The sequence below is a fragment of the Pseudomonas sp. D3-27 genome (assembly GCF_051132165.1).
Classification (GTDB): domain Bacteria; phylum Pseudomonadota; class Gammaproteobacteria; order Pseudomonadales; family Pseudomonadaceae; genus Aquipseudomonas.
On sequence record NZ_CP071667.1, the window covers coordinates 1,819,385 to 2,050,070 of the forward strand.

Annotated in this window: 191 protein-coding genes, 1 other RNA gene and 1 pseudogene (2 of these 193 cut by a window edge); 101 read left to right on the forward strand and 92 right to left on the reverse strand. The window is 60.7% G+C overall.

Going from position 1 to position 230,686, the window contains the following annotated elements; genetic code table 11:
- From J3P92_RS08535 to J3P92_RS08590, 12 genes are all read left to right on the forward strand, one after another.
- Positions 1–1,240: the 3' portion of a hypothetical protein gene (locus J3P92_RS08535; RefSeq protein WP_434650377.1), read on the forward strand. Its footprint begins 113 nt before the window's first position; only the last 1,240 of its 1,353 coding nucleotides appear in the window; the start codon falls outside the window, past its left edge; its stop codon occupies positions 1,238–1,240.
- The gene (locus J3P92_RS08540) at positions 1,237–2,790 is read left to right on the forward strand and encodes a capsule biosynthesis protein (protein WP_434650379.1); all 1,554 of its coding nucleotides are present in this window, start codon (positions 1,237–1,239) and stop codon (positions 2,788–2,790) included. The genes J3P92_RS08535 and J3P92_RS08540 overlap by 4 nt, the downstream gene beginning before the upstream one ends.
- Complete coding sequence (locus J3P92_RS08545; protein ID WP_434650381.1) at positions 2,787–3,581, forward strand: glycosyltransferase family 2 protein; 795 nt, start codon at positions 2,787–2,789, stop codon at positions 3,579–3,581. Before J3P92_RS08540 ends, J3P92_RS08545 begins: the two co-directional genes overlap by 4 nt.
- A complete protein-coding gene (locus tag J3P92_RS08550; RefSeq protein ID WP_434650383.1) occupies positions 3,578–4,522 on the forward strand; it encodes a UDP-glucuronic acid decarboxylase family protein in 945 nt (314 codons plus the stop codon). Before J3P92_RS08545 ends, J3P92_RS08550 begins: the two co-directional genes overlap by 4 nt.
- A 13-nt stretch (positions 4,523–4,535) precedes the next feature.
- The gene (locus J3P92_RS08555; RefSeq protein ID WP_434650385.1) at positions 4,536–5,879 is read left to right on the forward strand and encodes a UDP-glucose dehydrogenase family protein; all 1,344 of its coding nucleotides are present in this window, start codon (positions 4,536–4,538) and stop codon (positions 5,877–5,879) included.
- Positions 5,866–6,843, forward strand: a complete 978-nt coding sequence (locus J3P92_RS08560; protein ID WP_434650387.1) for an NAD-dependent epimerase/dehydratase family protein — start codon at positions 5,866–5,868, stop codon at positions 6,841–6,843. Before J3P92_RS08555 ends, J3P92_RS08560 begins: the two co-directional genes overlap by 14 nt.
- Positions 6,844–6,898: 55 nt before the next feature.
- Positions 6,899–7,912, forward strand: coding sequence for an MraY family glycosyltransferase (locus J3P92_RS08565; protein WP_434650389.1), 1,014 nt, complete (start codon positions 6,899–6,901; stop codon positions 7,910–7,912).
- Positions 7,913–8,023: 111 nt separating this feature from the next.
- Complete coding sequence (locus tag J3P92_RS08570; RefSeq protein ID WP_434650391.1) at positions 8,024–10,018, forward strand: polysaccharide biosynthesis protein; 1,995 nt, start codon at positions 8,024–8,026, stop codon at positions 10,016–10,018.
- A gap of 114 nt (positions 10,019–10,132) precedes the next feature.
- Positions 10,133–10,468, forward strand: coding sequence for a ComEA family DNA-binding protein (locus J3P92_RS08575; protein WP_434650393.1), 336 nt, complete (start codon positions 10,133–10,135; stop codon positions 10,466–10,468).
- Positions 10,469–10,820: 352 nt separating this feature from the next.
- Positions 10,821–11,234, forward strand: coding sequence for an acyltransferase family protein (locus tag J3P92_RS08580; protein WP_434650395.1), 414 nt, complete (start codon positions 10,821–10,823; stop codon positions 11,232–11,234).
- A complete protein-coding gene (locus J3P92_RS08585) occupies positions 11,185–12,822 on the forward strand; it encodes an acyltransferase family protein (RefSeq protein WP_434650397.1) in 1,638 nt (545 codons plus the stop codon). Before J3P92_RS08580 ends, J3P92_RS08585 begins: the two co-directional genes overlap by 50 nt.
- A gap of 58 nt (positions 12,823–12,880) precedes the next feature.
- Entirely contained in the window at positions 12,881–13,732 is an 852-nt protein-coding gene (locus J3P92_RS08590; RefSeq protein WP_434650399.1) for an urea carboxylase-associated family protein, read from the forward strand.
- A gap of 167 nt (positions 13,733–13,899) precedes the next feature.
- Here the strand turns inward: J3P92_RS08590 and J3P92_RS08595 are convergent, their stop codons facing one another.
- A complete protein-coding gene (locus J3P92_RS08595; RefSeq protein ID WP_003183831.1) occupies positions 13,900–14,067 on the reverse strand; it encodes a DUF2897 family protein in 168 nt (55 codons plus the stop codon).
- 119 nt (positions 14,068–14,186) lie between these two features.
- Positions 14,187–15,551, reverse strand: coding sequence for an ethanolamine permease (gene eat, locus J3P92_RS08600; protein ID WP_434650401.1), 1,365 nt, complete (start codon positions 15,549–15,551; stop codon positions 14,187–14,189).
- Positions 15,552–15,868: 317 nt separating this feature from the next.
- Here eat and J3P92_RS08605 point away from each other — a divergent pair.
- The 8 genes and pseudogenes from J3P92_RS08605 to J3P92_RS08640 all read left to right on the forward strand — a co-directional run bounded on the left by J3P92_RS08605 (position 15,869) and on the right by J3P92_RS08640 (position 29,543).
- Positions 15,869–20,717: pseudogene (locus tag J3P92_RS08605) on the forward strand (RHS repeat-associated core domain-containing protein).
- 3 nt (positions 20,718–20,720) lie between these two features.
- The gene (locus J3P92_RS08610) at positions 20,721–21,131 is read left to right on the forward strand and encodes a hypothetical protein (RefSeq protein ID WP_434650403.1); all 411 of its coding nucleotides are present in this window, start codon (positions 20,721–20,723) and stop codon (positions 21,129–21,131) included.
- 447 nt (positions 21,132–21,578) lie between these two features.
- A complete protein-coding gene (gene kdpF, locus J3P92_RS08615; RefSeq protein WP_032863112.1) occupies positions 21,579–21,668 on the forward strand; it encodes a K(+)-transporting ATPase subunit F in 90 nt (29 codons plus the stop codon).
- Positions 21,669–21,676: 8 nt separating this feature from the next.
- On the forward strand, positions 21,677–23,371 hold the full coding sequence (gene kdpA / locus J3P92_RS08620) for a potassium-transporting ATPase subunit KdpA (protein ID WP_434650405.1): 1,695 nt from the start codon (positions 21,677–21,679) through the stop codon (positions 23,369–23,371).
- 9 nt (positions 23,372–23,380) lie between these two features.
- Positions 23,381–25,435 (forward strand): potassium-transporting ATPase subunit KdpB, encoded by a 2,055-nt coding sequence (kdpB, locus tag J3P92_RS08625; RefSeq protein WP_434650407.1) that lies wholly within the window; start codon positions 23,381–23,383, stop codon positions 25,433–25,435.
- 33 nt (positions 25,436–25,468) lie between these two features.
- Positions 25,469–26,014: a potassium-transporting ATPase subunit KdpC gene (gene kdpC / locus J3P92_RS08630; protein WP_434650409.1), complete on the forward strand. Its 546-nt coding sequence runs from the start codon at positions 25,469–25,471 to the stop codon at positions 26,012–26,014.
- Between the two features lie 131 nt (positions 26,015–26,145).
- On the forward strand, positions 26,146–28,797 hold the full coding sequence (locus J3P92_RS08635) for a DUF4118 domain-containing protein (protein WP_434650411.1): 2,652 nt from the start codon (positions 26,146–26,148) through the stop codon (positions 28,795–28,797).
- A 47-nt stretch (positions 28,798–28,844) separates the two neighbouring features.
- Entirely contained in the window at positions 28,845–29,543 is a 699-nt protein-coding gene (locus J3P92_RS08640) for a response regulator (protein WP_434650413.1), read from the forward strand.
- A gap of 113 nt (positions 29,544–29,656) precedes the next feature.
- Here J3P92_RS08640 and J3P92_RS08645 read toward each other — a convergent pair whose 3' ends face one another.
- Positions 29,657–30,694 (reverse strand): patatin-like phospholipase family protein, encoded by a 1,038-nt coding sequence (locus J3P92_RS08645; protein ID WP_434650415.1) that lies wholly within the window; start codon positions 30,692–30,694, stop codon positions 29,657–29,659.
- A gap of 208 nt (positions 30,695–30,902) precedes the next feature.
- Here J3P92_RS08645 and J3P92_RS08650 point away from each other — a divergent pair, with 208 nt between their 5' ends.
- The 3 genes from J3P92_RS08650 to J3P92_RS08660 all read left to right on the forward strand — a co-directional run bounded on the left by J3P92_RS08650 (position 30,903) and on the right by J3P92_RS08660 (position 32,999).
- Positions 30,903–31,193: a hypothetical protein gene (locus J3P92_RS08650; RefSeq protein ID WP_420764823.1), complete on the forward strand. Its 291-nt coding sequence runs from the start codon at positions 30,903–30,905 to the stop codon at positions 31,191–31,193.
- Between the two features lie 101 nt (positions 31,194–31,294).
- Positions 31,295–32,056: a CHAD domain-containing protein gene (locus J3P92_RS08655; RefSeq protein ID WP_434650417.1), complete on the forward strand. Its 762-nt coding sequence runs from the start codon at positions 31,295–31,297 to the stop codon at positions 32,054–32,056.
- A gap of 145 nt (positions 32,057–32,201) precedes the next feature.
- On the forward strand, positions 32,202–32,999 hold the full coding sequence (locus J3P92_RS08660) for an acyl-CoA thioesterase (RefSeq protein ID WP_434650419.1): 798 nt from the start codon (positions 32,202–32,204) through the stop codon (positions 32,997–32,999).
- A gap of 14 nt (positions 33,000–33,013) precedes the next feature.
- Here the strand turns inward: J3P92_RS08660 and J3P92_RS08665 are convergent, their stop codons facing one another.
- The 3 genes from J3P92_RS08665 to J3P92_RS08675 all read right to left on the reverse strand — a co-directional run bounded on the left by J3P92_RS08665 (position 33,014) and on the right by J3P92_RS08675 (position 35,688).
- Positions 33,014–33,376: a terminase gene (locus tag J3P92_RS08665; RefSeq protein ID WP_434610396.1), complete on the reverse strand. Its 363-nt coding sequence runs from the start codon at positions 33,374–33,376 to the stop codon at positions 33,014–33,016.
- A gap of 127 nt (positions 33,377–33,503) precedes the next feature.
- Entirely contained in the window at positions 33,504–34,721 is a 1,218-nt protein-coding gene (locus J3P92_RS08670; protein ID WP_434610398.1) for a methyl-accepting chemotaxis protein, read from the reverse strand.
- 157 nt (positions 34,722–34,878) lie between these two features.
- Positions 34,879–35,688 carry a TatD family hydrolase gene (locus tag J3P92_RS08675; RefSeq protein ID WP_434610401.1) on the reverse strand — a complete coding sequence of 270 codons (810 nt, stop codon included), beginning with the start codon at positions 35,686–35,688 and terminating at the stop codon, positions 34,879–34,881.
- A gap of 230 nt (positions 35,689–35,918) precedes the next feature.
- Between J3P92_RS08675 and J3P92_RS08680 the strand changes: the two genes are divergently transcribed.
- The 3 genes from J3P92_RS08680 (at position 35,919) to J3P92_RS08690 (ending at position 38,430) form a co-directional block, all read left to right on the forward strand.
- Positions 35,919–37,340, forward strand: coding sequence for a transglycosylase SLT domain-containing protein (locus J3P92_RS08680; RefSeq protein WP_434650421.1), 1,422 nt, complete (start codon positions 35,919–35,921; stop codon positions 37,338–37,340).
- A 97-nt stretch (positions 37,341–37,437) separates the two neighbouring features.
- Positions 37,438–37,872 (forward strand): DoxX family protein, encoded by a 435-nt coding sequence (locus J3P92_RS08685; protein ID WP_434650422.1) that lies wholly within the window; start codon positions 37,438–37,440, stop codon positions 37,870–37,872.
- Positions 37,873–38,121: 249 nt separating this feature from the next.
- Positions 38,122–38,430, forward strand: a complete 309-nt coding sequence (locus J3P92_RS08690; RefSeq protein ID WP_420764815.1) for a class I SAM-dependent methyltransferase — start codon at positions 38,122–38,124, stop codon at positions 38,428–38,430.
- Here the strand turns inward: J3P92_RS08690 and J3P92_RS08695 are convergent.
- The 4 genes from J3P92_RS08695 to J3P92_RS08710 form a co-directional block, all read right to left on the reverse strand.
- On the reverse strand, positions 38,417–39,280 hold the full coding sequence (locus J3P92_RS08695; RefSeq protein WP_434650423.1) for a hypothetical protein: 864 nt from the start codon (positions 39,278–39,280) through the stop codon (positions 38,417–38,419). The genes J3P92_RS08690 and J3P92_RS08695 overlap by 14 nt on opposite strands.
- Before the next feature lie 144 nt (positions 39,281–39,424).
- Positions 39,425–39,922: a transcription elongation factor GreB gene (gene greB / locus J3P92_RS08700; protein WP_420764813.1), complete on the reverse strand. Its 498-nt coding sequence runs from the start codon at positions 39,920–39,922 to the stop codon at positions 39,425–39,427.
- A gap of 34 nt (positions 39,923–39,956) precedes the next feature.
- Positions 39,957–42,461 carry an ABC transporter permease gene (locus J3P92_RS08705; RefSeq protein WP_420764812.1) on the reverse strand — a complete coding sequence of 835 codons (2,505 nt, stop codon included), beginning with the start codon at positions 42,459–42,461 and terminating at the stop codon, positions 39,957–39,959.
- A complete protein-coding gene (locus J3P92_RS08710) occupies positions 42,461–43,144 on the reverse strand; it encodes an ABC transporter ATP-binding protein (protein WP_039588896.1) in 684 nt (227 codons plus the stop codon). The genes J3P92_RS08705 and J3P92_RS08710 overlap by 1 nt, the downstream gene beginning before the upstream one ends.
- Before the next feature lie 10 nt (positions 43,145–43,154).
- Between J3P92_RS08710 and J3P92_RS08715 the strand changes: the two genes are divergently transcribed.
- From J3P92_RS08715 to J3P92_RS08725, 3 genes are all read left to right on the forward strand, one after another.
- Complete coding sequence (locus J3P92_RS08715; protein ID WP_434563121.1) at positions 43,155–43,760, forward strand: arylesterase; 606 nt, start codon at positions 43,155–43,157, stop codon at positions 43,758–43,760.
- Positions 43,761–43,816: 56 nt separating this feature from the next.
- Positions 43,817–44,110 carry a hypothetical protein gene (locus J3P92_RS08720; protein WP_041020059.1) on the forward strand — a complete coding sequence of 98 codons (294 nt, stop codon included), beginning with the start codon at positions 43,817–43,819 and terminating at the stop codon, positions 44,108–44,110.
- A 243-nt stretch (positions 44,111–44,353) separates the two neighbouring features.
- Entirely contained in the window at positions 44,354–45,325 is a 972-nt protein-coding gene (locus J3P92_RS08725) for a L,D-transpeptidase family protein (protein ID WP_434563123.1), read from the forward strand.
- A gap of 123 nt (positions 45,326–45,448) precedes the next feature.
- On the opposite strand, the gene oprI is transcribed toward J3P92_RS08725, so the two are convergent.
- Complete coding sequence (oprI, locus tag J3P92_RS08730; RefSeq protein WP_011335311.1) at positions 45,449–45,700, reverse strand: outer membrane lipoprotei OprI; 252 nt, start codon at positions 45,698–45,700, stop codon at positions 45,449–45,451.
- A gap of 635 nt (positions 45,701–46,335) precedes the next feature.
- On the opposite strand from oprI, the gene J3P92_RS08735 reads away from it, so the two are divergent.
- A complete protein-coding gene (locus J3P92_RS08735; protein ID WP_434650424.1) occupies positions 46,336–46,617 on the forward strand; it encodes a GNAT family N-acetyltransferase in 282 nt (93 codons plus the stop codon).
- Positions 46,618–46,700: 83 nt separating this feature from the next.
- Here the strand turns inward: J3P92_RS08735 and J3P92_RS08740 are convergent, their stop codons facing one another.
- Positions 46,701–47,777: a 3-deoxy-7-phosphoheptulonate synthase gene (locus J3P92_RS08740; protein WP_420764808.1), complete on the reverse strand. Its 1,077-nt coding sequence runs from the start codon at positions 47,775–47,777 to the stop codon at positions 46,701–46,703.
- A 214-nt stretch (positions 47,778–47,991) separates the two neighbouring features.
- On the opposite strand from J3P92_RS08740, the gene J3P92_RS08745 reads away from it, so the two are divergent.
- From J3P92_RS08745 to cysB, 4 genes are all read left to right on the forward strand, one after another.
- Positions 47,992–48,957 carry a putative 2-dehydropantoate 2-reductase gene (locus J3P92_RS08745; protein WP_434610410.1) on the forward strand — a complete coding sequence of 322 codons (966 nt, stop codon included), beginning with the start codon at positions 47,992–47,994 and terminating at the stop codon, positions 48,955–48,957.
- 18 nt (positions 48,958–48,975) lie between these two features.
- Positions 48,976–49,881 carry a 5'-nucleotidase gene (locus J3P92_RS08750; protein ID WP_420764806.1) on the forward strand — a complete coding sequence of 302 codons (906 nt, stop codon included), beginning with the start codon at positions 48,976–48,978 and terminating at the stop codon, positions 49,879–49,881.
- 96 nt (positions 49,882–49,977) lie between these two features.
- Positions 49,978–50,478 carry a universal stress protein gene (locus J3P92_RS08755; RefSeq protein WP_420764805.1) on the forward strand — a complete coding sequence of 167 codons (501 nt, stop codon included), beginning with the start codon at positions 49,978–49,980 and terminating at the stop codon, positions 50,476–50,478.
- A gap of 110 nt (positions 50,479–50,588) precedes the next feature.
- On the forward strand, positions 50,589–51,563 hold the full coding sequence (cysB, locus tag J3P92_RS08760; protein ID WP_003183769.1) for an HTH-type transcriptional regulator CysB: 975 nt from the start codon (positions 50,589–50,591) through the stop codon (positions 51,561–51,563).
- Positions 51,564–51,569: 6 nt separating this feature from the next.
- On the opposite strand, the gene J3P92_RS08765 is transcribed toward cysB, so the two are convergent.
- Both J3P92_RS08765 and J3P92_RS08770 read right to left on the reverse strand, forming a co-directional pair.
- Positions 51,570–52,052: a GreA/GreB family elongation factor gene (locus J3P92_RS08765; protein WP_420764804.1), complete on the reverse strand. Its 483-nt coding sequence runs from the start codon at positions 52,050–52,052 to the stop codon at positions 51,570–51,572.
- Positions 52,053–52,054: 2 nt separating this feature from the next.
- A complete protein-coding gene (locus tag J3P92_RS08770) occupies positions 52,055–52,441 on the reverse strand; it encodes a cytochrome b/b6 domain-containing protein (protein WP_434650425.1) in 387 nt (128 codons plus the stop codon).
- 121 nt (positions 52,442–52,562) lie between these two features.
- On the opposite strand from J3P92_RS08770, the gene earP reads away from it, so the two are divergent.
- Positions 52,563–53,696 (forward strand): elongation factor P maturation arginine rhamnosyltransferase EarP, encoded by a 1,134-nt coding sequence (gene earP / locus J3P92_RS08775; RefSeq protein ID WP_434650426.1) that lies wholly within the window; start codon positions 52,563–52,565, stop codon positions 53,694–53,696.
- Positions 53,697–53,744: 48 nt separating this feature from the next.
- Entirely contained in the window at positions 53,745–54,314 is a 570-nt protein-coding gene (locus J3P92_RS08780) for an elongation factor P (RefSeq protein WP_007955690.1), read from the forward strand.
- Positions 54,315–54,384: 70 nt separating this feature from the next.
- On the opposite strand, the gene J3P92_RS08785 is transcribed toward J3P92_RS08780, so the two are convergent.
- The 3 genes from J3P92_RS08785 to J3P92_RS08795 all read right to left on the reverse strand — a co-directional run bounded on the left by J3P92_RS08785 (position 54,385) and on the right by J3P92_RS08795 (position 56,613).
- Positions 54,385–55,398, reverse strand: a complete 1,014-nt coding sequence (locus J3P92_RS08785) for an alpha/beta hydrolase (protein WP_434650427.1) — start codon at positions 55,396–55,398, stop codon at positions 54,385–54,387.
- A gap of 36 nt (positions 55,399–55,434) precedes the next feature.
- Positions 55,435–55,854 carry an organic hydroperoxide resistance protein gene (locus J3P92_RS08790; RefSeq protein ID WP_434650428.1) on the reverse strand — a complete coding sequence of 140 codons (420 nt, stop codon included), beginning with the start codon at positions 55,852–55,854 and terminating at the stop codon, positions 55,435–55,437.
- Positions 55,855–56,151: 297 nt separating this feature from the next.
- Entirely contained in the window at positions 56,152–56,613 is a 462-nt protein-coding gene (locus J3P92_RS08795) for a MarR family winged helix-turn-helix transcriptional regulator (protein ID WP_434563134.1), read from the reverse strand.
- Between the two features lie 147 nt (positions 56,614–56,760).
- Here J3P92_RS08795 and J3P92_RS08800 point away from each other — a divergent pair, with 147 nt between their 5' ends.
- Positions 56,761–57,510: a sulfite exporter TauE/SafE family protein gene (locus tag J3P92_RS08800; protein WP_434650429.1), complete on the forward strand. Its 750-nt coding sequence runs from the start codon at positions 56,761–56,763 to the stop codon at positions 57,508–57,510.
- Here the strand turns inward: J3P92_RS08800 and J3P92_RS08805 are convergent.
- Positions 57,500–58,354: a LysR substrate-binding domain-containing protein gene (locus J3P92_RS08805; RefSeq protein WP_420764840.1), complete on the reverse strand. Its 855-nt coding sequence runs from the start codon at positions 58,352–58,354 to the stop codon at positions 57,500–57,502. The two genes, J3P92_RS08800 and J3P92_RS08805, sit on opposite strands and share 11 nt — an antisense overlap.
- 97 nt (positions 58,355–58,451) lie before the next feature.
- Here J3P92_RS08805 and J3P92_RS08810 point away from each other — a divergent pair, with 97 nt between their 5' ends.
- Entirely contained in the window at positions 58,452–58,673 is a 222-nt protein-coding gene (locus tag J3P92_RS08810) for a DUF1127 domain-containing protein (protein WP_420764797.1), read from the forward strand.
- 64 nt (positions 58,674–58,737) lie between these two features.
- Complete coding sequence (locus J3P92_RS08815; protein WP_434650430.1) at positions 58,738–59,967, forward strand: winged helix-turn-helix domain-containing protein; 1,230 nt, start codon at positions 58,738–58,740, stop codon at positions 59,965–59,967.
- 134 nt (positions 59,968–60,101) lie between these two features.
- Here J3P92_RS08815 and J3P92_RS08820 read toward each other — a convergent pair whose 3' ends face one another.
- Positions 60,102–61,448, reverse strand: coding sequence for a class II 3-deoxy-7-phosphoheptulonate synthase (locus tag J3P92_RS08820; RefSeq protein ID WP_434650431.1), 1,347 nt, complete (start codon positions 61,446–61,448; stop codon positions 60,102–60,104).
- Between the two features lie 141 nt (positions 61,449–61,589).
- Between J3P92_RS08820 and J3P92_RS08825 the strand changes: the two genes are divergently transcribed.
- Positions 61,590–62,345 (forward strand): spermidine synthase, encoded by a 756-nt coding sequence (locus J3P92_RS08825; RefSeq protein ID WP_434610425.1) that lies wholly within the window; start codon positions 61,590–61,592, stop codon positions 62,343–62,345.
- A gap of 465 nt (positions 62,346–62,810) precedes the next feature.
- Complete coding sequence (locus tag J3P92_RS08830; RefSeq protein ID WP_030141884.1) at positions 62,811–64,484, forward strand: DEAD/DEAH box helicase; 1,674 nt, start codon at positions 62,811–62,813, stop codon at positions 64,482–64,484.
- A gap of 200 nt (positions 64,485–64,684) precedes the next feature.
- Here the strand turns inward: J3P92_RS08830 and J3P92_RS08835 are convergent, their stop codons facing one another.
- Positions 64,685–65,452 (reverse strand): DODA-type extradiol aromatic ring-opening family dioxygenase, encoded by a 768-nt coding sequence (locus J3P92_RS08835; RefSeq protein ID WP_434650432.1) that lies wholly within the window; start codon positions 65,450–65,452, stop codon positions 64,685–64,687.
- Between the two features lie 104 nt (positions 65,453–65,556).
- Here J3P92_RS08835 and J3P92_RS08840 point away from each other — a divergent pair, with 104 nt between their 5' ends.
- On the forward strand, positions 65,557–66,261 hold the full coding sequence (locus J3P92_RS08840) for a thiopurine S-methyltransferase (RefSeq protein WP_434650433.1): 705 nt from the start codon (positions 65,557–65,559) through the stop codon (positions 66,259–66,261).
- Positions 66,262–66,309: 48 nt separating this feature from the next.
- On the opposite strand, the gene htpX is transcribed toward J3P92_RS08840, so the two are convergent.
- On the reverse strand, positions 66,310–67,197 hold the full coding sequence (gene htpX / locus J3P92_RS08845; protein ID WP_003183732.1) for a protease HtpX: 888 nt from the start codon (positions 67,195–67,197) through the stop codon (positions 66,310–66,312).
- A 301-nt stretch (positions 67,198–67,498) separates the two neighbouring features.
- Positions 67,499–68,710, reverse strand: coding sequence for a pyridoxal phosphate-dependent aminotransferase (locus J3P92_RS08850; RefSeq protein ID WP_434650434.1), 1,212 nt, complete (start codon positions 68,708–68,710; stop codon positions 67,499–67,501).
- 220 nt (positions 68,711–68,930) lie between these two features.
- Between J3P92_RS08850 and msrB the strand changes: the two genes are divergently transcribed.
- The 3 genes from msrB to J3P92_RS08865 all read left to right on the forward strand — a co-directional run bounded on the left by msrB (position 68,931) and on the right by J3P92_RS08865 (position 70,442).
- A complete protein-coding gene (msrB, locus tag J3P92_RS08855; protein ID WP_420764790.1) occupies positions 68,931–69,326 on the forward strand; it encodes a peptide-methionine (R)-S-oxide reductase MsrB in 396 nt (131 codons plus the stop codon).
- Between the two features lie 172 nt (positions 69,327–69,498).
- A complete protein-coding gene (locus J3P92_RS08860) occupies positions 69,499–69,984 on the forward strand; it encodes a glutathione peroxidase (RefSeq protein WP_420764789.1) in 486 nt (161 codons plus the stop codon).
- Complete coding sequence (locus tag J3P92_RS08865) at positions 69,981–70,442, forward strand: MarR family winged helix-turn-helix transcriptional regulator (protein ID WP_434563144.1); 462 nt, start codon at positions 69,981–69,983, stop codon at positions 70,440–70,442. Before J3P92_RS08860 ends, J3P92_RS08865 begins: the two co-directional genes overlap by 4 nt.
- On the opposite strand, the gene J3P92_RS08870 is transcribed toward J3P92_RS08865, so the two are convergent.
- Positions 70,426–72,747 carry a response regulator gene (locus J3P92_RS08870; protein ID WP_434563146.1) on the reverse strand — a complete coding sequence of 774 codons (2,322 nt, stop codon included), beginning with the start codon at positions 72,745–72,747 and terminating at the stop codon, positions 70,426–70,428. The two genes, J3P92_RS08865 and J3P92_RS08870, sit on opposite strands and share 17 nt — an antisense overlap.
- 163 nt (positions 72,748–72,910) lie before the next feature.
- Between J3P92_RS08870 and J3P92_RS08875 the strand changes: the two genes are divergently transcribed.
- Both J3P92_RS08875 and J3P92_RS08880 read left to right on the forward strand, forming a co-directional pair.
- The gene (locus J3P92_RS08875) at positions 72,911–73,801 is read left to right on the forward strand and encodes an ATP-binding protein (protein WP_434650435.1); all 891 of its coding nucleotides are present in this window, start codon (positions 72,911–72,913) and stop codon (positions 73,799–73,801) included.
- Positions 73,798–74,280: a GAF domain-containing protein gene (locus J3P92_RS08880; protein WP_434563150.1), complete on the forward strand. Its 483-nt coding sequence runs from the start codon at positions 73,798–73,800 to the stop codon at positions 74,278–74,280. Before J3P92_RS08875 ends, J3P92_RS08880 begins: the two co-directional genes overlap by 4 nt.
- On the opposite strand, the gene J3P92_RS08885 is transcribed toward J3P92_RS08880, so the two are convergent.
- The 3 genes from J3P92_RS08885 to J3P92_RS08895 all read right to left on the reverse strand — a co-directional run bounded on the left by J3P92_RS08885 (position 74,281) and on the right by J3P92_RS08895 (position 81,562).
- Entirely contained in the window at positions 74,281–77,229 is a 2,949-nt protein-coding gene (locus J3P92_RS08885) for an HD domain-containing phosphohydrolase (RefSeq protein WP_434650436.1), read from the reverse strand.
- Positions 77,230–77,303: 74 nt separating this feature from the next.
- Positions 77,304–80,924: a transporter substrate-binding domain-containing protein gene (locus J3P92_RS08890; protein WP_434650437.1), complete on the reverse strand. Its 3,621-nt coding sequence runs from the start codon at positions 80,922–80,924 to the stop codon at positions 77,304–77,306.
- A gap of 11 nt (positions 80,925–80,935) precedes the next feature.
- Positions 80,936–81,562: a response regulator gene (locus J3P92_RS08895; protein ID WP_420764782.1), complete on the reverse strand. Its 627-nt coding sequence runs from the start codon at positions 81,560–81,562 to the stop codon at positions 80,936–80,938.
- A 75-nt stretch (positions 81,563–81,637) separates the two neighbouring features.
- Between J3P92_RS08895 and J3P92_RS08900 the strand changes: the two genes are divergently transcribed.
- The gene (locus tag J3P92_RS08900) at positions 81,638–81,817 is read left to right on the forward strand and encodes a hypothetical protein (RefSeq protein ID WP_434650439.1); all 180 of its coding nucleotides are present in this window, start codon (positions 81,638–81,640) and stop codon (positions 81,815–81,817) included.
- An 88-nt stretch (positions 81,818–81,905) separates the two neighbouring features.
- Here J3P92_RS08900 and J3P92_RS08905 read toward each other — a convergent pair whose 3' ends face one another.
- The 4 genes from J3P92_RS08905 to J3P92_RS08920 all read right to left on the reverse strand — a co-directional run bounded on the left by J3P92_RS08905 (position 81,906) and on the right by J3P92_RS08920 (position 84,423).
- Entirely contained in the window at positions 81,906–83,234 is a 1,329-nt protein-coding gene (locus tag J3P92_RS08905) for a deoxyguanosinetriphosphate triphosphohydrolase (protein WP_434563156.1), read from the reverse strand.
- A gap of 150 nt (positions 83,235–83,384) precedes the next feature.
- A complete protein-coding gene (locus J3P92_RS08910; RefSeq protein ID WP_420764780.1) occupies positions 83,385–83,720 on the reverse strand; it encodes a hypothetical protein in 336 nt (111 codons plus the stop codon).
- A complete protein-coding gene (locus J3P92_RS08915; protein ID WP_434563160.1) occupies positions 83,717–84,106 on the reverse strand; it encodes a phage holin family protein in 390 nt (129 codons plus the stop codon). The genes J3P92_RS08910 and J3P92_RS08915 overlap by 4 nt, the downstream gene beginning before the upstream one ends.
- Before the next feature lie 2 nt (positions 84,107–84,108).
- A complete protein-coding gene (locus J3P92_RS08920) occupies positions 84,109–84,423 on the reverse strand; it encodes a DUF883 family protein (protein ID WP_420764778.1) in 315 nt (104 codons plus the stop codon).
- A 340-nt stretch (positions 84,424–84,763) separates the two neighbouring features.
- On the opposite strand from J3P92_RS08920, the gene J3P92_RS08925 reads away from it, so the two are divergent.
- Complete coding sequence (locus J3P92_RS08925) at positions 84,764–85,972, forward strand: ammonium transporter (RefSeq protein ID WP_434563162.1); 1,209 nt, start codon at positions 84,764–84,766, stop codon at positions 85,970–85,972.
- Positions 85,973–85,979: 7 nt separating this feature from the next.
- On the opposite strand, the gene J3P92_RS08930 is transcribed toward J3P92_RS08925, so the two are convergent.
- Positions 85,980–87,692 carry a cation:proton antiporter gene (locus tag J3P92_RS08930; protein ID WP_434650441.1) on the reverse strand — a complete coding sequence of 571 codons (1,713 nt, stop codon included), beginning with the start codon at positions 87,690–87,692 and terminating at the stop codon, positions 85,980–85,982.
- A gap of 191 nt (positions 87,693–87,883) precedes the next feature.
- On the opposite strand from J3P92_RS08930, the gene J3P92_RS08935 reads away from it, so the two are divergent.
- The 3 genes from J3P92_RS08935 (at position 87,884) to J3P92_RS08945 (ending at position 89,498) form a co-directional block, all read left to right on the forward strand.
- On the forward strand, positions 87,884–88,123 hold the full coding sequence (locus tag J3P92_RS08935; protein ID WP_420764775.1) for a glutaredoxin family protein: 240 nt from the start codon (positions 87,884–87,886) through the stop codon (positions 88,121–88,123).
- Positions 88,124–88,213: 90 nt separating this feature from the next.
- The gene (locus tag J3P92_RS08940; RefSeq protein ID WP_420764774.1) at positions 88,214–88,534 is read left to right on the forward strand and encodes a transcriptional regulator; all 321 of its coding nucleotides are present in this window, start codon (positions 88,214–88,216) and stop codon (positions 88,532–88,534) included.
- A gap of 73 nt (positions 88,535–88,607) precedes the next feature.
- Positions 88,608–89,498, forward strand: coding sequence for a pseudouridine synthase (locus J3P92_RS08945; protein ID WP_434650443.1), 891 nt, complete (start codon positions 88,608–88,610; stop codon positions 89,496–89,498).
- Between the two features lie 82 nt (positions 89,499–89,580).
- Here J3P92_RS08945 and J3P92_RS08950 read toward each other — a convergent pair whose 3' ends face one another.
- Together J3P92_RS08950 and mobA are read right to left on the reverse strand one after the other, a co-directional pair.
- On the reverse strand, positions 89,581–89,802 hold the full coding sequence (locus J3P92_RS08950; RefSeq protein WP_039588986.1) for a YgdI/YgdR family lipoprotein: 222 nt from the start codon (positions 89,800–89,802) through the stop codon (positions 89,581–89,583).
- Between the two features lie 75 nt (positions 89,803–89,877).
- Positions 89,878–90,480, reverse strand: coding sequence for a molybdenum cofactor guanylyltransferase MobA (gene mobA / locus J3P92_RS08955; RefSeq protein ID WP_420764772.1), 603 nt, complete (start codon positions 90,478–90,480; stop codon positions 89,878–89,880).
- A gap of 78 nt (positions 90,481–90,558) precedes the next feature.
- Between mobA and moaB the strand changes: the two genes are divergently transcribed.
- Positions 90,559–91,098, forward strand: a complete 540-nt coding sequence (moaB, locus tag J3P92_RS08960; RefSeq protein WP_434610448.1) for a molybdenum cofactor biosynthesis protein B — start codon at positions 90,559–90,561, stop codon at positions 91,096–91,098.
- 22 nt (positions 91,099–91,120) lie between these two features.
- Complete coding sequence (locus J3P92_RS08965) at positions 91,121–92,308, forward strand: molybdopterin molybdotransferase MoeA (RefSeq protein WP_420764839.1); 1,188 nt, start codon at positions 91,121–91,123, stop codon at positions 92,306–92,308.
- Positions 92,309–92,368: 60 nt separating this feature from the next.
- Here J3P92_RS08965 and J3P92_RS08970 read toward each other — a convergent pair whose 3' ends face one another.
- Positions 92,369–92,677, reverse strand: a complete 309-nt coding sequence (locus J3P92_RS08970) for a hypothetical protein (protein WP_434563170.1) — start codon at positions 92,675–92,677, stop codon at positions 92,369–92,371.
- 348 nt (positions 92,678–93,025) lie between these two features.
- Here J3P92_RS08970 and yegS point away from each other — a divergent pair, with 348 nt between their 5' ends.
- Positions 93,026–93,943, forward strand: coding sequence for a lipid kinase YegS (gene yegS, locus J3P92_RS08975; RefSeq protein WP_434650445.1), 918 nt, complete (start codon positions 93,026–93,028; stop codon positions 93,941–93,943).
- Here yegS and J3P92_RS08980 read toward each other — a convergent pair.
- The 3 genes from J3P92_RS08980 to J3P92_RS08990 form a co-directional block, all read right to left on the reverse strand.
- Positions 93,927–94,586 carry a response regulator gene (locus J3P92_RS08980; RefSeq protein WP_420764768.1) on the reverse strand — a complete coding sequence of 220 codons (660 nt, stop codon included), beginning with the start codon at positions 94,584–94,586 and terminating at the stop codon, positions 93,927–93,929. The genes yegS and J3P92_RS08980 overlap by 17 nt on opposite strands.
- Positions 94,583–95,476: a sensor histidine kinase gene (locus J3P92_RS08985; protein ID WP_434564091.1), complete on the reverse strand. Its 894-nt coding sequence runs from the start codon at positions 95,474–95,476 to the stop codon at positions 94,583–94,585. The genes J3P92_RS08980 and J3P92_RS08985 overlap by 4 nt, the downstream gene beginning before the upstream one ends.
- Before the next feature lie 225 nt (positions 95,477–95,701).
- Entirely contained in the window at positions 95,702–96,169 is a 468-nt protein-coding gene (locus J3P92_RS08990) for a hypothetical protein (RefSeq protein ID WP_420764767.1), read from the reverse strand.
- 482 nt (positions 96,170–96,651) lie between these two features.
- Here J3P92_RS08990 and J3P92_RS08995 point away from each other — a divergent pair, with 482 nt between their 5' ends.
- Both J3P92_RS08995 and J3P92_RS09000 read left to right on the forward strand, forming a co-directional pair.
- Positions 96,652–97,575: a chemotaxis protein CheV gene (locus J3P92_RS08995; protein WP_039588994.1), complete on the forward strand. Its 924-nt coding sequence runs from the start codon at positions 96,652–96,654 to the stop codon at positions 97,573–97,575.
- 71 nt (positions 97,576–97,646) lie between these two features.
- Positions 97,647–98,468 (forward strand): MOSC domain-containing protein, encoded by an 822-nt coding sequence (locus tag J3P92_RS09000; RefSeq protein ID WP_434650447.1) that lies wholly within the window; start codon positions 97,647–97,649, stop codon positions 98,466–98,468.
- A gap of 86 nt (positions 98,469–98,554) precedes the next feature.
- Here the strand turns inward: J3P92_RS09000 and J3P92_RS09005 are convergent, their stop codons facing one another.
- Positions 98,555–98,839, reverse strand: a complete 285-nt coding sequence (locus J3P92_RS09005) for a pyrimidine/purine nucleoside phosphorylase (protein ID WP_003183665.1) — start codon at positions 98,837–98,839, stop codon at positions 98,555–98,557.
- A 79-nt stretch (positions 98,840–98,918) separates the two neighbouring features.
- Positions 98,919–99,461, reverse strand: coding sequence for an exonuclease domain-containing protein (locus tag J3P92_RS09010; protein WP_434563176.1), 543 nt, complete (start codon positions 99,459–99,461; stop codon positions 98,919–98,921).
- Positions 99,462–99,674: 213 nt separating this feature from the next.
- On the opposite strand from J3P92_RS09010, the gene J3P92_RS09015 reads away from it, so the two are divergent.
- From J3P92_RS09015 to J3P92_RS09025, 3 genes are all read left to right on the forward strand, one after another.
- Positions 99,675–100,334 (forward strand): TetR/AcrR family transcriptional regulator, encoded by a 660-nt coding sequence (locus J3P92_RS09015; RefSeq protein WP_434610455.1) that lies wholly within the window; start codon positions 99,675–99,677, stop codon positions 100,332–100,334.
- Positions 100,335–100,388: 54 nt separating this feature from the next.
- Positions 100,389–101,168 (forward strand): substrate-binding periplasmic protein, encoded by a 780-nt coding sequence (locus J3P92_RS09020; RefSeq protein ID WP_420764837.1) that lies wholly within the window; start codon positions 100,389–100,391, stop codon positions 101,166–101,168.
- Between the two features lie 67 nt (positions 101,169–101,235).
- On the forward strand, positions 101,236–102,249 hold the full coding sequence (locus J3P92_RS09025; RefSeq protein ID WP_434650449.1) for a GNAT family N-acetyltransferase: 1,014 nt from the start codon (positions 101,236–101,238) through the stop codon (positions 102,247–102,249).
- 103 nt (positions 102,250–102,352) lie between these two features.
- Here the strand turns inward: J3P92_RS09025 and J3P92_RS09030 are convergent, their stop codons facing one another.
- Entirely contained in the window at positions 102,353–102,901 is a 549-nt protein-coding gene (locus J3P92_RS09030) for an RNA polymerase factor sigma-70 (protein WP_434650451.1), read from the reverse strand.
- Positions 102,902–103,183: 282 nt separating this feature from the next.
- On the opposite strand from J3P92_RS09030, the gene J3P92_RS09035 reads away from it, so the two are divergent.
- A complete protein-coding gene (locus tag J3P92_RS09035; protein WP_434650453.1) occupies positions 103,184–116,170 on the forward strand; it encodes a non-ribosomal peptide synthetase in 12,987 nt (4,328 codons plus the stop codon).
- A 277-nt stretch (positions 116,171–116,447) separates the two neighbouring features.
- Entirely contained in the window at positions 116,448–117,260 is an 813-nt protein-coding gene (locus J3P92_RS09040) for an alpha/beta fold hydrolase (protein ID WP_434650455.1), read from the forward strand.
- Positions 117,261–117,308: 48 nt separating this feature from the next.
- On the opposite strand, the gene dsbG is transcribed toward J3P92_RS09040, so the two are convergent.
- From dsbG to J3P92_RS09060, 4 genes are all read right to left on the reverse strand, one after another.
- Complete coding sequence (gene dsbG, locus J3P92_RS09045) at positions 117,309–118,076, reverse strand: thiol:disulfide interchange protein DsbG (protein WP_434650457.1); 768 nt, start codon at positions 118,074–118,076, stop codon at positions 117,309–117,311.
- The gene (locus tag J3P92_RS09050) at positions 118,052–118,921 is read right to left on the reverse strand and encodes a TlpA family protein disulfide reductase (protein ID WP_434610468.1); all 870 of its coding nucleotides are present in this window, start codon (positions 118,919–118,921) and stop codon (positions 118,052–118,054) included. The genes dsbG and J3P92_RS09050 overlap by 25 nt, the downstream gene beginning before the upstream one ends.
- The gene (gene dsbD / locus J3P92_RS09055; protein WP_434650459.1) at positions 118,921–120,648 is read right to left on the reverse strand and encodes a protein-disulfide reductase DsbD; all 1,728 of its coding nucleotides are present in this window, start codon (positions 120,646–120,648) and stop codon (positions 118,921–118,923) included. Before dsbD ends, J3P92_RS09050 begins: the two co-directional genes overlap by 1 nt.
- 103 nt (positions 120,649–120,751) lie before the next feature.
- Entirely contained in the window at positions 120,752–121,690 is a 939-nt protein-coding gene (locus tag J3P92_RS09060) for a sel1 repeat family protein (RefSeq protein WP_420764757.1), read from the reverse strand.
- 212 nt (positions 121,691–121,902) lie between these two features.
- Here J3P92_RS09060 and J3P92_RS09065 point away from each other — a divergent pair, with 212 nt between their 5' ends.
- From J3P92_RS09065 to J3P92_RS09080, 4 genes are all read left to right on the forward strand, one after another.
- Entirely contained in the window at positions 121,903–122,583 is a 681-nt protein-coding gene (locus J3P92_RS09065; RefSeq protein WP_420764756.1) for a response regulator, read from the forward strand.
- Positions 122,583–123,914: an ATP-binding protein gene (locus J3P92_RS09070; protein ID WP_434610473.1), complete on the forward strand. Its 1,332-nt coding sequence runs from the start codon at positions 122,583–122,585 to the stop codon at positions 123,912–123,914. Before J3P92_RS09065 ends, J3P92_RS09070 begins: the two co-directional genes overlap by 1 nt.
- A 122-nt stretch (positions 123,915–124,036) precedes the next feature.
- Positions 124,037–125,446, forward strand: coding sequence for an aspartate aminotransferase family protein (locus tag J3P92_RS09075; RefSeq protein WP_434563195.1), 1,410 nt, complete (start codon positions 124,037–124,039; stop codon positions 125,444–125,446).
- Between the two features lie 83 nt (positions 125,447–125,529).
- Positions 125,530–125,757 (forward strand): MbtH family protein, encoded by a 228-nt coding sequence (locus J3P92_RS09080; RefSeq protein WP_420764753.1) that lies wholly within the window; start codon positions 125,530–125,532, stop codon positions 125,755–125,757.
- 121 nt (positions 125,758–125,878) lie between these two features.
- On the opposite strand, the gene ppsR is transcribed toward J3P92_RS09080, so the two are convergent.
- On the reverse strand, positions 125,879–126,697 hold the full coding sequence (gene ppsR / locus J3P92_RS09085) for a posphoenolpyruvate synthetase regulatory kinase/phosphorylase PpsR (RefSeq protein WP_420764752.1): 819 nt from the start codon (positions 126,695–126,697) through the stop codon (positions 125,879–125,881).
- 184 nt (positions 126,698–126,881) lie between these two features.
- Here ppsR and ppsA point away from each other — a divergent pair, with 184 nt between their 5' ends.
- From ppsA to J3P92_RS09125, 8 genes are all read left to right on the forward strand, one after another.
- Positions 126,882–129,257: a phosphoenolpyruvate synthase gene (gene ppsA, locus J3P92_RS09090; RefSeq protein ID WP_420764836.1), complete on the forward strand. Its 2,376-nt coding sequence runs from the start codon at positions 126,882–126,884 to the stop codon at positions 129,255–129,257.
- A 136-nt stretch (positions 129,258–129,393) separates the two neighbouring features.
- The gene (locus J3P92_RS09095) at positions 129,394–130,383 is read left to right on the forward strand and encodes an alpha/beta fold hydrolase (RefSeq protein WP_434650461.1); all 990 of its coding nucleotides are present in this window, start codon (positions 129,394–129,396) and stop codon (positions 130,381–130,383) included.
- Positions 130,384–130,511: 128 nt separating this feature from the next.
- Positions 130,512–131,003: a ribonuclease E activity regulator RraA gene (rraA, locus tag J3P92_RS09100; protein WP_420764750.1), complete on the forward strand. Its 492-nt coding sequence runs from the start codon at positions 130,512–130,514 to the stop codon at positions 131,001–131,003.
- 25 nt (positions 131,004–131,028) lie between these two features.
- Positions 131,029–132,024 carry a zinc transporter ZntB gene (locus J3P92_RS09105; RefSeq protein WP_420764749.1) on the forward strand — a complete coding sequence of 332 codons (996 nt, stop codon included), beginning with the start codon at positions 131,029–131,031 and terminating at the stop codon, positions 132,022–132,024.
- Positions 132,025–132,087: 63 nt separating this feature from the next.
- A complete protein-coding gene (locus J3P92_RS09110) occupies positions 132,088–132,333 on the forward strand; it encodes a CrfX protein (RefSeq protein ID WP_420764748.1) in 246 nt (81 codons plus the stop codon).
- A gap of 2 nt (positions 132,334–132,335) precedes the next feature.
- The gene (locus J3P92_RS09115; RefSeq protein ID WP_045155488.1) at positions 132,336–133,160 is read left to right on the forward strand and encodes a mechanosensitive ion channel family protein; all 825 of its coding nucleotides are present in this window, start codon (positions 132,336–132,338) and stop codon (positions 133,158–133,160) included.
- A gap of 91 nt (positions 133,161–133,251) precedes the next feature.
- Positions 133,252–133,842: an RNA polymerase sigma factor SigX gene (gene sigX / locus J3P92_RS09120; protein WP_420764747.1), complete on the forward strand. Its 591-nt coding sequence runs from the start codon at positions 133,252–133,254 to the stop codon at positions 133,840–133,842.
- Between the two features lie 107 nt (positions 133,843–133,949).
- Positions 133,950–134,984 carry an OmpA family protein gene (locus J3P92_RS09125; protein ID WP_186609887.1) on the forward strand — a complete coding sequence of 345 codons (1,035 nt, stop codon included), beginning with the start codon at positions 133,950–133,952 and terminating at the stop codon, positions 134,982–134,984.
- 186 nt (positions 134,985–135,170) lie between these two features.
- Here J3P92_RS09125 and cobA read toward each other — a convergent pair whose 3' ends face one another.
- From cobA to J3P92_RS09170, 9 genes are all read right to left on the reverse strand, one after another.
- Positions 135,171–135,926 carry a uroporphyrinogen-III C-methyltransferase gene (gene cobA, locus J3P92_RS09130; protein ID WP_420764746.1) on the reverse strand — a complete coding sequence of 252 codons (756 nt, stop codon included), beginning with the start codon at positions 135,924–135,926 and terminating at the stop codon, positions 135,171–135,173.
- Between the two features lie 10 nt (positions 135,927–135,936).
- Positions 135,937–138,654, reverse strand: a complete 2,718-nt coding sequence (locus J3P92_RS09135; protein WP_434650463.1) for a nitrate reductase — start codon at positions 138,652–138,654, stop codon at positions 135,937–135,939.
- The gene (nirD, locus tag J3P92_RS09140) at positions 138,651–138,971 is read right to left on the reverse strand and encodes a nitrite reductase small subunit NirD (protein WP_420764744.1); all 321 of its coding nucleotides are present in this window, start codon (positions 138,969–138,971) and stop codon (positions 138,651–138,653) included. The genes J3P92_RS09135 and nirD overlap by 4 nt, the downstream gene beginning before the upstream one ends.
- Entirely contained in the window at positions 138,968–141,421 is a 2,454-nt protein-coding gene (gene nirB, locus J3P92_RS09145) for a nitrite reductase large subunit NirB (RefSeq protein WP_434650465.1), read from the reverse strand. The genes nirD and nirB overlap by 4 nt, the downstream gene beginning before the upstream one ends.
- A gap of 426 nt (positions 141,422–141,847) precedes the next feature.
- Complete coding sequence (locus J3P92_RS09150; protein ID WP_434650467.1) at positions 141,848–143,518, reverse strand: protein kinase domain-containing protein; 1,671 nt, start codon at positions 143,516–143,518, stop codon at positions 141,848–141,850.
- Between the two features lie 9 nt (positions 143,519–143,527).
- A complete protein-coding gene (locus J3P92_RS09155; RefSeq protein ID WP_025212688.1) occupies positions 143,528–144,739 on the reverse strand; it encodes a nitrate/nitrite transporter in 1,212 nt (403 codons plus the stop codon).
- A 438-nt stretch (positions 144,740–145,177) separates the two neighbouring features.
- On the reverse strand, positions 145,178–146,125 hold the full coding sequence (locus J3P92_RS09160) for an IS110 family transposase (RefSeq protein ID WP_434649985.1): 948 nt from the start codon (positions 146,123–146,125) through the stop codon (positions 145,178–145,180).
- 248 nt (positions 146,126–146,373) lie between these two features.
- Complete coding sequence (locus J3P92_RS09165) at positions 146,374–146,949, reverse strand: ANTAR domain-containing response regulator (protein WP_420764740.1); 576 nt, start codon at positions 146,947–146,949, stop codon at positions 146,374–146,376.
- Positions 146,950–146,963: 14 nt separating this feature from the next.
- Positions 146,964–148,175, reverse strand: a complete 1,212-nt coding sequence (locus J3P92_RS09170) for a CmpA/NrtA family ABC transporter substrate-binding protein (protein WP_434650469.1) — start codon at positions 148,173–148,175, stop codon at positions 146,964–146,966.
- Positions 148,176–148,409: 234 nt separating this feature from the next.
- Here J3P92_RS09170 and J3P92_RS09175 point away from each other — a divergent pair, with 234 nt between their 5' ends.
- Positions 148,410–149,429, forward strand: coding sequence for a quinone-dependent dihydroorotate dehydrogenase (locus J3P92_RS09175; RefSeq protein ID WP_420764738.1), 1,020 nt, complete (start codon positions 148,410–148,412; stop codon positions 149,427–149,429).
- 206 nt (positions 149,430–149,635) lie between these two features.
- Here the strand turns inward: J3P92_RS09175 and rmf are convergent, their stop codons facing one another.
- Complete coding sequence (rmf, locus tag J3P92_RS09180; RefSeq protein WP_003223300.1) at positions 149,636–149,851, reverse strand: ribosome modulation factor; 216 nt, start codon at positions 149,849–149,851, stop codon at positions 149,636–149,638.
- A gap of 532 nt (positions 149,852–150,383) precedes the next feature.
- On the opposite strand from rmf, the gene rlmKL reads away from it, so the two are divergent.
- Positions 150,384–152,654: a bifunctional 23S rRNA (guanine(2069)-N(7))-methyltransferase RlmK/23S rRNA (guanine(2445)-N(2))-methyltransferase RlmL gene (gene rlmKL / locus J3P92_RS09185; RefSeq protein ID WP_434650472.1), complete on the forward strand. Its 2,271-nt coding sequence runs from the start codon at positions 150,384–150,386 to the stop codon at positions 152,652–152,654.
- A gap of 141 nt (positions 152,655–152,795) precedes the next feature.
- Entirely contained in the window at positions 152,796–155,180 is a 2,385-nt protein-coding gene (locus tag J3P92_RS09190; RefSeq protein WP_434650474.1) for a sensor domain-containing diguanylate cyclase, read from the forward strand.
- Positions 155,181–155,310: 130 nt separating this feature from the next.
- Here the strand turns inward: J3P92_RS09190 and dacB are convergent, their stop codons facing one another.
- Entirely contained in the window at positions 155,311–156,777 is a 1,467-nt protein-coding gene (dacB, locus tag J3P92_RS09195) for a D-alanyl-D-alanine carboxypeptidase/D-alanyl-D-alanine endopeptidase (RefSeq protein WP_434650477.1), read from the reverse strand.
- Positions 156,778–157,010: 233 nt separating this feature from the next.
- Between dacB and J3P92_RS09200 the strand changes: the two genes are divergently transcribed.
- Positions 157,011–157,355, forward strand: coding sequence for a YggL family protein (locus J3P92_RS09200; RefSeq protein ID WP_249875505.1), 345 nt, complete (start codon positions 157,011–157,013; stop codon positions 157,353–157,355).
- A 158-nt stretch (positions 157,356–157,513) separates the two neighbouring features.
- Here the strand turns inward: J3P92_RS09200 and J3P92_RS09205 are convergent, their stop codons facing one another.
- Positions 157,514–158,704 (reverse strand): benzoate/H(+) symporter BenE family transporter, encoded by a 1,191-nt coding sequence (locus tag J3P92_RS09205; protein WP_434563216.1) that lies wholly within the window; start codon positions 158,702–158,704, stop codon positions 157,514–157,516.
- A 242-nt stretch (positions 158,705–158,946) separates the two neighbouring features.
- Here J3P92_RS09205 and J3P92_RS09210 point away from each other — a divergent pair, with 242 nt between their 5' ends.
- Positions 158,947–159,711 carry a GntR family transcriptional regulator gene (locus tag J3P92_RS09210; protein ID WP_420764733.1) on the forward strand — a complete coding sequence of 255 codons (765 nt, stop codon included), beginning with the start codon at positions 158,947–158,949 and terminating at the stop codon, positions 159,709–159,711.
- A gap of 120 nt (positions 159,712–159,831) precedes the next feature.
- On the opposite strand, the gene guaD is transcribed toward J3P92_RS09210, so the two are convergent.
- The 4 genes from guaD to xdhA all read right to left on the reverse strand — a co-directional run bounded on the left by guaD (position 159,832) and on the right by xdhA (position 165,953).
- Complete coding sequence (guaD, locus tag J3P92_RS09215) at positions 159,832–161,136, reverse strand: guanine deaminase (protein ID WP_434650478.1); 1,305 nt, start codon at positions 161,134–161,136, stop codon at positions 159,832–159,834.
- Between the two features lie 19 nt (positions 161,137–161,155).
- Positions 161,156–161,992, reverse strand: coding sequence for a xanthine dehydrogenase accessory protein XdhC (gene xdhC, locus J3P92_RS09220; protein WP_434650480.1), 837 nt, complete (start codon positions 161,990–161,992; stop codon positions 161,156–161,158).
- A 114-nt stretch (positions 161,993–162,106) separates the two neighbouring features.
- Positions 162,107–164,506, reverse strand: a complete 2,400-nt coding sequence (xdhB, locus tag J3P92_RS09225; protein WP_434650482.1) for a xanthine dehydrogenase molybdopterin binding subunit — start codon at positions 164,504–164,506, stop codon at positions 162,107–162,109.
- Entirely contained in the window at positions 164,499–165,953 is a 1,455-nt protein-coding gene (xdhA, locus tag J3P92_RS09230; RefSeq protein WP_434650483.1) for a xanthine dehydrogenase small subunit, read from the reverse strand. Before xdhA ends, xdhB begins: the two co-directional genes overlap by 8 nt.
- A gap of 278 nt (positions 165,954–166,231) precedes the next feature.
- On the opposite strand from xdhA, the gene J3P92_RS09235 reads away from it, so the two are divergent.
- The 6 genes from J3P92_RS09235 to ffs all read left to right on the forward strand — a co-directional run bounded on the left by J3P92_RS09235 (position 166,232) and on the right by ffs (position 175,522).
- Positions 166,232–166,891, forward strand: coding sequence for a GntR family transcriptional regulator (locus tag J3P92_RS09235; RefSeq protein WP_420764728.1), 660 nt, complete (start codon positions 166,232–166,234; stop codon positions 166,889–166,891).
- Between the two features lies 1 nt (position 166,892).
- Positions 166,893–170,381 carry a chromosome segregation protein SMC gene (gene smc / locus J3P92_RS09240; protein WP_434650485.1) on the forward strand — a complete coding sequence of 1,163 codons (3,489 nt, stop codon included), beginning with the start codon at positions 166,893–166,895 and terminating at the stop codon, positions 170,379–170,381.
- 258 nt (positions 170,382–170,639) lie between these two features.
- The gene (gene zipA / locus J3P92_RS09245) at positions 170,640–171,485 is read left to right on the forward strand and encodes a cell division protein ZipA (protein ID WP_434650487.1); all 846 of its coding nucleotides are present in this window, start codon (positions 170,640–170,642) and stop codon (positions 171,483–171,485) included.
- Between the two features lie 137 nt (positions 171,486–171,622).
- Positions 171,623–173,980: an NAD-dependent DNA ligase LigA gene (gene ligA / locus J3P92_RS09250; protein ID WP_434650489.1), complete on the forward strand. Its 2,358-nt coding sequence runs from the start codon at positions 171,623–171,625 to the stop codon at positions 173,978–173,980.
- A gap of 124 nt (positions 173,981–174,104) precedes the next feature.
- Positions 174,105–175,265: a zinc-binding metallopeptidase family protein gene (locus J3P92_RS09255; protein WP_434650491.1), complete on the forward strand. Its 1,161-nt coding sequence runs from the start codon at positions 174,105–174,107 to the stop codon at positions 175,263–175,265.
- Positions 175,266–175,425: 160 nt separating this feature from the next.
- An RNA gene (gene ffs, locus J3P92_RS09260) (signal recognition particle sRNA small type) lies at positions 175,426–175,522 on the forward strand.
- 132 nt (positions 175,523–175,654) lie between these two features.
- Here ffs and J3P92_RS09265 read toward each other — a convergent pair.
- Entirely contained in the window at positions 175,655–176,422 is a 768-nt protein-coding gene (locus tag J3P92_RS09265) for a substrate-binding periplasmic protein (protein ID WP_434650492.1), read from the reverse strand.
- 143 nt (positions 176,423–176,565) lie between these two features.
- On the opposite strand from J3P92_RS09265, the gene dnaX reads away from it, so the two are divergent.
- The 4 genes from dnaX (at position 176,566) to recR (ending at position 180,967) form a co-directional block, all read left to right on the forward strand.
- A complete protein-coding gene (gene dnaX / locus J3P92_RS09270; RefSeq protein WP_434650494.1) occupies positions 176,566–178,647 on the forward strand; it encodes a DNA polymerase III subunit gamma/tau in 2,082 nt (693 codons plus the stop codon).
- A 64-nt stretch (positions 178,648–178,711) separates the two neighbouring features.
- Positions 178,712–179,050: a YbaB/EbfC family nucleoid-associated protein gene (locus tag J3P92_RS09275; protein WP_003183512.1), complete on the forward strand. Its 339-nt coding sequence runs from the start codon at positions 178,712–178,714 to the stop codon at positions 179,048–179,050.
- Positions 179,051–179,269: 219 nt separating this feature from the next.
- Entirely contained in the window at positions 179,270–180,298 is a 1,029-nt protein-coding gene (locus tag J3P92_RS09280; RefSeq protein WP_434650496.1) for an NADP-dependent oxidoreductase, read from the forward strand.
- Between the two features lie 66 nt (positions 180,299–180,364).
- A complete protein-coding gene (gene recR / locus J3P92_RS09285) occupies positions 180,365–180,967 on the forward strand; it encodes a recombination mediator RecR (RefSeq protein ID WP_181286939.1) in 603 nt (200 codons plus the stop codon).
- A 130-nt stretch (positions 180,968–181,097) separates the two neighbouring features.
- On the opposite strand, the gene J3P92_RS09290 is transcribed toward recR, so the two are convergent.
- The 23 genes from J3P92_RS09290 to ccoN (J3P92_RS09400) all read right to left on the reverse strand — a co-directional run bounded on the left by J3P92_RS09290 (position 181,098) and on the right by ccoN (J3P92_RS09400) (position 204,929).
- Positions 181,098–181,646 (reverse strand): adenine phosphoribosyltransferase, encoded by a 549-nt coding sequence (locus J3P92_RS09290; RefSeq protein ID WP_420764720.1) that lies wholly within the window; start codon positions 181,644–181,646, stop codon positions 181,098–181,100.
- A gap of 75 nt (positions 181,647–181,721) precedes the next feature.
- Complete coding sequence (fnr, locus tag J3P92_RS09295; protein WP_420764719.1) at positions 181,722–182,456, reverse strand: fumarate/nitrate reduction transcriptional regulator Fnr; 735 nt, start codon at positions 182,454–182,456, stop codon at positions 181,722–181,724.
- Between the two features lie 94 nt (positions 182,457–182,550).
- On the reverse strand, positions 182,551–183,933 hold the full coding sequence (gene hemN / locus J3P92_RS09300) for an oxygen-independent coproporphyrinogen III oxidase (RefSeq protein WP_434610524.1): 1,383 nt from the start codon (positions 183,931–183,933) through the stop codon (positions 182,551–182,553).
- 118 nt (positions 183,934–184,051) lie between these two features.
- Entirely contained in the window at positions 184,052–184,735 is a 684-nt protein-coding gene (locus tag J3P92_RS09305) for a sulfite exporter TauE/SafE family protein (protein WP_434563238.1), read from the reverse strand.
- Positions 184,728–184,946 carry a cbb3-type cytochrome oxidase assembly protein CcoS gene (ccoS, locus tag J3P92_RS09310; RefSeq protein WP_420764716.1) on the reverse strand — a complete coding sequence of 73 codons (219 nt, stop codon included), beginning with the start codon at positions 184,944–184,946 and terminating at the stop codon, positions 184,728–184,730. The genes J3P92_RS09305 and ccoS overlap by 8 nt, the downstream gene beginning before the upstream one ends.
- 24 nt (positions 184,947–184,970) lie before the next feature.
- Positions 184,971–187,421: a heavy metal translocating P-type ATPase gene (locus J3P92_RS09315; RefSeq protein ID WP_434650498.1), complete on the reverse strand. Its 2,451-nt coding sequence runs from the start codon at positions 187,419–187,421 to the stop codon at positions 184,971–184,973.
- A gap of 20 nt (positions 187,422–187,441) precedes the next feature.
- A complete protein-coding gene (locus J3P92_RS09320; protein ID WP_420764714.1) occupies positions 187,442–187,981 on the reverse strand; it encodes a FixH family protein in 540 nt (179 codons plus the stop codon).
- An 11-nt stretch (positions 187,982–187,992) separates the two neighbouring features.
- A complete protein-coding gene (ccoG, locus tag J3P92_RS09325; RefSeq protein ID WP_434610530.1) occupies positions 187,993–189,408 on the reverse strand; it encodes a cytochrome c oxidase accessory protein CcoG in 1,416 nt (471 codons plus the stop codon).
- Between the two features lie 361 nt (positions 189,409–189,769).
- On the reverse strand, positions 189,770–190,240 hold the full coding sequence (locus J3P92_RS09330) for a hypothetical protein (RefSeq protein WP_434650500.1): 471 nt from the start codon (positions 190,238–190,240) through the stop codon (positions 189,770–189,772).
- Between the two features lie 496 nt (positions 190,241–190,736).
- Positions 190,737–191,096: a DUF6124 family protein gene (locus tag J3P92_RS09335; RefSeq protein ID WP_434650501.1), complete on the reverse strand. Its 360-nt coding sequence runs from the start codon at positions 191,094–191,096 to the stop codon at positions 190,737–190,739.
- 505 nt (positions 191,097–191,601) lie between these two features.
- Complete coding sequence (locus J3P92_RS09340; RefSeq protein WP_434650503.1) at positions 191,602–192,213, reverse strand: hypothetical protein; 612 nt, start codon at positions 192,211–192,213, stop codon at positions 191,602–191,604.
- Positions 192,214–192,297: 84 nt separating this feature from the next.
- Positions 192,298–192,708, reverse strand: a complete 411-nt coding sequence (locus J3P92_RS09345) for an SMI1/KNR4 family protein (RefSeq protein WP_434563250.1) — start codon at positions 192,706–192,708, stop codon at positions 192,298–192,300.
- Entirely contained in the window at positions 192,699–197,117 is a 4,419-nt protein-coding gene (locus J3P92_RS09350; RefSeq protein WP_434650505.1) for an RHS repeat-associated core domain-containing protein, read from the reverse strand. The genes J3P92_RS09345 and J3P92_RS09350 overlap by 10 nt, the downstream gene beginning before the upstream one ends.
- A 95-nt stretch (positions 197,118–197,212) precedes the next feature.
- Complete coding sequence (locus J3P92_RS09355; protein ID WP_420764707.1) at positions 197,213–197,623, reverse strand: type II toxin-antitoxin system VapC family toxin; 411 nt, start codon at positions 197,621–197,623, stop codon at positions 197,213–197,215.
- Positions 197,624–197,878 (reverse strand): type II toxin-antitoxin system Phd/YefM family antitoxin, encoded by a 255-nt coding sequence (locus J3P92_RS09360; protein ID WP_434650506.1) that lies wholly within the window; start codon positions 197,876–197,878, stop codon positions 197,624–197,626.
- A 150-nt stretch (positions 197,879–198,028) separates the two neighbouring features.
- Positions 198,029–199,012, reverse strand: coding sequence for a cytochrome-c oxidase, cbb3-type subunit III (gene ccoP / locus J3P92_RS09365; RefSeq protein ID WP_434650508.1), 984 nt, complete (start codon positions 199,010–199,012; stop codon positions 198,029–198,031).
- On the reverse strand, positions 199,009–199,194 hold the full coding sequence (locus J3P92_RS09370; protein ID WP_003183474.1) for a CcoQ/FixQ family Cbb3-type cytochrome c oxidase assembly chaperone: 186 nt from the start codon (positions 199,192–199,194) through the stop codon (positions 199,009–199,011). The genes ccoP (J3P92_RS09365) and J3P92_RS09370 overlap by 4 nt, the downstream gene beginning before the upstream one ends.
- A 5-nt stretch (positions 199,195–199,199) precedes the next feature.
- Positions 199,200–199,808, reverse strand: coding sequence for a cytochrome-c oxidase, cbb3-type subunit II (ccoO, locus tag J3P92_RS09375; RefSeq protein ID WP_039589059.1), 609 nt, complete (start codon positions 199,806–199,808; stop codon positions 199,200–199,202).
- Positions 199,808–201,250, reverse strand: coding sequence for a cytochrome-c oxidase, cbb3-type subunit I (ccoN, locus tag J3P92_RS09380; protein ID WP_420764704.1), 1,443 nt, complete (start codon positions 201,248–201,250; stop codon positions 199,808–199,810). The genes ccoO (J3P92_RS09375) and ccoN (J3P92_RS09380) overlap by 1 nt, the downstream gene beginning before the upstream one ends.
- 481 nt (positions 201,251–201,731) lie before the next feature.
- Complete coding sequence (gene ccoP, locus J3P92_RS09385) at positions 201,732–202,685, reverse strand: cytochrome-c oxidase, cbb3-type subunit III (protein ID WP_434563256.1); 954 nt, start codon at positions 202,683–202,685, stop codon at positions 201,732–201,734.
- On the reverse strand, positions 202,682–202,882 hold the full coding sequence (locus tag J3P92_RS09390) for a cbb3-type cytochrome oxidase subunit 3 (RefSeq protein WP_420764702.1): 201 nt from the start codon (positions 202,880–202,882) through the stop codon (positions 202,682–202,684). Before J3P92_RS09390 ends, ccoP (J3P92_RS09385) begins: the two co-directional genes overlap by 4 nt.
- A gap of 3 nt (positions 202,883–202,885) precedes the next feature.
- Positions 202,886–203,494: a cytochrome-c oxidase, cbb3-type subunit II gene (gene ccoO / locus J3P92_RS09395; RefSeq protein ID WP_181286923.1), complete on the reverse strand. Its 609-nt coding sequence runs from the start codon at positions 203,492–203,494 to the stop codon at positions 202,886–202,888.
- Between the two features lie 10 nt (positions 203,495–203,504).
- Entirely contained in the window at positions 203,505–204,929 is a 1,425-nt protein-coding gene (ccoN, locus tag J3P92_RS09400) for a cytochrome-c oxidase, cbb3-type subunit I (RefSeq protein ID WP_420764700.1), read from the reverse strand.
- Between the two features lie 96 nt (positions 204,930–205,025).
- Between ccoN (J3P92_RS09400) and J3P92_RS09405 the strand changes: the two genes are divergently transcribed.
- Positions 205,026–205,718 carry an alpha/beta family hydrolase gene (locus J3P92_RS09405; RefSeq protein ID WP_434650510.1) on the forward strand — a complete coding sequence of 231 codons (693 nt, stop codon included), beginning with the start codon at positions 205,026–205,028 and terminating at the stop codon, positions 205,716–205,718.
- Positions 205,719–205,886: 168 nt separating this feature from the next.
- Here J3P92_RS09405 and J3P92_RS09410 read toward each other — a convergent pair whose 3' ends face one another.
- The 3 genes from J3P92_RS09410 to acnA all read right to left on the reverse strand — a co-directional run bounded on the left by J3P92_RS09410 (position 205,887) and on the right by acnA (position 211,174).
- Positions 205,887–207,452: a methyl-accepting chemotaxis protein gene (locus J3P92_RS09410; protein WP_434650512.1), complete on the reverse strand. Its 1,566-nt coding sequence runs from the start codon at positions 207,450–207,452 to the stop codon at positions 205,887–205,889.
- Between the two features lie 76 nt (positions 207,453–207,528).
- Complete coding sequence (locus J3P92_RS09415; RefSeq protein WP_420764697.1) at positions 207,529–208,317, reverse strand: CPBP family intramembrane glutamic endopeptidase; 789 nt, start codon at positions 208,315–208,317, stop codon at positions 207,529–207,531.
- A gap of 115 nt (positions 208,318–208,432) precedes the next feature.
- Complete coding sequence (acnA, locus tag J3P92_RS09420) at positions 208,433–211,174, reverse strand: aconitate hydratase AcnA (RefSeq protein ID WP_434650515.1); 2,742 nt, start codon at positions 211,172–211,174, stop codon at positions 208,433–208,435.
- Between the two features lie 172 nt (positions 211,175–211,346).
- Between acnA and rlmM the strand changes: the two genes are divergently transcribed.
- Positions 211,347–212,420 (forward strand): 23S rRNA (cytidine(2498)-2'-O)-methyltransferase RlmM, encoded by a 1,074-nt coding sequence (rlmM, locus tag J3P92_RS09425; protein WP_434650517.1) that lies wholly within the window; start codon positions 211,347–211,349, stop codon positions 212,418–212,420.
- A gap of 187 nt (positions 212,421–212,607) precedes the next feature.
- Positions 212,608–212,859 (forward strand): sulfurtransferase TusA, encoded by a 252-nt coding sequence (gene tusA, locus J3P92_RS09430; RefSeq protein ID WP_420764694.1) that lies wholly within the window; start codon positions 212,608–212,610, stop codon positions 212,857–212,859.
- Here tusA and J3P92_RS09435 read toward each other — a convergent pair.
- Positions 212,856–214,259, reverse strand: a complete 1,404-nt coding sequence (locus J3P92_RS09435; protein ID WP_434650518.1) for an MATE family efflux transporter — start codon at positions 214,257–214,259, stop codon at positions 212,856–212,858. The two genes, tusA and J3P92_RS09435, sit on opposite strands and share 4 nt — an antisense overlap.
- A 291-nt stretch (positions 214,260–214,550) precedes the next feature.
- On the opposite strand from J3P92_RS09435, the gene pdxB reads away from it, so the two are divergent.
- Positions 214,551–215,693: a 4-phosphoerythronate dehydrogenase PdxB gene (pdxB, locus tag J3P92_RS09440; protein ID WP_434650520.1), complete on the forward strand. Its 1,143-nt coding sequence runs from the start codon at positions 214,551–214,553 to the stop codon at positions 215,691–215,693.
- A 62-nt stretch (positions 215,694–215,755) separates the two neighbouring features.
- On the opposite strand, the gene J3P92_RS09445 is transcribed toward pdxB, so the two are convergent.
- On the reverse strand, positions 215,756–215,935 hold the full coding sequence (locus tag J3P92_RS09445) for a PA1571 family protein (protein ID WP_003199629.1): 180 nt from the start codon (positions 215,933–215,935) through the stop codon (positions 215,756–215,758).
- A 218-nt stretch (positions 215,936–216,153) separates the two neighbouring features.
- Between J3P92_RS09445 and J3P92_RS09450 the strand changes: the two genes are divergently transcribed.
- Complete coding sequence (locus J3P92_RS09450; protein ID WP_434610563.1) at positions 216,154–217,965, forward strand: ABC transporter transmembrane domain-containing protein; 1,812 nt, start codon at positions 216,154–216,156, stop codon at positions 217,963–217,965.
- A 206-nt stretch (positions 217,966–218,171) separates the two neighbouring features.
- On the opposite strand, the gene J3P92_RS09455 is transcribed toward J3P92_RS09450, so the two are convergent.
- Positions 218,172–220,100 carry a transglycosylase SLT domain-containing protein gene (locus J3P92_RS09455; protein WP_434650522.1) on the reverse strand — a complete coding sequence of 643 codons (1,929 nt, stop codon included), beginning with the start codon at positions 220,098–220,100 and terminating at the stop codon, positions 218,172–218,174.
- A gap of 215 nt (positions 220,101–220,315) precedes the next feature.
- Here J3P92_RS09455 and J3P92_RS09460 point away from each other — a divergent pair, with 215 nt between their 5' ends.
- Entirely contained in the window at positions 220,316–222,235 is a 1,920-nt protein-coding gene (locus tag J3P92_RS09460) for an ATP-binding cassette domain-containing protein (RefSeq protein WP_420764689.1), read from the forward strand.
- 107 nt (positions 222,236–222,342) lie between these two features.
- On the opposite strand, the gene J3P92_RS09465 is transcribed toward J3P92_RS09460, so the two are convergent.
- On the reverse strand, positions 222,343–222,783 hold the full coding sequence (locus J3P92_RS09465) for a universal stress protein (RefSeq protein WP_420764688.1): 441 nt from the start codon (positions 222,781–222,783) through the stop codon (positions 222,343–222,345).
- A gap of 102 nt (positions 222,784–222,885) precedes the next feature.
- Between J3P92_RS09465 and J3P92_RS09470 the strand changes: the two genes are divergently transcribed.
- The 6 genes from J3P92_RS09470 to J3P92_RS09495 all read left to right on the forward strand — a co-directional run.
- Positions 222,886–223,323 carry a hypothetical protein gene (locus J3P92_RS09470; protein ID WP_420764687.1) on the forward strand — a complete coding sequence of 146 codons (438 nt, stop codon included), beginning with the start codon at positions 222,886–222,888 and terminating at the stop codon, positions 223,321–223,323.
- 485 nt (positions 223,324–223,808) lie between these two features.
- The gene (gene fadB / locus J3P92_RS09475) at positions 223,809–225,956 is read left to right on the forward strand and encodes a fatty acid oxidation complex subunit alpha FadB (RefSeq protein WP_434650524.1); all 2,148 of its coding nucleotides are present in this window, start codon (positions 223,809–223,811) and stop codon (positions 225,954–225,956) included.
- 30 nt (positions 225,957–225,986) lie between these two features.
- A complete protein-coding gene (gene fadA / locus J3P92_RS09480; RefSeq protein WP_420764685.1) occupies positions 225,987–227,162 on the forward strand; it encodes an acetyl-CoA C-acyltransferase FadA in 1,176 nt (391 codons plus the stop codon).
- 109 nt (positions 227,163–227,271) lie between these two features.
- Entirely contained in the window at positions 227,272–227,508 is a 237-nt protein-coding gene (locus J3P92_RS09485; protein ID WP_420764684.1) for a DUF1653 domain-containing protein, read from the forward strand.
- Positions 227,509–227,623: 115 nt separating this feature from the next.
- Positions 227,624–230,236: a type I DNA topoisomerase gene (gene topA, locus J3P92_RS09490; protein ID WP_420764683.1), complete on the forward strand. Its 2,613-nt coding sequence runs from the start codon at positions 227,624–227,626 to the stop codon at positions 230,234–230,236.
- 222 nt (positions 230,237–230,458) lie between these two features.
- Positions 230,459–230,686: the 5' portion of a DUF6586 family protein gene (locus J3P92_RS09495; protein ID WP_434650526.1), read on the forward strand. It continues 297 nt past the right edge of the window; the window shows 228 of its 525 coding nt (coding positions 1–228); its start codon is at positions 230,459–230,461; its stop codon lies beyond the right edge, outside the window.

Consider the following 230,686-nt stretch of genomic DNA (forward strand, 5'->3'; position numbering starts at 1 on the left):
GGTGCTTGAATTGTCTATTCCCTATACATCCGCAGTTGCGGATGTATACCCTGCCTATGGGGTGTATGCTCTATTTTATATGGTCATGGTTGTTTCGTACTTTCTGGTGTCGCTAGGTCTATATTTTATTGATGCGCGTACGATTTCAGCCTCTGTATATTCGCCGTCTCGTGAGTTGTATACAGTTATGAGGCTGTCGTGCTGGCTGTCGATATTAGGGCTTGGTTTCTTAATTATAGACCGGTCTTTATATCAGGGTGTGGATTACTTAAGTAGTAATTTTGTGGAGATCAGGTCACGGTTGAATTCTGAAAGAGCCGGCGCTGAGGGTGTCTCTTCTATTTTTAGCGTGGTGGGGAATCTGTTGCAATTCTGGTACTATTTTGCTTTTGTATTTCTAGTTTATTACTATGAATTTTTTTCCCGCAAACAGCGATGGGTCTTAGCGTCGTTGATTTTTGTCGCGCTTTTGACAGGGTCTTATATTCTCGGCGGACGCTCACTCATCGGTGTGTTGGTCGTTAGTTTTATTGCGGTAATTATCGCCCGAGGAAGTTCCGGTCGAGGTGCGTATACAGAACTGTTTAAGGTAAGATCTTTGGTTTGGATTTTCTTTGCGGGTATGCTTTGTTTGGCTGCAATCATGTTTGTTTTTTATGCACGAGCCTCTGTGGGTGGAAATGACTCGGAGGCTTACCTAAATAGCTTTGTAGATCACCTCCATGGCATGAAAACCCAATCTTACAATGCCTGTGACTCTGGAGCTGTTTGCGATATAAAAAATTACCTTCTTCTGACCGCCTTATATGTAACCCATACGTTCTGGGTGCTGTCCGAAAATATCCAATATTTACCTTCTGATGCGGGCGGGTCTGCGTTATGGGGGGGCATACTCGCCTTGAGTTCGAAAGTTATCGGCTCGGCAGGTGGCGAATATCAGTATGCGGGATTATTTAACTCCTTGCCAGGATCGATTTATTACGAGTATGGTTTACTTGGGGTTGTCGCAGGAGCGCTTTTGTTGGCTAGCCTCTTGGCTTGGATGAACTTCTCCATTCTGCGCTCTAGCGGTATATTTAAGGTGATATTTTATGTTGCTTTACTGGATACGTTGTTAGTAGCCCCTGTCCTTTCATCTATGAATGTAATTATGTTTATTTTTGTCTTGGTTTCGCTGTGTTCGGCGGCAGGTATATATATGTTTTTGTGCTCGATAAAAAAGGAGGTTAGGTCTTTATGAGGATCGGACTTGTCAATATGTTCTCTTTTAGGCCTCACGTCGAGCATTTGTATTATTTGGCTAGAATGCTTGAAGATGGCGGGCACGAGATTTTCTATCTGACCTGTGACGGTGCAGTGAGTAATTGCTACTCCCGAGCAATCAAAGGCAAGCGGAAGCTAGAAGAGTGTCCCAAATGTATCTTGGGAGGCGTCAGGAGCTTTCCGGTAAAAAATGTCACTTCTGTAAGCTCTGGCTCTGAGAGTCTAGACTCAGATGTGTTAGACCGTCTCGCCCTGTCCAGTTCATGTACGTTAAACCGGACCGAATCTGAGATTGAGTGGAATGAGCCTCAAGTCGTTACGGTCAGGGAAAGTTTGTATGTACCTATTAACACAGTGTACCAAAGCGCCGCCCGGTGGATAGAAGATAACCGTATAGAAGCGGTAATTTGTTTCAATGGTAGAATGGATTTGCCCCGGGCTATTACGTATGCGTGTGAGCAGAAAAATATTCCCTATATCACTCATGAGCGAACTTGGTTCGGTGACGGGCTCCAGTTGATCCCCAACGCGAACTGTCTGTCGCTTAAGGCACTGGGCGATATGGTTAAAGAATACGATGATAGACCTTTGACTGCTGAACAGGCGAGGTTGGCGGGACGTCTGGCAGGTGAACGCTTCCTGCAAAAAAATTCTCTCGAATGGCGTCTATATAATAGAAATCCCGAACCTGCACCTTGGCCGTTAACCAGCGACGGGCCCCGAGTACTGGTTATTCCAAGTAGCAAAAACGAATTTGCCGGTCACGATGAGTGGCGTACGGAGTGGACGGACAACACCAAGGCACTTGATGATCTATTCGAAGCGTTTTCAATAAAGCCAGAGCAAGTAGTGGTTCGCTGTCATCCAAATTGGGCTGAAAACATCGGGAAAGTAGTCGGTGACAGATCGCTTTCTTTATATAAAGAGTGGGCGTTCAAGAATAATATCTATTGTATATCCAGCGAGCAAAAGGCAAGTACCTATGATCTTATTCAGCAGGCGGATATAGTAGTCCTTAATGGCGGAAGCTCTGCAGTCGAAGCCGGGGTATGTGGCAAGCAAGTTATCTGCATGGGGCCTTCAACGTATCAGGAGGCGGGTTTTTTAAGGGCGTTTAGAGATAAGCAGTCTTTATATGCAAATGATGCTCGGGTTTCGCTTGATCCAGATGTCGTTATTCGCAAAACATTACGCTTTTTATATTTAAGATCTCACCGCTTCTCACAATACGTAAAATATGTCAAAGCTGTGGAGACTACGCGTTACAGGTATTTCGAGGGAGCTGACCCTGAGAGAATTATCTCCATGCTAAAAACAGGTAAGCTGACAGCTGACGACGCGACGTTCGCTGACGATGGCTATGGCGAAGACGTCGTAGTCGACGCCCTGAAGAAGAAGGAATGGGCGCAGCTTGCAGAATACGAGGCCCAGCCGATCATGTTGGAGCCACTTTTGATACGCAGGCGTTTCGGGTTGCGCTGGGTAGATAATGTTAGGGCAAAAATGCCAAGAGGAGATCGAGGTTGAGCGAGTTTGCGCGGAAATTAGTTTCAGTCATCATGCCTTCTTATAATGCGGAGGGCTTGATCGCGCGGTCGATACAGTCTGTGATTGATCAATCTTATACCAATTGGGAGCTGATTGTTATAGATGACTGCTCGAAGGACGCAACCCGTCAAGTTGTCCAATCGTTCGTAGAGAAAGACTCGAGAATCAAGCTTATATCTCTTGAAAAAAATAATGGAGCTCCGGCGGCTCCTAGAAATATTGGAGTACGTAATTCATCTGGCGATTGGATTGCTTTTCTAGATGCGGATGATATATGGCATCCTCAGAAGCTGAAGCTGCAAATTGACGCGCTTCAGACGAGTAATGTCGATTTTTGTTGCACCCAAATGAAAGATTTTACTGATGATACGCTTCTCACTTTTGATCCGGTGATGGAAGTTGCCTTGGAGCAAATCAGTTTCGCTAAGCAGCAGATAAAAGGCCGGATTCCTACCTCTAGCGTGGTGGTTAAGAAGGATCTCATGTTGCGCTTTCCTTTCAATGAGGATATCCGCTACAAGGCAGTTGAGGATTATCATTGCTGGTTGAGAATGCATGAGGAAATCGGGGCTACAATAAAGCTTTGTTATCCTTTGCTGAGCTATAGACGAATAGTAGGCCAAATATCAGGTTCGAAAAAATACATGCTTGAGCGTATGTATATGGTTCATAAAGAATATCCTGGAACTTCTGCTGCTCAAGCAGCGCTTTACACAATTACCCATGCGCTGGGTGGATTTTACTATCGAATTTTGAGGAAGGGATTATGAAACGTGTAATGGTTACTGGCGGGGCAGGCTTCGTTGGCTCTCATTTGTGTGAGCGGCTGTTGGAACGGGGCTATGAAGTTCTTTGTGTGGACAATTTTTATACCGGTGCTAAGCGCAATATCGCTCACCTGTTACAGAATCCGTACTTTGAACTTCTTCGTCACGATGTAACCTTCCCATTACATGTAGAGGTTGATGAAATTTATAATCTGGCCTGCCCAGCATCTCCTGTACATTATCAATTCGATCCGGTGCAAACGTTGAAAACCAGCGTTCACGGCGCGATTAATATGTTGGGGCTCGCTAAACGAACTAAAGCCAAAATTTTTCAAGCTTCTACCAGTGAGGTGTACGGCGATCCAGAAGTGCATCCCCAGCCTGAGTCCTATTGGGGGAAGGTAAACCCTATTGGCATCCGGTCGTGCTACGACGAAGGGAAACGCTGTGCAGAGACACTTTTTTCTGACTATCACCGGCAGCATAATGTTCGGATAAAAATTGCTCGTATTTTTAACACCTATGGCCCACGTATGCATCCGAATGATGGCAGGGTCGTAAGCAACTTCATTGTTCAAGCGCTTCGTGGAGAGGACATCACTATCTACGGTGAGGGACAGCAGACCCGTAGCTTCTGTTACGTCGACGATCTAGTAGAAGGGTTTCTGCGCTTGATGGATACACCCGATAGCGTCACGGGCCCAGTCAATCTCGGTAACCCGGGTGAATTCACTATTCGGCAGCTGGCTGAGCGAGTGCTGGAACTGGTGGGTTCGAATTCGAAACTTGTGTTCCAGCCGTTACCTCAGGATGATCCCCAGCAGCGCCAGCCGGATATTAGCTTAGCTAAGGAGCTGTTGAATTGGCAGCCGACAATTATGCTTGATCAAGGTTTGGAAAAAACGATCAAGTATTTTGACAATCTGTTGTCGGAAAAAAGTTAAAAGTTGAGTCTCGATGAAAATTACAGTATTCGGTAGTGGATATGTTGGGCTCGTCACGGGAGCTTGTCTGGCTGATGTCGGTCATACGGTGATGTGCATTGATATCAACAAGGAAAAAATTGACGCCTTAAACTGTGGTGTCATACCAATATACGAGCCAGGGCTTGACGAGCTGATATTGAATAATGTCCAGGCCGGACGTCTGAGATTCTCGACCGACGCTGCAAAAGGTGTCGAGCATGGCTATCTCCAATTCATCGCCGTCGGAACACCGCCGGACGAAGATGGTAGGGCTGATCTGCAATACGTGTTGGCCGTTGCTAAAACTATCGGTCTTTACATGGATAATGAAAAGTTGATCATCGATAAATCGACGGTTCCGGTAGGGACCGCTGATCAGGTGAAAGCTGTTGTAAGGCAACAACTTGAAGCCAGAAATAAAGAAATAGAGTTCAATGTTTGCTCTAATCCTGAGTTTCTCAAGGAAGGAGCAGCTATTGATGATTTCACGAAAGGACCTCGAATCATCGTTGGCACTGATTCGGAAAAAGTCGCCAATGACATGCGCCAATGCTATGCGCCATACAATCGTAATCACGATAAGATCATGTTTATGGATGTTCGTTCAGCGGAGCTTACCAAGTACGCAGCGAATTCTATGCTCGCCACTAAAATTAGTTTTATGAATGAATTGGCTAATTTGGCTGAATGTCTCGATGCAGACATTGAAAGTGTACGCCTTGGTATCGGTTCCGACCCCCGGATCGGTTACCACTTCATTTATCCAGGCTGTGGGTATGGCGGGTCCTGTTTTCCCAAGGATGTCCAAGCACTGGCTCGTACTGCTCAGGAAGCGGGCTATCAGCCTGATTTGCTGCTGGCTGTCGAGGCGGTCAATAATCGCCAAAAGGATATCTTGTTTAAAAAATTGGCACAGGCTTTTGATGGCCAGCTCAAGGGCAAATGCGTCGCCCTGTGGGGATTGGCCTTCAAGCCAAATACCGATGACATGCGGGACGCTCCAAGCCGTACCCTTATGGAAGCTTTGTGGGCCGCTGGTGCTTCTGTTAGGGCACACGATCCCGAAGCAATGGAAGAATGTAAGCGAATCTACGGTGCTCGTGATGACCTTATGTTATGCGCTACCAGAGAGGATGCGGTCGAGGGCGCCGATGCATTGGTAATTTGTACTGAATGGAAAGCCTATAGGACGTTAGAGGCTGATTGGCTGAAGAGTACTTTGCGTTACCCTATAGTTGTAGACGGGCGAAATATCTTCAACCCTACCGAGATGACCAAGGCCGGGCTGCTGTACTTTGCGATTGGCCGAGGAATTTCTAACCGTGACTGCCAATAATCACAAGGAAGTTCAAAACGTTTTAGTTACCGGGGCTAACGGCTTCATCGGTAGGGCTCTTTGTCATAGGCTTTTGTCGGAGGGCTATAACGTATCTGCAGTGGTTCGCCAGTTGTCTAAGCCGATCGACAGGGTCAATTATTTGGTGGCCGATCTTGAGCGTTCCGATGACCTTAGTCTAGAGGGGTTGGGCATCGACTGCATTGTTCATTTGGCGGGACGTGCTCACGTGCTGGGAGAAAAAAATGCTGGCGCCCTTGAGTTGTATCGTCTTGCGAACCGAGATGCGACGGTACGGCTTGCTCAGCTGGCTATTGCTGCGGGTGTGAGGCGTTTTGTTTATATCAGCTCGATAGGCGTCAACGGATCAGAAACCTGCACAGGTGCGTTTGATGAGCGAACCACAGCTCACCCTCACGCTGACTATGCCGTTTCGAAATATGAAGCGGAATTGCAACTCAATGCAATGATGAAAAGCTTACCTATTGAGTCTGTTATCGTTCGTCCCCCCTTGGTTTATGATGTTCAGGCCCCAGGAAATTTCGCCAGGCTCTTACGGTTGGTTTCGAGCGGGTTACCACTGCCTTTCGCCGCTCTGGACAATAAGAGAAGTATGATTTCCCTTAAGAATCTGGTGGGGTTTATTGAGTTGTGTGTCCGTCACCCCGATGCCGCTCAAGAGCTCTTTCTTGTATCTGACGGGTGTGATCTATCTACGACCGATATAGTAAAGTTGCTCGCTGAAGGGATGGGCAAGCGGCCATGTATGTTTCCTATTCCGGATAGCTTGGCTTTATTCGGAGCCAAACTGATTGGTCGCCAGAATTTGCATGTGCAGCTCTTCCGTTCGCTGCAAGTTGATTCATCCAAGGCCAGGCGTTTGTTGGGCTGGAATCCAGAAGAGGATGCACGGGCCGCGTTGATTGAAGTGGGAAGCAGTTGGAATCGGCGGTACTCCCGTTGAGATACGACTGTCGCTAAATCCGGTTTTAGATCCGGGTCACACGTTGGATGTCGATATGAATGTTATGTTGTCCCTGTTGTTTGTCGGTTTATCCTGCGCGCTCACTTGGTTGCTACGTCGTTACGCCTTGTCGCGCAGTATGATTGATGTGCCCAACGCCCGTAGTTCACATACCGTTCCGACCCCTAGAGGCGGTGGTGTGGCCATTGTCCTTAGCTTTCTGTTGGCTCTGCCTGTTTTGGCTGTTGCCGGGTTTCTGACCTGGCCAACCATGTACGCGATGCTTGGGGCTGGCATGGGCGTCGCTGTTCTGGGTTTTCTGGACGATCATGGCCACATCGCTGCTCGCTGGCGGTTACTGGGGCATTTCGCGGCTTCGGTATGGGCGTTGTACTGGCTAGGTGGGTTGCCGCCAATCACATTGTTTGGTCTGGATTTGGAGTTGGCTTGGTTTGGACACATCCTCGCGCTGTTCTACCTTGTCTGGGTGCTTAATCTCTACAATTTCATGGATGGTATTGACGGCATTGCCAGCGTGGAGGCAATTTGCGTTTGTCTAGGGGCGTGCCTGCTTTATTGGTTGGGCGGTTTTGACTCCTTGATTGTCGCTCCTCTCGCACTAGCGTTGGCTGTCGCTGGTTTCCTTTTTTGGAATTTCCCTCCCGCACGTATTTTCATGGGGGATGCGGGTAGCGGCTTCCTCGGGATTATCCTGGGAATGCTGTCGCTGCAGGCTGCCTGGGTTTCATCCAAATTGTTATGGGTTTGGCTGATCCTTCTCGGTGTTTTTATAGTCGACGCAACCGTCACCTTGCTAAGGCGGCTGCTTCGTGGCGACAAGGTCTACGAGGCCCATCGTAGCCATGCGTACCAGTTCGCCTCCCGCCGTTACGGTCGCCATCTACCTGTAACACTCGCGGTGGGGGTAATCAATGTCTTCTGGCTATTGCCCCTGGGCGCCTGCGTTGTGCTGTTGAACTTAGACGGCGCGTTGGCTTTGCTCATAGCTTACGTACCTTTGGTGTTGCTGGCTTTCAAGTTTCATGCGGGCGAGCTTGAAAAGGCCTGATTTCAAGCTAGGTTCGCTTTTTTCGGTTATGGATTGTCCAACGCACGATGGTTTGCCACCGGCGTAAGAGCGGACGGGGTTTAGGAGTTGGCCAGGGTGCAGGAAGGATTCATGGATAAATTAAGAACAGTCTTGTTGGGACTCCCGAGGCGCCATAAGCGAGCAATCCAGGTCGCCATGGATATTGTGCTGGTCTGGATTGCGCTGTGGCTTGCATTTGTCGTGCGATTGGGTGTTGACGCGTTGATAGCACCGATCGAAACGCATCTGTGGCTGTTCGCATCGGCTCCACTGGTCGCCATTCCTATTTTCATCCGTTTCGGCATGTACCGTGCTGTCATGCGTTACTTTGGTAACGATGCGCTGATCACTATTTGTAAAGCAGTCAGCCTCTCGGCGCTGCTATTGGCCTTGGTGGTGTATTGGTACAGCAACCACAAGACTGTCGTCCCGCGCTCGATTATCTTCAATTATTGGTGGTTGAGCCTGATCATGATCGGCGGGCTTCGTCTCGTGATGCGCCAATACTTCCTGGGCGACTGGTTCACTGCGGCGCAACATGTGCCCTTTACCAACCGTGACGATGGCCTACCCAAGGTCGCTATCTATGGCGCCGGCGCAGCAGGCAACCAGCTCGTCGCCGCGCTGCGTATGGGACGGGTGATGCGGCCCGTTGCGTTCATAGACGATGACAGCAGCATCGCCGATCGCGTAATCGCAGGGCTCCAGGTCTATCAACCCAACCACATTCAAAAAATGATCGATGCGACTGGCGCCCAGGAAATACTGCTCGCCATTCCTTCTTCGTCACGTGGGCGCCGTCGAGAAATCCTGACCCTGCTTGAAGGCTTCCCACTGCACGTACGCAGCGTCCCGGGCTTCATGGACCTGGCCAGCGGCCGGGTCAAGGTGGACGACATCCAGGAAGTGGATATCGCGGACCTTCTAGGACGTGATGCAGTGCCGGCGCAGCCTGATCTATTAGAACATTGCATCACAGGCCAGTCGGTCTTGGTCACGGGGGCCGGCGGTTCGATCGGCTCAGAGCTTTGCCGACAGATCCTTGCGCTGAAACCCACCACGCTGCTGCTTTTCGAGCACAGCGAATTTAATCTCTACAGCATTTTGTCCGAACTGGAACCGCGAATCGCTCGGGAGTCTCTATCTGTTCGCCTATTGCCGATCTTGGGTTCGGTCCGCAACCAAGAGAAACTGCTTGATGTGATGAAGATCTGGAACGTCGACACGGTCTATCACGCAGCCGCCTATAAGCATGTGCCTATGGTTGAGCACAACATCGCCGAAGGTGTCTTGAACAATGTAATCGGTACCCTGAACACTGCACAGGCTGCATTGCAGGCGGGTGTGTCGAACTTTGTCTTGATCTCCACCGACAAGGCTGTACGCCCGACCAATGTAATGGGTAGCACCAAGCGGCTCGCTGAGCTGACGTTGCAAGCATTGAGTCGTGAATTGGCCCCGGTATTGTTTGGTGATCAGGCCAACGTCTCACGAGTTAACAAGACCCGCTTCACCATGGTCCGCTTCGGTAACGTACTGGGCTCCTCCGGATCGGTTATTCCGCTGTTCCATAAGCAGATCAAATCCGGTGGGCCGTTGACCGTCACCCATCCCAAGATCACGCGATACTTCATGACTATCCCCGAAGCAGCTCAACTGGTGATTCAAGCCGGTTCCATGGGCTTGGGTGGAGATGTGTTTGTGCTGGACATGGGCGAGCCGGTGAAAATCGTTGAGCTGGCGGAGAAGATGATTCACTTGTCTGGCTTGAGCGTTCGCTCCGAAAAGAATCCTCACGGTGACATCGCTATCAAATTCACCGGCTTGCGCCCCGGCGAGAAGCTTTATGAGGAGTTGCTGATAGGCGATAACGTCGTCGCTACCCAGCATCCAATGATCATGAGTGCCAATGAGGACTTCCTACCTTGGGACGTCCTCAAGCTGAGGCTGGCAGATTTACTCATCGCCATCGAAGAAGACGATTACGCACGAGTCCGTCAATTACTTCGCGACACCGTCAGTGGCTACGCCCCGGACGGAGAAATTGTTGACTGGATCCACCAGCAGCGCCATCTTGAGCCCTGATTGTTACACACCTCGTAACATACGCACTTTTGACAGCAAGCCAGCATCGCCTAAGTTTGAGAAGCAGCTTTGGAAAAGCTGCTTCTCTCTTAACGATGTCATGGAGCGTCACTTATGCGTACAGGCTATTTCTACTCGCTGATTTTTGCCTTCCTCACCAGCGCCTCGATTGCTGTTATTGCTGCCCCAGCGGTCAAGCCGGAGTCGGTTGCTTCGCCGTTGACGGTGGAGCAGCCAGTGAAAAAGCAAGGAGCCAAGGTAGATCTGAACGGGGCAGATGCCGCAACGTTGCAGCGCGAGCTGTCAGGGATAGGCAAGGGCAAGGCCGAGGCGATTGTTGCATATCGGGAAAGTAACGGGCCTTTCTCTTCGGCGGACGAGTTGCTTGAGGTCAAGGGAATCGGTAAAGCGCTTCTCGACCGCAACCGTGACAAGTTAGAAATAAACTGAGGCGTACCGAGGCCGGTCAATGATCGGCCTCGGTATGATTGGCTCAAGGATAGGCCTGCCGTATATCTGAAAATTTTGTTCATGATCCAGGCTCGGCTGCACTTCTGCACCGCTGTGAATCGCTCGAAGGCGTTTACAACAATGCAACTCTCCATAGCTGACGAAACGCCCAACGGTTCTTCCAGCAAATCCATTATGCCATCAGCGCCCCAACTGTTTGTCAGCTGCATCTTGACGCAGCATTTGTATCGTGAGTTAAAAAATCTGGATACATTATGAAAACATTGGCAGTATGCATTCCAGCACACGAGCAAAATGGAGCTCGTATGGACGCATAGGAGCAACCTGGGCAATGCAATTCGAAAAAATAAACATCGGTCAAAAAACTGTCGGTCATGCTTTTGTTTATCGACCGGAAATCGATGGCCTTCGCGCAGTAGCAGTTTTAAGTGTTTTGTTCTTTCATGCTTTTCCCGAATGGCTTCCGGGAGGTTTTGTAGGTGTAGATATTTTTTTTGTTATATCTGGATATTTGATTGCTTCTATACTAGTAGCAGAGCTGCGTGACGATAAATTTTCATTTCTCCGGTTCTATGAGCGTAGAGCGCGTAGGTTGTTGCCGCCATTACTGCCTGTGCTCATCGCAACTATAATAATATTCTATTTTATTTTAAATAAGACGCAGTTTTCTGGGTTTGTAAGTAGCTTGAAGGCAAATGCGATCTTCATGTCGAATTGGTATTTTGAAGTCGTTATCATACTTTGATTCTCCTGGTGCGCTTGCGCCGATCTTACATACGTGGTCGCTCTCCGTAGAAGAACAGTTTTATTTTGTTTTTCCAGCAATGTTGCTTTGTGTGATGGTAATTGGTAAAAGGCTCTTGCTTCCTCTCGTCGTAATCATGCTAGCTTGTTCGCTATGCTATTCCGTGTACTTAATGAGTGACGACCAAAAAGATGTTGCTTTTTATAATTCAGTGGCGCGCTTTTGGGAGATTTTGGTAGGAGTCGTTCTAGCTACGATTCGGAAATATGATCTGTCAAGAGGGGTTGAAAATTTTCTAGAGTGTGTTGGGGTAGGGCTTATTGTTACTGCTATCATCGCATTCGGACACGATTTACCTTTTCCCGGTATGTATGCGTTAGTTCCCACCATTGGTGCTGCGTTACTAATCCTCACCAAGGGTAATGGCGTCGTAACCAGAATTCTCGCGAGTAAACCTATGGTTTCCATAGGGTTGGTATCTTATGCCCTTTATTTATGGCATTGGCCTTTGATGGCCGCTGTGCGGGTTCTTGATCCTACTCCTGCGGCTTGGCTGATGACTATAATATTGCTCATCTCCGGCTTACTCGCCTGGCTGTCTTATATATTCATAGAACGCCCAATTCGCTCCAAGCGAATTTTTTCAGGCAAGGCCCCTGTCTGGTCTTGTGCGCTGATTGTAGTCGTTGGTTCTTATGCGGCAGGAGCGTATTTTACCAATCCCAAGGCAGTAGCCCATCAAGAGACGGCGTATGCAGCAGTTTCAAGAGTAATCTATCCTGACGCCAAGGTAGAGATACTTGATAGGATTGAGGAGCGAAGAGAATTCTACATGCAAGCCATGAATCTGAATTTCAATGGTAAGTCGGGTGAGTTTGATGAAACAAAATTCAAATTTTGGACGTGCAGTTTTGATTTCGGTAATACCGCTAGTAAGCTCATTGAATGCCTTGTGAAACAATCAGGCGTGGATAACGTTTTGGTTATGGGGGATAGCGTCGGAAGGGATACGACACATGCCTTGAGAATCGCGTTTCCTAATAAAAACTTTATTATGCTTCATCAGTCCAGCTGTCCTCCTGGAACAACCAAGGTTTGCTTTAAGGAGCAGCAAAAAATATTGTCGGCTCTTAGTAGTCAAGTGAATGTTAGTGCGGTTGTAATGAGCTTTCGTTATCGTCCGAGCGACTACAGAAGTGTAGAGGCTGGAATAGTGGAGGCCAAAAAGGTCACCCCTAATGTCTACCTTTTTGGATTGTCTCCAATGTTTTCACTGCCATTGGCAGATTATTTGAAGTCTCTGCCGTTGCGGGCGATGCCAAGCGCGACGATCAGCGCTACTGACAAAACAATGCTCGCTTGGAAGTTGGATGAGCTGCTTTCCGAAGCCAAAAAAATGGCGGATCGACACGGTATAAAGTTTGTAAACGTGCTTCCGTTTTTTTGTGAAGATCAGTTATGCACCCTTTGGGTGGGTAAGCAATACGGGGAGCCTCTTTACTTTGATCAGTTGCATCTCACTGCGCCCGGTATCCAATCGTTTTCTTCTTATTTAAGAACCAAACCTGAGTTGGCCGATTTTCTGTAGCGCGGAAGGCCGCCGCTGAACTAATTTCCCAGTTGGGACTGATCAAAGGACCTGCGCCATGTACAAAGACTACCCAGCCGCCTACCAGGTCAGCAAAGGCTCTGCCCTCCAAGTGGACAAACCCTTCTACGACCGCATCCGCACCCAGCAGAACAAACGCACCCTGATCGAGCAGTTCGAAGTCCCAATCCGCACCGGCCGCGCCTGGCATGTGCCGGCCGGTCATGTCTTTCGCGTGACAACCCCGGTCGGTCCGCAAGTCGGGGATTTCAACGTCTGGAACGCCCACGATCCACGTGAACGGTTGTGGGCGGCGCGGACGCGACAGCTGCAGGGCGCTCATGTCAGCACCTATGATCGGTTGTGGTCGAACCTGCCATTTCTGCGGCCTTTGGTAACGATCACCGATGACAGCTTGGCCACCTACGGTATCGACGAACACGGCGGGCGTTTGCATGATTTGCTGGGGACGCGATGTGACCCGTACGTGAACAAGATGCTGACCGGCGAAGATTTCCATCATCACTGCCACTCGAACCTGACGCGTGCGGTGTTGCCCCATGGTTTGACCGAGTTTGATGTCCACGATGTGCTGAATATTTTCCAGTGCACCGGGCTGAATCATGACGACATGTATTTCATGAAGGCGTGTCCGGCGCAGAAGGGCGATTACCTGGAGTTTTTTGCGGAGATCGATTTGTTATGTGCATTGTCGACGTGCCCTGGTGGGGATCTGTCGCTGGCGATGTGGGGGCCGGAGGCGCAGGATCCTTTAAGCGTTTGTCGTCCGCTGGGAGTGGAGATTTATCGGTTGGAGGATTCGTTGCTGCAGGGCTGGAGTCAGCCGGAGCGGGCGGCTTACAAAGGGCTGCATGGGTTGCATATTGCCAAGGCGGATTGGGAGAACTAAATACCGCAACGGCGCGAGCGGCTCTTGTGGCGAGGGAGCTTGCTCCCGCTGGGCTGCGGAGCGCCCCCAGACGCGTTGAACACAATAGAACTGCCACACCGGGTCAGCAGGGGGTGGGGGCGCTTCGCGCCCCAGCGGGAGCAAGCTCCCTCGCCACGAAAAGCGGGTCAGCGATCCTTCGCTTCTTTCGCATCCATCTCGGCATTGCGCTCGGCAACACGTTTGCGCTGTTCGTCCGTCAGCTCGACCTTGTTGGCGGTGTCGCGCAGCATCATCAGACCACCCACGATCGAGCCGATGGCGACGATCAGGATTAACCAGGCATACCAGGGCATAGGACTCTCCTTGAGGGGACAGTGGCCGGGCGAAAATTTCGCTGGCCATTGCCTCTACCACTTATGAGCGAAGACGGTTCGCAGTGGTTCCATACTACGCCGGTTATGCCGGGTACACCTTATAGCCCGGTCAACATCGCATCGGCCGGGGCATCGGCACGCAACTGTGCGGTCAGCACGAAATACACGAAGCCCACCGCCATGAAGCCGAGGAAGATCAACCCGATCAGGGCGTTGAACCAGGCCATTGCCACCAGGCACACCACCGCCAGGGCCAAGGCGATGCCGGGCACGATCGGATAGCCCGGCGCGCGGAAGGTGCGTTCCAGGTTGGGCTCGGTTTTGCGCAGTTTGAACAGGCTGAGCATGCTCATGATGTACATGACGATGGCGCCGAACACGGCCATGGTGATCATCGCGGCGGTGAGGGTCATGCCGCCGAGGTTGATCAGGCCGTCGCTGTAGATGGCGGCGATGCCGATCACGCCGCCGGCGATTATGGCGCGGTGCGGGGTCTGAAAACGCGACAGTTTGGCGAGGAAGGCGGGCAGGTAGCCGGCGCGGGCCAGGGCGAAGAATTGGCGGGAGTAGCCGAGGATGATGCCGTGGAAGCTCGCCACCAGGCCGAACAGGCCGATCCAGACGAGCATGTGCAACCAGCCGGAGCTTTCGCCGACCACGGTTTTCATGGCTTGGGGCAGCGGGTCGTTGATGTTGGAGAGGGTGCGCCAATCACCGACGCCACCGGCGAAGAACATCACGCCCATGGCCAGCACTACCAGGGTCAGGATGCCGCTGATGTAGGCCTTGGGAATCGTGCGTTTTGGGTCCTTGGCTTCTTCGGCGGCCATGGCCGCGCCTTCGATGGCAAGGAAGAACCAGATCGCGAAAGGGATCGCCGCGAACATCCCGGCGATGGCCGGTGCGCCGAACACGTCGGAACCGGCCCAGCCATTCAGGGCGAAACTGCTGAAGCTGAACGCTGGCGCGACCACGCCCATGAACACCAGCAGCTCGGCGACCGCGAGTACGCAGACGACCAGTTCGAAGGTCGCGGCCAATTTCACCCCGAGGATGTTCAGGCCCATGAATACGATATAGGCACCCACGGCGGCGTGTTTCGGATCGAGCGCCGGGAATTGCACGTTCAGGTAGGCGCCGATGGCGAGCGCGATGGCGGGTGGAGCGAAGACGAATTCGATCAAGGTTGCCAGTCCAGCGATCAAGCCGCCTTTCTCGCCAAAAGCCCGACGGCTGTAGGCGAACGGTCCGCCGGCATGGGGGATGGCGGTGGTCAGTTCGGTGAAACTGAAAATGAAGCAGGTGTACATGGCCGCAACCATGAACGATGTCACCAGAAAGCCCAGCGTGCCGGCCACGCCCCAGCCGTAGCTCCAGCCGAAGTACTCGCCGGAAATCACCAGGCCGACGGCGATGCCCCACAAATGCAGGGTGCCAAGCGTGGGTTTGAGTTGTGTGTTCATTGGTGGCTCCCCTCGATAAGTAGCAAAAGCGCTGGGGGAGGGCAGTGCAGTGGGCGTGCCAGTATGGTTCGGGCGGTCGTAATGGAGGAAATCGTGTCGTATCGGGGATGTTCGCGGCTGGATAGGCTGGGTTTGTGCCCCAGTTCGGAGCGCTGGTGCCTGGGTGGGCGTCATTGCGAGCAGAGATTACGGTGGGCTACTGGCTCGGTTGAGCCAATTAAGGAATCGCCCTACGCGCACCGCTTCTTTTCCTGACTTATTTCCCCAGCCGTCCTCGGCACAGTCTCGCGCCCACTCCTGCGTTGCGAGATGTTTACATGCTCCCCTACGACAAAATCCTTGCCCAGGGCAACGTCATTGGTTCGCTGGTGATGGCGGTCATGAACCCGGATCACCCCGATATCGAAGCGGTACTGCAGGACTTTCGCCATTGCCTGGGGGACTACGACACGTGGGCAGAGAAGTTCTGGAGTGGCCGGACACTGGACATCAAGCAAGTGTTCAAGGTGGGCAACGAGGTGTCGCTCGCACCCGCAAAGGACGGCGGCAAACGGGTCAGCTCCGTGGTGACAGCGTGTCCGGCGCAAGGTCCATTGACCCTTGTGCATATGTTCCAGGCATCACGTTTCGTGCCGATCGGCGACACGCCGGTGGTGTTGGAACCGATCAGTGTGAACGCGCAGGGGAAGGAAACGTTTGGCGAGCCAGTCCGTCACGTCATCGGCCCCAGCGGCATCTTGGAAATCCCCAAATGCGATCGCGGCCGGCGTTACCGCATCACCTTTTTCCCTGATGTTACGACCGATCATGTGAAGGCGCTGTACGCCTCCTACCACCTCGTGATCGCCGAACTCGAAGGTTGGCTGAAAGCCGAGTGGAACGAGTTTCAACCGCTGTGGAAAGAGTTCACCGAAAGCGGTTTCGTGAAGCGTTTTAACGTGTTGCAAGAAGCCGAACAGCGCGATTTTGAAAGAGTCCTCCGTGGACTGTGGGACAACGTCAAACAGATTTTCAATCTGTTGGCGGACCTGCAGTCCAACAGTGAAAAGTTGCTGGAATACCTCACCGAGGCCGAGCTTGAGCAACTGCTGGAAACTTCGTCAGAGGCGATCGCCAAAGCGCTGATGATTGTGAGCGATGAGCCCTTGCTCTTCGTCTACACGGCGGCGTTCACCACTTGGCTGCGGATGCTGCCGCCGCAGTACATGGCCGAAGTCATGGGGGAGATGCGCGCCGAGATTCTGATCAATTTCCTATTGGCGGCTGTCACCGGCGGCCTGGGTTTGGGTCTGCGCCTGAGCGGCAAGGCGCTGCGCTTGGTTCGCTCGGAACGAGCCCGCGCATGGTTGCAGGCCTCGAGCCAACGCCTGGGCCAACTCGGTGGCGACAGCCTTAACGCTCATGCCGATGTGCTCAAGCCGGTCGTGATTGCGGGGCGAGGACCTTCAGTGGGGCCGGCGCCTGTCAGACCCTTGCAAATCACCACGGGAGACTCCCCACCTCTGTCGGTCAGCAATCCTGCCGCGATCGTGCGGGAAAAATCCCAGCCTTCCACTCAGCTAAGCAAGTACGAGCCCCACGACGACGCCCCCGCCCAATCGAAAAACCCCAACGGCGACCCCGCCGACAGCGCCGCCCAGACCCGCACCGACGGTTGCCCGGTGTCCATGGTCACCGGCGAAGAGCTGCTCACCCTCGAAGACGGCACCCTCGACGGCCGCTTGCCCTTCGTCTTCACCCGCCTCTACCGCACTAGCGCCGCCGACCTGGACATCGGGCTCGGCCGCGGATGGACCCATGCCCTGGCCCATCGCCTGTTGATCGACGGCGAGCAGGTGACCTGGGTCGACCAGGAAAACCGCCGCACCACGTTTCCCCGGCCCAGCCTGCAACGCCCAGCCATCCACAACAGCCTGGCCCGCGCGGCGATTTACCTGAGCAGCGAGCCGGACGAATTGATCGTCGCCCAGCCCGGCGAAGACGCTCCTTTCCTACATTTTCGCGACGGTCATCTGACGGCCCTGAGCGATCGGTACGACAACCGCCTGACCGTCCAACGCAACATCTACGGCGACATCAGCCGCCTGGACAACGGTGCCGGCCGCTGTTTGCGTTTGCGCTACGAACATCGGCACCTAGTCACTATCGACTACCAGAGCTTTCACCCGGCGCTGACCCTCGACGAAGCCTGGCGCACCGAACAGACCCTGGTGACCTACCGCTACGATGCGCGTTCGCGCCTCATCGAAGCGACCAACGCCGCCGGCGAGAGCGAGCGCTACGACTACGACGACCAGCACGTCATCCTCCAGCGGCAACTGGCCGGGGGCGCGAGTTTCTACTGGGAGTGGCAAGGCCTCGGCCCGGCGGCGCGCTGTGTCCGGCATTGGGCCTCGTTCGCGCAGATGGACAGCCGCTACACCTGGGGCGATGACGGCAGCGTCACGGTCCGGCATATCGATGGCAGCCAGGACGTGTATGTCCACGACGACCACGCGCGGCTGGTGCGCCAGGTCGATCCCGCCGGCGGCGAACACCTCAAGGCTTATGACGAACAGGGCCGGCTGATCGCCGAGCAAGACCCGCTGGGCGCCGTCACCGAATACCGCTACGACGAAGTCGGACGGCTGGTGGCGCTGATTCCGCCGGAAGGCGAGCCCACGTCCTACGAATACCGAAACGGTTTCCTACACGCCCGGACTCGCGGCAAGGCCGTGTGGACCTACTGGCGCAATGCCCAGGGCGACATCATCGAAGTCGTCGACCCGGCTCGCCAAAGCACTTGGTATCACTACGACGACCAGGGGCAACTGAACACCATCAGCTACCCGGACGGCGGTGCCCATCATTTTGTGCGAAACCCGTTGGGCCAACTGACGGAAGAAATCCTGCCGGACGACGGCCAGCGAGTTTTTACCTACGACGCCCTGGGCCGCCTGCTGACCCGTCAAGACGAACGCGGCGCCATCACCCATTACCAATGGGACGCCGTGGGCCGCTTGCTACAGACCACCCTGCCCACCGGCGCGACCCGTGCATGGACCTACAACGCCTACGGCAAGGTCACCGCGGAACGGGACGAACTGGGGCGCATCACCCGCTACGAATACGCCGACGATCTGCACCTGGTCAGCCGCCGCCTCAACCCCGACGGCAGCGAACTGAAGTACCGCTACGACTCGGCGCGGCTGTTGCTGACCGAAATCGAGAACGAATCCGGCGAAAAGTATCAGCTGGACTACACGCCCAACGGACTGATCCGACAGGAAACCGGCTTCGACGGCCAGCGCACCGGCTACGCCTACGACCTCAACGGCCACCTGCTGGAAAAGACCGAGTTCGGTGCCGACGGCAGCCAGCGGATCACCGCCTACCAACGCGACACCGCCGGCCGCCTGCTGCGCAAGACCTTGCCCGACGGTGCCACGGTCGAGTACGGCTACGACGCCCTCGGGCGACTGATCAGCGTTGAAGACGGCCATTGGCCGCTGGCCTACGAATACGACAACCAGGACCGCCTCGTCGCCGAACACCAGGGTTGGGCGAGCCTGCATTATCGCTACGACGATGCCGGCCGGCTGGTCCATTGCCGCCTGCCCGATCGCAGCACCCTGGATTAGCCACCTGCGAGGCGGGGCGCTGATCGCCATCGACCTCAACGGCACGTGCCTGACCGAACACCGCTTCAAGGGCGGCCGCGAACGCCAGCGCCAGCAGGGCCAGTTGCTCAGCGACTACAGCTACGACGAACAGGGTCGCCTCAAGGCCCAGACCGTGTGGCAAAGCCAGCAAAAACAACTGTTCTGGCGTGACTATTCCTACAGCGCCAACGGCAACCTCGCCGCGCTTTCCGACACGCGAAACCGACGCGGCTACCAGTACGACGCGCTGGATCGCCTGGTGCGCATCGACTACGCCCACAGCCAACCCCCGGAACACTTCTCCCACGACCCGGCCGGCAATGTGTTGTTCAACGACCGTCCCGGCCCGACCACCCTCAAGGGCAACCGCCTACTGATGGAGGGCGATCGTCACTATGACTACGACGCCTACGGCAACCTGGCCCGCGAACGCCGCGGCCATGCCCAGTGCCTCGTCACGCAGTACCGCTACGACAGCCAACATCGGCTCATCGGCGTCACCACCCCCGACGGGAGCGAAACGTCCTACCGCTACGACGCCTTCGGCCGACGCATCGAAAGGACCGTGGACGGCCTCACCACGGAATTCATCTGGCAGGGCGACCAGGTCATCGCTGAAAGCAGCGACCGTCACTACCAGAGCTACGTCTATGAGCCCGGCACCTTCCGCCCCCTGGCCCTGCTGGAAGGCGCAGGCCCGGAAAAAGCCACGCCGTTCTACTACCACCTCGACCACCTCGGCACCCCTCAGGAACTGACCAGCCACCAAGGCGAAGTCGTCTGGGCCGCGTGCTACAACGGCTACGGCAAACTCACCGAACTGCGCCACGGCGACGGCAAGCGCCTGGAACAACCGCTGCGCTTTCAGGGGCAATACCACGACCGGGAAAGCGGCCTGCATTACAACCGGCACCGGTACTACAATCCGGAGACGGGGCGGTATCTGACGCTGGATCCGAGCAAGCTGAAGGGTGGGCTCAATGGGTATCGGTACACCCTGAACCCGACGGGGTGGGTGGATCCGTTGGGGTTGGTGGATTGTCCTGGGAGCGGCGGGTGTAAGCCGGCGGTTAGAGAGCAGGATTCGGCGAAAGTTGGAGTGAATGAAGGGGGCCCTGAGTCCCCAGGCGCCAAGCCCAAAGCTATCTATACCTATAGAGGCGACACCAGAGAACCGTGGGAAATTTTTGACGAAGGCTTCGAACCATTAGGCTTTAGTACTGATTTATTCCTTCACGCTAAGGATAATCGGAGTCCCCCCAGCATCTATGTGAGCACCACCACTTCGATGAAGGAGGCGAAAAAATTTGCAACGGGGTACGGGCTCGAGTCAGGGTATGTATATGTATTAAAAAATGTGCCAGGCATTGATGTTAATAAAAAACTTGGTCTGCTCTCACCCCATCGGAAGGAATTGGAGATAGCAGTTCCTGGCGGTGTCGATAAAAAAGATATAGTTGGCGCAACTCCCGTGGATTCAGATGGAGCTTTCGTGGGCTATTCGATACCTAATTTCAAAAGGTGATATATGATTATTCGTGAGGTGGCAGTTGAAATAGGCAGCTCTTTAAAGACTGCGAAATTTAAATGCGATCGGAAAACCAAAATGATGACCGTGCTGATGCCGGACGGGTCAGAAAGATCTTATACCGACGCTGACCTGTATATGTGCTTTGGAAAAGTTAGGAAAGATTACCCGGATGTAAAATTTTTATGCAAGGGCTCGAAGCTTAACGTACACCCTTCGCGGATGTCTTCGCAGATGTCTGGAGGGATAATCGCTTACGAGGTTACTGCTGGTGAACCGGCGGACGACGATAGAATCGTAAATATCTTTGATTACGAAGATAGAGATCTAACAAACAACATCCAAGAGCAAATCAACTACTATTTGCATTGGATGCAATCATTAAATAAAGATGATGTTCCAAGCATATAAGGCAGTGCAGTGCCACCTCGGCGCGCCTTGGAAGCTGACCAGCCATCAGAGCGAAACTGTTTGGTGGCGCGCTAAAACGGCTATAACAAATCCAGCCGGGACATTCCGATACACTCTGAAATCACAACAAACTGGATACAGCTGAAGAAGCATTAGCGAACGCGCTAAATAAAATAAAAAAGATAGCCGCCGGCAACAGTTCAGCTGATGGACACTGACTAAACGAGGGAGGCCGTCAATCGCGAGCAAGATTGACGGCGTTATCCCTAAAGGGCCTCCACGACTTGAGCAGTTCCGCCGCCTCGTGAATGGGCCACCCCCTCAACCCCACCCCGTTTTTTTACAATTTCTTTATCCCCCCACCCAACCCTCGATCTCGCACCTTTACACCCTCCCTACCGACAATCTCTCCACACACGGCACGACGCCGTACCACGGAGAAATCCCATGAGTGTTCTGGACGGGGTGTCGCTGCTGTTGGCAGTGGCGCTGTTCATTTATCTGTTGGTTGCGCTGTTGCGCGCGGACCGGGGTTAGGAGCGGTTATGCACGGCTATGACTACGGGCTGATCCTTGGCTTTTTTGCGCTGGTGCTGATTCCGGCACCGTTCCTGGGGCGGTTCTACTATCGGGTGATGGAAGGCCAGCGCACCTGGCTTTCACCGGTGTTTGGTCCGGTGGAGAGGTGTTGTTACAAGGTGGCCGGTGTCGATCCGATCACCGAGCAGAGTTGGCAGAAGTACACCTTGGCCTTGCTCGCCTTCAACCTGGCGGGTTTCGCTTTGTTGTTCGCGGTTCTGTTGTTGCAAGGGCATTTGCCACTCAACACCGAAAACCTGCCCGGCATGGAATGGACCCAGGCCTTCAACACGGCGGTCAGTTTCATGACCAACACCAACTGGCAGTCCTACAGCGGTGAGGCGTCCCTCAGTTACTTGAGCCAGATGATCGGCCTGACGGTGCAGAACTTCGTCAGCGCCGCCACTGGCCTGGCTGTGCTGGTGGCGTTGTGTCGTGGGATCGGGCGCAAGTCCGCCACGACCCTCGGCAATTTCTGGGTCGACCTGACCCGCGCCACGCTCTACGGATTGTTGCCGCTGTGCCTGGTGCTGGCGCTGTTTCTGGTGTGGCAGGGCGTGCCGCAGACCTTCGCGCATTACATACATGGCGTGACGATGCAGGGCGTGGATCAAGTGATCCCGCTCGGGCCGGCGGCCAGCCAGATTGCAATCAAGCAATTGGGCACCAATGGCGGCGGTTTCTTCGGCGTCAACTCGGCGCACCCGTTCGAGAACCCGACGGCCTGGACCAATCTGTTCGAAGTCGCGTCGATCATCCTGATTCCGGCGGCGCTGGTGTTCACCTTCGGCCACTACGTCAAGGACCTGCGCCAGAGCCGGGCGATCATCGCCTGCATGCTTGCGCTGTTCCTGATCGGCGGCGCGACGTCGCTGTGGGCCGAGTCCCAACCCAATCCAGCCCTCGACAACGCCGCGGTTGAGCAAGCCGCGCCGCTGGAAGGCAAGGAGGCGCGCTTCGGCACCACTGCCACGGTGCTTTGGTCAGTGACGACCACGGCGGCGTCCAACGGCTCGGTCAATGCCATGCACGACAGCCTCAACCCCCTCAGCGGCATGGTGGCGCTGATGAACATGATGGTCGGCGAGGTGGTCTTCGGCGGCGTCGGGGCCGGTCTCTACGGGATGTTGCTGAATGTGCTGATTGCGGTGTTCCTCGCCGGGTTGATGATTGGTCGCACGCCCGAATACCTGGGCAAGAAGCTCGGTGCCCGGGAAGTGCAATTGCTGGTGGTAACGCTGCTGGTGATGCCCGTGAGCGTGCTGGTGCTCGGCGCTATTGCCGCAAGCCTGCCCGGCCCTGCGGCGGCGGTGAGCAACCCTGGCGCCCACGGTTTCAGCCAATTGCTCTACGCCTACACCTCGGCGGGGGCCAACAACGGTTCGGCTTTCGCCGGTTTTGGCGCCAACACGCCGTTTCACAATCTGATGCTGGGCCTGGGCATGCTAATTGGCCGTTTCGGCTACATCCTGCCGGTGCTGGCGTTGGCCGGTAGCCTGGCGATGAAAAAGCCTGCTCCTGTCGGCCAGAACAGTTTCCCCACCCACGGCCCGCTGTTCGTAACGTTGCTGACCGTGACCATCCTGTTGGTCGGCGGCCTGACCTTCCTGCCAACCCTGGCCCTGGGCCCGATCGCCGAACACCTGAGCCTGGGTTTCTGAGGATTTGAGATGAACATGCCGATGAGCAAGACCGTCGTCGCCAAGGCGCCGGAGCAACCGAAAACCAATCTGTCGGCGCTGTGGCGGCCTGCGTTGGTGCAAGCTTTCGTCAAGCTTGATCCACGCCAGTTGCACCGTGCGCCAGTGATGCTGGTGGTGGAACTCACCGCGATCCTCACCACTGTGCTGTGCCTGATTCCCGACAGCACCGTGCCGACTTTCGTGGCCGCGCAGATTGCCCTGTGGCTGTGGTTCACAGTGTTGTTCGCCAACTTCGCCGAAGCCTTGGCCGAAGGGCGCGGCAAGGCTCGCGCCGACAGCCTCAAGGCTGGCAGTGAAGGCTTGAGTGCCCGCCGCCAGACGGCGAACGGTTTCGAGGTGATACCCGCCACACGCCTGCGCAAAGGCGATGTCGTGCGCGTTGCGGCGGGGGAGATGATCCCCGGCGACGGCGAAGTGATCGAAGGCATCGCGGCGGTCAATGAAGCGGCGATCACCGGGGAGTCGGCGCCGGTCATTCGCGAATCGGGCGGGGATCGCTCGGCGGTTACCGGCAATACGCGGCTGGTCTCCGATTGGTTGTTGGTGCGCATCACCAGCAATCCCGGCGAATCCACCCTGGATCGCATGATCGCCCTGGTGGAAGGCGCCAAACGCCAGAAAACCCCGAACGAGGTGGCGCTGGATATCTTGCTGATTGGTCTGACGCTGATCTTCCTGCTGGTGGTGGTGACGTTGCAGCCGTTCGCCCATTTCGCCAACGGCAGCCTGCCGCTGGTGTTCCTGGTGGCGCTGTTGGTGACGTTGATCCCCACCACCATCGGCGGCTTGCTGTCGGCCATCGGCATCGCCGGGATGGACCGCCTGGTACGCCTGAACGTCATCGCCAAGTCCGGCCGCGCCGTGGAAGCAGCGGGGGATGTGCACGTGTTGATGCTGGACAAGACCGGCACCATCACGTTTGGTAACCGTCGCTGCGCAGCGGTCTATGCCGCCCCGGGCGTAAGCGCCAAGGAGCTGGCCGAAGGCGCGTTGTTCGCCTCGTTGGCCGACGACACGGCCGAGGGCAAGTCCATCGTCGAATACCTGCGTGGGTTGCATCCTCAGGCTGAACCCGCCGCGCAGTTGCTGACAGCCGTGCCATTCAGTGCCGAAACACGCTTGTCCGGCGTGGATTATCAGGGGCGCGTGTATCGCAAGGGCGCGGTGGATTCGCTGCTGACTTTCATTGGCTTGCCCCGTGACGGACTGCCCACCGCATTGGGCCGGGAAGTCGACAAGATCGCCCAGAGCGGCGGCACGCCGTTGCTGGTCTGCGTGGACGGAAAATTGCTCGGCGCCATTCACCTCAAGGACGTGGTGAAGCCCGGCATCCGCGAGCGCTTTGCCGAGCTGCGCAAACTGGGGATCCGCACCGTGATGGTCACGGGGGACAACCCGCTGACCGCTGCCGCGATTGCCGCCGAAGCCGGCGTGGATGATGTGCTGGCCGAGGCCACGCCGGAGAAAAAACTGGCGCGCATTCGCCATGAGCAGAACGATGGCCGGCTCGTCGCCATGTGTGGCGACGGTGCCAACGACGCTCCGGCCCTGGCCCAGGCCGATGTAGGCATGGCGATGAACGACGGCACCCAGGCCGCGCGCGAGGCGGCCAACATGGTCGACCTCGACAGCGATCCGACCAAGCTGCTGGATGTGGTGCAGATCGGCAAGGAACTGCTGGTGACCCGGGGCGCGCTCACCACGTTTTCCATTGCCAATGACATCGCCAAGTACTTCGCCATCCTGCCGGCGCTGTTCGCCTCCATCTATCCGCAGCTCGGCGTGTTGAACGTCATGCATTTGCAGAGCCCGCAAAGCGCGATCCTGTCGGCCATCGTCTTCAACGCCCTGATCATCGTCGTGTTGATCCCCCTGGCCCTGCGCGGCGTGCGAGTGCAAGCCGCGAGCGCGGCGGCCTTGCTGCGCCGCAACCTGCTGATCTACGGCCTGGGCGGGATCGCGGTGCCGTTCGTGGGGATCAAGGCGATCGATCTGTTGCTGACGGGATTGGGGTTGGTTTGAGCCTGAAGACATCCATCAACTGAGGATTTAGCAATGTTCACCTTGATTCGCCCGGCCTTGAGCCTGTTGCTGCTGATGACCTTGATCACCGGCATCGCTTACCCACTCATCGTCACCGGCGTGGCGCAAATCGCTTTCCCGGACCAGGCCAACGGCAGCCTGGTCCATGATGCCGACGGCAAGGTCCGTGGCTCCCGGCTGATCGCCCAGGATTTCGTCGGCGATGAGTGGTTTCACCCGCGGCCCTCGGCAGGCGCGTTTGCGACGGTGGCCAGTGGCGCGAGCAACTTTTCGCCGAGCAACCCGGCACTGGCCACGCGGGTGATCGATGGTGCCCAGAAGCTGCAAGTGCCCGGCCAGGGACCGGTGCCCCTGGCGCTGCTGACCACTTCCGGCAGCGGGTTGGACCCGCACTTGCCTCCGGCCGCGATTGCCTATCAACTGACGCGTGTCGCGGCGGCCAGGAATGTGCCAGTGTCGAGGTTGCAGCAGTTGCTCAATGACAACATCGAGCAGCCGTTGGTGGGACCGCCGGTGGTAAATGTGCTGGCGCTGAACATGGCCCTGGAAAAACTGTAGAAACCTGTGGGAGCGAGCTTGCTCGCGATAGCGGTGGGTCAGTCAATGACAGTGACGGCTGAACGACCGCCATCGCGAGCAAGCTCGCTCCCACAGAGGCTAAATTCCATCCCTGAAACAAGAGACATAGCATGAGCGACTCCGGCCGCGCCGATGCACTGCTAGCCAATCTGCCCCGCCACGACCGTGGCCGCCTCAAGGTTTTCCTCGGCGCCGCGCCGGGCGTGGGCAAGACCTACGCCATGCTGCAAGCGGCTCACGCCCGGCTGCGCCAAGGCACGAACGTCGTCGCCGGCGTGGTCGAGACCCACGGGCGCGCCGAGACCGAAGCGCTGTTGAATGGCCTGCTGCAGCAGCCGCTGGTGCGTTCGGAATATCGCGGCGTGGTGCTCGAGGAAATGGACCTCGACGGCCTTTTGTCGTCTCGCCCGAGCCTGGTGTTGGTGGATGAACTGGCCCACAGCAACGCGCCCGGCAGCCGGCATGCCAAGCGCTGGCAAGACATCCAGGAGTTGTTGACGGCAGGCATCGATGTCTACACCACGGTGAATGTCCAGCATTTGGAAAGTCTCAACGATCAGGTGCGCGGCATCACCGGCGTGCAGGTGCGCGAGACGTTGCCGGACTGGGTGTTGCAGGAAGCCGACGAGTTGCTGCTGATCGACTTGCCGCCGCGCGAGCTGCTGGAGCGCCTGCGCGACGGCAAGGTTTATGTGCCGGAGCAGGCGCGGGCAGCCATCGATGCGTTTTTTACCCAGACCAATCTCACCGCGCTGCGCGAGCTGGCCATGCAGACCGCGGCGGCGCAAGTGGACGACGATCTGGCGCAAGGCTATCGGCAACTGGGCCAGGCCGCGCCGGCGGTGCGCGGCCGGTTGCTGGTGGGCGTAGACGGCGACTTGCAGGCCGAACGGTTGGTGCGCCACGCCAGCCGCGTCGCCCAGCGCCGGCATCTGCCGTGGAGCGTGGTGCATGTGGATAACGGCGGTGCGCGGGACGAGTCGTCCCGCCAACGCCTGCAGAACGCCCAGCAATTGGCCGAGCGCCTGGGTGGGGAAGTGGTGTCGCTGCGCGCCGGGGAGGTCGCGCGGACGTTGATCCAGCACGCCATGCAACGCCGCGCCACGTTGCTGTTGGTGGGGCAGTCCCGCCGGCGTCTGCGGCGGCGATGGTTTGGCGGTGGCCTGGCCTCACGCCTTTTGCGCAACGCCCGTGGCCTGGAAATCAACGTGTTGAACAGCGATGAATCGCCACCGCCCACGCGCCTGGCCCCGAGCACCCTCGCCACCGGTTTCGACTATGCCCTGGCGCTCGCGGCGACAGGAGCGGCCAGTGCCTTGGCCTGGGGAATCTCAGGGTTGCTGGCGCTGCCGAATATTTCCCTGGTGTTTCTGATGGCGGTGTTGCTGGTGGCGGTGCGCAGCAGCCTCGGCCCGGCCCTGGCCTGTGCGGCGCTGTCGTTCCTGGCCTACGATTTTCTGTTTATCCCGCCCAATTTTTCCCTGACGATCCAGCGCGAAGAGGACGTGCTGACGCTGGCATTTTTCCTACTGATGGCCGCCCTGACGGGCAATCTCGCGGCCCGCCAGCGCCGTCAACTGCAAGCGCTGCGCGACACCCAGCAGGAAACCGGCGAACAGCTCGACCTGTCGCGCAAGTTGACTGCCGCCACGGATCGCCAGGCCGTGATCAGCGCCGCCGTGCAACACCTCGACAGCGAGGACGATTTGCAGCTGTGCCTGCTCAACCGCGACGGCGGGCATGGTTGGAAGGTCGAGACCGCCGAGCCGTTGACCTTCACCGAAGCCGAGCGCGCTGCCGCCGACTGGTCCTGGCAACACGACCAACCGGCCGGTGCCGGCACCGCGACGTTGCCGTCCGGGCGCTGGTGGTGGTGGCCTTTGTCCAGCGAGGGCGCTCCGCTGGGCCTGCTGGGCGTCTGCCCGAAAGACGGCAAGCCGTTGAGCGGCCATCGTCGACGCTTGTTGGCGGCCCTCAGCCAGCCGCTGGCCCAGGCGCTGGCCCGGGCACAACTGGCACAGGATCTGGAAGCAGCGCGCCTGCACGGCGAAACCGAACAGTTGCGCAGTGCCTTGCTCGCGTCTGTCTCCCATGATCTGCGCACACCGCTGACGTCCATGCGCGGCAGCATCGACAGCCTGTTGGCGCTGGGCGAGGCGATCCCGCTGCAGGACCGTCGCGAGCTGCTGGAAGGCACCCGCGACGAGGCCGAGCGCCTGGACCGTTATATCCAGAATCTGCTCGACATGACCCGGCTCGGCCATGGCGCGCTGAAGCTGGCGCGCGACTGGGTGTCACCCGCCGACATCGTCGCCAGTGCGTTGAACCGTCTGCGGGCCGTGCTGGCGCCGTTGGCGGTCGATGTCCAGGTGCCGGTCGGCTTGCCGTTGCTGTATGTCCACGCCGCGCTGATCGAACAGGCCCTGGTCAATGTGTTGGAGAACGCCGCGCGGTTTTCCCCGGCCCATGGACGGCTGCTGCTCAACGCCGAGGCGACGGCCGACGAAATCCTGTTCGCCGTGGCGGATGAAGGGCCGGGCATTCCCGAGCAAGAGCGGGAAAAGATTTTCGACATGTTCTACACCGCTGCGCGCGGTGATCGAGGCGGGCAGGGCACCGGGCTCGGATTGGCGATCTGCCAGGGCATGGTCGGTGCCCACGGTGGGCGGATCAGCGTCGGCGACGGCCTCGACGGTCGTGGCACCTGCATCACTTTGCACCTGCCCTTGCAGGCACAACCAGGCATGGACGATGAAGCCTGACCGGCGCTGCGTTATGCTCTCGCCACTTGATTGGATGAATGGACCCCATGAGCCAGAGCGCGACCCTTTTGGTCATCGATGACGAACCGCAGATCCGCAAATTCCTGCGCATCAGCCTGGCCTCGCAAGGCTACAAGGTGCTCGAAGCCGAGACGGGAGCCGAGGGCCTGGCCCAGGCGGCGTTGAACAAACCTGACCTGTTGGTGCTCGACCTGGGCCTGCCGGACATGGACGGCCAGCAAGTGTTGCGAGAGTTTCGCCAGTGGTCGGCGGTGCCGGTGCTGGTCCTCTCGGTGCGGGCCAGCGAGGCGCAGAAAGTCGAGGCGCTGGACAACGGCGCCAATGACTACGTGACCAAGCCTTTTGGCATCCAAGAATTCCTTGCCCGCGTGCGTGCGTTGCTGCGCCAGGCGCCGCCAGGCGAGGCACCGCCGGCGGCGCTGACGTTCGGCCCGCTGACGGTGGACCTGGCGTATCGCCGGGTCCTGCTGAACGGCGCCGAAGTGGCCCTCACCCGCAAGGAGTACGCGGTGCTGGCGCAACTGGCGCGACATCCGGGGCGGGTCATCACCCAGCAACAACTGCTCAAGGACATCTGGGGCCCGACCCACGTTGAGGACAGCCACTACCTGCGCATCGTGGTCGGTCACCTGCGCCAGAAACTGGCCGACGACCCGACCCGGCCTCGGTTTATCGTGACTGAAGCGGGGGTGGGGTATCGGTTGTTGGAGGAGGGGGGGCTTTAGTCCATCGTTGTCTGGGCGGACATTATCGCGAGCAAGCTCGCTCCACAGTGGGCCGCATTTCATTGTGGGAGCGAGCTTGCTCGCGATGACGCCCGCCCAGTCAGCGCAGATCCCTAATTCTGCTCACTCTCATACCGATCCAACGTATCCCGGGCGATCTCCCGCCCCAACGCGATCAGTTCCGGCGCCTTGTAGAACTCGAAGAACCGGCACACCCGTTTCGGCACGTTGATCAGCACGTCCGGTGGGTAACCGGCGATTTTGTACTGAGCCAGGGAGGTCTGCATCACCTCGAAACTCTGGTTGATCAAATCCAGCAAGGACGCGGGCCCGACGTTATCGATGATGAACGAGCCGGTGGCGGATCTTGGCGCACCGTCGCTCTCTGGCGCGGCGGCCGGTTGCTGGCCTTCCGGCTCGGCGGAATCGATCCACGGGTTGATATCGGCGGCCTCGGCCTTAAGCGCTTCCTGCTCCAACAGCAACAGCTGCTCGGCCTGTTTGCGGCGAAATGGCAGCCGTGAGCCCAGGGAGCTGACCAGGGTATCGAAGCGACGCCGGAACGCGGCGGGGCGCTGGATCACTGGCAGCCGATATTGCTTCTGGTTGGTGGCGTTGAGGTTGACCGCGATGATCAGGTCGCAATGGCTCGACACCACTGGCACGATCGGCAGCGGGTTGAGCAGCCCGCCGTCCACCAGCATGCGGTTGCCTTGCATCACCGGGGTGAACAGGCTGGGAATGGCCGCCGAGGCGCGCATCGCCTGGTGCAGGCAACCTTCCTGGAACCAGATTTCCTGCTGGTTGGTCAGGTCGGTGGCGACAGCCGTATAAGGAATGCGCAGGTCTTCGATGTTGAGTTCGCCGACAATTTTGCGGATTTGCCCGAAGACTTTTTCTCCGCGAATCGCCCCGAGACGAAAGCTGACGTCCACCAGCCTCAGCACATCCAGGTAGTCGAGGCTTTCGATCCAGTTGCGGTAATCCTCGAGCTTGCCGGCGGCGTAGATTCCGCCCACGACGGCGCCCATGGAGCAGCCGGCGATGCAGGCAATGTCGTAGCCGCGCCGTTCGATTTCCTCGATCACTCCGATATGGGCATAGCCCCGGGCGCCGCCCGAGCCCAATACCAATGCGACACGTTTTGTCATGAGCCGGCCTCTTATCGAACAGACGTCAACAATGCACTCATCGACGGCCCGGCTCAAATCGTTGTGGCGCAGGCGTCGTTTTTTGACACGCCGCGACGGCATTTGCGTATTCTCGTCCACACTTGAATATAGCGGTGGCGCCGAGGCACTTTTTCCCGGCGAAACCGTCTTACCAGCACGACTGTTGACCTGACTTGAGGTGTTATCGATGAAAGCCCGGATCTGCCTGCCCCTGGTGGCATCCCTGATGGTTCTGGCCCTGGCCGGTTGTGCCGGCAAGACCGCGTACCGCGACAGTTGTGGCAGCCAACTCGACAGCGCCTGGCGCGAACTGGACCTGGCCAAGGCCGAAGGTTTTGCCGGTACGGTCAGCTACTCCAAGGCCCTGTCGCTGCTGACCGGCGCCAAGACCCAGCAGCAATTCGAAGCCTTCGAAGGCTGCACTCAAAAAGCCGAGAAGGCCCGCTTCTACATTCGCGAATCCCGCGCAGGACGATAAACACAGCGGCGAGCTACAAGCTGCAAGCTGTAAGTGGAAGCGAAACTGTTTCCCTTGCGGCCTGTAGCTCGAAACTCGAAGCTGCGTACGGAGTACGCCCGATGATTGATCGGCTGGTGGCCCGGATACTGGGCCTGGAAGTCCGCCTGTTGGCCTGCCAGGCCCGCTTGAATGCCCAAACCGACAGCGAAGCACTGCATGACCTGCGAACCACGGTCCGTCGGTTGCGCAGCCTGCTTCGTCCGTTGCGTGGATTGCCCGGTGTCGAACAGCTGGAAACGGCCGCGTCGGCAGTAGGAACCCTGACTACGCCCTTGCGCGACCGCGAGGTGCTGGCGGCTTATCTGCAAAAGCACGGCAAGACCGACGCGGCGCAGCGGCGCCAGGTGCAAATGGCCGAAGCCTATCCCGCCGTGGCCAGCAGCCCGGAATTGGCGCAGCTGCTGATGATTCTCGACGCGTTCCCACGCTTCATCCGCGCTGCCCAGCGCCAGGGCCTGCTTGCCGGGCTGCGCAAGCGCATCGAAAAACGCCTCGACAAGCAATGGAAAAAACTCGGCGAAGCCTTGCGCGACCCCGCCCATGACCGTCACCGGTTGCGCCTGTTGATCAAGCGCGTGCGCTACGCCATCGAGGCCTATCCTGAACTCGATCGCTTGCCGGAAACGGCCATGCCACGGCTGAAGGCTGCCCAAGGCGCCCTGGGGGATTGGCATGATTGCTGGCAATGGCTGGCGCGGGCCGAGCATGAAGCCGATTTGCAAGCCTGTGTGCCGGTTTGGCAGGTCACCATGGAAAAGGCCGAGGCCAAGTCCGACCGCGTGCTGGATAAACTCATCGCCAGTTGTTTCGATAAATCCTGAGGCTACCCAAAACCTCTATGGCCATCCGGGGTGGATTCAAGCCCCACGGCTTTTCTGTCAGTCTCTTTGGCCGGAATGAGCGCTGTGTCGCTTGCCCGCGCTGGTTAAGATTCCTTCATCTTTTTCCGCTGCTCTCGAGGTCGACATGCGCTTCTCCGATTTGATCGATGCCGTGCGCCATCAGCCAGGCGCCGTTGTGATCCCTCCTGAATGGGGCCAGGGACGGGCCAGTTTTGGCGGGCTGGTGGCGGCGCTGCAATACGAGGCGATGAGGGCCCAGGTCCCGGCGGATCGCCCGGTGCGTTCGTTGGCGATCACCTTTGTCGGCCCCGTCGCGCCCGACGTCCCCGTCAGTTTTCAAGTGCAGGTGTTGCGTGAAGGCAAGGCGGTCAGCCAGGTCTTGGGGCGTGCGGTACAGAACGGTGAAGTGGTGACCGTGGTGCAAGGCAGCTTTGGCGCGTCGCGATCTTCAACCGTGTCGGTGCAGGCTGACCCCGCGCCTGAATTCAAGGATGTCGAGCAATGCCAGGAGTTGCCCTACATCAAGGGCGCTACTCCTGAGTTCATGCGCCACTTGGCGATGCGCTGGAGCGTGGGCGGGCTGCCATTCATCGGCAATAAATCCCGCAGCATGGGCGGTTGGGTACGTTTGCGCGGCGATGTGGAAGAACAACCCCTGGACGAAGGGCATATCCTGGCGCTGGTGGATGCCTGGCCACCGGCGCTGTTACCACACCTCACCCAGATGGCCCCGGGCAGTACGCTGACCTGGACGATCGAGTTCGTCCAGCCGTTGCTGGAACTCACGACGTTGGATTGGTGCCAGTATTTGGCTGAGATCGAACACGCCCAGGATGGCTATGGCCATGTCGCGGCGAAATTCTGGAGTGCCGATGGGCGGCTGATCGCCATGAGCCGGCAGACAGTGACCATTTTCGGCTGAGACGTTTCGGCGATTCAGCGGCGGTGGCGCTCCCGCCAGGCGCGCCACCATCCACCGCTTAGAAAAAATCGTGGGAAGGTCAGGAATTGTTCCACCAGCAGGCGCGACATCGCGTCCTTGCGATCACTGAAAGGCTCCGACGCTTGTGTCTCCAGGCTATGGCCATGGCGTTGCAGCCCGAGTGCGGCAAGCAAGCCGATCACACCGATGGCGACATCCCCCAGGCTCAGGCTGAACACGCCGCAGACAATCAGCAAAAACGCGACGATGAACAACGGCACCGCGATCAGGTGCAGGACCAGGTTGGTCGGGTGGCGATGATTGTCAGGGTAGGCGCGCCATTGCCAGGCCGGAAGGTTGGGGTGACGTTTGCCCATGATGCTGTTCCTTGAGTCCGTTTAAACCGAATAAACGAAGGATAGGTCGGGCCGGGCGGGGCGGCGAATCGCGGTTGGCTATCGTGGCGATAGGTGGCGATAGCCATAAGCCTTCTGGACGAGGGGTTCAAAGCTTCAACTGCCCAATCGCCTTGTTCAATTGCCCCGCCAGCGTCGCCAGTTCAGCACTGGTGGCGGCGGAGTCCACCGTCTGGCGCACGGTGTCTTCGGTTACGTCGCGAATACCCAGCACCGCTCTGTTCATCTCCTCGGCGACGTGGCTTTGTTGCTCGGCCGCGACGGCGATCTGGGTATTGCTCTCGCGCATCTTTGCCACCGCCTCGGTGATCTGCGCCAACGCCTCGCCGGCTGCGCAAGCCTGCTGTACGCAGTCATCGGCCTTGTGCGAACTTTCCTGCATGAACTCCACCGCATCCCGGGTGACCGCCTGCAGCGCCGACACCATCGTGGTGATCTCGTCCGTAGAGGTTTGGACACGCCTGGCGAGGTTGCGGACCTCATCGGCCACCACCGCAAAGCCTCGCCCCATGTCACCGGCCCGCGCCGCTTCGATGGCGGCGTTCAGGGCCAGTAGGTTGGTTTGCTCGGCGATGCTGTGGATGACACCGACCACGCCGTTGATTTTCTGGCTGTCTTCGGCCAGGCGCTGGATCATCTCGGCTGTCTGCTGCACGCCGGTGGACAGGCCGGTAATCGATTGCTGGACACGGCTGACCACCTCGCGGCCGTTGCCGGCGAGGGTGTCGGTGGTTTTCGACAGATCACGGGTGGCGCCAGCATGCTGGGCGATGTGATAAACCGTCGCGGACATCTCGTTGATCGCCGTGGCGGCCTGGTCGGTCTCGCTCTGTTGGCCGAGCATGCCGTGGCGCACCTCGTTCATGCTCGACGCCAGCCGAGCGGCCCCGTTGTCCAACTGCCGCGCGGTGCTGGCGACGGTGTCGACCACCCGTTGGTAACCCGCCTGCATCGCGTTGAACGCGGCGGCCATCTGGCCCACCTCGTCGCGGCAGGCCAAGGGCACGCGGGCAGAAAGGTCACCGGTTTTTTCCACGTGCAGCATCACGTCTTTCAACGTGTCGAGCTGACTGAGCAGGAAGCGGATCAACAGTTGCGAGGCACCCAGCATTGCCAGCATCAACACCATCACCGCCACGGCGTATTGGCTGAAGCGTTCGGCAAAGACCAGACCCAGGCTCACCCCTCGGACCTGCTGTTCCAAATGCATGGCATAGAGCACCAACAGCAAGGTTGTGGCGAATGCGACCGCATTGACCGCCCAGAATTTGTATTTAAGCGAGATATTGCTAAGCCAGGCACCCATGGTAGGTCTTCTCTGATAGCGGAAACAGTTTCGGCAAGGTGCCAGTATTCTGCTGCTATCCAGGGGGCGGGGTTTTGATGTGCGTCAACAGATGCTAAAGAGCCCTTGACCAAGAGCCCTGGGGAGCGAGCTTGCTCGCTCCCCAGGGCCTTTCGGCTCATTCGGAAAGGTTCGGCAACCCAAAAAACGCCCGGGCGCAGGCGGTGGTGTGGGCTGCCAGGTCTTCCTGGGTTTCACCGCGGTGCAGGGCAACTTCGCGAAGGACGTCCGTCAGATACGCCGGCTCGTTGCGACCGTTCTTGGGCTTGGGCCGCAGGGTACGCGGCAGTAAATACGGGGCGTCGCTTTCGAGCATGAGCCGACCGCGTGGGATTTCCCGCATCAATGGATGCAGGTGGGTGCCCCGGCGCTCATCGCAGATCCACCCGGTGATTCCGATGTGCAGGTCCAGATCGAGGTAGCGGAACAGCGCTTTTTGCTCGCCCGTAAAACAATGCACCACCGCGGCGGGCAATCGGTCACGAAAGCCTTGTAGAATTTCCAGCAGACGCTGGTCGGCGTCGCGCTCGTGGAGAAACACCGGCAATTGCAACTCCATCGCAAGGGCCAGGTGTTCTTCCAGGACCTTTTCCTGCTGTGGGCGGGGCGAGAAGTCCCGGTTGAAATCCAATCCGCATTCCCCCACCGCGCGGACGCGGTCTTGCTTGAGCAGATCCTTCAGGTGTCGTGCGCTGTCGGTCGTCCAGTCGCTGGCGCTGTGGGGATGGATGCCGGCAGTGGAAAACAGCCGTTGCCCCTCTTCGTCGAGGTGCTGGCAGAGTTCAAGGGCCTGCTCGCTGCCTTCGATGCTGGTACCGGTCAAGACCAGTTGGCAGACGCCCGCTTCATAAGCGCGCTCGAGCACGGCCTGGTGTTTGTCGGCAAAACTGGGGTTGGTCAGGTTGACGCCGATATCGATGAGTTGCATGGTGCTACCTCGGCCCAAAGGCCGCAAAGCATATCAGAGCTGTAGATTTATAAAAAAAGCCAAGAACTACAACGAGTTGCGGCTGTCTGTTGAGGCCACGAGACCGGTTGGGGTGGTGCGAATGCCATCGCTGTGCCAGTCTTTCGCACTTTTCAGCGCCCCAAGGTGCTCTGTTTTGCCAGTCGGTCCCGTTCCCTGGGATGGCTCGGCACTGTCCTTCCGGAGAGTGGATGGCACGTCCCCAGGTATTGCTTGTGCTGTGTTGTTCGCTGTTTTTGCCGATGCCGGCCGAAGCGCGGCTGCCCGGACCGCTGCAAGCCGTGGCGCCGGGAACCGTCCGGGACCTGGCGCAGATCCGGGACAGCCGGGTGCTGAAAGTCCTGGTCAATCAGAGCCGCAACAGTTCCGGCGAAGTCCAGGGACAGCCCATTGGCGTCGAATATCACCGGTTGCGGGCGTTCGAGCAATACCTCAACGGACATGCCCGGGACGGCCAGGAAATTACCCTCAAGATCATTCCCAAGGCCAAGGATCAACTGCTTGGCGCGTTGCAACGTGGCGAGGGCGACCTGGTCGCTCCCGGCGAACTGCTTGAGCCGCAACCGGGCCAGGCGGTCAGCGCCAGTGATCCGATCCGCAGCGACGTGCCGTGGCTGCTGGTGGGCATCAAGGGGGAGAAGCGATATACCCGCGTCGAACAATTGTCTGGCAAGACCCTGGCCCTGCCCACTGGCAGCGCGGCGGGGGATGCCGTCAGCCAGATCAATCAGAAGCTTGCGTTGCTCAAGTTGCCGGCGGTGAAAATCGAATGGGTCGATCCCACCCTGGCGGTGGAGGATGTGCTGGAAATGGTCCAGGGCGGGATCTTCCACCTGACCATTGTCGAACAGCCGATTGCCGAACGTTGGGGCAAGATCTTGCCCAAGCTGCGCTTCGACCGCCAATTGCTCATCGGCGAGCCGAGCGATGAGTTCTGGTTCGTCCGTCGTGACGCCGCGATGCTGCGGGCGAGCATCGATCGATTCCTCGTCACCTACAAGGCACCGTCAAACGAGGACGCTGCGTTCCTGCGGATCTACCGTCGCTTGTACCAGGTCCATTATCCGTTGGCCCGGGCCAATCGCCAGCGCCTGGAGAAGCTGCGGCCGGTGCTGCAAAAGCACGCCCAGGCTCAAGGCATGGACTGGCTCAACCTGGCGGCCCTGGCCTTCAAGGAGTCGGCCCTGCAACCCAACGCGCGCAGCGGCAGCGGCCCGACGGGCCTGATGCAGATCACTCCGTCCGCGGCCCAGCGGGTCGGGGTCAATGACATCCGCAACCTCGATGGTAATGTGCAGGCTGGCGCCAAGTACCTGGCCATGATCCGCCGCAAGTTTTTCGCCAGCCCCAAACTCAACGAGCGAGAGCGCATGGCGTTCGTCCTGGCGGCCTACAACATGGGACCCGAGCGGGTGCAAGGGATGCGCGCCGAGGCCCGGCGACGGGGATTGAACCCGAACCAGTGGTTTTTCCAGGTGGAGCGCATCGCCATGGAGCAGGTGGGGATGGGCGCAGTCAGCTACGTTAATAGTGTGAACAAATACTATCTGGCGTTTGACCGGGAGCGAGAGTCGCTGGAGTCCCAGGAACGAAAGGTGGTCCTGCCAAAATAATCAAATAACCTGATCGTTATGGCGGAGTTTTTGCGCTAGTTAGATAAGGTTATTCGATTAATATGGCGTCTAACCACACATCACCAAGGAATGATCCATGAGCACTCTCATCAACAAAGTACTGTTCTCCCGTGCTGGCTACGGCCTGACTGTCCTGCGCATCGTCGTGGGTATCATCTTCACTGCCCACGGTGGGCAAAAGCTGTTCGGTCTGTTTGGCGGTTATGGTTTGGCGGGGACGGCGCAGTGGATGGAAAGCATCGGCCTGGCTCCCGGTTACTTGATGGCGACGTTGGCGGGCGGTACCGAGTTCTTTGCCGGCCTGGCGCTGATCATCGGCCTTCTGGCGCGCCCTGCGGCGCTGGGTCTGGCGATTCTGTCGCTGGTGGCGATTTTCTCGGTGCATATCGGCAATGGTCTGTTCATGGCCAACAATGGCTACGAGTTTGGCCTGGCCCTGCTGGCGGGTAGCGTCGCCGTGCTGATTGAAGGTGCTGGCAAGCTTTCCGCCGACAACGCCATCGCCCGCTGACCCCTTGCTTGAATCGTCGAGGCCCGTCCAGTACGGGCCTTTTTTGTGCTCATCGATTCTTGACACTGGCCGGTCAGCTTCTCTAGGATGCCGCTCATGCGCCGATTTAAACAGCTACTTGCGGGGCGCCAGGTGACTTCCGGTCACCGATAGAAGCCAGGACAACAGGGCTTCGAAATACCGCTAAAGCGCTGGTTCGGTGTTGCCTCTCACCTGCCATGCAGACTTTTGAGGCAGAGACACGACACAATGAACGCATCCAGCCCCCTCGTACGTCTTGCGCCAATCACGGCGAACCTTCTCCAACGCAATCCGAAAATTCTCCTGGGCGGTACCCACCAGCCAACGCTGCTGCGTTATCTGGACGGCTGGCCGCGACGCAACCATGGGCCTGCTGCCTTCCTGATCCAATTTGTCGAAGACGGCGAGTCCCTGGCGCGTTTTGCCAATGACAGCTTCGACCTCGCCGTGATCCAGTCCCCCACCCGGGCGGACGCTGCCGAAACGATCCGGCAGCTGACCCGTGTGGCCAGGCAGGGACTGATCACCCGCCGTTAAGGTCCCCTTTGGCCAGGCCCCGGAACTGGTTGGCGTGCATGCAGTTGAGCACAATGCTGCTTCGCGTCGACCAGTCGGTATTGATGATGTGAAAGCGTTGGATATAGCTATTGATGTCTTGGGACGCGAACCATTCGTCAACTTTGTCGCTGAAATCATCCGGGACGAAGAAGCCTGTATATTTCGCGCATTGGATGGAGCGAAGCGCGTAGGGCCTTTTAGGCTGTGAACTGGCATCGTCCATGAATTTTTTCAGCGTTGAAGTGCTTATATAGTCCTCGCCGGACCATTGGTGCTCGACCCCGGGCCAGTAACCATCCCCGCCACGCCTGTTATAGGAAATGACGATATTCTTTCCTGGCATGCGTTGCCATAGTTCCTGAAGCGTCATATAGCTCTGAGCGTAGTGGATCAGTCGATGTCCGATCGTCTGGTCAATCAGGTCGTGAAGTTCGTTATGTGCCGCATCGGTAAAATTCTTGAACTGATGAAAGTTCAAAACGATGATTTCCTTCCCTCGGGCTGGGTTCGCATAAAACGCGTTGAGCACGTCAAGGACATCACCGGCCACGGTACGGCCCGACGAGGTCAGGTGATAAAGCTGGAAGCGACGCGGGTGCCCGGCAGGCTGGTCGGCGAACAGCTCAACGCGCAGGTCGAGTACGCGAAACCCACGGTTGATCTGATCGCGGATTGGAACGTCTTGGGTGATTTCAAACGGAAACTGCATCTTCGGCGCTTCTCTGTCAGAGCCTGAATCATGGGTGCCGGGGAGAATTAGTTCATCGATGCGAAGTTTATAAATTTGCTGTGTGTGGTTCATCCATCGATCACTGAAGTTCGGGTCCATGTTATTCATCCTTGAATATGTACAGATAATAAAAAAGTGCGCTCTCGGCGCACTTTCAATTTCCCGGATGAACCTGTTGATGTCAAATAACAAGTTGCTTGTCGTTGTGCCGCGATATGTCCGCGGATTAATTTTCTTTGGTTTTTACAGGTATTCGATGTGGGTTATATATATAAGTTGCTCGCCGGCAGGCGTTTGGACTCGGGCTTCGGCATCCAGGGCCTTGCCGATCAATGCCCGGGCCAGCGGCGAGTCGATGCTGATCAGGTTCTGTTTCAAATCCAGCTCATCGGGCCCGACGATGCGATAGCGGGACTCGTTGCCTTCTTCATCTTCCACGGTGACCCAGGCGCCGAAATAAACCTTGTTGGGGTCGCTGGGCTTTTCACTGACGACCTTGAGCGCTTCGAGGCGCTTGGTGAGGAAGCGCACGCGACTGTCGATTTCCCGCAGCATCTTCTTGCCGTAAGTGTATTCGGCGTTTTCCGAACGATCGCCCTGGGCCGCCGCCTCGCTGACCGATTGGGTCACCTGGGGACGGCGCACGTGCCAGAGTTCGTGGAGTTCAGCGCGCATCCGCGCCTCACCTTCGGGGGTGATCAGCGCGGTGCCGGCGGTGCGGGGAGGGCGATAGCGACTCATGGCAACTTCTTGTGATAGCGAAGCCGGAAGTCTATCAACCCTCGCGCAACACTGTCAGCGGGCTGGCGTTGAGCGCTCGGCGGGTACCAAATACGCCCGCTGCACCGATCAGCAAAGCCCCCACCAATGGCAGCACCAGCAGCCATGGATGCGGATGCCATGGCAGGTCGAATGCGTACCGGTAAAGCACCAGGCTCACCAACTCCGAGCCCAGGGCGGCCAGCAAGCCGCTGACCGCGCCCAGCAAACCGAACTCGATGCGCCGGGCCTTGGTCAGCAGCGGCCGCTCGGCACCGAGGGCGCGTAGCAATGCGCCTTGGCGAATCCTTTCATCGAGCGTGGCTTGCAAGCCTGAGAACAGCACGGCCATCCCCGCCGCGAGCACGAACAGCAGCACATATTCCACGGCCAGCGTCACCTGGGCGAGGATGCTGCGCAGTTGTTCGAGCAGGGCTTCCACCTGCAGGATCGTCACGGCGGGGAACGCCCGTGACAGGTCGACAATCTGCTGGTCGTGACCGGCTGCCAGATAGAAGCTGGTGAGGTAGGTGGCCGGAAGATCCTTCAAGGTGCCGGGCTGGAAAATCATGAAGAAGTTTGGCTGGAAATTGTCCCAATTGATTTCCCGCAGGCTGGTGACCTTCGCCTCCCGGTTGAGACCCCCGACATTGAACACCAGGCGGTCGCCCAGCTTGATCTTGAGGTTTTCGGCCACCTTGCCTTCCACCGACACTCCTGGAATATCGTCCGGTGGCTGTTGAGGCCACCAGTTTCCGGCGGTCACCACATTGCCCGCAGGCAGATCCGCGGCCCAGGTCAGGCTCAGGTCGCGCTGCAGCGCGCGGTCGCCCGCCGAGTCTTTGGTCACGAATTCCTTGGCCGGCTCGCCGTTGATGCTGATGAGCCGCCCCGGTACCACGGGATACAGCGGGGCCGACTGCGCGGATAGTTCCATCAGCTTGTCGGCGAACGCCTGTTTGTCGTTGGGCAGGATGTTCAGGGCGAAATAGTTCGGAGCGTTCTTGGGCAGCTGGTTTTGCCAGGTATCCAACAACTCGCCGCGTAGCAACGCAATCAATGCCATGGACAACAGGATCAGGCCGAATGCCAGGGCCTGGCCCGCCGCGGCCAGCGGGTGGCGCAGCAACTGGCCGAGCCCCAGGCGCCAGGGCAGCGAGGCGCGGGCCAGCATCCGACGCAGGCTCTGCAATGCCAGCAGCAGCAGGCCACCAAGGACCAGCGCGGCAATCACGCCGCCACCGAGCAGGGCAAACGTGAGCACCAGGTCCAGGCTCAGGCGCCACATGATCAGCCCAAGGGCACCCAATGCGGCGCCGTAGACCACCCAGGTACTGGAGGGGATCGGCAGCATGTCCCGGCGCAGTACGCGCAGCGGCGGGACCCGGCCCAGTGCAGCCAACGGCGGCAAGGCGAACCCCGCCAGCGCCACCAACCCGGTGCCGATCCCGGCGATCGCCGGCAACAGGCCGCCTGGCGGCACGGTGGTCGGCAACAGGTCATGCAGCAAGGCGAACAGGCCCAGTTGGGCGATCCAGCCAAGGAGGGCGCCGCTGATACTGGCCAGCAGGCCCAGCACTGTCAATTGCAGGCTGAACAGCACCATGGCTTCCCGGCGCGACAGGCCGAGACAACGCAACAGCGCGCTGGCGTCGAAGCGCCGGGTGGCGAAGCGGTTGGCGGAGAGGGCGACGGCCACGCCGGACAGCAGCACCGCCACCAGGCTGGCCATGTTCAGGTAGCGCTCGGCCTTGCCCAGGGCGCCTCCGATCTGCCGGTTGCCATCGCGGGCATCCTGCAGACGCTGGTTGGGTTCCAGGCCTGGCTTGACCAGGTCGCGGTAGGTTTGCAGTGCCGGGGCCGGGCCTCGCCACAGGTCGCGATAGCTGACGCGGCTGCCCGGTTGCACCACGCCCGTGGCGTCCAGATCCTTGAGATTGATCATGACTCGCGGTGTAAGGCTGTAGAAGTTGCCGGCGCGATCCGGTTCGTAGGTCAGCACCCGGCTCAGGCGAAGGGTCTTGTTGCCGACATCGATGCTGTCACCGATCTTCAGGTCCAGGGCGGTCAGCAGCCGCGCCTCCACCCAGGCCTCACCCGGGGCTGGACGTCCGCCTGTTTCCTCCTGTGCAAGGGGCGCGGGGGCGCTTTTCAGTTCGCCGCGCAAGGGGTAGATGTCATCGGCTGCCTTGACGCTGGACAGCTGGATACCGTTGTCGGTGGCAACGACACTGGAAAACTCCACCACACGGGCATGTTCCAGGCCCAGTTCGGTGCCGCTGCGAATCTGTTCCGGGCGGGCGGGGGAGCTGCCTTCGAGCAGCAGGTCGGCGCCGAGGAACTCGGTGGCGCGCATCATCATCGCGCCGTTGAGCCGGGCGCCGAAGTAGCCGATGGCGGTGCTTGCCGCCACGGCCACCAGCAAGGCGAAGAACAGCACGCGCAGCTCGCCGGCGCGGGCGTCGCGCAGCAACTGGCGAATGGCAAGACTGAACAGGCGCAGCAGGGGCAAGCGTGCCATCAAGGCTCCAGGGGCGCGACCATCTGGCCGGCTTCAAGTCGGATCAGGCGCCGGCAGCGATGGGCCAGGCGTTCGTCGTGGGTGACCAGCACCAGGGTCGTACCGCGTTCCTTGTTCAGCTCGAACAGCAGGTCGCTGATGCGTTCGCCAGTGTGGCTGTCGAGGTTGCCGGTAGGCTCGTCGGCAAACAGAACGTCGGGTTCGGCGGCAAAGGCGCGGGCGATCGCAACGCGCTGTTGTTCGCCGCCGGAGAGCTGGCGTGGCGAGTGAGTCAACCGCTGGCCGAGCCCGACCCGTTGCAGCAGTTGCGTGGCGCGCTCCCGGGCGTCCTTGCGGCCGTCCAGTTCCAGCGGCAGCATGACGTTCTCCAGCGCGTTGAGGCTGTCGAGCAGCTGGAAAGACTGGAAGACGAAGCCGACATGTTCGGCGCGAACCCGTGCCCGCTGATCCTCGTCCAATGCGCTGAGGGCTTGGCCGGCGAGGGTCACTTCGCCCTTGCTGGGCAGGTCGAGCCCGGCCAGCAGGCCGAGCAGCGTCGACTTGCCGGAACCGGACGCGCCGACGATGGCCAGGCTGTCGCCCTTGTTCAGTTCCAGGCTGAGTTCGTGCAGGATGGTCAGTTCACCTTCCGCGCTGGGAACCACTTTGCTAAGGTCCGTCGCGGTGAGAATGCTTGAGCCCATGGAGAATCCGATGCGTGTGTGGTTTTTGAGTGCCGGCCTGGCCTTGATGTGCATGGTCCAGAACGCAGCGGCGGGTACAGTCCTGATCGTTGGCGATAGTATCAGCGCGGCTTTCGGCCTGGATACCCGGCAAGGCTGGGTGTCGTTGCTTGAACAACGGCTCAAGGCCGAGGGTTTCGACGATAAAGTGGTCAATGCCTCGATCAGTGGCGACACCAGTGCAGGTGGCCTGGCGCGCCTGCCGACGCTGCTTGCGGCCCATAAGCCGGAGGTGGTGGTTCTGGAGTTGGGAGGCAACGATGGGCTGCGCGGACAGCCGCCAACACAATTGCAACAAAACCTTGCAGCGATGATCGAGAGCTCTCGCGCCAGCGGTGCGAAGGTGATCTTGCTGGGCATGCAGTTGCCGCCCAACTATGGGCGGCGCTACACCGAGGCTTTCGCGAAGGTCTACACCACCTTGGCCGAGGAGAAGAAGGTGCCGCTGGTGCCGTTTTTTCTCAAGGATGTGGGAGGTGTCCCAGGGATGATGCAAGGCGACGGGTTGCACCCGTCCGTCGCGGCTCAGGGCAAGTTGCTGGAGAATGTCTGGCCGACGCTGAAACCGCTGCTTTGACGCTTTTCTACAGGCGGTGTTTCGGCTAATGTGGCGCCCCCGATTTGGAGCCCCCGATGCCGCGTCCCGCCTGGTCCCTGTTTGCCTACCAACTGATCGAGCCTGACGAGCAGCTGGATCTGTTCGCCTGCCAGGAAGTACGGGTGCACCTGGTGACCCGGCAGTTGGAACTGGGCGGATCGGCCGACCGGACCCTGTGCGGCAGCCTGTTGCCGGCCCAGCCACGTTGGTCCGGGGTCGATCGCAGGATTTTCCAGGATCACCGCCTGTGTTCCTTGTGCCGGGCGATCCTGGAGTCGCAGAAACGCGGCACCTCGCCAATCTGGCCGGAGTTGCGGTTCGAGTTGTGATCCTTCTGGCCCAGAGTATCGCTTTTGTGGGAGCGAGCTTGCTCGCGATAGGGCCGGCACAGTCCCATACAGTGCAGGCAGGCCCACCGCCAATCGCGAGCAAGCTCGCTCCCACAGGGTTTCAGTTGATCCCCCGGCATGCTGCGCATCGGACACTCCGGTGCCGCTCTCCCCGAAATAACGGGGGGCAGTGTACAATCGCCGTTTCGATACCCCTTGTTCGATCTGCGAAGGATTTCCCGGATGTTGCCGCGCTTGCCTGCCGTCGCCCGCTGCCTGTCTCTTGCCGCCCTGTGTATGGCTGGTCCCGTTGCTGCGTTGGAGTTGCCCCTGCCCCCACCGGGCGAAGATATCGTCGGCCAGGTGCAGGTCATCAAGGCCAAATACGAAGATACCTTCGCTGACCTGGGCACCACCTATGACTTGGGCTATACCGAGATGGTGGCGGCCAACCCCGGGGTCGATCCGTGGTTGCCGGGGGCTGGCACCGAGATTGTCCTGCCGACCCGTTTCATTCTTCCTCCGGGCCCGCGCGAAGGCATCGTGATCAACCTCGCCGAATATCGCCTCTACTATTTCCCCAAGGGCCGGAACGTGGTCTATACGTTCCCGCTGGGGATTGGCCGCGAAGGTTGGGGTTCGCCCATTGCGCGCACCAGCATCATCGCCAAGACGCCTAACCCGACCTGGACGCCTCCGGCCTCGATCAAGGCCGAACACGCCGCTGATGGCGACCCGCTGCCGAATGTCGTGCCGGCCGGTCCTGACAATCCATTGGGCCCGTTCAAGTTCACCCTGGGTACGCCGGGCTACCTGATCCATGGATCGAACAAGAAGTTTGGCATTGGCATGCGTACCAGCCACGGCTGTTTCCGTATGTTCAACAACAACGTCCTGGAGATGGCCGGCATGGTGCCGGTGGGCACTTCGGTACGAATCATCAACGATCCGTACAAGTTGGGCCTCAGTGGCGGCAAGGTTTACCTGGAAGCCCATACGCCCCTGGATGACAAGGGCAACCCGTCCGTGGTGGACAAGCACACCGCGGTCATCAATGCGATGCTCAAGCGTGAGGACATCACCAGCAACTTGCGCATGAACTGGGACGTGGTGCGTGACGTGGTAGCTGCCGAAGATGGCCTGCCGGTGGAAATCGCAGTGCCAAGTGCATCGGCCCCGATGGTCTCGAGCGCACCGGTCGACATGCCCCAGTAACTGTCCTGAAGCAAACCGCCGACTTCTTGCGACCTCGGCGGTTTTTTTTGCCTTGCAAAAACTCAGGGCAATAAAAAAGCCGACCCAGTAACAGGTCGGCTCGATAACAATCCCGAAGGACTATTACTTGCGGCTAGCTTTTTCCAGCATGCGCAGAGCACGCTCGTTAGCTTCGTCAGCAGTCTGTTGTGCTTTTTGAGCAGCAGCCAGAGCTTCATCAGCTTTACGGTAGGCTTCGTCTGCACGAGCTTGGGCGCGAGCTGCTGCGTCTTCGGTAGCAGTCAGACGGGCTTCGGTTTCTTTCGATGCGCTGCTGCAACCGGTAGCCAGAACTGCGGCCAGGGCCAGAGCAGAGAATTTCAGAACGTTGTTCATCGTGTTCCCCTTCAAGGACTTTCTATTTAATGACTGTCTCCCCAGAGTGAGGAGTTAGCCGGCGTACATACTACTCATTACTTGTAGTAAGTAAACTGACGTAGCGCAAGAAGCAAAAAAATTGTAGGCGGTGATTCTTTTTCAAGCAACTTTTCTGAGTGCTGTTTAAAAAACGCACAGCCCAACCTCCGGAATGGAGCGCGGCGGTGAAGAAAAGTTCCGCTGGGCAGACCAACTCATTGCAGAGCGCTAAAGTCGCTGTTTATTGATTCTCCTAGACTTTTGCTCATTTTTTGCGCAACCGCCGGCACATCTTTTATTGGTAACGGCGGTGACTTTAACAATCGGCGCTCGTCTCAAGACTCAACAACTGGCGATGTTCAGCTATTGCGCCTTGATCGACTACAGGGTGAGCGTGACGCTCAATCGATAAACCCACCGGGGTTTATCCCTTCAGTGACAGGCGTGCCTTGAGCATTTGCGTCATTGGTGCCTACTATTCACGACGTGCTCGGGTTTGAGCGATTGATTTTTTGCGCTCGGTGACCAAGCAGGCACGGGGTGGCGTAGATGTTCCTTCGCCGGAAAAACATCGGTAAGGTAGGGGTCGGCATTCAGACCCGCGAGGAGTAGTGATGAGCGAGGCGGTTACCATCCACCATGACCAGGCTGGTCATCAGTTCGAGACCATTGTGGACGGTCATCGTGCCTATCTGACCTACATGGACCTGGGCAAGCAGACCCTGGATATCTATCGCACGTTCGTGCCCAACGCGTTGCGTGGCAGGGGAATCGCGGCGAAGCTGACTGAAGCGGCCCTGCAGTACGCCGAGGAAATGGGCTACTCGGTGATCCCGTCCTGCTCCTATGTGGAGCGATACATGGAACGTCACCAGCGGCACGCGGCGAAGCTCTGACACCCAACGGTTCCCCAAAAAAACGCCGGGCTGAAAAGCCCGGCGTTTTTTTATGCTGGTGTTTTATCTGTCGAAGCGATCGATCAGCTGCGCTGACGCTTTGGCAGCACGTCCTTGAGCTTGGCGTGCATGCTGCGCAAGGTTTTCTCGGTGGTGCCCCAGTCGATGCAGGCGTCGGTGATGGAGACGCCGTACTGCAAATCGGCGAGGTCTTTCGGGATCGCCTGGCAGCCCCAGTTCAAATGACTTTCCACCATCAGGCCGATGATTGATTGGTTGCCTTCCAGGATCTGGTTGGCAACGTTTTCCATCACCAGCGGCTGCAGCGCCGGGTCCTTGTTGGAGTTGGCGTGGCTGCAATCGACCATGATGTTCGGCTTGACCTTGGCCTTGTCCAGCGCCTGCTCACACAGGGCGACACTGACCGAATCATAGTTCGGCTTGCCGTTGCCGCCGCGCAATACCACGTGGCCGTAGGCGTTGCCCTTGGTGGTGACGATCGAGACGCCACCTTCCTGGTTGATGCCCAGGAAACGGTGCGGGCTGGAAACCGACTGCAAGGCGTTGATCGCCACGGTCAGGCCGCCGTCGGTGCCGTTCTTGAAGCCGACCGCCGAGGACAGGCCGGAGGCCATTTCCCGGTGGGTCTGGGATTCGGTGGTGCGTGCGCCGATGGCCGACCAACTGATCAGGTCCTGCAAATATTGCGGAGAGATCGGGTCCAGGGCTTCGGTGGCGGTGGGCAGGCCCATTTCGGCCAGGTCCAGCAGCAATTGGCGACCGATGTGCAGGCCGTCCTGGATCTTGAAGGAGTCGTCCAGGTACGGGTCGTTGATCAGGCCCTTCCAGCCAACGGTCGTCCGAGGCTTCTCGAAATACACCCGCATTACCAGGTACAAGGTGTCGGAAACTTCCGCGGCGAGTACCTTCAGGCGCTCGGCGTATTCGTGGGCAGCCTTGATGTCGTGGATCGAGCAAGGCCCGATGACCACGAACAGGCGATGGTCGGTGCCGTCGAGAATGTTGCGGATGACTTCCCGGCCCTTGGTCACGGTGCGCAGGGCAGCGTCGCTCAGGGGGATATCGCGCTTGAGCTGGTCAGGCGTGATGAGGGTCTCGTTGGAGGCGACGTTTAGGTCATTGATCGGTAAATCAGCCATCGTGTTACTCGTCAGGTCACGGGTGCCGGCCGCCAGCGATCCCCGCGCGGCGGTGCACAGCGAAGTTAAGCGCGTCGGGGAGCCGAACCTTAGCGCGTTCGGAGGTGGCTCGACAATGGGCAGGGGCCGCTTTAATTGCGGCGGGCAGGGTCCTCGCCACGAAGCGTGGGTCCTGTGTAATGATGCGCGGGGATTGTCAGAGAGGGGAAGTTGCATGACGCAGGCAGGCGCTAGACCCGGGAGCGGCAGGATCGGCATGATCGGCACCGGGGCGATCGGTGGGTTTTACGGTGTGATGCTGGCCCGGGCCGGTCACGACGTTCACTTCTTGTTGCGCAGCGAATTTGCCGCCGTCGCCGAGGGCGGCCTGCGGATCGACAGCGATGTCCATGGCACGCTGAGCCTCGACCCGGTCCAGGCGTACCGGTCGGCTGAGCAGATGCCGCCTTGCGAGTGGCTGCTGGTGGGCGCCAAGACCACCAGCAATGCCGACCTGGCACCGGCGATCATCCAGGCGGCGGCCGATGGGGCGAAAATCCTGTTGCTGCAGAACGGCCTCGATGTCGAAGACGATCTGCGGCCGTTGTTGCCCGATTCGCTGCACCTGTTGGGTGGCCTGTGCCTGATCTGCGTGAATCGTGTCGGCCCGGGCGTCATCGCTCACCAGGCGCTCGGTGCGGTCAACATCGGCTATCACAGTGGTCCCTGCCAGGACCAGGCTGAGCGCATGGCGATCGTCGAAGAGGCGGCGGGTCTGTTCCGTGGCGCCGGCATCGACTCCCAGGCGATGCCCGACCTGCAACAGGCTCGTTGGCAGAAGCTGGTGTGGAACGTACCGTATAACGGTCTGTCGGTGCTGCTGGGCGCCAGCACCTCGCCGTTGATGGCGAATGATCACAGTCGCGGGCTGATCCAGGCGCTCATGGGCGAGGTGGTACGCGGTGCGCAGGCCTGCGGCCATCAGATCGCGCCTGGGTATGCGGATTATCTGTTCACGATGACCGAAAAAATGCCCGACTATTGGCCGAGCATGTATCACGATTACGCCCATAAACGGCCGCTGGAGCTGGAGGCAATCTACGCCCGGCCATTGGCGGCGGCCAAGGCGGCAGGCTGCGAGCTGCCGAAGATCGAAGCGTTGCATCAGGCGCTGGCGTTCCTGGATCGCCGCAACCGTTGACAGGCGAAAGGGGGCAACATGGCAAATAACATCGATGACAAGCTGGTGCTGGCGATTTCATCGCGGGCCTTGTTCGATTTGCGCGAAAGCCACAAGGTCTATCTGTCGAGTGGCGTCGAGGCCTATCGGCAATACCAGATCGAGCATGAAGACGAGGTCCTGGAGCCGGGGGACGCCTTCGCCCTGGTGCAGAAACTGCTCAACCTCAACGAGCACCTTGGGCGCGCCCGTGTCGAAGTCATCCTGGTGTCGCGAAACAGCGCCGATACCGGCCTGCGGGTATTCAACTCGATCCACCATTATGGCTTGGCGATTTCCCGCGCCGCCTTCGTTGGCGGCCGCAGTCCATACCCTTATCTGAAGGCCTTCGGCTGCGACCTGTTTTTGTCCACCCATGCCGAAGACGTGCGCAGCGCCCTGGACGCGGGATTTGCGGCCGCGACAATTCTGTCGGGGGGCGCCAGCCGTGCCGCCAGCGAGGAATTGCGCATTGCTTTCGACGGTGATGCGGTGCTGTTTTCCGACGAGTCGGAACGCGTCTATCAAAGCGGTGGCCTGGAAGCCTTCCAGGCCAGTGAACGCCAGGCCGCGCGCGAGCCGCTGCGAGGGGGGCCATTCAAGGGCTTCCTGGCGGCGCTCAATGCGCTGCAACGCGAGTTTCCCGAGGATGCTTGCCCGATCCGCACGGCATTGGTGACGGCCCGTTCGGCGCCGGCCCACGAACGGGTCATTCGCACGTTGCGCGAATGGGATATCCGCCTCGACGAGTCGCTGTTCCTGGGCGGCTTGACCAAGTCGGCCTTTCTCGAGGCTTTTGCCGCCGACGTGTTTTTCGACGACCAGACCGGACATTGCGAGCTTGCCCGGGAAGTGGTCGCCACCGGGCACGTGCCCCATGGCATCAGTAACGAAGTGAAGCTCTGACCACCCGTTGCGGGGAGCGTCACGCCGCACGTCGCACTCGTCGGGGCGCTGCTAAGCTGAATCAATCTCCGCCATTCAGGCATTCGAGGAGGTCACATGATTCGTTCGATGCTGTACGCCACAGACCTGGGCCTTTATGCCCCTTATGTGATGCAGCATGCCTTGGCGTTGGCACGGACGTTTGAAGCCGAGTTGTATGTAGTGCATGCGGTGGAACCGATGGGGCTGTTCGCCGAGTCGGTGTTGCAAAGCTACCTCGACGAGCACGCGCTGAACGAATTTCATCGCCAGGGTCTGAATACGGTGATGGCCAATATCGAGCAGCGGGTACTCGACAATTTTCGCGAGGAACTGGGGGAGGGGCAGCAGGACTTGAAGCTGATCAAGTCGGTGAGGGTATTCCAGGGTGATCCTTCCCAGGTCATTCTCGAGCAGGCCGCGAAACTCTCCGTCGATTTGTTGATCGTAGGCAGTCATTGCCAGGGGGCGAATGGCGAGACCCCTTTGGGGAGGACCGCCGCACGGGTATTGCAGTTATCCCGGGTGCCGGTCTACCTGGTGCCGCTGGTGCAGCGCCGGCGCCACGGGGAGACCTAAGGCTAAATGATGGCTTTTTATAAAAAGTTCTAGATTTATTAATACAACCATTCATATAGTTATATGCCGTCGCTGATGCCCGTCGCATCCAACTGCTTTGAGGGATACATATGAAGCTTCAACAATTGCGCTACATCTGGGAAGTGGCGCACCACGACCTCAACGTTTCCGCTACCGCCCAAAGCCTCTACACGTCGCAACCTGGCATCAGCAAGCAGATCCGCCTGTTGGAAGACGAACTGGGCGTCGAAGTCTTCGCCCGCAGCGGCAAGCACCTGACCCGTGTCACCCCGGCCGGTGAGCGCATCATCACCACGGCTGGCGAGATCCTGCGCAAGGTCGAAAGCATCAAGCAGATCGCCCAGGAATTTTCCAACGAGAAGAAAGGCACCCTGTCCATCGCGACCACGCACACCCAGGCCCGTTATGCGCTGCCGCCGGTGATCAGCAATTTCATCAAGCAATATCCGGACGTGGCGCTGCACATGCACCAGGGTTCGCCGATGCAAATCGCCGAAATGGCCGCCGACGGCACCGTGGACTTCGCCATCGCCACCGAAGCCCTGGAGTTGTTCGGCGACCTGGTGATGATGCCGTGCTATCGCTGGAACCGCTGCGTGGTGGTGCCCCAGGGCCATCCGTTGACCAAGCTGCCGAAGCTGACCCTCGAGGCCTTGGCCGAATACCCGATCGTGACCTACGTGTTCGGCTTCACCGGCCGTTCGAAACTCGACGAAGCCTTCAGCCATCGTGGCCTGACGCCTAAGGTGGTGTTCACCGCCGCCGACGCCGACGTGATCAAGACTTATGTACGCCTCGGCCTGGGTGTGGGGATCGTGGCGAAGATGGCCGTCGATACCAAGCTCGACAATGACCTGGTGGTGTTGGATGCCAGCGAGCTGTTCGAATCCAGCGTGACCAAGATCGGCTTCCGTCGTGGCACCTTCCTGCGTGGCTTCATGTGCGATTTCATCGAGAAATTCGCGCCGCACCTCACTCGGGAGGTGATGGCCAAGGCCATTCAGTGCCACAACAAGCAGGAACTCGAAGAGCTGTTCGACGGCGTCGAATTACCGGTGCACTAAGCTGGACTAAATTGCCTCGGTGACAGCGAACTGTTGCCGGGCGCCCGCCACGACGATCTCCACTTCATCCCCTTCGAATTTGCCCAGCAGGCCTCGGCCCAGCGGCGAGCGAGGGGTGATGACGGTGATCGGCTGACCCACCAGCGACACCTTAAGCCCCGCCGCATCCGGCCCCAGGAACAGCCACTGTTGGCGGCCATCTTCATCTTCCAGTCCGATCAAGGTGCCGACCTGGATGCCGCGTTGCCCATCGTAAGGCCTTAGCGCCAGGTTCTGGCAGAGGGCGAGGGCCTGGCGGATTTCCTCTACGCGCCTGGCCTGCCCCGCGGCAAGGTAGGACGCTTCGAGACCAAGGGTGTCGTACTTGTTTTCGGCGATGTTTTCCTCGTGCGTCGCGGTTTCATAAGCGGTTTGCGCGGCTCGCTCGGCGACGTCGAGGTCAACCTTGAGCTTGTCGAGGATCAATTGGTGAACGGTCTGCTTGTTCATGATCACTCGCAAAATTGCAGGACATTGGCGCGGCTTTTCTCGCTGGGCGCGTTCTGGTCCTGTTGCAGCCAGAACTGGCATTTGGGGTTGGACAGGTTGCGAGTATTGTTGCGCACCTGTTCCAACGCCTGGCGCTGCTCGTTCTTCTGCAGATTTTGCTGGTACTGCTCGAACATCGGCGTGGGCGGCTCGGGCGCCGGTTGCACCGCTGGCGGTTGCGCCAGTTGATGGACCGCGGCGGCCACCGGGGCCAGTTGTTCATCGAACAGGAACCTGGACAGCAACCAGCCCGTCAGAACGATGGCGACAAACCCCAGCCACAGGCCCAGGGCAATACTGACGGTCAATCGCAGGGCTGTGAGGCGCGGGGCGGGGGGATGATCAGGCATGACTGCTTCCTGGCAGGGGCATGGATAGGCGCTGATTGTCGCATGAAGATTAATCGCCGTCGGCCCTTCTGCAATACGGGGCCAATGCGGGACAATCAGGCTTTGCCACAGGGAGTCGGGAATGACCGTGCGCTGGGATATTTTTTGCACCGTCGTGGATAACTTTGGCGACATCGGCGTCACGTGGCGCCTGGCCCGGCAATTGGTGGCCGAGCATCGATGCGCGGTGCGGCTTTGGGTCGATGACCTGCGTGCTTTCGAGCGGCTGTGCCCCGAGATCGACGTCGGCCTTTGTGAACAATGGCAGCAGGGTGTACAGGTCCGACACTGGCCCACGCAATGGTGCGACACCGACGCGGCGGACGTTGTGATAGCAGCCTTCGCCTGCCAATTGCCCGGTGCCTATATGGACGCGATGGCCGAACGCGAGGTGACGCCGTTATGGATGAACCTCGACTACTTGAGCGCCGAAGACTGGGTCATCGGTTGCCATGGCCTGCCGTCGGTCAAGTACAAGCATGTGCAGAAATATTTCTTTTTTCCTGGTTTCCAAGAGGGAACGGGGGGCTTGCTGCGTGAGGCCAGCCTGCTGGAGCATCGTCGGCTGTTTCAACAGGATGACGTGGCGCAGCGAAATTTCCTGCATGGATTGGGCGTCGTGCGGGAACCCGGGGCGCGCCTGATCTCGCTGTTCGCCTATGAGAACGCCGGACTGGCGAGCTGGTTCGAGGCGATGGCGACCGATGCGCGCGCATCCCATGTATTGGTTCCCGAAGGTCGGGTCCTGGGCGATGTGGCGCGCTGGCTGGGCGTGGATGGCTTGGAGTCCGGCGCGCTGCATCGCCGCGGCGCCCTGACGGTGCAGGTGCTGCCCTTTATTAGGCAGGATGATTACGACCGGCTCCTGTGGTGCTGCGATTTCAACGCGGTGCGTGGCGAAGACTCGTTCGTACGTGCGCAATGGGCCGGGCTGCCGTTGCTCTGGCACATCTACCAGCAGGAAGAAGACGTCCATCTGGAAAAGCTCGAAGCGTTTCTCGCGTTGTACACCCAAGGTCTTTCGGCTTCGGCGGAAAAAGCGATCAGCGGTCTTTGGCGGGCCTGGAATGCCGGCCAGGACATGGCCGAGCACTGGAAAGCCACTGGCGAAGCGCGTCGTGAACTGGCCGAACACGCCCAGGCATGGTGCCTGGAACAGGCCTCGCGAGCCGATCTCGCCACGGCGCTGGTGAAGTTTTACCGAAATTGGATATGATACGCGGCCTAGATTTTTGTAAATCCCATCCAAATTCGGATATTCGCAATGAAAACTGGTAAAGAACTCAAACCCGGTACCGTGATTCGTATCGACAACGATCCTTGGCTGGTTCAGAAAGCTGAATTCACCAAGTCGGGTCGTAACAGCGCGATCATGAAGACCAAGCTGAAAAACCTGCTGACCGGCTACAAGACCGAAACAGTCTACGGTGCGGACGACAAGCTGGACGACGTGATCCTGGACCGTAAAGAAGCGACCCTGTCCTTCATCAGCGGCGACTCCTACACGTTCATGGACACCACTGACTACACCATGTACGAACTGAACGCCGAAGACATCGAAAGCGTTCTGCCATTCGTTGAAGAAGGCATGACCGACGTCTGCGAAGCCGTATTCTTCGAAGGCCGCCTGGTTTCCGTAGAACTGCCGACCACCATCGTGCGTCAGGTTGACTACACCGAAGGCTCCGCTCGCGGTGATACTTCCGGCAAGGTGATGAAGCCTGCCAAACTGAAGAACGGTACCGAGCTGTCGGTTGCTGACTTCATCGAAATCGGCGACATGATCGAGATCGATACCCGCGAAGGCGGTTCCTACAAAGGCCGCGCTAAATAAGCGAAGTCTTTTGTACGAAAAAGCCCGACCATTGAGTCGGGCTTTTTCATTCTTGCTCCCAGGGGCCCTGTTACTTCAGGTGTTCCTTGAGTTCTTGGGACGCTTGCAACATCGCCGAGCGCACCGCTGGCACCTGGCTCACGACGTTGAGCAAGCCATAGTCGTGGATCATGCCGTTGTAACGGACAGCCGTGACTGGCACGCCGGCCGCGTCCAGTTTGCGGGCGTAGGCTTCGCCTTCGTCGCGCAGTACGTCAGCCTCGGCAGTCTGCACCAGCGCGGGCGGCAGGCCCTTGAGCTGCGCGGTGGTTGCCCGCAATGGCGACGCATAGATCTCGTTGCGCTGCCCGGCATCGGTGGTGTAGTTGTCCCAGAACCACTTCATCATGTTCTTGCTGAGGAAATGCCCTTCGGCGAACTGGTTGTAGGACGCCGTCTCGAAATTGGCATCGGTCACCGGCCATAACAGCGCTTGGAAGCGGATCGCCGGGGTGCCCTTGTCCTTGGCCATCAGCGCCACGACCGCAGCCATGTTACCGCCAACGCTGTTGCCCGCTACCGCCAGGCGCTTGCCATCGACATTGATTTCCTTACCGTGCTCGGCCACCCACTTGGTTGCGGCATAAGCCTGGTTGATCGCCAGCGGGTAACGCGCTTCGGGTGAAGGCGTGTAGTTGACAAACACCGCGACGGCGCCCGAACCCGCCACCAGGTCGCGAACCAGGCGTTCATGGGTTGGGAAGTCCCCCAGCACCCAGCCTCCGCCGTGGAAGAACATGAACACGGGCAGCTCACCCTTGATACCGGCCGGACGAACGATGGTCAGGCTGATCGATTGTCCATCGACCTTGATGGTTTTCTCGCTGACATCGGCCTTGGGCAGCGTCAACTTCACACCGGCCTGGGCGCCGACCAGTACTGCGCGGGCGTCTTTGGGCGACAACTGCTCCAGCGGCTTGCCGGTGCCGGCGTTCAGCGCGTCGAGGAAGGCCTGGGTGTTGTGTTCGACGATGCCGTCGGCGAAAGCGTTGCTCACGCTCAGGGCGAGAAGGGCGCCGGTCAGGGTTTTGCTGAAAGTGTTCATGTGCATCTCCTTAAATTCAGGTTCGAGGGGCGAAGATCAAACGGTCACGTGCAGGCGCACATCAACGTTGCCGCGGGTGGCGTTGGAGTAAGGGCACACCTGGTGCGCGGCATCGACGAGGCTCTTGGCGTCGGCCTGGTCGAGGCCCGGCAGGCTGATGTGCAGGTCGATGTCGAGACCGAAACCACCAGGAATCTGGCCGATGCCGACATGGGCAGAGATAGAGGCGTCGTCTGGGATCTTGCGTTTGGTCTGGCTGGCGACGAATTTCAGCGCGCCGATGAAGCAGGCCGAGTAACCGGCGGCGAACAGTTGTTCAGGGTTGGTCGCCGCACCGCCTGCGCCGCCGAGTTCTTTTGGCGTGGCGAGTTTGACGTCGAGAATGTTGTCGCTGGAGATAGCACGACCGTCACGGCCGCCGGTGGAAGTTGCGATTGCGGTGTAGAGCGTTTTCATGGTGGGTGCCTCGTTTTCAGGTTGGTTGTTTGCGCTAAATGTTTGCGCACTAAGTAGGTGTAGAGAGAATGTATAGCGCTAATAATTTGCGCGCAAGATAAATTTTTACGGAGAATATGAATTGGCAAGCCGGAAATGGCTGGAGGGGCTGTTCTAGAGCGGTTCGATGGGGTTGAAAATTTTTCGATGCGGGGGGTTTTGACGGGAAGGGCGGAAGGTCAAGGGGAGGGGTATTGGATTCGCCGGCGCCTTCGCGAGCAGGCTCGGTCCCACATAGAGCCGGCGGTGTTCCTGAAGTTAGAGGCTGTCTTGCAAGTGCCCACGCAACTGCTGGAGATCATGCTGCAGTTTCTTCAGTTGCTCCAACGTCTGGCCGCTGGCGGCGAGGATGCATTGGGGGATGTCGAGGGCCTTTTTCTGCAAGGCGCGGCCTTGCTCGGTGAGCTCGACGATCACCACGCGCTCGTCCTCACGGCTGCGGGTGCGGCTCAATAGGCCCTCGGCCTCCAGGCGCTTGAGCAATGGTGTCAGGGAGCCCGGGTCAGTGAGCAGGCGGGTGCTGATTTCACCGACGGTCAAACCGTCTTTTTCCCACAGCACCATCATCGCCAGATACTGCGGATAGGTCAGGCCCAGGGCTTGGAGCAGTGGCTTGTACACCTTGGTCATCAACAGCGATGTCGAGTGCAGGGCGAAACAGACCTGGTTGTCCAGCAAAAGGGCTTCGCAAGGGTCGGGGGTGTCGCGTTGGGTGCTCATGGCAAAACCTTTCGTCAAAGATGATTACGAATCTAGCGGACGAATCTTTAATGCACCAGATAATTCTGACGACTTGATCAGGTGTTGCGTTTCCTCGGTCTCGGCAACTGCGTAGGATAGGCGCCCTGATTAAGGGGAGAGTGGTCTGTGATCGAGGTCGTGCTGTATTTGCTGTTGGGCGCCGCGTTGGGCACCTTGGGGGGATTGTTCGGCATCGGTGGCGGGCTGATTGCGATACCGGTGCTGGGCGTATGGTTCGGCCTGGACCAGCAGATTGCCCAGGGCACGGCATTGGTGATGGTGGTGCCTAACGTCATGCTGGCGCTGTGGCGTTATCACCAGCGCAATCGCATCGAGTTGCGTCATGTCCTGCCGTTGGCGTCCATGGGATTCTGCTTCGCCTGGCTCGGCTCTATCTGGGCCGTGGGCATTGACGCCGAAAGCATGCGCATCGGCTTCGTGGTGTTCTTGGTTGTTTTGGCTGCATACAACCTCATCCGAATGTTCACCACCACGGCGCCCGCTTCGGCGCAGATGCGCCACGGTTGGCCATGGCTCGGCGTGTTGGGTGCGGCTTCAGGGACGATGGGTGGCCTGTTTGGTGTGGGTGGGGCCGTTGTCGCAACGCCGTTCCTCACCAGTGTGTTCGGCACGACTCAGGTAGTTGCCCAGGGCCTGTCGCTGTCGCTGGCCTTGCCCAGTACCGGCGTGACCCTTGTCACTTATGCGGTTCATCATGAAGTGGACTGGTGGATCGGCGTGCCGCTGGCAGTCGGTGGGCTGATGAGCATCAGCTGGGGCGTGAAGGTCGCCCACGCCTTGCCGGAGCGACTGTTGCGTGGGCTGTTCTGCGGATTCCTGGTGCTGTGCGCCGTACTGCTCATCTTTAAAGTTTGAAGCCTTCCACGATGTGTTCGGCCAGGCATTCGGTGATCGGCGACGGATTGTGCAGGTTGCGGATCAGCATGATGCTGGCCTCGGGCAGCTCCGGCAGGTTCTCGGCCTCGCCGAGGACGCGCATGTCAGGGGTCAGCAGGCTTTCCAGTTGCGCAGTTATTGCCAGGCCCGCGCCTACCACCGCCATGATCGCCGACAAGCTCGAGCTGTTATAGGCCACGCGGTAATCGCGTCCCATGGCGTCCAGCGCATTGCAGGCCCACTGCCGGCAAAAGCAATCGCTGTTGAACATTGCCAGCGGCAGGGGCGTTTGCTCATGGGTGTTGAAGCACGCCGCTTCGGCCCAGACAAAACGTTCCTTGCGCAGCAACTGGCCTATTTCATCCCCAGGCTTGCGAGTGACGATGGACAGGTCCAGGTCCTGGCGCAGCAGCAATTGCTTGGATGATTCGCAATGCACCTCGATTTCGATCAGCGGATAGAACTGGGCGAAGCGCTGCAGGATGCCTGGCAAAAAGCGCATCACATAATCGTCCGGTGTGCCGATGCGGACCGTGCCGACCATATGGGGTTCGCGCAGGGTATTGAACACTTCGCTGTGCAACTTGAGGATGCGCCGGGCATAACCCAGCAACACCTGGCCCTCGGCGGTGAGCTTGACTTGTCGCCCGTCGCGCTCGAACAGCCGACGCTGCAACACATCTTCCTCCAGCCGCTTCATCTGCATGCTGACCGCGGATTGCGTACGGTTGACCAATTCCCCGGCACGGGTGAAACCACCCTGATCGGCGATGGCGACAAAGGTCCGCAGCACTTCCGTATCGATGCTCGGGTAACTCGACAATGGATCAATCTCCGAGATGTATTGCATAAGAAACATTCGTTGGATTGATCTTAGCCTTGGCGCGAGACTTGAGCTACCCCCAACGGAGGACATGACGATGAAAGGTCAGAAAGGGTATGTATCGATAGACAAGCACTCATTCCACCGGTTTTCCCTCAGCGATCTGCTGCACAAGTTTAGCCGCTGGTATGAATTGCACCATGAACGTGAATTGCTTGCCGGCCTGAGCGACGAGGCGCTCAAGGACATCGGCGTCAGCCGTGCCGACGTGGAAAAAGAAGTGGTCCGGCCATTCTGGGATGACCCAATGCACAAATGAGCCATCCTTCCCTACACAAACCGCTTAGTGGTGAGGTAGGTTGCGAGCAGACAAGGAGATCTCCATGCCCGCGACTCTGTCCTTTACCCTCAAACAGGCCCGGCGTCTGGCGTTGGCCGCCCAAGGATTCGATGGGCGGCTACCGTCGGCGCCGGTCCAACCCTCCCGCCTCAACCGCCTGATCGAACGCCTTGGCGTCCTGCAGATCGATTCAGTCAACGCGTTGGTGCGCTCGCATTACCTCCCGCTGTTCTCCCGCCTCGGTCATTACAATCGCGATTTGCTCGATCAAGCTGCCTGGAGCCAGGGGCGTCGTCGCACGTTGTTCGAATATTGGGGGCATGAGGCTTCGCTGCTGCCGATGACGATGTATCCGTCGATGCGCTGGCGCATGGCCCGGGCGGCGCGCGGCGAAGGTATCTACCAACAATTGGCGCGTTTCGGCCGCGAGCAGCAAGACGTGATCGGTCGAGTCCTGCAATCTGTTCGGGACCAGGGCGCGATTGGCGCGGGCAGCTTGTCCACGCGCCAGGAAAAGGCCGGGCCGTGGTGGGACTGGAGCGCGGAAAAGCATGCGCTGGAGTGGCTGTTCGCGGCGGGCGAGGTGACGGTGGCGGGGCGCCGTGGCTTCGAGCGCCTCTATGATTTGCCGGAGCGGGTCTTGCCGGCCTCGATCCTGCAGCAACCGCTGCCGGACGAAGCCCAGGCCCAGCGCGCACTGCTGATTCATGCCGCCGAAGCCTTGGGGGTTGGCACCGAGAAGGATCTGCGCGACTACTTTCGCCTGGGGCCGGCGGACGCCCGCGAGCGGCTGGCTGAACTGGAAGAGGCCGGAGCACTGCTGCGCTGTCAGGTCCAGGGTTGGAAACAGCCGGCCTGGTGTCGCCCCCTTGTGAAAATTCCTCGCAAGGTTGCCGCCAGTGCGCTGCTGTCACCGTTCGATTCGCTGGTCTGGGAGCGCAATCGCACCGAGCGGCTGTTTGATTTTCGCTATCGCCTGGAGATCTACACGCCGGTACACAAGCGGGTGTATGGCTATTACGTCCTGCCGTTTCTACACAACGAGCGAATTGCCGCCCGGGTTGATTTGCGGGCGGAGCGGGCTTTGGGGCAATTGGCCGTGCATGCCGTGCACGAAGAGGTGCCCGGGATGGACGAGGAGGGCATGCTGGCGCTGGCGGCGAATCTGTGGAGCATGGCCCGGTGGTTGGGGTTGGAGCGGGTTCAACTCAATTGCCAGCGGGAGGGTGGGGTTCGGTTGGCGGTGGCATTGGCTGAAATTACCAGTGACTGAGCTGGCCCCCTTCGCGAGCAGGCTCGCTCCCACAGGGATTTGCGGTGACTACAGCCTTTGTGACACAGCAAATCCAATGTTGGGAGCGAGCCTGCTCGCGAGGCGATTGAACCGGTGAAGAAGGACCTACAGACTCACCGCCGAACCTGCTTCAAGGTCTCGGCAATCAAGAACGCCAACTCCAGCGACTGGTCAGCATTCATCCGCGGATCGCAGTGGGTGTGGTAGCGGTCCGACAGGCCGTCCTCGGTGATCGGGCGCGCGCCGCCGATGCATTCGGTGACGTTCTGCCCGGTCATCTCGATGTGGATACCGCCGGCGTAAGTCCCTTCGGCTTCATGGACCTGGAAGAATTGCTTCACTTCGCCAAGGATCTGCGCAAAGTTCCGGGTCTTGTAGCCGCTGCTGGCCTTGATGGTGTTGCCGTGCATCGGATCGGAGCTCCACAGCACCTGCTTGCCTTCACGCTGTACGGCGCGCAGCAGTTGCGGCAGGTGATCGCCAACCTTGTTGGCGCCCATGCGCGCGATCAGGTTCAGTCGGCCCGGGTCATTGTCCGGGTTGAGGACGTCGATCAGGCGAATCAGGTCGTCAGGGTTCATGCTGGGGCCGACCTTGACGCCGATCGGGTTGTTCACCCCGCGCAGAAACTCGACGTGGGCACCGTCCAGCTGACGGGTTCGGTCGCCGATCCACAGCATATGGGCCGAGCAGTCGTAATAGTCATTGGTCAGGCTGTCGCGGCGCACGAAGGCTTCTTCGTAGTTGAGCAGCAACGCCTCGTGGGCGGTGAAAAAACTGGTTTCACGCAGTTGTGGCGAGCTGTCCATGCCGCAGGCGCGCATGAAGGCCAGGGTTTCGTCGATGCGGTCGGCCAGGTGGCTGTATTTTTCCGCCAGGGCCGAGTTGGCGATGAAGTCCAGATTCCATTTGTGCACCTGGTGCAGATCGGCAAAGCCGCCCTGGGCGAACGCACGCAGCAGGTTCAGCGTGGCGGTGGACTGGTGGTAGGACTGCAGCAACCGCTCCGGATCCGGTACACGACTTTGCTCGTCGAAGCCGATGCCATTGACGATGTCACCCCGGTAGGCCGGCAGCGTTACGCCGTCGATGGTTTCATCATTGGCGGAGCGTGGCTTGGCGAACTGGCCGGCCATGCGCCCGACCTTCACCACCGGGCAACCGGCGGCGAACGTCATCACGATCGCCATCTGCAGCAGCACCTTGAAGGTGTCGCGGATCTTGGCGGCGGAGAATTCGACGAAGCTTTCCGCACAGTCGCCGCCCTGCAACAGAAAGGCCCGGCCCTGGGTAACTTCGGCGAACTGACGGCGCAACTCCCGGGCTTCACCGGCAAACACCAGTGGCGGATAGCTGGCCAGGGTCTGCTCGACCCGTTGCAGATGCGCCGCGTCAGGGTATCGGGGTTGCTGCTGGATCGGCAGGGCGCGCCAGCTGTCAGGGCTCCAGGGTTGGCTCATCATGATCTCTAGGTGATTTACGCTCGGGCGCTCATGTTATCAGCAAATTAGTGCGTGACCTGCTCCGCTTGCTTCGCGGACAATCGCGCCTTCGCCCCGTATGGGCAGGCCCATGGCCGCCCGGCAACATCAGGAGATGAAATGACAGAGGAGCGCGTCGAGCATTTGCTCGCCGAGGTGCACGACGAGTTCGGCATGATTCGCGTGTTCGAAGTGGCCGACTACCGGTTTCTCGAGTTCGGCGATGCCATCGAGCAGAGCTGCGTGTTCACGGCCGATCCCAGCTGGCTCGAATACGACTACACTCGCGCCATGCTCATCGGTGCGTTGTGTCACGAGCAGCCGGAAAGCGCGCTCTTCCTGGGATTGGGCGCAGGAACCTTGACCCAGGCCTGCCTCAAGTTTCTGCCGCTGGAAGATGTCGAGGCGATCGAGCTGCGCCCCGAGGTGCCGCGCCTGGCCATCGAATACCTGGGGCTGGATGACGATCCGCGCTTGTACATCCGCGTCGGCGATGCCCTGGAACTGCTTGAAACGGCGGAGCCGGCCGATCTGATTTTTGTCGACCTCTATACCGATGTCGGCCCCGGCGTAGGCCATCTGGCGTGGGGTTTTCTGGAAAACTGCCAGAAGCGCCTCAACCCGGGCGGCTGGCTAGTGATCAATCAATGGGCAACCGATGACGGCAAGCCCCTGGGCGCGGCATTGTTGCGTGGCCTGTACCACCGACACTATTGGGAATTGCCGGTGAAGGAGGGCAACGTGATCCTGATCGTGCCGGCGGACCTGGACCAGGCGCTGGACATGCAAGGCTTGGTTGCCCGGGCCGAAGGGCTGGCGCCACGATTGGGGTATTCGTTGCAATCGCTGATCAAGGCCATCCGCCCGGCGACGTGATCAGAACTGCAAGGGCTTTTGTGGCGAGGGAGCTTGCTCCCGCTCGGCTGCGAAGCAGACGCCTGGGTCAGTAGTCTGGAATCGATGGGGCCGCTTCGCGACCCAGCGGGAGCAAGCTCCCTCGCCACAGGGGAACGCCAGCGCAAGTGAACCGTTTTAGCCGGCTGCCCCAAGGCTTTTGGTCGCGAGCCCTACAACAGTGTTTCAGTAAAAAAAGCTCCCTTTTTGGGCGAATTCCGGTATAGTGCGCGCCGGCCTTTAGCCGGGCCGCGTCAAGGTAGCGCAATATTCCGAAGCCAGCTTCGGTTGCATGTCCGCACAACGGATGCTTCCGCGACGTTCTTTTTCATTCATTCGTTTTCGCAAATCCCCGCCGACAAAGCTGCCAGGGCGACTCTTGAGTCTCAACACGGCATGCGCAGCTTTGGAGCATGGGTCTTTGCGGATGCACTTAGAGGCAGACCCATGACCCAGGAAATCGGCGGCTTCGCCGCTCTTGAACTTCATCCCAATATTGTCGCTGCAGTAGTCGCTACCGGCTATGAAGAGCCTTCGGCCATTCAGCAGCAGTCGATCCCGATCATTCTCGCCGGTCACGATATGATTGGTCAGGCGCAAACCGGTACGGGTAAAACCGCCGCGTTCGCACTGCCGATCCTGCACCGCATTGATCCGTCCAAGCGCGAGCCGCAAGCTCTGATCCTGGCCCCAACTCGTGAGTTGGCGCTACAAGTTGCAACCGCTTTCGAAACCTACGCCAAGCAAATGCCAGGCGTGACTGTTGTGGCTGTCTACGGCGGCGCGCCGATGGGCCCACAACTGAAAGCAATCCGTAATGGCGCACAGATCGTTGTCGCCACCCCGGGCCGTCTGTGCGACCACCTGCGTCGCGACGAAAAAGTCCTCGCCACCGTGAACCACCTGGTTCTCGACGAAGCGGACGAAATGCTCAAGCTGGGCTTCATGGACGACCTGGAAGTCATCTTCAAGGCCATGCCTGAGACTCGCCAGACCGTCCTGTTCTCGGCCACCTTGCCACAATCGATCCGTGCCATCGCCGAACGCCATCTGCGCGATCCGAAGCACGTGAAGATCCAGAGCAAGACCCAGACCGTCACCGCGATCGAGCAGGCTCACCTGCTGGTTCACGCCGACCAGAAGACTTCCGCCGTTCTCAGCCTGCTGGAAGTCGAAGACTTCGACGCCCTGATCATGTTCGTGCGCACCAAGCAAGCGACCCTGGACCTGGCCAGCGCCCTGGAAGCCAAAGGCTACAAAGCCGCCGCGCTGAACGGTGACATTGCCCAGAACCAGCGTGAGCGCGTGATCGACTCCCTCAAGGATGGCCGCCTGGACATCGTTGTGGCGACCGACGTCGCGGCCCGTGGCCTGGACGTTCCGCGTATCACCCACGTGTTCAACGTCGACATGCCGTACGATCCGGAGTCCTACGTACACCGTATCGGTCGTACCGGCCGTGCCGGTCGCGAAGGCCGTGCGTTGTTGTTGGTCACCCCGCGTGAGCGCCGCATGCTGCAAGTGATCGAGCGTGTGACGGGTCAGAAGGTCGCTGAAGTCCGCCTGCCGGACGCCCAGGCCGTTCTCGATGCCCGCATCAAGAAACTGACCAACAGCCTGTCGCCGCTGGTGGCTGACGCCGAATCGACCCACGGTGATCTGCTCGATCGCCTGACCGCCGACATCGGTTGCACCCCACGTGCCCTGGCCGCTGCCCTGTTGCGCAAGGCCACCAACGGCCAAGCGCTGAACCTGGCTGCAATCGAGAAGGAACGCCCACTGGTGCCGAACAACGCACCGCGTGGCGACCGTCCTGAGCGCAGTGGCGATCGTCCGGACCGTGGTGATCGCGAGCGTCGTGCACCGATCCCGTTGGCCGAAGGCCGTGCTCGCTGCCGTACCGCGCTGGGTGCTCGTGACGGCATTGCCGCCAAGAACCTGCTGGGCGCGATCCTCAACGAGGGTGGCCTGGCTCGTGAAGCCATCGGTCGTATCCAGGTGCGTGACAGCTTCAGCCTGGTGGAACTGCCGGAAGATGGCCTGGAGAAGTTGCTGACCAAGCTCAAGGACACCCGCGTGGCCGGCAAGCAGCTCAAGCTGCGTCGCTACCGCGAGGATTGATCGACCTACGGGTTGATTGATCGAGCACGAAAAAATCCCCGACTGGTTCGGGGATTTTTTTTGCCTGTCGTTTGGCGCTTTTCAATGCGAGCGGCGGGGAGGCCAATCGCGAGCAAGCTCGCTCCCACAGGGGATTTTTGAGCGCCGAAGACCCAATGTGGGAGCGAGCTTGCTCGCGATTGGCGCGACTCGGTTTGCGATCAGTCGAACCGATAAATGTCCATCCCCAGCGTCCCCATGGTAAATCCAGCATGGGCAACGCTGAACGTACCACCGGCTCCGCGGGCGAAATACAGCGGCAACAAATGCTCGTCGCTGGGATGGCTGCGCACGGCGTGGGGAGCCTGGCGGCGGTAGTCATGCAATGCCGTCTCGTCGTTCGACGCCAGCCTGGCAACCATCCAATCGCGAAACGCCTTGGCCCACGGCTCGATGCTGTCGGGGCCGGCGTTCCAATCCAGGTCCCGCAGGTTGTGGGTGATGCTCCCGGAGCCGATCACCAGCACGCCTTGTTCCCGCAGGCTCGCCAATGCGCGGCCCACCCGCGTTTGCAGCGTTGGCCCCTGACGGCTAGGCAAAGAGACCTGTACCACCGCAATATCCGCCTCGGGATACATCAGTGACAGCGGCACCCAGACGCCATGGTCGGCGGGCCGTCCCGTGTCGAGGCGTGCCTGCAGCTGCGTGGCGTTGAGCAGGTCGGCGACCTGTGTTGCCAACCGAGGATCGCCTGGGGCGGGATATTGCACCTTGTACAGGTCGGGTGGAAAACCACCGAAATCATGCCAGGTGCGTGGCCGTGGGTTGGCGCTGACCAGCAGCTCATCACTCTCCCAATGAGCTGAGACAACGACGATGGCCTTGGGCCTGGGCAACTGCGCGGCAAGGCGAGTCAGGGCCGGACCGCTTTCGCCAGGCTCCAGGGCAAGCATGGGGGAGCCATGGGAGATAAACAGGCTGGGCAGCATCGACGGGCTCCTGAGGGTTAAGATGTGTCATCTTCTGTCAGGTCAATGATCGAAATCTAATACAAGTTTTAAGCTGTTTTGATCGAATTTATGGAGCGAACCCCATGGACCCCGAGTTTTGGCACAAGCGTTGGTCAACCAACCAGATCGGCTTTCATCTGCCTGAAGTGAACCCTTACCTGCGGCGTTTCTGGCCTCAGTTGGGGTTGCCTGAAGAGACGCGAGTGTTGGTGCCCTTGTGCGGCAAGACGCTGGATCTGCTGTGGTTGGCGCAACAAGGTTTTTCCGTACGGGGGATTGAGCTGTCGGAAAAAGCCGTCACTGATTTCTTCCAGGAACATCAGCTCCAGCCGAACGTGAGTGAGGAGGGCGCCTTCAAGATATTTCGTGCCGGCGCCATTGAAATCCGTTGCGGTGATTTCTTTGCGTTGACGCCTTTGGACGTAGCCGATTGCGCGACGTTGTATGACCGCGCTGCATTGATCGCCTTGCCCGAGCCGATGCGTGAGCGGTATGCGGCCCATCTGCAGAGCATAATGCCGGACTGTGTCGGGCTGGTGATCACGCTGGATTACAACCAGGACGAGATGCCTGGACCTCCGTTTTCGGTAGGGCATGACGAGGTGCAGCGGTTGCTGGGTGGGGCTTGGGAGTTGCAGGTCTTGCACGAACAGGATGTGCTGGGCGAGAGTTGGAAGTTCTTGCAGGCGGGCGTAAAGCGGCTGGATGAGCGGGTATATCTGGTATCCAGTCGTGGGGTGCATTCAATGACCCCATCGTTGAAAAGTCCGCCCCCGCGCTTGGAATAGCAAAAAAAAGCCCGCACTGCTGCGGGCTTCTTTTTGAGGCTCTAGCGATCAACCACGGCGACGCAGTGCGTCAATCCGCTCTTCCAGCGGCGGGTGGCTCATGAACATGCGGGCCAGGCCCTGCTTGATGCCACCGTTGATGCCAAAGGCATTCAGGGTGTCGGGCATGTGCACTGGCAAACCTTGCTCGGCGCGCAGGCGCTGCAGGGCGCCGATCATGGCGCTGGTGCCGGCCAGGCGGGCGCCGGCGTCATCGGCGCGGAACTCGCGTTTGCGCGAAAACCACATGACGATCGCACTGGCGAGGATACCCAGCACCAGCTCGGCGAAAATGGTCGCCACGTAGTAGGCGATGCCTTGGCCTTCTTCGTTCTTGAAGATCACCTTGTCGACAAAGTTGCCGATGATGCGGGCAAAGAACATCACGAAGGTGTTCACCACGCCCTGGATCAGCGCCAAGGTCACCATGTCACCGTTTGCCACGTGGCCGATCTCGTGAGCCAGCACCGCCTTGACTTCATCCGGTGAGAACCGCTCGAGCAAGCCCTGGCTTACCGCCACCAGTGCATCATTCTTGTTCCAACCGGTCGCGAAGGCATTGGCCTCGTAGGCCGGGAATATCCCGACTTCGGGCATCTTGATACCGGCTTCGCGAGACAGTTGCTCGACGGTCTGCAGCAGCCATTGTTCGTGGCGAGTGCGCGGCTGGCTGATGATCTGGGTACCGGTGCTCATCTTCGCCATCCATTTGGAAATGAACAGCGAGAACAGGGAACCGGCGAAACCGAACACCGCACAGAAGATCAGCAGCTGATTGAGGTTGAGGTCAACCCCGTTGGCCGCCATGAACCCGTTGAAGCCGAAAAGGCTCAGGGTGATGCTGGCAATCAGCACGACCGCCAGGTTAGTGGCCAAAAACAGCAGGATGCGCATCATGGTGGTAGCAATCTCCTCATGCTAAAGATGTAGCGTTATGCGGGGTATATAAGGTGCTGCCGCAGGCTATTCAACTCGCCTACTATTTCAAACTGTGTCCTACACGCGTCCTAAATGTTTGAAAGACTTTTCTGAAAGTGATCGTGGAATCGAGATTTGTCGCCCTTGCCCCGTGAACGTTGAGTTTCCTCTTCCTAAGGTCGCTGGTTTCCCAGTGTAGAAGGCCTGCCGGCGCGCAAAGATCGGATATGTTGCTGAATCAGACAGCGTGCGAGGCGAGGGGCCTCGCACGCTGACCGGGCTACTGGTGGTAGGACTTTAGGAAATTGCCGATGCGTCCGATGGCCTGGTCCAGGTCATCGACTCGCGGCAGGGTCACGACACGGAAATGATCCGGCCATGGCCAGTTGAACGCCGTGCCCTGGACGACCAGCAGCTTTTCGGACAGCAGCAGGTCGAGGACGAATTTCTCGTCGTTGTGGATCGGGCAGATTTTCGGGTCGATGCGCGGGAACGCATACAAGGCGCCCATCGGCTTGACGCAGCTGACGCCTGGGATGTTGTTGAGCAGTTCCCAGGTACGGTTGCGTTGTTCCAACAACCGGCCCTGGGGCAAGACCAGGTCGTTGATGCTCTGGTAGCCGCCCAATGCCGTCTGGATGGCGTGTTGGCTCGGCACGTTGGCGCACAGGCGCATGTTGGCCAGCATGTCGATGCCTTCGATGTAGCTCTGGGCGTGATGCTTGGGCCCGGAGATGGCGATCCAGCCGGAGCGGAAGCCGGCGACGCGATAGGACTTCGACAAGCCGTTGAAGGTCAGGCAGAGGAGATCCGGCGCCAGGGACGCGGTGCAGACGTGCACGGCATCGTCGTACAGGATCTTGTCGTAGATCTCGTCGGAAAACACTACCAGGTTGTGCTGACGGGCCAGTTCCAGCATGCCCAGCAGCACTTCTCTGGAATAGACGGCGCCGGTGGGGTTGTTCGGGTTGATGATCACCAGGGCCTTGGTGTTCGGGGTGATCTTGGCCTTGATGTCCGCCAGGTCAGGGAACCAGTTCGCCTGCTCGTCGCACAGGTAATGCACCGGGTTGCCGCCGGACAGGCTCACGGCAGCGGTCCACAACGGATAGTCCGGCGCCGGCACCAGGACTTCGTCGCCGTTGTTGAGCAAGGCTTGCATGGACATGACGATCAGCTCGGACACGCCGTTGCCCAGGTAGATGTCCTCGATGCCGATGCCTTCGACCTGCTTCTGCTGGTAGTACTGCATCACGGCCTTGCGCGCACTGAACAGACCTTTGGAGTCGCTGTAGCCTTGGGCGGTCGGCAGGTTGCGGATGACGTCCTGGAGGATTTCATCGGGGGCTTCGAAACCAAAGGGCGCCGGGTTGCCGATGTTCAGCTTGAGGATGCGGTGGCCTTCCTCTTCCAGGCGTTTGGCGTGCTTGAGCACCGGGCCGCGAATGTCGTAGCAGACGTTGGCGAGCTTGTTCGATTTGCTGACCTGCATGGCGATGTGTTCCCGAAAATGAACGATCCAGGCGGCGTGTGAACTACCGTACTGGGGATCCTGCGTCTGTGCCCGGGCCGGACGCGGTAGATGCGCCACAATCCATTTGAATGCGCATGACGTGGCTGCCAGACTGGCGCCTGACGAGGCGCAATCATACGTGCCGCCCGATCTGCGGAAAAGCGTCGGATCGGGCTTTTTCAATTGCCGAGGTAGGACGATGGAAAAGTTGCAGAAAACCCTTGAAGAGTGGCGTGAAATGCTCGACCCGGAGCAATACAACGTCTGTCGGCTCAAAGGCACCGAGCGACCGTTCTCCGGCAAATACAACGGGACCAAGACCGACGGTGTTTACCACTGCATCTGCTGCAACGAGCCGTTGTTCGATTCGATGACCAAGTTCGATTCCGGCTGTGGCTGGCCGAGTTTCTATGCGCCTATCGAAGGCAGCGCGGTGGTGGAAGTGCGGGATGTCAGCCATGGCATGATCCGCACCGAGGTGGTCTGCGCCAAATGCGACGCGCACCTGGGGCACGTCTTCCCCGACGGCCCGCCGCCCACCGGCCTGCGTTACTGCATCAACTCGGTGTGCCTGGATCTCGTGCCTCGGGAGTAACGTTCTACGCGGTCCTTTGTGGCGAGGGAGAAAGCGCCCTCGCCACAACACCCATGGCTCATCACAACAGTCACAGCAGCATCATGATCCATGAGGTGTTCCGAGAATTAAATTGCACGCAATTTAATTGGTCGCTATCTTCATTCTCCCAACCTCTTCAGTAGCTGCCCTCATGACCGACAATCTGCTAAGCATCCCGTGCACGACCATCAAGGGCGAGCAAAAGACCCTGGCCGATTTTTCCGGCAAGGCCGTGTTGGTGGTCAATACCGCCAGCCAATGTGGTTTCACACCGCAGTACAAGGGGCTCGAGGCGTTGTGGCAGTCCTACAAGGACCGGGGGCTGGTGGTGCTGGGTTTTCCCTGCAATCAGTTCGGCAAGCAGGAGCCAGGCAACGAGGGGGCGATTTCTGAGTTTTGCGAGCTCAATTTCGGCGTGAGCTTTCCATTGTTCAAGAAGGTCGAGGTCAACGGTGCCAATGCCCATCCGTTGTTCGTGCAGCTCAAGCAGCGGGCACCTGGGGTGCTGGGGTCCAAGGGCATCAAATGGAATTTCACCAAGTTCCTGATCGGCAAGGACGGCCAAGTGGTGAAGCGCTTTGCCCCGACCACCAAGCCCCAAGACCTCACCGCCGAGATCGAAGCCCTGCTCAAATGAATGATCTGTCAGTCGATTCGCTGAAGCTCGACAGCCAGTTGTGCTTCAAGTTGTACGCCGCGTCGCGGGCGGTGATTCGGGGTTACAAGCCGATGTTGGATCAGCTTGGCCTGACCTATCCGCAATACCTGGCGATGCTCGTACTGTGGGAATGGCAGGTGAGCCCGCCGGAGCAACCGACCGTCAAAGCCCTGGGCGAACGCTTGCTGCTTGATTCCGGCACGCTGACGCCGTTGCTCAAGCGCCTGGAACAACTGGAGCTGGTCCAGCGACAACGATCGGCACGTGATGAACGCGAAGTGCATTTGAGCCTGTCGGAGCGCGGGCGGACCTTGCGTGAGCAGGTCGGCCCGCTCAAGGCTCGCTTGCTGTGTGACAGCGGTATTGATCTGGATCGCGTGGGAGAGCTGCGTGACGGCCTCGATCATTTGTTGGCCCAGATCAAAGCGCTGACGTAGTGGGCACCCATTGATCCAGCAATGCGGCCAGTTCTTCGCGACGGAACGGCTTGGATAAATAGTCGCTCATGCCGGCGGCCCGACAGCGCTCACGTTCCTCGGGCATGGCGTTGGCGGTCAGCGCGACAATCGGCAGGTCGGGCCAGCGCCCGCTGCGGCGGATCTGCCGGCTGGCTTCGTAGCCGTCCATGACCGGCATGTTGCAGTCCATCAGGACCAGGTCGAATTCCCGCTGTTCGAGCTGATCCAGGCCCTCGGCGCCGTGGGCCGCGACAACCACTTCACAACCCAGTTTGACCAGCATGCCCTTGGCCACCAGCTGGTTGACGGGGTTGTCTTCCACCAACAGGACACGAGCACGCAGGGTGGGCGGCAATGCGTCGATCTGCGCCTCATTGATCGTGGTCGCCTCGCTTTGCAAGGCGCGACGCAGGACCTGATAAAGCGCATGGCGCGCCAGCGGCCGGGCCTGTTGCAGCAATGGGGCGAGGGCGCTCGCTTCTTCGCTGGGCATGAAACTGCCATAGGCGGTAACCAGCAGAATGGTGGCGTCGAAGGTCGGCCGCAGGTTGAACAGGCATTCCGGGCAATCGGTGATCAGGATGTCGGGCTTGAGCCCCAGCAGCCCGTCATCCACGGAACGTTGGACATAATCCAATCCCCAGGCGGGTAGCAACATGCCCAGCAGTTCGGCCAGCCCGCTGTTCGCGGTGGTGATGGCCACGACGTTGCCATGCAAGCGTACGACGGGGACGGCAGGGGTGTGGCAAGGCAACGGCAGGTCGGCACAGAACTGGCTGCCGAAGCCGGCCTCGGAACTGATCGTGAGCCGGCCCTGCATGGCTTCGCAGAGGTTGTAGGTCAATGCCAGCCCCAGCCCGGTGCCGCCGAACTGGCGGGTAATGCCTGCGCCGGCCTGGGTGAACGGCTGAAGGATCCGCGCCTGGGCCTCCTGGGGGATGCCGATGCCCGTGTCGCAGACCTCGATCCGCACGCCGCCCTCATACTGGCTCAAGCGCACATCGACCCGGCCGAAGCGGGTGAACTTCAATGCGTTGGACAGCAGGTTGCTGACGATCTGGCGGACGCGGGTCGGGTCGCCCAGTACCTGCGCGGGAAACTGCGGCTCGATCAGGCACGCCAGTTCGACGCTCGGGGCGGCATTTTGTGAAAGCAGGTTGGCGGTGTCTTCGACCAGGGAACCCAGGTCGAACGGGATGCGTTCGAGCTCCAGCTGGCCGGCATCGAACTTGGACAAGTCGAGGATATCGTTCAGCAACTCGACCAGCACTTTGCCCGAGTCGTGGGCGATCGACAGCTGTTGCTGCTGTTCAGCGGTCAGTGGGCCATCCAGGGACAGGGCGATCATACCGAGCAGGCCATTGAGTGGCGTGCGGATCTCATGGCTCATGTTGGCGAGGAATGCAGAACGGGTGTCGGCCATGTCCAAGGCGGTACGCCGGGCGACCTCCAGTTCTTCGTTGGACTGGCTGAGGCGGGCATTGATGGCCTTGAGTTCGGCGGTGCGCGCCGAAACGATATTTTCCAATTGCGCCAGGTAATCGGTGAGGCGGTTTTCAGCCGTGCGTCGCTGCTGGATCTCGGTGGAGATATTTTCGAACTGCTGGTTGGCGACTGAAACCAGCACGCCGATTTCGTCGTATTGATGGCCGGAAGGGCATTCCAGTGGGCTCTGTTCGCTGCTACTGGGGTCGCGGCTGCTCAGCTCGCGGATGACCCGCACCAAGGGCTTGGTCAGCATGACGTAGAAAAGCGCCAGCAACAGGCCGGTCAGGATCAGGCTACGAGCGAAACCGTTGAGCAGGGTGATCTCGGCCCGGCGCAGGAAGCGACTGCCGAACGAATAGGTGTCGACATCCAGCCGCAACACTCCCAGGGACTCGCCGGGCAGATGGGTCAGGTAGAGCCGGTCTTCGAACTGGCGCTGGGCGCCAAAGAGAAAGTCGCTGATGAACCGATTGTTGCTCTGCAGCTCGGGACGTTTGACGCTGGCCAGGACCGTATTGTTGTTGTCGATGAGTTCGGCACCGATGATGGCCGGCGAGCGCAACAGGCCCAGGGCCAGTTCCTGAGCGAGTTCGGCGTCGATGTTGTAGGCGATGCGCGAGGCCGGGTTGTGGCTGATTTCCAACAGCGAGAGGATTTCACGGTTGATCGATGCGTCTTCGCTGGCATAATCGATGCCGATCTGTCCCAGGCTTAATAAAGTACCCAGCACGAAACCCACCAGGACGGTCAGTCGGGCCTGTTTGTACGACAACCGTTGGGTGAACCTGATGTCCATGGAATGGTGAACCACTTACGTTTCCCTTCGCCGGTCAAGCATAGCTGATCATCTCTGAATATCGGTGCGGCCGGTATGTAGTGTGTGAAACAGACCCGCCATCGGCTTTGTCGTTTCGTCGCTGTAGCGTCATCATTACCGTGAACCTGTCCGAGGAAAAGACGTGGACGCCCGATTGATTGCTTTTCTTGAACGCGCCGATGCGGTGCTGACCCGTATCGAGCCCTTTTTGCCTGCGCCACGGCCCGCCATCGACTGGAACCAGACCCTGGCCGCCCGTTGGCAGCGCGACGGGCGCGGCGGTTTTCTCCTGCCGCTCCAGGTCAGCCTCGATATGCGCTTGTCGGACCTGATCGGCGTTGATCGCCAGGTCGAACAGTTGGGGCGCAACACCCGGCAGTTCATCGATGGCATGCCTGCCAACCACGCCTTGCTGTGGGGCTCGCGCGGCACGGGCAAGTCTTCGCTGGTACGTGCGTTGCTGGCCGAACATGCTGGCCAGGGCCTGCGCTTGATCGAGATCGAACGCGATCATCTGGCCGATCTGCCTCGGGTGGTCGATCAAGTGGCGAAATTGCCCCAGCGCTTCGTGGTGTTCTGCGATGACTTGTCGTTCGAGTCCGGCGAAGGTGACTACCGCGTACTCAAGAGCGTGCTCGACGGATCCCTCGAACAGGCCCCGGACAACGTGCTGCTGTATGCCACCTCGAACCGTCGTCATCTGGTGCCCGAAAAGGAAAGCGACAACGAGAACTGGAAGCGGGTCGACGGCGAGCTTCATCCGAGCGAAGCCGTGGAGGACAAGATTGCCTTGTCTGACCGTTTCGGGCTTTGGCTGTCGTTTTATCCGTTCACCCAAGAGCATTTTCTCGACGTGGTTGAGCATTGGATCGGCGAGCTCGCGGCGAAGGCCGGGCTGGCCTGGCAGCGTGACGAGGCGCTGGAAATACAAGCGGTTCGCTGGGCGACCGGACGCGGCAATCGCAACGGACGTTGCGCCTATCAATTTGCCCGTTATTGGGTGGGCCTGAAATTGCTGGAGCAAGATGCATGATCGATTTGAAAAGCACTGGCGAAGGCCTCGAAGGCTATGGCTTGTTATCGGCTCAGTTGCAATCGCTGCTGGCGGATGAGCGCGATTTCATCGCCAACGCCGCACAGTTCTCGGCGTTCCTGTTCAGTCAGCTGGACGACCTCAACTGGGCCGGTTTTTACCTCAATCGCAACGATGAGCTGGTGCTGGGGCCGTTCCAGGGGCAGATCGCTTGTGTAAGGATTCCCTTCGGTCGCGGCGTGTGTGGCGCCGCTGCGGCGACCCGCCAGACCCAGCGCGTCGAGGACGTGCATGCGTTCCCCGGGCATATCGCCTGCGACAGCGCCTCGAACAGCGAGTTGGTGGTGCCGCTGGTCAAGGACGGGCGCCTGGTCGGCGTGCTGGACCTGGACAGTCCCAAACTGGCGCGCTTCAGCGAGCATGACCAGGCCGGTATCGAACAGTTGGCGGCGATATTCCTGCGCCTGACCGATTGCTGATCATGCTTTCAATCCAGCCCTGAGCAATAGGTCGCCCGGGTCGACTTCATCGATCTGGAGCGGGTCGAGAAACGCCTCGGCGTAGCGCAGGTAGATTCTTTCTTCGATGAACAGCCCGAACAGCTCGGGATCGATATGGGCGTCACGGCACATGGTGGCCATGATGCCCAGGGCTTCGCTCAGCTTCTTGGCTTTTTTATAGGGGCGATCGGCCGCGGTCAGGGCTTCGAAGATATCGGCAATCGCCATCATTCGAGCCGGCAGGCTCATCTGCTCACGCTTCAATCGCTTGGGGTAGCCGGTGCCGTCCATTTTCTCGTGGTGGCCGCCGGCAATTTCCGCAACATTTTCCAGGTGGCTGGGGAAGGGCAACTGGCTGAGCATCAGGATGGTCTGGACCATGTGGTGGTTGATCACGTAGCGCTCTTCGCGGGTCAGCGTGCCACGCGTGATGCTGAGGTTGTAGAGTTCGCCGCGGTTGTATTTCCAGGTCGGCACATCGAGCTGGAAGCCCCAGGGATTGTCCTCTGGAATCAACTCGGCCTCGTGCCGCTCGAACAGATGCTCGGGTTTGTCCATCAACAAGGGTTCATTCACGGGCAATGTCGGCTTGGGCGTGCGCGCCTGGCGGCGGTTTTCTTCCCAGGAAACCCCCAGGCGATCGTCCAGGGTCCGGGTCCACGTGCGGCGGGCGATGGTTTGCAAGCGTTGCAGGTCGGCATCGGCCATGGCTTCGGAGCCCAGGTTGCAGCGTGCGACAAAGGTGAAGTCATCGTCGAGGGCGGCCAGTGTCGCGTCCCGTTGCTCTGCCAGGGATGAGGGTTCGCCTCCGGTTGCCAGCGCCTGCCAGTAGTCGACCCAGGCGTCACGCTTGAGGACTTCGAAGCGGGTACGGATCTCGTGGATACGGTCGTTCAGGGTTTCCAGCTTGGTGGCTTTGTCCACCACGTATTCGGGCGTGGTGACCTTGCCACAGTCGTGTAGCCAGGCCGCGATGTGCAGCGCCTCCCACTCGTCTTCGGTCGGGCGGTAGCTTTCGAACGCCGGCGCCGGGCTGGCGGCGGCGGCCCGGGCGAGCATCAGCGTCAGGGCCGGTACTCGCTGACAATGGCCGCCGGTGTAGGGGCTCTTTGCATCGATCGCGCCGGCCAGCAATTGGATGAACGAGTCCAGCAATTGTTTTTGCCTGGCTTGCAGGCGCTGGCTTTCGATGCTCACCGTCGCGGTGCCGGACACGGCCTGCAGGAAGGCGATGCGATCCGGCTGGAGTTTTTCCAGGTCCGCTTCGGTGCCGGTGTCGGTGATCAGCAGAACCAGCGCGCCAACGGTTTCCTGGTGACGATTGCACAGACGGATGCCGATCAGGTGTACCCGTGGCGCGTCCAGCGCAAGCAGGACACTGCGCAAATCGCCCGCCTGTTCGAAACCCAGGGACGATACAAGGGTTTGCGCGACGGCCAGCTCGCGAAGCCATTGGGGATTGTCCGCAGCGTCCAGTGAGTAACCTCGCAGGGCGAAGGTTTGCGGGTCCCGAGGGGAACCGTCGATGACCAGTCCGCAGGGCTTGATGTGCTCGCCATCGTTTTCGCGCAGGTAGATCAGGCCAGCCTGGGCCTGGCCAATTTTCACGGTCTCGAACAACACTCGCTCCAGTAGCGGGGCGAAGCGGGTTTCGGCGCGCAGGCTGGCGGTGATTTCGAAAAAGCTCGCCAGGGTTTCCTTCATGCGGGCCATTGAAACGCCCAGTTGGTCAACCTCCAACACGGGGGAGCGACGGGACACCGGGTAATGGAAATTGAAACTGCGGATGGCATCGGCCTCTTGCACCAGGGCCCGCAATGGCTTGACCAAAATCCTGGAGGTCAGCCAGCCCAAGGGCAGGCACAGCAGCAAGGTGGCGAGGGTGATCAGCGCGCCTTGCCAGCGCATGCGATAGGCGCCGGCGAGCAGCTCGTCTTCCGGAACCAGCAACGCCAGTTCCAGGCCCTTCGGCCCGCCTTCCTGCATGTGGCTGCGAGAAACGATCCACTCGCGTCCCGCCGCCTCCAGGCGCGGCGTATCAGTGTCGTTGTCGAGCGCGGCGGCAATGGCCGGATGCAAGTCGCGCGCCTTGATCAGGCGTGCCGACTGGCTGTCGGTCACCAGCCGGCCGCTGTCGGGATAACCCACGGCGTTGCCTTGCAGATCCGCCAGGACAATCTCGGTACTGGCGGTTACTTTGTGCTTGGCCAGCGTCTGGGAGAGGGCGGCCAGGGTGAGGTCTGCGCCGATGACGGCCTGATCGCCACTGCGGCGGGCGAGGGTCGTGCCGATGTTGCGGCTGGAAAAAAACACATAGGGTTCGGTGGTGATTTGTTCGGAGGTGTCCATCGCGCTGCGAAACCAGCCGCGGCTGCGCGGATCGAAGGTCTCGCCTGAGTTGTCGCGGCGACCGATGAGCGCCAGGGCCTGATCGTAGAACAATGATTGGGAGAGCACCTGGCCTTCGTCAGCCGTGCGCTCGATGGTCCAGACCTCGTAGCGCGCGGCAGCCGGTGCCTTGATCGCCGTCTTCGAGGCCTCGGAGCCCAAAGGCCGGACCATCAGGAAATTGCCGTCGCGATCGCCCAGGTACAGCGATGCCAGGTTCGGGTTGTCCCGCAGTGCCTGGGTGAAGGGGGCGAGGAGCGTCAGTCGCTGGGCCATCCCCGGTTCGCGCGTCGCCGGGTAGTGGGCCAGCAGGCCCAGCAGATGGCGGATCGGTTCATAAGTGTCGTACAGGTCCAGGCGCACGTCCTGTTCGATTCGATTGAACAGCTGTTCGCTGCCAGACAGGATGATCTGGGTGGTTTGCCGATAGTTGAAGACGCCCAGCACCACACCGGTCAGCAGCAAGAGCAGCGTGAACATCACACTGATATGAACGTGCAGGGGAAACCGGCGTTTTTGCGGACGCGGTGCGCTGGGCATTTCCATCACTCCAAGTGTTGGGGGAGATCGCCCCCGGCTACGCACTGCTGAGCGAACAGCATAGTAAACACCGGTTATTTTGCCTTGGCGATCTCTGTTTCCAGGGCCTGCTCCAGTTCGCTCATCGCCCGGCCCAGGGCATGCGTGCATTCATCGATGCGTTCCGGCGCGAGCCCTTGTTGGCAGGCCTGCTCCAGTGTCTCGCACAGCTGGATCAATGAAGTCGCCTGCACGATACGGGCGACGCCTTTTATCTTGTGTGCGGTCTCGGTGATCGCCTGTGGGTTTGCCCCTCGGGCGACGTCGAGTAGCTCCTGGCGGTCTGCGCGATTGCTGCTGAGCAGTTCCGCCAGCAGACGCTGGATGGAGACAGGGTCGCCGCCAGTCAGCATCTGCAGGCTTTGAACGTTGAAAGCGTGGACGCGGCCGCCGGGTTTGATCGTGCTCATCCACTGATGCAGGGCGCTCAGGCTGATGGGCTTGAAGAGGCAGTCGTCCATGCCCGCCTCCTTGCAGCGTTGTTTTTCCTCGGGTTGTGCATTGGCGGTGAACCCGAGGATGGTGCAGGGCGGCCGCCGTTGTTCGGCCTCGTGTCGACGGATTGCTCCGGCGAGCTCGTAGCCGCTCATGACTGGCATGTTGCAGTCGGCGATGACCAGGTCGAAATTCCCCTCCTGCCAGGCCTTGAATCCCTGTTCGCCGTCATGGCTGACATGGTGGTGATGACCCAGGTAGTCCAGTTGTTGCGACATCAACAGGCGATTGGCCGGATGATCGTCCACGACCAGGACGTTCAGCGCGCAGGCGGCTGTTTCAACGACAGGCGCGACGGGGGCGCGAGCCTTTGCGTCGGGCAGGATGGCCAAGGGCAGGCAAACCCGGACCTGGGTTCCTGCGCCCGGTTGGCTGTTCATGTGCAGTTCACCGCCCATGACCTGGCACAGGTGGCGGCTGATCACCAGGCCCAGCCCAGCGCCCTTGCGGGCCATCCGGTTGCCATTGTCGACCTGGGCAAACGGCTCGAACAGGCGTTGCAGGTCGGCGGGGCTGATGCCGATGCCACTGTCGCGCACGTCCAGTTGCATTCGAAGGGAGTCTTCCCCGATCGTGCGGGACAGCCTCACGCTGACATTCACTTCACCTCCCTCGGTGAACTTCAGGGCGTTGCTGATGAGGTTCGAAATCACCTGCTTGAATCGCAACGGGTCCATCAGCACGTCCGGGTTACCCTCGGTTGGCTCGAATCGCAACGACAACGCCAGGTTTTTCTGCCGGGCCAGTCCTTCGAAAACCCGCATGACCGATTGCACCAGCGCCTTGAGGTCGACCCGTTCGGGTGCAAGGCCCAAGTGGCCGGATTCGATACGGGCAATGTCGAGGATATCGCCGATCAGGTCGAGCATGCCGGAAGCCGACTCGTATGCGACTTCAATCGCCGCGCGGTCCATCTGGCCCTTGTCGGCATGCTTGAGCGCCAATTCGAGCATGCCGATCACGGCATTCATGGGGGTGCGGATCTCATGGCTCATGGTGGCCAGGAACGTGCTCTTGGCCCGGTTGGCGTCGTCGGCCTGTTCCTTGGCGGCTCGCAGATCCTCGACAAGCTGTCGCCGTTCGCTGATATCGATCCAGCCGCCGATGATCCCTTGCACCTGGGCCGCGGAGTTACGGTAAGGCAGTATCCAGTGATAGATCGTCAGCTTGCGGTCACCGATGTGCAGGGGCCGATCGATGATCTGTGCGGTGCCCTGGGCCATGACGCGTCGATAATCGGCCTGGTACTCCAGCGCTTCGAAGGCGTTGCTCATGGCCCCGGGCATGATGTCCTTGCCGATCACGTCTTCGCGTCTTGCGTCGAACGTCTCCAGGTAGCTGTCGTTGCAGCTTTGCAGGACCCCGTCCCGGTCTCTTACATAAATGGGATGGGGCGTGCCGTTGAGCAGGGCGTGCATGAACTCGAGCTGGTCATTGAGGGCCAGTTCCGCCCGCTGGCGTTGGCGGATCTGCCGTTGCATATAGGCATTCCAGGCCAGTGAGAGCAGCAGCAAAAGGCCTGCCCCCGCTACGACCTGGAGAAACAGGCGGTTGTAGGTGCGCCATGTGCTTTCCGAGGCCGGGATATAGCCGCGCCAACGGTTGTCGATCACGCCCAGTTCATCGGGGTCGATGCTGGTCAGGGCTTTATCGAGGATGGCGCTCAGCTCCGTCGCGTTCCTGGCCGTGGCCAGGGAGAACATGGCGTCGCGGGTGCCGACGGTGCTGCTGATCTGCAGCTTGCCCTGCGGCGTATGGGACGCCAGGAAATAGTTGGCCATGACCAGCGCGTTCACGCTGCCGTCGACTTGCCCCTCGGCGAGCGACTGGGCGGCATGCTGCGAATCGACGGTTTCGATAATTCGCAGGTCTGGATACTGGCTGCGTAGCCATTCGATGATGGGGTTGCCTTTGGTAACGGCCAGGCTCCGCGCGCCGAACTGGTCCAGCGTCGCCGGTGTGTTGGATTGCTTGCGGGTAAGCAATACAAACGAGCTGTCCATGTAGGGACGGCTGAATTTCAGCGATTTCTGTCGTTCGCTGCCAGGCAGCAACGCGGCGATCACGTCGGCTTTGCCACCGAGGACCGCGGCGATCATTTCGTCATCGTCCTGATAACGCTGGATATCCAGGCGCAAGCCGCTGCGCAGGCGGATCAGTTCCAGCAGGTCGGCGCTGATGCCGTGGAAATCCCCGTCTGGGTCGAAAAAAGTAAAGGGCGCGAATCTTTCGTTCACCGCCACCCGGACCACCGGGTGCCGAGCCAGCCAGTCCTGTTCGCGGTCGGTCAGCTGGATTTTATGTTCGGCGAGGTACAGGTCGCTGCCTGCCCTCCAGCGCTTGGCGATTGCCGCTTGTTCGGCAATGGGAATCTGGTTGAGCGTGGTATTGACGATGTCCAACAGGCGGGTGTCGTCCTCCCGGAGCGCGAAGCCGAACCCGTGTGCCTCGTGTTTGGCAAAGCTGGCCATGCGGATGTTGTTCAAGTACCCCTTGCTGATCATGTAGTGGGTGGAGATGGCGTCGCCAAGAAAGACATCGGCCTGGCCGAAGGCAACGGCATTGATCGCGTTCTGGTAGGAGGGATACGTGTTGATGCGGGCCGTGGGGTATAGCTGTTTGACTTCCTCCAACGGCAGGTAGTGATAGACCATGCTGAGCCGCAGCCCTTTGAGGTCTTCGTTCAGCGGGCGGCTTTCATTCGTCCGGGTGACCAGCACCGGTTGATCGACAGCGTAGTGTGCCGAAAGAGCGACGCCTGAATTCTGCGCTTCGAACCCGTTGGCAGTGCCGAGCAGGTCGATTTCTCCGGCCTTGAGCGCGGCGATGGCGGCTTCCCGCGAATCGAACCGCAGTACGGTCATTGGCAGGCCGGTCGCCTTGGCGATGACTCCGGCATAATCGGCGGTCATGCCTTCGTAGTCGCGGCCACTGCTGGAAAGGTCAAAAGGCGGATAATCCGGGGCGGAGGTTCCCAGGATCAGTTCGCGACGTTCCTTGAGCCAGGCGCGCTGGGTATCGTCGAGCCTGATCTCGATATGATCCGCGGCCGCGCGACTCAGCAGCGAGTAGGCCTGAGGCACATTCGTTGTCGCCAGGAGGAGCCCTGCATGGAGTCCTGCGGCTAACAACAAAAAGTAGCGGCTTATGCATTTGAGCATTCTGTTGTTTCTCACACCAGTGCGTTGCGTTTTGCCATTTCGATAAGGTCGACGAGGGACTTCACCTTGAGTTTTTGCATGAGTCGTTTTTTATAAGTGCTGACAGTTTTATTGCTAAGGAACATGCCTTTGGCTATTTCCTTGTTGGTCCGACCTTGGGCAAAAAGTTGCAATACCATCAACTCCCGGTCGTTGACACTTTTGAACAGGTCCAACTCGAAACTGCGTGGATCATCTGGACGAACAGGGTTAAGTGCCTGGCTGGGGAAATAGTTGTAGCCGGATAATACGGCTTTGATCGCGCTGACCAGTTCACTGAGATCTTCCTGTTTACAGACATAGCCGGAAGCCCCGGATTGCATGCAGCGAATGCCAAACAGCGTTGGCGATTGCGCCGTCAGGACCAACGTCTTGAGGGGCGTGGTCATGGCGTTGAAGCGCGAAAGAATTTCCAGCCCGTCAAGTTTCGGAATGCTGATGTCGAGGATGACCAGGTCCGGCATGCATTCACGCACCATTTGCATCGCGTCGACGCCATTGTCAGTTTCTCCGACGACTTTATAGCCTTCATGCTCCAGCAGCATTCGGACAGCGAGGCGGATGACCGGATGATCGTCGACAATGAAAACGGAGTTCATGAATAAAGTCCCCTAGAGCTCTTATAAAGCGCGCACCTTAGCCCAGTTAAGGCTAACTCGTGCGGGGAGACCGGCATGCACGATCAATTTCAGAAGTTTCCTACAAAAAAAGAAGCGGGATACCACGACGTATTTAGGGGGGCAGGTAGGCAAGTGGAGCGAGGAGGGCATGTTTTACATTTTATTGAATATAAAACCGCGCTTTTAATAGTTGGGGAAAAGAAACTGTGCCGTTATTTCAGCGGCAGAAAATGACGAGCTGACAACCGGAAGGCTCCAGGCGCAGGCTGCAAAGCGAGCGCCAGGTCGCGTTTCCCTACCGATCGCCGGCTGCAATCGCCTGCTATTGGCGAGTGCGGCCGGTCATCTCCTGTGCCATGTCGCTTGCATAGCTGTCAGTCATGCCGGCGATGAAGTCGATCATCCGCAGGAAGGCGCTGTGAAGTGAACCTTGAGGATCGGGCGCGTTATTGCCCAGCAAGTCGAGAATCCGGCGATTCTTGAACGACGGCGTACGGCCACCGTGTTGTTCGAGGGCTGCGCCGCAGAAACCATTGAGCAGGATCTCCAGCGTGGTGTAGGCGCCGATTTCGTTCAGGGTCTTTCGCTTGTCCTGGAAAATTTTCTTGCGGGCCATGTCCTTGGCGTTTAATACGCAACGCTTGGCAGGGCCGTGCATGTGTTCCACCAAATCGCCTTGCAGCGTGCCAGCGAGCAACGCCTCCTGCTGCTCGACGAATGCCCGTGCGGCCGCGTTGGTCAGGTGCTCGATGGCCTTGCCTCGCAGGATCGCCAGCTTTCGCCGCCGCGAATCCAGCGGCCCGAGTTGACGGTACGTCTCTGGCAGATCATCACCCACCAGGTCCAGGAGCAGCGATTCCACCTGCGGATACTCCAGCAGGTCCATTTCGACGCCGTCCTCCAGGTCGATGAGCGCATAGCAGATGTCATCCGCGGCTTCCATCAGGTAGACCAGCGGATGCCTTGCCCAGCGCTCATCCTCGATTTGCGGGAGGCCGAGTTTATGGGCGATTTGCTCCAGCAACGGCAGTTCACTCTGGTAGCAGCCAAACTTGTGCTTCTTGTAGCCCAGGGAATCGGCGTGGCGAGCCGTCCAGGGATACTTCAGGTACGTGCCAAGGGTCGCATAGGTCAGGCGGGTGCCGCCGTCGAACTGGTGGTATTCGAGCTGCGTAAGGACGCGGAAGCCCTGGGCATTGCCTTCGAAGTTGAGAAAATCGTTGCGCTCGGCCTCGCTCATTGCGTCAAGCCAGCCCCGTCCCGCCGCCTGTTGGAACCAGTAGCGGATGGCGTCCTCGCCCGAATGGCCGAACGGTGGATTGCCGATGTCATGGGCCAGGCAGGCCGACTGCACCACCATGCCCAGATCACTGGGCTCACACCAGTCGGGCAGGGCGCCGCGGATGGTTTCCCCTACGCGCATACCCAGGGAGCGACCGACGCAACTGACTTCCAGCGAATGGGTCAGGCGCGTGTGGATATGGTCGTTGCTGGAAACCGGATGCACCTGCGTCTTGCGCCCGAGGCGGCGGAAGGCACCGGAAAAGATAATGCGATCGTGGTCTTTGTGGAATGGACTGCGGCCCAGCTCTTCCGGGCTGTGCAGCGGTTTTCCCAGGCGTTCGCGCGTCAGCAGGGTGTGCCAATCCAAAGCCGGTTGCTCCGTTTGATGAGTCGAAGTCCTAGCTTCCCGGTTCGAGCGCCGTCCTGCAAGGGCTCAGGACCCCGATCAGTTGTGCCCGAGTGTTGCTGCGTCGACGGTCGAACAGGGCTCTTCGATGGAAGAGCCCGTCGATTCGCCTCAAGGCTTGCGCGCACTCTTGGCCAGTTTGATCAGCGGAAGCACGGCGGTCGCCAGTCGGATCAGGCGCGACAAACCACCGGAGCGGCCACTGCGGGTTCGCTTGCCACCGAGAAAGCCGAGCAGGCTCACCGCGGCGACGCCCCAAAGCGAGGCGTGCTTGAGGCCGAACCCTTCGTGCCAGCTCTGGGTGAATCCGCGTACCCGTTGCAACGGGTGCAGCAATTGTCGCGTTTCCTGACGAATTTCCTGGCGATGCATCTCCATGCGCAGGCGCACCAGTGCCTTGCGCATTTCCTGCCGCGTACGGGCTTGAGGAGCATTAGGGCGACTCATGGCAACAGGCGCTCCCGGTCGTTGGCGAGTTCTTCGAGAGTGGCGTGGAAAGGCGAGGACTCATCAAAAATCGCTGCCTTGAGCCGAAGCCCGCAGAACAGCGCCGCAAGCAGGTAGAACAGGCACAGGCCGATGATGCCCGCCAACCGATAGGTATCCCACACCAGGATCAATACCAGAGCCGACAGCCCCACCAGTAACAGCAGGCCGAAAACCAATGCCAGCCCCGCGAATAACAACAGGCTGACGGTGCGAGCCTTTTGTTCCTGCAGTTCAATACCGAACAACTCGACGTGGCTGTGCAGCAATCCAAGGAATGCCGCGCCCAGGCGACGCGCTGTTGGTTTAGTGCCCGTTTCGGGCGATCCGGATTCGTCGATGCCCATGATCAGCGCCGTGTCGCCAACAATCCGATCAAAAAGCCTACGCCCGCCGCGATGCCGACCGATTGCCAGGGATTGGCCTGTACGTATTCTTCGGTAGCGATCATGGCTGCCTGGCCGCGCTCACGCACTGAATCTTCGGTCAACTTAAGGGTTTCGCGGGCGCGCAGCAGTGTTTCGTGGATCTGGCCACGCAGTTCGTCCGCCTGGTCGCCTGCCAGCGTGGCGGTGTGATCCAGCAATCGTTCGGTGTCTTTGACCAGCGTCTGAAAATCATCCATCAACGTTTCTTGAGCAGTCTTTGCCTGGGTTCTGGCCATGAGGGTGGATCTCCGTAAGTGACGTCTGAAGCGTTCGAGTATGAGCCCAACCGGAAGGTTCAGTGAAACTGACTGGTACAACTTTTGCTCCGCCCTTTGCCATGTGCTGGTGCGCCGAGGTGTGCCGGTGCGCTGAAGCTGGGCGAAAGCCCGAAAACCTTAACCCAAATAATCAAAGCCGGCGAAGCACCTCCAAGCGGGGCGTCATGTTGTCGCGTTTCATGCACCAAAGCGGTTCGGCTGCCCACCTATGGTCGGTCGTTCGGTCTCAACTTGGTGCATGACCGGCTGGGATGAACCATCACGGTGCTTTTTCAACTTCTTCAGGTCTGCCAATACCATGGAAAATCTGCAAAGTGCTGTGGACGGTCTGGTCCATAGCTCCAACACGCTGTTCATCCTGCTCGGCGCGGTCATGGTCCTGGCCATGCATGCCGGGTTCGCGTTTCTGGAAGTAGGAACGGTCCGGCAGAAGAATCAGGTGAACGCGCTGTCGAAAATCCTCAGCGATTTCGCGGTATCGACGCTGGCCTATTTCTTCATTGGTTATTGGATTTCCTACGGCGTGACTTTCCTGCAACCGGCGGCAGTTCTCAGTGCCGACCACGGCTACAGTTTGGTGAAGTTTTTCTTCTTGTTGACGTTCGCCGCCGCGATCCCGGCGATTATCTCTGGCGGGATAGCCGAGCGTGCCCGGTTCGTCCCGCAGTTATGCGCCACGGTGCTGATCGTGGCGTTCGTCTATCCGTTTTTCGAAGGTCTGGTCTGGAATGGCAATTTCGGTTTCCAGGCTTGGCTGCAAGCGCACTTTGGTGCCAGCTTCCATGACTTTGCCGGCTCCGTGGTGGTGCACGCCATGGGCGGCTGGCTGGCACTGGCCGCGGTGCTCCTGCTCGGACCGCGAAACGGGCGTTACCGGGACGGTCGTCTGGTGGCCTTCGCGCCTTCGAGCATTCCGTTCCTGGCACTGGGGTCGTGGATTCTCATCGTCGGCTGGTTCGGCTTCAACGTGATGAGCGCCCAGACCTTGCCCGGCGTGAGTGGGTTGGTGGCGGTCAACTCGTTGATGGCGATGGTCGGTGGGACCGTGACGGCGCTGGTCGTTGGGCGCAACGACCCCGGTTTCCTGCACAACGGCCCGCTGGCCGGATTGGTGGCGGTCTGCGCCGGCTCCGACCTGATGCATCCGATGGGTGCCCTGGTGACCGGCGCAATTGCTGGCGGTCTGTTCGTTTGGTGTTTTACCGCGGCCCAGGGCAAGTGGAAAATCGACGATGTGCTGGGCGTCTGGCCCCTGCATGGGCTGTGCGGCGTCTGGGGCGGTATCGCCTGCGGGATTTTCGGCCAGGACGCCTTGGGTGGCTTGGGCGGGGTAAGCCTCGCCAGCCAGTTCGTCGGCACCGCCCTCGGCGTGTTGATCGCCCTGGTCGGTGGTTTCGCGGTCTACGGTGTGATCAAGGCGGTGCTGGGCTTGCGCCTAACTCAGGAAGAAGAGTACTACGGGGCCGACTTGTCCATTCACAAAATCGGAGCGGTCAGTCAGGACTGAGCCTGTGCTACGGCTCCTTGTCCTGATTGCCGGGATAGAAGCCATGGAGCAAGCCATAGCGCTCGTGACGGACTTGATCCACATGGTGCCGCACCCGCTGCTCGGGCAGCCCGAGCATGATCAGCGCATGGGAGGCCAGCATCAGGCTCGATTCCAGCAGTTCTGGAACCACCTCGGTGGCTCCGGCTGCCTGCAACTCGGCCAGTTGGCTGTCGTCCCGGGTGCGCACGAGGATGGGCACTTGCGGGTTGACCCGCCGGGCCTCCCTCAGCACGGTCATCGCAATGTCCGTCTTGTCGACTGCAATGACCAGCAGCCTTGCGCGACCCAGTCCTACGGCGGCCAGCAGGTCGGCTCTGCGTGAGTCTCCGTAATGCACGCATCGTTCGCCGACGGACGCTTCACGAATGATGACCGGGTCATCATCCAGGGCCACGAACGCCAAGCCCTCCCGGCGCAGAAAGCGCCCGATCGATTGTCCTACCCGGCCATACCCGCAGATGATTACGTGACTCGACAAGTCGGCATTGAGAGCGCTGATCTGGTCCAGTTGCGCCTCTTCGTTGGGTTTGCGGTGCAGCCGCGCGGCCAGGCCGGGTGCGGCGCGCAGCAACAGCGGCGTCAACAGCATCGAGCAGAAGGTGGCGGCCAATAGCAGGCCGCCGATATCCCCTGGCATGAGTCGGTTCTGTTGCATCAGCGCCATCAGCGCGAAACAGAATTCACCGCCCTGGGCCAGGGCGAGGCCGCTGCGCCAGGCGGTTTCGCCGTCGCTGCCGCGCCACTTCACCAGGGCGGCCACGACGCTGCCCTTGATGAGCATCAGCGCGAGGGTCAGCCCGAGGATCAACAGGCCATCGTCGACAAACAATTGCAGGTCGATCAGCATGCCAATGCTGACGAAGAACAGCCCCAGCAAGATGTCGCGGAACGGTCGGATATCGGCCTCGATCTGGTGCCGGTAGTGGCTCTCTCCCAGCAGCATGCCGGCCAGGAACGCTCCCAGGGCGGGGGAGAGACCCAGCAGGTGCGTAAGCCATACCGTCAACAACACGATCACCAGGGCCAGCAGCACGAACAGTTCGGCGGACCGGGAGGCTGCCACCTCATGGAACAGCCGTGGCAGCAATAGTCGGCTGGCCAACAACAGGCCGCCAAACAGCACCAGGGTCTTGCCCAGAGTCAACGGCAACGCCCAATACCACGGGTGTTCGCTGCTGCCGGCAAATACCGGCACCAGGGTCAGGAGCAACACGGCGACGACGTCCTGGAACAGCAACACGCCGATGGCGTTCTGGCCGTGGCTGGTGAAGATTTCCCCCAGGCTGGTCAGTTCCTTGCTGACAATGGCGGTAGACGACAAGGCCAGCCCGGCACCAAGCAACACGGCCGCCGTCATCGGCACACCACTGCTTGCCAGCAGCACGCCCAATAGCAACCCAGAAGCCAGGACCTGGAGGCTGCCAAGTCCAAACACCACCCGACGCAGCTCGAGCATTTTCGATAACGAGAATTCCAGCCCCAAGGAAAACAACAGGAAAACCACCCCAAGCTCAGCCAGGTCCGGCAGCTCTTCGCTGTCGTTGACCCAGTCCAGCGCAGTGGGCCCGATGGCCAGGCCCACGCACAGGTAACCGAGTACCGGCGGCAGGCGCAGTCGCCTGAACAGGGCGATGACCACCAGGGACGAGGCAAGGATGATCAGCAGGTTGGCGTACAAGAGACACTCCGTTTCAGGGCTTGCTGGATCCAGCGTAGAACAGCAAAAAACTTGAGCATCACTGGAAAGTCATTTCAGCACAGTGATTTGCATCAGCGTTTTACCGACAATAATCTGCGGCATTTTAGCCGGCTCGACGGTTGCGTGAGGTGGGCCTAGAATGGCGAACTGTCTTTTTGGGTCTACCTGCCATGCTTCCTGAATGCCAGCTGTTCGGCACCCTGGGTTGCCATCTGTGTGAAGTCGCCGAGAGCGTGCTGATGCCTTTCGTCGAATATGGATTATTGGTGGAGTTGGTGGATATCGCCGAAAGCGAGGCCTTATCCGAAGCCTACGGGCTGCGCATTCCAGTGCTGCGCAGGGTTGATACAGGCGCCGAACTGGACTGGCCCTTCGACGATCCAGACCGGGTTGCTGCATTTTTACGTTGAACCTTCCATCGGCTGGGTCCCTACGTCGCGATTGGCGAAAAGACGTTCTTCGGTTACTGTATGCCCATACAGTTATCTGGAGTGGGTCCCTTGGTCAATGTCGAACAACTGAAAAACAGCGTGAACCGGATGTCCGTGGACGTTGTGCGCGAGGCGGTCCTGGAATTGCGTCTGGACGGGCTGGTGACCGAAGGCAAGACGCCCTTCAATAAACTTCACTTCAACACATGTTTTGCCGAGATCGAGGCGCTGTTCCAGCGCGCCGGCTACCACAAGCAGCTGGATGTGGTGGGTTATCAGGGGCTGTTGTATGCGCTGTACGATCCGGGGCGCTGGGAGGCGGTCGAGGTGCTGCGCTGGCTTAAGGAATTCACCGAGGCCGCGACGAGGCCGGCGCCAATCCTTGCATGAGGCAATCATTGCTGGGCTGGCTCGTGTGACTGTCGGATAATACCCAGTCCGCAACAGGCTGAAGAATTTTTTAATGTCCGGTCCATCGTTTTCCGCAGCTCAGCATCAGGCCAGCACGCTTTACCTGCCGCCCGGCCCCTGGCAGACGGTATTGGATTGCCTGTGCGACCGCTTCAGGGCGATCAGCCGCGAGCAGTGGCTCGATCGCATCGCTCGAGGCCGGGTGCTGGACGCCGAGGGCAAGGCAATCCGCGCCGACCTGCCATACCGGGAAGGCTTGCGCGTCCATTACTTTCGGGAAGTACCGGACGAAAAGCCGATCCCGGTGATGGAGTCGATTCTGTATGTCGATGAACATCTGGTCGTGGCGGACAAACCACATTTCCTGCCGGTCACCCCAGCGGGCGAGTACGTTGAGCAGACCTTGTTGCGACGGCTGATTCATCGCCTGGACAATCCCCAACTGGTGCCTTTGCACCGCATCGATCGGCACACCGCCGGGCTGGTGTTGTTTTCAGCCAATCCGGACACCCGCTCGCGTTATCAAGCCTTGTTTCCAACGCGACGGATTGAAAAATTCTACCAAGCCATCGCTCCCGCATTGCCCGGATTGACGTTTCCCCGCGTACACAAAAGCCGGATGGTCGATGGTGAACCCTTTTTTCGCATGCAGGAGGGGGCGGGCGAGCCCAACACCGAAACGGCCATGGAAGTGCTTGAAAAAAGCGGGGACCTATGGCGCTACGGCCTGTATCCGGTCACCGGGAAAAAACACCAGCTACGGGTCCATATGAACGCCTTGGGCGCGCCTATCTGTAACGATCCGTTCTATCCGGACGTGGTGCGAGACGCGGTGGATGATTTTGCCAATCCGCTCAAGCTGCTGGCTCGAGGTGTTCGTTTCATCGATCCGCTTACGGGGCAGGAACGGGACTTTGAAAGTCGGATTTCGTTGGGGTGGTAGCGAGCCGACGGTTCGAGCAGGCAACAAAAAAGCCCGCAATAACCATTGCGGGCTTTTCTTTATCTGGCTTTGACGCTGAGGATCACAGGTCTTTAACGGTACGAACCTGATCCTTGTTCACGCGAGTCTGCTTGCCGTCCAATTGTTCGAATTCGTAGAAGCCGCTGTCTTCATCATAATGTGGCGTGTCGACGGCCTGGATTTCGCGACCGTCATTCAAGGTAATCACTGTTGGCGATGCGCACCCGGCGAGAGTGGCGAGGCCCAGCGCGAGCATGAAAGTAGCGAGGGTCCGTTGAGTCATGGTGTTTCTCCGAAAGGATTTCTTCAAGTTACTGACCTTCAGACGTATACATCGCGAGCAAGTTCCTGGCTAGTGTCAATCTGACACGCCTTTGTGCTGGGCAAGGAGTTCCGGCGTATTGAGATTGGCCAGCCGGGGATCGTCGGCCGGGCATTGCAATGGGACCGCGTGCAACGTGCGCATGATCCGGCCGGGGCTGCGTTCGCCTTCTTTCCATGCCTGTTCGAAGTCATTGGCCAAGGCTCGCGGGATGACGCACAACAGCGGCTCCCAATGTTCGCCATGACGAACCATCAATGGCTTGTCCGGGTGTCGGCTTGCCGTTTCCCGCATGCCTTCGAGCAGGCTGGTGTCGATTCGCGGCACGTCGCATGGCAACACCAACAGATACGGATGGCGTGCCGCCCTCAGGCCCGCCCGTATGCCTGCCAGCGGGCCGGGGAAATCACCCTCGTCATCATGCACCAACTGATCGGCGTACGCGGCGTAACGCTCCCGGTTGCGGTTGCAGGAAATGATCAAGTCATCGCTCATGGCCCGGGTCTGCCGATGCAGATGAGCAATCAATGGGCTGCCTTGCCACTCCAGCAGCCCTTTATCCTGTCCACCCATCCGTTGCCCGCGTCCGCCCGCCAGGAGCAGGATGGAGCAGGGCGGCAGGGGATTGTTCAAGGTCATGAGGTGTCTCCACACGGGCGAAAAAATCGGGCGCTGTGATATAACACCAGGCTGTTTCCCCTACAACTGGACGAGCCTATGAAACCCAAGGCTGATGTACCTTTCGTACCGCTCAATATCGCGGTGCTGACTGTCAGCGATACCCGTACCCTGGAAACCGACACGTCGGGCCAGGTCTTCGTCGACCGGCTCTCGGAAGCCGGGCACAATCTCGCGGCCCGGGTGCTGCTCAAAGATGATCTGTACAAGATCCGCGCGCAAGTCGCCGCCTGGATTGCCGACGAGGTGGTGCAGGTGGTGCTGATCACCGGGGGGACCGGCTTTACCGGCCGTGACAGTACTCCAGAAGCCGTTGTGTGTCTGTTGGACAAGCAGGTCGACGGTTTCGGTGAGTTGTTCCGGCAGATATCCGTGGCGGACATTGGCACCTCCACCGTTCAATCCCGGGCACTGGCCGGGCTGGCCAACGGGACGCTGGTGTGCTGCTTGCCGGGCTCCACCAATGCGGTGCGCACCGGATGGGACGGCATACTGGCCGAGCAACTGGATGCGCGGCACCGGCCGTGTAACTTCGTAGCCCATTTGAAACAGGCGGCCCCTTGTGAATCCCGTGGGTAAACCGGGCAAGACCGGTGCCTTGATGGCCGTCGAAGTCGCGCTGGAGCGCTTGCTCCAGAGCGCGGCGGCTTCGCCAATCGTCGAGCGTGAGCGGGTTTCACTGGCGCAAGCGCAGGGGCGGATCCTCGCCGAAGATCTGGTGGCGACGCTCGACCTGCCGCCTTGGCCCAACAGTGCCATGGACGGCTACGCGTTACGCCTGGCCGATTGGCGCGGCGAGCCACTGGTGGTCAGCCAGCGGATTTTCGCCGGGCAGGCTCCGGAGCCCCTGGTCGCGGGAACCTGCGCGCGGATCTTCACTGGTGCGCCGATTCCGGTCGGCGCCGATTGCGTCGAGATGCAGGAAAACGTCGAGCTTGAGGATGACCAGCGGGTGCGGTTCATCCAGCCCCTGGCGATCGGGCAGAATATCCGCCCTCAAGGGCAGGAAACGACCGTTGGCGAACGGGTGCTTTGTGCCGGCACCCGCCTGGGCCCGATTGAGCTTGGGCTGGCGGCCTCCCTGGGATGTGCATCGTTGGAAGTCGTGCGCAGGGTGCGCGTTGCGGTCCTGTCCACGGGCGATGAATTGGTGGAGCCTGGCCAGCCCCTTGGGCCGGGCCAGATCTACAACAGCAATCGCGTGTTGCTCTGTGGTTGGCTGCAACGCCTGGGGTGCGAGGTTATCGATGCAGGTATCCTGCCCGATGACCTGCCCACTACCCGCAAATGCCTGGCCCAACTGTCGGATGTCGACCTGATCCTGTCGACTGGCGGTGTATCGGTGGGGGAGGCTGACTTCCTGGGCATCGCCCTTCGTGAGGAAGGCGAGCTGACGCTGTGGAAACTTGCCATCAAGCCGGGAAAACCCCTGACATTTGGGCATTTTCGCGACGTGCCGGTCATAGGCCTGCCCGGGAACCCTGCTTCGACGCTGGTGACCTTCGCGTTGTTGGCTCGGCCTTATCTGTTGCGACGCCAGGGCGTTCAGTCAGTGGCCCCCCTCAAGTTCAAGGTGCCGGCCGGTTTCGCCTGGCCGAAGGCTGGCAGCCGGCGCGAATACTTGCGAGGCCGCATCGAAAATGGTCGAGCAATCATCTATCGCAACCAGAGTTCGGGAGTCCTGCGCAGCGCAGCTTGGGCCGACGGACTGGTCGAGGTCCTCGAAGAGCGGACGTTGGTCGAAGGCGATGAAGTGGGCTTCATTCCTTTGAGCGAGGTGCTGGGTTAGTCCTGCATCGCATTCATTGGTGACGGCCTGAGCTGGGCTCGGGCCGTTGCGGTTTTGCCTTCATCGCGACAGTAGCATCACCAGTTGATCGAAACGGCTGTTCGCGACCCACCCCAGCAGGCCGACCACCACCGCCGCCGCGCCTGCCAGATAGGCAAGTCGGTGGCGAACCGCCTTGACGTCGGTACGAATTTCATCCATGTCCCTGCGGATGTACTTGAGGTGGGTTTCCAGTTCAACGACGCGCGGTTCCAAATCAATTCCTCCAGCGGGATTACTGCAACTTTTGCCTTCGTTTTTGGCGTCGGCCCGCTCGCTCCCGAAGGATACGAAGTGGCGGGGCGACACCTTGCATTCATGGCTGCGCATAGGACGTTCCTTCCCTGTGGCCATGATTAATCGAGCGATTCAGCGGGCCTCTACGGGCCGTGACATATCCATCCATGGGTGACACATCCTTGTCTAAATGATCGTTTGCCGGTTAAACGCAACAGAATGCCAAGGTGTCTCAATATGCCCAGGGGGTCAATTGAGCTGATTCGCCACGTCTTGTAAGAAAATTCTTTGAATAAGAAAAAGCCATGGGAAGGCTGTCCCCACCTTCGTGGCATCGGCCCGAACGCCATGCTTTTTCATATAAATTGAAGGAGGCTGGGCTTTTTCCAGTGAATGAGCGGTCCCATTTCCTGAACCTTCTTTCCAATGACGGAGACAACAATGAGCAAAGGCAAGGCGCTATTGATCCTGCATGGCAAGCAAGCGCTCAACGAAGAGGTTCGCGCCGCAGTGATGCTCAAGCGCAAACAGGGTTGGGACCTCGCGGTCCGGTTGACTTGGGAAGCTGGTGATGCCCGGCGATGTGTGGAGGAAGCACTGGCGGCCGGTTATACCCAGTTGATTGCCGGTGGCGGCGACGGGACCTTGCGCGATATTGCCGAGGCCATTGCCCAGCACTCTGGCGATGCCAGCCTGGTATTGCTGCCGCTGGGCACGGCCAACGATTTTTCCCGGGCCGCCGGTGTCCCGCTGGAGCCGGAGCGGGCCCTGGACTTGCTGGAGGTTGAGCCTCGGGCGGTCGATCTGGGTGAGGTCGGCGGGCGGATTTTCCTTAACATGGCCACGGGCGGCTTCGGTAGCCAGGTAACAGCGAACACCTCGGAAGACTTGAAGAAAATTCTCGGCGGGGCCGCCTATCTGTTCACCGGCCTTTCAAGGTTCGGTGAGCTGAGTGCAGCCTATGGCGAACTGCAAGGGCCTGGTTTCCAATGGCGCGGCGATCTGCTGGCGCTGGGGATAGGCAATGGCCGGCAGGCCGGCGGGGGGCACATGTTGTGTCCGGAGGCGTTGGCCGATGACGGGCTGCTTGATATCAGTATCCTGCCGGCGCCGCAGGAGGTGGTGAGCACGCTGAAGGACCTGCTGGCCGGTGGCCTGGGTATCGACAACATGTTCGTGCGGGCACGCTTGCCCTGGGTGGAAATCAAGGTAGCCCAGGGACTGGATATCAATCTGGATGGCGAACCACTACAGGTCGATAATCTGCGTTTTACCTTGCGTCCCAAGGCACTGCGGGTGCATCTGCCGGTGGACTCGCCGCTATTGGGATCCCCCGGATTGCTCAATCGTCCAGGCTGATGATCTGCTCGCGCACCGCAAACAGCACCAGGCCCGCCACGTCATGGATTTGCAGGCGTTTCATGATCTGGGCGCGGTGGGTTTCCACGGTCTTGATGCTCAGGCTCAAGCCGTTGGCGATTTCCCGGGTGGACTTGCCACGCACGATCAACCGCAGGATCTCCAGCTGACGCGCCGTCAGGTTATGGGTCGGGGCAGGATGGGGCGGCTGTTTCTGCACCCGGGTCAGTGCCTGGTTGATCACGGTATGGGCGATGGCCGGGCTCAGGTAGCGTTCGTTGTTGCGCAGCGCTTCCAGGGCGTGCTCCAGCTCGGTGGGAGTGGCGTCCTTGAGCAGATAGCCATGGGCTCCGGACTCCAGCGCCTGCATGATCACCTCTGGGTCTGTGTGCATTGACAGGATCAACACCTTGCTCTGGGGGCGGACCTGCTTGAGCTGTTGCAAGGCTTGCAGGCCGCTGGTGTCTTTCATGGAAATATCCAGCAGCACGATATCGGGGTTCAGTCGTTCTACCAGCTCCAACAGTTGGGCGCCGTCATTGGCTTCGCCGACCACGGCGTAGCCAGGCAGGTCGAGGACCAGGGCGCGCACACCGGCCCTGATCAGCGAATGGTCATCTACCAGAAGCAAATTACAAGTCAATGGAGAACCTTATTCTTGCTGGCCCGTTCCAGGGTGCGAGGCGCCCAGGGAAAGCGAGCTTCGATATGCGTGCCTTTGCCGGCCTCGCTGGTTACCTTCAGGGCGCCGCCCAGTTGTTCGACCCGTTCCGACATGCCGGCCATGCCGCGTTGCCCTTCGCGGGCGGGATGGATGGCGGGGACAAAGCCCCGGCCGTCGTCGCTGATGAGCAGCGTCAGCCCTTCGGGCAGTCGTTGCAGGCGTACCAGCAGGTTTTTTGCCTGGGCGTGGCGCAGGATGTTGGTGACCGCTTCCTGTGTGATCCGAAAAGCCGCCACTGTCATTTCTTCCGGGATACCCGTCATGCGTTGCTGGCAATCCAGGCTCCAGTTTACGGGGGTATTAGCCAGGGTCTTGAGCAGATGCGCGCGCAGGCTGGCTTCGAGTCCCAGGCTGGTCAGTTGCCTTGGATTGAGGATCGCCGACACGTCGCGCACCTTGTTCAACGTTTCTTCCAGCGTCTCGCTGAGCACGGAGCATTGGCCTTGCAGCTCTTGCGGCATGCGACGCTTGAGCCATTCGCTCTGCAGTTTTGCCGCTGTCAGCAATTGGCCAATGTCGTCGTGCAGTTCGCGACTGAGGCGATGGCGCTCGTTTTCCTGGACCTCAAGCAGCCGGTCAGCGAGTTCCTGCGGCTGGAATTTGATGGATTTTCGTGACAACCGATACTGGATCCAGACACAGGCAAGGGCTGCGACATTCAGTACCAGCAAGCTCAACGGCACCGTGAGGGCCGACAGGTAAGCCAACAGACAACCGAGGGTCGAGCAGATGCACAGCAACAGCGTGAACCGGCGGGCGTTTTCTCGGGAAGGTGGCCAGGAAATGAATGACTTGAAGCTGGCGTACATAGCGGATGGAGCCAATGGGTGTTCGCTGCGGGCAAGCCGGTCAGCGCATCTGACGGGCCGGGTCGGGTAAACGTTTCAGGTCGGGGATTGCTTCAGTTGGCGGCGGCTGGTTGAAGCGAGCGACGCGAGACATAGTACCACTTCAAATATCGTTGGTCGCGCTCGGCTTGGCGGCCCGAAAGCTCCGTGCGCCGGGCACATGGCACCAGGCAGCGACAGGCAGCTTCATGCTTGTTTCTGGGCGTAGGGCACCAATGCCAGCGGGCGCGGTGGTTGTAACGCCTGACAAGGGCTCTGACCCACCTGGAAGGCGAAGGCTTCGATCAGCGACGTCTGTTCGCTGTTGTCCAGGCCCAGTTTTCCGGTGGTGTGGTCGACCAGCTCCAGCTGCCAGGCCATGAGCGTGAAACAATCCTTGAGCGCGACCAGGGCCTGCTCATGCAGTTCCATGTCCTGCGCATGGCTGAGCAAGCCGTGGATATGCAGCGAAAACTCCGAAACGGCCTCCAGCGCCAGCGCATCGGCCTTGTTTGCCAGCTTCAGCAGCGTGCTGAGCATGCAATCAATGGCGTCTTTATCGTTGCTGATCAATTGCAGGTGGCTCAGGCATTCCTCTGACTTGGCCAAGAGGGTCTCGGCTTCGACCAGGAACTCAGGAAGGCGCTGGCTCCAATTCTTGCGATCGTTCGGCATGCTTATCTCCACAACATCATGTCAGGCGAAAAGTAAATCGCGCGTGGCGAACGGTTGGATCTCATGGCCGACAACGAACCAATACGCCCGGCGCGCCCATGCGATCCGGCAAAGGGCTGCTGTTCGCAAACGATTGCACGGGCGGGATCGGCCGAAAGGCTTGAGGTTCGGTGTCCTGCGATGGCGCACAAAAGCCTGACTCCGTTCAGCAATGAGAATGGCGTCACATTAATGGCTATTGGATAGCGCGAATATCAGGTTGGACCTGATTGTGCCTAGGGGAATCCCTTAGGCAGGGGAACTTCGTGCGCAAACCGGAGTCGCGCAGCGAAAAAATAACGGATGAAAACGGAACGCCAGTAAAACATGATGTTAATGTGACATCAATCCCCGAGGGGAGTATTTTGTGTCGGGGTCAAGATCCGGCCCCGGCAGCCGATAAGCCTTTACAAGATTCATCCGAACAAGCCCAGGAGTCATCGATGGCCGGCATTCTCGACACAGTAGATCAGCGAACCCAACTGGTGGGTGAGAATCGCCTGGAAATTCTCATGTTTCGCCTGGCAGGGCGGCAATTGTTTGCCATTAACGTGTTCAAGGTCCAGGAAGTGTTGCAACTGCCGAAGCTGACCTTGATGCCCCAGCGCCATCCTTTCGTCTGCGGCGTGGTCAACCTGCGGGGCCAGACGTTGCCAGTCATTGATCTGTCCCAGGCCATCGGCATGCGTCCGCTCGTGCCCGGGCCGAACAGCACCATCATCGTCACCGAGTACAACCGCTCGGTCCAGGCGTTCCTGGTGGGGGGCGTGGACCGCATCGTCAACATGAACTGGGAAGCCATCCTGCCACCGCCGACCAGCGCCGGCCGCGAGCATTACCTGACGGCCATCAGCAAGGTGGACGATCAGTTGGTGGAAATCATCGACGTGGAGAAGGTCCTGGCGGAGATCGTCCCCTACAACGCCAAGGTTTCCCGAGACAAACTCGAAGACCCGGTGCTGGAGCGCGCCCGTGGTCGCGAAGTCTTGCTGGTGGACGATTCCAACGTAGCGCTCTCCCAGTTGCGCGATACCTTGGGCCAGTTGGGCGTGAAGATGCACATCGCCAGCGACGGCTTGAAGGCGTTGAACATGCTCAAGGCCTGGGCTGATTCCGGCGAGGTGATGACTGACAAGTTGCTGATGATCTTCACCGACGCGGAAATGCCAGAGATGGACGGCTATCGCCTGACCACCGAAATCCGTAACGACCCGCGGCTGCGTGGGCTCTATGTGGTGCTGCACACCTCGCTGTCCGGTAGCTTCAACGACTCGATGGTCAAGAAGGTCGGCTGTGACAATTTCCTCTCCAAATTCCAGCCGGACAAGCTCGTTGATGTAGTACGCCAACGGTTGATGCTCGACTGAAGCCAATCCGGGTTTGTTTCATCGACCGGCTCGTATAAGGTTGCGTTTTTTCGCCACCAGGAACGTCGATCATGTTGCGGCTGAGTGCGCTTTACCGTTATCCGTTGAAGTCCGGCAAGGGGCAGCAGGTCCAAGGGATTGGCCTGGACAAGCTCGGGCTCGACGGTGATCGTCGCTGGATGCTGGTAGATGAGGCCAGCGGACGGTTCCTGACCCAGCGAGCCGTGGCGAAAATGAGCCAGCTTTCGGCGCTGTGGAACGAGGCGGGTGGCCTGACGCTCAGTGCGCCGGGCCATGGCGTCATCGAAGTGCCGTTGCCGCCTGCCCACGAAGAACAGCGGCGCGGCGTGATCATCTGGCGCGACACGTTGCGCGTGCCGGATGCGGGCGACGAGGCGGCTGCCTGGGTCAGCGCGTTCATCGGCAATCCTACCCGGCTCGTGCATGTGCCAGTGGAGTTGGCCCGCACCACAGCCGCCGGGTATGGCAAGGACGATGACAAGGTGGCCTTCGCCGACGGTTTTCCCTTGCTGTTGATCGGCCAGGCCTCATTGCAGGACCTGTCTGGCAGGGTAGGTCGCCCGCTGGAAATGCTGCGTTTCCGTCCGAACCTGGTGGTCGAGGGCAGCGAGGCGTTCGCCGAAGATGGTTGGAAGCGTATCCGTATCGGCGATATTGAGTTGCGCGTGGTCAAGCCGTGCTCGCGCTGCATCATGACCACGATCGATCCGCAGACCGGTGAGCGCGATCCGCAGCGCGATCCGCAGCGCGAGCCTTTCGCGACGTTGCTGCAGTACCGTTCGACCCCGGACGGTGCGATGTTCGGGCAGAACCTGGTCAATGACGGTAATGGCAGCCTGGAAGTGGGCATGCCGGTCGAAGTGCTGGAATAAAAAATGCCCGTGTCGTTGGACACGGGCATTTCATTTACCACGCAATCGCTTTTGCCGTGGGGCAAGCGCCCTTGCTACGGTCCGACTCAGCCGCGATATTCGCACAGGTAAGCCGTGTCGACGGCGACCTTGAGCTGGAACTTGCTGTTGGCCGGGACGTTGAACTGGCTGCCGGCCGCGAAGGTTTCCCAGTCGGTGCTGTCAGGCAGTTTCACGGTCAGGGCGCCGGAAACGACGTGCATGATTTCCCGCTGGGCGGTGCCGAATTCGTATTCGCCCGGTGCCATGACGCCGATGGTCGCGGGGCCTTCGGCAGTGCCGAACGCGATCGACTTGACGGTGCCGTCGAAGTACTCGTTGACTTTGAACATGGGCGATTCCTCGAGAAAGGGCTGAAAAAGGCCGGCCAGTATGCACAAGGCCACACGGGCCGTCATCTGCTACGCCGGGTCAGCCCGTCAGCACCAGAGGCAATAGTCGCGCTGTATTGCGGGCGTCCTCGAGCGCGCGGTGCTGTTGTCCGCAAAATTGCAGCCCGGCCAGTTGCAGCGCGCTATTGAGCCCCAACGGTCGTTCCAACCGGCGGGCCTTGGCGAAACGTTGCTTGAGGTTCATGTGCGGCACTTGGCCGAGGAGGCTGTGCAATCGCTGTTGCTGCCATTCCTGAAGCAGCTGCTTGCGATCGTAGTCGCCCCAACTGACCCAGCCTTCCAGGTTGGGGTGGTAGGGCGCCAGCCAATGTTCGAACGCCGGCCAGACCTCGGTCAGAGGCCCGGCACTGTCGATGTTGGCCTGGCTGATGTGGGTCAGCGAGCGACAGAAAGGGGTGAGCAGCGGTCGCCTCAGCGGCCGTACGAACCGCTGGAAATGATCGATTTCCCGGCCGTCTCGATTCACCAGGGTCGCGCCGATTTCGATAATTTCCATTTCGGTTACCGGCCAGCCACCTTCATCGGTGGTGGCCTCCAGATCAATCACCAGCCAGTGAGGCATTGCAGAGTTCCCGGTATCGACGTGCTGATGGGTTTGAGCGTAGTCAAACCCGGCGCTTGCGCCTAGCCCTATCGTGAGGCGCCGACACGAAGGACCGAGCGCAGGTTCTTGCGCCCGAGCGCTTGCTTGGTTGCCCCGGCCAGCTTAAATTGCCGTGTCACTGCGATTCTGAGAGTGGCCGCGCATTGATCGTTCGACTGAGGAGCAAAGTAGGTGAACGAGCAAAAAGCCTTGGACGTGATGCGTGAGCTGGTCGACGCCGGGCAACTGACCGATCCGGACAGCGCTCGCGGCAAACTGCTCCAGACCGCCGCCCATTTGTTCCGCAACAAAGGCTTCGAGCGCACCACGGTGCGGGATCTGGCCAGTGCCGTGGGCATTCAGTCGGGCAGTATTTTTCATCACTTCAAAAGCAAGGACGAAATCCTGTGGGCGGTGATGGAAGAGACCGTCCGCTACAACACCGCGATGATGCGGGCAGCCCTGGCAGAGGGCGGCAGCATTCGCGAGCGGGTGCTGGCGTTGATCCGCTGTGAATTGCAATCGATCACGGGGGAAAACGGCGAGGCGATGGCGGTGCTGGTCTACGAATGGCGCTCTTTGTCCGAGGAAGGGCAGCGGCAAGTGCTGGCCTTGCGTGATATCTACGAACGTGTGTGGCTTGAAGTCCTGGGAGAGGCCAAGGAGGCCGGGTATATTCGCGGGGACGTATTCGTTACCCGACGTTTCCTGACAGGTGCATTGTCCTGGACCTCCACCTGGTTTCGCGCCGGAGGTAGCCTGAGCCTTGATCAATTGGCTGACCAGGCGCTGATTCTGGTATTGCAAGAAAACGATAAACCAGCGGCTGGCCAAGCGCCTGAAACCGCCTAGCGTGAACATATTGAACGGACTTCTGGGGGAGTGGTTATCTTGACGTTTTCGCCGATGGGGGTGACCTCGCGCGTTCTGGCTGCTCTGGCCTTGCTATGGATGTTGCCCGTCGAGGCGGCGCAGCTGGTCCGGATCGGTGCGGCACATTTTCCGCCCTATACCGTTCGACCCGAAAAAGGTGCGGACACCGGCCTGCTACCGGAACTGGTCGAGGCGTTGAATCGCGCCCAGGCCGATTACCAGTTTGTGCTCGTCCCTACCTCGATCCCGCGGCGCTTCAATGATTTCAAGCAAGGCCGGATCGACATGGCCATCTTCGAAAACCCTGACTGGGGTTGGCAGGATGTGCCGCATACCACGGTGGACATGGGCCTGGAGGATGCGGAGATCTTCGTGACCCAGCGTTTGCCTGACCGCCAGCAGAGCTATTTCGCGGACCTGCGGGCCAAGCGGCTGGCTCTGTTCAGCGGTTATCACTACGCTTTTGCCGAGTTCAATGCCGATCCCAAGTTCCTGATCGGCCAGTTCAACGCCACGCTGACGTATTCCCATGACAGCAATCTGCAAATGGTCTTGCGTGGGCGCGCGGACGTTGCGCTGGTGACCCGTTCGTACCTCAGCGACTATCTGCTGCGCAATCCTCAAGTCGCTCCGCAACTGCTCGTGTCCGAGCGTATCGACCAGATTTATCACCATTTCGCGCTGCTGCGACCCCAGGCGCCGATCTCCGGGGAGGCGTTTGGGCAATTGCTGGGCAAGTTGAGAGACAGCGGGCAGCTGTTGGAGATTTTCAAGCCCTACCAGATCGAGCTCGTGTCGACCCCTCGCCACTGAGGCGACACTAAATTTCCCCTTCCGGCTCACGTCACACGTTGACTACCGACGAATACGTGAGCCTTCAATGCCAGACCTCAATCCTGCAGCGACGCTGCCCTTGCCCGGCGGTCGCTGCCTGGGCGCCGATGAAACCGAACGTCACCTGAGCCTGATGCTCGAAGGCGCGCCGCTGATCCGGCTGCGCCTGGAACGAGGCGCGCCCTTGCACGTGCATTTGCAGGAAACCAACGGGCGCCCGGTGGGGCCGGCGCTTTGGGCGGCCTGCTATTGGCTGTTTACCCGGGATCCGGGCTGCCAGTGCCTGGTCTGGCATCTTGCCGAGCGTCCTGGTGAAGCGTTGCTCAGCGGCCTGCTGGTGGGCACCGCGCAACCCAACGAATACGCATGCGAACGTACGCTGTTCTGGCAACTGCCGCAGCCCTGGCTGGGGGAGTCGTTCAGTGGCAGTTATCCGCAACAGATGATCATCACCGATGGCAAGCGTCATCCTCGCCGGCCCATCAAGCCTCGGGGCGAGGTGTATCGGCGTTTCGACGCGCGTCTGGGTGCCTGGGTGTCCTTGCGAACCCTTGAAATCGAGCAGGACCTGACGCGTTTCAATCGTTGGCAGAACAGCCCTCGGGTCGCCAGCTTCTGGCAGGAGGAGGGTAGCCTGGAGCAGCACCGGGAGTACCTGGGCAACTTGCAGCACGACCCTCGGGTCTTGACGCTGATCGGCTGTTTCAGCGACGAGCCATTCGCCTATTTCGAGGCCTACTGGGCCAAGGAGGATCGAATCGCGCCGTTCTACCAGGCCAACGATTATGACCGTGGCATTCACATGTTGGTGGGCGAGGAACAACACCGTGGCCCGCATAAGGTCGCCAGCTGGCTGTCGGCATTGGTGCACTATCTGTTTCTGGACGATCCGCGCACCCAGCGCGTGGTGGCCGAGCCCCGGGCCGACAACGCCCGCATGATCGGGCATCTGCACAACCAGTGTTTCCACTGCGAAAAGGAATTCGACTTTCCGCACAAGCGAGCGGCGCTGATGATCCTGGGGCGCGAGCGGTTTTTTGACCGGTGTTCGTTGATGTAAATCTCACCGCAATTCTCAAGGCCCCATCGCGAGCAAGCTCGCTCCCACATGCACTGCGACGACGCTTGCGTGGGAGTGAGCTTGCTCGGTCAGCCCCGCGGAATCACCGCCGAGCGAAGGTATCTCCACGCACCCCGGACACCTTGCGGCAATGTACCAGGGCATCGCGGATCATGAAGTTCACCAACGTCGGCGAGACCCCCAGCTCCTTGGCGATGTCTTTCTGCGGCACGCCGTGCAGGCGATACATCTCGAAGGCATAGCGGGTGCGGCTCGGCAACTCGGTCAGGGCCTCGGCAATGTGCTCGAGCGTGGAGAAGTTGATGTGAGACGTTTCCGGCGAAGCACCCAGGATCACCACGTTCAGCCCTTCCTCTTCCGGCCCCGAGTATTTCTGTTCCAGCGCTTGCTTGCGGTAATGATCGATGGCCAGGTTGCGCACGATCTGGAACAGATAACTGAGCTGGGCCTTGAAGGACGAGGTGATCTGGGGCGCCGACTGCAACCGGAAAAACGCATCCTGGACCACATCTTCGGCCCGGGAACGGCAGCCCGTGATACGCGCTGCGATCTTGACCAGGATGGTTCGGTTATCGACGAATGCCTGGAGTAGCGGTGAGTCGCACCTGCTTGTGGATACTTGTTCCGTCATGGAATTCACCTTGCTGCAAATAGTTAGCAGGACGACCGGTCCGGCGGACATGTCCTACACATCGACGGCCAAATTAGGCGTAATGATAATTATTGTCAATTGAGAAGAAGAATTATTGATGAAAGGAAGTCCAGCCCGATAGCTGCGACCCGTTGTCGCGGCGCGTGATGGCCTGCAGTTCTGCCACCCGCGTGAGGACAAGGTTGCCGACTAATTATTTGCCGGTGTTATCCGTCCCCATGGGTGACCACTTGCAAGCCGAATTTCAGGCAGGAACCCCCCATGACCGACGCGTTCGAACTTCCCCGCACCCTGGCTCACGCACTCCAGCGCCGCGCCGCGTTGACCCCGGATCAGGTGGCCTTGCGCTTCCTGGCCGATACCCCGGAGCAGGGCGTGGTGTTGAGTTATCGCGACCTGGATCAACGCGCCCGGACCATCGCCGCCGCCTTGCAGGCCGAGGCCCGATTCGCTGATCGAGCGGTGCTGTTGTTCCCCAGCGGCCCGGATTATGTCGCGGCATTCTTCGGTTGCCTGTATGCCGGCGTGATCGCCGTACCGGCCTATCCGCCGGAATCCTCCCGTCGGCATCATCAGGAGCGCTTGCTGTCGATCATCGCCGATGCCGAGCCGCGGCTGTTGCTGACCACCGCTGACCTGCGCGACACCTTGCAAGCCATCGAATCGGCACCGCCGGTGCTGTGCGTCGATACGCTCGATCCGACCCGCGCCGAGCAATGGCAAGCGCCGCAGCTGCAACGCGATGACATCGCTTTCCTGCAATACACCTCCGGTTCCACCGCCTTGCCAAAGGGCGTGCAGGTCAGCCACGGCAACCTGGTCGCCAATGAACTGTTGATCCGCCGTGGCTTCGGCATCGATGTGAACCCCGACGATGTCATCGTCAGCTGGCTGCCGCTTTACCACGACATGGGCCTGATTGGCGGCTTGCTACAGCCGATCTTCAGCGGCGTGCCTTGCGTGCTGATGTCGCCGGCCTATTTCCTCGCCCGGCCGTTGCGTTGGCTCGAAGCGATCAGCGAGTACGGCGGCACCATCAGCGGCGGCCCGGACTTCGCCTATCGATTGTGCAGCGAACGGGTCAGTGAGTCCGCCCTGAGCCGCCTCGACCTGAGTGGCTGGCGCGTGGCCTATTCCGGCTCCGAGCCGATCCGCCTCGATAGCCTGGAGCGCTTTGCCGGGAAATTTGCCGCGTGCGGCTTCACGGCCGACCGTTTCATGGCCTCCTACGGGCTCGCCGAGGCGACGTTGTTCGTGGCCGGCACGCCACGTGGCCGAGGCATCCCATCGATGCGCATGGACGATGCAGCCTTGACGCAAAACCGTGCCGAGCCGGGGCAGGGCTGCGCGGTGATGAGTTGTGGCGTGAGCCAGCCGGATCATGCGGTGCTGATCGTCGAACCCAACACCCTGCAACCGCTGGCCGACAGCCAGGTGGGCGAGGTCTGGGCCGCCGGCCCGAGCATCGCCCACGGTTACTGGCGCAACCCCGAGGCCAGCGCCAAGACCTTCGTCCAGCATGACGGCCGCACTTGGCTGCGCACCGGCGACCTGGGTTTTATGCGCGAAGGCGAGCTGTACATCACCGGCCGCCTGAAGGACATGCTGATCGTGCGCGGGCACAACCTCTACCCCCAGGACATCGAGCAAACCATCGAACGGGAAGTGGAAGTGGTGCGCAAAGGACGGGTTGCCGCCTTCGCCGTCGATGAGGCGGGCGAGGAAGGCATCGGCATCGCTGCTGAAATCAGCCGCAGCGTGCAGAAGATCCTGCCCCCCGACGCCTTGATCAACGCGATTCGCCAGGCCGTGGCCGACGCCTGCCAGCAAGCGCCGAGCGTGGTGGTGTTGCTCAACCCGGGGGCGCTGCCCAAGACGTCCAGCGGCAAACTGCAACGTTCGGCGTGCCGCGCCCGGTTGGCGGACGCCAGCCTCGACAGCTATGCACGGTTCCCCTCGGCCAAGGCTGAAACCGGCGATGAAACCGCGCCATCATCCGAGCTGCAAGAACTGATCGGCCGCCTCTGGTGCGAGCAGCTACATGTTGAGCGGGTTCGTGGCGACGATCATTTTTTCCTGTTGGGCGGCAATTCCATCGCAGCCACCCAAGTCATTGCGCGGCTGCGTGAAGTGCTTGGTCTGGAACTCAACCTGCGCCTGCTCTTCGAAGCGCCGACCCTGGACGCGTTCGCGACGGCAGTGGCAAATCTGCAACAGGACGGCGGCCAGGCCCAAGGCGCCATCAAAGCGTTGGCGCGCGATGAAGCCCTGCCGCAGTCCCTGGCCCAGAACCGTTTGTGGCTGACTTGGCAGCTGGACCCTGCCAGCCGCGCCTACAACATCCCCGGCGCTCTGCGCCTGCGCGGTGAGTTGGACGAACAAGCGCTGCGCGCCAGCCTCCAACAATTGACCGAGCGCCATGAATCCTTGCGCACACGGTTCCTGGAGCGCGACGGCGTGGCCCTGCAGCGGATCGATCCGGCCGGCGAGTTCAATCTCCAGGTGATCGACCTCAGCGACGTGGCCACCGATCAACGCGAAGCCCAGGCCCAGCGTATCCGCGAAGACGAAGCAGCCACTCAATTCGACTTGGAAAAAGGCCCGCTGCTGCGGGTCGCCTTGCTGCGCCTGGCGGAAGACGATCACCTGCTGTTGGTGACGATGCACCACATCATTGCCGATGGCTGGTCGATGAATGTCTTGATCGAAGAATTCTCGCGACTGTACGCCGCAGCGTCCCAAGGACAAATCGCCGCGCTGGCGCCGTTGCCGCTGCAATACGCCGACTACGGCAGTTGGCAACGGCAATGGCTTGCCCAGGGCGAAGCCGATCGCCAACTGGCGTATTGGAAACAGCAGTTGGGCGACGAGCACCCGACCCTGGCGCTGGGCACCGACCACCCGCGCAGTGCCCAACTGCGTCGCAGCGCCTCGCGCCATAGCCTGCGCGTGGACAAGTCACTCAGTGATGCTCTGCGCCAGATCGCCCAGGCCCATGACGCGACGGTGTTCATGCTGTTGCTGGCGGCGTTCCAGGCCTTGTTGCAGCGCTACACCGGTCAGTCCGACATTCGCGTCGGCGTACCCAACGCCAACCGCCCGCGCCTGGAAACCCAAGGCTTGATCGGTTTTTTCATCAACACTCAGGTGCTGCGTGCGCAAACCGATTCGCGTCAACCCTTCGCCGCGCTGCTGGCCCAGGCCCGGGAGGCGACGCTCGCCGCCCAGGCCCATCAGGACCTGCCCTTCGAACAGCTGTTGGAAGCCTTTCCCCAGGCTCGCGACCAAGGTCTGTTCCAGGTGATGTTCAACCACCAGCAGCGCGACCTCGGCGCGTTGCGGCGTCTGCCGGGACTGTTGGCGGATGAGTTGCCATGGCACAGCCGCGAGGCCAAGTTCGACCTGCAGTTGCACAGCGAAGAAGACCGCAACGGTCGGCTGACACTGTCGTTCGACTACGCAGACGAGTTGTTCGAGGCGGCAACCATCGCGCGCCTGGCCGAGCACTTTTGCAGTTTGCTGCGGGCGGTCTGCGCTGATCCGCAGCAGGCCCTGGGCGATTTGCCGTTGTTGAGCGCCGATGAACTCGCCCAGCAGCAGCGTTGGGCGGCGGCACCCTGCGCGCCCGCCACGCAATGGCTCCCGGAACTGCTTAATGACCAGGCCCGGCTCACACCGCAACGCAGGGCATTGCAGTGGGATGGCGGCTCGCTGGACTACGCTGAACTGCACGCCCAGGCCAATCGGCTGGCTCATTATCTTCGGGACAAAGGCGTGGGCCCGGACGTGTGCGTGGCGATTGCCGCCGAGCGCTCGCCGCAATTGCTTGTTGGCGTGCTGGCGATCATCAAGGCAGGTGGCGCCTACGTGCCGCTGGATGTCGATTACCCGAGCGAACGCCTGGTCTACATGCTCCACGACAGCGGCGTCGATCTGCTGCTGACCCAAACCGCGCTGCTCGAACGCTTGCCGGCCTGCGAGGGCGTCAGCGTCATCGCCATGGATGCGCTGCACCTGGAGCAATGGCCGAGCAACCCGCCGCGGTTGCACCTGCACGGCGATCATCTGGTCTACGTGATCTACACCTCCGGCTCGACCGGCCAACCCAAGGGTGTCGGCAATACCCACGCGGCCCTGGCTGAACGCTTGCAGTGGATGCAGGCCGCCTATGAGCTGGATGAAACCGACGTGTTGATGCAAAAGGCGCCGATCAGTTTCGACGTGTCGGTGTGGGAGTGCTTCTGGCCGCTGATCACCGGCAGCCGATTGGTCCTGGCCGGTCCGGGGGAACACCGCGACCCGCACCGCATCGCTCAATTGGTCGAGCACTTTGGCGTAACCACGCTGCATTTCGTCCCGCCGTTGCTCAGCCTGTTTATCGACGAGCCGTTGAGTGCCCGTTGCACCAGCCTGCGGCGGATTTTCTCCGGGGGCGAAGCCTTGCCAGCCGAATTGCGTAACCGGGTGCTGGCGCAATTGCCGGCGGCGCAATTGCACAACCGTTATGGCCCGACCGAAACCGCGATCAACGTCACTCATTGGCACTGCACCGCAGACGATGGCGAGCGCTCGCCCATCGGCCGGCCCTTGGCTAACGTGCTGTGCCGCATCCTCGACAGTGAACTCAATCCCGTGCCCGCCGGCGTGCCGGGTGAGCTGTGCATCGGTGGACTGGGCCTGGCCCGGGGTTACCTCGGGCGCCCCGGGTTGACCGCGGAGCGCTTCGTCGCCGACCCCCAAGGGCTGGCGGGCGCGCGGCTCTACCGGACCGGGGACCGAGCGCGCTGGGGTGCCGACGGCGTCATCGAATACCTCGGCCGCCTCGATCAGCAGGTGAAGCTGCGCGGTTTCCGCGTCGAACCTCAGGAAATCGAGGCGCGGTTGCTGGCCCAGGACGGCGTCGCCCAGGCGGCGGTGCTGGTGCGCGATACGGCGGCCGGTCCGCAGTTGATCGGCTATTACACCGCAGCAGTCCTTGATGAAGACGATATCGCCCAGGCCGCGCGCTTGAAGAGCGCCCTTGCCAGTGAGCTGCCTGACTACATGGTGCCCGCCCAACTGCTGCGCCTGGACGCCATGCCCCTGAGCCCGAGCGGCAAGCTCGACCGTCGTGCCTTGCCCGAGCCGCAATGGCAGGTGCGCGAACACGTCGAACCGGCCAGCGCTCTCGAACAGCAGATCGCCGCGATCTGGCGCGACGTGCTGGGCCTTGCCCGCGTCGGCTTGAGGGACGATTTTTTCGCCCTGGGCGGCCATTCGTTGCTGGCGACCCAGATCATTTCCCGTACGCGCCAGGCCTGCGATGTCGAGCTGCCGTTGCGTGCGTTGTTCGAGGCCAGTGAGCTGGGAGCGTTCGCCGAGCAAGTGCGGTTGATCCAGGCCAGCGGCCGGACCAACCGCCAGCCGCCGATCGAGAAAGTCGACCGCAGCCAACCGGTGCCGTTGTCCTATTCCCAGCAACGCATGTGGTTCCTCTGGCAGATGGAACCGCATAGCCCGGCCTACAACGTCGGTGGCATGGCGCGGCTGAGGGGGGTGCTGGATGTCGGGCGCTTCGAAGCGGCGTTGCAGGCGTTGATCCTGCGCCATGAAACCTTGCGCACCACGTTCCCGAGCGTCGACGGCGTGCCTCGCCAGCACGTACACGACGAGACGGGCCTGCGCATGGACTGGAAGGACTTCTCCATGCTCGACGCCGACATTCGCCAGCAACGGGTGCAGCAACTGGCCGACAGCGAAGCTCACGAGCCCTTTGACCTGGAAATCGGGCCGCTGCTGCGGGCCTGCCTGGTCAAGACCGCCGAGCACGAACATTACCTGGTGCTGACGCTGCATCACATCGTCACCGAGGGCTGGGCGATGGACATCTTCGCCCGGGAGCTAAGCGCGCTGTACGAAGCCTTTATCGATGATCGCGAGTCGCCGCTGGAACCGTTGCCGGTGCAGTACCTGGACTACAGCGCCTGGCAGCGCCAGTGGTTGGAATCCGGCGAGCGCCAACGCCAACTCGATTACTGGACCGCGCAGCTGGGCCGCGAACATCCCTTGCTGGAATTGCCGGGGGACCGCCCGCGTCCGCCGGTACAAAGCCATCGCGGCGAACTGTTCCGTTTCGACCTCAGCGATGACTTGGCCGCACGGGTTCGTGCCTTCAACGCCGAGCATGGCTTGACCCTTTTCATGACGATGACCGCTGCCCTGGCCGTGCTGCTCTATCGCTACAGCGGCCAGACCGACCTGCGCATCGGCGCGCCGGTGGCCAACCGCATCCGTCCGGAAAGTGAAGGGTTGATCGGCGCGTTCCTCAACACCCAAGTGCTGCGTTGCCAACTCGACGGGCAGATGTCCGTTGGCGAGCTATTGGAGCAGGTGCGCCACACCGTGATCGAGGGCCAGTCCCACCAGGACCTGCCGTTCGATCATCTGGTGGAAGCGTTGCAGCCACCGCGCAGCGCGGCGTACAACCCGCTGTTCCAGGTGATGTGCAACGTGCAGCGGTGGGAATTCCAACAAAGCCGCACGCTGGCCGGCATGAGCGTCGACTATCTGGTCAACGATGCGCGGGCCACCAAGTTCGACCTCAACCTGGAAGTCACCGATCTGGACCGGCGCCTGGGTTGCTGCCTGACCTACAGCACCGATTTGTTCGACGAGCCACGCATTGCCCGCATGGCCGGGCACTGGCGCAACCTGTTGGAAGCGCTGCTGGTGGATCCGGCCCGGCGGCTGAGCGAGCTGTCGTTGCTGGAGGCCGGCGAACAGCGGCAGTTGCTCGAGAGTCTGGGCGAAGAACCGGGCGAGCATCGCCTGGATCGATGCATCCATTCATTGTTCGAAGAACAGGCCAGGGTGCGCCCGGACGCGCCGGCGCTGACGTTCGCCGAGCAGACCCTGACCTATGGCGAACTCGAACGCCGGGCCAATCGCCTGGCCTGGATGTTGCGCGGACGTGGTGTCGGGCCTCAGGTTCGCGTGGGCCTGGCCCTGGAGCGCTCGCTGGAAATGGTCGTCGGCTTGCTGGCGATCCTCAAGGCGGGTGGCGCCTACGTGCCGCTGGATCCGGAATACCCGCTGGACCGCTTGCTCTACATGATCGAGGACAGCGGCGTCGGTCTGTTGCTCAGCGATCGGGCCATGTTCCAGGCCCTAGGCCCACTGCCGGAAGGCGTGCAGCGCTGGTGCCTGGAAGACGACAGCGCGGCCGTGGCGGATTACCCCGACCAGTCGCCAGGGCTGATCAATCTGCCGCAACACCAGGCTTACTTGATCTACACCTCCGGCTCCACCGGCAAACCCAAGGGTGTGGTGGTGTCCCACGGCGAAATCGCCATGCATTGCCAGGCGGTGATCCAGCGCTTCGGCATGCGCCCCGAAGACTGCGAGCTGCATTTCTATTCGATCAATTTCGACGCCGCCACCGAGCGCTTGCTGGTGCCCTTGCTCAGCGGGGCCCACGTGGTGCTGCGCGCTCAGGGCCAGTGGGATGCCGAGGAAATCTGCGGCCTGATTCGCCAACACCGCATCAATATCCTCGGTTTCACCCCCAGCTATGGGAGCCAATTGGCGCAATGGCTGGCGACCCAGGGCCAGACGCTGCCGGTGCGCATGTGCATCACCGGTGGTGAGGCCCTGACCGGCGAGCATTTGCAGCGTATCCGCGCCTCATTCAGCCCGGATCTATTCTTCAACGCCTACGGCCCGACCGAAACCGTGGTCATGCCGCTGGCGAGCCTCGCCCCGGAGCGACTGGAGGAGGGCGCCGGCAGCGTGCCGATCGGCAGCGTGATCGGTGCTCGGGTCGCCTACATTCTCGACGCCGACCTGGCATTGGTGCCGCAGGGCGCGACCGGTGAGTTGTACGTTGGCGGCGCCGGGCTGGCCCAGGGTTATCACCAGCGCCCGGGCATGACCGCCGAGCGTTTCGTCGCCGACCCGTTTGCCGCCCATGGCGGACGGTTGTATCGCACTGGCGATTTGGTGCGCCAGCGCGCCGACGGCCAGGTGGAGTACCTTGGACGCATCGACCATCAGGTGAAGATTCGCGGTTTCCGCATCGAGCTGGGCGAAATCGAAAACCGTTTGTTGGAGCACGATGCCGTGCGCGAGGCCGTGGTACTGGCCCTGGACATGCCCGGCGGCAAGCAACTGGCCGGTTATCTGGCCACCGACATCGCCGCTCAGGACGCCGCCGGGCAAGCGGCGCTGCGCGAAGCGCTGAAGAACCACCTCAAGGCGCAACTGCCGGACTACATGGTGCCCGCTCACTTGATCCTGCTGGCGAGCATGCCGCTGACCGCCAACGGCAAGCTCGACCGCCGCGCCTTGCCGATGCCGGATCCGGAGCTCAATCGCCAACAATACGTGGCGCCGAGCAATGCCTTGGAGCAAGCGCTGGCGGCAATCTGGTGCGACGTGCTGAACCTGAAGCAGGTCGGCCTCAACGACAACTTCTTCGAGCTGGGCGGCGATTCGATCCTGTCGATCCAGGTCGTCAGCCGGGCCCGGCAACAGGGCCTCCACTTCACGCCACGCGACCTGTTCCAGCACCAGACCGTGCAGGCCCTGGCGGCGGTCGCAACTCGCAGCGAACAGGTGAGCGCCGAGCAAGGGTTGTTGAGCGGTGAGTCGGGGTTGACGCCGATCCAGCACTGGTTCTTGGCCAACGAAATACCCAACCGTGAACATTGGAACCAGGCGTTGTTGCTGGAGCCGACCACGCCCTTGGAAGCGGATGGTCTGGAGCAAGCGTTGCGCGCCGTTTTCGAGCAGCACGACGCCTTGCGCCTGGGCTTTGGCAACAGCGCCGGTCAGTGGCGCGCCGAGCATCAGCCAATGTGCGAGGGAACGCTGCTGGAGACGGTATCGGTGGGCTCGCCGCACGCCTGCGAAGCCGTGTTTGCCCAGGCTCAGCGTGGCTTCGAACTGGCGACTGGGCCGCTGCTGCGGGCCGTGCTGGCGCAGCTGCCGGACGGTCGGCAGCGCCTGCTGATCGCGATTCACCACCTGGTGGTGGACGGTGTGTCATGGCGGGTGCTGATGGACGATCTGCAAACGGCTTACCGCCAATGCGTCGCCGGACAAACGCTGCAATTGCCAGCCAAGACCAGCCCCTTGCGTGATTGGGCCGCGCGTTTGCGGGCCTACGCCGGTAGCGAATCCCTGCGCGAGGAAATGAGCTGGTGGCAAGGTCAGTTAAGTGGCCCGCAGGTGACACTGCCTTGCGCGCGGCCCGACGGCGGGCGGCAGGAACGGCATGCCGACACCGTCAGCCTGCGCCTGGACGCCGAGCGCACCCGGCAATTGCTGCAACAGGCGCCCAGTGCCTACCGCACCCAGGTCAATGACCTGTTGCTCACGGCGCTGGCCCGGGTGCTGTGCCGTTGGAGCAATCACGATTCGGCGTTGGTCCAGCTCGAAGGTCATGGTCGCGAGGCGCTGTTCGATGACATCGACCTGACTCGCACCGTTGGATGGTTTACCAGTGTCTATCCGCTGCGCCTGAGCCCATCGTCCGATGATATCGGCACCTCGATCAAAGCCATCAAGGAGCAACTGCGCGCCGTGCCCCATAAGGGCCTCGGCTATGGCGTGCTGCGTTACCTGACAGACAGCGGCACCCGCGAGGCGATGGCCGGCCTGCCGCAAGCGTTGGTCACTTTCAACTACCTCGGCCAGCTCGACCATGCCCTCGGCCAGGACGCGCTGTTCCGACCGCTGGACGAGCCGCTTGGCGCGATTCACGACCCCGACGCTCCGCTGCCCAACGAGCTGAGCCTCGACTGCCAGGTCAGCGGCGGCGAACTGGCGCTGCGCTGGACCTTCAGTGCCGAGCGCCATGACCGCCAGAGCATCGCCGTGCTGGCCAACGCTTACCTCGACGAACTGCAGCACTTGATCGAACACTGCCTGACGGACGAGGCGGGCGGCCTGACGCCGTCGGACTTCCCGCTGGCGAAACTGACCCAGGCGCAACTGGACAACCTGCCGGTGCCGGCCGCGGAGATCGAAGACGTCTACCCACTGACGCCGATGCAGGAAGGCATGCTGCTGCACACCTTGCTGGAACCGGGCACGGGCCTGTACTACATGCAGGACCGCTACCGCATCAACAGTGAACTCGACCCTCAGCGTTTCGCCCAAGCCTGGCAGGCGGTGATCGCCCGTCACGAAGCCTTGCGCGCCTCGTTCTGCTGGAATGTCGGTGAAGACATGCTGCAGGTCATCCACAAACCCGGCCGCACGCCGGTGCAATACCTCGACTGGACGCAAGTACCCGACGACGCCCAGGAGCCCAAACTCCAGGCGCTGCTCAAGAGCGAACGGGAGGCCGGTTTCGATCTGTTGAACGAGGCGCCGTTCCACTTGCGCTTGATCCGGGTTGGCGCGGCGCGTTACTGGTTCATGATGAGCAACCACCACATCCTCATCGATGCGTGGTGCCGTTCGCTGCTGATGGACGATTTCTTCGAAATCTACACGGCCCTTGGCGAACAGCGCGAGCCCCACCTGGCCGTGCCGCCGCGCTATCGCGACTACATCGGTTGGCTGCAACACCAGAGCCTGGCCGAAGCCCGGCAGTGGTGGCAGAAGAACCTGCAAGGCTTCGAGCGGACCACGCCGATCCCCGCGGATCGACCGTTCCTGCGCGAGCACGCCGGTGACAGCGGCGGCATGGTCGTCGGCGATTGCTACACCCGGCTCGACGTTCGAGACGGTGCGCGTTTGCGCGAGCTGGCCCAGGCCCATCAGCTGACTGTCAACACCTTCGCCCAGGCCGCGTGGGCCTTGGTGCTGCGTAGGGTCAGCGGCGATCGCGACGTGCTGTTCGGCGTCACCGTGGCCGGCCGTCCGGTGGAGCTGCCGCACATGCAGCGCACGGTGGGGCTGTTCATCAACAGCGTCGCCTTGCGAGTGCAGATTCCGTCGGATGACCAGCGTTGCAGCGTGCGCCAATGGCTCAACGGTTTGCTGGACAGCAACATGCAACTGCGCGAGTACGAATACCTGCCGCTGGTGAGCATCCAGGAGGTCAGCGAACTGCCCAAGGGTCAGCCGTTGTTCGACAGCCTGTTCGTGTTCGAGAACGCGCCGGTGGAAGTCTCGGTGCTGGACCGCGCCCAGAGCCTCAACGCCACCTCGGATTCAGGGCGCACCCACACCAACTTCCCGCTGACGGCGGTGTGTTACCCGGGCGACGATCTCGGACTGCACCTGTCCTACGACCAGCGTTACTTCAATGAGTCGACGGTCCAGGGGCTGCTGGGTGAGTTCAAGCGATTGCTGCTGGCGTTGATCGAAGGTTTCCACGGTGACATGGCCGAGCTGGCGCTGATCGGGTCTGAAGAAAAGACTTTCCTCATCGAGGGCTGCAACCAGAGTGAACGTGCCTATCCGCTGGAGCAGAGTTACGTGGAGCTGTTCGAGGCCCGGGTGGCGGCTCATCCGCAACGCATTGCCGCCAGTTGCCAGGACGACAGCTGGACTTACGCCGCGTTGAACGTACGCAGCAACCGCCTCGGTCATGGGCTGATCGAGGCGGGCGTCGGTCTCGACCAGCCGGTGGCGCTGCTGGCCGAGCGCGGCCTGGACTTGCTGGGCATGATCATCGGCAGCTTCAAGGCCGGCGGCGGTTACCTGCCGCTGGACCCAGGCCTGCCGAGCCAGCGCCTGAGCCGCATCATCGAGCTGAGCCGCACGCCGTTGCTGGTCTGCACGAGAGCTTGTCGCGAACAGGCGTTGGCCTTGCTGGAAGAGTTCGCCTGTGCCGGGCGGCCGAAGCTGCTGGTCTGGGAAGACGTCCAGGCCAGTGATATGGCAGTGGACAATCCTGGCGTTTACAGCGGGCCGGACAACCTCGCCTATGTGATCTACACCTCTGGCTCCACCGGCTTGCCCAAAGGCGTGATGGTGCAGCAGCGCGGCATGCTCAACAACCAGCTCAGCAAAGTGCCGTACCTGGCGCTGGATGAAACGGACGTGATCGCCCAGACCGCGTCCCAGAGCTTCGATATTTCGGTGTGGCAGTTCCTGACCGCCCCGCTGTTCGGCGCCCGGGTGGACCTCGTGCCCAATGCCATCGCCCACGATCCCCAAGGACTGTTGGACCATGTGGGTCGTCAGGGCATTACCGTGCTGGAAAGCGTGCCTTCGTTGATCCAGGGCATGCTCGCCCAAGAGCACACCGGTCTGGATGGGTTGCGCTGGATGCTGCCCACCGGCGAAGCGATGCCACCGGAGCTGGCCCATCAATGGCTGGTGCGTTACCCCGACATCGCCCTGGTGAATGCCTACGGACCGGCGGAATGTTCCGATGACGTGGCGTTCTTCCGGGTCGACATGGCCTCGACCCGTGGCACCTACCTGCCCATCGGCACGCCGACCGACAACAACCGTTTGTACGTGCTCGACGGCGCGCTGGAACTGGTGCCATTGGGCGCGGTGGGCGAGTTGTGCGTCGCCGGCACCGGAGTGGGGCGTGGTTATGTCAGCGATCCGTTGCGTACGGCGCCGGTCTTCGTGCCCAACCCGTTCGGCGCACCGGGCGAGCGGCTGTACCGCACTGGCGACCTGGCGCGCCGCCGCAGCGATGGCGTGCTGGAATACGTCGGGCGCATAGATCATCAAGTGAAGATCCGCGGTTACCGCATCGAACTGGGGGAAATCGAAGCACGGCTGCATGAGCAGCCCGAAGTCCGCGACGCGGCGGTCGGGGTGCAGGAGGGCGTCAATGGCAAGCATCTGGTGGGCTATCTGGTTGCTGCCGACTCGACGCTCAGCCCGAGCGAACGCCTGGATCGGATCAAACAGCGCCTGCGCAGCGAGCTGCCCGAATACATGGTGCCGCTGCACTGGCTGTGGCTCGACCGCTTGCCCCTCAATGCCAACGGCAAGCTCGATCGCAAGGGGCTGCCGGCGTTGGAAATCGGCCAGTTGCACGGCCACGATTACCAGGCGCCCGCCAATGCGCTGGAGCAGACCCTGGCGGATATCTGGGCCGAAGTGTTGAAGGTCGAGCGGGTGGGGGCGCGGGACAATTTCCTTGAGCTGGGCGGGCACTCCTTGCTGGCGACACAAATTGCCTCCCGCGTGCAGAAGGCCTTGCAACGCAACGTGCCGCTCAGGGCGATGTTCGAGTGCAGCACCGTGGAGCAATTGGCTGAATACATTGCGGGGTTGCAAGCCAGCGAAATGACCGAGGAGAAAGTGGACCGGTTGAATGATCTGATGGCGGAGTTGGAGGGGTTGTAGTGCTGTGATGCCTGTCGCGGCCTCATCGCGACAGGCTCGCTCCCACAATGGATCAGAGTCCAGAGATCAAAATGTGTGAGCGAGCCTGCTCGCGATGGGGGGCGAGACTTTTGTCGCGGTTTTGCGATCGAACCGTCGAGCTATCGTCAGTGGCTGCGTTTATCTACTGTCAGACCTTACAGGTCGTTACGAAGCGGTTTAGGCCAGCGGTTGACGCTCAGTGCGGGTCACGGCAGTCTCCCCTAGGCCATTCCATTGCCAAACAAGGAGGTCACCGATGCCCTTTGCAACGATTGACGGACAACCGCTCCATTACCTGGACCAGGGCCAAGGCCCGGTAGTGGTGCTGGGTAGCAGCTATTTGTGGGACCAGAGCATGTGGGCGCCACAGGTCGATGCCCTGTCGAAACACTATCGGGTCATCGTCCCGGAGCTATGGGGCCACGGGCAATCCGGGCGACTTCCCGAGGGCATGACCTCACTGGACGACCTGTCCCGCCAGACACTGGCGTTGATGGATCACCTGGATATCGACTGCTTCAACCTGGTCGGCCTGTCGGTGGGCGGAATGTGGGGGGCGCGGTTGGCGCTGGCAGCGCCTAAGCGAGTGAGTTCGCTGGTGTTGATGGACACCTACGTCGGGGTAGAGCCGGAACCGACCCGCCAGTATTATTTTTCACTGTTCGACAAGATCGAGGCCAGTGGCAGCGTGCCCGAGCCGCTGCTGGATATCATCGTGCCGATTTTCTTCCGGCCGGGCATCGATCCGCAGTCGGCGCTCTACCAGCAGTTTCGTGCCACCTTGGCCGCGCTGCCAACGGATCGCCTGAGGGACAGTATCGTGCCGTTGGGGCGGATCATTTTTGGTCGGGACGACGTCCTGTCGCGCCTGCCTGAACTGGATGCCAGGCGCACGCTGGTGATGTGTGGCGACCAGGACAAGCCGCGGCCACCGTCCGAGGCCCTGGAAATGGCCGAGCTGATCGGCTGCGAACACATGCTGATTGCGCAGGCGGGGCATATATCCAACCTGGAGAATCCGGAATGTGTGACTGAAGCGTTGTTGGGATTTCTGAAACGGATGCACTGACTTTGTGGCGAGGGGATAAATCCCCTCGCCACAGTTCAGTGTTCCGGATCACTTAGGCCCGAGAATCTTCACCAGTTTGTCCGACGACGGCGCGCCTTTCTGCTGTTGCAGTTCGCCCTGGTCATCGAGGTAGAAAATGGCTGGAGTGGAGGACAGCTCCAACTCGTCCATCAATTGCTGATTGGCGTCCAGTTTCGCCTGGATGGCCGGTGGTATTTCCTTGAGCGGCTTGAGCGAGCTGCCCTTGCCGGCTTTCTCATGGTCGGCCAGCGCCTTTTCCGGCGCCTTGGCCGCGAGCAGGGCGGCCGATTTGCCGGGGCTGTCTTCGCGGATGATGCCCACCATGATGTGACGCAACTGCACCTTGCCGGCCTTGACCCACGGCCGGGCCTGTTCCCAGAACATGTTGCAATACGGGCAATTGGGGTCACTGAACAGGTACACGGTGCGCGGTGCGTCCTTGCTGCCGTCGGCGATCCAGTTGCTGGCCTCCATTTTCGCCCAGATTTCCTTGGCCATCGGGGCATAGACCAGTTTTTGCAGCGGTTCGGCGCTCAAGTCCTTGCCGTCGGCGTCGTACAGGTTGCCCAGCAGGACGTGTTTGCCGTCCGGCGTCAGGTACAGCGCCATCCCACGGTTCTGGTATTGCGCCGCGTAGCCGCGCAGGCCGTCCGGTGCTTGGAAGGTGCCGACGATTTTCGCGCCCTTGGCTTCGATCTTCTTGATGGCCGCTGGCAATTCTTCGGCGTGAAGCAGCGGTGCCTGCAGCAACGCGCCGGCGAAAGCCAGGGTCAGCAGGTGGTGGAGGCGGGGCATGGCAGTTTCCTTGTAGAAGGTGGGATCGCCGAGGTTGGACCCGGCGTTTCGAAATTTTCCAGGGCGCGGGCCAGGCTGGCTTCCGACAGTTCACCCAGGTGACTGCCGAGCAGGCGGCCATCGGCGCCGTAGAACAGGGTCGTCGGCAAGGCCATTGACCCGACGGCCTGGGCGAGACGGCCACTGCCGTCGAACAGCACGTTGTGCAGGCTCAGGCCCTGGGTGGCGAGGTAAGTGCTGACGCTATGCATGCTTTCGGCCTGATTGACGAACAGGAAAGTCAAGTCCGGGCGTTCCAGTTGAGCGGCTTCCAGCACCGGCATTTCGCGACGGCAGGGCGGGCACCAGGTGGCCCACAGATTGACCACCAGAGGCCCGCCCTGATAGTCGGTAAGTTTCACCGTTTGGCCGTCGGCGTTGCGCAGCTCGATCTCCGGCAACCGCGTGCCTTGGTCATAGATGGTCAATGACATTGTCGCCACCAGCCAGAACAGCAGGCCGCTGCCCACACCAAAGCCCAATGGCCGGCGCAGGGTCGGTCGGCGCCGCGCCCACAGCAGCGCCGCGGCCAACAGCACCAATATCCCCGGCCATGCAAGGAAACCGCCATCGCGCAGATCGACGATCTGCCAGAGGTCGTCCCGATAATGGTTCCAGTACGCCACGACAAAACCTGTTCGCGCGGCGAGCAGCCCGAGCAAAAACAGCACGAACAGCACCGACTCGGGGTTCTCGCCCCCGCGCTTGGCCACTCGCCAGCCGACGAACGTCGCCAATGCCAGCGCGCTGATCAACAGGAGGTGATGGATAGCGATGGCAAAGGTGCCCAGGGTAAAGGTCAGCATCAGCCTGCATCCCGGGTCAGGTTCCAACGCTCCAGGAAGCCTTTGGCATCGATCTCGCCCGTGATGCGCTGGCCACGGCGTTCTTCTGCGTCGGGCCCGATCCACAGCAGGCTGGGCGGGCCCGGCACCTGGTAGCGCTGGAGCAGCGCTCGGCTGGCGGCGTTGTCGGCAGTGACGTCCAGGCGCAGCAGGCGCACGTCGCTAAGCGCGGCCATGACTTCGGCGCGGCCAAACACCTGTTTCTCGATGATTTTGCACGACACGCACCAATCGGCGTAGTAGTCCAGCAGGACCCATTGGCCCTGGGCCTTGGCGCTGTCCAATTCCCGTTGCAGGGCGGCGGGCTCGCTGACGGTGATGAAGGCGTCGTGGGCCTGGGCAGTCGCATTGCCCTGGGCACCGCTGTAGACCTCCAGCGGCTTGAACAGATCGTCGCTGCCTCCCGCCGCCCCGACCACCAGCAGGCTTCCCCACAACCCGAACAGCAGCGATACGCTGCCCCACAGATAGGGCGCGCGACCGAACCCCTGGGTCTGGCGCCAGGCGCAGTAAGCGGCAATCAGCAGCAGAGCGCCCCAAAGGCCGATCCACAGCGAGCCGTCGATGACCGGGCGGATCATCAGCAACGCGGTACCCAGGAACAGGAAGCCGAATACGCCCTTGAGCAGGTTCATCCAGGCGCCTGGCTTGGGCAGGAAACGATTGCCGACGGTCACCAGCAACAACAGCGGCAGGCCCATGCCGACACCCATGGTGAACAGGATCAGGCCGCCATGCAGCGCGTTGCCGCTCTGGGCGATGTACAACAGCGCGCCGGCCAGCGGCGCAGTCATGCACGGCCCTACCAACAGACCGGACAGGGCTCCCAGAACGCCGGCACCCACCAGGCTGCCACCGCGGCGCTGGCGGCCGGCGTTTTCCAAGCGATCACGCAGGGCGGCTGGGAGTTGCAGTTCGAAAAAGCCAAACATCGGCAGCGCCAATACAACGAAGATGGCCGCGAAGGTGCCCAGCAACCACGGTTGTTGCAGCAATGCCTGCAGATTGGCTCCCAACAGCGCGGCGAGCACGCCCATGGCGGCGTACACCATCGCCATGCTGATCACGTAGCTGCCGGCCAACGCCAGGCCGCGCCGGGGGCCGGCGCCGCTACCCACCACCAATCCCGCCAGGATTGGCAGCATCGGCAGCGAACAAGGGGTAAACGCCAGCAACAGCCCAAGGCCGAAGAACACCAGCAGGCTCCAGCCCAGCGCGCGCTGCTGCAAGCCGCTGGCCAGCGCCTGGTCTTGCGCCTCGCCAGTGCTTGCCACCGGTGCGGCGCCGCCCAGGTCTAGGATTTGGGTCTGGGGCGGATAGCACAGGCCCGCATCGGCGCAGCCCTGGAAACCGACCTTGACCTTGCCGGTAGCCCCGGCGGGAATCTTCAGCTCCAATGCCTGGCGGTAGACTTGCTGTTCGCCGAAGAACTCGTCGCTGTGGGCTTCGCCCTCGGGCAGCTTCGGTTTCTGCGCTTCGGCCAGGCCATCGAACTTGAGCCGCTGCTGATACAGGTAATACCCGTCGGCGATCTGCCAGAACAACTGGGTTTCACCGGAGTCCAGGCGTTCGGAAGTAAAGACGAATGCCTTTTCCACCGGCAGGAAGTCGGGCTTGGTTTCGAAGGGATTGGCGGCCTGGGCCAGGCCCGAGATCAGAAACAGCCACAGCAAAAACAATCGACGCATGGGGTAGAGCCTTAGAACCAGGAGAGTGAGGCGCACAGTGGCGGCTGGCGATTAACCTTAAGTTAACGCCAGCCTACAAACGTGCCGGCACCCGTCGGGCCAATCAGAATTCCTGATAGGTTAACCGGTATTCGGACATCGGGGGATGGCTCAGTTTCCACGCTTGGGCCTGTTGCTTGGCGTCGGTGATTTCTTGCGCGGTCAATTGCGCTTCGAGGTGGGCGAGATTTTTGACAGTATCAGCGTGGCGCTTGAATTGGCGCGTTGTATCACTGACCAGCCAGAGCAGAGCGTAGGCTTTGACAAGGTCTTTTTCGTAGCCGTATTCCTGTTCATCCTCGTCCATGTCGTATTCCGTCGAGATCGCAAAGGCGTAGTCCAGCAAGGCATTGACATCATTGAGCTGAAGCCTCTTTTCCAGCCAGGCACGTCTGGTTGTCTTATCGCGTACTGTTAACAGTCTGGGGTACCACGCCATGGCTTTGGGCAAGCCCGCAATCGCGGCCTCCAGCAGGAGTCTCGTCTGTTCAGCCGTTGGGGTGAGGCCGGAGGGGACAAGTTTTTCATCCCTTCCATACAAGTAAGCCAGGATACATTTGGCCTCGGAGGAACCGGCTCGCTCGGATTTTCTCAACGACTCGATGTCCCCCGTCAATTCGTAAAGCTGTAGCAGGCGCTCAGCCGGGTCTGCGTTGGCTTCAGCCAATGCCTTGGCCTTGGCCAACGACGTTTCGTCCGCCAGTCGCAGCAGGGCGTAGAAATGATCTTGACCAGCAGCCTTTTGGTACCAGTTTCGCGCCTCTTCGGTCATGTTTCCGGCGTCACGCCTCAGCACCTCCGCCAAGGCATATTGCGCTTCTTTGTTGCCATCCGTGGCAGCTATCAATAGATGGAGTTTCGCCCTGTTGAATTCTCCCAGGTTGTATAACTCCAGGCCCTCGTTTGTCGCCATTGTTCGTTGCTTTTTTACATGGTCGACCAGGTTTTGGATCGCGGTGACAAAGTCGGCGTAACTGAGCAGCGCGTTCGTATGCGTATACATGTTGGGATACCTGCTTCAATAAGGAAAATATGTGTCCAGCGGGTACCAAAGTAAAAGCGACGGTCCATTCGGGTGCGGTATATATGTATGGCGATGGGTTCGAATGTTTCCAACGGTTACTGGTATGCCTCGCACCCACGGCTTTGCGGGCTGCCATAATTGCGCCTTAATGTTCACTTGGTTCAATCGCGGCTTTTGCCCATGGAGCGTTCATGCACGTATTGGTATGCGAAGATGATGCGCTGATTGCCAGCGGCATCGTGGCCGGGCTCACGGCTCAAGGCCTGACGGTCGAGCACGTCGCCACGGCATCGGCGGCGCGGGCCATGGTCGGCGTGGCGACGTTCGATGTCATGGTGCTGGACCTCGGCTTGCCCGATGAAGATGGCCTCAAGCTGCTCAAGCAATTGCGCCAGCAGGGCCTGGAAATCCCGGTGCTGATCCTGACCGCGAGGGACTCGGTGACCGACCGTGTCGACGGCTTGCAGGCCGGCGCCGATGACTATCTGCTCAAGCCCTTCGACCTGCGCGAGCTGGCGGCGCGCCTGCATACGTTGTTGCGGCGCGTTGCCGGGCGCAGCGTCAACCTGATCGAACATGGTCGCCTGACGTATGACCCCAGCAGCCGGGAAACCACCCTGGACGGCCAGCCGGTTGACCTCTCCCGGCGCGAGCAGGCGCTATTGCAGGCGTTGTTGCACAGCCGTGGCCGGGTGCTCTCCACCGAGCAACTCAAGGACAGCGTCTACGGCTTCAATGACGAGCTGGAAAGCAATGCGCTCAACGTCCATATCCACCACCTGCGACGCAAACTGGGCAATGGCGTTGTCGAGACGGTGCGCGGGCTGGGCTATCGCCTGGGGCCGGCCGACGGCGGGGAATCTTCCAAGTGATGAGCCTGCGACTGCGCTTGAGCCTGACCCTGGGCGCGGCATTTGCCCTGATCTGGGCCTTGGCGGCGGCGTGGATGCTCAGCGACCTGCGCAATCAGATGATGTTTTCTCTCGATCAGCGCCTGGTCGCCTCGGCACAGATGGTCGCCGGGCTGCTGGAGCAATTGCCGCCGGTGCCCAGCAAGGGTGAGGGTACGCATTTCAGCGCCGAACAACTGAGCGTCCCGGGGGGCATGGCTTGTCAGGTTACCTCGTTGCGGGGCGAGATCCTGGCACGCAGCCACGACACCCCGGGACAACCGCTGGAAGCCGAGAAGATGGGCTTTCATGACCAGATGATCGATGGCGCGCCGTGGCGCAGCTTCACCCTGGCCCGTGGCGACTTGCGTATCACCACCGCCGACCGCCAGATTGAACGCGAAGCCTTGAACATGTCGGTGCTGCTGGCGGCGTCGGTGCCGGTCGGCGTGGCGTTGCTCGGTTGCCTGTGCCTGTTGTGGCTAGGCGTCGGCCAGGGCTTGGCGCCGCTCAATCGCATGCGCGATGCGTTGACGCGGCGTAACGCGGACTCCCTGGAGCCGTTGCAGATCCAGCCGTTGCCCAGCGAGTTGCAACCCTTGCTGGAAACCCAGAACCAGCTGCTGCTGCGCATCGGCAAGGCCATCGAACGTGAGCGCCGCCTGACCGGTGACGCGGCCCATGAATTGCGCAGCCCCTTGACCGCCATCAAGACGCACCTGCAGGTGGCGCGCATGACCGACGGCGCCGCTCGCGACCAGTCCCTGGCGCGGGCGGAGGAGGGCGCCGATCGGTTGCACCGTACCCTGGAACAATTGTTGTTGCTGGCCCGGGTCGAGGGCAGCCTGTCGTTCGACGACGGTGTGCAATGCAATGCCGCGCAAGTCGCGCGGCTGGCTATCCAGGACGCGGCCAATGGCGCTCCCCAGCGAATCAGGCTGCATGTCTCGCCGCAATTGTCCGATGCGCCGGTCCAGATGCCGGCGGTCTTGTCCATAGCCGCGCTGCGCAATCTGTTGGACAACGCCTTGCGCCATACCCCGGACGATACTGACGTCGAGCTGAACCTGGAAATGGTGGGCCAGCGCGTGCGTTTCCAGGTACGCGACCACGGGCCCGGCATTGCCGCCGACGATGTCCAGCACCTGACGCAGCGCTTCTGGCGCACTGGGCAGAGCGAAGGTTGCGGGTTGGGGCTGGCGATCGTCCAGGCCATCGTTCAGCGATGCGGCTGCGGCTTGCAGTTCGATAGCCGCCCGGACGGGCTGCGGGTCGAGCTGACCGTGCCGCTGCAAGCCTCTTTGACTCAGTAGATAGCCCGAGGCAGTAAATCCGTGCCTCGCTGATGCGTTCCCACAACAGGAAACCTGCATGTGCGCTGCGAATGCGCACCTGCCCGGTGCGCCGTTTGGTCACTCATTGCGGGGTCGAGAACATGTCAGTCACAAGTCCTATCGAAGCGTCGACAGTACGAGGCGGCTCCACGCCGGTCGAGACGCTTTACCAATTCGACGAATCACCGTTGCTGGCGCGCCAGAACCGCCAGGAATCCAATGCACGCAGTTATCCCCGACGCATACCCCTGGCGCTCAAACGCGCCAAGGGGCTGTACGTCGAAGACGTCGAGGGCCGTACTTTCATCGATTGCCTGGCTGGCGCCGGCACGCTGGCGCTCGGGCACAACCACCCGGTAGTGATCGAGGCGATCCGGCAAGTGCTTGCCGATGAACTGCCCCTGCATACCCTGGACCTGACCACGCCGGTGAAGGACCGCTTTGTCCAGGATCTGTTCGGCCTGTTGCCGGCAGCCCTGGTCGCCGAGGCGAAGATCCAGTTCTGCGGCCCCACCGGCACCGACGCCGTGGAAGCGGCGCTCAAGCTGGTACGTACCGCGACGGGGCGTAGCACGGTGCTGTCGTTCCAGGGCGGCTATCACGGAATGAGCCAGGGTGCGTTGAGCCTGATGGGCAGCCTGGGGCCGAAGAAGCCCTTGGGCGCCTTGCTCAGCAACGGCGTGCAGTTCATGCCGTATCCCTACGATTACCGCTGCCCGTTCGGTTTGGGCGGCGCGGAAGGCGTCAAGGCCAACCTGCATTATCTGCAAAACCTGCTGAACGATCCGGAGGCCGGCGTGCAATTGCCAGCGGCCGTCATCGTCGAAGTGGTGCAGGGCGAGGGCGGCGTCGTACCGGCCGACCTCGACTGGCTGCGTGGCTTGCGGCGGATCACCGAGCAGGCTGGGGTGGCGTTGATTGTCGATGAAATCCAGAGTGGCTTCGGCCGGACCGGCAAGATGTTTGCCTTCGAGCATGCCGGAATCGTCCCGGACGTGGTCGTGCTGTCCAAGGCCATCGGCGGCAGCCTGCCGCTGGCGGTCGTGGTGTATCGCGACTGGCTCGACACCTGGGCGCCGGGCGCCCATGCCGGCACGTTCCGGGGCAACCAGATGGCCATGGCAGCCGGTTGCGCTGTGATGCGTTATCTGGTGGAACACGACCTGCCGGCCCACGCCACCGCCATGGGCGAGCGCTTGAGCGAGCATTTGCTAATCCTGCAACGGGATTTCCCGCAGATGGGCGATATTCGCGGTCGCGGCCTGATGCTCGGCGTCGAGTTGGTCGACCCTGCGGGCGTGCCGGACACCCAGGGGCACCCACCGGTGCATGCGCGTCTGGCGCCACGCTTGCAGCGCGAGTGCCTCAAGCGTGGGCTGATCCTGGAGTTGGGCGGCCGACAGGGCGGCGTGGTGCGGTTCCTGCCGCCGTTGATTATCACGGCGACGGAAATCGATCGGGTCGCCGACATTTTCCGGCGCGCCCTGGAAGCCGCCGTGGCCGATGCCTAATTTTCCCTCGGCCCGGTACGTTCCTTTCATACCTTGGCTGCGCCCGTGGCGCGGCGAACCTTGAGCAATGACGGAGAAACACCATGACTTCAGTATTCGATCGCGAGGACATCCTCTTCCAGGTCGTGGTCAACCACGAAGAACAATATTCGATCTGGCCGGACTACAAAGCCATCCCGGAAGGCTGGCGTACGGTCGGCAAAAGCGGCTTCAAGAAGGAATGCCTGGCGTATATCGAAGAGGTCTGGACCGACATGCGCCCGTTGAGTTTGCGCAAGAAGATGGAAGAGCAGGCGGCCTTAGCGCAGTAGACCGCGGACACATGTGGAAGCGAGCCTGCTCGCGATGCAGGCAACTGGGTCTTTCAGTCAGACCACGGTGATGCTATCGCGAGCGGGCTCGCTCCCGCAGGGCTTTGTGGTGTTGCGGGTTTTATTTGAACCGCCGCTCCACGCCTTTCTCCACCAGGATCTTCGCCGATATCTCTTCCACGGAAAAATGCGTGGAGTTGATATGGGGAATGTTCTCCCGCCGGAACAGGTTTTCCACTTCGCGCACTTCGAACTCACACTGGGCGTAGCTCGAATAGCGGCTGTTGGGCTTGCGTTCGTTGCGGATCGCGGTGAGGCGGTCCGGGTCGATGGTCAGGCCGAACAGTTTGTGCTGGTGGGCGCGCAACGCATTGGGCAGTTGCAGGCGCTCCATGTCGTCTTCAGTCAACGGATAGTTGGCCGCGCGGATGCCGAATTGCATCGCCATGTACAGACACGTCGGCGTCTTACCACACCGCGACACACCCACTAGGATCAGGTCGGCCTTGTCGTAATAATGCGTGCGGGCGCCGTCATCGTTGTCCAGCGCAAAGTTGACCGCCTCGATCCGCTCCATGTAGTTGGAGTTGTGACCAATGGAATGGGACTTGCCGACCGAATAGGAAGAATGTTCGCTCAGTTCCTGTTCCAGGGGCGCCAGGAACGTGGAAAAAATGTCGATCATGAAACCATTGGACGTTGCGAGAATCTCACGGATGTCCTGATTGACGATGGTGTCGAAGATAATCGGGCGAAAACCGTCGTTTTCGGCGGCTTTATTGATTTGCTGTACCATGGCCCGCGCCTTGTCGACGCTGTCTATGTAGGGGCGTGTCAGCTTAGTGAAGGTAATGTTTTCGAACTGCGCCAACAGGCTCTGGCCCAGCGTTTCGGCCGTGATGCCGGTGCCGTCGGAGATAAAGAAAGCAGATCGTTTCATTTGCGCCTTGGGCCTTAAGCTAGTGAGCTAGTCACGATTCTTGGATATGATAGGCGCGATTTGCCGGCCGCCCGTGGCCCGCATTCTCACTTATTTTCCAGGTCCAGGCCATATCGCCGGTGAGCGCTCCCCTGGAGCCGCCGGTACCTTGAGCTTTTCCAACACAGTCAGTGGAGAGATCACCTTGGTAGAGTACGTAGTTTCCCTCGATAAGCTCGGCGTCCATGATGTAGAGCATGTGGGGGGCAAGAACGCATCCCTGGGCGAGATGATCAGTAACCTCGCGGGCGCCGGAGTATCGGTGCCGGGTGGCTTCGCCACGACCGCCCAGGCTTATCGTGACTTCCTGGAACTGAGCGGCCTGAACCAGCAGATCCACGATGCGCTCGACGCCCTGGACGTCGATGACGTCAATGCCCTGGCCAAGACCGGTGCCCAGATCCGCCAATGGATCATGGAAGCCGAGTTTCCCGAGAAGCTGAACAGCGAAATCCGCACGGCTTTTGCCAAGCTCTCCGAAGGCAACCCCGACATCGCTGTCGCCGTACGCTCCTCGGCCACCGCCGAAGACTTGCCGGACGCCTCGTTCGCCGGCCAGCAGGAGACTTTCCTGAATATCCGTGGCGTGGAAAACGTCATCCGAGCCGCCAAGGAAGTCTTCGCCTCCCTTTTCAACGACCGTGCCATTTCCTACCGCGTGCATCAGGGCTTCGACCACAAACTGGTCGCCCTATCCGCCGGTGTGCAGCGCATGGTCCGCTCCGAAACCGGCACCGCCGGCGTGATGTTCACCCTCGACACCGAGTCGGGCTTTCGTGACGTCGTGTTCATCACCGGCGCCTATGGCCTGGGTGAAACCGTCGTGCAAGGCGCGGTGAACCCCGATGAATTCTATGTCCACAAGGGCACCCTGGAAGCCGGTCGTCCGGCCATCCTGCGCCGCAACCTGGGCAGCAAGGCCATCAAGATGGTCTATGGCGACGAAGCCAAGGCGGGTCGTTCGGTCAAGACCGTCGATGTCGACAAGGCTGATCGCGCGCGCTTCTGCCTGACCGACGCCGAAGTCAGCGAGCTGGCCAAGCAGGCGATGATCATCGAGAAGCACTACAAGTGCCCGATGGACATCGAGTGGGCCAAGGACGGCGACGACGGCAAGCTGTACATCGTGCAGGCCCGTCCGGAAACCGTGAAGAGCCGCACCCAGGCCAACGTCATGGAGCGCTACCTGCTCAAGGAAACCGGCACCGTGCTGGTGGAAGGCCGCGCAATCGGCCAGCGCATCGGCGCCGGCAAGGTGCGGATCATCAAGGACGTCTCGGAGATGGACAAGGTCCAGGCCGGCGACGTGCTGGTCTCCGACATGACCGACCCGGACTGGGAACCGGTGATGAAGCGCGCCAGCGCCATTGTCACCAACCGCGGTGGACGCACTTGCCACGCGGCGATCATCGCCCGTGAGCTGGGCATTCCGGCCGTGGTCGGTTGCGGCAATGCCACCGAACTGCTCAAGGACGGCCAGGGCGTGACCGTTTCCTGCGCCGAAGGCGACACCGGCTACATCTTCGAAGGCGAGTTGGGCTTCGACATCAAGAAGAACTCCGTGGACGCCATGCCGGAGCTGCCGTTCAAGATCATGATGAACGTCGGCAACCCGGACCGTGCCTTCGACTTCGCGCAGCTGCCGAACGCCGGCGTGGGCCTGGCCCGCCTGGAGTTCATCATCAACCGCATGATCGGCGTGCACCCCAAGGCACTGCTGAACTATGACGGCCTGCCACAGGACATCAAGGACAGCGTCGACAAGCGCATTGCCGGCTACGACGACCCGGTCGGTTTCTACGTCGAGAAGCTCGTGGAAGGCATCAGCACCCTGGCGGCGGCGTTCTGGCCGAAGAAAGTCATCGTGCGGCTGTCGGACTTCAAGTCCAACGAATACGCCAACCTGATCGGTGGCAAACTCTACGAGCCCGAAGAAGAGAACCCGATGCTGGGCTTCCGTGGTGCGTCGCGCTACATCAGCGAATCGTTCCGCGATTGCTTCGAACTCGAATGCCGTGCCCTCAAGCGCGTGCGTAACGAGATGGGCCTGACCAACGTCGAGATCATGGTGCCGTTCGTGCGCACCCTCGGCGAGGCGAGCCAAGTGGTCGACCTGTTGGCGGAAAACGGCCTGGCCCGTGGCCAGAATGGCCTGCGCGTCATCATGATGTGCGAACTGCCGTCCAACGCGATCCTGGCCGAAGAATTCCTCGAGTTCTTCGACGGCTTCTCCATCGGCTCCAACGACCTGACCCAACTGACCTTGGGTCTGGACCGCGATTCGGGGATCATCGCCCACCTGTTCGACGAACGTAACCCGGCGGTCAAGAAGCTGTTGGCCAATGCTATCGCCGCCTGCAACAAGGCCGGCAAGTACATCGGCATCTGCGGCCAGGGCCCTTCGGACCACCCGGACCTGGCCAAGTGGCTGATGGAGCAGGGTATCGAAAGCGTTTCGTTGAACCCGGACTCGGTACTGGAAACCTGGTTCTTCCTGGCTGAGGGGCAGGCTGCGGTCTGATCGAGTGAAGGGGCCTGATCGGTAATGTAAGCCGGGGTAATTCCTTGTGGTATCCGGCGGCCAGTCTTCCGGCCCCTTTTGATTTGAAGTAGGGCGGGCTCCATTTGGAAGCCGCCCTTTTTTGTGCAAGAAGATCATGCAAAGCAGCAGCAACCTATTTCCTGTCGCCCTGATCAGCGCCGAGCGGCGTGGCGATCTGAGCGAAGATGTCTATCGTTTGAAACCCGGTAACAGCCCCGACTACAGCGTCGAGCTGGCCGTCACCCGGCTGGGCATGGCCGATGTCGGCGAAACCCGGGGTGTCCCGGTGATCCTGTTGCACGGCAGTTTTTCCAACCGTCGCTTCTGGTATTCGCCTAAGGGGCTGGGGCTGGGGGCGCACCTGGCGCGGTTGGGGTTCGATGTCTGGATTCCCGAAATGCGCGGGCATGGCTTATCCCAACGAAACCAGGGCTACCGCAACAACCGCGTGGCCGACTACGCCCGGTATGACTTGCCGGCCATCGGCGCCTTCGTGCGCGAGCAGAGCGGGCAGGTGCCCCATTGGATCGGTCACTCGCTGGGCGGCATCACCCTGGCAGCGGCCTTGGGCGGCCATTACCTGGGCGCGCCTGCCGTTGCATCGGCGGCATTTTTTGGTACACAGGTCAGCCGTACCTATTGGCCACTGAAAATTCCCCCGGTTGAATGGAGCGGGCGCTTCATCCTCAAGCGTTTCGCCCATTTGTCCGGTTCAAGGCTCAAGCGCGGCCCAGAAGATGAGCCCATCGGCCTGGCCCTGGAGAGCCTGCGCTGGTATGGCCTGTTCGGGCGTTTCGGCGATGCCGAGAAAAACTGGTGGGCGGGCCTGGCCGACGTGCAGGTGCCGGTGCTGGCGGTGAGCGCCGCCGGCGATCAGCAGGATCCTACCTGGGCATGCCGCAAACTGTTCGAGCAGATCGGTTCCGAGCACAAGCAATTTGTCTGCCTTGGGCGCGAACAAGGCTTCGGCGATGATTTCGGCCACGTCGAAATGCTCGTCAGTAAAGCCGCCCAGGCCGAGGTCTGGCCATTGGTGGCTCGGTGGCTGGAGGATCAGTGCGGACCGTTGCCGGCGGATCAACCCCACCTGGCGGAGGCGGTTTGACGCGAAGGCTCTGAGGAGGGCATTTCGCTCTGGACTGCTTGCGGCTAAGATATGACGCGTTCCGCTGTTCCGGTCACAAACAGCGGTTCACTTCAGCCCGACGTTCCAGCCCATACAGGAGTTGTTCGATGAACCATTACCTCACGCCTGACCTGTGCGATGCCTATCCAGACCTCGTGCAAGTGGTGGAACCGATGTTCAGCAATTTCGGCGGCCGCGATTCCTTTGGTGGCGAGATAGTGACCATCAAGTGTTTCGAAGACAATTCCCTGGTCAAGGAACAGGTCGAGCTCAAGGGGGACGGCAAGGTGCTGGTGGTCGACGGCGGCGGTTCCCTGCGTCGGGCGCTGCTGGGAGACATGCTGGCGGAAAAGGCCGCGAAAAATGGTTGGGAAGGGTTGGTGATCTACGGTTGCATCCGCGACGTCGACGTCATTGCCCAGACCGACCTCGGCGTCCAGGCCCTGGCCAGCCATCCGATGAAGACCGACAAGCGTGGCATCGGCGATCTCAATGTGGCGGTCACCTTTGCTGGCGTGACGTTCCGTCCGGGTGAATATGTCTATGCGGACAATAACGGCGTGATTGTCTCGCCGAGCCCGTTGAAGATGCCTGAATAAAGCGTTGCAGCCATAAGGGATGAGGATGTTCGAGGAAGAAAACGCGCAATGGGGGCTGGTGCATGCCCTGGTGCTGGATGGTAAAGGTGGCGCGCGTTCGATAGCCCGGACCGAACTTGACGATCTGCAGCTGCAGGCCCATGAAAGCCTGTGGCTGCATTGGGACCGCAGTCATCCGCAAACCCATACGTGGCTGCGCAAATCCAGTGGTTTGAGTGAATTCAACTGCGATCTGCTGCTTGAAGAGAACACCCGTCCACGACTGCTGCCGCTGCCCAACGCCGAACTGCTGCTGTTTTTGCGTGGGATCAACCTCAATCCGGGGGCCGAGCCGGAAGACATGGTGTCGGTGCGCATCTTTGCGGCGGCGCAGCGAGTGATTTCCCTGCGGCTGCGCCCTTTGCGCGCCACCGATGAGCTGCTGGCCGAGCTGTCCGAGGGCAAGGGGCCCCGGACAGCTTCGGAACTCATCCTTTATATGGCGCAGTACCTGACCAATAAGGTGCAGGACCTGGTGACGTGCCTGTCGGAAATCGTCGACACCGAGGAAGAAAAGCTCGATACCGACGAACGGTATACGCCTGAGCACGATGCCATTTTGCACATCCGTCGCCGGGCTGCCGGGCTGAAGCGATTCCTGGCGCCGCAACGGGATATTTTCGGCCAGATGTCGCGAATCAAGTTGCCCTGGTTCGTCGAGGACGACGGTGACTACTGGAATGAATTGAACAACAGCCTGACCCGCTATCTCGAAGAGCTGGAACTGACTCGCGAGCGCGTGGGGCTGGTACTGGAGGCCGAGGACCGGCGCCTTTCAGTGCGCATGAACCGCACCATGTACCGCTTCGGCATCATCACTGGGATCTTCCTGCCGATGAGTTTCCTCACGGGGCTGCTGGGCATCAATGTCGGCGGCATTCCGTTTTCCGAGAGCCCCTATGGTTTCCTCGTCGCTTGCCTGCTGATGGTCTGCGTTGCGCTGGGGCAATGGTGGCTGTTTCGCCGTTTGCGTTGGGTGTGATGGGGTTTCATGTGACCCGACGAAATCTGATCGCGTCTTCCACAGACATCACGAGAGGTGCGTATGCACGATCCGTTTGAACAGTCTCTGCGCGACATGCTCAAGGCCTCGCCGTCCAGCCGGGACGACGATGCATGCCTGGGCCGTGTACTCAAAACCGCCAACCGCCAGGTGGGCGCCGGCGATCTGTTCAGCCTGCTGGGCCGTTGGGTGCCAGCGCTGATGATCGCCCTGAACAACGGGTCGGCCCACGTCTCGCCGGTTTCCCGTCGCAAACCTGTTACTCGCACCGCTGATAAGGCTGACTGAATATGGAACTTGATCTCTGGACCCAGAGCCTCGTCACGGCAATGACTGCGTTGTGGACCAAGATAGCTAACTTTATTCCCAATCTCTTCGGCGCTCTGGTGGTGCTGTTGTTGGGTTTTGTCGTGGCCAAGCTGCTGGACACGTTGCTGTCCAAGCTGCTCGCCAAATTGGGCCTCGATCGCCTGATGGGCGGCACCGGCCTGACCAAGCTCTTGTCCCGTGGCGGCATCCAGGTTCCGATCTCGACCTTGGTGGGCAAGATCGTCTATTGGTTCGTGCTGCTTATATTCCTGGTTTCCGCGGCTGAGTCCCTGGGCCTGGAGCGCGTTTCAGCGACCCTGGACATGCTGGCGCTGTATTTGCCGAAGGTGTTCGGCGCTGCCTTGGTGTTGCTGGTGGGCGTGTTGCTGGCGCAACTGGCCAACGGCCTGGTGCGCGGCGCCGCCGAAGGTGTCGGGCTCGATTATGCTTCGGGACTTGGACGGATTGCCCAGGGCCTGGTGATCATCATCAGTATTTCGGTCGCGATCAGCCAGTTGGAGGTCAAGACTGACCTGCTCAACCATGTGATCGTGATTGTCTTGATTACCGTTGGTCTGGCGGTTGCGCTGGCCATGGGGTTGGGAAGCCGGGAAATCGCCGGTCAGATTCTTGCGGGAATCTATGTGCGTGAGCTCTACGAGGTTGGGCAACAAGTGCGTGTTGGAGAGGTCGAAGGCCAGATCGAAGAGATCGGCACGGTGAAGACCACATTGCTGACCGAGGAAGGCGAGCTGGTGTCGCTGTCCAATCGGATTCTGCTGGAACAGCATGTGAGTAGCCGCTAACCCGGCAAATCCTGCTAATGTATGCCGCCGCAAAATGCCTGGTACCGCAGGCTGCGGCGCACATTGACCTAGACTGTCGGCCCGACTTGTTTTGAACAAACCCCAATCGCTATCCACGCGCTACGACCCCCGTGATCTCTCCGATGAGGAGTTGGTCGCGCGCGCGCATTCGGAGCTGTTTCACGTCACACGCGCATACGAAGAGTTGATGCGCCGTTACCAGCGAACATTATTTAACGTTTGTGCAAGATATCTTGGGAACGATCGTGATGCTGATGATGTCTGTCAGGAGGTGATGTTGAAGGTGCTGTACGGCTTGAAGAACTTCGAGGGGAAATCGAAGTTCAAGACGTGGCTATATAGCATCACCTACAACGAATGCATCACACAGTATCGCAAGGAGCGGCGAAAGCGTCGGTTGATGGACGCGTTGAGCCTTGACCCTCTCGAGGAAGCGTCCGAGGAAAAGGCGCCCAAGCCCGAGGAAAAGGGTGGACTCGATCGCTGGCTGGTTTATGTGAACCCGATCGACAGGGAAATTCTGGTGCTACGATTTGTCGCAGAACTGGAATTCCAGGAGATCGCAGACATAATGCACATGGGTCTGAGCGCGACAAAAATGCGTTATAAGCGCGCGCTCGATAAGCTGCGTGAGAAATTTGCGGGCATAGCTGAAACTTAGTTCAGCGCAAATATCTCTTACGTGTAGGCAAGTTCTGATAGACTTGCCGCCGAGTTGTCCCCCGGTTTGCGGGACTGCTTCACAATCACCAGATGGGGATTTAACGGATGAAACTGAAAAACACCTTGGGCTTTGCCATTGGTTCTTTGATTGCTGCCACTTCGTTCGGCGCTCTGGCACAAGGCCAAGGCGCAGTTGAAATCGAAGGCTTCGCCAAGAAAGAAATGTTCGACAGCGCTCGTGATTTCAAGAACAACGGCAACCTGTTCGGCGGTTCGGTTGGTTACTTCCTGACCGACGACGTTGAACTGCGTCTGGCCTACGACGAAGTGCACAACGCACGTACCGACGATGGCACCAACGTCAAGGGCGCGAACACCGCTCTGGACGCTCTGTACCACTTCAACAACCCAGGCGACATGCTGCGTCCTTACGTTTCGGCCGGTTTCTCCGACCAGAGCATCGACCAGAATGGCAGCAACGGTCGTAACCGTTCTACCTTCGCCAACGTTGGTGGCGGCGCCAAGCTGTATTTCACCGACAACTTCTACGCCCGTGCTGGCGTTGAAGCTCAGTACAACATCGACCAGGGCGACACCGAGTGGGCTCCTAGCGTCGGTATCGGTGTGAACTTCGGTGGCGGCTCCAAGCCAGCTGCTGCTCCAGTTCCAGCACCTGCTGAAGTCTGCTCCGACAGCGACAACGATGGCGTGTGCGACAACGTCGACAAGTGCCCTGACACCCCAGCCAACGTAACCGTTGACGCTGATGGCTGCCCAGCTGTTGCTGAAGTCGTACGTGTTGAGCTGGACGTCAAGTTCGACTTCGACAAGTCGGTCGTTAAAGAAAACAGCTATGGCGACATCAAGAACCTGGCTGATTTCATGAAGCAGTACCCATCCACCAGCACCACTGTTGAAGGTCACACTGACTCCGTCGGTCCTGACGCTTACAACCAGAAACTGTCTGAGCGTCGTGCAAACGCCGTTAAGCAAGTTCTGACCAACCAGTACGGTGTTGAATCGTCCCGCGTTCAGTCTGTTGGCTACGGCGAATCCCGCCCAGTTGCCGACAACGCCACTGACGCTGGTCGTGCAGTCAACCGTCGCGTAGAAGCGCAGGTTGAAGCTCAAGCTAAGTAATTAGCCCACAGCACTAGAAAAACCCGGCTTAGGCCGGGTTTTTCTTTGTCTGGGATTTAATGGGACGGCTTGTGCAGAACCTGTGGGAGCGAGCTTGCTCGCGATGGCAGTGTGTCAGTCCATGTATGTGCGACTTAACCACCGCCATCGCGAGCAAGCTCGCTCACACAGGTTTTGGTTTGTCTGTTAGAGGGCGCAAACCTGGGCCCAGGCAGGCGGGGAGGTGGCAAGCTCAGCGGCAGCCGCCACCGCACCAATCACCAGGATCGCCGGACTCTTGAGTTGAAACGCGCTGGCGTCGGTTTCCATCGATGCCAGGTCGCTGCGGCAGTCGCGCTGGTGGGGCAGGGAGGCGTTTTCAATCATGGCGACCGGTGTATTCGCCGCCATACCGCCCGCCAGCAATTGCTCACGGATCTCGCTCAGTTTCGCCACCCCCATATACACCACAAGGGTCGTCCCGCCCTGGGCCAGGGCTTGCCAGTTCAGGCTGCTGCCGTCCTGGGTATGGGCGGTGACCAGCGTCACGCCACGGGCAACGCCGCGTAAGGTCAGTGGAATATCGCATTGGGTGGCTCCGGCAAGACCCGCCGTGATGCCATTGACCAGTTCCACCTCGACCCCGTGTTCGCGCAGCCACTGCGCTTCTTCGCCGCCCCGGCCGAAAACGCACGGGTCGCCGCCCTTGAGGCGTACCACGCATTTGCCTTGGCGGGCATAACGCAGCATCAGTCGATGAATGAACGCTTGTGGCGTGGAGCGGCAACCGCCGCGCTTGCCCACGGCGATGATGCGCGCGCCCGGGCAATGTTCCAGCACTGCCTCGTTGACCAGGTCATCGATCAACACGACGTCGGCTTCGCCCATGGCGCGCACGGCTTTGAGGGTCAGCAATTCAGGGTCGCCAGGACCCGCACCTACCAGCCAGACTTTTGCGTTCATAGTGTTTTCCTCACGAGATAGCCGCCAGCGGTTGCGTGTTGGCAACCAGCAGGCGTTTGATTTCCGGTACGCAGGAACCGCACTGTGTGCCGCAACCCAGTTCTTTTTTCAGGCCCTGCAGATCCAGGCCGCGCTCGATACCCGCGCAAACCGCGCGCTGGCTGACATTCATGCAATTGCACAGGGTTTTCCCGCCGCCCATGGCGGCACCGGTGTTGCCCGGTGGCGCGCTCAAGGGGGCCAGCAGCCAGCGCCGCAGTTGCTCGTCGGCGCGACCTTCGAGCCACAGGTTCTGCAGCCAATGGCGAGCCAGGGTTTCTCCGGCCAGCCGAATGGCCGTGATGCGGCCGTTTTCGATCAGCACCCGCTTGCCAATGGAGCGGCGCGGATCGTCATAGGCCAAGACGGGCCCGTCGATAAGGCCGAGTTGCTCGTCGATCGCCTGGAGCAGTTGCGGTGCGGGCGCAGCAGCGCTGGCGGCGCGAATCAGCAATGCGGGACGTTCACGTCCGGTAAGGCTAAGGCTGACGTAGGCAAACGCCTCACACAGAGGACGCAAAGTCTCCAGATGCTGTTGAACATCGCCTTCGACCAAGGCGAAAAGCTGCCATGGCAGGTTCACCGGTTCCAGGCGCACGCCGCTGTGCTTGAGCTCCGGCTGCTTCGACAAAGGGTCGAACGCCGGTTGAGTCAGGACGTTGACCGCGCCCTTGAGAAACCGGTCGCCCCAGTGCATGGGCAGGAATGCCTGTCCGGGGCGCACGCTTTCGTCGCTGTCCACCGCCACGATCAGGCTGCCGCGACGGCTTTTGAGGCTGACCAGGTCGCCCGCTTGCAGGCGATGGCGAAGCAGCTCGTCGGGATGCAGGCTGAGCACCGCTTCGTTGACATGGCCAAACAATTGCGCGGCGGTGCCGGTGCGGCTCATGCCGTGCCACTGGTCACGCAAGCGGCCGGTGTTCAGGGTCAACGGATAGCGCGCGTCACGCAATTCCTTGGCGGCGCGATAGGGGTCGGCTACAAACCGAGCCCGGCCGCTTTCCGTAGGAAACACGCCGTCTACGTATAAACGGGCGGTGCCGACCGTAGCGCCTTCGCGGAAAGGCCATTGCTGGGGGCCAAGCTGATCGATCAGCGCGTGGCTGATACCGGACAGGTCCAGGTCGCGACCACGGGTCAGCTGCTTGTATTCATCGAACAGTTGCGCCGGTGTTTCGAAGCCGAACAGGCTTGAGGAGGTAGGGCGCAGACGTTTTTCCAGGCGTTGTGCGAAATCCACAGTAATGGCCCAGTCCGGACGTGCTTCACCCGGTGCGTTTATTGCCCGGCGAACGTGTGAAATGCGCCGCTCGGAGTTGGTGACCGAGCCTTCTTTCTCACCCCAACTGGCCGCTGGCAGCAGCAGGTCGGCGAAGGTGGCGGTCTCGGTGGTGCGGAAAGCCTCCTGCAATACCACGAATGGGCAGGCTTGCAGGGCTTCGCGTATGGCGGCCTGGTCAGGCATCGATTGGGCCGGGTTGGTGCAGGCGATCCACAAAGCCTTGATCTTGCCGTTGCGCACTTGCTCGAACAGCTCGATGGCGCTGAGGCCGGGGGTTGCCGGCAATTGTTCGACGCCCCAGTAATCGGCTACTTCAGCGCGATGTTCCGGGTTGGCTACTTCGCGATGGCCGGGCAGCAGGTTGGACAGACTGCCCGTTTCGCGGCCGCCCATGGCGTTCGGCTGGCCGGTCAAGGAAAACGGGCCCGCGCCCGGACGGCCGATCTGTCCGGTGGCCAGGTGCAGGTTGATCAGTGCGCTGTTTTTGGCGCTGCCGGCGGTGGACTGGTTCAGGCCCATGCACCACAACGACAGGAAACTGGGCGAGGTGCCGACCCATTCGGCGCATTGGTGCAGTTGCTCGACACTGATACCGCACCGCTGGGCGACCATGGCGGGCGTGTAGTCGCGTACCAGATTCTTCAGGTCCGCGAGGCCTTCGGTGTGTGCCTTGATGAAACTGCGATCAATCCAGTCTTCCCACAACAGCAGGTGCAAAATCCCATGGAACAATGCGACGTCGGTGCCCGGTAGGATCGCCAAGTGCAGGTCCGCCAGGTCGCAGGTGTCGGTGCGCCGGGGGTCGATGACGATGATTTTCATCTCTGGCCGGCGGGATTTGGCTTCTTCGAGGCGACGAAACAGGATCGGGTGGGCGTAGGCCATGTTACTGCCGACGATCATCACGCAGTCGCTCAGTTCCAGGTCCTCGTAGCTGCAAGGCGGGGCGTCGGCGCCGAGGCTTCGCTTGTAGCCCACCACGGCGGAGGACATGCACAGCCGCGAGTTGCTGTCGATATTGTTGGTGCCCACCAGAGCCCGGGCGAGTTTGTTGAAGGCGTAGTAATCCTCGGTGAGCAATTGACCGGAGATGTAGAAGGCCACGCTGTCGGGGCCGTGCTCGGCGATGGTCTCGGCGAAAATACTGGCAGCGTGATCCAGGGCACTGTCCCAGTCGGTGCGGGCCCGGGCCAGGCCTTTGCCCAGGCGCAGCTCGGGGTAGAGCGCGCGGGCGGCGAGGTCGCCGGTCAGGTGCAGCGTCGAGCCCTTGCTGCACAGTTTGCCGAAGTTGGCCGGATGGGCAGGATCGCCACTGACGCCGAGGATCCGCTCGCCGTCATGCTCGATCAACACGCCGCAACCGACCCCGCAATAACAGCAGGTCGAGGCTGTGGTCTGGCGGCTCATGAGCTTGCTTCCCGCAGGGCCAGCATGACCCGGCCGTTCTCTACCCGGGCCGCATGGTGGTGGGCGCAACCCACGTCCGGGGCTTGGGCCAGGCCGGTTTCCAGGTCGATCTGCCAGTTGTGCAGCGGGCAGGCCACGCGCTTGCCGTAGATCAGGCCTTGGGACAATGGGCCGCCCTTGTGCGGGCAGCGGTCGTCGAGTGCGAAAACTTCATCGTCGCTGGTACGAAAAATCGCGATATCGCCCTTCGGCCCCTGGATGATGCGTGAGCCCAGGGCGTTGATTTCGTCCAACGCGCAGATATCCAGCCAGTTCATGCCGGCACCTCCAGGTTTTTCACGGGGATGGCCTCGAACTCTTTTTTCAGTTGAGGCTGTTCCAGCCGCTGTTTCCAAGGGTCCTGTTCCAGGGACAGGGAAAACTTCAGACGTTCGTTGAGGGCCTTGCGCCGCTCCGGGTCTTCCAATACCGCTTTCTTGATGTGCTCCATGCCGACCCGCTGCATGTAGTGCACGGTGCGTTCGAGGTAGAAGGCTTCCTCGCGGTACAGCTGAAGAAAAGCACCGTTGTATTCGCGTACTTCTTCGGCGGTCTTGAGCTTGACGAAAAATTCGGCGACCTCGGTCTTGATCCCGCCGTTGCCGCCGATGTACATCTCCCAGCCGGAATCGACGCCGATAATGCCTACGTCCTTGATGCCTGCTTCCGAGCAGTTGCGAGGGCAACCGGAGACAGCCAGCTTCACTTTGTGCGGCGACCACATATTGAACAAGTCATGTTCGAGCTCGATGCCAAGCTGAGTGGAGTTCTGCGTGCCGAAGCGGCAGAACTCACTGCCTACGCAGGTCTTCACCGTTCGGATGGATTTGCCGTAGGCATGGCCGGACGGCATGTCGAGGTCTTTCCACACGCCGGGCAGGTCTTGCTTCTTGATGCCCAGCAAGTCGATGCGCTGACCGCCAGTGACCTTGACCATGGGCACGTTGTACTTGTCGGCGACATCGGCAATACGCCGCAGCTCGGACGGGTTGGTCACGCCGCCCCACATCCGCGGCACTACGGAGTAGGTACCGTCTTTCTGGATATTGGCGTGGGCGCGTTCGTTGATCAGGCGCGACTGCGGATCGTCCTGGGCTTCGCCGGGCCAGGTGGAAATCAGGTAATAGTTCAGCGCAGGTCGGCAGGTGGCGCAGCCGTTCGGGGTGCGCCAGTTCAGGTAGCTCATGGTTCCGGCGATGGTCAGCAGGTGCTGGTCGCGGATCGCCTGGCGAATCTGGCCGTGGTTGAGGTCGCTGCAGCCGCAGATGGCTTTCTCGCTTTTGGGCTTGACGTCCGCCGCGCCGCCCACGGTGTTGATCAGGATCTGCTCCACCAGGCCGGCGCAGGAGCCGCAGGAACTGGCGGCCTTGGTGTGTTTCTTCACGTCATCGACGCTGAACAGCCCGTGTTCCTGGATCGCCTTGACGATGGTGCCCTTGCACACGCCGTTGCAGCCGCAGACTTCGGCAGTGTCGGCCATGCCCATGGCTTTGTCCTGGCCCTGATGGCCTACATCGCCAAGTGCGTTTTCGCCGAACATGAGGTGATCGCGGATCTCGCTGATGGCGTGATTCTCACGGATCTGGCGGAAATACCAGCCGCCATCCGCCGTATCGCCGTACAGACAGGCGCCGACCAGCACGTCATCCTTAATCACCAGTTTTTTGTAGACGCCGCCGATCGGGTCGGAAAGGGTGATGGTCTCGGTGCCTTCGCCGCCCATGAAGTCGCCGGCGGAGAACAGGTCGATGCCGGTGACTTTCAGCTTGGTCGACGTGACTGACCCTTTGTAAGTGGCGAAACCCAGTTGCGCGAGGTGGTTGGCGCAGACTTTTGCCTGTTCGAACAACGGCGCCACCAGGCCATAGGCGGTGCCACGGTGGCTGGCGCATTCGCCGATGGCGTAAACGCGTGGGTCGTAGGTCTGCATCGTGTCGTTGACCAGGATCCCGCGGTTGCACGGGATGCCGCATTTTTCCGCCAGCTCGGTGTTGGGACGGATGCCAGCGGCCATTACCACCAGGTCGGCGGGAATGACGTCGCCGTTCTTGAACTGTACCGAGCCGACACGGCCATTGCCGGCGTCATGCAGGGCCTGGGTCTGTTCGCTGAGACGGAATTTCAGGCCACGGCTTTCCAGGGCGGTTTGCAGCAGTTGGCCGCTGGTCTTGTCCAATTGCCGTTCCAGCAGCCATTCGCCGATGTGCACGACGGTCACGTCCATGCCGCGCAGCTTCAGGCCGTTGGCGGCTTCCAGTCCCAGCAGGCCGCCACCGATCACCACAGCGTGTTTATGGGTCTTGGCGGTGTCGATCATCGCCTGGGTGTCGGCGATGTCGCGGTAGCCGATCACGCCATTGAGGGTGTTGCCGGGGATCGGCAGGATGAACGGCGTGGAACCGGTGGCGATGAGCAAGCGGTCGTATTCGGCTTCGCTGCCGTCTTCGGCGATGACCCGGCGCTTGACCCGGTCGATCTCTACTACCTTGCGGTTGAGCAACAGCTTGATGTTGTTTTCCTGATACCAGTTCAGGTCGTTGAGCACGATTTCTTCAAACGTCTGTTCCCCGGCGAGCACGGGTGAGAGCAGGATGCGGTTGTAGTTGGCGTGGGGCTCGGCGCCGAACACAGTGATGTCGTAGAGCTCATTGCTCAACTTGAGCAGTTCCTCGAGGGTTCGAACCCCGGCCATGCCGTTGCCGATCATTACCAGTTTGAGTTTTTTCATCAGGGTTCTCCGCAAGCTCAGGCCTGTTTCATCACGGCGGTCAGGCTGGCTCGACAATTTTTCGAAAACAAAAAAAGGCGTCCCGCTAGCACAGCTAGCGAGGACGCCTTTGTCCTGGTCCCGTTCTCTCGGGAAGCACCGCCTTCATCGTTGGAAGCGTTGCTTTATGTATGGTGAGAGAGGTTATGCAGTGGTTGTGCCAAGTGCTTCGGGAACGCGGATTTGTTGGGTGATCGGCGGGTCGGGTGAAACCGAGGGGAATTTATTGCACCGAATCAAAGCGTGTTGCTCGCTAATGGAGCGTGGGGCCGATAGTTTGTAGTGGTAGACAGGCCGCCATCCGAGCAAGCTCGCTCCCACAGGTTTTGTTTCCACTGAGGATCCAGTGTGGGAGCGAGCTTGCTCGCGATGGGGGGCGACCGGATTTCAGCTGTTAAACACCAGGAACAGCAGCACCACATTCACCACCAACGACACCAGCGCCAACGTCCGCCAGACTTTCAGCGGCTCTCTCTCGAGCAAAGGCCTGGGCCTTACGCTCATGCTGCGCCGCTCGCCCTGTTCCAGAACCAACAGCCATTCCTCGGCTGTTTCAAAGCGCTGCGCGGGGTCTGCCGCCACGGCCCGTTCCAGGCTTTGTCCAAGCCATTCGGCAAGGTCCGGTCGATAGCGGCTGGCGTTGATCGGCACGCCAAAACGCGGGCGCTGGAAGGCTTCGATTTCGCCGTAGGGATAGTGCCCCGTCAACAGGAAATACAAGGTCACGCCGACCGCATACAAATCCTGTTGCGCCGTAGGGGCGTTGCCGCCGAAGGCTTCCGGGGCAATGTAGCTGGGCGTTCCGGGCAGCACGTTGGCCTGGTCCTCGGACAGGCCGGGGCAGTACGCGAGGCCAAAATCCAGCAGGCGCAATTCGCCATCGTCTCCCAAGTGCAGGTTTTCCGGCTTGATGTCGCGGTGGTAGATCTGCCTTCGATGCAGCAGACCCACCGCTCGCACCAACCGCTGCGCCAGGTCTTGCCATTGGGCCAGCGACAGCGGACCGCCCTGGTTGAACAGCTCGGCCAGGGTCGCGCCCGGGTATTCGCGCATCACGTAGTACAGATGCTGGCGCTGAGGCACGCCATGCACCTCCGGAAATTGCCTGCCCGCGACCCGCTTGAGAAACCATTCTTCCGATAGCAGCGCCTGGCCGGCCCGGGTGTCGTCCCGTAACTGCCCGGGCAAGGTTTTCAGCAGCCAGGGTTGGCCCTGGCCATCGCGTACCCGGTAGAGCAACGACTGCTGGCTCTGGCCGAGCGCGCCTTCGATCTGCCAGCCCTCGAACACTTGGCCCGACTTCAGCGCAGGTGGCAGGGGCCACTGCTGCAATTGGATCAACGCGTCGCCGATGCTCGCTTCGCCCACCGCATCGACCCGCACCAGCAGCGCGCTGGCGTTGTCCTGGCTACCGGCCAGATGCGCGGCGTTGACCAGCGTCTGCGCGGCGAGATTGAGGTCCGGCTGGTCGCGCAGGATGCCGGCGATGGCCGTGTCCCCGAGTACCGCCCAGACACCGTCGCTGAGCAGCACGAAGGTTTCGTCTTCGCGTAGCTCCCCGTCCAGGAAATCGAGGATCAGGTGCTGATCCAACCCCAGGGCGCGCTTGAGCACATGCTGCATGCCCTGTTGTTCCCAGACATGGTCTTCGCTGACCCGTTGCAGGTTGTCGGCGTGCCAGCGGTAGACCCGGCAATCGCCGACATGGGCGAGGGTGAAGCGCCGGCCCCGCAGCACCAGGGCACTGACGGTGGTGAGCAGCGGCTGCCCGCCACCGTTGGCCTGCAGCCAGCGGTTCTGCGCCGACAGCAGCCGGTCCAGTGCCTGGGCCACGCCCCAGGTTTGCGGCGTGGCGTAGTAGTCCAGCGCCAGTGCCTGCAAAGTAGAGCGCGCCGCCAACCCGCCATCGGCGCATTGGCTCACACCGTCGGCGATGGCGAACAGGTAACCCTTGCTGGCGGCCAAGGCCGGGGCAGGGGTCACCAGGCGCAGGGCGTCCTGGTTCTCCTCCCGTGGGCCGATGGCACTGGCTTCGGCAAAACTCAATTGCAGGCTCATGATGGGCGGTCAGACCCGAGCAGCGGTGACGGCGGCCGAACCCCAAGTAGTTCTCCAGCGACGCTTGACGCCGTGCAGGCCGAACCAGGCCAGGACACCAAGGCTCGCGAACAACCACAACGCCAACTGGTAGCTGCCGGTGCTCTGCTTGATCGCGCCCATGCCCGCCGCGAGGGCGAAGCCGCCGATGCCGCCGGCCATGCCGATCAGCCCGGTCATCACGCCGATTTCCCGACGGAAACGTTGTGGCACCAGTTGGAACACCGCGCCGTTGCCCGCACCCAGGCCAAGCATGGTGCAGACGAACAAAGCCAATGCCGCGTAGGAACTTGGCAGGTTGAACCCCACCGCGGCGATGCAGACGGCCGCGACGGTGTACATGCCGAGCAAGGTGCGGATGCCGCCGAAACGGTCCGCCAGGGCGCCGCCCAATGGGCGCATGAGGCTGCCACCAAAGACGCAGGCGGCGGTGTAGTAGCCGGCCGTGACCGGGCTCAGGCCATATTGGTCGTTGAAGTAGCCGGGCAGGGCGCTGGCCAGGCCGATGAAGCCGCCGAAGGTCACGCTATAGAAAAACATGAACCACCAGCTGTCCCGGTCGCCCAGGGCCTTGAGGTAGTCGGCCATGGATTTGGCCTTGGGGCGCTCGGGGGCGTTCTTGGCCAGCCAGGCGAAGAGGACAAGGGTCAGCACCAGCGGGATCAGCGCGAAGCCGAACACGTTGGTCCAGCCGAAGGCCACGGCCATGACCGGTGCGATCAATGCTGCGAGTACGGTGCCCGAGTTGCCGGCCCCGGCGATGCCCATGGCCTTGCCTTGGTGCTGCGGCGGATACCACTGGGAGGCCAGCGGCAGGGCCACGGCGAACGAAGCGCCGGCCACACCGAGGAACAGGCCTAGCAGCAGCGCTTGCTCGTAGCTGTGGATGCCCAGTTTCCAGGCGCAGAACAGCGCACCAATGACGATCACCTGACCGACCATGCCGGCGGTCTTCGGCGAAATCCGGTCGGCCAGCAGGCCCATGAACAGGCGCAGTACGGCACCGGCGAGGATCGGGGTGGCGACCATCAGGCCGCGCTGTTGCGTGGTCAGGTGCAGGTCGGCAGAGATCTGCACCGCCAACGGGCCAAGCAGGTACCAGACCATGAAGCTCAGGTCGAAATAGAGGAAGGCCGCGAACAATGTCGGGGTGTGGCCGGATTTCCAGAAGCTTGAATTCATCGCGCACCTCAGCTGTAAAAGTCTCGAGAAATGAGTCAGTGCTTTGAGCAGTGCGCCGCCTGTGGTCGCACCACCGGTCCCGCGGGACCAAAACAAAAAAACGCCGCAACCCGGATTGCCTGAGTGGCAAGAGGGTGTGCGACGTCTTTGTCGTAGGTGGGGCAACCGCCGTTGGTTACCTGTGGGGTTGCTTAAGCGAGATCTGTGCCAACCCGAGGGAGGGGGATGGCTATCGCGAGCAGGCTCGCTCCCACAGTGGGTCGGGGGCGTTCGCAAAGTGCTGCGTTCACCCTGAGATCAATGTGGGAGCGAGCTTGCTCGCGATGACGGTGGGTCAGTCGATTGAGATGTTGAAAGCGGGATTGCAATCGCGAGCAAGCTCGCTCCTACAGTGGAGCTGCGGTCTATTGTGGGAGATTCTATGGTGCATGGCTAGCCTTAGATGCCTTTTGGTAGGTATTCGCTCTGGTTCTTCAACAGAGCGAATACCACTCGGGCAAGCTTGCGGGCCAGTGCCACTAATGCTTCGGTTGTGCTTAGCCCTCGAGCCCGCAGAGCCCCATAAAAACCCTTCCACGCCGCTGTGCGGCTCGCCGACATCGCGGCGTTGTGCATCAATCGGCGCGCCTCCGGGTCACCTCGCTTAGACAGGCAGCGGCGTCCCTTCTTTTTTCCCGAGTCCGATATGCGCAGGTCCAGCCCTAGAAAAGCGATGAAGGCATCGGCATTTCTGAAATCTCCACGCTGAAACGACGTAAGTAAACGCGCACCGCTCAACAGCCCGATTCCTTCGACTTTCATGCAGCGCTTGAGCTGACTGCCCAGACCGGCTGCATCCAATTGCGTCTGGATTGTTTTCTCAAGCAAGATTTCCAGTCGCTGCATGGCCTTTATCTGGTTCTCAAAGGCCGTTTTGAGCAACGGTTCGTTCGACCAACTTTGCTTGAGGCTGACACGCGCCTGAACCAAGGCTGCCCGGCGCCGGAAAAGGCTTATAAGCCGGCAATACAGGGGCGATGGCGGGGTCCACGGGTGCAACTGGTGGCCTTCGTTGTTCAAGTAGCGAGCCAACAACCGAGCATCCAGCGCATCGGTTTTGGCGCGAACTTTCACACCTTTGCGGTAATGGCTGAGTTCGTAGCCGCCGATCATGTAGATCACACAGCCCTGCGCATAAGCCAGGTCGGCGAAGTCCTGGTGATAGATATTGGTGGCCTCGATGGCGACATCCACTGGCGCAGGCAATTCCTTGAGCCACTTCTGGATCGCAGCTTTGGTGTTGGGGATCGCTTCCAGTCGATCTGTTTCTGCGTGATAAATCACCAACTCATCTTTGGCGACATCAACCCCCACGATCGGCTTTGCGACAGAAACCGGCATTGCCATTGAAAATCCTCCGCGCTAAGGTTTGAACACTTGAAGGGTTCACCCAGAGGCGCAGGCTTGTTCCTATCGTCGGTCTAGGCCAGATGCATTCTTTATCGGCGCTTGGGTGAAAGGAGGAGGGGTGAAATCTCCCACGGTCTGTACTGCGCGAACAGTCAGAATCGAGCCTTGTCCCTCCTCCTCCCTTCAAGTCCTACCATACAAGCGAGCCTGCTCGCGAATGGGGCAGGCCAGGCACTACAAGGCTTTCAGCCAAGCAATTCATTCATCGCAATGATCTGCTCCGCCACCTGGATCAGCTTCTGCTGGCGGCTCATGGCCTGGCGGCGCATCAGCGTGTAGGCCTGTTCCTCGTTGCACTCTTTCATCTTCATCAGCATGCCCTTGGCCAGTTCGATGCGCTTGCGTTCAGCCAGTTGCTGGTCGCGGGCCAGCAGTTGGGCGCGCAGGGCCTGGTCGCTTTCGAAGCGCGCCATGGCGACATCAAGGATCGGTTGCAGGCGCGCGGCGTGGATGCCTTCGACGATGTAGGCACTCACACCCGACTTGATGGCCTGACGCATCACATCCGGATCGTGCTCGTCGGTAAACATGACGATCGGTCGCGGCTGGTCGCGACTGACAAGCACTACTTGCTCCATCACATCGCGTCCGGGTGACTCGGTATCGATCAGGATCACGTCCGGACGCACCGTTTCGACGCGCGCTGGCAGGTCGATGGTCAGGCCGGATTCGTCGATCACTTCGAAGCCGGCCTCAATCAAGGCCGCTCTAAGGCGGCCGACTTTTTTCGCGGTGTCGTTGATCAGCAGGATACGCAGCATAATCGTGGCTCCTGTCAGCGGCTGGCGAGAAGGGGAGCCGCATCGCTCAAGGCGTGCAGTTTGAAGCTGCGGGCGTACCCGGCCGGGTCCGTGCCGTCCCAGGTGGTGCCGTCGATCAGTTGGCTGCTGCGCATGTCCTGGCCTGGGGGCGTCATGCCCAGTGTCGCAGCGGCTTCACGGTACAGCTCGAGTTGCTGGACCTGGCGCGCGACGGCCAGGTAGTCCGGGTCTTCGCGCAGCAGGCCCCAGCGGCGGAACTGTGTCATGAACCACATGCCATCGGACAAGTATGGCAGGTTCACCTCGCCGCCTCCGTGGAAGCGCATGGCATGGGGATCCTGCCAGCTGTTGCCCAGGCCGTCGGCGTAGATGCCCAGCAGGCGCGGCTCGATGCAATCCAGCGGCGCATCGAGGTATTCGGGCGCGCTGAGCAATTGCGCGGTACTGCGACGGTTCTCGACGCTTTGCTCGATGAAACGGCTGGCTTCAAGGATCGCCATGACCAATGCCCGGGCGGTATTGGGGTATTGCTCGACGAAAGCGCGGGTGCAGCCGAGGACTTTCTCCGGGTGATCGGGCCAGATCGTCTGGGTGGTCGCCAGGGTAAAACCAAGGTTCTGCTTCACCGCGCTGGCGCACCAGGGTTCGCCCACGCAAAAACCGTCGATACGACCAGCTTGCAAGTGCGCGACCATTTGCGGCGGTGGCACCACGACGCTGTCGACGTCCGATAAAGGATGAATGCCCTGGGCCGCGAGCCAGTAGTAGAGCCACATGGCGTGGGTGCCGGTGGGGAACGTCTGGGCGAACGTCAGTTTCGGGCGAGTTTGGTGCACGTGCTGTTCCAGTGCCTCAGGACTGGTCACGCCTTGGGCCTGGAGGCCGTGGGACAGGTTGATGCTCTGGCCGTTCTGGTTCAGCCCCATCAGCACGGCCATGTCGGTGGGCGCGACGCCGCCGATGCCCAGGTGCACGGCATAAATCAGGCCGTACAGGCTGTGGGCTGCGTCGATTTCGCCACTGACCAGCTTGTCCCGCAGGTTGGCCCAGGACGCCTGGCGCTTGAGGTTCAAGGTCAGGCCGTAGGGTTGGGCGAAGCCTTGGGTGGCGGCCACCACCACCGGGGCGCAGTCGCTCAGGGCCATGAAGCCAAGATTGATCGCGCTTTTTTCCGGGGCATCGCTGCCATTGACCCAGGCCAGGGACGTGGCTGGAACTTCATTCATCGATATCACCTTCCACATCAAAAAGCGCCGTGTCCGGGTTAAGGAAGGCCGGACGCCGACGCCGTTGTCCTTTGAAACAGTGCGGCACTCATTCCGTCGTTGGCATGGGGCGCTGATGACCAAAAAGGTGCAAGGCATATGCCAGCGCTGCGGTTTTGTGCGAGCGCCTCGCTTGCGACGCCGTTGCGCGGCTATAATCGCGGCCTCATTTCGTCGCCCGAGTCAAAGCCGCCCATGTACACCCTGGCCCGTGAACTGCTGTTCAAACTCTCCCCGGAAACCTCCCACGACCTGTCCCTGGACCTGATCGGCGCGGGCGGGCGCTTGGGCCTCAACGGTCTGCTATGCAAGGCTGCGGCGAAACTGCCGGTGACGGTCATGGGCCTGGAATTTCCCAACCCGGTCGGATTGGCGGCGGGCCTGGACAAGAATGGCGCCGCCATCGACGGCTTTGCGCAACTGGGTTTCGGCTTCGTCGAGATCGGCACCGTGACGCCGCGGCCACAGCCGGGCAACCCGAAGCCACGATTGTTCCGTCTGCCTCAGGCCGAGGCGATCATCAATCGCATGGGCTTCAACAACCTGGGCGTCGATCACCTGCTGGCCCGTGTCGCGGCGGCCAAGTACAAGGGCGTGCTGGGCATCAACATCGGCAAGAATTTCGACACCCCGGTGGAGCGCGCCGTCGACGACTATCTGATCTGCCTGGACAAGGTCTACGCCCATGCCAGCTATGTCACCGTAAACGTCAGCTCCCCGAACACTCCGGGGCTGCGTAGCCTGCAATTTGGTGACTCCCTCAAGCAATTGCTCGCCGACCTGGCCCGGCGCCGCGCGGAGCTGGCGGTTATCCATGGCCGGCATGTTCCGTTGGCCATCAAGATCGCCCCGGACATGAGCGACGAGGAAACCGTCCAAGTGGCCCAGGCCCTGATCGAGACCGGCATGGACGCGGTGATTGCCACCAATACCACCCTGGGACGCGAAGGCGTCGAAGGGCTGGAACACGGTGACGAGGCGGGCGGTTTGTCTGGTGCGCCGGTGCGTGACAAGAGCACCCATACCGTGAAAATCCTGGCGGGTGAACTGGCGGGACGCTTGCCGATCATTGCGGCGGGCGGGATCACCGAAGGCCGGCATGCCGCCGAGAAAATCACCGCTGGGGCAAGCCTGGTGCAGGTTTATTCGGGTTTCATCTACAAGGGGCCCGCGCTGATTCGAGAGTCGGTGGATGCGATTGCGGCGTTGGGGTGATTCCTTAGGTTGGTGAGGTCCATTTGTGGCGAGGGGATAACTCCCCTCGCCACACCAGTGTTTTCAGCTCAAATCCGCGAATCCCGGGCATTAAAAAGGGCTCCAGAAGGAGCCCCTTGGGCCGTAGCCCGCCGTCCGGATGGGACGTGCGTGGTTAAATCGGTTTGGATGTCAAGTTGTCGAGTTCTTGAGTAATAAGCCCTGTGTCAGCCGACGGCGTGAAGTTCGTTGAGTCTATGGATACCCGCAGTGCCGGTCATACCGTCCCAGTTGTCGCCGCGTCCTTCCCGCCAGCCATTGATCCAGGCTTGACGTACCGACGGTAGAGTAAAGGGGCAAAGCTCACGGGATTTACCACCAACGCCATATTGGTAACCGCGTAAAAATGCTCTTTCCAACGGATCACGCTTAAGTCTTCTCATAGGGTGTTGCCCTCACTTGTTGACTGTTGCTTAGCGTCGACCTCTATTGAGGCCGGGGCAGAATCATTCTGCCGTTGGCGGCTCGTTGCCGGCGTGACGAGCCGAGGTGTTGACGCCGTTGCGACGTCAACCTGTGGTGAGTTCTAACCAAAGCGTCACACGGATGGAATGATCGTTTTGTCATAAGCACGTAACATTAAAGATGCTAGGGCGATAAGTAACATGATGTTCAACACCCGCTTTTGAGCAAGACCCCTGTATGATCAGCCCTGCGCCGAAAGGCGGTCGCCATGGTCGGATGAGAATGTCCCCCTGTTGCACTCGGGTACTATTCGACAAAAGGGGTGACTTTTCACAATTTGTTGCACAGAATTTTTTTATCTGTACACGCATCTAAGCTCTTTGAACCTGAGCGGCGAGTACGGAACGGCACACGCTCGTGCCACGCGGGTGCTCTTGAGAAAAGCACCTGATTGAACCCGGCCCGGCAATGCGTTGCCCGGCCCACTTAGCCAAAGGCTCTGGAAATCCCATGTCCGACCGTTTCGAACTCTTCCTCACCTGTCCCAAGGGCCTCGAAGGCCTGCTTCTTGAGGAAGCCGTCGGGCTTGGCCTTGAAGAGGCGCGCGAGCACACCTCGGCCGTTCGCGGCAGCGCTGACATGGAGACAGCCTATCGGCTCTGCCTATGGTCGCGCCTGGCGAACCGCGTGTTGCTGGTGCTCAAGCGCTTCCCGATGAAGGACGCTGAAGACCTTTACCACGGCGTACTGGATGTCGATTGGCAAGACCACATGCTGCCCGATGGCACCCTGGCGGTGGAATTCAGCGGTCACGGCTCGGGCATCGACAACACCCATTTCGGCGCCTTGAAGGTCAAGGACGCGATCGTCGACAAATTGCGCACCCCTTCGGGCGACCGTCCTTCCATCGATAAGCTCAACCCGGACCTGCGCATCCACCTGCGCCTGGACCGTGGCGAAGCGATCCTTTCCCTGGATCTCTCGGGCCACAGCCTGCACCAGCGCGGCTATCGCTTGCAGCAAGGCGCCGCACCATTGAAGGAAAACCTCGCCGCCGCGATCCTGATCCGCGCCGGCTGGCCGCGCATTGCCGCTGAAGGCGGGGCGCTGGCCGACCCGATGTGCGGCGTCGGCACGTTCCTGGTGGAAGCCGGCATGATCGCCGCCGACATGGCGCCCAACTTGCGTCGTCAGCAATGGGGCTTTACCGCCTGGCTCGGCCATGTGCCGGCGCTGTGGCGCAAGCTCCATGAGGAGGCCACCGAGCGCGCCGCCGCCGGACTGGCCAAGCCGCCGTTGTGGATTCGTGGCTACGAGGCCGACCCACGGCTGATCCAGCCGGGCCGCAACAACGTCGAACGCGCGGGCCTGAGCGAGTGGATCAAGATCTACCAGGGCGAAGTCGCCACTTTCGAACCACGCCCGGACCAGAACCAGAAGGGCCTGGTGATCTGCAACCCACCGTATGGCGAGCGTCTGGGTGACGAAGCCAGCCTGCTGTATCTCTACCAGAACCTCGGCGAACGCCTGCGCCAGGCCTGCCTCAACTGGGAAGCGGCGGTGTTCACCGGCGCGCCGGACCTGGGCAAGCGCATGGGCATTCGCAGCCACAAGCAGTATTCGTTCTGGAACGGCGCCTTGCCCTGCAAGCTGCTGTTGATCAAGGTGCTGCCGGATCAGTTCGTCACGGGCGAGCGTCGCACCCCGGAACAACGCCAGGCCGAGCGTGAACAATCCGCCTACGACCAGGCCCCGGATGTCCCCCAGGAGCGCCAGTACAACAAGAACGGCAACCCCATCAAGCCAGCCCCGGCACCCGCCCCGGTGATCGAGCAGGCGCGCCTGAGCGAAGGCGGGCAGATGTTTGCCAACCGGCTGCAGAAAAACCTGAAGTTGCTGAGCAAGTGGGCCAAGCGTGAGGGCGTGGAGTGCTATCGCGTCTACGATGCCGACATGCCCGAATACTCGATGGCCATCGACCTGTACCACGATTGGGTACACGTCCAGGAATACGTCGCGCCCAAATCCATCGATCCGGAAAAGGCCTCGGCCCGGTTGTTCGATGCGCTGGCGGCGATTCCCCAGGCCTTGAATGTCGACAAGAGCCGCGTGGTCATCAAGCGCCGCGAGCGCCAGAGCGGCACCAAACAGTACGAGCGCCAGAGTGCCCAAGGCAAATTCACCGAGGTCAGCGAAGGCGGCGTGAAGCTGCTGGTCAACCTCACGGATTACCTGGACACGGGGTTGTTCCTCGACCACCGGCCGATGCGCCTGCGGATCCAGAAGGAGGCAGCCGGCAAGCGTTTCCTGAACCTGTTCTGCTACACCGCGACCGCCAGCGTCCACGCCGCCAAGGGCGGTGCGCGCAGCACCACCAGCGTCGACTTGTCGAAAACCTACCTGGACTGGGCGCGACGCAACCTGTCCCTCAATGGCTTTTCGGACAAGAACCGCCTGGAGCAGGGCGACGTCATGGCCTGGCTTGAAGCCAGTCGCGAGGAGTACGACTTGATCTTCATCGACCCGCCGACCTTCTCAAACTCCAAGCGCATGGAAGGCGTGTTCGACGTGCAGCGCGACCACGTGCAACTGCTCGACCTGGCGATGGCGCGCCTGGCGCCGGGCGGCGTGCTGTATTTTTCCAACAACTTCCGCAAGTTCCAGCTCGAAGAAAACCTGGCCGAGCGTTATGCGGTGGAGGAAATCACCGCCAAGACCATCGACCCGGATTTCGCCCGCAACGGCAAAATCCACCGCGCCTGGAAAATCATGGCGCGCTGATCTCGAGGCATTGGATCCAGCGAAGCCTTGAAATACAAGGCTCCCGGGCATCATTGGGGCTGGCTAAAGTGATGGCAGATAGCTATAACTAGGCTGTGGCCGGGGCTGTACATATGCCTGGTCCCTTTCTGAGTTATGTGTATGGCATTACATCAGGTGCGTCCCAGAATCCTGGGCTTTATCAGTGAAGATGTTTCGGCATGGCTAGTGGCGTCCCTGGTCCTGATGACGGGCTTGCTGCTGACCGGTTTGCTGGCCTGGGGCACGCTGAACCTGTTCAACCAGCAATTGCGCCAGCGCTTCGAACTGCAAGCCGAAGAGCGTTATAGCCGCCTCCAGGAACGTTTCCAGGATCAGGAGCAACGCCTCGACAGCCTGAGACGTTTCTTCGCCAACTCCTCCGGGGTTTCCAACAGCGAGTTCCATGGCTACACCGAAGCCCTGCTGCGGCGCACCCGGGCCTTTGCCTGGGCGCCCCGGGTCTTTCGGGACGATCGGCAGCCGTTTGAACAACAGGCGCGGGCCGAGGTGTCTGGCACCTATGCCATTCGCGAACAGGATGAAGCCGGTATGTTGCACCCGGCCATAGAACGGGACGAATACGTTCCGGTGCTGTACGTCCAGAGCCAACCGTCCTATGGCTCGCCGCTGGGCCTGGATCTTCTTTCGCAGCCGTTACGCCGTGTGACGCTGGAGCGGGCCCGCCAGCGTAACGCCCTGGTGGTTTCCCAACCGGTTAACCTGATAGGGGTCGACCCGGCCTTTTCCCGCGGGGTCGTGCTCGCAGCCCCCGTGAGTCGGCATCTGGCCGGTGAGCCGTTCGGATACGTGGTGGCCGCCGTCAGCATGCGCCAGTTGGTCGCCGATGACCTGCCTGCGCCAGGCCGCGACAATCTGTCGATGCGTGTGATCGACCTATCCGATGGCGATCATGGGGAGGTGCTGTACGAGACGTCGGACCAGCCGGGCAAAAGCGATTTGGCAGCGACCCGATTACTGCGCCTCGCGGACCGGGACTTCCGGATCGAATTGCGTCCCAGCCGCCTGTTCCTGTCGAGCAACCATTCCAGCGTGACAAGCCTGACAGTGCTGGGCGCATTGCTCAGCCTGTTACTGAGCGCGTTGTTTTATACGCTGGTCAGCCAACGGCAGCGGGCCCTGGCACTGGTGGAGCAGCGCACCCGGGAATTGCGGGCCCGGGAGTCGGAACTGCGTGGCACCCACGGCCAACTGCGGGGCGTGCTCGATGCCGCGACCCAGGTTGCGATCATCGCCACTGACCTGCGCGGTGTCATCACTACGTTCAATGCCGGCGCCGAACAGATGCTCGGCTACCGCAGCTGTGACGTCCTGCAAAGCATGACCCTGGAGAGCCTCCACGTTCCCCGCGAGTTGCAACACCGGGCCGCACAACTGGCGGCCCGCTTTGGAAAACCGATCCCGACATGTCACGCGATGTTGCTCGAGGGCGGCGAACAAAGTGGACAACAGGCTCGTGAGTGGACCCTGGTGCGCCGCGACGGCAGTCACCTGACGGTCAACATGTTGGCCACGCCTGTGCTCGATGAGCAGGGATTATGGGTCGGGCACCTGGCGATCTGCATCGACGTCACCGAGCGCAAGCGCGTCCACGAAGCGCTGGCGGCGAGGGATCTGCTGTTGAAGAAACTCAGCGCCCATGTGCCTGGCGGCATCTATCAATTCAAGATGGATTTCAACGGCGGGTTCAGTGTGATCTACGCCAGCGATGGCATCCGCGACATTTATGAGTTGGAGCCCGATGTGCTGGTGCGGCACGCTGATGCGATTTTCTCGCGTATCCATCCATCCGACAGCGCACGGGTACGCGCGTCGATTCGCACCTCGGCCGATACCTTGAGCCCCTGGCGGGAGGAGTACCGGGTGCAACTGCCGCATCGCGGGCTGCGTTGGGTGCGTGGCGAGGCGACTCCCGAACAGTTGCCCGGCGGCGGCGTGTTATGGCACGGCTACATTTCCGACATCTCGGACCTCAAGCGCGTCGAGGAAGAGCTGCGGGCGCTGTCGGTCACCGACGCCTTGACCGGGATTCGCAACCGGCGCTATTTCCAGGAACGCCTGACGACGGAAATGACCCGGGTCGAACGTGGCTCCGGGGAGCTGACGGTGGTCATGCTCGATATCGATCATTTCAAGCGTATCAACGACCAGCACGGCCATGCGGTGGGGGACCGGGTGTTGCAGGCGGTCTGCCAGCGGATCACCCAGCGACTGCGCCGCACCGATGTGTTTTGCCGGCTGGGCGGGGAGGAGTTCGTGGTGCTATGCCCGGATACCGACAGCGAAAGCGCCTACACGCTGGCGTTGGGGTTGTGGGATGGTCTTCGCAGCGCGCCGATTGACGACGTGGGCACCATCACCGCCAGTTTTGGCGTGGCCAGTTGGCGCGCCGGCGAAGGCGCCGATGCGTTGCTGCTGCGGGCTGACGCTGGGGTTTACGCGGCCAAGCAGGCAGGACGGGATCGGGTCGAGGTGCAGTTGGCATAATGGCTTCACGCTAACCGCTGCGGGAGTGAGCTTGCTCGCGATAGCGGTGTCTCAACCAGCATCGATGTGTGCTGGTCGACCGAATCGCGAGCAGGCTCGCTCCCACATTGGGTTGGTGTTGGGGCCTGGCTCAGAGCAGCGACGCTGCCTGTGGCAGTTTCGGCTGGCGATACAGGTCCAGCAGCACCTGGTCCAGCACGGAGGAAGCGCCCCATGGCTTCGGATCGTTGAGGATGGCCACCACCGCCCAGGTATTGCCATTGATGTCACGGCTGTAGCCGGCAATGGCGCGGACGGTGTTCAGCGTGCCGGTCTTGATGTGGGCTTCGCCCGCCATGGCAGTGGTCTTCAAGCGTTTGCGCATGGTGCCGTCGGTGCCGGCGATGGGCATCGAGCTGACGAATTCCGCCGCGTACGGGCTGCGCCATGCCGCTTGCAGCATCGCCGCCATTTCCCGGGCGCTGACCCGTTCCGCGCGGGACAGGCCCGAGCCGTTTTCCATCACCAGGTGCGGCGCCGTGATGCCTTTCTTGGCCAGCCATTGGCGTACCACTCGTTGCGCCGCCTTGGCGTCGTCACCGTCGGCCTCGTTGCGAAACTCCGCGCCCAGGCTCAGGAACAGTTGTTGGGCCATGGTGTTGTTACTGTATTTGTTGATGTCGCGGATGATCTCCGCCAGGTCCGGGGAGAACGCCCGGGCCAACAGTTTGGCGCTCTTCGGGGTCGCGGCCAGGCGGTCGTTGCCCTGGATGCTGCCGCCAAGTTCTTTCCAGATCGCCCGCACTGCGCCAGCGGTGTAGGTGGCATGATCAAGCAGCGACAGGTAGGTCTGGGAACTGCAACCCTCGCCGAGCTGGCCGCTGACGGTCACCGTCATGCTGCCGTCCGCCTGGGCCACCGGGTTGTAGCGCACGCCGCCGGTGCATTGCTTGGAGTTGGCGGCCTTGACCACGTTTTCGATGCGGATGTTGGCAATGGGAGGCTCCACCGACACCAGCACCCGGCCCCCGTCATTGCGGGCCACGAAGCGCAGGGCCTTCAGGTTGACCAGCAGCGAGTCGGGCTTGACCAGGAAGGGCTTGTTCACATCGTTGCCGTCGTCGTTGAACTCGGGCAATTGCGGCTGGATGAAAAAGCTGCGGTCGAGCACCAGGTCGCCGGTGACTTGTTGCACGCCGTTGGCCCGCAAATCGCGCATCAACAGCCAGAGCTTCTCCATGTTCAGCTTGGGGTCGCCGCCGCCCTTGAGGTACAGGTTACCGTTGAGGATCCCGCCGCTGAGGGTCCCGTCGGTGTAGAACTCGGTTTTCCACTGGTGGTTCGGCCCGAGCATTTCCAGGGCCGCGTAGGTCGTCACCAGCTTCATGGTGGACGCCGGGTTCACCGAGACGTCGGCGTTGTAAAGCGTCGGGATGCCGGGGCCGTTGAGCGGCACCATCACCAGGGAGAGGGCGTTGTCTTGCAGCTTGCTGTTCTTGAGGGCCTTTTGCACATTGGGCGACAGGGCGGTGTTGATGGTGGCGGCGCTGGTGGAGACCGGAAAGGCCAGGGGAAGAAGAAGGCTGGCCAGAAGCAGTGGACGCAAAGATTTGATCATGTGAAGTAAAACCCTGCAGGCGAGGGGAGAAAAGACGAGGACATGAAAATGAACGTCCTCAACGGTCATGAAAGTTCGGCATTATGCCCCAAGGCGCAACGGCTTGTGCCGTGCCCAAGCCCGCCGAAGCGGTATTTTTTTACCGACGGTAGGCACAGATGCCCGATGAGTCGGGCAATCGACGCACCAAACTGGTAAAGTGCCGGCCGTTATTACTTATGAGGATTGTTTCAATGGCGACTAACCGTTCCCAGCGTCTGCGCAAAAAGCTGTGCGTGGATGAATTTCAAGAGCTGGGTTTCGAACTGAACCTGGATTTCAAAGAAGATCTGGCCGATGAGGCTATTGACGCTTTCCTCGACGCTTTCCTGAAAGAAGCCATGGAAGCCAACGGCCTGGGCTATGTCGGCGGTGACGACTACGGCCTGGTTTGCCTGCAGAAGCGTGGCTCGGTTACCGAAGAGCAGCGCGCTGCCGTCGAAGCCTGGCTCAAGGCCCGTCCTGAGCTGACCAGCGTTGAAGTCAGCCCGTTGCTGGACGTGTGGTATCCGGAAAAGCCGATCAATTCGAAGGCTTGATGTTAAAAAAACCGGCGACCTTCACAGGTGCCGGTTTTTTTGTGCCTGTCTGTTAAGTAATTGTCGTCCTTCAGGCCGCTTTCGCGAGCAGGCTCGCTCCCACGAGGTTATGTGAGCGACACAAGTCCCCTGGGGGAGCGAGCCTGCTCGCGATGCTTTTAAGCGTTGCGCCAGTTGAGGATAAGCAACGTCAACACCCCCGCCACAATTCCCCAGAACGCCGAGCCGATGGAAAACAGCGTCAGCCCCGACGCCGTGACCATGAAGGTGATCAGCGCCGCTTCCCGTTCCTTCGCTTCGCTCATGGCGATGCTCAGGCCGTTGATGATCGACCCGAACAGGGCCAGCGCCGCGATGGACAGCACCAGTTCCTTGGGCAGCGCCGCGAACAACGCCGCCAGTGTCGCGCCGAAAACCCCGGCAATTCCGTAGAAAACTCCACACCACACGGCCGCCGTGTAGCGCTTGTTGCGATCTTCGTGGGCGTGCGGCCCGGTGCAGATCGCTGCGCTGATCGCAGCGAGGTTGATGCCATGGGAGCCAAACGGCGCCAACAGCAGCGAGGCGATGCCGGTGCTGGTGATCAACGGCGAGGCCGGTACGTTGTAGCCATCGGCGCGCAGCACCGCGATGCCGGGCATGTTCTGCGAGGTCATTGCCACCACGAACAATGGGATGCCGATGCTGATGGTGGCGGCCAGGGAAAAGTGCGGCGTGGTCCAGACCGGCGTCGCGACTTCCAAGGCAAAACCGCTGAAATCCAGGAGCCCCAGCACGCCCGACAGCGCCGTGCCGACCAGCAGTGCCGCCAGCACCGCATAACGTGGCGACAGGCGCTTGACGATCAGGTAGGTGAAAAACATCCCCAGCACCAGACCGGTGCGGTGCTGGGCCGCGACGAAAATCTCGCTGCCGATCTTGAACAAAATGCCTGCCAGCAACGCCGCCGCCAGGGAGGCAGGAATACGCTTGACCAGGCGCTCGAAGCTGCCGGTCAGGCCGCAGATCGTGACCAGGACCGCGCAGGTGATGTACGCGCCGATGGCCTCGCCATAACTTACGCCGCCGAGGCTGGTAATCAGCAGCGCCGCGCCGGGTGTCGACCAGGCGATGGTGATGGGCGTGCGGTAGCGCAGCGACAAACCGATGGAGCACACCGCCATGCCGATGGAGATGGCCCAGATCCACGAGGAAATCTGCCCGGTGGTCAGGCCCGCCGCTTGTCCGGCCTGGAACATCAGCACCAGGGAACTGGTGTAACCGGTCATCATGGCGATGAAACCGGCAACGATGGCCGAGGGCGATGTATCGGCCAATGGACGAAGTGGCGCGGTCGTGACTTCGGTCATGGTGGGCGGCGGTCCTTGTTGTAGATTGACTGGGCGGGTGGCGCCACAGGTTCGGGTTTAAAGCCTAAACTCAACGCACCGACCGGTCGCGATACAGCCGTGTCCGCAAACAGCCGTACAGTCGTGTTGCCATCAGAGGTTGTGTACAATCGCCGTGTTTTTTACGCGATACTTGCCAGCGACCCGCTGTGCCGTATTACAGTCACGGTTAAATCGCCGCAGTTCTCCCGACTCGAGTGCCCATGAACGAACAGTTGCAGCCCCTCAAGAAACAACCGCGAGCTGGCAAAGCCGGCCGCAGCGGAACCCAGGACGATATTGTCTATGCGCACATTTTCGAGGCCATCCTCGAACAGCGCCTGGCGCCCGGTACGAAATTGAGCGAAGAGGCGCTGGGGGAGATTTTCGGGGTCAGCCGCACGATCATTCGCCGCGCGCTGTCGCGCCTGGCCCATGAAGGCGTGGTGTTGCTGAGGCCCAATCGTGGCGCGGTGGTTGCCAGCCCAAGTGTCGAAGAGGCCCGCCAGGTGTTCTTCGCCCGGCGCATGGTGGAGAAGGCGATCACGGAGCTGGCGGTCCAGCACGCCACGGCCGAGCAGCTTGCCGAGCTGCGGCAGATGGTCAGCGACGAGCGCGACAGTTTTTCCCGTGGCGACCGTGGCGCCGGCATCCGGCTGTCGGGCGAGTTCCACCTGAAACTGGCCGAGGCGGCAAAAAACGCACCGCTGATCAGTTTCCAGCGCAGCCTGGTGTCCCAGACTTCGTTGATCATTGCCCAGTACGAAAGCGGCAACCGCTCGCACTGTTCCTATGACGAACACACCCAATTGATCGACGCCATCGAGGCCCGTGACGCGGCTTTGGCGGTGAACCTGATGATGCATCACATGGACCACATCGACAGCAAGCTCAACCTCGACGAAGAAAGCGCGTCGGATGACTTGCACGCGGTGTTCTCGCACCTGTTGCAGAGCAAGAAGCCGGGGCGTTCGCCTGCCAAGCTCTGAGGGTTGAACCAGTCATACCGCCAATCGCGAGCAAGCTCGCTCCCACAGGGTTATGTGTACACCACAAATCCACTGTGGGAGCGAGCTTGCTCGCGATAGCGTCCTGGCAGGCAATACAACCTACCGCTGGTGCACCAACCGACCCGCCGCATAAGTCTGCGCCACCGTCCGGTCATCCCCCAGCGTCATCAGCACGAACAACCGCTCGGCAATGTTCTTGGCCTGCTTCAGGCGATAGCTCAACAGCGGCGTGGCGTTGTAGTCCAGCACCAGGAAATCCGCGTCCGTTCCCGGTTGCAACGTCCCGATCTTGTCTTCCAGGCGCAAGGCCCGGGCCCCGCCGAGGGTGGCCAGGTACAGCGATTTGAACGGGCTCAGCCGCACCCCTTGCAGTTGCATGACCTTGTAGGCTTCGTTCAGGGTTTGCAGCAGCGAGAAACTGGTGCCACCGCCCACGTCGGTGCCCAACCCTACGTTCACTTTGTGCTTCTCGGTCATTGGCAGGTTGAACAGCCCGCTGCCCAGGAACAGGTTCGAGGTCGGGCAGAAGGCAATGGCCGAACCGGTCTGGGCCAGGCGCGCGCACTCGTCGTCGCACAAGTGAACGCCATGGGCGAACACCGAACGTTCGCCGAGCAACTGGTAGTGGTCGTAGACGTCCAGGTATCCCTTGCGCTCCGGGAACAATTCCTTGACCCATTGCACTTCCTGCAGGTTCTCACTGATGTGGGTCTGCATGTACAGGTCCGGGTATTCATTGAGCAACTGGCCGGCCAGGGTCAGTTGCTCCGGGGTGCTGGTCGGCGCGAAGCGCGGCGTCACGGCGTAGTGCAGGCGACCCTTGCCATGCCAACGCTCGATCAATGCCTTGCTCTGGGTGTAGCTGGATTCGGCAGTGTCGACCAGATAGTCCGGGGCGTTGCGGTCCATCATCACCTTGCCGGCAATCATGCGCAGGTCGAGCTTCTCGGCCACCTCGAAAAAAGCATTCACCGATTGGGGATGTACGCTGCCAAACACCAGGGCCGTGGTAGTGCCGTTGCGCAGCAGTTCCTTGACGAAAATATCCGCCACTGCCTCGGCGTGGGCCGGGTCGGCGAATTGGCTTTCGCAAGGGAAGGTGTAGGTGTTGAGCCAGTCCAGCAGTTGCTCGCCATAGGCGCCGACCATACCGGTCTGAGGCAGGTGGATATGGGTATCGATGAGGCCTGGAGTGATCAGCGCATCCGGGTAATGGGCGATTTCGATATCCGCCGCCAGGGTCGGCAGCAGCTCATGGGCGTGGCCGATGGCGCTGATCTGGCCATTTTCCACCACCAGCAGGCCATCCTCGAAATATTCATAGGACGCCTCGATGCCAACTTCGGCCGGGTCGGCGAGGCTGTGGAGCAGGGCGGCGCGGTAGGCTTTGCGTGTCAGGGGCATGGTCTGTCTCGATAAAAGATTAACGCTGGCTGCGGCGCGAAACCGGCAGCAACTTGGCAATGGGTTCGGCGCGCGAGGTATGCTGGCCGAAATCCGCGTTATAGGTGGCGATGATTTCGCCGGCGATGGAGATGGCGATCTCCACAGGCAATTTGCCTTTGACTTCGCCAATGCCCATCGGGCAACGCATACGTTGCAGGGTGCCGCTGTCGAAGCCGCGATCCCGCAAGCGGTGTTCGAACTTGACCCGTTTGGTCTTCGAGCCGATCAGGCCGAAATAGGCGAAGTCGTTGCGCTTGAGAATCGCGGCGCTCAGTTCCAGGTCGAGCTGATGGTTGTGGGTCATGACGATGCAGTAGCTGCCGGCGGGCAAGTCGTCGACTTCATCCAATGGCTCTTCAGTGACGATCTTGCGCACACCATGGAGTAACTGTTCAGGAAACTCCGCCTCCCGCGAGTCGATCCAGCGGACCCGGCAGGGCAGGCTTGCCAGCAACGGCACCAAGGCCCGACCGACATGGCCGGCGCCAAACACGGCGATCTGCGCCTGGACCTGCCCCATGGGTTCGAACAGCAACACGGTGACGCCGCCGCAGCACTGGCCAAGGCTGGCGCCGAGGCTGAAACGCTCCAGATGCGTGTTCTGCTGGCCGCTGGCGAGCATCTGCCGAGCGATTTCCATGGCCTTGTATTCCAGGTGACCGCCACCGATGGTGTCGAACGTCTGGCTGGCGCTGATGACCATCTTCGAACCGGCGTTGCGCGGCGTGGAGCCAAGCTCTTCGATGATCGTCACCAGCACGCAGGGTTCACCGCGGGTTTGCAGGTCGGCGAGGGCGCTGATCCAGTTGTACATGTTCACCTCGACATCTCTGTTGTCTGTTCGGCCGCTTTCGCGAGCAGGCTCGCTCCCACATTTGCAACGCGGTCCCTGTGGGAGCGAGCCTGCTCGCGAAGGCCGCGCCGCGGTTTAAAGTGAAGCCAACTCGACCTCGGCTTGCGCAGGCTTCACAGCCTTCAACTGCCGCATCTGCTCACACCCCCACAACACCCGCTCCGGCGTCGCCGGCGCGTCGATCTTCGGTTGATGCCGGTAATCCCCCAGACTCGCCACGGCGTCCTTGATGGCGCACCACGCGGCGATGCCGAGCATGAACGGCGGCTCGCCCACGGCCTTGGAGTGGAACACCGTGTCTTCGGGGTTCTTGCGGTTTTCCACCAGCTTGACCCGCAAATCCAATGGCATGTCAGCCACGGCGGGGATCTTGTAGCTGGCCGGACCATTGGTCATCAGCTTGCCCTTGTCGTTCCACACCAGTTCTTCCATGGTCAGCCAGCCCATGCCCTGGATGAATCCGCCCTCGACCTGGCCGATGTCGATGGCTGGGTTCAGCGAGGCGCCGACGTCGTGAAGGATGTCGGTGCGCAGCATCTTGTACTCGCCGGTGAGGGTATCGACGATCACCTCGGCGCACGCCGCGCCGTAGGCGTAGTAGTAGAACGGCCTGCCACGGGCCTGGCTGCGGTCGTAGTAGATTTTGGGGGTCTTGTAGAAACCGGTGCTCGACAGCGAGACCTGCGCGAAATACGCCTGTTGAACCAGTGCCTCGAAGGTCAGGATGTGATCGCGCACCCGCACGTGGCCGTTGTGGAATTCCACGTCTTCCTCGCTGACCTTGTATTGCCGCGCGGCGAACTCCACCAGGCGCCGCTTGATGGTTTCGGCGGCATTCTGCGCCGCCTTGCCGTTCAGGTCGGCGCCACTGGACGCGGCGGTGGGCGAGGTGTTCGGCACCTTGTCGGTGTTGGTCGCGGTGATCTGCACGCGGTCCATTTCCACCTGGAATACCTCGGCCACCACTTGGGCGACCTTGGTGTTCAAGCCTTGGCCCATCTCTGTGCCGCCGTGATTGAGGTGGATGCTGCCGTCGGTGTAGACGTGAATCAACGCGCCGGCCTGGTTGAGGAAGCTGGCGGTGAACGAAATGCCGAACTTCACCGGTGTCAGCGCCAGGCCCTTTTTCAGGATCGGGCTGCCTGCGTTGTAGCGGCGGATCGCTTCGCGGCGCTCGGCGTATTGGCTGCTTTGTTCAAGCTCGGCGGTCATCTCTTCGAGCATGTTGTGCTCGACGGTCTGGTAGTAATGCGTGACGTTGCGCTCGGTCTTGCCGTAGTAGTTGGCCTTGCGCACCGCCAGGGGGTCGAGCCCCAGGTGCCGGGCGATAGCGTCCATCACCTCTTCGATGGCGACCATGCCTTGGGGGCCGCCGAAACCACGGTAAGCGGTGTTCGAGGCGGTGTTGGTCTTGCAGCGGTGGCCGTTGATCGTTGCATCGCCAAGGTAGTAGGCGTTGTCGGCATGGAACATCGCTCGGTCGACGATCGAGGCGGACAGGTCCGGCGAGCAGCCGCAATTGCCAGCCAGTTCCAAGGCAATGCCGTGCAGACGACCGGTGCTGTCGAAGCCGACGTCGTATTCGATGTAGAAGGGATGGCGCTTGCCGGTCATCAGCATGTCTTCGAGCCGGGGCAGGCGCATCTTGGTCGGCTGGCCGGTGAGGTGCGCGATGACGGCGCACAGGCACGCCGGGCTGGCGGCCTGGGTCTCCTTGCCGCCGAACCCACCGCCCATGCGACGCATGTCCACCACCACTTTGTTCATCGACACGCCGAGCACTTCGGCCACCAGCTTTTGCACTTCGGTGGGGTTCTGGGTCGAGCAGTAGACGATCATGCCGCCGTCTTCGGTGGGCATCACCGAGGAAATCTGGGTTTCCAGGTAGAAATGTTCCTGGCCGCCGATGTGCAGTGAACCCTGGATGCGATGTTCGGCGCTTGCCAGCGCCGTGGCTGAATCGCCGCGCTGGTGGGTATGGCTGTCGAGCACGAAATGCCGCTTGCGCAGCGCCTCGACCACATCCAGCACCGGTTCCAGGTCCTCGTATTCGACTATGGCCGCCATGGCTGCCTTGCGCGCCGTTTCGAGATCCCTGGCGGCAACGGCCAGAACGGGTTGACCAACGAACTGCACATCGTCGATCGCCAGCAGCGGGTCACCGGGCAGCAACGGGCCGATGTCCTTCAGGCCCGGGATGTCCTGGTGGGTAATGGCGATGCGCACGCCTTCGAAGGCGTAGCAAGGCGCGGTGTCGATGCGCAGGATCCGCGCGTGGGCGCGGTCCGAGAGCCGGGCATAGACGTGCAATTGGTTCGGGAATTCCAGGCGGTCGTCGATGTACTGTGCCTCGCCTGAAACGTGCTTCGCGGCGCTGTCATGCTTGACGCTGCGGCCCACGCCGGTGGTGAGGTCGAGGGCGAACAGTTGCGCCAGTTCGGCTTGGGTCTTTTCTACGGCGTGATGATTAGACATAAGCGGTCACCCGAGTCTCGATGTGGGGCGTTTGCAGTTCGATGAAATATTTGCGCAGCAGGTTGCGGGCGCTGAGCAGGCGATATTCCTTGCTGGCGCGGAAGTCCGACAGGGGCGTGAAATCCTCCGCCAGGGCCGCGCAGGCGCGTTCGAGGGTGCTGTCGGTCCAGGGCGCGCCGATCAGCGCGGCCTCACAGTGCTTGGCGCGCTTGGGGGTCGCGGCCATGCCACCGAAGGCCACACGTGCCTCGCGGACCATGCCGTTGTCGATGCGCAGGTTGAACGCCGCGCACACGGCGGAAATGTCGTCGTCCAGGCGCTTGGAGACTTTGTAGGCGCGAAACGCTTGCTCGGCGCTGGCCCGGGGCACGATGATCTTTTCGATGAATTCGCTTTCCTGGCGGGCGGTGACCCGGTAATCGATGAAATAATCTTCCAGGGCCAGGGTGCGGCGAGTCTGGCCTTTGCACAGCACAATCTGCGCGCCGAGGGCGATCAGTAGGGGCGGCGAGTCGCCAATGGGCGAGGCGTTGCCGATGTTCCCGCCCAGGGTGCCCTGGTTGCGGATCTGCAACGAGGCGAAGCGCTGCAGCAGTTCGCCGAAGTCCGGATATTCGGCTTGCAGGGCCTCGTAACAATCGGAAAGCGCGGTGGCCGCGCCGATTTCCAGGCGATCATCGAAACGCTCGACGCGCTTGAGTTCGGCGACGTTGCCCACGTAGATCATCACCGGCAGGGTGCGGTGGAACTGGGTGACTTCCAGCGCCAGGTCAGTGCCGCCGGCCAGCAGCCGTGCTTGTGGGTAGGCGTCGTAGAGGTCGGCCAGGTCAGCCACGGTCAGTGGCACCAGGCAGCGTTTGTCGCCACTGTTGAGTTCTCCGGTCTCGGTCGGTGCGATGGCTTTGAGGCGGGCAATGGTCTGGGCCTCACGGGCGTCGAACTGGTCGGGCTGCTTGGCGCAACAGGCCTGGTCGGCGGCGGCCAGGATCGGCCGGTAACCGGTGCAGCGGCACAAGTTACCGGCCAACGCTTCGTGGGCCTTATGGGCGTCGGGCTGCTCGCTGTTCTTTTGCAGGGCGAACAACGACATGACGAAGCCCGGGGTACAGAAACCACATTGCGAACCGTGGCAATCGACCATCGCCTGCTGGACGCTGTGCAGCTGGCCATCGTGCTTGAGGTCTTCGACGCTGATCAATTGCTTGCCGTGCAGCGACGAGACGAAGGTCAGGCACGAATTGAGGCTGCGGTAGCGAATACGCTCGCCACCTTCTGCGTCCGTCTCCAATTCGCCCACCACCACGGTGCATGCGCCGCAGTCGCCGCTGGCGCAGCCTTCCTTGGTGCCGGGTTTACCAACGTGTTCGCGCAGGTAATTGAGCACGGTCAGGTTCGGGTCCAGGGCATGCTCGCTACGGAGTTCCTGGTTGAGTAAAAACTGGATCACGGAAGGCCTCGCAGATTCATTATTGTTGTATCGACGTGAGCTGAATTTAGCAGTTCTGACTTTTCGGTCAATGATTTTCTGACTTAAAGGTCAAGAAATACCGTTTTGTCGATAAAACCCTTGGGAGCGAGCTCGCTCTCACAGGCTCTCTTTCACCAAGAGGGCAGGCACTTTTTGCTTATATCGTGCCAAAAACCAGGTGGAGGCCCTGCGCCATGACGTATTGAGTGCGCTACACTGCGCCGCTTGTGCAGATCTGAAGAGTTTGAAGGACAACCATGACGTTCAAGGCCCCGGACAGCCTCGCCGAGCAAATCGCCCATCATCTCGCCGAGCGCATCATTCGCGGCGAAATGAAGCCGGGAGAGCGCATCCAGGAGCAGAAGGTTACGCTGGCGCTCAATGTCAGCCGCGGTTCGGTCCGCGAGGCCTTGCTGATCCTGGAGCGGCGTCACCTGATCGCCATCTTGCCGCGCCGTGGCGCCCACGTCACCGAGCTCACCGAACACAAGGTGCGCAGCCTTTGCGCATTGATGAGCGAGCTCTATATCCTGCTGGGCAATGCAGTGGCGCATGGTTGGAAAGAGCAGGCCGACATGGCGCCGTTCGTGGCGATCCAGCAGCGCCTCAAGGAAGCCTACGAGCGCCAGGACATCCGTACGTTCGTCGACGATAGCTTCAGCGTGATGCGAGCAGCCTATCCCTTTGCCAACAACCCTTATCTGCAGGAAACCGTTGAAAACCTGCAACCGGCCATGAGCCGCGCCTATTTCCTGGCTCTTGAGCAGCGCAAGGCGGAAATGAGCGAATTCCTCGACCTGTTCCAGCGCCTGCTCGCGGCCGTGCTGGCCCGTGATCTGCCGCAGATCCGCACTGTGCTGACGGCTTACGCCCAGCGCAGTTGCGATCTGGTGGTTTCGGCCCTGACGGCGGCCTGACGTGCGACTCAAGTGCATCAAGCTGGCGGGGTTCAAATCCTTCGTCGACCCGACGACGGTGAACTTCCCCAGCAACATGGCGGCGGTGGTCGGGCCCAATGGTTGCGGCAAGTCGAACATCATCGACGCCGTGCGCTGGGTGATGGGCGAAAGCTCGGCCAAGAACCTGCGCGGCGAGTCGATGACCGACGTCATTTTCAACGGCTCCACCAGCCGCAAGCCAGTGAGTCAGGCCAGCATCGAACTGGTGTTCGATAATTCCGATGGCACCCTCATCGGCGAATACGCGGCCTACGCGGAAATTTCCATCCGCCGCAAAGTGACCCGTGACAGCCAGAACAGCTATTTCCTCAACGGCGCCAAATGCCGTCGCCGGGACATCACCGACATCTTCCTAGGCACCGGCCTGGGACCGCGCAGCTATTCGATCATCGAGCAGGGCATGATCTCCAAGCTGATCGAGGCCAAGCCCGAGGACCTGCGCAACTTCATCGAAGAAGCCGCCGGCATCTCCAAATACAAGGAACGGCGTCGCGAGACCGAGAACCGCATCCGCCGTACCCACGAAAACCTCGCGCGTCTGACTGACCTGCGTGAAGAACTCGAGCGCCAGCTCGAACGCCTGCATCGCCAGGCCGAGGCGGCAAAGAAATACCAGGAATACAAAGCCGAAGAGCGCCAGCTCAAGGCCCAACTGTCGGCCCTGCGCTGGCAGGCGTTGAACGAACAGGTGGGCCAGCGCGAGGCGATCATCGGCAACCAGGAAGTCAGCTTCGAAGCGTTGGTGGCCGAGCAGCGCAACGCCGATGCCGCCATCGAGCGCCTGCGCGACGGGCACCATGAACTTTCCGAGCGCTTCAACCTGGTGCAAGGGCGCTTCTATTCCGTGGGAGGCGACATTGCCAGGGTCGAGCAAAGCATCCAGCACGGCCAGCAGCGCCTGCGCCAGTTGCAGGAAGATTTGAAGGAGGCCGAGCGCGCACGCCTGGAAACCGAATCCCACCTGGGCCACGATCGCACCTTGTTGCTGACCCTCGGCGAAGAGCTGGAGCGGCTCACGCCGGAGCAGGAACTCACCAGCGCCGCCGCCGAAGAGGCCGCCGCAGCCCTGGAAGAAGCCGAGTTGACCATGCATGGTTGGCAAGAGCAGTGGGACAGTTTCAACCTGACCTCGGCCGAGCCGCGGCGCCAGGCAGAAGTCCAGCAGTCGCGCATCCAGCAGTTGGAAACCAGCATGGAGCGCCTGGCCGAACGTCAGCGTCGCCTGTCTGAAGAGCGCGCCTTGCTCGCCGCGGATCCGGAAGACGCCGCGATTCTGGAGCTGAGCGAGCAACTGGCGGCCAGCGAGGCCACCCTCGAGGACTTGCAAGCCAGCGAAGATGCCCAGGTCGAACGCCTTGAACAACTGCGCCAAGCCTTGCAGCTGGCCTTGCAGAACCAGCAACAGGCCCAGGGCGAATTGCAGCGGCTCAATGGGCGGCTGGCCTCGCTGGAGGCTTTGCAGCAAGCCGCGTTGGACCCTGGCACCGGCACTGCGGAATGGCTGCGCGACCAGCACCTGGCCGAGCGCCCGCGCCTGGCCGAAGGTTTGAAGGTCGATGCCGGCTGGGAACTGGCGGTGGAAACCGTGCTGGGCGCCGATCTGCAAGCAGTGCTGGTGGATGATTTCGCCGGGTTCGATCTTTCCGGTTTCAGCCAGGGCGATCTGCGCCTGCTCAGCCCGGCCGGCGACGGCGTGCGGGTGCCAGGGAGTCTGTTGGACAAGGTCGAAGCCCAGGTCGACCTGTCGCCTTGGCTGGGGCAGGTCAAGCCGGTGGACAGCCTCGAGCACGCCTTGGCCTTGCGTGGGCAATTGGCAGCCGGCGAAAGCCTGATCAGCCGCGACGGGTATTGGGTCGGGCGGCATTTCCTGCGGGTTCGCCGGGCCTCTGAAGCCGAGAGCGGCATGCTCGCCCGAGGCCAGGAAATCCAGCGCCTGGCCGCCGAGCGCGAAGAGCGCGAGGCCAGCGTCGAAGCCCTGGAAACCGAACTACAGAACCTGCGGGCGCAACAGCGCCAACAGGAAAACGGCCGCGAACACCTGCGTCGGCTGTTGCAAGATGAAGCGCGCCAGCAGGGCGAACTCAAGGCGCAGCTGTCTGCCGGCAAGGCCAAGGTCGAACAATTGGCCCTGCGTCGTACCCGTCTTGACGAAGAAATCGCCGAGTTGGGCGAGCAGCGGGCGTTGGAACACGAACAGATCGGCGAGGCGCGCCTGCAATTGCAAGAAGCCCTTGATGCGATGGCGGTGGATACCGAACAGCGTGAATTGCTGCTGGCCCAGCGCGAGAGCCTGCGTGAACGCCTGGACCGCGTGCGCCAGGAAGCGCGCCAGCACAAAGACCATGCCCATCAGCTGGCGGTACGCCTGGGCTCGCTCAGGGCCCAGCACGATTCCACACGCCAGGCCCTGGAACGTCTGGAAATGCAGTCCGAGCGCCTGACCGAAAAGCGTGAGCAGTTGAGCCTCAACCTGGAAGAGGGCGAGGCGCCACTGGAAGAACTGCGCCTCAAGCTCGAAGAGTTGCTCGACAAACGCATGAGTGTCGACGAAGAACTCAAGACTGCACAGATTGCCCTGGAGGATGCCGACCGCGAACTGCGCGACGCTGAGAAGCGCCGCAGCCAGGCCGAGCAGCAATCGCAGCTGATCCGTGGCCAGATGGAGCAGCAGCGCATGGAGTGGCAGGCCTTGACGGTGCGGCGCAAAGCCTTGCAGGACCAATTGCTGGAAGACGGCTACGACCTCGACGGCGTGCTCGCCACCCTGGTGGCCGGGGCGAACGAAAAGGACGCCGAGGACGAACTTGAGCGCATCGCCCAGCGCATCCAGCGCCTGGGGGCAATCAACCTGGCGGCCATCGACGAGTACCAGCAGCAGTCAGAGCGCAAGCGTTACCTGGACGCTCAGAACGACGATCTGGCGGAGGCGCTGGAGACCCTGGAAAACGTCATCCGCAAGATCGACAAGGAAACCCGCAACCGCTTCAAGGATACCTTTGATCAGATCAACGGCGGTTTGCAGGCGCTTTTCCCAAAAGTTTTCGGTGGTGGTAGCGCCTACTTGGAACTGACGGGCGAAGATCTACTCGATACAGGGGTGACAATCATGGCGCGTCCTCCCGGCAAGAAGAACAGCACCATCCATTTGCTCTCCGGCGGCGAAAAAGCGCTGACGGCGCTGGCTCTGGTCTTTGCCATTTTCAAACTGAACCCGGCGCCGTTCTGCATGCTCGATGAGGTCGACGCACCACTGGACGACGCCAACGTCGGCCGTTACGCACGGCTGGTGAAGGAAATGTCCGAAACGGTGCAGTTCATCTACATCACCCACAACAAGATCGCCATGGAAATGGCCGACCAGTTGATGGGCGTGACCATGCATGAGCCGGGGTGTTCGCGGCTGGTGGCGGTGGATGTGGAGGAGGCCATGGCCATGGTGGACGCCTGAACAAAGGCTCGCAGGGCTTCTGTTTTGAACGCTGTAGGTGTTTTTTACCCTTGGGGCTGATGTTCAATTCACAGATTGGGCACAAGCCTATGCGACAGACGGTGTAAAGTTATCTTTGGTCGTGCTAGTTTAATGTCAATTTTTCGTATGCGTGGGCAAAACGCCATTCAGAACATAGAGTTGGCGCCACGTTTTAAAGCGGTTTGCAAATAGCTAAGCCCCTTATTTTTCAGCATTTTTATAGAGGCACGGGATTAAATGGAAATCGGTCTGCGCGAGTGGCTGATCGTCATCGGCATCATTGTCATTGCCGGTATTCTTTTCGACGGCTGGCGTCGCATGCGCGGCGGCAAGGGCAAACTCAACTTTCGCCTGGATCGCAGCCTGTCGAACCTCCCCGATGAGGATGACAGCGCCGAGCTGTTGGGCCCGCCCCGGGTGCTGGACACCCACAAGGAGCCGCAGCTGGACGAACACGATTTGCCGTCCATGAGCGCGCCTGCCCGTGAGCCACGGGAGTCGGGTTCCAAGCGCGGCAAGCGCAACAGCGAACCGTCCCAGGGTGATTTGAACCTGAACCTCGACCTCGATGGCGGGCCGAGCTTCAACAGCCGTGACGGTGATTTCCCGGACGAGAGCAAGTCATCCAGCGGCGACAGGGAACAGGCCCAGGCCGAAGAAGTGCTGGTGATCAGCGTGATCTGCCGCGACCCGGCCGGCTTCAAGGGCCCTGCGCTGTTGCAGAACATCCTGGAAAGCGGCCTGCGTTTTGGCGAGATGGACATCTTCCATCGCCACGAAAGCATGGCAGGCAATGGCGAGGTGTTGTTCTCCATGGCCAACGCCGTCAAGCCTGGCGTGTTCGACCTGGACGACATCGATCATTTCAGCACGCCGGCGGTGAGCTTCTTCCTGGGCCTGCCAGGCCCGCGTCATCCCAAGCAGGCTTTCGACGTGATGGTGGCCGCTGCGCGCAAGCTGGCCCAGGAGCTCAACGGCGAATTGAAGGACGACCAACGCAGCGTGCTGACGGCTCAGACCATCGAGCACTACCGCCAGCGCATTGTCGAATTCGAACGCCGTGCGCTGACCCAGAAGCGTTGAGCGATGAGATCGGCTCCCCTTGGTTGGAGAGCCTCTTGTGGCGAGGGAGCTTGCTCCCGCTGGGGTGCGAAGTACCCCTCAACGTCTTGAGAAAATTGAGCAGCCCAGGCTGCTCTTTTGCTTTATGAGAGAACACCATGAGCGCCGTCGAAACCCGCATCCTAGAGCTGCGCACCGAGCTGGACCAGCATAATTACCGCTATCACGTCCTCGATGAACCTTCCATTCCGGACGCTGAGTACGATCGTCTTTTCCATGAGCTCAAAGCCTTGGAAGAACAACACCCGGAGCTGGTGACGAGCGATTCCCCGACCCAGCGAGTCGGCAGCGTGGCGCTGTCGGCCTTCAGCCAGGTGCGTCACGAAATCCCGATGCTCAGCCTGGGCAACGTGTTCGACGAAACCACTTTGCGCGAGTTCGACCGGCGAGTGACCGAAGGCCTCGACCTGCCCATGGGCGATTTGCTCGGCGGCGGCGCGGCGGTGGAATACAGTTGCGAGCCGAAGCTCGATGGCCTGGCGGTCAGCCTGTTGTATCAAGACGGCATGCTGGTGCGCGGCGCGACGCGCGGTGACGGCACCACGGGCGAAGACATCAGCGTCAACGTGCGCACCGTGCGCAACATTCCTCTCAAGTTGCAAGGCAGCGGCTGGCCACCGGTGCTGGAGGTGCGCGGCGAGGTGTACATGTCCAAGGCCGGTTTCGAGCGCTTGAACGCCACCCAGCTGGAGGCGGGCGGCAAGACGTTCGCCAACCCCCGCAACGCTGCCGCAGGCAGCCTGCGCCAGTTGGACTCCCGGATAACCGCCAATCGTCCCCTTGAGTTTTGCTGCTATGGCATCGGCCAGGTGACGTCGGACATCGCCGATACCCACATTGGCAATCTCAAACAACTCAAGGCTTGGGGCATGCCCATCAGCCGCGAGCTGAAGCTGGCCCACGGCATCGACGAATGCCTGGATTACTACCGTGACATTGGTGAGCGGCGCAGTTCGCTGCCCTACGAAATCGACGGCGTGGTGTTCAAGGTCAACAGCATCGCGTCACAGCGCGAACTGGGTTTTCGCGCGCGGGAGCCTCGCTGGGCTATCGCTCACAAATTCCCTGCCAGCGAAGAGCTTACCGAACTGCTGGACGTCGAGTTCCAGGTCGGCCGCACCGGCGCCGTCACGCCCGTGGCGCGGCTCAAGCCGGTCAAGGTGGCTGGCGTGACGGTGGCCAACGCCACGTTGCACAACATGGACGAGGTGGCGCGCCTGGGCCTGATGATCGGCGACACGGTGATCATTCGCCGAGCCGGTGATGTCATCCCGCAAGTGGTGCAAGTCGTCACCGAGCGTCGTCCAGTCAATGCCCGTCCGGTGGCAGTGCCGCAGCAATGTCCGGTTTGCGGTTCCCACGTCGAACGCACGCAACTGATCAAGCGCAGCAAGGGCCGTGAAACCGTCAGCGAAGGCGCGGTGTACCGCTGCGTCGGTCGCCTGGCCTGTGGCGCGCAGCTCAAGCAGGCAATCATTCATTTTGTCTCGCGCCGGGCCATGGATATCGAAGGGCTGGGCGAGAAGAGCGTTGAACAATTGGTGGACGAAGGCCTGGTGGGGTCGCCGGCTGACCTGTATGCGCTGACGTTCGAGCAGATCGTCGACCTGGAAGGCTTCGCCGAGCTGTCGAGCAGGAATCTGCTGTCAGCGATCGTCGACAGCAAGAAGCCGAGTCTGGCGCGTTTTATCTACGCCCTCGGCATTCCCGACGTGGGCGAGGAGACCGCCAAGGTCCTGGCCCGCTCCCTCGGTTCACTGGAGCGCGTGCAGGCGGCGCTGCCGCAGGTGCTGACGTACCTGCCGGATGTCGGCCTGGAAGTTGCCCACGAGATCCACAGCTTCTTCGAAGACCCGCACAATCGCCAGGTCATCAAGGATCTGCTGCGCCATGGCCTGGAGATCCAGGACCAGGGCGAACTGAGCGCGGAATTTTCCGCCAGTACTACCCTGGGAGGCTTCCTCGACAAGCTGCACATTCCTTCGGTCGGGCCGGGCGGCGCGCAGAAACTGGCGGACAAGTTCGGTTCCCTCGAAGCCGTCATGGATGCCGACTGGCTGGACATGCGCCAGGCGTTGCCGGAAAAGCAGGCAAACGCCGTGCGCGAATTCTTCGCCATCGCCGCCAATCGTGAACAGGCCTTGGCTGCCGAGCAGCAACTGCGGGATTTCGGCATGCACTGGCGGAGCGAGAAGAAAGTTGTCGAGGGCTTGCCTGAAGCGGGGCACACCTGGGTCCTGACCGGTTCGCTGGAGCTGATGAGTCGCGATGTCGCCAAGGACAAGTTGGAAAGCCTGGGGGCGAAGGTGGCCGGTTCCGTGTCGGCGAAAACCCACTGCGTGGTGGCCGGGCCGGGCGCTGGATCGAAATTGACCAAAGCCAATGAATTGGGGCTCAAGGTGCTCGACGAACAAGCGTTTGTCGAGTTCTTGACAGGGCATGGCGTCGCGCTCTGAGGCTTGGCTTTTGTGGCGGGGGCGCAAGCTCCCTCGCCACGGTTATCGGGGTCATGACACAGCGTTTTGGAACGATCATGAGCATCAGGTGATCTAGTCTTGCAGGCTCCTGGGAGAGATCGCCATGTACCGCTTTTTCGAACAACTGAGCTCACGCATCGCCGCGCCGTTCCTGGGTGATCGGTCACGCAACAGCAAAGTCTGGCCGTGCCGCTGCGGCCAGTCATTGTTCTTTCGCAACAGCCAATGCCTGGCGTGCCTGGCGGCGTTGGGGTATCAGCCGGAGCAGAGCCGCCTTTCGTCCCTTCAGCCCGGCGAGCAACCTGATACCTGGCTCCTGGACGTCGACCCGCAGGCCGGACTGTTTCGCCGCTGCGCCAATCTCGACACCCCGGCGGCGTGCAATTGGCTGTTACCAGCCAACGGGCACGACACACTGTGCATCGCCTGCAGCCTGAATCGCACGATTCCTGACCTCTCGATCCCGGAAAACCCCGAGCGCTGGCGCAAGGTCGAAACCGCCAAGCGCCGCCTCGTGGCGCAACTGATTACCCTCGGCTTGCCGGTCATCCCCAAGAGCGCCGACGAAAACATCGGCCTGGCCTTTGATTTCATCGGCGTCGACCCCGACGGGAAACCGCCGACGACCGGGCACGCCAGCGGCCTTATCACCCTCGACATCAAGGAAGCCGACGATGCTCACCGCGAGCACGTGCGGCAGCAGATGCACGAGCCGTATCGGACCTTGCTCGGGCATTTTCGCCACGAGGTCGGCCATTATTTCTGGGACCGGCTGGTTGCCGACAGACACTGGCTGGAGCCGTTTCGCGCCTTGTTCGGCGATGAGCGCGCAAGCTACTCCGAAGCGTTGGAGCGGCATTATCAACAAGGCGCGCCACTGGATTGGCAGGCCCGTTACGTCAGCGCCTACGCCACCATGCACCCGTGGGAGGACTGGGCTGAAACCTGGGCCCATTACCTGCACATGATGGACGCCGTCGACACGGCGCTCGGCTTCGGCATGAGTGCGCGGGAAATGGATTTCGACTACCAGCCATTTCCTCCCGAAACCCTGTTCGACCCCGAGCATGCGGGCGGCAAGGCGTTCCTTTCATTCGTCAACGCCTGGATCGAACTGGCCGGAATGCTCAACGAACTCTCGCGCAGCATGGGCCAGCCGGATTTCTACCCGTTCGTCGTACCGGCGGCAGTAATCACCAAACTGCATTTCATCCATCTGGTGATCCAGGAGGAGGGTGGCCGGGCGGATGAGGTGCTGTTGTAGTTTCTATCTGAATGGCCGAGGCGATTGCGAAAGAGGTTCTTCCCATAGCAAGTACTTGAACCTCATGGATTTTTTTAATCCGACACGAACGGTTGTAACTTCTTGTCAGATAGGTACAATGGCGCGGCTCGCCGCAAGGCGGGCGTCGTTATGGTGACCCCATCGGTCCCCCCGCAACGATTACCCGTGAACCTGGTCAGATCCGGAAGGAAGCAGCCACAGCGGGAACATTGTGTGCCGGGGTGTGGCTGGTGGGGTTGCCTCCTTAACGCCCCCAGGCCTTCGTTCGCAAGGTTTGCCAGATACCTTCCTGTTCTGCGATATCACGCTCGTGCCGATGGCTGACGAAACCACAGGGCGCCGCCACAGCGTCAGGCCCGACCCGTTGATCATGGAGACGCATCGCCGTCCCGCAACCCTTCGTTGCGGCCAGTATATAGCTGGATGATCGCGTCGATTTCCCCGGATCTCTTCATGTTCGACAAGGTACGCAGGATGCGCTGTGCGGGAATCTTCGGATCATTGCGCACATAGCAGCTCAACTGTTGTTCCTGCAGGACAGCGACTTGGCGCAGCTGTCGGTCAGCGCTGTGACGCTGGTTGAACCAGTCCAGCGCCCATTGATTGCTGACCGCATAGCGGTATCGCCGGGCCAGCAGTTTCGCCAGGACCTGATCCTGGCTGCGGGCGTCGTCGCGCCGCAGGTGGCCACTGTCGAACAATGGCTGCAGGGTGGGGTAGCTGTAGCTCAGCACGGTGCCGATGGGCTGTTGTGTGAGTGCCGACGGCGTGATGGCAGCGGGAGCGCCGGGCGAACCGACAAGCACATCGCGCTGGAAGAACAGCGGGACGCTCCAGAGATAGTCGCCCTCAATATCCTTCACCCAATCAGGCGAGACATAACAGCGCATGTCTATTTCGCCCTGCTCCATGGCGCTGTCCAGCCGCGCGCGGGCCAAGACATGGAATTGCGCAGGCATGCCCACCTGGGTCGCCAGGCTGGTCATGACGTCCGTCAGAATGCCTTGGGTCGGGCGGCCTCTGTCGATCTGCACCATGGGCATGGCCCAGCCATCGGTGACGGCAAAACGCAAGGGAACCTCATCAGCGAAACACCCCGTCCCCAACAACAGCAAAGCCCCCATGGCCGAACGCATAAACTCTCCTGACTGTACAAAAAACTGTCGACAACCGAGCTGCTGAACCTAGCTTAGCCAGATTAGACGAGCGCACCGGATGCAATTTCGTCCCTGCTCCGCTAGCATTAGCCGCTTATGTTCCTTCGTTGCGACGGTTTTCGATGAGTTATCAGGTTCTTGCACGTAAATGGCGTCCGCGCTCGTTCCGCGAAATGGTCGGCCAGACCCATGTGCTCAAGGCTCTGATCAATGCCTTGGACAGCCAGCGGCTGCACCATGCCTATCTGTTCACCGGTACCCGCGGCGTGGGCAAGACCACCATTGCGCGGATCATCGCCAAGTGCGTGAACTGTGAAACCGGTATTACGTCGACGCCCTGCGGCGAATGTTCGGTCTGCCGGGAAATCGACGAAGGTCGTTTCGTCGACCTGATCGAAATCGACGCCGCCAGCCGCACCAAGGTCGAGGATACCCGCGAGCTGCTCGACAACGTGCAGTACGCCCCGAGCCGTGGACGCTTCAAGGTCTACCTGATCGACGAAGTGCACATGCTCTCCAGCCATTCCTTCAATGCGCTGCTCAAGACCCTCGAAGAACCGCCGCCCTACGTCAAATTCATCCTGGCGACCACCGATCCGCAGAAACTTCCCGCAACGATTTTGTCGCGCTGCTTGCAGTTCTCTCTGAAGAACATGACGCCGGAACGGGTCGTCGAGCACCTGACCCATGTGCTGGGCGTGGAGAACGTGCCGTTCGAGGACGATGCGCTGTGGCTGCTGGGACGAGCCGCCGACGGTTCGATGCGTGACGCCATGAGCCTGACCGACCAGGCCATTGCCTTCGGCGAAGGCAAGGTCATGGCCGCCGAGGTGCGCGCCATGCTGGGCACCCTCGATCACGGCCAGGTCTACGACGTTTTGACTGCGCTGATCGAAGGGGACGCAAAGGCATTGCTCGAAGCGGTGCGTCACCTGGCCGAGCAGGGGCCGGACTGGAATGGCGTGCTCTCGGAGATTCTCAACGTGCTGCACCGTGTCGCCATCGCCCAGGCCTTGCCCGAGGGGGTCGACAACGGCCATGGCGACCGGGACCGCGTGTTGGCTTTGGCCCAGGCGCTGCCGGCCGAAGACGTACAGTTTTATTACCAGATGGGCCTGATCGGCCGTCGCGACCTGCCACTGGCACCGGATCCGCGCGGCGGCTTCGAGATGGTGCTGCTGCGAATGCTTGCGTTCCGGCCGGCCGATACCGCGGACGCCCCGAGACAAGCGCTAAAGCCAGTGGGGATCAGCCAGGCCACAGCTGATTCCGCCAAGCCAGTGGCTGCCACGCCCGTTGTTGCGTCGGCAGCGGCTCCTGCTCCTACGGCGGTGGCGCCCGCAGCCCAGCCGATTCCGGCCCCGGCGCCTGTTGTCGTCACGCCTGAGCCAGAGCCCGAACCGGTCGTCGAGGCGCTTCCCGAGCCCGTCGCCGAAGAAGTCATCGACCTGCCTTGGAACGACCCGGTCGAGCCGCAAGTTGTCCAGCAACCCGCCGTCGAGCCCGTTTTGGAAACCATCGCCGAGCAGCCCGAGTTGCCGCCGATGCCCCTGCCGACACCCGACAGCGTGGTGCCCGATGCACCCGAGTGGGTGGCTGCGCCAATGCCGGAGCCGACGGTGGCCGACGTCGAGGTCGCGACGCCGGGCATCGATCTGGACGATGAGCCGCCGCTGGACGAGGACTACATCGAGCCGGACATCGATTCGGCCTACAGCTACCTGGACGACCTGGCCAGCGAACATGCCGCCGAACCGGCACCGGAGCCAGAACCTGAACCGGCGGCAATGCCCGCCACTGGGCTGGCCCTGCAATGGCTGGAGCTGTTCCCCAAGCTGCAAATCAGCGGCATGACCGGTAGCATCGCCGCCAACTGCACCTTGATCTCGGTCGAGGGCGACCATTGGCTGCTGCACCTGGATCCGGCCCACAGCGCGCTGTTCAACGCAACCCAACAGCGTCGCCTCAACGATGCGCTGAACCAGTACCACCAGCGCACTCTCACGTTGACCATCGAGCTGATCAAGCCCGAGCAGGAAACCCCGGCTCAGGCCGCGTCCCGGCGCCGCGCCGACCGTCAGCGCGAAGCCGAGGAATCGATCCAGAACGATCCGTTCATCCAACAGATGATGCAACAGTTCGGCGCCGTGGTCCGTCACGATACTATCGAACCTGTCGAGGCCCCGGTCACCCAGGGCTCATAACTGAAGGCGCCGGGCCGGGCAGGCCGGGCGCGTTGTTTATCCAAGTACTTTCGAGGTGATTACCATGATGAAAGGTGGCATGGCCGGCCTGATGAAGCAGGCGCAGCAGATGCAGGAAAAAATGGCCAAGATGCAGGAAGAGCTGGCCAACGCTGAAGTCACCGGCAAATCCGGTGGCGACATGGTGACGGTGGTCATGACCGGTCGCCACGATATCAAGCGCGTCAGCATCGACCCGAGCGTGGTCGAAGGCCTGAGCGAAGACGACAAGGAAATGCTCGAAGCCCTGTTCGCCGCCGCCGTCAACGACGCAGTGCGCAAGATCGAAGCGAACAGCCAGGACAAGATGTCCGGCATGACCGCTGGCATGCAGCTGCCGCCGGGCATGAAACTGCCGTTCTGATTCGCCATCGCGCTCGGGATGGGCTACACACAATGCCAGGCATCGCGCCTGGCATTTTTGTTTCTGGCAGGAGCAATGGGGTCTCTGTTCGACTGCTTTCGTCGGAACGCCGTCCGGAGCAGGCTGCACCGTGCTATCCAGGCATAAACATCGAACGCGCCCCCAAGGCAATGGTCTGCTCCCTATACGTGTACGCTCAACGAACTAGGAGACGCCTCCATGTCATCGATTTCCAATCAGCGCATCGTGCTGGCCTCGCGCCCCCAAGGTGCGCCAACCCCTGAAAACTTTCGACTTGAACACGTGACGTTGCCCGATCTGGCCGAAGGACAAATCCTGCTCAAGACGCTCTTCCTGTCACTGGACCCTTACATGCGCGGGCGCATGAGTGACGCGCCTTCCTACGCTGCGCCGGTGCAGATCGATGAGGTGATGACCGGTGGTGCCGTCAGCCGCGTAGAGCGCTCGATGCATCCGAAATTCCAAGAGGGTGATCTGGTGGTGGGGGCCACGGGTTGGCAGAGCCACTGCATCAGCGATGGCCGCAATGTCATTCCGATCCCTTCCGGCTTGTCCAGCCCCTCGATGGCGCTGGGGGTGTTGGGGATGCCGGGCATGACGGCCTACATGGGATTGATGGACATTGGCCAGCCCAAGGCCGGGGAAACCCTGGTCGTGGCGGCGGCGTCGGGCGCCGTGGGCTCCGTGGTTGGCCAGGTGGCGAAGATCAAGGGCTTGCGGGTGGTGGGGGTGGCCGGCGGTGGCGAAAAATGCAAGTACGTGGTCGATGAGCTGGGTTTCGACGCCTGTATTGACCATAAAAGCGCAAATTTCGCCGAAGACCTTGCCAGGGCTTGCGATCAAGGTATCGATATCTATTACGAAAACGTCGGCGGCAAGGTCTTCGATGCGGTCGTGCCGCTGCTCAACGCCAAGGCGCGCGTCCCGCTTTGCGGCTTGATCGCATCCTACAATGATCATCAGCCGCCAAGTGGCCCGGATCGCCTGCCGCAACTACAACGCACGCTGTTGACCAAGCGCGTGCGCATCCAGGGTTTCATCGTGTTCGATGATTACGGTGATCGCCAGCCGGAATTCATCAGCGCCATGGCGCCTTGGGTGCGCGATGGCAAGGTCAAGTTCCGCGAGGACGTGGTCGACGGTCTTGAAAATGCGCCCCAGGCTTTCATCGGCATGTTGGAGGGGCGAAATTTCGGCAAGTTGGTGGTGCGAGTAGCGCGCGATTGAGTATTTGACGCTAATCGGAGGCGCGGGTATAAACCGCGTCTCGTTGTTATGTCGGACGTTTCCCCCATGAGCTTCAGCCCTTTGATCCGCCAACTGATCGATGCCCTGCGAACCTTGCCGGGCGTGGGTCAGAAAACCGCCCAGCGCATGGCGTTGCAACTGCTCGAGCGTGATCGCAGCGGCGGCTCTCGCCTGGCCCAGGCGTTGAGCCAAGCCATGGAAGGTGTCGGGCATTGTCGCCAGTGCCGCACCCTGACCGAGGACGATCTTTGCCCGCAATGCGCCGACCCGCGACGGGACGACAGCCTGCTCTGCGTGGTCGAGGGGCCTATGGATGTCTATGCGGTGGAGCAGACCGGCTTTCGCGGCCGTTACTTTGTGCTCAAGGGGCACTTGTCACCGCTCGACGGCCTGGGGCCTGAAGCCATCGGCATCCCGCAGTTGATGGCGCGGATCGAGGAGGCGGGCACGTTTACCGAAGTCATCCTCGCCACCAACCCGACGGTCGAAGGCGAAGCCACTGCGCATTACATCGCCCAACTGCTCAGCAATAAAGGCCTGGTCGCCTCCCGCATCGCCCATGGCGTGCCGTTGGGTGGGGAGCTTGAGTTGGTGGACGGCGGGACGCTGGCGCATTCGTTTGCCGGGCGCAAGCCAATCGCGTTGTAGCCGCAACACGAATCCCTTGTGGGAGCGAGCCTGCTCGCGATAGCGGTGTGTCAGCCAGTATAGGTATCGACAGATCTACCGCCATCGCGAGCAGGCTCGCTCCCACAATGGGTTATGTGATTTGGCCAGGTTATTTTTCGCTGAGGGAGAACTGCGTCAGGCAGAACGTCGGGATGCCCATGTCTTCCAGGCGCTGGGAGCCGAGCAGTTCCGGCAAGTCGATGATCGCCGCGGCTTCATGGACCCTGGCGCCCATGCGGCGGATCAGGTTGGCGGCGGCGATCAACGTTCCGCCAGTGGCGATCAGGTCATCGAACATCACCACCGAATCCCCTTCGCACAGGCTGTCGGCGTGCACTTCAAGAAAGGCTTCGCCGTACTCGGTCTGGTAACCCTCGGCCAGTACGTCGGCTGGCAGCTTGCCCTGTTTGCGAAACAACACCAGCGGCTTGTTCAACTGATAGGCCAGGATCGAGCCGATCAGGAACCCCCGGGCATCCATCGCGCCGATGTGCGTGAACTCGGCCTCGACATAGCGATGGGCGAAGCTGTCCATGACCAGCCGCAGGGCAGTGGGCGACTGGAACAGCGGAGTGATATCGCGAAAGATCACGCCTGGTTTGGGGAAGTCGATCACGGGGCGGATCAGGGATTTGATGTCGAAGGAGTCGAAGACCATCGTCGAGGTGTCCTGGCTGGCTGCAAACGCGGCAGTATAGCGCGACGGGGCGAAAGCCTCAGCCGCGCGAGCGCGTCAGCCTTCGACCGAGCCGCCGGCCAGGGCGCAGAGCTGGATCGGGTCGAGAATATGAATTTCCTTGCCTTCGGCTGCGATCAACGCGTTCTGTTGGAAGCGGGTGAACACCCTGGACACGGTTTCCACGGCCAGGCCCAGGTAGTTGCCCATTTCATTGCGGGACATGCTCAAGCGAAACTGATTGGCCGAAAACCCGCGGGCACGAAAACGCGCCGAGAGATTGACCAGGAACGTGGCGATGCGTTCGTCCGCGGTTTTCTTCGAAAGCAACAGCATCATTTGCTGGTCGTCACGAATTTCCCGGCTCATCACCCGCATCAATTGTCGACGCAGTTGCGGCAGCTGCACCGCCAGCTCATCGAGACGATCAAAAGGAATTTCGCACACCGAAGTCGTCTCCAGTGCCTGGGCCGAGACCGGGTGGGTCTCGGTGTCCATGCCCGACAGGCCCACAAGCTCGCTGGGCAGATGGAAACCGGTGAGCTGCTCTTCGCCACCGTCGCTCAGGTTGAACGTCTTCAGGGCGCCCGAGCGCACTGCGTAAACCGAGTCGAAGCCATCGCCCTGGCGAAACAGGAACTCACCTTTTTTCAGCGGCCGTCCCCGTTTGACGATGTCATCCAGCGCGTCCATGTCCTCCAGATTCAACGAAAGTGGCAGGCATAGAGGGGCCAGGCTGCAATCCTTGCAATGGGCCTGGCTGTGAGCGCGGGATTTGACTGGCTCGGACATTTCTTAAATCCTTGTGGGAAAACACACATAAGACGTAAGGGTAACCCAGCGCACAAACTCCGGCCAGTGCGGTGTTCCCGTCAAATCGTCGCGCTCAGATGACCCGGGAAAAACGTTGGCGGTTTTGTTGCTGCAGATAACCGTCGAACACCATGCAGACAGAACGCACCAGCAGGCGCCCCGCGGGCAGTACGTTGATATGGGTCTGCGTCAATTCGAGCAGCCCATCGGCTGCCATCGTCTGTAGTTGCGGCCATAAAGAGCCAAAATAACCGCGCAAGTCGACATTGAAGTCTCGCTCTATCTCGGCGAACGCCAGCGAGAAATGGCAGATCAACTGCTGGATCACGGCGCGTCGCAAACGGTCGTCGGCGTTGCACACCAGCCCGCGGCTGGTTGCCAGTTGCCCGTCGGCAAGGGTGTTCTGGTAGTGGGTCAGGTCGCTGCTGTTCTGGCAGTACAAATCGCCGACCTGGCTGATGGCTGACACGCCGAGGCCGATCAGGTCGCAATGCCCATGGGTGGTGTAGCCTTGGAAGTTGCGCTGCAGGGTCGCTTCTTCTTGGGCGATCGCCAGTTCGTCGTCGGGGAGGGCGAAGTGGTCCATGCCGATGTAGCGATAACCGGCGGCGGTCAGCTGTTCGATGGTGCCTTGCAGCATGGCCAGTTTCTGCACCGGGGTAGGCAGGTCCTGGCCATCGATCCGCCGCTGCGGCATGAAGCGCTCCGGCAGGTGGGCGTAATTGAAAACCGAGAGACGGTCCGGTTGCAGGCTGATGACTTCTTCGACCGTGCGAGCGAAGTTTTCCGGCGTTTGTTTGGGCAAGCCATAGATCAGGTCGATGTTGATCGAGCGGAACTGCAAGGTCCGGGCGGCTTCGATCACCGCCCGGGTTTCTTCCAGGCTCTGCAGGCGATTGACGGCTCGCTGCACGGCAGGGTCGAGGTCTTGCAGGCCGATGCTGACCCGGTTGAAGCCCAGCTCCCGCAGCAGGCCCATGGTTGACCAGTCGGCTTCCCGTGGATCGATTTCGATGCCGTAGTCGCCGGAATCGTCGTCCACCAGATTCATATGCTTGCGCAGGCTGGCCATGAGTTGGCGCAGCTCGTCGTGGCTCAGGAACGTCGGCGTGCCACCGCCCAGGTGCAGTTGTTCCACGCGTTGGGAAGGGGCCAGATGGCAGCCGATCAGTTGGATTTCCTGCTCCAGGCGTCGCAGGTAGGTGTGGGCACGACCGCGATCCTTGGTAATGACTTTATTGCAGGCGCAGTAGTAGCAGATGTTCGCGCAAAACGGCACGTGCACGTACAGCGACAGTGGCCTGTGTGCCTTGCGGCTGTCGCGCAGGGCGTGGAGCAGGTCGAAGGTGCCCACCTGGCCGGCGAACTGTGCCGCAGTAGGATAAGAGGTGTAGCGTGGTCCCGCCAGGTCGTAGCGGCGGATGAGGTCTGAGTCCCAACGGATGGCGTCGAGCATGCGGGCGTTCCCCGGATAGGCTGGCATGGTCGCGAGTCTAGGGGGGCGTGGAAAAGGGCGTGTTGATTTGCGTCAACAGCGAATGAGTGTGGTCGATGATGGCCTCATCGCGACTCGGTCAATGACCCATGAGCCAATGCTGATGCGGCCCCGGCAGTGTCCAGATGCCGAAGACGATCACCAACAACCCACCGGCCATGCGCACGCTGCGTTTACGCAACAGGGCGGTGACACGCTCGGCCGCCAGGCCAGTGGCGAGGAGCACCGGCCAGGTACCCAGGCCGAAGGCGAGCATCAATAGCGCGCTGTCCAGCGCATTGCCCTGGCTGGCGGACCAGAGAAGGGTGCTGTAGACCAACCCGCATGGCAGCCACCCCCACAGCGCGCCGAGCAGCAAGGCCCGTGGCAGGCTTGATACCGGCAGCAGGCGGTTGGCGACGGGTTGGATGTGTCGCCACAAGCCCCGGCCGATCCCCTCGATACGGGTCAGGCCGCTCCACCATCCGGCGAGATACAGGCCCATGGCGATCAGCAGCAGACCGGCCAGCACCCGCATGATCATCGCCGCCGGGCTGTTGGCGACGGCCCAGCCGGCCAGTCCGATCAGCAAGCCCGCCGTGGCGTAACTCAGGATCCGCCCCAGGTTGTACGCCAGCAATAATCGAAAACGCCGGCTGCGCTGTTCCTTGGGAATCGCCAGGGTGAGGGCGCCCATCAGACCGCCGCACATGCCCAGGCAGTGGCCGCCGCCGAGCAGGCCGAGGATGACGGCCGATATCAACAGCGGCGCCAGATCAAGCATGGGGCGGCGCCTTGTCGTCCGGTTTCTGGGCCTCGCCGCTTGCTTCTTCCACCGCGGCCTTATGGTTCGGGTCTTGTTCGTCGAACAGGATGCTGTGGGCCGGGCCGTCGAGGTCGTCGTATTGGCCGCTGTCCACGGCCCAGAAGAATATGTAGACGGCGATCGCTACGATCAGCAGCGCGGCCGGAATCATTACGTAAAGAGCTGGCATGTCGGACCTCCATGCCCGCGCGGCTCAGGCCGGCTGCGGACGGGTATCGGGCGTGGCATCAAGAACCTGCACCTTGGGTTGGCGGGTCAGCCTCAGCGCGTTCAAGACCACGGTCAGCGAACTGATGGACATGCCGGCCGCAGCCCACACGGGTGTGATCCAGCCAAGGGCGGCGAACGGCAACATGAGGCCATTGTACAGCCCCGCCCAGACCAGGTTCTCGATGATGACCCGACGGGTGCGCCGGGCGAGGCTGAAGGCGTGAACCAGGGCCTCGAGGCGGTTGGACAGCAGTACCGCGTCGGCGCTGGTCTTGGCCAGGTCGGTGGCCGAGCCCATGGCGACGCTGATATCCGCCGCTGCCAGTACCGGCACATCGTTCACGCCGTCGCCGAGCACCAGCACCTTGCGGCCCTGTTGACGCAACTGCTGCAGCACGGCCAGCTTGTCATCCGGGCGCAGACCGCCGCGAGCCTCATCGATGCCCAGTCCGGCGGCAACGCTGGCGACCATCGGCGAGCTGTCGCCCGACAGCAAGAGCGTGCGCCAGCCCCGCGCCTTGCAGGCCGCGACAAGGGCCGGGGCATCGGTACGCAGACGGTCGTCGAGGACAAACCAGGCCAGCGGCCCGGCATCATCCCCCAGCAACAGCCATTGCCCAGGTTCGTCCGGCATCACCGGTACGGTGGCGCCACTCGGGTCGCAGACAAAGCCGGGATGGCCGATGCGCAATCGCTGTTCCCCCACCAAGCCCTCAAGCCCAAGTCCCGGAAAACTCTGCACATTCTCAGCGGCCAGTGGCGCCCGGCCGAAGGCGCGGGCAATCGGGTGTTCGGAGCGATTCTCCAAGGCGGCGGCCAAGGCCAGGCACTGATCGCTGTCGAGCGCCGCCAGGGGGCGGATGGCGCGCAACGCCAAGCGGCCTTCGGTAAGGGTGCCGGTCTTGTCGAAAATCACCGTGTCGATCTGGTTCAGGCCTTCCAACACATGGCCGCGGGTCAGCAACAATCCGAGTTTGTGCAGGGTGCCGGTGGCTGCGGTGAGTGCGGTTGGCGTCGCCAGGGACAGCGCGCAAGGGCAGGTCGCGACGAGCATCGCCAGGACGATCCAGAAAGCGCGCGAAGCATCGAGATGCCACCACAACAGGCCGATGGCGGAGGCGGCAACCAGAGAGAACAGCAGGAACCATTGGGCGGCGCGGTCGGCGATTTCCGCCAGGCGCGGCTTCTCGCCTTGGGCGCGTTCCAGCAGGCGCACGATGGCGGACAAACGAGTGTCCTGCCCCAAGGCCAATACCTGAACGGTCAGCGCGCCCTCGACGTTCAGCGTGCCCGCCGTGACTGCATCGCCGGCCTGGCGGGGTTGCGGCAGGTATTCACCGGTCAGCAGCGATTCGTCGACGCTGGACTGCCCTTCGAGAATCCTGCCGTCGGCGGGCAGGATAGCCCCGGGCTGCACCAGCACCCGGTCGCCCGTATGAAGTTCGCTGAGCAGGATGCGCTCGCTCTGGCCGTCATCCGCCAGGCGCAGGCACGAGGCCGGCAACAGGTTCACCAATTGGGCGGTGGCCGCAGCGGTGCGTTCCCGAGCCCGGCGTTCCAGGTAGCGGCCGGCCAGCAGGAACAGGGCGAACATGCCGACGGCATCGAAATACAACTCGCCGACACCGGTAATGGAGGTCCAGATGCCGGCAATGTACGCGCCACCGATGGCCAGGGAGACTGAAACGTCCATCGTCAGGTGGCGAGTGCGCAGGTCACGCATGGCACCCTTGAAAAAAGGTGCGCAGCTGTAGAACACAATGGGCGTTGTCAGGAATAGCGCGACCCAGCGCAGGATGGTGTGCATCTCCGGGCTCAGGTCGATGTTGAATTCCGGCCAGGTGGCCATGGTCGCCATCATCGCCTGGAACCAAAGCAAGCCGGCCACGCCCAGCTGGCGCAGGGCCAGACGGTTTTGCGCGGCGAGCTGTTCGCAAGCCTGGTCGGCCTGGTACGGGTGCGCGGCGTAGCCGATCTGGCGCAATTGCGCGAGCAGGGTGCTCAGCGGCAATTGGCCGTCGGCCCAGCGGACGTGCAGGCGATGGTTGGACAGGTTCAGTCGCGCCTCGGCCACCGCCGGCAAAGCGCGCAGGTGCTTTTCGATCAGCCAGCCACAGGCGGCGCAACTGATGCCTTCCATCAGCAGGGTGGTTTCGCAAAGCTCGCCTTCATGGCGAACGAACGATTGCTGCACGTCAGGGCGATCGTACAGCGCCAGTTCTTCGGTCAGTTGCACCGGCAGGGACTGGGGGTTGGCCGATGCTTCACTGCGATGCTGGTAATAGCTTTCCAAACCGCCGGCCACAATCGCTTCGGCCACCGCCTGGCAACCCGGGCAGCACAGCTCGCGGGTTTCACCGAGGACAACGGCGGTGAAGCGACTGCCGGGCGGGACGGGCAGGGCGCAGTGGTAGCAGGGCCGTGGGGTGGTCATGGTTGCTGCATAAAAGCGGCTTATTTCTTCAGGTCTTCAGCGCCTTGCAGCGGTTCATCACCGAGCAAGATGGCCTGTTCGTGGTTGATCTGCTCTTCTTCGAACAAGCGCCAGGTCTTCTCGTTCTGCGCCCCCAGCAGTTCGACAAAGCGCCGGCCTTCGACCTTGTCTGCCAATTGGCCAACGTAGCGCCCAGGTTCGCTGTCGTTGCGGGTCAGGACGATCTTGCGGTCCTTCTCCGGCTGGGTGGGTGAGATCAGGCTCAGTTCGAGGGTCTGGGGACGGCTATTGCCGTCCAGGCGCAGGTTGACTTCCCCGGTGAGGTCGTCCAGCTGCACATTGGCATGCAATTGCAGGGTCTGGGCCAGCAGTTCGCGCTCCAGGGAGCGGTTGATGCCTTTACCGGCTTCGTAGTAGTTGTCGTTGACCAGGTTATCCGGGTTGTTCACCGCGATGGTCACCATGGTCAGGCTCAGCGTTACCGAGCAGGCAAGGATACCGATGATGATCCACGGCCAGAGGTGCTTGTACCAAGGGCTGGTGGCAGTTGCTGCAGGCATGTTCATTTCTCTCAACGAGTCTGTGGGCCGATGAACCGGCTCTTGGCTTCAACATGGACGCTTTCGTCATCGGCATCCTTGAGGATGAAGGTCACCTCGTTGGTGCTCGATGGCAATTGTTCAGGTGCGCTGGACAACTCGACCGGCTGGCTGTAGATCTCGCCGGCGGCGACCTTGATTTCCCGTCGGCCTTCGAGCTTGAGATCAGGCAGGCCGGCGGCTTCCAGGACGTACGTATGGTCGCGTTGGTCCTTGTTCATGATCTTCAGGCTGTAGACGTTCTCGATCCGACCTTCGGCGTTCTCGCGGTACAGCACGCGGTCCTTGCTGACGTCGAAACCCACCAGCGAACGCATGAAAAACGCCGTTACCAGCAAGCTGATCATGGCCAGCAGCACCAAGGCGTAGCCGATCAGGCGCGGGCGCAGTTTATGGGTTTTTTGCCCCGAGAGGTTGTGTTCGGTGGTGTAGCTGATCAGCCCGCGCGGATAATCCATCTTGTCCATGATGTTGTCGCAGGCATCTATGCAGGCTGCGCAGCCGATACACTCGATCTGCAAGCCGTCGCGGATGTCGATGCCGGTGGGGCAGACCTGGACGCACATGGTGCAGTCGATGCAATCGCCGAGGCCCAGGGCCTTGTAATCGATGCCTTTCTTGCGCGGGCCACGGCTTTCACCGCGACGCGGGTCATAGGAAACGATCAAGGTGTCTTTGTCGAACATCACACTCTGGAAGCGGGCGTAAGGGCACATGTAGATGCACACTTGTTCACGCAGCCAGCCGGCATTGCCGTAAGTGGCCAAGGTGAAGAATCCGACCCAGAAATACGACCAGCCATCGGCCTGGCCGGTGAAGAACTCGAACACCAGTTCGCGGATCGGGGTGAAGTAACCGACGAAGGTCATGCCGGTGACGAAACCGATCAGTAGCCACAGGCTGTGCTTGGCGAATTTGCGCAGGAATTTATTGGTGCTCATGGACGTCTTGTCGAGCTTGATGCGCTGGTTGCGGTCGCCTTCGGTGACCTTTTCGCACCACATGAAGATCCAGGTCCAGACGCTTTGCGGGCAGGTGTAGCCGCACCAGACGCGCCCGGCATATACCGTGATGAAAAACAGGCCGAAGGCGGCGATGATCAGCATGCCGGAGAGGAGGATGAAGTCCTGGGGCCAGAAGGTTGCACCAAAAATAAAGAATTTGCGTTCAGGCAGGTTCCACCAGACGGCTTGGTGACCGCCCCAATTCAGCCAGACCGTGCCGAAATACAGCAGGAACAGAAACCCCCCGCCAACCATTCGCAGGTTGCGGAACAGGCCCGTGAAGGCGCGGGTGTAAATTTTCTCCCGAGAGGCGTACAGGTCGACGCTTTTGTTGGCGTCTTTGGCAGGCGGGGTAACGTCATGTACCGGAATCTGGTTGCTCATCAATTGCATCCCACGGCAGTGGAAAAATGCCGAGGCCAGTACGTGCCGACCACGGTCAGAAAGGGTGTTGCAGTGGCGCAATGATACGCCTGTCGCTCTGGCTCAAGGGTGCGACCTTTGGTCGCGTTGGGTGTCTGGGCCGAATGGTGTAGCGGATGTAACAAGTCATGACCTGGATCAATTGACTATAGACAGCGTATGGCGTTGGTGGAGTATTGGATGGCTGGGGCGGCTTCTCCACCCAGCGGGAGCAAGCTCCCTCGTCAGGGGATCTGCGTTTCGCCTCAAATCTTGTGCTCAGCCAGCGTTCCGCGCTGCCTCTTTCTAGCTGGCATTCAGACGGATAATTTGATGGTTTATGTTATTGCGGTTTATGAAGCCAGGAAGAAAATTCGGATATGTAAATTTCATCCAGCGTTAGCGTCGGCGGTATGTTTTCGATGCTGTCAGCTATCTCGTCATAAGGTGTTGGCAAGACGTAGCAGAAGCCAAAATCCTCGTTGAGGATTATGATGCCATTAAATATGCGCTGGCGTTCGGTCAGCTTCTTTATCTGGTCAAAAGGCATTCCTGTGGAAAGCGTATTTTGGTAAAGCCCTTTGTATCGCGCGTTGCAGCCGATTGAAAAAATTGTTCCGTCAGGAAGGGTCGAGAGGGTGAGCGTACTATCGATTACGTACGCTGTTCTAGTTTCACCGTCAGGTAGCGTGTAGCTCTTTATCTCGACTTTATGATGCTCATAGAGCTCATTCATGTAGGTCGAGATATTGTCTTGCAATAAAATGTTCGCAATTGAATGCTTGGATTTAATGTCGGCTGCAAAATCAATCATTTAAGTTCCACCGTTCATTAGCGTGCCGTTTACGTATACGGGTCAGTCTTTTATGAGGGTCATAATTTTTAAAGTCACTATGTCCAATCCTGCCGAATACAACATCTTCACCGGCTTTATTGACTTTATAGACCTTCCAATAATCATTTCCATGGACGTTGGGCTGGGTAGGGCTGCCGCCTGGATGGTAGTCAAGCTTGTAGGTGGCTCCGGATTTTGTACTGCGCACATACTGGACGTGCTGAATCGCATCTGGCCGAGGGCGTCGTAGGCGAAGCTCAGGGTTTGCACGTCGCCTTGCAGGTTGGTGAGGGCGGGTTACACGCTTGCTTTTGAGGTGTAGGCGATCCGTGGCGAGGGAGCTTGCTCCCGCTCGGCGGCGCAGCCGTCGTAAACCGGCTGATGCGGTGTGTCTGTAGGGATGCGCCGGTCTGTTTTGGGGCGGCTTCGCCACCCAGCGGGAGCAAGCTCCCTCGCCACGGAGGTGGTGTAGCAGCTAGCGTGGGTCGACGTTATCCAGTATACGGCTGGCCAGCATTGAACTCAGTTCGATCAATTGCTGGATGCCGAGGGCGATGTGGCGGCGGGGGCCTTCGAGGTCGAAGGCTAGGTTGCTGATCATCGCGTCAGCGGATGCCAGGTTTTCGCTGAGGTTAGCGAGCAGGCATTCGTTGTCGGCGTTTTTTGCCACGATGAAGAGCAGGTCCGGTTTGGATGCATCTTCGGACTTTTCCGGTTTCGGTAGCAGGTAGTAATCCAAGGCGCGCTTTTCTGCTTCGTCTTGTTTCTTCGTTTTGGATTGAGTGGACGCAGAGATGCGCTCTGTTTCGGGGGGATTCGGTGTAATTTTGAACATGGTGCAGCTCCTTTCGTAAGAGGAACCATCACCGTCTGCCGCCAAGCAGGTGGGGTGACGGGTTACGCAAGGTTGGCGGACCGGCACGAAAGGAACCCGGCATCCCCGAAGGGATCCTTGCGCAACCCGCCATAACATAGGAGTGCCAAATGCCAGAGACATTGCAATCATATTGGGGGCTGTTGCGCCTTTCGTGTACCGGGCCGCCAAGCCCGACCACTGATGGGCAGTGGCAGGGAAACGATAGAACCCATGGGCAAGGCGCACAAGCGGGCGGATTCTGGCGTAGTTGTAGGCAATGGCGCAAGGATTCGTAGCTTGTCGGAAGCATTGCGCAGGGAGAATAAACAAGCCTTCGTAATGCCCTGGATTCGGTGCGAGGGAGCTTGCTTTCGCTCGGTGGCGCAGCGTTTTTTCTGTAGGAATGCGCCTGCCTTTTTGGGGCTGCTGTGCAGCCCAGCAAGGGCAAGCTCCCTCGCCACGGGAATTTGCGCTTAACCTGCGCCTAGTAGTTTTTCGCAAGCGGCAAGTCGAACTGCTTGTTTCCGAATATTGATTTAGTGGCCAGAGCGTTCTTGAGCAAATCCGAATCCAGGCTCAGATTATTTTTGTGCGCTGCAAAGACAATCGTCAGGAATGGGAACGCATAGTTATCCGGCTCGGCCAACACGTCATCGATTAATGTGGGGGAGCCAAGAACGCTGTGCTCTGCCTTGGGCAGGTAAAATTTCTCGAGCCGTTCGCTTATTTTCTTGACGGTTGCGCTGATGGCTTGAGGGGACGGGGTCCTGATGATGCCGCCCGGCTCGTCACCGAATTGTTTTGCTTGCTCCGACAAGGAGCTCTTCGATAAAAACGATGCATTCAGCAGGCGGCTCTCGTAGGGCGGGGATTGCTCTTTGCAGAAGCTGAAGGCCTCGCAGGTATAGAGCTCCAACCCCGCGTAATAGCCGTCGGCCTTGGTTAGGTGTTGAACGTAGATTTCCCCAAATTTTTCCTTGGCAGCGAGCAGGCCAAGTTTGTTTTTGCTGGCCTTCAGGTCCAAGTGGGCTGACGTTGTTTGCTCCAGCGCCGCCAGTAGTTTCACTTCCAGATGCTTGCGAATTTCCATACTCATGGCGCAGACCTGAGCGAGCCTCGTGAGGCTATCGCTTCACGGGCTCGTGTGTAGACTAAGCCTGTCCAGCGATGACGCATGGCTCTATTGACCCGTGAGTTCAGCGAGGAATTCTTCAAATGATTCGCATACGAACGCCAGATCTTCTTCATCCATCAAGTACAGGTAAATATTTCCGAAGTCAGCCTCCTTAACGGATAAGAGGAAGGAATTGCCACCGTGATCGTACGCAAAGGGGATCATTTGCTTTAACGACGGAACGTCGTCCGTCAAGTCTCGATAGACCGTTTCGATAGGGGCTTGTCCGTATTTGATCGGAGTGAATCCACCCAGCAAAAAATCATTCTCGCTATTGCTCTCAGCCAAATCGCCGCCGTTGTGCTTTAGATAAAATTGCCTAAAGGCTGTCGGTAATTCCACATTGAATTTTTCTTGGAACTCATTCAACTCTTGCACAGAGAGGGCGTGTTCGGATTCTTCGAGGGTCAGCCGCATTTGGATGCTCCTTTTGTTCTGCTCTTGAAACGAGCTGGGTGGGTGTAGGCCTTGCCCGTAGCTGCTTTGTATTGAGCTACACCGCCGTTATGGCTTATGCCGCTGTGGGCGTTTTGCTTGATGAGCTGCATCGTGCCTGTGTTGGTCTTCGGGTCGTAATCATCCAAGTGGTGCCATACGTGGCCGGATGGCGTAGTTTTTTGACTCAACTTGGCCGCCTTGTTTGCGGCCTCGAAGTCCTTCCCGTAGTCGCCAGTGTATTCAATTCTAACGATTGGGTTCACGCCGGATTTTTTGTTGTAAAGCGCGTTACTTTCAGAATAGTCGAGACCTCCACCAGGTGTCTTCGTGACGCCGGTGTACCCACGGTCTTTCAGTTTTATCAGCGGGTCGACTGCAAGGCCTAGAGGGTCTGCATAGCCGATAGGGTTGGGCGCATAGGCATAGAAATTTAGGCCTCCAGCCAAGCCTATTGGATCGGGCGTAGTGAAGCGACCCACGTCAGGATCGTAAAACCTGAGAACGTTGTAGTGCAGCCCAATTTCTCGATCGAGATACTGTCCTTGGTACCTCAGGTTTTGCTCTTCAATGAAGTAGGGTTCACGAATTTCCTGAAGAGGGTTACCCCACACCTCAAAGCGAGCTTGCCAGACGCTTCGTCCGTCGACTTCTGTGAGTTGTTCGGGCAGGCCGTTCAGGTCGTTGTGGTAATAACGGACTTTCTGATGCGCACCGTATCCATCTATCCGCGCAAGGGGTTCGTAGGTATTATCCGTATAAAGATAAAGGCTAGTCTGGTTGTATCGACTTTCCTGCAATAAGCGCATGCCATCCCAGGTGAAGCGGGTTTCCCCCAGCGGGTAGCCGTGGCTGTCGTGTTCGGTTTTTTCGATGCGCCGGCCCAGCGGGTCGTAGGCCATTTTGACCACGCTGCCGTTGTCATTGCGCACCTCGATCAAGCGGCTTTCGGCGTCGTAGGCAAAGTGCTGCACGCCACGTTTGGCGCTGCGTTTTTCGATCATCCGGCCGAAGGCGTCGTAGCGGTAGCGCTTGTCCTGGTAGGTCAGCAGTTTGTTGTGCACCACCAATCCGGCGCCGGGGGCCGGGCCGTCCAGCAGGTTGGCGGCGGCGTCGTAGGTGAAGGTTTCGCGCTGGCCGTGCAGGCTGTCCTGGCTGGCGATGATGCGACCGGTGGCGTCGTAGTGCAGGAGCTGGCGCTGTTGCGCGGCGGGTTGCTGGTCGAGTTTGCCGATGAGGTTGTCGGCGGGGTCGTACTCGAAGTGTTTTTGCACCGCCGCCGGCAACAGCGAGGGTTGGCCGCTGTGGCGGCGTTGTCGCGTGCGCAGGCGACCGCTGCGGTCGTATTCGCTGCGGGTGCTGATCTGCCCTTGGGTACGCAGCACTTCGCGGTGCAGGCGGTCGCGTTCGAAGTCGCTGATGACCTGGCCGTCGAGGTTGATCTGGTGCAGATGACCACTGCCGTAGTACAGGCGGTTGACCCAGCGGCCATCGGGCAGTTGGGTCTGGATCAGGTTGCCGAGTTCGTCGTAGTGGTGTTGCAGGCTGCCGGCGGCGCTGTTTTCGGCGAGCAACTGGCCGAGGGCGTCGTAGGCGAAGCTCAGGGTTTGCGCGTTGCCTTGCAGGTCGGTGAAGGTGACGGCGGTGAGTTGGTCCAGCGGATCGTAGCTGTATTCAGTGCGGCCATCGTCGGTGACTTTGGCGATCAGCCGACCCACGGCGTCGCGTTCCAGGCGATGGACGATGGGCGCCGGCGGTGCTTCGGGAATGATCGCCAGGCCCGTGCCGTGTGGCGCGGGCATCGCCGTTACTGCCGCGACGTTGTCGAGGCGGTCATAGTCGTAGCGCTTGGCGCTGCCATCCAGGTCTTGTTGTTCGCTCAACCGATTGCCGATATCCCAGGCAAACCGGTAGCTCTCGCCATTCTCGTTGGTCAGCGCTTGCAGCCGGCCGAAGCTGTCGTAGGCGAACTGCACTTGCCGGCCCTGGGCGTCGGTGCGTTGGCGGACCTGACCGCGGCGGTTGTGTTGGTAGCGCGTGGTGTGCCCGGCCGGGTCGGTGTAGCCGGTGAGTTGGCCTGCGGTGTCGCGCTGGTAGTGCTCGGTGCGGCCGTCCGGCAATTGGCTGCTGAGCAAGCGCCCTTGGGCGTCGTAGCTGAATTGGGTGCGCTCGCCGAGGGCATCGGTGATGGTTTGCAGGTAGCCTCGCTGGTCATAACTGAAACGCGTCGGATAACCCGAGCAATCGACGTGTTCAACCAATTGCCCAAACGGGTTCCAGCGCAGCTTTTTGTTTTTGCCGGTGGCGTCGATGATTTCCACGACCTGGCCGTGGGCGTCGTAGCGATAGTGGGTGATGTGGCCCCGCGGGTCGGTTTGCGCGGTGCAATTGCCGCGTTGATCGTAGCGGTATTTCCAGCTGTGGCCGGCGGCGTTGGTGTCCACCAGCGGCAGTGCCCAATGTTCGAGCCAGAGGGTGGATTCGCTGCGGCCCATCGGGTCGGTTTCGCTGATCAGATTGCCGGCATCGTCATAGCTGAACTGATACTGGCCACCTTGTGGATCGGTGGCGCTGAGCAACTGACGTTCATCATTCCATTCGAACAGCCACGTCTGGCCGAGGTTGTCGCTGAACCGGATGATCTGGTGCTGGCTGTTCCAGTGCCGAATGCTGACGCGTTGCAGGCTGTCGCTGATGCGGGTGATACCGGCGTGCAGGTCATAGTCGAACTGGTAGGCGTCGCCCTCGTCGGTCCAGTGCCGGACCACGCGCCATTCCTGGCTTTCGATCAAGGCCCACTCATAGAAGCAGCGCAGGCCGGTGGGCAATTGGTGCTCGACCATCCGCTGCCCGGCGTCATAGCTGAAACGCCGTTGCATCTGGTTGCCAGCGTCGCGTACTTCGGCGAGGTTGCATGCGGCGTCGTAGGCGTAGCTGACCAGCACTTCCCGCGATTGATCAGGATAGAGACGTTCGATCCGGCTGACGCGTTCGCCTTCGCGTATCAACTCGACCTGCACCAGATCGAAGGTGTCGCGCAGCCGCACCAGGCGTCCGGCGTCGTCATAGTCGAGGTGGATACGGTTGTCGTTGCGGTCACCCAGTTGGCTCAGGCGCAGGTGTGCCGGGTTGACCGGCGTGGGTTCGAACAAACGGTACAGGCCGTCGTCGCTTTCGATCAGCAATTGCCCGTTCGCATGTCGGCGCACGGCCAGACCCTCGCCGGCGCTGAACACCGCGCCGCCCAATGGGATCGAGCCCATGTCGATGGGGCGCGCCTGTTCATCGGTGTAGACCAGGGTTTCGCCGCCGTCGGGGTGAGGGAGGATTTCGACCTGTACCTCATAGCTCACGCTCCACCCGGCACCGAACAGGCTGCCGTGGCGTTCGTCGCGGCTGTTGTAGAAACGCTGCCAGTTTATCGGCAGGATGCCGGGCAAGACGAAGTCCAGCTCTTCATCACCACCCAGCACCTTGGCGCCGGTGGCGGCATGCACCGGGTTCGGCGAGCCCAGGGCGGCGTTGGCAGCCGCGTTCGCCGCACTGCTGGCGGCCATGGACACCGCGCCGCCCACCAACATGCATGGCAATTTGCTGAAGAACTTGCCTTTGCCGCCCTTGAGCATCAAAAGCGCCGTGACCGCCAACCCCACGCCCGGGGTCTTGCCGCTGCGGATCTCGCGCACTACCACCGAACCGCCGCCGATGGTCACGTCCGGTGAGATCAGCCCGGACGACACCACCGTCGCGTCGCACGTGCTGCGGTCGCCGCTGCGCACGGCGGGCTGGCCGTTGATGGTGACCTTGTCCGAGCCCTCGGCCATGAATTGCGGGGGCATCGGCGGGTGCTTCGTGCAGATGACCAAGTCTTCGGGCTTGGGTACTGCGCCCGGCGCGGGCGTGGCGACGGTAGGACGCCACATCTGCGAGAAGAATGACCCGGCCATGTCCAGGTAGCTGGGTTCTTCTTCTGGCTCGGAGGCTTCGAGCTCGGTGCCGGCCGGGGCGACATGGGATTGAATCGCCCCGGCGGCGCGGGCGGCGGGTATGTTGTTGGTGAGGGTGTCGGTGGACCCGGTGAGGATGTTGGCCTGCACCGTGGGCGGAAAGAGGGCGTTGCCGATGCCTTCGCATATATTGCTCAAGCCTTTATCGGCCCCGGTCTTGCTCATGGCCAGGCCGACCACCGTTCCCACCACCAGGCCGAGCACGAAGCAGCCCAGGCCGCCAGTGACCACGGTAATGCCCGTGGCGGCGACCACCGCGGCGGTCGCCACGGCAGTGATCGCGATGTTCGCCGCCACCTCCAGCACGCCGCCGAGAATGTCGGCCATCATTGAAGTGTGGTTCAGCGCGTCGCCCAGGCGGGCAGCCCAGAGCGCGTCAGACATGGACGATGCTCAAACTGGCGCTTGTATGCTTGGGTGGTTCGATGCCTTTCATTGCGCCTGTCTCCCTGGCGTTAAGTGGTGAGTCCGTTGTGTTATCAGCTTGACCAAGGGTTGAGCAACGCCACGCCGCTGCTCTGGAAATCCGTCACGTTGCGGGTCACCACGGTCAGCCCGTGGACCAACGCGGTGGCGGCAATCAAAGCATCGCATTCATTGCTGCGGTCGAGAACGTGAAGACGTGCGCAGCGAAGCGCAACGGCGCGGTCGACGGCGAGAATCCTGCCGGCAAACGTGGGCATGACGTGGTTGTCCAGCCATGCGCGCAGGCGACTGCCTTGCACCGGGTCCTTGCGTTCGATGCGCAAGACGCCGGTTTCCAGCTCCAACACGGTAATGGCCGAGACGTAGAGGCTGGGGGCGGGGACGCTGCGTGCCCAAGCCTGCACGTTCTTGTCGGCTTGGGGTTTGCGCAGCTCCGAGATGACATTGGTATCGAGTAGAAACATTCAGGACAGGTCGACCGATCGGGGAGTGATGACGGCACGTTCGGGATCGAAGTGGATATCCGACGCGTCGGGCATGACCAGCAACTCGACAATACTGGCGCCAATGCCGGTCAGTTTCTGGTACTCCTCAATGCTTAGCAGCACATGGGCCGGCTTGCCACGATCGGTGATGATCACCGGCCCTTCACGGGCGGCTTTTTTGGCACCACTTGTGTCGTGGTTGAATTCGCGGCTGGAAATGGTAGTGACGGACATGGTGGCGTACCCCATGGAAACTGAATGTAGGCACGTTACTACTGGCGCCAAGTGCAGGCAAGGGGAAACAGGCTCGACATGTTTCGAAGGCCGATAAAAAAGGCCCCGCCAAATGGATTGGCGGGGCCTTTCGTGTATCAGGAAGTTGCTTTACTGAGCGTCAGCGGCCGGAGCCTTTTCGCCATGTGACAGGCTATAGACGTAGGCGGCCAACAGGTGGACCTTGTCATTGCCTTGCATGTCGGCCTGGGCCGGCATCTGGCCTTGACGACCGTAGCGGATGGTCTGCTGCAGCTGGGCGAAGCTGGAACCGTAGATGAAGCCGGCCGGGTGCGTCAGGTCAGGTGCGCCCATGGCGGGCGTGCCTTTGCCGGCCGGACCGTGGCAAGCCACGCAGTTGGCTGCGAACAGTTTCTGGCCATTGGCCGGATCCGCCTTGGCGCCTTCCGGCAGTTTGCGACCGTGCAGGCCGGTCACGACGTAGGAGGCCACGTCGGCGACGCCTTGTTCGCCAACCACAGCAGCCCAGCCCGGCATGACGGCGTGACGGCCGCCCATGATGGTGGTCTTGATGGTTTCCGGCTCGCCGCCCCAGCGCCAGTCGGCGTCGGTCAGGTTGGGGAAGCCATAGGCACCCTTGGCGTCGGAACCGTGGCAGACCGAGCAGTTGGAAGCGAACAGGCGGCCACCCATCTTCAAGGCTTGCGGGTCCTTGGCGACTTCTTCGATCGGCATGGAAGCGAACTTGGCGAAGATCGGACCGAACTTGGCATCCGAGCGGGCCATTTCCTTTTCCCACTCATGCACGCCAGTCCAGCCGGTCTGGCCGTTGGCAAAAGGGGTCTGCTTTTCGGTGTCCAGGTAGTTATAGCCTGGCAGCAGGCCCTTCCAGTTACCCAGGCCGGGGTAGAGCACCAGGTAGCCGAGGGCGAAGAAGATGGTGCCCACGAACAGCATGAACCACCACTTCGGCAGCGGGTTGTCGTACTCCTCGATCCCGTCGAAGGAGTGGCCGACCGTCTCCTCGGTGGCTTCGCTGCGCTGGCCCTTACGGGTCGACAGCAGCAGCCAGGTCAGGGCGAAGATCGTTCCCAGGCTGAGGACTGTGACGTACAGACTCCAGAACGTAGTCATTCTTTGTTACTCCTAGAAGCTTGCTCGACGTGCTTGATGGCTTCGGGATCGTCCGCGAACGGCAGCAAGGTCGCGTCGTCAAACTCCGACTTGCGCTTGGGGCTGAACACCCACAGAGCCAGGCCGATGAAGGCCACCATCACGACGACGGTGCCCAGGCCACGAATCATCCCGATATCCATCCAGATCACCGTTTGCTTTTGATGATGGTGCCCAGGCCTTGCAGATAGGCCACCAGCGCGTCCATTTCAGTCTTGCCCTTCACGGCATCCCTGGCGCCGGCGATGTCTTCGTCGGTGTAGGGAACGCCCAGGGAGCGCAGGACTTCCATTTTCTTGGCGGTGTCTTTGCCGTCGAGCTTGTTTTCTACGAGGAACGGGTAGGCCGGCATTTTCGACTCCGGCACGACGTTGCGCGGGTTGTACAAGTGTGCACGCTGCCAGTCGTCGGAGTAGCGGCCGCCGACACGGGCCAGGTCCGGACCGGTACGCTTGGAACCCCACAGGAACGGGTGGTCCCAGACGCTTTCACCGGCGACCGAGTAGTGGCCGTAGCGTTCGGTCTCGGCGCGGAACGGACGGATCATCTGCGAATGGCAGCCGACACAACCGTTGGCGATGTAGACGTCGCGGCCTTCGAGTTCAAGGGCGGTGCGCGGCTTCATGCCTTCGACCGGCTTGTTGGTCACGTCCTGGAAGAACAGCGGAACGATCTGGGTCAGGCCGCCGATGCTGACGGCGATAACCATGAAGAAGGCCAGCAGGCCGATATTCTTCTCTACTGCTTCGTGCTTCATCAGTGAGCTCCAACAACGGCGATCTTGGCAGCGGCTTCAGCTTCAGCCGGGTCAGAGGCACGAACGGTGCGCAATACGTTGTAAGCCATCAGCAGCATGCCGCTGGCGAAGAACGCGCCGCCCAGGGCACGGACAATAAAGCCCGGGTGGCTGGCTTGCAGCGCTTCGACGAACGAGTAGGTCAGGGTGCCGTCATCGTTGATCGCACGCCACATCAGGCCTTGGGTAATGCCGTTGACCCACATCGAGGCGATGTACAGCACGGTGCCGATGGTCGCGAGCCAGAAGTGCGCGTTGATCAGGCCAGTGCTGTGCATCTGCGCGCGACCGAACAGTTTCGGGATCATGTGGTAGATGGCGCCGATGGAAATCATCGCTACCCAGCCGAGGGCGCCGGCGTGTACGTGGCCGATGGTCCAGTCGGTGTAGTGGCTCAAGGAGTTGACGGTCTTGATGGCCATCATCGGGCCTTCGAAGGTCGACATGCCGTAGAACGCCAAAGACACCACCAGGAACCGCAGGATCGGGTCGGTGCGCAGCTTATGCCAGGCGCCCGAGAGGGTCATCATGCCGTTGATCATGCCGCCCCAGCTTGGCGCCAGCAGGATGATCGACATCGCCATGCCCAGGGACTGCGCCCAGTCCGGCAGCGCGGTGTAGTGCAGGTGGTGAGGGCCGGCCCAGATGTACAGGGTGATCAGCGCCCAGAAGTGCACGATGGACAGACGATAGGAGTAGATCGGACGCTCGGCCTGTTTCGGCACGAAGTAGTACATCATCCCCAGAAAGCCGGTGGTCAGGAAGAAGCCCACGGCGTTGTGGCCGTACCACCATTGGATCATCGCGTCGGTGGCGCCCGAATAGGCCGAGTAAGACTTGAAGAAGCTGACCGGCAGGGACGCGTGGTTGACGATGTGCAACATGGCGGTCACGACGATGAACGCGCCGTAGAACCAGTTGCCCACATAGATGTGCTTGGTCTTGCGCTTGACGATGGTGCCGAAGAACACCAAACCGTAGGTCACCCAGACGATGGCCAGCAGGATAGCCAGGGGCCATTCCAGTTCCGCGTATTCCTTGGTGGTGGTGAAACCCATTGGCAAGGTCACGATCGCGCCAACGATCACCGCTTGCCAACCCCAGAAGGTGAAGGCGGCGAGGCTGTCGGAAATCAGTCGCGTTTGGCAGGTTCGCTGCACGACGTAATAAGAAGTGGCAAACAACGCACAACCACCGAAGGCGAAGATCACCAGGTTGGTGTGCAGCGGGCGCAGGCGTCCAAATGTCGTCCATGGCAGATCGAAGTTCAACTCCGGCCAGACCAGTTGCGAGGCGATGAAGACACCGAGCCCCATGCCAAGGATCCCCCAGACCACCGTCATGATGGCGAACTGGCGGACTACCTTATAGTTATAAGCAGTCGGACTGATTGCTGTGCTCATTCTAAGGTTCCACGGTTTGGGTGTTTTATTAGGATAAAAATCGGTCGCAAGTATGGAGAAAGCGGGGGGTCATTGCAACGCGCCATGACCGGGGTCAATGCTTTCCAAAGCTGATTCTGCGGCCTTTCCATGTTCGGTGTAGGGACAAAATTGGCCCTCGGCAAAATGTCGCGACAAAGGAAGGAGGCGAGGGGGTCAGGTCGGTTGTAACGGGGTGTGTTCAAACACGGCGTTCGGGGGGTGACAGGCAACTGTCGCAACAGCCGGTATTCACCTGCCTTTGCGGCCTTTTTGTCGAACGATTGTCGAACGCATCGGGTCGGATCGACCTGAAACCGGCAGTCGCCAGCACACGCAAAGGCAAGCTTAGACCTGATTCCATGGAACCGAAAGAAAGACTAAGGCAGGGTGCGACAATGAGTCGCGCAGGGGCACGGAACGGCCGCATCCAGATGAACGCGGCTGTTCGTGTGGTCAGGATTTATTCGCTTTTGTGTTCCGCTTGCAGGCGCTCGGTGCCGACACCCTGGGACAGGCTGTAGACGTAAGCCGCGAGCAGTTGCACCTTATCATTGCCAAGCAGTTCATTCTGCGCAGGCATATGGCCTTGGCGACCATGGCGAATGGTCTGCTGCAATTGGGCCAGGCTGGTGCCGTAGATGAAGCCGGCCGGTTGCGTCAGGTTCGGCGCGCCCATGGCTTCGGTGCCCTGGCCGTTGGCGCCGTGGCAGGCGACGCAGGTGGTGCTGAACGCTTGCTGGCCGGCTTGCAGGTCGGCACCGCTGTCCGCCGGTAGCGGCAGGCCTGCCAGATCGTGTCGCACATACGCGGCGACGTTCCTGACCCCGGCATCTCCCAACACGTCGCCCCAGGCGGGCATCGCTGCCATGCGGCCGCCCATGATGGTCGCCTTGATGGTTTCGGCATTGCCGCCCCAGCGCCAGTTACTGTCGGCAAGGTTCGGGAAGCCGAAGGCGCCCTTGGCGTCCGAGCCATGGCAGACCGAGCAGTTGGAAGCGAACAAGCGGCTGCCCATTTTCAAGGCTTGCGGATCCTTGGCGACTTCTTCCACCGGCATCGCGGAGAACCTGGCGAAGATTGGCCCGAACCTGGCGTCAGCCTTGGCCATTTCCTTTTCCCATTCATGGGCGCCGGTCCAGCCGTTGTCGTAGCCGGGCAGGATGCCTTTCCAGTTGCCCAGGCCCGGATAGAGAATCAGGTAGCCAACGGAAAACACCAAGGTGCCGGCGAACAACAGGAACCACCATTGCGGCAGCGGGTTGTCGTATTCCTCGATGCCGTCGAAGCTGTGGCCCATGGTCTGGTCGACGCTGCCCTTGGTCTCGCCCTTGCGGGTGCCGATCAGCAGCCAGGTCAGGCCGATGAGGCTGCCGAGGGTCAGTACGCAGATCCACGTACTCCAGAAAGTGGTCATGACCGGGTACTCCTTGGTTCAGGGTCTTGGGGGATGAGGTCGGCGGGCGGCTCATCGGCAAACGGCAGCAGGCGTGCCTGGGCGAATTCCGGGCCGCGCTTGCTGCTGAACACCCACAGGACCAGGCCGATGAAAGCGATGAACACCACGACGGTGCCCAGACCGCGGATCATTCCGGTACTCATTTCAAGCACCATGGCTCACCTCTTGCTCTTGATGGCAGTGCCAAGCACTTGCAGGTAGGCCACCAGCGCATCCATTTCGGTCTTGCCCTTGAGCGTGGCCGTCGCGCCTGCGATGTCATCGTCGGTGTACGGCACGCCGAGGGTGCGCATGGCGCGCAGCTTGCCTTCGGTGTGGCTGCTGTCGACGGCTTGGGTGACGAGCCACGGGTAGGCCGGCATTTTCGATTCGGGCACGACGTTGCGCGGGTTGTACAAGTGCGCGCGATGCCAATCATCGGAGTAACGCGCGCCGACCCGGGCCAGGTCCGGGCCAGTGCGCTTGGAGCCCCAAAGGAACGGGTGATCCCAGACGCTTTCGCCGGCCACCGAGTAGTGGCCGTAGCGCTCGGTCTCGGCGCGAAACGGACGAATCATCTGCGAGTGGCAGCCGACGCAGCCTTCGCGGATGTAAATGTCGCGGCCTTCCAACTGCAGGGCGGTGTAGGGTTTCATGCCGTCCACCGGTTTATTGGTCACGTCCTGGAAGAACAGCGGCACGATCTGGGTCAAGCCCCCGATACTCACGGCCAGGACCATCAGCAGCATCAGCAGGCCGACGTTTTTTTCGATTGTTTCGTGTTTCATCGCGGACTCCTCAAGCCATCTGCGCGGCAACGGTGGCTTCGGCAGGCTGAGAGGCCCGCACGGTGCGCCAGGTGTTGTAGGCCATCAGCAACATGCCGCTGAGGAAGATCGCCCCGCCTACCAGCCGCACGATGAAGCCTGGGTGGCTGGCCACCAGGGTTTCGACGAAGGAGTAGGTGAGCGTGCCGTCTTCGTTCACCGCACGCCACATCAGGCCCTGGGCAATGCCGTTGACCCACATCGAGGCGATGTACAAAACGGTGCCAATGGTTGCGAGCCAGAAGTGCGCGTTGATCAGGCCGATACTGTGCATCTGCGCGCGGCCGAAGACTTTGGGGATCATGTGGTACAGCGCGCCGATGGAAATCATCGCCACCCAGCCCAGTGCGCCGGCGTGTACGTGGCCGATGGTCCAGTCGGTGTAGTGGGAGAGGGCGTTGACGGTCTTGATCGCCATCATCGGCCCTTCGAAGGTCGACATGCCGTAGAACGCCAGGGACACCACCAGAAAGCGCAGGATCGGGTCGCTGCGCAATTTATGCCAGGCGCCCGAGAGGGTCATCATGCCGTTGATCATGCCGCCCCAGCTTGGCGCCAGCAGGATCAGCGACATCACCATCCCCAGCGATTGCGCCCAATCCGGCAGCGCGGTGTAGTGCAGGTGGTGCGGGCCGGCCCAGATATACAGCGTAATCAGCGCCCAGAAGTGGACAATGGACAGACGATACGAATACACCGGGCGCTCGGCCTGTTTCGGCACGAAGTAATACATCATCCCCAGGAAGCCTGCGGTGAGGAAAAAGCCTACGGCGTTGTGGCCGTACCACCATTGCACCATCGCATCGGTGGCCCCGGCATACACCGAGTAGGATTTGGTCAGGCTCACCGGCAATTCCAGGTTGTTGACGATGTGCAGGATCGCCACGGTCAGGATGAACCCGCCGAAGAACCAGTTACCGACGTAGATGTGCTTGGTCCTACGCTTGGCCACGGTGCCGAAGAACACGATGGCGTAGGCGACCCAGACGATGGTGATCAGAATGTCGATCGGCCATTCCAATTCGGCGTATTCCTTGGAACTGGTGTAGCCCAGCGGCAGGCTGATGGCCGCCAGCAGGATCACAAGCTGCCAGCCCCAAAAGCAGAATGCGGCGATTTTCGGCGCGAACAACGTTGTCTGGCAGGTGCGCTGCACTGAATAAAACGAACTCGCAAACAACGCGCAACCGCCGAAGGCAAAGATCACCGCATTGGTGTGCAACGGGCGCAGGCGGCCGAAGCTGGTCCAAGGCAAATCGAAGTTGAGCTGCGGCCAGACCAACTGGGCCGCGAGAAAAACCCCGAGTCCCATGCCGACGATGCCCCACACCACCGTCATAATGGCGAATTGGCGGACCACCTTGTAGTTGTAGGCGGTACTGATAGAAGTGTTCATGGTTCCCCATCCACGGTTCAGTCGAAGTGAGTGCCTGCGCAAGGCAGTGCGGCGTTCTTCGCCTGGAGTTATAGGCAGACTAAAAGCGAGGCAAGCATGGACAAACAGCACAAGGCCAGTATTGACGGGGATCAATGGGCGCGATGCGTGGCGGAACATGGTTGGCTGTGGACGGCCGCCAAGCCAGGTGCTGGCGCCGAGTCGCCGACCCTGATCCTGGCCCATGGCGCCGGCGCACCGATGGACAGCGGTTTCATGGCGCAAATGGCCACCCGCCTAGGCGCACAGGGCGTCAATGTGTTGCGCTTCGAGTTTCCCTACATGGCCCAGCGGCGCGTGGACGGCGGCAAGCGTCCACCGAACCCTGCGCCAAAGCTGCTGGAATGCTGGCGAGAGGTGTACGCCACCGTGCGGCCTTATGTCGCTGGGCAGCTGGCCATTGGCGGCAAGTCCATGGGCGGGCGGATGGCTAGTTTGGTGGCTGATGAGCTGGGCGCCGATGCGCTGGTGTGCCTGGGCTATCCCTTCTACGCGGTAGGCAAACCGGAGAAACCGCGGGTCGAGCACTTGGCAACGTTGAAGACCCGAACCTTGATCGTCCAGGGTGAGCGGGATGCGTTGGGCAATCGGGAGGCGGTGCAGGGCTACACGTTGTCACCGGGCATCGAGGTCACGTGGCTGGTGGCGGCGGATCATGATTTGAAACCGTTGAAGGCTTCGGGGTTTAGTCATGAGCAGCATTTGGAGGCGGCGGCGCAGGCGGTGGCCGGGTTTGTGTCTCAAGACTGATGCTGCCAGTCATGGCCTCATCGCGAGCAAGCTCGCTCCCACATTGGAATGCATTTGAATGAACGCCCCACACCCCCTGTGGGAGCGAGCTTGCTCGCGATAGCGGCCTGCCAGACGACAAAAACCCGGAAGCTTTCGCTGTCCGGGCCTTTGGTTCGCCAATTGAACTCAGCGGTTGAACCGCTCCACCAACGAATACTGCGTGTTGGCCGTGCGGGTCAGTTCTTCGCTCAGCAGCGCCGAGCTGTGGGCCTGCCCGGAGGTCTGGTCAGCCAGTTCCGAGATGTTACTGATGTTGCGGCTGATTTCCTCGGCCACCGAACTTTGTTCCTCGGTCGCGGCGGCGATCTGAGTGGTCATGTCGGTGATGTGTGCCACCGCTTCGCTGATCCCCGCCAGTGCCTGGTCGGCTTCCATGACCCGCGCAACGCCTTCTTCAGCCTGGCGATGACCGGCGTCCATGGTCTGCACGGCGTTGGTGGCGGTCTGTTGCAGTTTGGCGATCAAGGCATGGATCTGCCCAGTGGACTCGCTGGTGCGTTGGGCCAATTGCCGCACTTCATCGGCGACGACTGCAAACCCGCGTCCCATCTCGCCGGCGCGGGCCGCTTCGATGGCGGCGTTGAGGGCCAGCAGGTTGGTCTGGTCGGCGATGCCCTTGATCACGTCAACCACGCCACCGATTTCATCGCTGTCCTTGGCCAACTGGGTCACGGTCTGCCCGGTCTCGCCCACGACGACCGACAGTCGCTCGATGGCCTCGCGGGTTTCGCCTGCAATGTCGCGACCGCGTCCCGTCAGGCGATTGGCCTCTTGGGTGGCGTCGGCGGTGCGCTGCACGTGGCTGGCGACTTCCTGGGTGGTCGCGGCCATCTGGTTGATGGCGGTGGCCACTTGTTCGGTTTCCACCCGCTGGCGCTCCAGGCCGCTGGAGCTGTCGTGGGCCAACGCGTTGGATTGGCGCGCCTGGCCGTTCAGGTGCTCGGCAGTGTCCTGCAGGCGGGTCAGGCAGGTTTTGAGGCGGGCTTCCTGGCTCAGGATCGACATCTCCAAGCGTGCCTGGACGCCGCGGCTATCGGTGAACATCCGTGCGATCAACGGGTCCGAGGTGGTTTGTTCGGCCAGGCGCAGCAGGCGCTTGATACCGCGTTGCTGCCACTGCAGGCCCAGCAGTCCCAACGGCACCGACAGCAGGCCGGCGAGGGCAAACCCCCAAGAAGAGGTGAAAAAAGCGCCGACAACGAAACTCAACTGGCTGACCAGGATGAACGGCAGCCAGTCCTGCAGCATCGGCAGCCATTTATCGCTGCCCGGCACTGCGGATTTGCCTTGGTTGAGGCGCTTATAAAGGGCTTCGGCTCGGGTAATCTGCTCAGCGGTGGGTTTGACCCGTACCGATTCATAGCCTACGACCTGATTGCCTTCGAACACGGGCGTGACGTAGGCGTTGACCCAGTAGTGATCGCCGTTCTGGCAGCGATTCTTGACGATGCCCATCCATGGCAAGCCTTGTTTCAACGTGTTCCACATGTGGGTGAACACGGCCGACGGAACGTCGGGATGGCGCACCAGGTTGTGCGGCGAATGGATCAATTGTTCCTTTGTAAAACCACTGATGTCGATGAAAGCATTGTTGCAGTAGGTAATCACACCCTTGGCGTTGGTGGTGGAAATAAGTCGTTGCTGGGCCGGGAAGGTCCTTTCGCGTTGTGTAATAGGCTGGTTGTTACGCATGGTGTGGTAGTCCGCAAGGCTTTGAAAGGTTGTCGGCACCGTCAGCTTTTTGTTGAAATAATTCTTCCCGGCGGTGTCACGCCAGCATCGGGTAGGTAAACAGGGTGAAGTGAAGCAGGTTGAGGCCAAAATGCGTGGCTATCGCTGCACCCAGGCCACCCAATCGATAGGCCAGGCCGTAACCGATCCCGGCCAGCCCCGACAGCAGCACCCATTCCCAACCGGCGCCGGCATGCACCAGGCCGAACACCAGCGAGGCCAGCAGTAACGCGAGGTTGTCGCCATGGCGCAAGTGTTGAAAGCGCCGGCTCAGGCCTCCCTGGATATAGCCACGAAACAGCGCTTCCTCCACCAACGTCACCAGAAGAAGATTATTCAGGACCCACAGCCAGGCCGAGTCTGGCCATTTAGGCGCCCAATTGATCATGCCCAGCAGCATGGCCCCGCCCAGGGCCAGGATCGTACTGATGCACATGCCCAGGGCCGTGGCATAGACAGACAAGCGAAACGGGCGCCGCCCGATGATCCATGGGCAGAACAACAGCAACCAGAAGCCGATCAGTGGCTTGTCCTGGTTCAGGTACATGGCGAATCGCACGGCATCATCGGTAAAACGTTGTGCCGCGATGGCCCTGCCGTTGAAGAAGCCTGGCATCCAGTGCAGGGCCAGCGCGACCGCGAGCACCGCGAACAGGCAATGCCCGAGGAACTGCCCGACCGGCGTCTGCCGCTGGCGAACGGCATACCCGGCGAACAGCAGCAGCGCGACCGAAATAGCCGCTGTCCAGGCCAGGTGGCCATAGACCAGGGCGAAGCCATAGCCGATCGAGAGAAGGGCCAGGTAGGGCCAGGGTAGGGCGGGCATGTCGAATCCTTGGGGCTGGAAAACGGGCGAAGCTCGCAGAGCCGGCGGGGATTATAGGCAGGCCCATACAAAAACACCGCCTATCTGAGGCGGTGTTTTCGTAGGACGCTTCTTTTTATCCTGCAATCAATTGCCGTAGGACAAAGTGCAGGATGCCACCGGCCTTGAAATATTCCACTTCATTCAAGGTGTCGATCCGGCACAACACTTCAATCCGTTCCTGGCTACCGTCTTCGCGGGTAATGACCACGGGCAGGTTCATGCGTGGCGTCAGCTCGGTGTCGCTCAAACCGAGGATGTCCAAAGTTTCCCTGCCGGTGAGGTTCAGGCTCTTGCGATTCTGATCGAGCTTGAATTGCAACGGCAGCACGCCCATGCCCACCAGGTTGGAGCGGTGGATACGCTCGAAGCTTTCGGCGATAACGGCCTTGACTCCCAGCAGGTTCGTACCCTTGGCCGCCCAGTCTCGACTTGACCCCGTGCCGTATTCCTGACCCGCGATCACCACCAATGGCGTGCCGGTGGCCTGGTACAACATCGCGGCATCGTAGATCGACATGCGTTCGCCGTTGGGGATATAGATCGTATTGCCGCCTTCCTCGCCGCCGAGCATTTCGTTGCGGATGCGGATGTTGGCGAAGGTGCCTCGCATCATGACCTGGTGATTGCCCCGTCGCGAACCGTAGGAGTTGAAGTCCCGTGGCTCGACGCCCTGTTCGCGCAGGTAGCGACCGGCCGGGCTGTCCGCCTTGATGTTGCCGGCGGGGGAGATGTGGTCCGTGGTCACCGAGTCTCCCAGCAGAGCGAGGACCCGCGCACCCTCCAAGTTTTTTACCACGGGTGGAGGCCCGCCAATATCGTCGAAGAACGGTGGATGCTGGATGTACGTGGAGTCCGATTGCCAGACGTAGGTCGCGGCTTGTGGAACCTCGATCGCTTGCCATTGCTCGTCGCCGGCAAACACGGCGGCATATTCCTTGTGGAACATGCTTGTGTCCACTTGAGCCACCGCGTCGGCCACTTCCTTGCTGCTCGGCCAGATGTCCCGCAGGTACACCGGATTGCCTTCGCGGTCGTTGCCCAGCGGTTCGCTGCTGATGTCGATGCGCACGGTGCCGGCCAGGGCATAGGCGACCACCAGTGGCGGTGAGGCCAGCCAGTTGGTTTTCACCAAAGGATGCACCCGTCCCTCGAAGTTGCGGTTACCCGACAGCACGGACGCCACGGACAGGTCGGCTTTCTGGATGGCTTTTTCAATCGGATCGGGCAGCGGGCCTGAATTGCCGATACACGTCGTGCAACCATAGCCCACCAGGTCGAAACCGAGTTTGTCGAGGTATTCGGTCAGGCCGGCGGCCTTGTAGTAGTCGGTCACCACCTTCGAGCCCGGTGCCAGTGAACTCTTCACCCAAGGCTTGCGGGCCAGGCCTTTTTCCACGGCTTTTTTCGCAAGCAATCCGGCGGCCATCATCACGCTGGGGTTGGAGGTGTTGGTACAGGACGTAATCGCCGCGATGACCACGGCGCCGTTCTTCAGGCGGTGGGTCTGGCCTTCGAATTCATATTCCGCTTCGCCCACCTGGTCGGCGTTGCCCACCGCGACACCGCCGCCGCCTTCGCTTTCGAGGCGACCTTCTTCTTTGCTGGTGGGCTTTATCTGAAGGCCCAGGAAGTCGCTGAAGGCCTGGCCGACATTCGGCAGCGACACCCGGTCCTGGGGACGCTTGGGGCCGGCGAGGCTGGCTTCGACACTGCCCATGTCCAGTTCCAGCGTGTCAGTGAAAACCGGTTCCTGCCCTGGCAACCGCCACAGTCCCTGGGCCTTGCAGTAGGCTTCCACCAGTTTCACGGTTTCCGTCGGACGGCCGGACAGGCGCAGGTAGTCCAACGTCACATCGTCCACGGGGAAGAAGCCGCAGGTGGCGCCGTACTCCGGGGCCATGTTGGCGATGGTGGCGCGATCGGCCAATGGCAGGTCGGCTAGACCGTCGCCATAGAACTCGACGAATTTGCCCACCACGCCTTTCTTGCGCAGCATCTGCGTGACGGTCAGCACCAGGTCGGTGGCGGTGATGCCTTCGCGCAGTTTGCCGACGAGTTTGAAGCCGATGACTTCCGGAATCAGCATCGATACCGGTTGGCCGAGCATCGCCGCTTCCGCTTCGATACCGCCGACGCCCCAGCCGAGCACGCCCAGGCCATTGATCATGGTGGTGTGGGAGTCGGTGCCGACCAGGGTGTCGGGGAAGGCGTAGAGACGACCGTCTTCCTCTTTGGTCCATACGGTACGGCCGAGGTATTCGAGGTTGACCTGGTGGCAGATGCCGGTGCCCGGTGGCACCACGCTGAAGTTGTCGAACGCGCTCTGGCCCCAACGCAGGAAGGCGTAGCGTTCGCCGTTGCGCTGCATCTCGATGTCGACGTTCTGCTCGAAGGCCTGTTGGCTGGCGAACTTGTCCACCATCACCGAGTGGTCGATGACCAGGTCGACCGGTGACAGCGGATTGATCCTCTGCGGATCGCCGCCGGCCTTTTCCACCGCTGCGCGCATGGCCGCCAGGTCGACCACGGCGGGGACGCCGGTGAAGTCCTGCATCAGCACCCGGGCCGGGCGGTATTGAATCTCGCGGTCGGAACGGCGCTCTTTGAGCCAGCCGGCCAGCGCCTTGAGGTCGGTGCCGGTGACGGTTTTGTCATCTTCCCAGCGCAACAGGTTTTCCAGCAGAACCTTGAGGGACATCGGCAACTTGTCCAGGTCGCCCAGGCTTCGCGCTGCGTCCGGCAGGCTGAAATAATGGTAGGTCCTGGCGTCGACTTGCAATGTTTTAAGGGTTTTCAGGCTATCGATGGACGGCATTGAAATCACTCCTTTGAGTCCGCACGGCTACGGACTGACGGAACGGACAGAGCCTTTAACCTAGCCCTGTTTTGAACGTATGACTAATCACTGGACTGTATAGCAAGGTTCGCGGTTCCGAACTCCGCTATCATGCGCCGGTTTTCGTGACAGGCTTTGCTACGGAGTTTCAATGAACACGCTTTTCATGCACTGCCGGCCGGGCTTCGAAGGCGAGGTCTGTTCCGAGATCGCCGAACACGCGGCCCGGCTCAACGTCGCCGGGTACGCCAAGGCCAAGCCGGCCAGCGCCTGCGCCGAATTTGTCTGTACCGAAGAGGACGGCGCCGAGCGGTTGATGCGCGGGCAACGTTTCGCCGATCTGATTTTTCCTCGGCAGTGGGCGCGTGGCACGTTCATCGAATTGCCTGAGACCGACCGAATCAGCGTCATTCTGTCCCACATGACGGCCTTCCCAACGTGTGGCAGCCTGTGGCTGGAGGTAGTTGACACGAACGACGGCAAGGAACTGTCGAACTTCTGCAAGAAGTTCGAAGGCCCGCTGCGCAAGGCCTTGGGCGGGGCAGGGAAACTGGTGGACGACCCGCGCAAGCCGCGCCTGCTGTTGACCTTCAAGAGCGGTCGTGAAGTCTTCCTTGGCCTGGCTGAGGCGGATAACTCAGCGATGTGGCCGATGGGTATCCCGCGCCTGAAGTTCCCCCGGGACGCGCCGAGCCGCTCCACACTCAAGCTCGAGGAGGCCTGGCACCATTTCATTCCTCGGGACCAGTGGGACGAACGCCTGCACAGCGACATGACCGGTGTGGACCTCGGTGCGGCGCCGGGTGGCTGGACGTGGCAATTGGTCAACCGTGGCATGCTGGTGACGGCCATCGACAATGGCCCAATGGCCGAAAGCCTGATGGACACCGGCCTGGTGCAGCACTTGATGGCAGACGGATTCACGTTCAAGCCCAGGCAGCCGGTGGACTGGATGGTCTGCGACATCGTCGAGAAACCGGCGCGCAACGCGGCGATGCTGGAAGAGTGGATCGGCGAGGGCCATTGCCGCGAGGCCGTGGTCAACCTCAAGTTGCCGATGAAACAGCGTTACGCCGAGGTGAAACGCCTGCTCGAACGCATCGCCGAGGGTTTCAAGGCCCGGGGCATCCAGGTCGAGATCGGCTGCAAGCAGCTGTACCACGACCGAGAGGAGGTGACGTGTCATCTGCGGCGGTTGGACACCAAAAAAACGAAGGCCCGTTAGTCCTCGAAAGCCAATGAAGCCCTTGTGGGAGCGAGCTTGGTCGCGATAGCGGTGGGTCAGTTTGCATCGATATTGGATGTGCTGGCGCCATCGCGAGCAAGCTCGCTCCCACAGGGTGCAGTGTTGAACCAGGGGTGACCGAACGCCGACATTGCGCGACAATGCCCGCCAGTTTCAGGAGTAGATCATGAGTGAAATGAACGATGCGCCAATCGACGGCACGCTGGATGCCACTGGTCTGAATTGCCCGGAACCGGTAATGATGTTGCACCAGCATATCCGCGACCTGGCCCCAGGTGGCCTGCTCAAAGTCATCGCCACCGACCCCTCGACTCGCCGCGACATCCCTAAGTTCTGCGTGTTTCTGGACCACGAGCTGGTGGCCCAGCAAGAGGACGCCGGCACCTACCTCTACTGGATCCGCAAGAAACTCGCCTAACCCGTCGCACGGCTGATGCGGATCTGCCCTCGCGCGCTGCGTGCCAGGCGAATCGACAGCATCAGCGCCGCGCAGCTCAACCCCACGATCAAGCCTTGCCATAATCCGCTTGGGCCACTGGCGGTGCCGAGCCTGTCGGTCAGGCCCAGGGCGTAACCCACCGGCAAGCCGATGCCCCAGTAAGCGAAGAGCGTCAGGATCATCGTCACCCGGGTGTCCTGGTAGCCGCGCAATGCGCCGGCCGCCGTGACCTGGATCGCATCGGAAAACTGGAACAGCGCCGCGTAGACGATCAGCATCGATGCGACCTCGATCACCCGCGGATCGGCTGTGTAGATCGCTGCGATGGGGCCGCGCAGCGCGAACATCACGCTCGCTGACAGGCACGCGTACGCCAGGGCCGTGCCCATGCCGACGCCCGCGGCGAAGCGCGCCTCTCGAGGCTGGCCACGCCCCAGCGCCTGGCCTACCCGTACCGTCACGGCCATGCCCAGGGAGTAGGGGATCATGAACACCAGCGAGCTGAAGTTCAGCGCGATCTGGTGCCCGGCCACCACCGTGGCGCCGAGGCTGCCGATCAGCAGGGCGATCACCGCAAAGATGCTCGACTCGGCAAACACCGCGATGCCAATCGGCAGGCCGATGCCCAGCAGGCGCTTGATCATCGACCATTGCGGCCAGTCGAAACGGGCGAACAGACGGCTCGATTGATAGATTGGGGCCCGATACGTCCAGATCGCCATGCCCGCTGCCATGAACCACATCACGATGGCGGTGGCCCAGCCGCAGCCAACCCCGCCCATGGCCGGGACGCCCAGGTGCCCGTAGATGAAGATGTAATTGAGCGGAATGTTCAGCGCCAGTCCGCACAGCCCCAGCACCATGGCCGGTCGCGTGCGCCCCAGGCCGTCGCTGAAACAGCGCAGCACGTAATAGAGCGCCACTGCCGGGAGCCCGGTGCCTATACCCCGCAGGTATTCCATGCAAGGGCCGATCAATTCGGGATCGACGTGCATCACATGCAGGATCGGCTCGGCGCTGAACAGCGCTAATGTCGCGGCCAGCCCCACCGCGAGGGCCAACCACAATGCCTGGCGCACCAAGGGGCCAATCTGTTCGAATGTGCCGGCCCCGAAACGCTGGGCAACTTTTGGCGTAGTGGCCAGCAGCGTGCCGGTCATCAACAGGAATACCGGCACCCAGATCGAATTACCCAGCGCCACCGCGGCGAGGTCCCGCGGGCCGACCCGCCCGGCCATCACCGCATCGACAAAACCCATGGCAGTTGTCGCCAATTGCGCCACCATGATCGGCAAGGCGAGGGCGAGCAGCGTTTTGAGCTCCAGGCGAACCCGGGCGGGGCGAGAGAGGACGGAAGGAGTGTCGATTGCAGGATTCACGAGGCAAGCATCCGAAAAAGATAAACGCAAGGCGGCGGATTCTACGCCTTGACGCAGTGGTCAGGAAAAAACCTGTGTTGTGGATTTGTAATCGCTCGCTAAGTCGTACGAATGCTTGTGGCGAGGGAACCTGCTCCCGCTCGACTGCGCAGCAGTCGCCTGCCTTTTGGGCCCGCTTCGCAGGCCAGCGGGAGCAAGCTTCCTCGCCACAAACGGGTTCACTGAAGTAATGGGCTGGCCCATCGAGGCGAGGAACGCCTACACTGCCCGTCCCGCCAAAGGAGCTCTGCCATGCTGATCGTCGCCGACGAAAACATTCCCCTGCTCGATGCATTTTTCCAAGGTTTCGGTGAGATCCGCCGGGTGCCGGGGCGGGGCATTGACCGGGCATTGGTAGAGCAGGCCGATGTGCTGTTGGTGCGGTCGGTCAGCCAGGTCAATCGAGCCCTGCTGGAAGGCAGCAAGGTGCGCTTCGTCGGCACTTGCACCATTGGCACTGATCACCTGGACCTGGATTATTTTGCCGAGGCCGGCATCCGCTGGGCCAGCGCGCCTGGCTGCAATGCCCGTGGCGTGGTGGATTACGTACTGGGCAGCCTTATGGCCCTGGCTGAGATCGAAGGCGCGGATCTTGCGCAGCGCACGTTTGGCGTGGTCGGCGCGGGGCAGGTAGGTGGGCGGTTGATCGAGGTGCTCAAGGGCCTGGGCTGGGCTGTGAAAGTCTGCGACCCGCCTCGCCACGCTGCCGAAGGCGGCGACTACGTGAGCCTGGAGCAGATCATCGAGGAATGCGACGTCATCAGCCTGCACACGCCATTGGCTCGCACGGGTGAGCACGTGACTTGGCACCTTTTTGATGAGCATCGCTTGAACAGCCTGAAGCCTGGCACCTGGCTGATCAACGCCGCGCGCGGCCCGGTCATCGATAACTCGGCGTTGCGCGAGGTGCTGTTGGAGCGCGAAGACCTCCAGGCGGTGCTTGATGTCTGGGAGCAGGAGCCGACGGTGGACGTGGACCTGGCCGACCTCTGCGTGATCGCCACCCCGCACATTGCCGGCTACAGCCTTGACGGTCGCCAGCGCGGCACGGCGCAGATCTACCAGGCCCTGTGCGATTTTCTTGGGCGGCCCGCCGAAGTCGATCTGGCCGACTTGTTACCCCGGCCTTGGCTCGGGGGCATCACGCTGGATGCCGATACCGACCCGGCCTGGGCGCTGGCGGTGTTGTGCCGGAGCGTGTACGACCCGCGCCGCGACGATGCGGATTTTCGCCGCAGCTTGATCGGTACGGTGAGTGAGCAGCGCAGTGCGTTTGATGCGTTGCGCAAGCATTACCCGCCACGCCGGGAGATCGACAGCTTGAAGGTGCGTATCGAAGGGCAGTCGACGGCCTTGCAGCAGATCGTGACGGCCCTGGGAGCTACTATCGTTTAAGCCCGGTGAACAGGCATAAAAAACCCGACATCAAGGTCGGGTTCAATTGAAGACGGGCTGTATCACTTTTGTTCGGCAGGTTTGACCAGTCGTTTCTCCAGCTCGCTGCAGGCTTTCTGGATCATGTCTTCGGTGATCGGTACTTCGCGCCCTTGGGCATCGATGAACGAGCAGCCCAGGGACTGGTCCGGTTGCGTGCGGATTACTTGAATCTTGTCGTCGCTGCTGTGTTGCAAGGACATGGCCTGTCTCCTCATCAGGTTGCGTGCCTATCGTAATGTCGTCAGGTGACCGAGCCATGACACTCCTTGAAGGTCCATGACGACAGCTCCACTCAACCAGAAACACACTCGCGTTTCCAGCCAGACGTTAGACCGATAACATCTAGGCATTAGTCTCGGCGGTCATATTTAACCTGACTCATTTCGATTCCACTTGGTTCCGCTGCGTTTCGGTACTGATGGCCAATCTTTTCCTGTTCCATTATCGGACACTCTCGATGCTTTCTTCACGACATCGCCGCGCAATACGCCTGGCCAGCGGCTTCATCGCCCCTTACCGCAAACAGGTCGCCGGTGCTTTGCTGGCCCTGATTGTCACGGCCGGTATCACGTTGTCCATGGGCCAAGGGATCCGCCTGCTGGTGGACCAAGGCTTCATGACCCGTTCGCCGCATCTGCTCAATCAGTCCATTGGCCTGTTCATGGTGCTGGTGGTGGGCCTGGCTATCGGTACGTTTGCACGCTTTTATCTCGTGTCATGGATCGGTGAGCGGGTGGTGGCCGATATCCGGCGGCAGGTCTTCAATCACCTGGTGTATCTGCACCCGGGCTTCTACGAGAACAATCGCAGTTCGGAAATCCAGTCACGCCTGACCGCCGATACGACTCTGCTGCAATCGGTGATTGGTTCGTCGCTGTCGTTGTTCCTGCGCAACGCCTTGATGGTGATTGGCGGCATTGTGCTGCTGTTTTTCACCAACCCCAAGTTGACCAGTATCGTGGTCATTGCCCTGCCATTGGTCCTGGCGCCGATCCTGGTGTTCGGGCGACGGGTGCGCAGCTTGTCGCGCCAGAGCCAGGACCGCATCGCCGACGTCGGCAGCTACGTCTCCGAAACCCTCGGCCAGATCAAGACCGTGCAGGCCTACAACCACCAGGTCCAGGATGAACAACGTTTTTCCGTGACGGTGGAGCAAGCCTTCGACACCGCCCGCAAGCGCATCGCCCAGCGGGCCTGGTTGATCACCCTGGTGATCGTGCTGGTGCTGGGTGCGGTAGGGGTGATGCTCTGGGTCGGCGGCATGGATGTGATCGCCGGGCGGATTTCCGGCGGCGAACTCGCGGCGTTCGTGTTCTACAGCCTGATCGTTGGCAGCGCCTTTGGCACCCTCAGCGAAGTGATCGGCGAGCTGCAACGGGCAGCGGGCGCCGCGGAACGCATTGCCGAGTTGCTGCGTTCGCAGAACATTATCCAGCCACCGGTCACAGGGCTGGTGACGTTGCCGGAGCGGGTGCGGGGTGACCTGCGCCTTGAAGGCGTGCGTTTTTCCTACCCCTCCCGACCGGACAGCTATGCGGTCGATGGCCTCGACCTGAGCATCAAGGCCGGCGAAACCCTGGCCCTCGTCGGGCCATCCGGCGCGGGCAAGTCAACGGTGTATGACCTGCTGCTGCGCTTCTACGATCCGGTGCAAGGGCGGATCCTGATCGACGACGTGCCGTTGACCTCGGTCGACCCTTTGGACCTGCGTCGTCATTTCGCCCTGGTTTCTCAAAACCCGGCACTGTTTTTCGGCACGGTCGAAGAAAATCTTCGCTACGGCAATCCTCAAGCAACATTCGAGCAGGTACGCGAGGCTGCGCAGATTGCCCACGCCCATGATTTCATAGAAAAAATGCCTGACGGCTACCAGACCCACCTGGGCGACGGCGGCCTTGGACTGTCCGGCGGCCAGCGCCAACGCCTGGCGATCGCCCGGGCCCTGCTGGTGGACGCGCCAATTCTGCTACTGGACGAAGCCACCAGCGCCCTCGACGCGCAAAGTGAACACCTGATCCAGCAAGCCTTGCCCAGCCTGATGAAGAACCGTACCACCCTGGTCATCGCCCATCGCCTGGCCACGGTGAAAAACGCCGACCGGATTGCGGTGATGGACCAAGGCAAGGTGGTTGCGGTGGGTAGCCATCAGGAACTGGTTGCAAGCAATGCGCTGTATGCGCGGTTGGCAGCGTTGCAGTTCAACGTTGGCTTGGACTCGGCAGCCGACTGAGCGCAGCGTCCACACGAATCCCCTGTGGGAGCGAGCTTGCTCGCGATAGCGGTGGGTCAGCTTGCATCCATGTTGAAGGTGCCGACGCCATCGCGAGCAAGCTCGCTCCCACAAGGTCCAGCAACAGACCAAGTAGCCGACCAAAAATGCCCGCATCTTTCGATGCGGGCATTTTTTTCTTCTCAGGAACAGCGTCTCGCTAATACTCACTGATCATCAAAATACCGCTCATGCCAGTCCACCAGCGGTTGCGGCAAGTTGAGCTTCTGGCCGTAGATGACCGAGTACGACAACACGTTCTGCACGTATTGGCGGGTTTCGTCGAAGGGGATGCTTTCGACCCAGACGTCGAAGCTCAGGTGGTCTGCACCGCGCAACCATTGGCGCACGCGACCGGGGCCGGCGTTGTAGGCGGCGGAGGCGAGGACGCGGTTGCCGTTGAACTGGCTGTGGACCTGGCTCAGGTACGCCGCGCCCAGCTGGATATTCTTGTCCGGGTTGAAGACTTGCTGCGGTGATGCCAGGGGAATATTGAATTTGCGCGCGGTTTCCTTGGCCGTGGCCGGCATCAATTGCATGAGGCCGCTGGCGCCGACACCGGAGCGGGCGTCGTCCATGAACGCACTTTCCTGCCGGGTGATGGCGAACGCCCAGCTAGGGTGCAAGCCGCGGATCTTGGCTTCTCGCACCAGCGTGTCGCGGTAGGCCATCGGGAAACGGATATCCAAGTCATCCCAGTATTTGGCCTGGCTGATGGTGCGGATGGCTGGGAAATACCACTTGAGGTCGTAGGCCAGTTTCGCCTGGGCGACCATTTCGTCCCGGCTGAAATGGCGGCTGACGTGATACCACTCGCGGCGTCCGTCGACGATTTGACCACGCGCGTGGAATTCCAGCGCCCGACGTATGCCCGGTGTATTGCGGACTTTGTTGATCAGCGCCTGGCTCATGGGCAGCGGCTTGTTCACCAGCGAATACGGTGACTGGGACCGGTCGGCGGCCAGGAAACCGTAGAAATCACGCTCGCGAGCCAGATGCTTGTAGAGCGTCAGCGCTTCGGGGTTCTGTGGCTGCGCCAATTCCAGGCTACGGGCCTGCCAGTAGCGCCAGCGATTGGTGCTCGCCAGCGATTCGGGCAGCCGGCGGGTCAGTTGGTAGGCGTCGTCCCAGCGGGCGAGGCGCAGGAGCAGGCGCAAGCGCCACTCCGATACGGTGTCGTCCCGAAGCTCCGGGTCATATTTGGTCATGACATCCAGGGCGCGGCTATCGAAGCGCTTGGCCAGGGTCAGGCCGATTTCCCGGGCGATGGCGACCTTCTCGTCCCGAGAGAAACGCATGGTGCTGGCATAGCCCTCCAGCAATGACATGGCTTTTTCCGGGTCCTGGCGGGCCAGGCGGCGCAGGCCAAGACTGACGACATCGGACATGGGCTCATCGGCGGGCATGAAGCGCGAAGGCTGGTTGAGCAGTTCGGGCTTTTGCGCGACGTCAACCAACAGCTTGCCTCGGGGGGCAAGAGTGGTCAGGCCGCTGACCAGGCTATTGGCCAGCGGATAGTTGCGTGCCTGGGCCGCCAGTTTCGCGCGCTCCCAGCGTTTCTGCTCGGTCAACTGGCCTTGCGCGGCCCACATGCCGAACAGCGCGTCGCAAGCCGTCGGCTGGGATTTACCGGTAAGCCATAGTTTCTCGGCGTTGGCATAACCTTCGGCCTTAAGGCCATGGCTCAGTTGATATTGAGCGTTGAGGCAATTCAGCTCGGTGAAGTTGAGCTTGGGATCGTAATACTTGACGAAGGTTGCCCAGTCGCCACGTTCGGCCAACCAGCGCAACCAGCGCAACTTCATCCAGTTGGCCTGGGGCAGGTCGCCATGTTCGGCAAGGAATTTTTCGATTTCGGCGTTGCTCGCGCTCTTGAGTCGCGCAGTCAGTTCGTCATAGGCCAGGTACGGTTCCAGCGGATAATCGCGCAGGGCCTGGCTGTAGCGAAAGTAGGGAGCGGAATCGCCTTTGGCCAGAGCGCGCTTGGCCTCGTCGTAGTACTGGCGCTGGGTGGAAATATCCACCGCATGGGCGGTTTGAACGGCAGTGGCACATACAAACAAACAAGATAAAACACTGAAAAGGCGACTGCGCATGATACGTCCGGGCAAAGATAAACATGACAAGCCCAGGGAGAAACCCAGGGTAACTTGCCTGTAGCTTAGCCTTTTGCCAGCAACCGGCGAAAGCTTTGCGGGACTGTTGGCACAACTTCGCAACATTTGTAGTACAGAGTGCTTCGACGACGAAATTGACGGACTTTTGAGGTCTCTTCTCAGGTAGAATGCGCGCCCGGTTTTTGGAGAAGCTCATGACCCTGCTCAAATTCAGCGATGTGTCCCTTGCTTTCGGCGCGATGCCGTTGTTGGACAAGGTGTCCTGGCAGATCGCCCGTGGAGAGCGGGTGTGCATCATCGGCCGCAACGGCACTGGCAAGTCCAGCATGATGAAGCTGGTCAAGGGGGATCAGAAGCCCGATGACGGCTCCGTCTGGCGTGCGCCCGGGCTGAAAATCGGCGAGCTGCCCCAAGAGCTGCCGGTAGCCGACGAGCGGACCGTGTTCGACGTGGTTGCCGAAGGCCTGGACGGTGTCGGCGCGCTGCTGGCCGAATATCACCACCTGAGCCAGAACATCGTCACCGATGCCGACCTGGACAAGCTGATGCATGTGCAGCACGACCTCGAGGCCCGTGATGGCTGGCGCCTGCAGCAATTGGTCGACAGCACCTTGAGCCGCCTGCAACTCCCGGCTGACAAGACCTTGGCCGAGCTGTCCGGCGGCTGGCGTCGTCGGGTCCTGCTGGCCCAGGCCCTCGTGTCCGAGCCAGACCTTTTGCTGCTCGACGAACCGACCAACCACCTGGACATCGGTGCCATCGCCTGGCTTGAAGAAGCGCTGAAGGATTTCCAAGGGGCGGTTCTGTTCATCACGCACGACCGTTCCTTCCTGCAGAACCTGGCGACCCGCATCCTCGAACTGGATCGTGGCGGCCTGATCGATTGGAACGGCGACTACGCCAGTTTCCTGGTGCACAAGGAAGCGGTGCTGGCGGCGGAAGAAACCGCCAACGCCTTGTTCGACAAGCGCCTGGCCCAGGAAGAAGTGTGGATCCGCCAGGGCATCAAGGCCCGACGGACTCGTAACGAAGGCCGTGTGCGCGCCCTCAAGGCATTGCGCGTGGAGCGTAGCGAACGTCGCGAGCGCACCGGCAAGGCCAATATCCAGCTTGAGACGGCCGACAAGTCGGGCAAGCAGGTCATGGTGCTGGAAGATGTCAGTTTCGCCCATCCGGGCGGCCCGTTCCTGATCAAGGATTTCTCCATGGTCCTGCAGCGCGGTGACCGGATCGGCCTGCTTGGCGCCAACGGTACCGGCAAGACGACCCTGCTCAAGCTGATGCTTGGCGGCCTGGTGCCGACCAGCGGCAAAGTGGAGGAGGGGACAAAGATCGACGTCGCCTATTTCGACCAGTTGCGCCATCAGTTGGACTTGGAAAAAACCGTGATCGACAACGTCGCCGAAGGCCGCGACTTCATCGAAATCGATGGCCAGAGCCGCCACGTATTGAGTTACCTCGGCGACTTCCTGTTCAGCCCACAGCGCGCCCGTACGCCGGTGAAAGCGCTGTCTGGCGGTGAGCGGGCACGGCTGCTGCTGGCCAAGTTGTTCAGCAAGCCGGCGAACCTGCTGGTGCTCGACGAACCAACCAACGACTTGGACGTGGAAACCCTCGAGCTGCTGGAAGAAGTGTTGTTGACGTTCAACGGCACTGTGCTGATGGTCAGCCACGATCGGGCCTTCCTCGATAACGTGGTCACTAGCACGTTGGTGTTCGAAGGCGAGGGGCTGGTTCGCGAATATGTCGGTGGTTATCAGGATTGGCTACGCCAAGGCGGCTCGCCGCGCCTGCTGGGTGTGACAGAGAGCAAATCAGGCAAGGCCGACTTGAACTCCGCGGTCGTCAAGGCCGAGCCGGCGCCGGTTGCCGCCGCTGCCGCACCGGCTCCGACCAAGAAAAAGCTCAGCTACAAGCTGCAGCGTGAACTGGAAGCCTTGCCAGGTGATATCGACGCGAAGGAGCAGCAGATCGCCGCGGTGGAGGCCGAGATGGCTGATGCCGGCTTCTACCAGCGTCCCGCGGCCGAAACCGCCAAGGTAATCGCGCATCTGGAACAGTTGCAGGCTGAGCTGGATGCGCTGGTCGAGCGTTGGGCTGAGCTGGACGCTTGATCCGCTGTTGAGAAGATTCCCGGCGTTCAGCAATGAACGCCGGGATTTTTTTATTTGAAACGCAATCCCTTGTGGGAGCCAGCTTGCTCGCTCCCGAAGGTCCAGGGTCAGGTGCGCTTGACCAGGTGCACCGCCAGCACATCGCAAGGCGCGCCATGCAGCACGTCGTTGGCGGTGGAGCCCAGCAGCAACGCCAGGCCATGGCGGCCATGGCTGCCGACCACGATCAGGTCGCAGCCTTGCTCCTTGGCCAGGTGATGGATCTCCTGGCGCGGCTGGCCATAGGTCAGGTGGCTGTTTTCCTTTTTCAAGGCAGGGTATTTCACGATCAATCGGTCAAGGCGTTCCTTGGCCTGGTCGAACTGCTGCTGTTGCAACTGGGAAAGATCCATCGGAACGTCACCGCCGAAGGCCATCGCCATCGGCTCGACGATATGCACCAGCGACAGTTTGTTGTCCCGCCCTTCGCAAAGGGCGAGGGCTCGCTTGACGACGGGATCGCATTCTTCAGTAAGGTCGACGGCGACCAGGATGTGTTCGTAGTACATGAAAAGCACTCCAGAGAATGGCGATACGGTAAGTATGGCTGGTTTCAAGCGCATTGATGGCGATACAGGTCAATGGGCTCATCAGAATTCGGGAGTACAGATATGACGGTCTGGATAGTGGTGTCAATCCTGTTGGTGGTATTAAGCCCCCTGGCATGGTTGCGACCGTCCCGCGCACAGAGCGGGCGTATAGCCCTTCGCATGGAGGCGCGACGCCTCGGGCTGGCCATGCGATTGACCCCGCAAGACTGGCCCCATTGGCTTGGCCAGCAGCCACCAAACCCCTGTGCGCAGTACCACCGAGCCCGGCGGGGCAGCCAGCCGGCCAGCTGGAGTTATTGGCAAAAGGCTCCAGGGGTGTGGGTCAACCAATGGCAGGAGGTGTGCCAGGATGAAGCGTTGCTCGGCCACTTCCGAGCATTGCCAGCCAATGTCTACAAGGTCGAGGCCGACCGGCAAATGATCGCCCTGTATTGGGGAGAGAAAGGCGAAGCCAGTGTTTTGCAGGACATTTCTGCCGTATTAAAAGCGTTGGCCTGAGCGTAAAAAAGCCCGACAGCATCATCGGGCGGGTTGGCCAGGCAGGCCGGTAAAACCATTCTTTCCAGGGCGTGCTTCGAAACGTCCTGTTTCCCGCGTACTCAATCATATTGTCACCAGCTTAGTCGGTTGAATCCGGTGCGCCTGGAATTAGGGCGACTTTTCTAATGATTGATTCTATGAATGGTCGCTCATGCAAGGTCGTGTTACGGATCCAGGCGGTACGGAAATGACTGCGGAGTCCCGTTCAAACGCCTGTTTAGGGCGATTGACAATTGTCGGAAATTCCGTGAAGGTGACGTACCCAAATCAAACGGGCGTATGAATTGAGCGTTTGTATTTTTAGAACGTTCCTACAGAACCCGACTATCGCGTTGACGGGTGTGTCTGGCGGATTGGCGTAGCATCGGCGGTTATGTCCATGTGGAGCCAGGGGCCAGCGTCCAACGTGTACTGTTCAGCTTCCATATCGTGGAGATCAGTTGATGATTTACGAAGGTAAAGCCATCACGGTTAAGGCTCTTGAAAGTGGCATCGTCGAACTGAAATTCGACCTCAAGGGTGAGTCCGTCAACAAGTTCAACCGTCTAACCCTGAATGAATTGCGTCAGGCCGTGGACACTATCAAGGCAGATGCGTCGATCAAGGGTGTGATCGTCAGCAGTGGCAAGGACGTGTTCATCGTCGGCGCCGACATCACCGAATTCGTCGACAACTTCAAGCTGCCCGATGCCGAACTGATCGCTGGCAACCTCGAAGCCAACCGTATCTTCAGCGACTTTGAAGACCTCAACGTACCGACCGTCGCGGCCATCAACGGCATCGCGCTGGGTGGCGGCCTGGAAATGTGCCTGGCGGCGGACTACCGCGTCATGTCCACCGCGGCCAAGATCGGCCTGCCGGAAGTCAAGCTGGGCATCTACCCGGGTTTCGGCGGCACCGTGCGCCTGCCGCGCCTGATCGGTGCTGACAACGCTATCGAGTGGATTGCCGCTGGCAAGGAAAACCGTGCCGAAGAGGCGCTGAAAGTCGGCGCCGTGGATGCGGTGGTCGAACCCGGCAAGCTTCTGGAGGCGGCCCTTGAAACCGTCAAGCGCGCCATCAGCGGCGAGTTTGACTACAAGGCCAAGCGCCAGCCGAAGCTGGAAAAACTCAAGCTCAACGCCATCGAACAGATGATGGCCTTCGAGACCGCCAAAGGTTTCGTCGCCGGCCAGGCGGGCCCGAACTACCCGGCGCCGGTCGAGGCGATCAAGACCATCCAGAAAGCCGCGAATTTCGGTCGCGACAAAGCCTTGGAAGTCGAAGCCGCCGGTTTCGTGAAACTGGCCAAGACGTCTGCCGCCCAGAGCCTGATCGGTCTGTTCCTCAATGATCAGGAGCTGAAAAAAAAGGCCAAGGCCTACGACGAAATTGCCCGTGACGTGAAACAGGCCGCCGTGCTCGGCGCCGGCATCATGGGTGGCGGCATCGCCTATCAGTCGGCGTCCAAGGGCACGCCGATCCTGATGAAGGACATCAATGAACACGGCATCGAGCAGGGGTTGGCCGAAGCCGCCAAGCTGCTGGTCGGTCGCGTCGACAAAGGTCGCATGACCGCCGCGAAGATGGCCGAAGTGCTCAATGGCATTCGTCCGACGTTGTCCTACGGCGATTTCGGCCACGTCGACCTGGTGGTCGAAGCGGTTGTCGAGAACCCGAAGGTCAAGCAGGCGGTTCTGGCTGAAGTCGAAGACAAGGTCAAAGAGGACACCATCCTCGCGTCGAACACCTCGACCATTTCCATTTCGCTGCTGGCCAAAGCCCTCAAGCGTCCGGAAAACTTCGTCGGCATGCATTTCTTCAACCCGGTGCACATGATGCCCCTGGTGGAAGTGATCCGTGGCGAGAAATCCAGCGAGGAGGCGATTGCCACCACCGTGGCTTACGCCAAAAAAATGGGCAAGAACCCGATCGTCGTCAACGATTGCCCGGGCTTTTTGGTCAACCGCGTGCTGTTTCCGTACTTCGGCGGTTTCGCCAAGCTGGTCAGTGCCGGTGTGGACTTCGTGCGCATCGACAAGATCATGGAAAAATTCGGCTGGCCAATGGGCCCGGCGTACCTGATGGACGTGGTCGGCATCGACACCGGCCACCACGGTCGCGACGTCATGGCTGAAGGCTTCCCGGACCGCATGAAAGACGACCGTCGTTCCGCCGTCGACGTGCTCTACGAAGCCAAGCGCCTGGGACAGAAGAACGGCAAGGGCTTCTACGCCTACGAGACCGACAAGCGCGGCAAGCAGAAGAAAGTCGCCGATTCGTCGGTGCTGGAAGTGCTCAAGCCGATCGTCTACGAGCAGCGCGAAGTCACCGACGAGGACATCATCAACTGGATGATGATCCCGCTGTGCCTGGAAACCGTGCGTTGCCTGGAAGACGGCATTGTCGAAACCGCCGCCGAAGCCGACATGGGTCTGGTCTACGGCATCGGTTTCCCTCCATTCCGTGGCGGTGCGCTGCGCTACATCGATTCGATCGGTGTGGCCGAGTTCGTTGCCCTGGCTGACCAGTACGCTGATCTGGGCGCGTTGTACCACCCGACCGCGAAGCTGCGTGAAATGGCCAAGAACGGCCAGCGTTTCTTCGGTTAAGCGCCCAACGACTAGAGCGAGAGAACATTTATGAGCTTGAATCCTAGAGACGTCGTGATTGTCGACTTCGGTCGTACGCCGATGGGCCGCTCCAAGGGCGGCATGCACCGCAACACTCGCGCCGAAGACATGTCGGCGCACCTGATCAGCAAACTGCTGGAACGCAACGTCAAGGTCGACCCCAACGAAGTCGAGGACGTGATCTGGGGCTGCGTGAACCAGACCCTGGAGCAGGGCTGGAACATCGCCCGCATGGCTTCGCTGATGACCCAGATCCCTCACACCGCTGCCGGCCAGACGGTCAGCCGCCTGTGCGGTTCGTCCATGAGCGCGCTGCACACCGCCGCCCAGGCGATCATGACCGGTAACGGTGATGTGTTCGTGGTCGGCGGTGTCGAGCACATGGGCCACGTGAGCATGATGCACGGTGTCGATCCGAACCCGCACATGTCGCTGTACGCGGCAAAAGCCTCGGGCATGATGGGCCTGACCGCGGAAATGCTCGGCAAGATGCATGGCATCACCCGCGAACAGCAGGACGCCTTTGGCGTGCGCTCCCACCAGCTCGCCCACAAGGCGACGGTGGAAGGCAAGTTCAAGGATGAAATCATCCCGATGCAGGGCTACGACGAGAACGGCTTCTTGAAACTGTTCGACTACGACGAAACCATTCGTCCGGAAACCACCCTGGAAAGCCTGGCGACCTTGAAGCCGGCCTTCAATCCTAAGGGCGGCACCGTGACGGCGGGTACTTCGTCGCAGATCACCGACGGTGCCTCGTGCATGATCGTGATGTCGGCCCAGCGTGCCCAGGACCTGGGCATCCAGCCGATGGCCGTGATTCGTTCGATGGCTGTCGCGGGTGTGGACCCGGCGATCATGGGCTATGGTCCAGTACCGGCTACGCAGAAAGCCTTGAAGCGCGCGGGCCTGAGCATTTCCGATATCGACTTCTTCGAGCTCAACGAAGCTTTCGCCGCACAGGCGCTGCCTGTGCTGAAAGATTTGAAAGTACTCGACAAGATGAACGAGAAGGTTAACCTGCACGGCGGCGCGATCGCCCTGGGTCACCCGTTCGGTTGCTCTGGTGCGCGTATCTCTGGCACGCTGCTCAACGTCATGAAGCAGAACGGCGGCACTTTAGGGGTGTCCACCATGTGCATTGGCCTCGGCCAGGGCATCGCCACTGTCTTCGAACGCGTCTAAGCGTTGCGTTGATGGAAGCCGGGGCCAAGTGCCCCGGTTTTTGTTTTTCGGGTTTAGTAAAAGAAAGATTTTGTTTTTATTTTGAAAAAATTTGAGTGAGGGCCAACGCATGCCGATACAACCTGGGCTCTACCAACATTACAAAGGTCCGCAGTACCGCGTATTCAGCGTTGCGCGGCATTCCGAGACCGAGGAAGAAGTGGTCTTCTATCAAGCCCTGTATGGCGATTACGGCTTTTGGGTGCGTCCGTTGAGCATGTTCCAGGAGTCTGTCGAAGTTGACGGCGAACAGGTGCCGCGCTTTGCTTTGGTGCAGGTCGAGGAGAGCATCTTTTCCAAGTCTTGAGGCCAGTGTGAGGGCGACCCCGCCCTTGACCTCACCTTGCAGCCACTATATATAGCGGTGCCGCGTCAGGCGCCAACCGCCTTTCACTTTTTAGAATTCAGGAATTTTCTGATCCATGGGCAAATCGCTGGTCATTGTGGAATCCCCGGCTAAGGCCAAGACCATCAACAAGTATCTGGGCAACCAATACGTGGTGAAGTCGAGTATCGGCCATATCCGAGACCTGCCCACCAGCGGTTCGGCTAGCGCCAGCAAGGAGCCAGCCGCCAAGCGCGGCAAGGCGGCCGCTGGTGAAGCGCCGGCGCTGTCGCCGAAAGACAAGGCGCGCAAGCAGCTGGTCTCACGCATGGGAGTCGATCCGGAGCACGGCTGGAAAGCCAAGTACGAGATCCTTCCGGGCAAGGAAAAGGTCATCGAAGAACTGCGTCGGCTCGCCAAGGACGCCGACACCATTTATCTCGCGACGGACTTGGACCGCGAAGGGGAAGCCATCGCCTGGCACCTGCGCGAAGCCATCGGTGGGGATGACAGCCGCTACAAGCGCGTGGTGTTCAACGAGATCACCAAGAAGGCTATCCAGGAAGCCTTCTCCCAGCCGGGCGAGCTGGACATCGACCGGGTCAATGCCCAACAGGCGCGTCGCTTCCTTGACCGCGTCGTGGGCTACATGGTCTCGCCATTGTTGTGGGCCAAGATCGCCCGTGGCCTGTCGGCCGGTCGTGTGCAGTCGGTGGCGGTAAAGCTGGTGGTGGAGCGCGAGCGGGAAATCCGTGCGTTCAATCCCGAAGAATATTGGGAAGTCCATGCTGATCTCGGTACCGCCAAGGGCGCTACCGTGCGTTTCGAAGTGGCTCGCGAGAAAGGCGAAGCCTTCAAGCCGCTCAATGAAGCCCAGGCCATGGCAGCGCTGGAGAAGCTCAAGGCTTCCAGCTACAGCATCGTCAAGCGCGAAGACAAGCCCACCAGCAGCAAGCCGTCGGCGCCCTTCATTACGTCCACCTTGCAGCAGGCGGCGAGCAACCGCCTGGGCTTCGGTGTGAAGAAGACCATGATGATGGCCCAGCGTCTGTACGAAGCGGGCTACATCACGTACATGCGTACCGACTCGACCAATCTCTCGGCCGATGCCGTGGCGATGGCGCGTACTTATATAGAAAGCGAGTTTGGCAAGAAGTACCTGCCGGATACGCCGAACGTGTACAGCAGCAAGGAAGGCGCCCAGGAGGCTCACGAAGCGATTCGTCCTTCCGACGCCAATACCGAGCCAAGCAAGCTGTCGGGCATGGAACGCGACGCCGAGCGTCTCTACGAGCTGATCTGGCGCCAGTTCCTGGCATGCCAGATGCTACCTGCGCAATACCTGTCGACCACGGTCAGCGTCGGTGCTGGCGATTTCGAGCTGCGCGCCAAGGGTCGTATCCTGAAGTTCGACGGCTATACCCGCGTCATGCCGCAGATCACCAAGCCGGGGGACGACGACGTCCTGCCGGACATGGCCCAGGGCGACGTGATGAAGCTGATCAAGCTGGATCCGACCCAGCACTTCACCAAGCCGCCGGCACGGTATTCCGAGGCCAGCCTGGTCAAGGAAATGGAAAAACGTGGCATCGGTCGTCCTTCGACCTATGCGGCGATCATTTCCACCATCCAGGATCGCGGCTACGTGACGCTGCACAACCGTCGCTTCTATTCGGAAAAGATGGGGGACATCGTCACCGAGCGCTTGTCCGAGAGTTTCTCGAACCTGATGGACTACGGCTTCACCGCCGGCATGGAAGAGAACCTGGACGACGTGGCCCAGGGTGAGCGGGACTGGAAGAACGTACTCGACGAGTTCTACGGCGACTTCAAGAAAAAACTGGAAGTGGCCGAAAGTCCGGAAAGCGGCATGCGGGCGAACCAGCCGGTCATGACCGATATTCCATGCCAGACCTGCGGGCGTCCGATGCAGATCCGTACCGCGTCGACCGGTGTATTCCTGGGTTGCTCGGGCTACAGCCTGCCACCCAAGGAGCGCTGCAAGGCGACGGTCAACCTGGTACCAGGCGATGAAATCGCCGCGGACGACGAAGGTGAGTCGGAGTCCCTGGTGCTGCGCGGCAAACACCGTTGCCCTATCTGCAGCACAGCGATGGATGCTTACCTGCTGGATGAAAAGCGCAAGCTGCACATCTGCGGTAACAATCCTGATTGCGCCGGCTACGAGATCGAAGAGGGCACCTATCGCATCAAGGGCTACGAAGGTCCGAGCCTGGAATGCGACAAGTGTGGCAGCGAAATGCAGCTCAAAACCGGCCGTTTCGGCAAGTTCTTCGGTTGCACCAATCCGACCTGCAAGAACACCCGCAAGCTGCTCAAGAGCGGTGACGCGGCGCCGCCGAAGATGGATCCGGTGAAGATGCCCGAGCTCAAGTGCGAGAAGGTAAACGACACCTACATCCTTCGTGATGGTGCATCCGGCCTGTTCCTGGCAGCCAGCCAGTTTCCGAAAAATCGCGAGACTCGGGCGCCGCTGGTGATCGAGATCTTGCCGCACAAGGATGAGATCGATCCGAAGTACCATTTCCTCTGCGACGCGCCGCAGAAGGATCCGGATGGCCGCCCAGCGGTGATCCGCTACAGCCGCAAGACCAAGGAGCAATACGTGCAGACCGAGGTTGACGGCAAGCCTACCGGTTGGAAAGCGTTCTACGACGGTGGTAAGTGGACCGTTGAAGACAAGCGCTGATTGATGGCGAAAGGATTTGAATCTGCGCGATCCTCGTGGCGAGGGAGCTTGCTCCCGCTGGGCGATTCAGTCGTTGTTCTAAACGCCGCGTAAGTAAAAGGCCGCATGACAACCCTTGGGTTTTCATGCGGCCTTTCATTTTTTGGGTTGCAGTAGCTTCGGTTGATCCACGACACTGTCGCACCTGCGTGACGCTTTTATTTCGTTGGGGAGAATGCCGCCATGGCCCACGAACTCTACACCCGTACCAATCAGAAGATTTATTTTGCCGGCCTGTCGCTCGAAGCGCTTGCCAGGGCAGAGGATGGGCGCGCCATGAATGCTCCCGCGCTGGTCCAGGCTGGGCGTGAATCCGTGCTGTTTCATTTGTACGGCGCCTTGCTGGGTCTTTGCCACGAAATTGCCGGGTTCTATCGCTTGCCCCAGGCGAATGCGTCACGGGCCGAACTG

What these genes read in the sequence shown, in the direction of transcription:
- J3P92_RS09000 (WP_434650447.1), top strand. Translation starts at nt 97,647, where the DNA reads ATGTTGCGGCTGAGTGCGCTTTACCGTTATCCGTTGAAGTCCGGCAAG.
- tusA (WP_420764694.1), top strand. Translation starts at nt 212,608, where the DNA reads ATGAGTGAAATGAACGATGCGCCAATCGACGGCACGCTGGATGCCACT.
- kdpB (WP_434650407.1), top strand. Translation starts at nt 23,381, where the DNA reads ATGAACATGCCGATGAGCAAGACCGTCGTCGCCAAGGCGCCGGAGCAA.
- J3P92_RS09040 (WP_434650455.1), top strand. Translation starts at nt 116,448, where the DNA reads ATGCCCTTTGCAACGATTGACGGACAACCGCTCCATTACCTGGACCAG.
- fadA (WP_420764685.1), top strand. Translation starts at nt 225,987, where the DNA reads ATGAGCTTGAATCCTAGAGACGTCGTGATTGTCGACTTCGGTCGTACG.
- J3P92_RS09370 (WP_003183474.1), bottom strand. Translation starts at nt 199,194, where the DNA reads ATGGATATCGGGATGATTCGTGGCCTGGGCACCGTCGTCGTGATGGTG.
- J3P92_RS09200 (WP_249875505.1), top strand. Translation starts at nt 157,011, where the DNA reads ATGGCGACTAACCGTTCCCAGCGTCTGCGCAAAAAGCTGTGCGTGGAT.
- ccoP (WP_434650508.1), bottom strand. Translation starts at nt 199,012, where the DNA reads ATGACTACGTTCTGGAGTCTGTACGTCACAGTCCTCAGCCTGGGAACG.
- rmf (WP_003223300.1), bottom strand. Translation starts at nt 149,851, where the DNA reads ATGAGAAGACTTAAGCGTGATCCGTTGGAAAGAGCATTTTTACGCGGT.
- pdxB (WP_434650520.1), top strand. Translation starts at nt 214,551, where the DNA reads ATGCTGATCGTCGCCGACGAAAACATTCCCCTGCTCGATGCATTTTTC.
- J3P92_RS09175 (WP_420764738.1), top strand. Translation starts at nt 148,410, where the DNA reads ATGTACACCCTGGCCCGTGAACTGCTGTTCAAACTCTCCCCGGAAACC.
- J3P92_RS08895 (WP_420764782.1), bottom strand. Translation starts at nt 81,562, where the DNA reads ATGAACTCCGTTTTCATTGTCGACGATCATCCGGTCATCCGCCTCGCT.
- J3P92_RS09315 (WP_434650498.1), bottom strand. Translation starts at nt 187,421, where the DNA reads ATGACCACCCCACGGCCCTGCTACCACTGCGCCCTGCCCGTCCCGCCC.
- J3P92_RS09125 (WP_186609887.1), top strand. Translation starts at nt 133,950, where the DNA reads ATGAAACTGAAAAACACCTTGGGCTTTGCCATTGGTTCTTTGATTGCT.
- J3P92_RS08565 (WP_434650389.1), top strand. Translation starts at nt 6,899, where the DNA reads ATGAATGTTATGTTGTCCCTGTTGTTTGTCGGTTTATCCTGCGCGCTC.
- J3P92_RS08580 (WP_434650395.1), top strand. Translation starts at nt 10,821, where the DNA reads ATGCAATTCGAAAAAATAAACATCGGTCAAAAAACTGTCGGTCATGCT.
- J3P92_RS09070 (WP_434610473.1), top strand. Translation starts at nt 122,583, where the DNA reads ATGAGCCTGCGACTGCGCTTGAGCCTGACCCTGGGCGCGGCATTTGCC.
- J3P92_RS09210 (WP_420764733.1), top strand. Translation starts at nt 158,947, where the DNA reads ATGAACGAACAGTTGCAGCCCCTCAAGAAACAACCGCGAGCTGGCAAA.
- ccoN (WP_420764704.1), bottom strand. Translation starts at nt 201,250, where the DNA reads ATGAGCACAGCAATCAGTCCGACTGCTTATAACTATAAGGTAGTCCGC.
- J3P92_RS09110 (WP_420764748.1), top strand. Translation starts at nt 132,088, where the DNA reads ATGCACGATCCGTTTGAACAGTCTCTGCGCGACATGCTCAAGGCCTCG.
- J3P92_RS08770 (WP_434650425.1), bottom strand. Translation starts at nt 52,441, where the DNA reads ATGCCTGATCATCCCCCCGCCCCGCGCCTCACAGCCCTGCGATTGACC.
- J3P92_RS08750 (WP_420764806.1), top strand. Translation starts at nt 48,976, where the DNA reads ATGGCAAATAACATCGATGACAAGCTGGTGCTGGCGATTTCATCGCGG.
- J3P92_RS08745 (WP_434610410.1), top strand. Translation starts at nt 47,992, where the DNA reads ATGACGCAGGCAGGCGCTAGACCCGGGAGCGGCAGGATCGGCATGATC.
- J3P92_RS08795 (WP_434563134.1), bottom strand. Translation starts at nt 56,613, where the DNA reads ATGAGCACCCAACGCGACACCCCCGACCCTTGCGAAGCCCTTTTGCTG.
- moaB (WP_434610448.1), top strand. Translation starts at nt 90,559, where the DNA reads ATGAAACCCAAGGCTGATGTACCTTTCGTACCGCTCAATATCGCGGTG.
- J3P92_RS09305 (WP_434563238.1), bottom strand. Translation starts at nt 184,735, where the DNA reads ATGCTTGATCTGGCGCCGCTGTTGATATCGGCCGTCATCCTCGGCCTG.
- J3P92_RS09135 (WP_434650463.1), bottom strand. Translation starts at nt 138,654, where the DNA reads ATGAGCCGCCAGACCACAGCCTCGACCTGCTGTTATTGCGGGGTCGGT.
- J3P92_RS08655 (WP_434650417.1), top strand. Translation starts at nt 31,295, where the DNA reads ATGATTGATCGGCTGGTGGCCCGGATACTGGGCCTGGAAGTCCGCCTG.
- J3P92_RS09205 (WP_434563216.1), bottom strand. Translation starts at nt 158,704, where the DNA reads ATGACCGAAGTCACGACCGCGCCACTTCGTCCATTGGCCGATACATCG.
- J3P92_RS08705 (WP_420764812.1), bottom strand. Translation starts at nt 42,461, where the DNA reads ATGGCACGCTTGCCCCTGCTGCGCCTGTTCAGTCTTGCCATTCGCCAG.
- J3P92_RS09010 (WP_434563176.1), bottom strand. Translation starts at nt 99,461, where the DNA reads ATGCCTCACTGGCTGGTGATTGATCTGGAGGCCACCACCGATGAAGGT.
- xdhC (WP_434650480.1), bottom strand. Translation starts at nt 161,992, where the DNA reads ATGTACAACTGGATCAGCGCCCTCGCCGACCTGCAAACCCGCGGTGAA.
- J3P92_RS09340 (WP_434650503.1), bottom strand. Translation starts at nt 192,213, where the DNA reads ATGAGTATGGAAATTCGCAAGCATCTGGAAGTGAAACTACTGGCGGCG.
- J3P92_RS09450 (WP_434610563.1), top strand. Translation starts at nt 216,154, where the DNA reads ATGGCCAATCTTTTCCTGTTCCATTATCGGACACTCTCGATGCTTTCT.
- kdpA (WP_434650405.1), top strand. Translation starts at nt 21,677, where the DNA reads ATGCACGGCTATGACTACGGGCTGATCCTTGGCTTTTTTGCGCTGGTG.
- J3P92_RS09005 (WP_003183665.1), bottom strand. Translation starts at nt 98,839, where the DNA reads ATGTTCAAAGTCAACGAGTACTTCGACGGCACCGTCAAGTCGATCGCG.
- J3P92_RS08690 (WP_420764815.1), top strand. Translation starts at nt 38,122, where the DNA reads ATGAACGCATCCAGCCCCCTCGTACGTCTTGCGCCAATCACGGCGAAC.
- J3P92_RS08595 (WP_003183831.1), bottom strand. Translation starts at nt 14,067, where the DNA reads ATGCCCTGGTATGCCTGGTTAATCCTGATCGTCGCCATCGGCTCGATC.
- J3P92_RS08865 (WP_434563144.1), top strand. Translation starts at nt 69,981, where the DNA reads ATGAATGATCTGTCAGTCGATTCGCTGAAGCTCGACAGCCAGTTGTGC.
- J3P92_RS09455 (WP_434650522.1), bottom strand. Translation starts at nt 220,100, where the DNA reads ATGCGCAGTCGCCTTTTCAGTGTTTTATCTTGTTTGTTTGTATGTGCC.
- mobA (WP_420764772.1), bottom strand. Translation starts at nt 90,480, where the DNA reads ATGACCTTGAACAATCCCCTGCCGCCCTGCTCCATCCTGCTCCTGGCG.
- rlmM (WP_434650517.1), top strand. Translation starts at nt 211,347, where the DNA reads ATGAACACGCTTTTCATGCACTGCCGGCCGGGCTTCGAAGGCGAGGTC.
- J3P92_RS08755 (WP_420764805.1), top strand. Translation starts at nt 49,978, where the DNA reads ATGATTCGTTCGATGCTGTACGCCACAGACCTGGGCCTTTATGCCCCT.
- J3P92_RS08670 (WP_434610398.1), bottom strand. Translation starts at nt 34,721, where the DNA reads ATGGGTGCCTGGCTTAGCAATATCTCGCTTAAATACAAATTCTGGGCG.
- J3P92_RS09020 (WP_420764837.1), top strand. Translation starts at nt 100,389, where the DNA reads ATGGGGGTGACCTCGCGCGTTCTGGCTGCTCTGGCCTTGCTATGGATG.
- J3P92_RS08740 (WP_420764808.1), bottom strand. Translation starts at nt 47,777, where the DNA reads ATGGCTGATTTACCGATCAATGACCTAAACGTCGCCTCCAACGAGACC.
- J3P92_RS08725 (WP_434563123.1), top strand. Translation starts at nt 44,354, where the DNA reads ATGTTGCCGCGCTTGCCTGCCGTCGCCCGCTGCCTGTCTCTTGCCGCC.
- ccoN (WP_420764700.1), bottom strand. Translation starts at nt 204,929, where the DNA reads ATGAACACTTCTATCAGTACCGCCTACAACTACAAGGTGGTCCGCCAA.
- greB (WP_420764813.1), bottom strand. Translation starts at nt 39,922, where the DNA reads ATGAGTCGCTATCGCCCTCCCCGCACCGCCGGCACCGCGCTGATCACC.
- J3P92_RS08990 (WP_420764767.1), bottom strand. Translation starts at nt 96,169, where the DNA reads ATGCCGAACGATCGCAAGAATTGGAGCCAGCGCCTTCCTGAGTTCCTG.
- J3P92_RS08665 (WP_434610396.1), bottom strand. Translation starts at nt 33,376, where the DNA reads ATGGGCAAACGTCACCCCAACCTTCCGGCCTGGCAATGGCGCGCCTAC.
- ppsR (WP_420764752.1), bottom strand. Translation starts at nt 126,697, where the DNA reads ATGAAACGATCTGCTTTCTTTATCTCCGACGGCACCGGCATCACGGCC.
- htpX (WP_003183732.1), bottom strand. Translation starts at nt 67,197, where the DNA reads ATGATGCGCATCCTGCTGTTTTTGGCCACTAACCTGGCGGTCGTGCTG.
- J3P92_RS09335 (WP_434650501.1), bottom strand. Translation starts at nt 191,096, where the DNA reads ATGTTCAAAATTACACCGAATCCCCCCGAAACAGAGCGCATCTCTGCG.
- J3P92_RS08995 (WP_039588994.1), top strand. Translation starts at nt 96,652, where the DNA reads ATGGCCGGCATTCTCGACACAGTAGATCAGCGAACCCAACTGGTGGGT.
- J3P92_RS09350 (WP_434650505.1), bottom strand. Translation starts at nt 197,117, where the DNA reads ATGTCTGACGCGCTCTGGGCTGCCCGCCTGGGCGACGCGCTGAACCAC.
- J3P92_RS09445 (WP_003199629.1), bottom strand. Translation starts at nt 215,935, where the DNA reads ATGTCCTTGCAACACAGCAGCGACGACAAGATTCAAGTAATCCGCACG.
- J3P92_RS09460 (WP_420764689.1), top strand. Translation starts at nt 220,316, where the DNA reads ATGACCCTGCTCAAATTCAGCGATGTGTCCCTTGCTTTCGGCGCGATG.
- J3P92_RS08710 (WP_039588896.1), bottom strand. Translation starts at nt 43,144, where the DNA reads ATGGGCTCAAGCATTCTCACCGCGACGGACCTTAGCAAAGTGGTTCCC.
- J3P92_RS09280 (WP_434650496.1), top strand. Translation starts at nt 179,270, where the DNA reads ATGTCATCGATTTCCAATCAGCGCATCGTGCTGGCCTCGCGCCCCCAA.
- J3P92_RS08870 (WP_434563146.1), bottom strand. Translation starts at nt 72,747, where the DNA reads ATGGACATCAGGTTCACCCAACGGTTGTCGTACAAACAGGCCCGACTG.
- J3P92_RS08925 (WP_434563162.1), top strand. Translation starts at nt 84,764, where the DNA reads ATGGAAAATCTGCAAAGTGCTGTGGACGGTCTGGTCCATAGCTCCAAC.
- J3P92_RS09345 (WP_434563250.1), bottom strand. Translation starts at nt 192,708, where the DNA reads ATGCGGCTGACCCTCGAAGAATCCGAACACGCCCTCTCTGTGCAAGAG.
- J3P92_RS09160 (WP_434649985.1), bottom strand. Translation starts at nt 146,125, where the DNA reads ATGGCAATGCCGGTTTCTGTCGCAAAGCCGATCGTGGGGGTTGATGTC.
- J3P92_RS08790 (WP_434650428.1), bottom strand. Translation starts at nt 55,854, where the DNA reads ATGAAAACGCTCTACACCGCAATCGCAACTTCCACCGGCGGCCGTGAC.
- J3P92_RS08820 (WP_434650431.1), bottom strand. Translation starts at nt 61,448, where the DNA reads ATGAGCCAACCCTGGAGCCCTGACAGCTGGCGCGCCCTGCCGATCCAG.
- ccoG (WP_434610530.1), bottom strand. Translation starts at nt 189,408, where the DNA reads ATGAGCAACCAGATTCCGGTACATGACGTTACCCCGCCTGCCAAAGAC.
- J3P92_RS08825 (WP_434610425.1), top strand. Translation starts at nt 61,590, where the DNA reads ATGACAGAGGAGCGCGTCGAGCATTTGCTCGCCGAGGTGCACGACGAG.
- J3P92_RS08715 (WP_434563121.1), top strand. Translation starts at nt 43,155, where the DNA reads ATGCGTGTGTGGTTTTTGAGTGCCGGCCTGGCCTTGATGTGCATGGTC.
- J3P92_RS09265 (WP_434650492.1), bottom strand. Translation starts at nt 176,422, where the DNA reads ATGCGTTCGGCCATGGGGGCTTTGCTGTTGTTGGGGACGGGGTGTTTC.
- cysB (WP_003183769.1), top strand. Translation starts at nt 50,589, where the DNA reads ATGAAGCTTCAACAATTGCGCTACATCTGGGAAGTGGCGCACCACGAC.
- dsbD (WP_434650459.1), bottom strand. Translation starts at nt 120,648, where the DNA reads ATGCGTCGATTGTTTTTGCTGTGGCTGTTTCTGATCTCGGGCCTGGCC.
- dnaX (WP_434650494.1), top strand. Translation starts at nt 176,566, where the DNA reads ATGAGTTATCAGGTTCTTGCACGTAAATGGCGTCCGCGCTCGTTCCGC.
- xdhB (WP_434650482.1), bottom strand. Translation starts at nt 164,506, where the DNA reads ATGTCTAATCATCACGCCGTAGAAAAGACCCAAGCCGAACTGGCGCAA.
- J3P92_RS08635 (WP_434650411.1), top strand. Translation starts at nt 26,146, where the DNA reads ATGAGCGACTCCGGCCGCGCCGATGCACTGCTAGCCAATCTGCCCCGC.
- J3P92_RS08880 (WP_434563150.1), top strand. Translation starts at nt 73,798, where the DNA reads ATGATCGATTTGAAAAGCACTGGCGAAGGCCTCGAAGGCTATGGCTTG.
- rraA (WP_420764750.1), top strand. Translation starts at nt 130,512, where the DNA reads ATGAACCATTACCTCACGCCTGACCTGTGCGATGCCTATCCAGACCTC.
- J3P92_RS08785 (WP_434650427.1), bottom strand. Translation starts at nt 55,398, where the DNA reads ATGAACACTTTCAGCAAAACCCTGACCGGCGCCCTTCTCGCCCTGAGC.
- J3P92_RS08900 (WP_434650439.1), top strand. Translation starts at nt 81,638, where the DNA reads ATGCACGATCAATTTCAGAAGTTTCCTACAAAAAAAGAAGCGGGATAC.
- J3P92_RS09065 (WP_420764756.1), top strand. Translation starts at nt 121,903, where the DNA reads ATGCACGTATTGGTATGCGAAGATGATGCGCTGATTGCCAGCGGCATC.
- J3P92_RS09060 (WP_420764757.1), bottom strand. Translation starts at nt 121,690, where the DNA reads ATGTATACGCATACGAACGCGCTGCTCAGTTACGCCGACTTTGTCACC.
- J3P92_RS08685 (WP_434650422.1), top strand. Translation starts at nt 37,438, where the DNA reads ATGAGCACTCTCATCAACAAAGTACTGTTCTCCCGTGCTGGCTACGGC.
- J3P92_RS08735 (WP_434650424.1), top strand. Translation starts at nt 46,336, where the DNA reads ATGAGCGAGGCGGTTACCATCCACCATGACCAGGCTGGTCATCAGTTC.
- J3P92_RS08810 (WP_420764797.1), top strand. Translation starts at nt 58,452, where the DNA reads ATGAAAGGTCAGAAAGGGTATGTATCGATAGACAAGCACTCATTCCAC.
- J3P92_RS08640 (WP_434650413.1), top strand. Translation starts at nt 28,845, where the DNA reads ATGAGCCAGAGCGCGACCCTTTTGGTCATCGATGACGAACCGCAGATC.
- J3P92_RS09465 (WP_420764688.1), bottom strand. Translation starts at nt 222,783, where the DNA reads ATGTACTACGAACACATCCTGGTCGCCGTCGACCTTACTGAAGAATGC.
- J3P92_RS08695 (WP_434650423.1), bottom strand. Translation starts at nt 39,280, where the DNA reads ATGGACCCGAACTTCAGTGATCGATGGATGAACCACACACAGCAAATT.
- J3P92_RS08645 (WP_434650415.1), bottom strand. Translation starts at nt 30,694, where the DNA reads ATGACAAAACGTGTCGCATTGGTATTGGGCTCGGGCGGCGCCCGGGGC.
- J3P92_RS08680 (WP_434650421.1), top strand. Translation starts at nt 35,919, where the DNA reads ATGGCACGTCCCCAGGTATTGCTTGTGCTGTGTTGTTCGCTGTTTTTG.
- topA (WP_420764683.1), top strand. Translation starts at nt 227,624, where the DNA reads ATGGGCAAATCGCTGGTCATTGTGGAATCCCCGGCTAAGGCCAAGACC.
- J3P92_RS09330 (WP_434650500.1), bottom strand. Translation starts at nt 190,240, where the DNA reads ATGATTGATTTTGCAGCCGACATTAAATCCAAGCATTCAATTGCGAAC.
- J3P92_RS08885 (WP_434650436.1), bottom strand. Translation starts at nt 77,229, where the DNA reads ATGCCCAGCGCACCGCGTCCGCAAAAACGCCGGTTTCCCCTGCACGTT.
- cobA (WP_420764746.1), bottom strand. Translation starts at nt 135,926, where the DNA reads ATGAACGCAAAAGTCTGGCTGGTAGGTGCGGGTCCTGGCGACCCTGAA.
- J3P92_RS09025 (WP_434650449.1), top strand. Translation starts at nt 101,236, where the DNA reads ATGCCAGACCTCAATCCTGCAGCGACGCTGCCCTTGCCCGGCGGTCGC.
- rlmKL (WP_434650472.1), top strand. Translation starts at nt 150,384, where the DNA reads ATGTCCGACCGTTTCGAACTCTTCCTCACCTGTCCCAAGGGCCTCGAA.
- J3P92_RS08850 (WP_434650434.1), bottom strand. Translation starts at nt 68,710, where the DNA reads ATGCAGGTCAGCAAATCGAACAAGCTCGCCAACGTCTGCTACGACATT.
- ligA (WP_434650489.1), top strand. Translation starts at nt 171,623, where the DNA reads ATGAGCGCCGTCGAAACCCGCATCCTAGAGCTGCGCACCGAGCTGGAC.
- J3P92_RS09470 (WP_420764687.1), top strand. Translation starts at nt 222,886, where the DNA reads ATGACGGTCTGGATAGTGGTGTCAATCCTGTTGGTGGTATTAAGCCCC.
- J3P92_RS08835 (WP_434650432.1), bottom strand. Translation starts at nt 65,452, where the DNA reads ATGCTGCCCAGCCTGTTTATCTCCCATGGCTCCCCCATGCTTGCCCTG.
- ccoO (WP_039589059.1), bottom strand. Translation starts at nt 199,808, where the DNA reads ATGAAGCACGAAGCAGTAGAGAAGAATATCGGCCTGCTGGCCTTCTTC.
- msrB (WP_420764790.1), top strand. Translation starts at nt 68,931, where the DNA reads ATGGAAAAGTTGCAGAAAACCCTTGAAGAGTGGCGTGAAATGCTCGAC.
- earP (WP_434650426.1), top strand. Translation starts at nt 52,563, where the DNA reads ATGACCGTGCGCTGGGATATTTTTTGCACCGTCGTGGATAACTTTGGC.
- J3P92_RS08815 (WP_434650430.1), top strand. Translation starts at nt 58,738, where the DNA reads ATGCCCGCGACTCTGTCCTTTACCCTCAAACAGGCCCGGCGTCTGGCG.
- J3P92_RS08890 (WP_434650437.1), bottom strand. Translation starts at nt 80,924, where the DNA reads ATGCTCAAATGCATAAGCCGCTACTTTTTGTTGTTAGCCGCAGGACTC.
- recR (WP_181286939.1), top strand. Translation starts at nt 180,365, where the DNA reads ATGAGCTTCAGCCCTTTGATCCGCCAACTGATCGATGCCCTGCGAACC.
- J3P92_RS08575 (WP_434650393.1), top strand. Translation starts at nt 10,133, where the DNA reads ATGCGTACAGGCTATTTCTACTCGCTGATTTTTGCCTTCCTCACCAGC.
- fnr (WP_420764719.1), bottom strand. Translation starts at nt 182,456, where the DNA reads ATGTCCGAGCCAGTCAAATCCCGCGCTCACAGCCAGGCCCATTGCAAG.
- J3P92_RS08910 (WP_420764780.1), bottom strand. Translation starts at nt 83,720, where the DNA reads ATGAGTCGCCCTAATGCTCCTCAAGCCCGTACGCGGCAGGAAATGCGC.
- J3P92_RS08765 (WP_420764804.1), bottom strand. Translation starts at nt 52,052, where the DNA reads ATGAACAAGCAGACCGTTCACCAATTGATCCTCGACAAGCTCAAGGTT.
- zipA (WP_434650487.1), top strand. Translation starts at nt 170,640, where the DNA reads ATGGAAATCGGTCTGCGCGAGTGGCTGATCGTCATCGGCATCATTGTC.
- J3P92_RS09170 (WP_434650469.1), bottom strand. Translation starts at nt 148,175, where the DNA reads ATGAATGAAGTTCCAGCCACGTCCCTGGCCTGGGTCAATGGCAGCGAT.
- J3P92_RS09030 (WP_434650451.1), bottom strand. Translation starts at nt 102,901, where the DNA reads ATGACGGAACAAGTATCCACAAGCAGGTGCGACTCACCGCTACTCCAG.
- ccoO (WP_181286923.1), bottom strand. Translation starts at nt 203,494, where the DNA reads ATGAAACACGAAACAATCGAAAAAAACGTCGGCCTGCTGATGCTGCTG.
- J3P92_RS08965 (WP_420764839.1), top strand. Translation starts at nt 91,121, where the DNA reads ATGGCCGTCGAAGTCGCGCTGGAGCGCTTGCTCCAGAGCGCGGCGGCT.
- J3P92_RS08920 (WP_420764778.1), bottom strand. Translation starts at nt 84,423, where the DNA reads ATGGCCAGAACCCAGGCAAAGACTGCTCAAGAAACGTTGATGGATGAT.
- J3P92_RS09360 (WP_434650506.1), bottom strand. Translation starts at nt 197,878, where the DNA reads ATGTCCGTCACTACCATTTCCAGCCGCGAATTCAACCACGACACAAGT.
- J3P92_RS08660 (WP_434650419.1), top strand. Translation starts at nt 32,202, where the DNA reads ATGCGCTTCTCCGATTTGATCGATGCCGTGCGCCATCAGCCAGGCGCC.
- J3P92_RS09320 (WP_420764714.1), bottom strand. Translation starts at nt 187,981, where the DNA reads ATGCCTGCAGCAACTGCCACCAGCCCTTGGTACAAGCACCTCTGGCCG.
- J3P92_RS09035 (WP_434650453.1), top strand. Translation starts at nt 103,184, where the DNA reads ATGACCGACGCGTTCGAACTTCCCCGCACCCTGGCTCACGCACTCCAG.
- J3P92_RS09095 (WP_434650461.1), top strand. Translation starts at nt 129,394, where the DNA reads ATGCAAAGCAGCAGCAACCTATTTCCTGTCGCCCTGATCAGCGCCGAG.
- J3P92_RS09050 (WP_434610468.1), bottom strand. Translation starts at nt 118,921, where the DNA reads ATGCTGACCTTTACCCTGGGCACCTTTGCCATCGCTATCCATCACCTC.
- J3P92_RS09485 (WP_420764684.1), top strand. Translation starts at nt 227,272, where the DNA reads ATGCCGATACAACCTGGGCTCTACCAACATTACAAAGGTCCGCAGTAC.
- J3P92_RS08585 (WP_434650397.1), top strand. Translation starts at nt 11,185, where the DNA reads ATGCGATCTTCATGTCGAATTGGTATTTTGAAGTCGTTATCATACTTT.
- J3P92_RS09150 (WP_434650467.1), bottom strand. Translation starts at nt 143,518, where the DNA reads ATGAGCCTGCAATTGAGTTTTGCCGAAGCCAGTGCCATCGGCCCACGG.
- J3P92_RS08540 (WP_434650379.1), top strand. Translation starts at nt 1,237, where the DNA reads ATGAGGATCGGACTTGTCAATATGTTCTCTTTTAGGCCTCACGTCGAG.
- J3P92_RS08780 (WP_007955690.1), top strand. Translation starts at nt 53,745, where the DNA reads ATGAAAACTGGTAAAGAACTCAAACCCGGTACCGTGATTCGTATCGAC.
- kdpC (WP_434650409.1), top strand. Translation starts at nt 25,469, where the DNA reads ATGTTCACCTTGATTCGCCCGGCCTTGAGCCTGTTGCTGCTGATGACC.
- acnA (WP_434650515.1), bottom strand. Translation starts at nt 211,174, where the DNA reads ATGCCGTCCATCGATAGCCTGAAAACCCTTAAAACATTGCAAGTCGAC.
- J3P92_RS08970 (WP_434563170.1), bottom strand. Translation starts at nt 92,677, where the DNA reads ATGCGCAGCCATGAATGCAAGGTGTCGCCCCGCCACTTCGTATCCTTC.
- dsbG (WP_434650457.1), bottom strand. Translation starts at nt 118,076, where the DNA reads ATGCCCCGCCTCCACCACCTGCTGACCCTGGCTTTCGCCGGCGCGTTG.
- J3P92_RS09405 (WP_434650510.1), top strand. Translation starts at nt 205,026, where the DNA reads ATGGACAAACAGCACAAGGCCAGTATTGACGGGGATCAATGGGCGCGA.
- J3P92_RS09155 (WP_025212688.1), bottom strand. Translation starts at nt 144,739, where the DNA reads ATGAATTCAAGCTTCTGGAAATCCGGCCACACCCCGACATTGTTCGCG.
- J3P92_RS08935 (WP_420764775.1), top strand. Translation starts at nt 87,884, where the DNA reads ATGCTTCCTGAATGCCAGCTGTTCGGCACCCTGGGTTGCCATCTGTGT.
- J3P92_RS09235 (WP_420764728.1), top strand. Translation starts at nt 166,232, where the DNA reads ATGACGTTCAAGGCCCCGGACAGCCTCGCCGAGCAAATCGCCCATCAT.
- J3P92_RS08550 (WP_434650383.1), top strand. Translation starts at nt 3,578, where the DNA reads ATGAAACGTGTAATGGTTACTGGCGGGGCAGGCTTCGTTGGCTCTCAT.
- J3P92_RS08650 (WP_420764823.1), top strand. Translation starts at nt 30,903, where the DNA reads ATGAAAGCCCGGATCTGCCTGCCCCTGGTGGCATCCCTGATGGTTCTG.
- J3P92_RS08590 (WP_434650399.1), top strand. Translation starts at nt 12,881, where the DNA reads ATGTACAAAGACTACCCAGCCGCCTACCAGGTCAGCAAAGGCTCTGCC.
- ccoP (WP_434563256.1), bottom strand. Translation starts at nt 202,685, where the DNA reads ATGACCACTTTCTGGAGTACGTGGATCTGCGTACTGACCCTCGGCAGC.
- dacB (WP_434650477.1), bottom strand. Translation starts at nt 156,777, where the DNA reads ATGATCAAATCTTTGCGTCCACTGCTTCTGGCCAGCCTTCTTCTTCCC.
- J3P92_RS09165 (WP_420764740.1), bottom strand. Translation starts at nt 146,949, where the DNA reads ATGCTGCGTATCCTGCTGATCAACGACACCGCGAAAAAAGTCGGCCGC.
- hemN (WP_434610524.1), bottom strand. Translation starts at nt 183,933, where the DNA reads ATGCTCGACGCCATCCGTTGGGACTCAGACCTCATCCGCCGCTACGAC.
- J3P92_RS09290 (WP_420764720.1), bottom strand. Translation starts at nt 181,646, where the DNA reads ATGGTCTTCGACTCCTTCGACATCAAATCCCTGATCCGCCCCGTGATC.
- kdpF (WP_032863112.1), top strand. Translation starts at nt 21,579, where the DNA reads ATGAGTGTTCTGGACGGGGTGTCGCTGCTGTTGGCAGTGGCGCTGTTC.
- guaD (WP_434650478.1), bottom strand. Translation starts at nt 161,136, where the DNA reads ATGCCCCTGACACGCAAAGCCTACCGCGCCGCCCTGCTCCACAGCCTC.
- J3P92_RS08915 (WP_434563160.1), bottom strand. Translation starts at nt 84,106, where the DNA reads ATGGGCATCGACGAATCCGGATCGCCCGAAACGGGCACTAAACCAACA.
- nirD (WP_420764744.1), bottom strand. Translation starts at nt 138,971, where the DNA reads ATGAACTGGCTGGATATCTGCGCGTTGGACGAAATCAACGCCCTGGGC.
- yegS (WP_434650445.1), top strand. Translation starts at nt 93,026, where the DNA reads ATGAGCAAAGGCAAGGCGCTATTGATCCTGCATGGCAAGCAAGCGCTC.
- oprI (WP_011335311.1), bottom strand. Translation starts at nt 45,700, where the DNA reads ATGAACAACGTTCTGAAATTCTCTGCTCTGGCCCTGGCCGCAGTTCTG.
- J3P92_RS09080 (WP_420764753.1), top strand. Translation starts at nt 125,530, where the DNA reads ATGACTTCAGTATTCGATCGCGAGGACATCCTCTTCCAGGTCGTGGTC.
- eat (WP_434650401.1), bottom strand. Translation starts at nt 15,551, where the DNA reads ATGAACACACAACTCAAACCCACGCTTGGCACCCTGCATTTGTGGGGC.
- J3P92_RS09415 (WP_420764697.1), bottom strand. Translation starts at nt 208,317, where the DNA reads ATGCCCGCCCTACCCTGGCCCTACCTGGCCCTTCTCTCGATCGGCTAT.
- nirB (WP_434650465.1), bottom strand. Translation starts at nt 141,421, where the DNA reads ATGAAAAAACTCAAACTGGTAATGATCGGCAACGGCATGGCCGGGGTT.
- J3P92_RS09275 (WP_003183512.1), top strand. Translation starts at nt 178,712, where the DNA reads ATGATGAAAGGTGGCATGGCCGGCCTGATGAAGCAGGCGCAGCAGATG.
- J3P92_RS08570 (WP_434650391.1), top strand. Translation starts at nt 8,024, where the DNA reads ATGGATAAATTAAGAACAGTCTTGTTGGGACTCCCGAGGCGCCATAAG.
- J3P92_RS08830 (WP_030141884.1), top strand. Translation starts at nt 62,811, where the DNA reads ATGACCCAGGAAATCGGCGGCTTCGCCGCTCTTGAACTTCATCCCAAT.
- J3P92_RS09190 (WP_434650474.1), top strand. Translation starts at nt 152,796, where the DNA reads ATGGCATTACATCAGGTGCGTCCCAGAATCCTGGGCTTTATCAGTGAA.
- J3P92_RS08950 (WP_039588986.1), bottom strand. Translation starts at nt 89,802, where the DNA reads ATGACTCAACGGACCCTCGCTACTTTCATGCTCGCGCTGGGCCTCGCC.
- J3P92_RS09105 (WP_420764749.1), top strand. Translation starts at nt 131,029, where the DNA reads ATGTTCGAGGAAGAAAACGCGCAATGGGGGCTGGTGCATGCCCTGGTG.
- fadB (WP_434650524.1), top strand. Translation starts at nt 223,809, where the DNA reads ATGATTTACGAAGGTAAAGCCATCACGGTTAAGGCTCTTGAAAGTGGC.
- J3P92_RS09115 (WP_045155488.1), top strand. Translation starts at nt 132,336, where the DNA reads ATGGAACTTGATCTCTGGACCCAGAGCCTCGTCACGGCAATGACTGCG.
- J3P92_RS09410 (WP_434650512.1), bottom strand. Translation starts at nt 207,452, where the DNA reads ATGCGTAACAACCAGCCTATTACACAACGCGAAAGGACCTTCCCGGCC.
- J3P92_RS08555 (WP_434650385.1), top strand. Translation starts at nt 4,536, where the DNA reads ATGAAAATTACAGTATTCGGTAGTGGATATGTTGGGCTCGTCACGGGA.
- ccoS (WP_420764716.1), bottom strand. Translation starts at nt 184,946, where the DNA reads ATGCCAGCTCTTTACGTAATGATTCCGGCCGCGCTGCTGATCGTAGCG.
- J3P92_RS08860 (WP_420764789.1), top strand. Translation starts at nt 69,499, where the DNA reads ATGACCGACAATCTGCTAAGCATCCCGTGCACGACCATCAAGGGCGAG.
- J3P92_RS08985 (WP_434564091.1), bottom strand. Translation starts at nt 95,476, where the DNA reads ATGTACGCCAGCTTCAAGTCATTCATTTCCTGGCCACCTTCCCGAGAA.
- J3P92_RS08945 (WP_434650443.1), top strand. Translation starts at nt 88,608, where the DNA reads ATGTCCGGTCCATCGTTTTCCGCAGCTCAGCATCAGGCCAGCACGCTT.
- J3P92_RS08840 (WP_434650433.1), top strand. Translation starts at nt 65,557, where the DNA reads ATGGACCCCGAGTTTTGGCACAAGCGTTGGTCAACCAACCAGATCGGC.
- J3P92_RS08675 (WP_434610401.1), bottom strand. Translation starts at nt 35,688, where the DNA reads ATGCAACTCATCGATATCGGCGTCAACCTGACCAACCCCAGTTTTGCC.
- J3P92_RS09355 (WP_420764707.1), bottom strand. Translation starts at nt 197,623, where the DNA reads ATGTTTCTACTCGATACCAATGTCATCTCGGAGCTGCGCAAACCCCAA.
- J3P92_RS09390 (WP_420764702.1), bottom strand. Translation starts at nt 202,882, where the DNA reads ATGGTGCTTGAAATGAGTACCGGAATGATCCGCGGTCTGGGCACCGTC.
- J3P92_RS09075 (WP_434563195.1), top strand. Translation starts at nt 124,037, where the DNA reads ATGTCAGTCACAAGTCCTATCGAAGCGTCGACAGTACGAGGCGGCTCC.
- J3P92_RS09255 (WP_434650491.1), top strand. Translation starts at nt 174,105, where the DNA reads ATGTACCGCTTTTTCGAACAACTGAGCTCACGCATCGCCGCGCCGTTC.
- J3P92_RS08720 (WP_041020059.1), top strand. Translation starts at nt 43,817, where the DNA reads ATGCCGCGTCCCGCCTGGTCCCTGTTTGCCTACCAACTGATCGAGCCT.
- J3P92_RS08610 (WP_434650403.1), top strand. Translation starts at nt 20,721, where the DNA reads ATGATTATTCGTGAGGTGGCAGTTGAAATAGGCAGCTCTTTAAAGACT.